Origin of the sequence: Sphingomonas sp. Leaf20 (assembly GCF_001421535.1) — a bacterium.
Taxonomy (GTDB): Bacteria; Pseudomonadota; Alphaproteobacteria; order Sphingomonadales; family Sphingomonadaceae; genus Sphingomonas.
Genome location: NZ_LMKN01000008.1, coordinates 57,672 through 282,875, shown reverse-complemented (window position 1 = coordinate 282,875; position 225,204 = coordinate 57,672). Strand labels below are relative to the sequence as shown.

Annotated in this window: 225 protein-coding genes and 1 tRNA gene (2 of these 226 running past the window's edge); 124 read left to right on the top strand and 102 right to left on the bottom strand. The window is 68.4% G+C overall.

Going from position 1 to position 225,204, the window contains the following annotated elements; all coding sequences use genetic code 11:
* The 5 genes from ASE72_RS09620 to ASE72_RS09600 all read left to right on the top strand — a co-directional run.
* Positions 1-4,227 carry the 3' portion of an NAD-glutamate dehydrogenase gene (locus tag ASE72_RS09620; protein WP_056020151.1) on the top strand. It extends 456 nt beyond the left edge of the window, so only the last 4,227 of its 4,683 coding nucleotides appear in the window; the start codon falls outside the window, past its left edge; it ends in the stop codon at positions 4,225-4,227.
* Positions 4,228-4,361: 134 nt separating this feature from the next.
* The gene (gene cobS / locus ASE72_RS09615; protein ID WP_055874633.1) at positions 4,362-5,366 is read left to right on the top strand and encodes a cobaltochelatase subunit CobS; all 1,005 of its coding nucleotides are present in this window, start codon (positions 4,362-4,364) and stop codon (positions 5,364-5,366) included.
* Positions 5,367-5,370: 4 nt separating this feature from the next.
* Positions 5,371-7,194, top strand: a complete 1,824-nt coding sequence (gene cobT / locus ASE72_RS09610) for a cobaltochelatase subunit CobT (protein ID WP_056020148.1) — start codon at positions 5,371-5,373, stop codon at positions 7,192-7,194.
* A gap of 7 nt (positions 7,195-7,201) precedes the next feature.
* On the top strand, positions 7,202-7,465 hold the full coding sequence (locus ASE72_RS09605) for a ribbon-helix-helix domain-containing protein (protein WP_056020145.1): 264 nt from the start codon (positions 7,202-7,204) through the stop codon (positions 7,463-7,465).
* A complete protein-coding gene (locus ASE72_RS09600; RefSeq protein WP_056020142.1) occupies positions 7,462-8,046 on the top strand; it encodes a DUF922 domain-containing protein in 585 nt (194 codons plus the stop codon). Before ASE72_RS09605 ends, ASE72_RS09600 begins: the two co-directional genes overlap by 4 nt.
* Positions 8,047-8,083: 37 nt before the next feature.
* Here the strand turns inward: ASE72_RS09600 and ASE72_RS09595 are convergent, their stop codons facing one another.
* Positions 8,084-8,620 (bottom strand): J domain-containing protein, encoded by a 537-nt coding sequence (locus ASE72_RS09595; protein WP_082445926.1) that lies wholly within the window; start codon positions 8,618-8,620, stop codon positions 8,084-8,086.
* Between the two features lie 137 nt (positions 8,621-8,757).
* On the opposite strand from ASE72_RS09595, the gene ASE72_RS09590 reads away from it, so the two are divergent.
* From ASE72_RS09590 to ASE72_RS09560, 6 genes are all read left to right on the top strand, one after another.
* The gene (locus ASE72_RS09590; protein ID WP_056020137.1) at positions 8,758-9,045 is read left to right on the top strand and encodes a BolA family protein; all 288 of its coding nucleotides are present in this window, start codon (positions 8,758-8,760) and stop codon (positions 9,043-9,045) included.
* Entirely contained in the window at positions 9,045-9,767 is a 723-nt protein-coding gene (locus ASE72_RS09585; RefSeq protein WP_056020132.1) for a glutathione S-transferase, read from the top strand. Before ASE72_RS09590 ends, ASE72_RS09585 begins: the two co-directional genes overlap by 1 nt.
* A 67-nt stretch (positions 9,768-9,834) precedes the next feature.
* Positions 9,835-10,350 (top strand): NUDIX hydrolase, encoded by a 516-nt coding sequence (locus tag ASE72_RS09580; RefSeq protein WP_056020129.1) that lies wholly within the window; start codon positions 9,835-9,837, stop codon positions 10,348-10,350.
* Positions 10,340-11,239, top strand: a complete 900-nt coding sequence (locus ASE72_RS09575; protein ID WP_056020127.1) for a pirin family protein — start codon at positions 10,340-10,342, stop codon at positions 11,237-11,239. Before ASE72_RS09580 ends, ASE72_RS09575 begins: the two co-directional genes overlap by 11 nt.
* A 251-nt stretch (positions 11,240-11,490) precedes the next feature.
* Positions 11,491-12,366 (top strand): alpha/beta fold hydrolase, encoded by an 876-nt coding sequence (locus ASE72_RS09565; protein ID WP_056020122.1) that lies wholly within the window; start codon positions 11,491-11,493, stop codon positions 12,364-12,366.
* A gap of 221 nt (positions 12,367-12,587) precedes the next feature.
* The gene (locus ASE72_RS09560; RefSeq protein WP_056020119.1) at positions 12,588-13,067 is read left to right on the top strand and encodes an RcnB family protein; all 480 of its coding nucleotides are present in this window, start codon (positions 12,588-12,590) and stop codon (positions 13,065-13,067) included.
* A 39-nt stretch (positions 13,068-13,106) separates the two neighbouring features.
* Here ASE72_RS09560 and ASE72_RS09555 read toward each other — a convergent pair whose 3' ends face one another.
* The gene (locus ASE72_RS09555) at positions 13,107-14,201 is read right to left on the bottom strand and encodes a DUF2332 domain-containing protein (RefSeq protein WP_056022082.1); all 1,095 of its coding nucleotides are present in this window, start codon (positions 14,199-14,201) and stop codon (positions 13,107-13,109) included.
* A 46-nt stretch (positions 14,202-14,247) separates the two neighbouring features.
* Between ASE72_RS09555 and hisG the strand changes: the two genes are divergently transcribed.
* The 13 genes from hisG to ASE72_RS09495 all read left to right on the top strand — a co-directional run bounded on the left by hisG (position 14,248) and on the right by ASE72_RS09495 (position 26,574).
* On the top strand, positions 14,248-14,913 hold the full coding sequence (gene hisG, locus ASE72_RS09550) for an ATP phosphoribosyltransferase (RefSeq protein WP_235532308.1): 666 nt from the start codon (positions 14,248-14,250) through the stop codon (positions 14,911-14,913).
* Positions 14,910-16,205, top strand: a complete 1,296-nt coding sequence (gene hisD, locus ASE72_RS09545) for a histidinol dehydrogenase (RefSeq protein ID WP_056020116.1) — start codon at positions 14,910-14,912, stop codon at positions 16,203-16,205. The genes hisG and hisD overlap by 4 nt, the downstream gene beginning before the upstream one ends.
* Before the next feature lie 214 nt (positions 16,206-16,419).
* Positions 16,420-16,875, top strand: coding sequence for a transcription antitermination factor NusB (gene nusB, locus ASE72_RS09540; RefSeq protein ID WP_056020113.1), 456 nt, complete (start codon positions 16,420-16,422; stop codon positions 16,873-16,875).
* Positions 16,876-16,983: 108 nt separating this feature from the next.
* Positions 16,984-17,877, top strand: a complete 894-nt coding sequence (gene thiL / locus ASE72_RS09535) for a thiamine-phosphate kinase (protein ID WP_056020110.1) — start codon at positions 16,984-16,986, stop codon at positions 17,875-17,877.
* A 90-nt stretch (positions 17,878-17,967) separates the two neighbouring features.
* Positions 17,968-20,124, top strand: a complete 2,157-nt coding sequence (locus ASE72_RS09530; protein WP_056020107.1) for a sodium-translocating pyrophosphatase — start codon at positions 17,968-17,970, stop codon at positions 20,122-20,124.
* Between the two features lie 109 nt (positions 20,125-20,233).
* On the top strand, positions 20,234-22,264 hold the full coding sequence (locus tag ASE72_RS09525; RefSeq protein ID WP_056020104.1) for an alpha/beta hydrolase family protein: 2,031 nt from the start codon (positions 20,234-20,236) through the stop codon (positions 22,262-22,264).
* Between the two features lie 123 nt (positions 22,265-22,387).
* Complete coding sequence (gene infA, locus ASE72_RS09520; RefSeq protein WP_031441079.1) at positions 22,388-22,606, top strand: translation initiation factor IF-1; 219 nt, start codon at positions 22,388-22,390, stop codon at positions 22,604-22,606.
* A gap of 51 nt (positions 22,607-22,657) precedes the next feature.
* Positions 22,658-23,224, top strand: a complete 567-nt coding sequence (locus tag ASE72_RS09515; RefSeq protein ID WP_056020099.1) for a Maf family protein — start codon at positions 22,658-22,660, stop codon at positions 23,222-23,224.
* Positions 23,217-24,173: a ribonuclease gene (locus ASE72_RS09510; RefSeq protein ID WP_056022075.1), complete on the top strand. Its 957-nt coding sequence runs from the start codon at positions 23,217-23,219 to the stop codon at positions 24,171-24,173. Before ASE72_RS09515 ends, ASE72_RS09510 begins: the two co-directional genes overlap by 8 nt.
* Positions 24,173-24,346: a DNA gyrase inhibitor YacG gene (locus ASE72_RS19650; RefSeq protein WP_082445925.1), complete on the top strand. Its 174-nt coding sequence runs from the start codon at positions 24,173-24,175 to the stop codon at positions 24,344-24,346. Before ASE72_RS09510 ends, ASE72_RS19650 begins: the two co-directional genes overlap by 1 nt.
* 54 nt (positions 24,347-24,400) lie before the next feature.
* A tRNA-Phe gene (locus ASE72_RS09505) sits at positions 24,401-24,476 on the top strand.
* Positions 24,477-24,621: 145 nt separating this feature from the next.
* Positions 24,622-26,037 (top strand): methyl-accepting chemotaxis protein, encoded by a 1,416-nt coding sequence (locus ASE72_RS09500; protein ID WP_056020096.1) that lies wholly within the window; start codon positions 24,622-24,624, stop codon positions 26,035-26,037.
* Positions 26,038-26,160: 123 nt separating this feature from the next.
* On the top strand, positions 26,161-26,574 hold the full coding sequence (locus tag ASE72_RS09495; protein WP_056020093.1) for a BLUF domain-containing protein: 414 nt from the start codon (positions 26,161-26,163) through the stop codon (positions 26,572-26,574).
* Positions 26,575-26,593: 19 nt separating this feature from the next.
* On the opposite strand, the gene ASE72_RS09490 is transcribed toward ASE72_RS09495, so the two are convergent.
* The 5 genes from ASE72_RS09490 to ASE72_RS09470 all read right to left on the bottom strand — a co-directional run bounded on the left by ASE72_RS09490 (position 26,594) and on the right by ASE72_RS09470 (position 30,893).
* Entirely contained in the window at positions 26,594-27,661 is a 1,068-nt protein-coding gene (locus ASE72_RS09490) for a 5-(carboxyamino)imidazole ribonucleotide synthase (protein WP_056020090.1), read from the bottom strand.
* Positions 27,662-27,672: 11 nt separating this feature from the next.
* On the bottom strand, positions 27,673-28,149 hold the full coding sequence (gene purE, locus ASE72_RS09485) for a 5-(carboxyamino)imidazole ribonucleotide mutase (RefSeq protein WP_082445924.1): 477 nt from the start codon (positions 28,147-28,149) through the stop codon (positions 27,673-27,675).
* A 150-nt stretch (positions 28,150-28,299) separates the two neighbouring features.
* The gene (gene gpmA, locus ASE72_RS09480) at positions 28,300-28,986 is read right to left on the bottom strand and encodes a 2,3-diphosphoglycerate-dependent phosphoglycerate mutase (RefSeq protein ID WP_056020084.1); all 687 of its coding nucleotides are present in this window, start codon (positions 28,984-28,986) and stop codon (positions 28,300-28,302) included.
* 141 nt (positions 28,987-29,127) lie between these two features.
* Positions 29,128-30,267, bottom strand: a complete 1,140-nt coding sequence (locus ASE72_RS09475; RefSeq protein WP_056022071.1) for a M14 family metallopeptidase — start codon at positions 30,265-30,267, stop codon at positions 29,128-29,130.
* An 11-nt stretch (positions 30,268-30,278) separates the two neighbouring features.
* Positions 30,279-30,893: a hypothetical protein gene (locus ASE72_RS09470; RefSeq protein ID WP_056020081.1), complete on the bottom strand. Its 615-nt coding sequence runs from the start codon at positions 30,891-30,893 to the stop codon at positions 30,279-30,281.
* Between the two features lie 157 nt (positions 30,894-31,050).
* Here ASE72_RS09470 and ykgO point away from each other — a divergent pair, with 157 nt between their 5' ends.
* Both ykgO and ASE72_RS09460 read left to right on the top strand, forming a co-directional pair.
* Positions 31,051-31,176, top strand: coding sequence for a type B 50S ribosomal protein L36 (ykgO, locus tag ASE72_RS09465; protein ID WP_003046794.1), 126 nt, complete (start codon positions 31,051-31,053; stop codon positions 31,174-31,176).
* Positions 31,177-31,184: 8 nt separating this feature from the next.
* Positions 31,185-31,811: an HAD-IA family hydrolase gene (locus ASE72_RS09460; RefSeq protein ID WP_200916225.1), complete on the top strand. Its 627-nt coding sequence runs from the start codon at positions 31,185-31,187 to the stop codon at positions 31,809-31,811.
* Positions 31,812-31,815: 4 nt separating this feature from the next.
* Here ASE72_RS09460 and ASE72_RS09455 read toward each other — a convergent pair whose 3' ends face one another.
* Positions 31,816-32,415: a L,D-transpeptidase family protein gene (locus tag ASE72_RS09455; protein ID WP_056020075.1), complete on the bottom strand. Its 600-nt coding sequence runs from the start codon at positions 32,413-32,415 to the stop codon at positions 31,816-31,818.
* Positions 32,416-32,631: 216 nt separating this feature from the next.
* On the opposite strand from ASE72_RS09455, the gene ASE72_RS09450 reads away from it, so the two are divergent.
* Positions 32,632-33,327, top strand: a complete 696-nt coding sequence (locus ASE72_RS09450; protein ID WP_082445923.1) for a murein L,D-transpeptidase catalytic domain family protein — start codon at positions 32,632-32,634, stop codon at positions 33,325-33,327.
* Positions 33,328-33,343: 16 nt separating this feature from the next.
* Here ASE72_RS09450 and ASE72_RS09445 read toward each other — a convergent pair whose 3' ends face one another.
* From ASE72_RS09445 to ASE72_RS09420, 6 genes are all read right to left on the bottom strand, one after another.
* Positions 33,344-34,423, bottom strand: coding sequence for a glycosyltransferase family 2 protein (locus ASE72_RS09445; RefSeq protein WP_056022065.1), 1,080 nt, complete (start codon positions 34,421-34,423; stop codon positions 33,344-33,346).
* A gap of 127 nt (positions 34,424-34,550) precedes the next feature.
* On the bottom strand, positions 34,551-36,374 hold the full coding sequence (locus tag ASE72_RS09440; RefSeq protein ID WP_235532307.1) for a DUF885 domain-containing protein: 1,824 nt from the start codon (positions 36,372-36,374) through the stop codon (positions 34,551-34,553).
* An 81-nt stretch (positions 36,375-36,455) separates the two neighbouring features.
* On the bottom strand, positions 36,456-36,755 hold the full coding sequence (locus ASE72_RS09435) for a hypothetical protein (RefSeq protein ID WP_056020072.1): 300 nt from the start codon (positions 36,753-36,755) through the stop codon (positions 36,456-36,458).
* Between the two features lie 17 nt (positions 36,756-36,772).
* The gene (locus ASE72_RS09430) at positions 36,773-39,646 is read right to left on the bottom strand and encodes a M16 family metallopeptidase (RefSeq protein WP_156350338.1); all 2,874 of its coding nucleotides are present in this window, start codon (positions 39,644-39,646) and stop codon (positions 36,773-36,775) included.
* 129 nt (positions 39,647-39,775) lie between these two features.
* Positions 39,776-40,921: an extracellular catalytic domain type 1 short-chain-length polyhydroxyalkanoate depolymerase gene (locus ASE72_RS09425; RefSeq protein ID WP_056020065.1), complete on the bottom strand. Its 1,146-nt coding sequence runs from the start codon at positions 40,919-40,921 to the stop codon at positions 39,776-39,778.
* A 125-nt stretch (positions 40,922-41,046) separates the two neighbouring features.
* Entirely contained in the window at positions 41,047-41,871 is an 825-nt protein-coding gene (locus ASE72_RS09420; protein ID WP_056022059.1) for a shikimate 5-dehydrogenase, read from the bottom strand.
* Between the two features lie 131 nt (positions 41,872-42,002).
* Here ASE72_RS09420 and ASE72_RS09415 point away from each other — a divergent pair, with 131 nt between their 5' ends.
* Entirely contained in the window at positions 42,003-43,400 is a 1,398-nt protein-coding gene (locus tag ASE72_RS09415; RefSeq protein ID WP_056020062.1) for a UdgX family uracil-DNA binding protein, read from the top strand.
* Positions 43,401-43,489: 89 nt separating this feature from the next.
* Positions 43,490-44,122: a DedA family protein gene (locus ASE72_RS09410; protein WP_056020059.1), complete on the top strand. Its 633-nt coding sequence runs from the start codon at positions 43,490-43,492 to the stop codon at positions 44,120-44,122.
* A 29-nt stretch (positions 44,123-44,151) separates the two neighbouring features.
* On the opposite strand, the gene ASE72_RS09405 is transcribed toward ASE72_RS09410, so the two are convergent.
* From ASE72_RS09405 to ASE72_RS09365, 9 genes are all read right to left on the bottom strand, one after another.
* Positions 44,152-44,619, bottom strand: coding sequence for a hypothetical protein (locus ASE72_RS09405; RefSeq protein ID WP_056020056.1), 468 nt, complete (start codon positions 44,617-44,619; stop codon positions 44,152-44,154).
* An 89-nt stretch (positions 44,620-44,708) separates the two neighbouring features.
* Positions 44,709-45,200, bottom strand: coding sequence for a demethoxyubiquinone hydroxylase family protein (locus ASE72_RS09400; RefSeq protein ID WP_056022057.1), 492 nt, complete (start codon positions 45,198-45,200; stop codon positions 44,709-44,711).
* A 95-nt stretch (positions 45,201-45,295) separates the two neighbouring features.
* Positions 45,296-45,778 (bottom strand): disulfide bond formation protein B, encoded by a 483-nt coding sequence (locus ASE72_RS09395; RefSeq protein ID WP_056020052.1) that lies wholly within the window; start codon positions 45,776-45,778, stop codon positions 45,296-45,298.
* 20 nt (positions 45,779-45,798) lie between these two features.
* A complete protein-coding gene (locus ASE72_RS09390) occupies positions 45,799-47,133 on the bottom strand; it encodes a S41 family peptidase (protein WP_056020049.1) in 1,335 nt (444 codons plus the stop codon).
* A gap of 145 nt (positions 47,134-47,278) precedes the next feature.
* Positions 47,279-48,460 (bottom strand): murein hydrolase activator EnvC family protein, encoded by a 1,182-nt coding sequence (locus ASE72_RS09385; RefSeq protein WP_056020047.1) that lies wholly within the window; start codon positions 48,458-48,460, stop codon positions 47,279-47,281.
* A gap of 2 nt (positions 48,461-48,462) precedes the next feature.
* Entirely contained in the window at positions 48,463-48,885 is a 423-nt protein-coding gene (locus tag ASE72_RS09380; RefSeq protein WP_056020044.1) for a 23S rRNA (pseudouridine(1915)-N(3))-methyltransferase RlmH, read from the bottom strand.
* A gap of 27 nt (positions 48,886-48,912) precedes the next feature.
* On the bottom strand, positions 48,913-49,320 hold the full coding sequence (gene rsfS, locus ASE72_RS09375) for a ribosome silencing factor (protein WP_055873704.1): 408 nt from the start codon (positions 49,318-49,320) through the stop codon (positions 48,913-48,915).
* Positions 49,321-49,334: 14 nt separating this feature from the next.
* On the bottom strand, positions 49,335-49,961 hold the full coding sequence (locus tag ASE72_RS09370) for a nicotinate-nucleotide adenylyltransferase (RefSeq protein ID WP_056020041.1): 627 nt from the start codon (positions 49,959-49,961) through the stop codon (positions 49,335-49,337).
* 4 nt (positions 49,962-49,965) lie between these two features.
* Positions 49,966-51,237: a glutamate-5-semialdehyde dehydrogenase gene (locus ASE72_RS09365; RefSeq protein ID WP_056020038.1), complete on the bottom strand. Its 1,272-nt coding sequence runs from the start codon at positions 51,235-51,237 to the stop codon at positions 49,966-49,968.
* Positions 51,238-51,299: 62 nt separating this feature from the next.
* Between ASE72_RS09365 and ASE72_RS09360 the strand changes: the two genes are divergently transcribed.
* Positions 51,300-52,379 (top strand): DUF3667 domain-containing protein, encoded by a 1,080-nt coding sequence (locus ASE72_RS09360; RefSeq protein WP_056020035.1) that lies wholly within the window; start codon positions 51,300-51,302, stop codon positions 52,377-52,379.
* Positions 52,380-52,561: 182 nt separating this feature from the next.
* Here the strand turns inward: ASE72_RS09360 and ASE72_RS09355 are convergent, their stop codons facing one another.
* The 7 genes from ASE72_RS09355 to ruvB form a co-directional block, all read right to left on the bottom strand.
* On the bottom strand, positions 52,562-52,939 hold the full coding sequence (locus tag ASE72_RS09355; RefSeq protein ID WP_235532306.1) for a hypothetical protein: 378 nt from the start codon (positions 52,937-52,939) through the stop codon (positions 52,562-52,564).
* Positions 52,940-53,004: 65 nt separating this feature from the next.
* Complete coding sequence (gene ftsH / locus ASE72_RS09350; protein ID WP_056020032.1) at positions 53,005-54,987, bottom strand: ATP-dependent zinc metalloprotease FtsH; 1,983 nt, start codon at positions 54,985-54,987, stop codon at positions 53,005-53,007.
* 205 nt (positions 54,988-55,192) lie between these two features.
* Positions 55,193-56,212 carry a tRNA lysidine(34) synthetase TilS gene (gene tilS, locus ASE72_RS09345; protein WP_056020028.1) on the bottom strand — a complete coding sequence of 340 codons (1,020 nt, stop codon included), beginning with the start codon at positions 56,210-56,212 and terminating at the stop codon, positions 55,193-55,195.
* A 20-nt stretch (positions 56,213-56,232) separates the two neighbouring features.
* Positions 56,233-57,204, bottom strand: coding sequence for a YbgF trimerization domain-containing protein (locus ASE72_RS09340; protein WP_056020025.1), 972 nt, complete (start codon positions 57,202-57,204; stop codon positions 56,233-56,235).
* A 65-nt stretch (positions 57,205-57,269) separates the two neighbouring features.
* Positions 57,270-58,181 (bottom strand): helix-turn-helix domain-containing protein, encoded by a 912-nt coding sequence (locus tag ASE72_RS09335; RefSeq protein ID WP_056020022.1) that lies wholly within the window; start codon positions 58,179-58,181, stop codon positions 57,270-57,272.
* Between the two features lie 100 nt (positions 58,182-58,281).
* Positions 58,282-60,555: a phosphoenolpyruvate--protein phosphotransferase gene (gene ptsP, locus ASE72_RS09330; protein ID WP_056020019.1), complete on the bottom strand. Its 2,274-nt coding sequence runs from the start codon at positions 60,553-60,555 to the stop codon at positions 58,282-58,284.
* A 95-nt stretch (positions 60,556-60,650) separates the two neighbouring features.
* Positions 60,651-61,676 (bottom strand): Holliday junction branch migration DNA helicase RuvB, encoded by a 1,026-nt coding sequence (gene ruvB, locus ASE72_RS09325; protein WP_031440317.1) that lies wholly within the window; start codon positions 61,674-61,676, stop codon positions 60,651-60,653.
* A gap of 258 nt (positions 61,677-61,934) precedes the next feature.
* Here ruvB and ASE72_RS09315 point away from each other — a divergent pair, with 258 nt between their 5' ends.
* The gene (locus ASE72_RS09315) at positions 61,935-62,837 is read left to right on the top strand and encodes a 2-hydroxyacid dehydrogenase (RefSeq protein ID WP_200916222.1); all 903 of its coding nucleotides are present in this window, start codon (positions 61,935-61,937) and stop codon (positions 62,835-62,837) included.
* Here ASE72_RS09315 and ASE72_RS09310 read toward each other — a convergent pair.
* Positions 62,834-63,895, bottom strand: a complete 1,062-nt coding sequence (locus ASE72_RS09310) for an SDR family oxidoreductase (RefSeq protein ID WP_056022049.1) — start codon at positions 63,893-63,895, stop codon at positions 62,834-62,836. The genes ASE72_RS09315 and ASE72_RS09310 overlap by 4 nt on opposite strands.
* Positions 63,896-64,012: 117 nt before the next feature.
* Here ASE72_RS09310 and ASE72_RS09305 point away from each other — a divergent pair, with 117 nt between their 5' ends.
* Complete coding sequence (locus ASE72_RS09305; RefSeq protein WP_056020013.1) at positions 64,013-64,432, top strand: winged helix-turn-helix transcriptional regulator; 420 nt, start codon at positions 64,013-64,015, stop codon at positions 64,430-64,432.
* Positions 64,433-64,434: 2 nt separating this feature from the next.
* Here the strand turns inward: ASE72_RS09305 and ruvA are convergent, their stop codons facing one another.
* From ruvA to ASE72_RS09280, 4 genes are all read right to left on the bottom strand, one after another.
* Positions 64,435-65,034, bottom strand: a complete 600-nt coding sequence (gene ruvA, locus ASE72_RS09300; protein WP_056020010.1) for a Holliday junction branch migration protein RuvA — start codon at positions 65,032-65,034, stop codon at positions 64,435-64,437.
* Positions 65,031-65,537, bottom strand: coding sequence for a crossover junction endodeoxyribonuclease RuvC (gene ruvC, locus ASE72_RS09295; protein WP_031395213.1), 507 nt, complete (start codon positions 65,535-65,537; stop codon positions 65,031-65,033). Before ruvC ends, ruvA begins: the two co-directional genes overlap by 4 nt.
* Positions 65,538-65,743: 206 nt before the next feature.
* Positions 65,744-66,487: a YebC/PmpR family DNA-binding transcriptional regulator gene (locus tag ASE72_RS09285; protein WP_056020004.1), complete on the bottom strand. Its 744-nt coding sequence runs from the start codon at positions 66,485-66,487 to the stop codon at positions 65,744-65,746.
* A gap of 28 nt (positions 66,488-66,515) precedes the next feature.
* Positions 66,516-67,058, bottom strand: a complete 543-nt coding sequence (locus ASE72_RS09280) for a DUF1003 domain-containing protein (protein WP_056020002.1) — start codon at positions 67,056-67,058, stop codon at positions 66,516-66,518.
* Between the two features lie 139 nt (positions 67,059-67,197).
* On the opposite strand from ASE72_RS09280, the gene ASE72_RS09275 reads away from it, so the two are divergent.
* Complete coding sequence (locus tag ASE72_RS09275) at positions 67,198-68,661, top strand: ATP-binding protein (protein ID WP_056019999.1); 1,464 nt, start codon at positions 67,198-67,200, stop codon at positions 68,659-68,661.
* Here ASE72_RS09275 and ASE72_RS09270 read toward each other — a convergent pair whose 3' ends face one another.
* The 3 genes from ASE72_RS09270 to ASE72_RS09260 all read right to left on the bottom strand — a co-directional run bounded on the left by ASE72_RS09270 (position 68,662) and on the right by ASE72_RS09260 (position 69,792).
* Positions 68,662-68,946 (bottom strand): DUF1294 domain-containing protein, encoded by a 285-nt coding sequence (locus ASE72_RS09270; RefSeq protein WP_056019997.1) that lies wholly within the window; start codon positions 68,944-68,946, stop codon positions 68,662-68,664.
* Between the two features lie 89 nt (positions 68,947-69,035).
* Positions 69,036-69,278, bottom strand: a complete 243-nt coding sequence (locus ASE72_RS09265) for a DUF2312 domain-containing protein (protein ID WP_197942503.1) — start codon at positions 69,276-69,278, stop codon at positions 69,036-69,038.
* 205 nt (positions 69,279-69,483) lie between these two features.
* Positions 69,484-69,792, bottom strand: a complete 309-nt coding sequence (locus ASE72_RS09260) for a DUF1244 domain-containing protein (protein ID WP_156350337.1) — start codon at positions 69,790-69,792, stop codon at positions 69,484-69,486.
* An 81-nt stretch (positions 69,793-69,873) separates the two neighbouring features.
* On the opposite strand from ASE72_RS09260, the gene pyk reads away from it, so the two are divergent.
* The 5 genes from pyk (at position 69,874) to ASE72_RS09235 (ending at position 75,696) form a co-directional block, all read left to right on the top strand.
* Positions 69,874-71,337 carry a pyruvate kinase gene (gene pyk / locus ASE72_RS09255; protein WP_056019991.1) on the top strand — a complete coding sequence of 488 codons (1,464 nt, stop codon included), beginning with the start codon at positions 69,874-69,876 and terminating at the stop codon, positions 71,335-71,337.
* A 100-nt stretch (positions 71,338-71,437) separates the two neighbouring features.
* On the top strand, positions 71,438-73,492 hold the full coding sequence (locus tag ASE72_RS09250; RefSeq protein WP_056019988.1) for a carbon starvation CstA family protein: 2,055 nt from the start codon (positions 71,438-71,440) through the stop codon (positions 73,490-73,492).
* Positions 73,489-73,686 carry a YbdD/YjiX family protein gene (locus ASE72_RS09245; RefSeq protein WP_056019985.1) on the top strand — a complete coding sequence of 66 codons (198 nt, stop codon included), beginning with the start codon at positions 73,489-73,491 and terminating at the stop codon, positions 73,684-73,686. The genes ASE72_RS09250 and ASE72_RS09245 overlap by 4 nt, the downstream gene beginning before the upstream one ends.
* Positions 73,680-74,204 carry a biliverdin-producing heme oxygenase gene (locus ASE72_RS09240; protein WP_056019981.1) on the top strand — a complete coding sequence of 175 codons (525 nt, stop codon included), beginning with the start codon at positions 73,680-73,682 and terminating at the stop codon, positions 74,202-74,204. Before ASE72_RS09245 ends, ASE72_RS09240 begins: the two co-directional genes overlap by 7 nt.
* A 157-nt stretch (positions 74,205-74,361) precedes the next feature.
* Entirely contained in the window at positions 74,362-75,696 is a 1,335-nt protein-coding gene (locus ASE72_RS09235; protein ID WP_056019979.1) for a protoporphyrinogen/coproporphyrinogen oxidase, read from the top strand.
* 34 nt (positions 75,697-75,730) lie between these two features.
* Here the strand turns inward: ASE72_RS09235 and ASE72_RS09230 are convergent, their stop codons facing one another.
* The 3 genes from ASE72_RS09230 to ASE72_RS09220 all read right to left on the bottom strand — a co-directional run bounded on the left by ASE72_RS09230 (position 75,731) and on the right by ASE72_RS09220 (position 79,966).
* Positions 75,731-77,872 carry a histidine kinase dimerization/phosphoacceptor domain -containing protein gene (locus tag ASE72_RS09230; RefSeq protein ID WP_056019976.1) on the bottom strand — a complete coding sequence of 714 codons (2,142 nt, stop codon included), beginning with the start codon at positions 77,870-77,872 and terminating at the stop codon, positions 75,731-75,733.
* An 82-nt stretch (positions 77,873-77,954) separates the two neighbouring features.
* The gene (locus tag ASE72_RS09225; RefSeq protein ID WP_443024771.1) at positions 77,955-78,956 is read right to left on the bottom strand and encodes a bile acid:sodium symporter family protein; all 1,002 of its coding nucleotides are present in this window, start codon (positions 78,954-78,956) and stop codon (positions 77,955-77,957) included.
* Positions 78,956-79,966, bottom strand: a complete 1,011-nt coding sequence (locus ASE72_RS09220; RefSeq protein ID WP_056022047.1) for an adenosine deaminase — start codon at positions 79,964-79,966, stop codon at positions 78,956-78,958. The genes ASE72_RS09225 and ASE72_RS09220 overlap by 1 nt, the downstream gene beginning before the upstream one ends.
* A gap of 150 nt (positions 79,967-80,116) precedes the next feature.
* On the opposite strand from ASE72_RS09220, the gene ASE72_RS09215 reads away from it, so the two are divergent.
* Complete coding sequence (locus tag ASE72_RS09215) at positions 80,117-81,052, top strand: DUF808 domain-containing protein (RefSeq protein WP_056019972.1); 936 nt, start codon at positions 80,117-80,119, stop codon at positions 81,050-81,052.
* Between the two features lie 138 nt (positions 81,053-81,190).
* Here the strand turns inward: ASE72_RS09215 and ASE72_RS09210 are convergent, their stop codons facing one another.
* A complete protein-coding gene (locus ASE72_RS09210; RefSeq protein WP_056022044.1) occupies positions 81,191-83,242 on the bottom strand; it encodes a S9 family peptidase in 2,052 nt (683 codons plus the stop codon).
* A 57-nt stretch (positions 83,243-83,299) separates the two neighbouring features.
* Between ASE72_RS09210 and ASE72_RS09205 the strand changes: the two genes are divergently transcribed.
* Positions 83,300-83,800 carry a DNA-deoxyinosine glycosylase gene (locus tag ASE72_RS09205; RefSeq protein WP_082446002.1) on the top strand — a complete coding sequence of 167 codons (501 nt, stop codon included), beginning with the start codon at positions 83,300-83,302 and terminating at the stop codon, positions 83,798-83,800.
* Here the strand turns inward: ASE72_RS09205 and ASE72_RS09200 are convergent.
* Together ASE72_RS09200 and ASE72_RS09195 are read right to left on the bottom strand one after the other, a co-directional pair.
* A complete protein-coding gene (locus tag ASE72_RS09200; protein WP_056019967.1) occupies positions 83,797-84,957 on the bottom strand; it encodes an alpha-hydroxy-acid oxidizing protein in 1,161 nt (386 codons plus the stop codon). The two genes, ASE72_RS09205 and ASE72_RS09200, sit on opposite strands and share 4 nt — an antisense overlap.
* A gap of 186 nt (positions 84,958-85,143) precedes the next feature.
* Positions 85,144-86,691, bottom strand: coding sequence for a cryptochrome/photolyase family protein (locus tag ASE72_RS09195; RefSeq protein ID WP_056019964.1), 1,548 nt, complete (start codon positions 86,689-86,691; stop codon positions 85,144-85,146).
* A gap of 20 nt (positions 86,692-86,711) precedes the next feature.
* On the opposite strand from ASE72_RS09195, the gene queF reads away from it, so the two are divergent.
* The 3 genes from queF to ASE72_RS09180 all read left to right on the top strand — a co-directional run bounded on the left by queF (position 86,712) and on the right by ASE72_RS09180 (position 90,950).
* Positions 86,712-87,170, top strand: coding sequence for a preQ(1) synthase (queF, locus tag ASE72_RS09190; protein ID WP_037527914.1), 459 nt, complete (start codon positions 86,712-86,714; stop codon positions 87,168-87,170).
* Between the two features lie 172 nt (positions 87,171-87,342).
* On the top strand, positions 87,343-89,613 hold the full coding sequence (locus tag ASE72_RS09185) for a glycosyltransferase family 4 protein (protein WP_056019961.1): 2,271 nt from the start codon (positions 87,343-87,345) through the stop codon (positions 89,611-89,613).
* A 53-nt stretch (positions 89,614-89,666) separates the two neighbouring features.
* Positions 89,667-90,950, top strand: coding sequence for a glycoside hydrolase family 130 protein (locus tag ASE72_RS09180; RefSeq protein WP_056019959.1), 1,284 nt, complete (start codon positions 89,667-89,669; stop codon positions 90,948-90,950).
* Positions 90,951-90,993: 43 nt separating this feature from the next.
* Here the strand turns inward: ASE72_RS09180 and ASE72_RS09175 are convergent, their stop codons facing one another.
* A complete protein-coding gene (locus ASE72_RS09175; RefSeq protein ID WP_056019956.1) occupies positions 90,994-92,976 on the bottom strand; it encodes an OPT family oligopeptide transporter in 1,983 nt (660 codons plus the stop codon).
* A gap of 99 nt (positions 92,977-93,075) precedes the next feature.
* The gene (locus ASE72_RS09170; protein ID WP_056019953.1) at positions 93,076-94,317 is read right to left on the bottom strand and encodes an N-acetylmuramoyl-L-alanine amidase; all 1,242 of its coding nucleotides are present in this window, start codon (positions 94,315-94,317) and stop codon (positions 93,076-93,078) included.
* A gap of 613 nt (positions 94,318-94,930) precedes the next feature.
* Here ASE72_RS09170 and ASE72_RS09165 point away from each other — a divergent pair.
* The 5 genes from ASE72_RS09165 to ASE72_RS09145 all read left to right on the top strand — a co-directional run bounded on the left by ASE72_RS09165 (position 94,931) and on the right by ASE72_RS09145 (position 102,060).
* Complete coding sequence (locus ASE72_RS09165) at positions 94,931-97,969, top strand: Rne/Rng family ribonuclease (protein ID WP_082445922.1); 3,039 nt, start codon at positions 94,931-94,933, stop codon at positions 97,967-97,969.
* 167 nt (positions 97,970-98,136) lie between these two features.
* On the top strand, positions 98,137-99,492 hold the full coding sequence (locus tag ASE72_RS09160) for a M48 family metalloprotease (protein WP_056019947.1): 1,356 nt from the start codon (positions 98,137-98,139) through the stop codon (positions 99,490-99,492).
* Positions 99,489-100,199 (top strand): DsbA family protein, encoded by a 711-nt coding sequence (locus ASE72_RS09155; protein WP_056019944.1) that lies wholly within the window; start codon positions 99,489-99,491, stop codon positions 100,197-100,199. Before ASE72_RS09160 ends, ASE72_RS09155 begins: the two co-directional genes overlap by 4 nt.
* Before the next feature lie 158 nt (positions 100,200-100,357).
* Positions 100,358-101,287, top strand: coding sequence for an ABC transporter ATP-binding protein (locus ASE72_RS09150; RefSeq protein WP_056019941.1), 930 nt, complete (start codon positions 100,358-100,360; stop codon positions 101,285-101,287).
* The gene (locus tag ASE72_RS09145) at positions 101,284-102,060 is read left to right on the top strand and encodes an ABC transporter permease (protein ID WP_056019938.1); all 777 of its coding nucleotides are present in this window, start codon (positions 101,284-101,286) and stop codon (positions 102,058-102,060) included. The genes ASE72_RS09150 and ASE72_RS09145 overlap by 4 nt, the downstream gene beginning before the upstream one ends.
* Positions 102,061-102,173: 113 nt before the next feature.
* Here ASE72_RS09145 and ASE72_RS09140 read toward each other — a convergent pair whose 3' ends face one another.
* The 3 genes from ASE72_RS09140 to ASE72_RS09130 are packed head-to-tail and all read right to left on the bottom strand — an operon-like array spanning position 102,174 to position 104,427.
* On the bottom strand, positions 102,174-102,917 hold the full coding sequence (locus tag ASE72_RS09140; protein WP_056019935.1) for a CPBP family intramembrane glutamic endopeptidase: 744 nt from the start codon (positions 102,915-102,917) through the stop codon (positions 102,174-102,176).
* A 14-nt stretch (positions 102,918-102,931) separates the two neighbouring features.
* On the bottom strand, positions 102,932-103,765 hold the full coding sequence (dapD, locus tag ASE72_RS09135) for a 2,3,4,5-tetrahydropyridine-2,6-dicarboxylate N-succinyltransferase (protein WP_056019932.1): 834 nt from the start codon (positions 103,763-103,765) through the stop codon (positions 102,932-102,934).
* Entirely contained in the window at positions 103,762-104,427 is a 666-nt protein-coding gene (locus ASE72_RS09130; RefSeq protein WP_056019929.1) for a pyrimidine 5'-nucleotidase, read from the bottom strand. The genes dapD and ASE72_RS09130 overlap by 4 nt, the downstream gene beginning before the upstream one ends.
* 156 nt (positions 104,428-104,583) lie before the next feature.
* Here ASE72_RS09130 and ASE72_RS09125 point away from each other — a divergent pair, with 156 nt between their 5' ends.
* The gene (locus tag ASE72_RS09125) at positions 104,584-105,582 is read left to right on the top strand and encodes an LLM class flavin-dependent oxidoreductase (RefSeq protein WP_056019926.1); all 999 of its coding nucleotides are present in this window, start codon (positions 104,584-104,586) and stop codon (positions 105,580-105,582) included.
* A 14-nt stretch (positions 105,583-105,596) separates the two neighbouring features.
* Here ASE72_RS09125 and map read toward each other — a convergent pair whose 3' ends face one another.
* Together map and ASE72_RS09115 are read right to left on the bottom strand one after the other, a co-directional pair.
* Positions 105,597-106,373 carry a type I methionyl aminopeptidase gene (gene map, locus ASE72_RS09120; protein WP_056019923.1) on the bottom strand — a complete coding sequence of 259 codons (777 nt, stop codon included), beginning with the start codon at positions 106,371-106,373 and terminating at the stop codon, positions 105,597-105,599.
* Between the two features lies 1 nt (position 106,374).
* A complete protein-coding gene (locus ASE72_RS09115) occupies positions 106,375-106,581 on the bottom strand; it encodes a ParD-like family protein (RefSeq protein WP_056019919.1) in 207 nt (68 codons plus the stop codon).
* 292 nt (positions 106,582-106,873) lie between these two features.
* On the opposite strand from ASE72_RS09115, the gene ASE72_RS09110 reads away from it, so the two are divergent.
* The gene (locus ASE72_RS09110) at positions 106,874-107,293 is read left to right on the top strand and encodes a hypothetical protein (RefSeq protein ID WP_056019916.1); all 420 of its coding nucleotides are present in this window, start codon (positions 106,874-106,876) and stop codon (positions 107,291-107,293) included.
* 1,320 nt (positions 107,294-108,613) lie between these two features.
* Here the strand turns inward: ASE72_RS09110 and ASE72_RS09105 are convergent.
* From ASE72_RS09105 to ASE72_RS09095, 3 genes are all read right to left on the bottom strand, one after another.
* Entirely contained in the window at positions 108,614-109,924 is a 1,311-nt protein-coding gene (locus tag ASE72_RS09105; RefSeq protein ID WP_082446000.1) for a sensor histidine kinase, read from the bottom strand.
* Positions 109,925-110,030: 106 nt separating this feature from the next.
* Entirely contained in the window at positions 110,031-110,696 is a 666-nt protein-coding gene (locus ASE72_RS09100; protein ID WP_056022041.1) for a response regulator transcription factor, read from the bottom strand.
* Between the two features lie 52 nt (positions 110,697-110,748).
* On the bottom strand, positions 110,749-111,072 hold the full coding sequence (locus ASE72_RS09095) for a hypothetical protein (protein ID WP_056022038.1): 324 nt from the start codon (positions 111,070-111,072) through the stop codon (positions 110,749-110,751).
* Positions 111,073-111,183: 111 nt separating this feature from the next.
* On the opposite strand from ASE72_RS09095, the gene ASE72_RS09090 reads away from it, so the two are divergent.
* Positions 111,184-112,959 (top strand): ABC-F family ATP-binding cassette domain-containing protein, encoded by a 1,776-nt coding sequence (locus ASE72_RS09090; protein ID WP_056019911.1) that lies wholly within the window; start codon positions 111,184-111,186, stop codon positions 112,957-112,959.
* 88 nt (positions 112,960-113,047) lie between these two features.
* Positions 113,048-113,296 carry a hypothetical protein gene (locus ASE72_RS09085; protein ID WP_056019908.1) on the top strand — a complete coding sequence of 83 codons (249 nt, stop codon included), beginning with the start codon at positions 113,048-113,050 and terminating at the stop codon, positions 113,294-113,296.
* Between the two features lie 57 nt (positions 113,297-113,353).
* Here the strand turns inward: ASE72_RS09085 and ASE72_RS09080 are convergent, their stop codons facing one another.
* The 5 genes from ASE72_RS09080 to ASE72_RS09060 are packed head-to-tail and all read right to left on the bottom strand — an operon-like array spanning position 113,354 to position 121,088.
* Positions 113,354-114,181, bottom strand: coding sequence for an ATP-binding protein (locus ASE72_RS09080; protein WP_056019905.1), 828 nt, complete (start codon positions 114,179-114,181; stop codon positions 113,354-113,356).
* A 38-nt stretch (positions 114,182-114,219) separates the two neighbouring features.
* Positions 114,220-116,274 (bottom strand): tetratricopeptide repeat protein, encoded by a 2,055-nt coding sequence (locus ASE72_RS09075; RefSeq protein WP_056019902.1) that lies wholly within the window; start codon positions 116,272-116,274, stop codon positions 114,220-114,222.
* Positions 116,267-117,640: a PEP-CTERM-box response regulator transcription factor gene (gene prsR, locus ASE72_RS09070; RefSeq protein WP_056019899.1), complete on the bottom strand. Its 1,374-nt coding sequence runs from the start codon at positions 117,638-117,640 to the stop codon at positions 116,267-116,269. Before prsR ends, ASE72_RS09075 begins: the two co-directional genes overlap by 8 nt.
* Positions 117,637-119,721, bottom strand: a complete 2,085-nt coding sequence (gene prsK / locus ASE72_RS09065) for an XrtA/PEP-CTERM system histidine kinase PrsK (protein ID WP_156350333.1) — start codon at positions 119,719-119,721, stop codon at positions 117,637-117,639. Before prsK ends, prsR begins: the two co-directional genes overlap by 4 nt.
* Positions 119,700-121,088, bottom strand: a complete 1,389-nt coding sequence (locus tag ASE72_RS09060) for a TIGR03013 family XrtA/PEP-CTERM system glycosyltransferase (protein ID WP_056019896.1) — start codon at positions 121,086-121,088, stop codon at positions 119,700-119,702. Before ASE72_RS09060 ends, prsK begins: the two co-directional genes overlap by 22 nt.
* A 143-nt stretch (positions 121,089-121,231) precedes the next feature.
* Here ASE72_RS09060 and ASE72_RS09055 point away from each other — a divergent pair, with 143 nt between their 5' ends.
* Complete coding sequence (locus tag ASE72_RS09055; RefSeq protein WP_082445921.1) at positions 121,232-122,326, top strand: mannose-1-phosphate guanylyltransferase/mannose-6-phosphate isomerase; 1,095 nt, start codon at positions 121,232-121,234, stop codon at positions 122,324-122,326.
* Between the two features lie 198 nt (positions 122,327-122,524).
* On the opposite strand, the gene groL is transcribed toward ASE72_RS09055, so the two are convergent.
* The 3 genes from groL to ASE72_RS09040 all read right to left on the bottom strand — a co-directional run bounded on the left by groL (position 122,525) and on the right by ASE72_RS09040 (position 126,096).
* Entirely contained in the window at positions 122,525-124,171 is a 1,647-nt protein-coding gene (groL, locus tag ASE72_RS09050; protein WP_055873865.1) for a chaperonin GroEL, read from the bottom strand.
* 99 nt (positions 124,172-124,270) lie between these two features.
* Entirely contained in the window at positions 124,271-124,558 is a 288-nt protein-coding gene (groES, locus tag ASE72_RS09045; protein WP_056022032.1) for a co-chaperone GroES, read from the bottom strand.
* 140 nt (positions 124,559-124,698) lie between these two features.
* Positions 124,699-126,096 carry an MATE family efflux transporter gene (locus ASE72_RS09040; RefSeq protein WP_327196467.1) on the bottom strand — a complete coding sequence of 466 codons (1,398 nt, stop codon included), beginning with the start codon at positions 126,094-126,096 and terminating at the stop codon, positions 124,699-124,701.
* Positions 126,097-126,634: 538 nt separating this feature from the next.
* Between ASE72_RS09040 and sppA the strand changes: the two genes are divergently transcribed.
* Positions 126,635-128,509, top strand: coding sequence for a signal peptide peptidase SppA (gene sppA / locus ASE72_RS09030; RefSeq protein WP_056019887.1), 1,875 nt, complete (start codon positions 126,635-126,637; stop codon positions 128,507-128,509).
* Positions 128,510-128,517: 8 nt separating this feature from the next.
* Here the strand turns inward: sppA and ASE72_RS09025 are convergent, their stop codons facing one another.
* On the bottom strand, positions 128,518-129,165 hold the full coding sequence (locus ASE72_RS09025; protein WP_056022027.1) for a trimeric intracellular cation channel family protein: 648 nt from the start codon (positions 129,163-129,165) through the stop codon (positions 128,518-128,520).
* 243 nt (positions 129,166-129,408) lie between these two features.
* Here ASE72_RS09025 and ASE72_RS09020 point away from each other — a divergent pair, with 243 nt between their 5' ends.
* The 3 genes from ASE72_RS09020 to ASE72_RS09010 all read left to right on the top strand — a co-directional run bounded on the left by ASE72_RS09020 (position 129,409) and on the right by ASE72_RS09010 (position 130,947).
* Complete coding sequence (locus tag ASE72_RS09020) at positions 129,409-129,717, top strand: glycine zipper 2TM domain-containing protein (protein WP_200916220.1); 309 nt, start codon at positions 129,409-129,411, stop codon at positions 129,715-129,717.
* 96 nt (positions 129,718-129,813) lie between these two features.
* Positions 129,814-130,239 (top strand): OsmC family protein, encoded by a 426-nt coding sequence (locus ASE72_RS09015; RefSeq protein ID WP_056019882.1) that lies wholly within the window; start codon positions 129,814-129,816, stop codon positions 130,237-130,239.
* Positions 130,240-130,347: 108 nt separating this feature from the next.
* Complete coding sequence (locus ASE72_RS09010) at positions 130,348-130,947, top strand: glycine zipper 2TM domain-containing protein (RefSeq protein WP_056019879.1); 600 nt, start codon at positions 130,348-130,350, stop codon at positions 130,945-130,947.
* Between the two features lie 59 nt (positions 130,948-131,006).
* Here ASE72_RS09010 and ASE72_RS09005 read toward each other — a convergent pair whose 3' ends face one another.
* The gene (locus tag ASE72_RS09005; RefSeq protein WP_056019876.1) at positions 131,007-131,228 is read right to left on the bottom strand and encodes a hypothetical protein; all 222 of its coding nucleotides are present in this window, start codon (positions 131,226-131,228) and stop codon (positions 131,007-131,009) included.
* 117 nt (positions 131,229-131,345) lie between these two features.
* On the opposite strand from ASE72_RS09005, the gene ASE72_RS09000 reads away from it, so the two are divergent.
* The 3 genes from ASE72_RS09000 (at position 131,346) to ASE72_RS08990 (ending at position 133,877) form a co-directional block, all read left to right on the top strand.
* Positions 131,346-132,080, top strand: a complete 735-nt coding sequence (locus tag ASE72_RS09000; RefSeq protein WP_056022024.1) for a hypothetical protein — start codon at positions 131,346-131,348, stop codon at positions 132,078-132,080.
* A 124-nt stretch (positions 132,081-132,204) separates the two neighbouring features.
* Complete coding sequence (gene crcB, locus ASE72_RS08995) at positions 132,205-132,579, top strand: fluoride efflux transporter CrcB (protein ID WP_056019873.1); 375 nt, start codon at positions 132,205-132,207, stop codon at positions 132,577-132,579.
* Positions 132,576-133,877, top strand: a complete 1,302-nt coding sequence (locus ASE72_RS08990; protein WP_056019871.1) for an RluA family pseudouridine synthase — start codon at positions 132,576-132,578, stop codon at positions 133,875-133,877. Before crcB ends, ASE72_RS08990 begins: the two co-directional genes overlap by 4 nt.
* A gap of 267 nt (positions 133,878-134,144) precedes the next feature.
* Here the strand turns inward: ASE72_RS08990 and ASE72_RS08985 are convergent, their stop codons facing one another.
* Positions 134,145-134,639 carry a DUF1440 domain-containing protein gene (locus ASE72_RS08985; protein ID WP_056019869.1) on the bottom strand — a complete coding sequence of 165 codons (495 nt, stop codon included), beginning with the start codon at positions 134,637-134,639 and terminating at the stop codon, positions 134,145-134,147.
* Between the two features lie 113 nt (positions 134,640-134,752).
* Between ASE72_RS08985 and ASE72_RS08980 the strand changes: the two genes are divergently transcribed.
* Genes ASE72_RS08980 through ASE72_RS08970 form a run of 3 tightly spaced genes read left to right on the top strand, consistent with a single transcriptional unit; the run spans position 134,753 to position 136,316 of the window.
* Entirely contained in the window at positions 134,753-135,424 is a 672-nt protein-coding gene (locus ASE72_RS08980) for an HAD-IA family hydrolase (protein WP_056019866.1), read from the top strand.
* Positions 135,421-135,639 (top strand): hypothetical protein, encoded by a 219-nt coding sequence (locus tag ASE72_RS08975; protein ID WP_056019863.1) that lies wholly within the window; start codon positions 135,421-135,423, stop codon positions 135,637-135,639. Before ASE72_RS08980 ends, ASE72_RS08975 begins: the two co-directional genes overlap by 4 nt.
* On the top strand, positions 135,636-136,316 hold the full coding sequence (locus tag ASE72_RS08970; RefSeq protein ID WP_056019860.1) for an ATP12 family chaperone protein: 681 nt from the start codon (positions 135,636-135,638) through the stop codon (positions 136,314-136,316). Before ASE72_RS08975 ends, ASE72_RS08970 begins: the two co-directional genes overlap by 4 nt.
* Before the next feature lie 91 nt (positions 136,317-136,407).
* On the opposite strand, the gene gmk is transcribed toward ASE72_RS08970, so the two are convergent.
* From gmk to ASE72_RS08945, 5 genes are all read right to left on the bottom strand, one after another.
* The gene (gene gmk / locus ASE72_RS08965; RefSeq protein WP_056019857.1) at positions 136,408-137,058 is read right to left on the bottom strand and encodes a guanylate kinase; all 651 of its coding nucleotides are present in this window, start codon (positions 137,056-137,058) and stop codon (positions 136,408-136,410) included.
* A gap of 72 nt (positions 137,059-137,130) precedes the next feature.
* Positions 137,131-137,331, bottom strand: coding sequence for a hypothetical protein (locus tag ASE72_RS08960; RefSeq protein ID WP_056019853.1), 201 nt, complete (start codon positions 137,329-137,331; stop codon positions 137,131-137,133).
* Positions 137,328-137,540 (bottom strand): hypothetical protein, encoded by a 213-nt coding sequence (locus ASE72_RS08955; RefSeq protein WP_056019850.1) that lies wholly within the window; start codon positions 137,538-137,540, stop codon positions 137,328-137,330. The genes ASE72_RS08960 and ASE72_RS08955 overlap by 4 nt, the downstream gene beginning before the upstream one ends.
* A 268-nt stretch (positions 137,541-137,808) precedes the next feature.
* The gene (fumC, locus tag ASE72_RS08950) at positions 137,809-139,197 is read right to left on the bottom strand and encodes a class II fumarate hydratase (RefSeq protein ID WP_056019847.1); all 1,389 of its coding nucleotides are present in this window, start codon (positions 139,195-139,197) and stop codon (positions 137,809-137,811) included.
* A 186-nt stretch (positions 139,198-139,383) separates the two neighbouring features.
* The gene (locus ASE72_RS08945; protein ID WP_056019844.1) at positions 139,384-139,869 is read right to left on the bottom strand and encodes an SspB family protein; all 486 of its coding nucleotides are present in this window, start codon (positions 139,867-139,869) and stop codon (positions 139,384-139,386) included.
* A gap of 71 nt (positions 139,870-139,940) precedes the next feature.
* On the opposite strand from ASE72_RS08945, the gene hisB reads away from it, so the two are divergent.
* From hisB to ASE72_RS08910, 8 genes are all read left to right on the top strand, one after another.
* Positions 139,941-140,528, top strand: coding sequence for an imidazoleglycerol-phosphate dehydratase HisB (hisB, locus tag ASE72_RS08940; protein ID WP_056019841.1), 588 nt, complete (start codon positions 139,941-139,943; stop codon positions 140,526-140,528).
* Positions 140,525-141,130: an imidazole glycerol phosphate synthase subunit HisH gene (gene hisH, locus ASE72_RS08935; protein WP_056019838.1), complete on the top strand. Its 606-nt coding sequence runs from the start codon at positions 140,525-140,527 to the stop codon at positions 141,128-141,130. The genes hisB and hisH overlap by 4 nt, the downstream gene beginning before the upstream one ends.
* Positions 141,127-141,861 (top strand): 1-(5-phosphoribosyl)-5-[(5-phosphoribosylamino)methylideneamino]imidazole-4-carboxamide isomerase, encoded by a 735-nt coding sequence (gene hisA / locus ASE72_RS08930; RefSeq protein WP_056022021.1) that lies wholly within the window; start codon positions 141,127-141,129, stop codon positions 141,859-141,861. The genes hisH and hisA overlap by 4 nt, the downstream gene beginning before the upstream one ends.
* Positions 141,862-142,078: 217 nt before the next feature.
* Positions 142,079-142,852, top strand: coding sequence for an imidazole glycerol phosphate synthase subunit HisF (hisF, locus tag ASE72_RS08925; RefSeq protein ID WP_056019835.1), 774 nt, complete (start codon positions 142,079-142,081; stop codon positions 142,850-142,852).
* Between the two features lie 5 nt (positions 142,853-142,857).
* A complete protein-coding gene (locus ASE72_RS20655; RefSeq protein ID WP_183936834.1) occupies positions 142,858-143,034 on the top strand; it encodes a hypothetical protein in 177 nt (58 codons plus the stop codon).
* 32 nt (positions 143,035-143,066) lie between these two features.
* On the top strand, positions 143,067-143,387 hold the full coding sequence (locus tag ASE72_RS08920; RefSeq protein ID WP_056019832.1) for a phosphoribosyl-ATP diphosphatase: 321 nt from the start codon (positions 143,067-143,069) through the stop codon (positions 143,385-143,387).
* A gap of 158 nt (positions 143,388-143,545) precedes the next feature.
* Positions 143,546-143,923, top strand: a complete 378-nt coding sequence (locus tag ASE72_RS08915) for a histidine triad nucleotide-binding protein (RefSeq protein WP_056019829.1) — start codon at positions 143,546-143,548, stop codon at positions 143,921-143,923.
* Between the two features lie 110 nt (positions 143,924-144,033).
* Positions 144,034-145,569, top strand: coding sequence for an amino acid permease (locus ASE72_RS08910; protein WP_056019826.1), 1,536 nt, complete (start codon positions 144,034-144,036; stop codon positions 145,567-145,569).
* 224 nt (positions 145,570-145,793) lie between these two features.
* Here the strand turns inward: ASE72_RS08910 and ASE72_RS08905 are convergent, their stop codons facing one another.
* From ASE72_RS08905 to ASE72_RS08890, 4 genes are all read right to left on the bottom strand, one after another.
* Positions 145,794-146,792, bottom strand: coding sequence for an adenosine kinase (locus ASE72_RS08905; RefSeq protein ID WP_056019823.1), 999 nt, complete (start codon positions 146,790-146,792; stop codon positions 145,794-145,796).
* 135 nt (positions 146,793-146,927) lie between these two features.
* Entirely contained in the window at positions 146,928-147,836 is a 909-nt protein-coding gene (locus ASE72_RS08900; protein ID WP_056019820.1) for a flagellin, read from the bottom strand.
* A gap of 17 nt (positions 147,837-147,853) precedes the next feature.
* Complete coding sequence (locus tag ASE72_RS08895) at positions 147,854-149,980, bottom strand: FlgK family flagellar hook-associated protein (protein WP_056019817.1); 2,127 nt, start codon at positions 149,978-149,980, stop codon at positions 147,854-147,856.
* Positions 149,981-150,008: 28 nt separating this feature from the next.
* The gene (locus ASE72_RS08890) at positions 150,009-151,307 is read right to left on the bottom strand and encodes a flagellar hook protein FlgE (protein WP_082445919.1); all 1,299 of its coding nucleotides are present in this window, start codon (positions 151,305-151,307) and stop codon (positions 150,009-150,011) included.
* Between the two features lie 191 nt (positions 151,308-151,498).
* Between ASE72_RS08890 and ASE72_RS08885 the strand changes: the two genes are divergently transcribed.
* From ASE72_RS08885 to ASE72_RS08855, 7 genes are all read left to right on the top strand, one after another.
* Positions 151,499-151,903: a flagellar biosynthesis repressor FlbT gene (locus tag ASE72_RS08885; RefSeq protein WP_056019814.1), complete on the top strand. Its 405-nt coding sequence runs from the start codon at positions 151,499-151,501 to the stop codon at positions 151,901-151,903.
* Positions 151,904-151,943: 40 nt separating this feature from the next.
* A complete protein-coding gene (fliI, locus tag ASE72_RS08880) occupies positions 151,944-153,380 on the top strand; it encodes a flagellar protein export ATPase FliI (RefSeq protein WP_156350327.1) in 1,437 nt (478 codons plus the stop codon).
* Positions 153,377-153,820, top strand: coding sequence for a hypothetical protein (locus tag ASE72_RS08875; protein WP_056019811.1), 444 nt, complete (start codon positions 153,377-153,379; stop codon positions 153,818-153,820). The genes fliI and ASE72_RS08875 overlap by 4 nt, the downstream gene beginning before the upstream one ends.
* Positions 153,817-154,839: a hypothetical protein gene (locus tag ASE72_RS08870; protein WP_056019808.1), complete on the top strand. Its 1,023-nt coding sequence runs from the start codon at positions 153,817-153,819 to the stop codon at positions 154,837-154,839. Before ASE72_RS08875 ends, ASE72_RS08870 begins: the two co-directional genes overlap by 4 nt.
* A gap of 103 nt (positions 154,840-154,942) precedes the next feature.
* Complete coding sequence (locus ASE72_RS08865; RefSeq protein ID WP_056019805.1) at positions 154,943-155,863, top strand: hypothetical protein; 921 nt, start codon at positions 154,943-154,945, stop codon at positions 155,861-155,863.
* A 105-nt stretch (positions 155,864-155,968) separates the two neighbouring features.
* Positions 155,969-156,580 (top strand): hypothetical protein, encoded by a 612-nt coding sequence (locus ASE72_RS08860; RefSeq protein WP_056019803.1) that lies wholly within the window; start codon positions 155,969-155,971, stop codon positions 156,578-156,580.
* A 210-nt stretch (positions 156,581-156,790) separates the two neighbouring features.
* Positions 156,791-157,885 carry a helix-turn-helix domain-containing protein gene (locus ASE72_RS08855; protein WP_082445996.1) on the top strand — a complete coding sequence of 365 codons (1,095 nt, stop codon included), beginning with the start codon at positions 156,791-156,793 and terminating at the stop codon, positions 157,883-157,885.
* A gap of 16 nt (positions 157,886-157,901) precedes the next feature.
* Here the strand turns inward: ASE72_RS08855 and ASE72_RS08850 are convergent, their stop codons facing one another.
* Together ASE72_RS08850 and ASE72_RS21045 are read right to left on the bottom strand one after the other, a co-directional pair.
* Positions 157,902-158,336 (bottom strand): flagellar basal body protein, encoded by a 435-nt coding sequence (locus ASE72_RS08850; protein WP_056019797.1) that lies wholly within the window; start codon positions 158,334-158,336, stop codon positions 157,902-157,904.
* Between the two features lie 2 nt (positions 158,337-158,338).
* The gene (locus ASE72_RS21045) at positions 158,339-161,164 is read right to left on the bottom strand and encodes a hypothetical protein (RefSeq protein WP_056019794.1); all 2,826 of its coding nucleotides are present in this window, start codon (positions 161,162-161,164) and stop codon (positions 158,339-158,341) included.
* Positions 161,165-161,283: 119 nt separating this feature from the next.
* Between ASE72_RS21045 and ASE72_RS08840 the strand changes: the two genes are divergently transcribed.
* From ASE72_RS08840 to ASE72_RS08805, 8 genes are all read left to right on the top strand, one after another.
* Entirely contained in the window at positions 161,284-162,318 is a 1,035-nt protein-coding gene (locus tag ASE72_RS08840) for a flagellar motor switch protein FliG (RefSeq protein WP_056019792.1), read from the top strand.
* A gap of 10 nt (positions 162,319-162,328) precedes the next feature.
* The gene (locus tag ASE72_RS08835) at positions 162,329-162,976 is read left to right on the top strand and encodes a hypothetical protein (protein WP_056019790.1); all 648 of its coding nucleotides are present in this window, start codon (positions 162,329-162,331) and stop codon (positions 162,974-162,976) included.
* A 178-nt stretch (positions 162,977-163,154) separates the two neighbouring features.
* Complete coding sequence (fliF, locus tag ASE72_RS08830; RefSeq protein ID WP_200916261.1) at positions 163,155-164,705, top strand: flagellar basal-body MS-ring/collar protein FliF; 1,551 nt, start codon at positions 163,155-163,157, stop codon at positions 164,703-164,705.
* 11 nt (positions 164,706-164,716) lie between these two features.
* Positions 164,717-165,151 carry a flagellar motor switch protein FliN gene (gene fliN, locus ASE72_RS08825; protein ID WP_235532305.1) on the top strand — a complete coding sequence of 145 codons (435 nt, stop codon included), beginning with the start codon at positions 164,717-164,719 and terminating at the stop codon, positions 165,149-165,151.
* An 11-nt stretch (positions 165,152-165,162) separates the two neighbouring features.
* On the top strand, positions 165,163-166,506 hold the full coding sequence (locus ASE72_RS08820) for a sigma-54-dependent transcriptional regulator (protein WP_082445994.1): 1,344 nt from the start codon (positions 165,163-165,165) through the stop codon (positions 166,504-166,506).
* Between the two features lie 25 nt (positions 166,507-166,531).
* Complete coding sequence (flhA, locus tag ASE72_RS08815) at positions 166,532-168,619, top strand: flagellar biosynthesis protein FlhA (RefSeq protein WP_056019783.1); 2,088 nt, start codon at positions 166,532-166,534, stop codon at positions 168,617-168,619.
* Between the two features lie 60 nt (positions 168,620-168,679).
* Positions 168,680-170,122: a flagellar hook-length control protein FliK gene (locus ASE72_RS08810; protein ID WP_162235472.1), complete on the top strand. Its 1,443-nt coding sequence runs from the start codon at positions 168,680-168,682 to the stop codon at positions 170,120-170,122.
* 11 nt (positions 170,123-170,133) lie between these two features.
* Positions 170,134-170,790, top strand: coding sequence for a flagellar hook assembly protein FlgD (locus ASE72_RS08805; RefSeq protein ID WP_056019775.1), 657 nt, complete (start codon positions 170,134-170,136; stop codon positions 170,788-170,790).
* Positions 170,791-170,839: 49 nt separating this feature from the next.
* On the opposite strand, the gene fliP is transcribed toward ASE72_RS08805, so the two are convergent.
* From fliP to ASE72_RS08790, 3 genes are read right to left on the bottom strand one after another with little or no spacing between them, the layout of a single operon-like run.
* Positions 170,840-171,565 carry a flagellar type III secretion system pore protein FliP gene (gene fliP / locus ASE72_RS08800; protein ID WP_056019774.1) on the bottom strand — a complete coding sequence of 242 codons (726 nt, stop codon included), beginning with the start codon at positions 171,563-171,565 and terminating at the stop codon, positions 170,840-170,842.
* On the bottom strand, positions 171,558-171,878 hold the full coding sequence (locus ASE72_RS08795; RefSeq protein ID WP_056019771.1) for a flagellar biosynthetic protein FliO: 321 nt from the start codon (positions 171,876-171,878) through the stop codon (positions 171,558-171,560). The genes fliP and ASE72_RS08795 overlap by 8 nt, the downstream gene beginning before the upstream one ends.
* Positions 171,878-172,114 (bottom strand): FliM/FliN family flagellar motor switch protein, encoded by a 237-nt coding sequence (locus ASE72_RS08790; RefSeq protein ID WP_056019768.1) that lies wholly within the window; start codon positions 172,112-172,114, stop codon positions 171,878-171,880. The genes ASE72_RS08795 and ASE72_RS08790 overlap by 1 nt, the downstream gene beginning before the upstream one ends.
* A gap of 182 nt (positions 172,115-172,296) precedes the next feature.
* On the opposite strand from ASE72_RS08790, the gene flgC reads away from it, so the two are divergent.
* The 5 genes from flgC to flhB are packed head-to-tail and all read left to right on the top strand — an operon-like array spanning position 172,297 to position 175,159.
* Positions 172,297-172,704 (top strand): flagellar basal body rod protein FlgC, encoded by a 408-nt coding sequence (flgC, locus tag ASE72_RS08785; RefSeq protein WP_056019765.1) that lies wholly within the window; start codon positions 172,297-172,299, stop codon positions 172,702-172,704.
* A gap of 9 nt (positions 172,705-172,713) precedes the next feature.
* Positions 172,714-173,046 (top strand): flagellar hook-basal body complex protein FliE, encoded by a 333-nt coding sequence (locus tag ASE72_RS08780; protein ID WP_056019762.1) that lies wholly within the window; start codon positions 172,714-172,716, stop codon positions 173,044-173,046.
* Between the two features lies 1 nt (position 173,047).
* The gene (locus ASE72_RS08775) at positions 173,048-173,311 is read left to right on the top strand and encodes a flagellar biosynthetic protein FliQ (protein ID WP_056019759.1); all 264 of its coding nucleotides are present in this window, start codon (positions 173,048-173,050) and stop codon (positions 173,309-173,311) included.
* A gap of 6 nt (positions 173,312-173,317) precedes the next feature.
* On the top strand, positions 173,318-174,094 hold the full coding sequence (locus tag ASE72_RS08770) for a flagellar biosynthetic protein FliR (protein WP_056019756.1): 777 nt from the start codon (positions 173,318-173,320) through the stop codon (positions 174,092-174,094).
* 3 nt (positions 174,095-174,097) lie between these two features.
* Positions 174,098-175,159 carry a flagellar biosynthesis protein FlhB gene (gene flhB, locus ASE72_RS08765; RefSeq protein WP_056019753.1) on the top strand — a complete coding sequence of 354 codons (1,062 nt, stop codon included), beginning with the start codon at positions 174,098-174,100 and terminating at the stop codon, positions 175,157-175,159.
* Between the two features lie 11 nt (positions 175,160-175,170).
* Here the strand turns inward: flhB and ASE72_RS08760 are convergent, their stop codons facing one another.
* Positions 175,171-175,611, bottom strand: a complete 441-nt coding sequence (locus ASE72_RS08760; RefSeq protein ID WP_056019750.1) for a flagellar assembly protein FliX — start codon at positions 175,609-175,611, stop codon at positions 175,171-175,173.
* 176 nt (positions 175,612-175,787) lie between these two features.
* On the opposite strand from ASE72_RS08760, the gene ASE72_RS08755 reads away from it, so the two are divergent.
* Genes ASE72_RS08755 through ASE72_RS08745 form a run of 3 tightly spaced genes read left to right on the top strand, consistent with a single transcriptional unit; the run spans position 175,788 to position 177,546 of the window.
* The gene (locus ASE72_RS08755; protein WP_056022009.1) at positions 175,788-176,846 is read left to right on the top strand and encodes a flagellar basal body P-ring protein FlgI; all 1,059 of its coding nucleotides are present in this window, start codon (positions 175,788-175,790) and stop codon (positions 176,844-176,846) included.
* Positions 176,843-177,127, top strand: coding sequence for a rod-binding protein (locus ASE72_RS08750; RefSeq protein ID WP_056019747.1), 285 nt, complete (start codon positions 176,843-176,845; stop codon positions 177,125-177,127). Before ASE72_RS08755 ends, ASE72_RS08750 begins: the two co-directional genes overlap by 4 nt.
* Entirely contained in the window at positions 177,124-177,546 is a 423-nt protein-coding gene (locus ASE72_RS08745) for a hypothetical protein (RefSeq protein WP_056019744.1), read from the top strand. Before ASE72_RS08750 ends, ASE72_RS08745 begins: the two co-directional genes overlap by 4 nt.
* A 50-nt stretch (positions 177,547-177,596) precedes the next feature.
* On the opposite strand, the gene flaF is transcribed toward ASE72_RS08745, so the two are convergent.
* Positions 177,597-177,956, bottom strand: coding sequence for a flagellar biosynthesis regulator FlaF (flaF, locus tag ASE72_RS08740; RefSeq protein WP_056019741.1), 360 nt, complete (start codon positions 177,954-177,956; stop codon positions 177,597-177,599).
* Positions 177,957-178,171: 215 nt separating this feature from the next.
* Between flaF and motA the strand changes: the two genes are divergently transcribed.
* From motA to ASE72_RS08675, 13 genes are all read left to right on the top strand, one after another.
* On the top strand, positions 178,172-179,050 hold the full coding sequence (gene motA, locus ASE72_RS08735) for a flagellar motor stator protein MotA (RefSeq protein WP_056019738.1): 879 nt from the start codon (positions 178,172-178,174) through the stop codon (positions 179,048-179,050).
* Positions 179,031-179,417, top strand: coding sequence for a hypothetical protein (locus ASE72_RS08730; protein WP_327196466.1), 387 nt, complete (start codon positions 179,031-179,033; stop codon positions 179,415-179,417). Before motA ends, ASE72_RS08730 begins: the two co-directional genes overlap by 20 nt.
* On the top strand, positions 179,414-179,779 hold the full coding sequence (locus tag ASE72_RS08725; protein ID WP_056019734.1) for a response regulator: 366 nt from the start codon (positions 179,414-179,416) through the stop codon (positions 179,777-179,779). The genes ASE72_RS08730 and ASE72_RS08725 overlap by 4 nt, the downstream gene beginning before the upstream one ends.
* Positions 179,776-182,019 carry a chemotaxis protein CheW gene (locus tag ASE72_RS08720; protein WP_056019731.1) on the top strand — a complete coding sequence of 748 codons (2,244 nt, stop codon included), beginning with the start codon at positions 179,776-179,778 and terminating at the stop codon, positions 182,017-182,019. Before ASE72_RS08725 ends, ASE72_RS08720 begins: the two co-directional genes overlap by 4 nt.
* A complete protein-coding gene (locus ASE72_RS08715; RefSeq protein WP_056019728.1) occupies positions 182,016-182,507 on the top strand; it encodes a chemotaxis protein CheW in 492 nt (163 codons plus the stop codon). The genes ASE72_RS08720 and ASE72_RS08715 overlap by 4 nt, the downstream gene beginning before the upstream one ends.
* Positions 182,504-183,430: a CheR family methyltransferase gene (locus tag ASE72_RS08710; protein ID WP_082445915.1), complete on the top strand. Its 927-nt coding sequence runs from the start codon at positions 182,504-182,506 to the stop codon at positions 183,428-183,430. Before ASE72_RS08715 ends, ASE72_RS08710 begins: the two co-directional genes overlap by 4 nt.
* On the top strand, positions 183,427-184,452 hold the full coding sequence (locus tag ASE72_RS08705; protein ID WP_056019723.1) for a protein-glutamate methylesterase/protein-glutamine glutaminase: 1,026 nt from the start codon (positions 183,427-183,429) through the stop codon (positions 184,450-184,452). The genes ASE72_RS08710 and ASE72_RS08705 overlap by 4 nt, the downstream gene beginning before the upstream one ends.
* 17 nt (positions 184,453-184,469) lie before the next feature.
* Positions 184,470-184,859 carry a response regulator gene (locus ASE72_RS08700; protein ID WP_056019720.1) on the top strand — a complete coding sequence of 130 codons (390 nt, stop codon included), beginning with the start codon at positions 184,470-184,472 and terminating at the stop codon, positions 184,857-184,859.
* Positions 184,859-185,425, top strand: coding sequence for a chemotaxis protein CheD (locus tag ASE72_RS08695; RefSeq protein ID WP_056019717.1), 567 nt, complete (start codon positions 184,859-184,861; stop codon positions 185,423-185,425). Before ASE72_RS08700 ends, ASE72_RS08695 begins: the two co-directional genes overlap by 1 nt.
* A 35-nt stretch (positions 185,426-185,460) precedes the next feature.
* On the top strand, positions 185,461-185,754 hold the full coding sequence (locus ASE72_RS08690; protein WP_056019714.1) for a hypothetical protein: 294 nt from the start codon (positions 185,461-185,463) through the stop codon (positions 185,752-185,754).
* Between the two features lie 4 nt (positions 185,755-185,758).
* Entirely contained in the window at positions 185,759-186,589 is an 831-nt protein-coding gene (locus ASE72_RS08685; RefSeq protein WP_056019711.1) for a flagellar motor protein MotB, read from the top strand.
* A 10-nt stretch (positions 186,590-186,599) separates the two neighbouring features.
* Complete coding sequence (locus ASE72_RS08680; RefSeq protein WP_056019709.1) at positions 186,600-187,040, top strand: flagellar basal body-associated FliL family protein; 441 nt, start codon at positions 186,600-186,602, stop codon at positions 187,038-187,040.
* A gap of 70 nt (positions 187,041-187,110) precedes the next feature.
* On the top strand, positions 187,111-187,770 hold the full coding sequence (locus tag ASE72_RS08675; RefSeq protein ID WP_162235471.1) for a PilZ domain-containing protein: 660 nt from the start codon (positions 187,111-187,113) through the stop codon (positions 187,768-187,770).
* Positions 187,771-187,795: 25 nt separating this feature from the next.
* Here ASE72_RS08675 and ASE72_RS08670 read toward each other — a convergent pair whose 3' ends face one another.
* From ASE72_RS08670 to ASE72_RS08655, 4 genes are read right to left on the bottom strand one after another with little or no spacing between them, the layout of a single operon-like run.
* Positions 187,796-188,395, bottom strand: coding sequence for a MotE family protein (locus ASE72_RS08670; RefSeq protein WP_235532304.1), 600 nt, complete (start codon positions 188,393-188,395; stop codon positions 187,796-187,798).
* A complete protein-coding gene (locus tag ASE72_RS08665; RefSeq protein ID WP_056019702.1) occupies positions 188,392-188,742 on the bottom strand; it encodes a DUF6468 domain-containing protein in 351 nt (116 codons plus the stop codon). The genes ASE72_RS08670 and ASE72_RS08665 overlap by 4 nt, the downstream gene beginning before the upstream one ends.
* On the bottom strand, positions 188,739-189,758 hold the full coding sequence (gene fliM, locus ASE72_RS08660; RefSeq protein ID WP_056019699.1) for a flagellar motor switch protein FliM: 1,020 nt from the start codon (positions 189,756-189,758) through the stop codon (positions 188,739-188,741). The genes ASE72_RS08665 and fliM overlap by 4 nt, the downstream gene beginning before the upstream one ends.
* Complete coding sequence (locus tag ASE72_RS08655; RefSeq protein ID WP_443024745.1) at positions 189,755-190,297, bottom strand: flagellar basal body-associated FliL family protein; 543 nt, start codon at positions 190,295-190,297, stop codon at positions 189,755-189,757. Before ASE72_RS08655 ends, fliM begins: the two co-directional genes overlap by 4 nt.
* A gap of 133 nt (positions 190,298-190,430) precedes the next feature.
* Between ASE72_RS08655 and ASE72_RS08650 the strand changes: the two genes are divergently transcribed.
* From ASE72_RS08650 to ASE72_RS08625, 6 genes are all read left to right on the top strand, one after another.
* Positions 190,431-191,192, top strand: coding sequence for a flagellar hook-basal body complex protein (locus tag ASE72_RS08650; protein WP_056019695.1), 762 nt, complete (start codon positions 190,431-190,433; stop codon positions 191,190-191,192).
* Positions 191,193-191,229: 37 nt separating this feature from the next.
* Positions 191,230-192,018: a flagellar basal-body rod protein FlgG gene (gene flgG, locus ASE72_RS08645; protein ID WP_056019693.1), complete on the top strand. Its 789-nt coding sequence runs from the start codon at positions 191,230-191,232 to the stop codon at positions 192,016-192,018.
* Positions 192,015-192,485 (top strand): flagellar basal body P-ring formation chaperone FlgA, encoded by a 471-nt coding sequence (gene flgA / locus ASE72_RS08640; protein ID WP_056019690.1) that lies wholly within the window; start codon positions 192,015-192,017, stop codon positions 192,483-192,485. Before flgG ends, flgA begins: the two co-directional genes overlap by 4 nt.
* 14 nt (positions 192,486-192,499) lie before the next feature.
* A complete protein-coding gene (gene flgH / locus ASE72_RS08635; RefSeq protein WP_056021992.1) occupies positions 192,500-193,231 on the top strand; it encodes a flagellar basal body L-ring protein FlgH in 732 nt (243 codons plus the stop codon).
* Positions 193,232-193,380: 149 nt separating this feature from the next.
* The gene (locus ASE72_RS08630) at positions 193,381-194,259 is read left to right on the top strand and encodes a flagellin (RefSeq protein ID WP_056019686.1); all 879 of its coding nucleotides are present in this window, start codon (positions 193,381-193,383) and stop codon (positions 194,257-194,259) included.
* Between the two features lie 282 nt (positions 194,260-194,541).
* Positions 194,542-194,931, top strand: a complete 390-nt coding sequence (locus ASE72_RS08625; RefSeq protein WP_056019683.1) for a hypothetical protein — start codon at positions 194,542-194,544, stop codon at positions 194,929-194,931.
* A 5-nt stretch (positions 194,932-194,936) separates the two neighbouring features.
* On the opposite strand, the gene ASE72_RS08620 is transcribed toward ASE72_RS08625, so the two are convergent.
* Positions 194,937-195,410: a hypothetical protein gene (locus ASE72_RS08620; protein ID WP_156350325.1), complete on the bottom strand. Its 474-nt coding sequence runs from the start codon at positions 195,408-195,410 to the stop codon at positions 194,937-194,939.
* Positions 195,411-195,508: 98 nt separating this feature from the next.
* On the opposite strand from ASE72_RS08620, the gene ASE72_RS08615 reads away from it, so the two are divergent.
* The 3 genes from ASE72_RS08615 to glsA all read left to right on the top strand — a co-directional run bounded on the left by ASE72_RS08615 (position 195,509) and on the right by glsA (position 198,645).
* Complete coding sequence (locus tag ASE72_RS08615; protein WP_056019678.1) at positions 195,509-195,742, top strand: hypothetical protein; 234 nt, start codon at positions 195,509-195,511, stop codon at positions 195,740-195,742.
* A complete protein-coding gene (locus tag ASE72_RS08610) occupies positions 195,742-197,598 on the top strand; it encodes a hypothetical protein (protein WP_156350323.1) in 1,857 nt (618 codons plus the stop codon). The genes ASE72_RS08615 and ASE72_RS08610 overlap by 1 nt, the downstream gene beginning before the upstream one ends.
* Positions 197,599-197,706: 108 nt before the next feature.
* Positions 197,707-198,645: a glutaminase A gene (gene glsA / locus ASE72_RS08605; protein ID WP_056019673.1), complete on the top strand. Its 939-nt coding sequence runs from the start codon at positions 197,707-197,709 to the stop codon at positions 198,643-198,645.
* Positions 198,646-198,663: 18 nt separating this feature from the next.
* Here the strand turns inward: glsA and ASE72_RS08600 are convergent, their stop codons facing one another.
* From ASE72_RS08600 to ASE72_RS08590, 3 genes are all read right to left on the bottom strand, one after another.
* Entirely contained in the window at positions 198,664-201,126 is a 2,463-nt protein-coding gene (locus tag ASE72_RS08600) for a bifunctional diguanylate cyclase/phosphodiesterase (protein ID WP_156350321.1), read from the bottom strand.
* A 116-nt stretch (positions 201,127-201,242) separates the two neighbouring features.
* Complete coding sequence (locus ASE72_RS08595; RefSeq protein WP_056019667.1) at positions 201,243-202,616, bottom strand: sensor histidine kinase; 1,374 nt, start codon at positions 202,614-202,616, stop codon at positions 201,243-201,245.
* Entirely contained in the window at positions 202,613-203,290 is a 678-nt protein-coding gene (locus ASE72_RS08590; protein ID WP_056019664.1) for a response regulator, read from the bottom strand. The genes ASE72_RS08595 and ASE72_RS08590 overlap by 4 nt, the downstream gene beginning before the upstream one ends.
* A gap of 287 nt (positions 203,291-203,577) precedes the next feature.
* On the opposite strand from ASE72_RS08590, the gene ASE72_RS08585 reads away from it, so the two are divergent.
* From ASE72_RS08585 to ASE72_RS08575, 3 genes are read left to right on the top strand one after another with little or no spacing between them, the layout of a single operon-like run.
* Entirely contained in the window at positions 203,578-204,927 is a 1,350-nt protein-coding gene (locus ASE72_RS08585) for a glycosyltransferase family 4 protein (RefSeq protein ID WP_082445992.1), read from the top strand.
* A 57-nt stretch (positions 204,928-204,984) separates the two neighbouring features.
* Complete coding sequence (locus ASE72_RS08580) at positions 204,985-205,956, top strand: lysylphosphatidylglycerol synthase domain-containing protein (protein WP_056019661.1); 972 nt, start codon at positions 204,985-204,987, stop codon at positions 205,954-205,956.
* Positions 205,957-206,011: 55 nt separating this feature from the next.
* The gene (locus ASE72_RS08575) at positions 206,012-206,764 is read left to right on the top strand and encodes a hypothetical protein (protein ID WP_235532303.1); all 753 of its coding nucleotides are present in this window, start codon (positions 206,012-206,014) and stop codon (positions 206,762-206,764) included.
* 33 nt (positions 206,765-206,797) lie between these two features.
* On the opposite strand, the gene ASE72_RS08570 is transcribed toward ASE72_RS08575, so the two are convergent.
* The 4 genes from ASE72_RS08570 to ASE72_RS08555 all read right to left on the bottom strand — a co-directional run bounded on the left by ASE72_RS08570 (position 206,798) and on the right by ASE72_RS08555 (position 210,645).
* Positions 206,798-207,451 (bottom strand): TadE/TadG family type IV pilus assembly protein, encoded by a 654-nt coding sequence (locus ASE72_RS08570; protein ID WP_056019658.1) that lies wholly within the window; start codon positions 207,449-207,451, stop codon positions 206,798-206,800.
* Complete coding sequence (locus ASE72_RS08565; protein ID WP_056019655.1) at positions 207,448-208,026, bottom strand: TadE/TadG family type IV pilus assembly protein; 579 nt, start codon at positions 208,024-208,026, stop codon at positions 207,448-207,450. The genes ASE72_RS08570 and ASE72_RS08565 overlap by 4 nt, the downstream gene beginning before the upstream one ends.
* A complete protein-coding gene (locus ASE72_RS08560) occupies positions 208,026-209,951 on the bottom strand; it encodes a Tad domain-containing protein (RefSeq protein ID WP_235532302.1) in 1,926 nt (641 codons plus the stop codon). The genes ASE72_RS08565 and ASE72_RS08560 overlap by 1 nt, the downstream gene beginning before the upstream one ends.
* Before the next feature lie 262 nt (positions 209,952-210,213).
* Entirely contained in the window at positions 210,214-210,645 is a 432-nt protein-coding gene (locus ASE72_RS08555; RefSeq protein ID WP_056019650.1) for a CBS domain-containing protein, read from the bottom strand.
* A gap of 96 nt (positions 210,646-210,741) precedes the next feature.
* Between ASE72_RS08555 and ASE72_RS08550 the strand changes: the two genes are divergently transcribed.
* Positions 210,742-211,068 (top strand): hypothetical protein, encoded by a 327-nt coding sequence (locus ASE72_RS08550; protein ID WP_056021986.1) that lies wholly within the window; start codon positions 210,742-210,744, stop codon positions 211,066-211,068.
* Positions 211,069-211,181: 113 nt separating this feature from the next.
* On the opposite strand, the gene ASE72_RS08545 is transcribed toward ASE72_RS08550, so the two are convergent.
* The 4 genes from ASE72_RS08545 to hisS all read right to left on the bottom strand — a co-directional run bounded on the left by ASE72_RS08545 (position 211,182) and on the right by hisS (position 215,923).
* Entirely contained in the window at positions 211,182-212,402 is a 1,221-nt protein-coding gene (locus tag ASE72_RS08545; protein ID WP_056019647.1) for a DUF4167 domain-containing protein, read from the bottom strand.
* 246 nt (positions 212,403-212,648) lie between these two features.
* Positions 212,649-213,506: a peptide chain release factor N(5)-glutamine methyltransferase gene (gene prmC / locus ASE72_RS08540; protein WP_056019644.1), complete on the bottom strand. Its 858-nt coding sequence runs from the start codon at positions 213,504-213,506 to the stop codon at positions 212,649-212,651.
* Positions 213,499-214,572 (bottom strand): peptide chain release factor 1, encoded by a 1,074-nt coding sequence (gene prfA, locus ASE72_RS08535; protein ID WP_056019641.1) that lies wholly within the window; start codon positions 214,570-214,572, stop codon positions 213,499-213,501. Before prfA ends, prmC begins: the two co-directional genes overlap by 8 nt.
* Before the next feature lie 106 nt (positions 214,573-214,678).
* Positions 214,679-215,923, bottom strand: coding sequence for a histidine--tRNA ligase (hisS, locus tag ASE72_RS08530; RefSeq protein WP_056019639.1), 1,245 nt, complete (start codon positions 215,921-215,923; stop codon positions 214,679-214,681).
* A gap of 48 nt (positions 215,924-215,971) precedes the next feature.
* On the opposite strand from hisS, the gene ASE72_RS08525 reads away from it, so the two are divergent.
* The 3 genes from ASE72_RS08525 (at position 215,972) to ppa (ending at position 219,409) form a co-directional block, all read left to right on the top strand.
* The gene (locus ASE72_RS08525; RefSeq protein ID WP_056019636.1) at positions 215,972-216,634 is read left to right on the top strand and encodes a DUF1345 domain-containing protein; all 663 of its coding nucleotides are present in this window, start codon (positions 215,972-215,974) and stop codon (positions 216,632-216,634) included.
* Positions 216,635-216,840: 206 nt separating this feature from the next.
* Positions 216,841-218,754, top strand: coding sequence for a M61 family metallopeptidase (locus tag ASE72_RS08520; RefSeq protein WP_056019632.1), 1,914 nt, complete (start codon positions 216,841-216,843; stop codon positions 218,752-218,754).
* Between the two features lie 76 nt (positions 218,755-218,830).
* The gene (gene ppa, locus ASE72_RS08515; protein WP_056019629.1) at positions 218,831-219,409 is read left to right on the top strand and encodes an inorganic diphosphatase; all 579 of its coding nucleotides are present in this window, start codon (positions 218,831-218,833) and stop codon (positions 219,407-219,409) included.
* A gap of 151 nt (positions 219,410-219,560) precedes the next feature.
* Here ppa and egtD read toward each other — a convergent pair whose 3' ends face one another.
* The 4 genes from egtD to ASE72_RS08495 all read right to left on the bottom strand — a co-directional run bounded on the left by egtD (position 219,561) and on the right by ASE72_RS08495 (position 222,692).
* On the bottom strand, positions 219,561-220,538 hold the full coding sequence (egtD, locus tag ASE72_RS08510; RefSeq protein ID WP_056019626.1) for an L-histidine N(alpha)-methyltransferase: 978 nt from the start codon (positions 220,536-220,538) through the stop codon (positions 219,561-219,563).
* On the bottom strand, positions 220,538-221,815 hold the full coding sequence (gene egtB, locus ASE72_RS08505) for an ergothioneine biosynthesis protein EgtB (RefSeq protein WP_056019623.1): 1,278 nt from the start codon (positions 221,813-221,815) through the stop codon (positions 220,538-220,540). The genes egtD and egtB overlap by 1 nt, the downstream gene beginning before the upstream one ends.
* Before the next feature lie 65 nt (positions 221,816-221,880).
* Positions 221,881-222,447, bottom strand: a complete 567-nt coding sequence (locus ASE72_RS08500; RefSeq protein ID WP_056019621.1) for a cob(I)yrinic acid a,c-diamide adenosyltransferase — start codon at positions 222,445-222,447, stop codon at positions 221,881-221,883.
* Between the two features lie 17 nt (positions 222,448-222,464).
* Positions 222,465-222,692, bottom strand: coding sequence for a twin transmembrane helix small protein (locus tag ASE72_RS08495; RefSeq protein ID WP_056019618.1), 228 nt, complete (start codon positions 222,690-222,692; stop codon positions 222,465-222,467).
* Between the two features lie 162 nt (positions 222,693-222,854).
* Between ASE72_RS08495 and ASE72_RS08490 the strand changes: the two genes are divergently transcribed.
* A complete protein-coding gene (locus tag ASE72_RS08490) occupies positions 222,855-224,330 on the top strand; it encodes a S41 family peptidase (protein WP_082445911.1) in 1,476 nt (491 codons plus the stop codon).
* 230 nt (positions 224,331-224,560) lie between these two features.
* On the opposite strand, the gene gluQRS is transcribed toward ASE72_RS08490, so the two are convergent.
* Positions 224,561-225,204 carry the 3' portion of a tRNA glutamyl-Q(34) synthetase GluQRS gene (gene gluQRS / locus ASE72_RS08485; RefSeq protein ID WP_056019615.1) on the bottom strand. It continues 235 nt past the right edge of the window, so 644 of the gene's 879 nt are visible here — the last part of the coding sequence; its start codon lies beyond the right edge, outside the window; the stop codon is at positions 224,561-224,563.

Genomic DNA, 225,204 nt, shown 5'->3' with positions numbered 1-225,204 from the left:
CTCGCCGATGTCCGCGCCGCGGTGAAGGACTGGCGCGCGATGCAGGGCGCGATGGCGACCGACATCGCACTGCTCCACAGCGACGGCCCCGATGCGGAGGGCGCGGCTTTGCTCCGCTGGTTCCTCGATGGCCATCTGACGCTGCTGGGGCATCAGGTCTGGCATCGTGACGGCAGCGCCGGCGCCGCGCTGGGCATTGCGCGCAACCAGCATGCCGTCCCGATCCTTGCCGAAGCGTCGCGGATGCTCGCGATCGAGTGGTTCGAGGCGGGGAACCTCGCGCCGCTGCTGCTGAAATCGAACCTCATCTCGACCGTCCACCGCGCGGTGCCGCTCGACCTCGTCGTCGTGCCGGTGATGGAAGGCGACCGGATCGGCGGACTGTCGATCTATAGCGGGTTGTGGACCAGCGCGGCGCTGGCGGCGATGCCGCGCGACGTGCCCGTGCTCCGCACGCGGCTTGCCGCGATGAAGGCGAAGTTCGGGTTCGATCCGCGCGGCCATGCCGGCAAGGCGCTGACGCATGCGTTGACCGCGCTCCCGCACGACCTCGTCGTCGCCTTTCCCCCCGATGCGCTCGAGGACCTCGCGCTGACCGCGATGAGCCTCGCGGATCGCCCGCGCCCGGCGCTCGTGCTGGTCGAATCGGCGCTCGGCCGCCATCTGTTCGGGTTCGTCTGGCTGCCGCGTGACGACGTCACGACCGGGCGCCGCGTGGCGATCGGCGACATGCTCGCCGAGGCCGCCAATGCGAGCATCCTCAACTGGTCGATCGCGCTGGAGGACGGCGAGGTCGCGATGCTGCGCTATACGCTCGACCTGCGCGGCGACGGCCGGATGCCTGATGTCGCGCCGCTCGCGCTGCGGCTTCAGCGGATGGTCCGCGGCTGGGTGTCCGACGTCGAGGCGGCCCTGGTCGAGACGTTGCCGCCGCCGCGCGCCGCGCGCCTCGCGCTGCGCTGGGCCGCGGCCTTCCCGCAGAATTACCGCAACGTCAGCACCGCGGCCGATGCCGCCGCCGATATCCAGCGGCTTGCGGCGCTCGACAATCCGGGATCGCGCGGCGTCCGCCTGATCGAGAGCGCGCCCGGCGAGGATCGCCAGCTCAAGATCTACCGTCTCGGCGGTGCGCTCAAGCTGTCCGATGCGGTGCCGGTGCTCGAGAATTTCGGCTTCCGCGTGATCGGCGAGTTGCCGACGCGGCTGCGCGAGGACAGCGATCCGTTCGTCCACGACTTCGTGCTCGAGGCGAATGACGACGCCTCGCACACCGACGCGGCGACGCTCGAGCGCGCCATCGCGGCGGTACTCGAGGGCGCGGCCGAGAACGACGCGTTCAACCGCCTGATCGTCGAGGTCGGCATGAGCCCGCAGGCGGTCGTGCTGTTCCGCGCGTGGTTCCGCTATCTGCGCCAGGCGGGGCTGCCCTACGGCCTGACCACCGTGGTCGACGCGCTGCGCCGCGCACCGAAGGTCGCGACCGCGTTGATCGCACGCTTTGCGGCCGCGCATGATCCCGCGAACGACGGCCACCCGGCGGATGCCGACGCCGCGATCGAGGCCGGGCTCGATGCGGTCACCGCGATCGACGACGATCGCATCCTGCGCGCCTATCACAGCCTGGTCGGCGCGACGCTGCGCACCAACGCCTTCACGCCTGCCGCCGCCGAGGCGCTCGCGTTCAAGCTCGACAGCCACCTGATCCCCGGCCTCCCCGCGCCGGTGCCGTGGCGCGAGATCTGGGTGTACAGCCCGCGGATCGAGGGCATCCATCTGCGCGCCGGCCCGGTGGCGCGCGGCGGGCTTCGCTGGTCCGACCGGCGCGACGATTTCCGCACCGAGATCCTCGGGCTGATGAAGGCGCAGCGCGTCAAGAACGCGGTCATCGTGCCGACCGGCGCGAAGGGCGGCTTCTATCCCAAACAGCTCCCTGCCCCGTCGAACCGCGATGCGTGGCTGGCCGAGGGCACCGAGAGCTACCGGATCTTCATCCGCACCCTGCTGTCGATCACCGACAACATCGTCGAGGGCAAGGTCGTCCATCCGGCGGGCGTCGCGATCCTCGATGGCGAGGATCCCTATTTCGTGGTTGCCGCGGACAAGGGGACCGCGACGTTCAGCGACGTCGCCAACGCGCTCGCGCTCGACCGCGATTTCTGGCTCGGCGACGCGTTCGCGAGCGGCGGGTCGGTCGGCTATGACCACAAGGCGATGGGGATCACCGCCAAGGGCGCCTGGGTCTCGGTCCAGCGGCACTTCGCCGAGCGCGGCATCGACGTGCAGAGCGACCCGATCACCGTCGTCGGCTGCGGCGACATGTCGGGCGACGTGTTCGGCAACGGCATGCTGCTGTCGAAATCGCTCAAGATCGTCGCCGCGTTCGACCATCGCCACATCTTCATCGACCCGGATCCCGATCCCGCGGCGAGCTGGGACGAGCGCGCGCGGATGTTCGCGCTCCCTCGCTCGAGCTGGGCGGACTATGACACCGCGCTGATCTCGGAGGGCGGCGGCGTCCACGCGCGCACCGCCAAGGTCATCAAGCTGTCGAAACAGGCGCAGGCCGTGCTCGGGATCACGCTCGACGAGATCGAACCCGGCGCGCTGATCTCCGCGATCCTCAAGGCGCCTGCCGATCTGCTGTGGTTCGGCGGCATCGGCACCTATGTGAAGGCGGCGGCGGAGAACAACGTCCAGGTCGGCGACCCCGCCAACGACCGTCTGCGCGTCAATGCCGAGGACCTGCGCGTCACCGCGATCGGCGAAGGCGCCAATCTCGGCGTGACGCAGGCCGCGCGCATCGCGTTCGCCGAGCGCGGCGGGCGGATCAACACCGACTTCATCGACAATTCGGCTGGCGTCGACTGCTCGGACAACGAGGTCAACATCAAGATCGCGCTCAACCGCGAGATGATCGAGGGCCGGCTCGACTACGAGACGCGCAACGCGCTGCTCGCGAGCATGACCGACGACGTCGCGCATCTCGTGCTCGAGGACAATCGTCTCCAGACGCTCGCGCTGTCGATCGCCGAGGGCGCGGGTGGTGCCGCGATCGGCGTCGGCCCGGCGGGTGGCGTCGCTGCGACCGGCGGCGGTGGCCCCGCGTCGATGCCGAGCTATGTCCGCGTCATCGAGATCTTCGAGGCCGATGGCCGGCTTGATCGGGCGGTCGAGGGGCTGGGCTCGAACGACGACCTGCTGCGTCGCGGGCTCGACGGGCACGGCCTGACGCGTCCCGAGCTCGCCGTGCTGCTCGCGACCGCCAAGCTCGCGTTGCAGGATTCGATCGAGCAGAGCGGTCTGGGTGACGATCCGGCATTGCTCCCCGATCTCCATGCAGCGTTCCCCAAGGCGATGCGCGACACGTTCGCGCAGGCGATCGAGGAGCACCGGCTGCGCGGCGAGATCGTCGCGACGAAACTGGCCAATCGCATCGTCAACCGCCTCGGCGTGCTCCACCCGTTCGAGCTCGCCGAAGAGGAAGGCGCGGCGATGGGCGACATCGCGGCGATGTTCGTGGTCGCCGAACGGTTGTTCGACCTGCCCGCGCTGTGGACGGACATCGAACGGCGATCGATGCCCGAGGCCGCGCGGATCGCGCTGTTCGACGAGGTCGCGGTCGCGACCCGGTCGCAGATCGCCGACCTGCTCCGCGTGTCGGCGCCGGGAACGATGCCGGGCACGGTGCTCGACCGCCTCGGCAAGGGCATCCATCATCTCGACGGGCAGACCAAGGCGCTGCTGCTCGAGGAGGCCAGCGCGCAGAGCGGACGGATCGCCGCGCAGCTCGAGGCTGCCGGCGCGCCGCATGATCTCGCATTGGCCGTCGTCCGGCTGTTCGAGCTCGATGGTGCGGTCGGGCTTGCCGATCTGGGTGAGCGGCTGTCGCTCGACGAGGCGGTGCTGACGCGCGCGTTCACGCATCTCGGCCAGGCGCTCGGTCTCGACTGGGCGCAGGCGAATGCCGCGCGGATCACGCCGAGCGATCCGTGGGAACGCCTGCTGATCGCGGGGCTTGCCCGCGATTTCCAGCAGCTGCGCCTCGAATTCCTCGCCCGGTGCGGCGCGAAGGACCCGCAGGGCGCGGTCGATGCGTGGCTCGCCGCCAATGCCCCGCGCATCACGCAGTTCAGGGCGGTGATCGACCGCGCGCGTCACGCCGCGGTACCGAATGCGGCGATGCTTGCGCAGATCGCCGGTCAGGCGCGCGTCCTGCTCGGGCGATAAGCGGACAGGCGACACCGCCGGGCGGAACTCCGCGCCTGCCCGGCGGTTCGTCACACTCTTCCCGCCAATCGCATACGCAGCGGTTGAGTAACGCCCCGCGCTTGGCCTAGAGCTACCGGGAACACGAGGCCAATATGACCGATATTCCCAATACCCAGCCCGACAGCCGCGAAACCACGATCCTCGACGCCCCCGACCGCATGGTGAAGGTGCGCGAGATGTTCGGCATCGATTCGGATATGGAGGTGCCCGCCTTCTCCGAAGCCGACGAACGCGTCCCCGATCTCGATCCCGCCTATGTCTTCGACGCGGACACCACGCTCGCGGTCCTCGCCGGCTTTGCGCACAACCGCCGCGTGATGGTCCAGGGCTATCACGGCACCGGCAAGTCGACGCATATCGAGCAGGTCGCGGCACGTCTCAAATGGCCGTGCATCCGCATCAATCTCGACGCACATATCAGCCGCATCGACCTGATCGGCCGCGACGCGATCGTCCTCAAGGACGGCCAGCAGATCACCGAGTTCCGCGAAGGCCTGCTCCCCTGGGCGCTGCAGACCCCGACCGCGCTCGTGTTCGACGAGTACGACGCTGGACGTCCCGACGTGATGTTCGTGATCCAGCGCGTGCTCGAGACCGAGGGCAAGCTGACGCTGCTCGATCAGAACCGGGTGATCCGCCCGAACCCGTGGTTCCGCCTGTTCGCGACCGCCAACACGGTCGGCCTCGGCGACACCAGCGGGCTGTATCACGGCACGCAGCAGATCAACCAGGGCCAGATGGACCGCTGGAACATTGTCGTCACGCTCAACTATCTCCCCGCCAAGGTCGAGGCGCAGATCGTGCTCGCCAAGTCGGGTGAATATGACAAGCCCGACGGCAAGAAGGTCGTCGAGAACATGGTCCGCGTCGCCGACATGACGCGCAAGGGCTTCGTCAACGGCGATATCTCGACTGTGATGAGCCCGCGTACCGTCATCACCTGGGCGCAGAACGCGCTGATCTTCGGCGATGTCGGCTTCGCGTTCCGCCTCTCGTTCCTCAACAAGTGCGACGAGGCCGAGCGGCCGCTGGTGGCGGAATATTACCAGCGCGTGTTCGGCAAGGACCTGCCCGAGAGCGTGGTGGGGAAGGCCTGAGGCCTTGGCGAACGAAACGCCTCTCGACCGGTTCAAGGCGGTTCTCGCCGGCACCGCGCGCGCGATCGCTGAGGAGCCCGAGGTCGAGCTCGCCTTCACCGCGGACGCGCCGGCGCAATCGGGCAAGCACATCAAGGTGCCGATGCCCGCGCGTGCGCTGCCGCCCGAGCAGGTCGCGGAGGCGCGCGGGTTCGCCGACGGGTTCGCGCTGCAGCTGAAGCATCACGACATCGCGCTGCATAATCGCGCCGCGCCGGTCGAGGCGGTCGCGCGTGCGGTGTTCGATGCGGTCGAGACCGCACGCGTCGAAGCGCTGGGATCGCGCGGCTATGCCGGAATCAGCGACAATCTCGCCATGGCGCTCGACGTCCGGCTGCGCGCCGACCCGATTACGCGCGCGCGCAACCGCGACGAGGTGCCGCTGTCGACCGCGCTCGGGCTGATGGTGCGCGAGCGGCTGACCGGGCAGGAATCGCCCGCGATCGCCGCCCCCGGCCTTGCACTGGTTCGCGACTGGATCGAGCAGAAGACCGATCTCGACGCGCTCGCCTATGCGATCGACGACCAGAAGACGTTCCAGGGCCTTGCGCGCAAGATGCTCGAGGAGCTCGAGCTCGTCGAGGGACAGCAGGTCCCCGAAGACAGCGACGAAGACGGCTCCGAGGACGAGGGCACCGACGAGCAGCAGCAGGACGAGGGCGACGAAGGCGACGACCAGGGCGAGGACGGCCAGGGCGAAGTCGAGGCGCGCGGCGAACAGTCCGAGCAGCAGAACGAGGAAAGCGACGGCCAGGAGCAAAGCGACGAGTCGATGGACGACATCGACGGCGAGCCCGGCGATGACGGCGAGGAGGGCATGCAGCCCGTCCGCCCCAACCGGCCCTTCGCCGACATGGGCACCGCGTTCGACTACAAGCCATGGACGACGCAGTTCGACGAGGTGATCGCCGCGACCGAGCTATGCGATGCCGAGGAATTGGCGCGACTGCGCGGCTATCTCGACCAGCAGCTCGTCCATCTCCAGTCGGCGGTGTCGAAGCTCGCCAACCGGCTGCAACGCCGACTGATGGCGCAGCAGTCGCGCTCGTGGGACTTCGACCAGGAGGAGGGCATCCTCGACGCGGCGCGCCTCGCCCGCGTGATCGTCAACCCGACGCTGTCGCTGAGCTACAAGGCCGAGCGCGAGACCGATTTCCGCGACACCGTCGTCACGCTGCTGATCGACAATTCGGGGTCGATGCGCGGCCGCCCGATCTCGATCGCGGCGATCAGCGCGGACATCCTCGCGCGCACGCTCGAGCGCTGCGGCGTGAAGACCGAGATCCTCGGCTTCACGACGCGTGCGTGGAAGGGCGGCCAGTCGCGCGAGACGTGGCTGGCCGCGGGACGTCCGCCGCAGCCCGGGCGGCTCAACGACATCCGCCACATCGTCTACAAGCGCGCCGACGAACCGTGGCGCCGCGCACGCAACTCGCTCGGGCTGATGATGCGCGAGGGGTTGCTGAAGGAGAATATCGACGGCGAGGCGCTGATGTGGGCGCATGCCCGCCTCGTCGCGCGGCCCGAGGAACGTCGCATCCTGATGGTGATCAGCGACGGCGCGCCGGTCGACGATTCGACGCTCAGCGTGAATTCGGGCTCGTATCTCGAACGCCATTTGCGTCAGGTGATCGGCTGGATCGAGACCAAGTCGCCGGTCGAGCTCGTCGCGATCGGGATCGGCCACGACGTGACGCGCTATTATGCGCGTGCGGTCACGATCATGGACGTCGAGCAACTCGGCGGTACGATCATCGAACAGCTCGCCTCGCTTTTCGATACCGAGTGAGGCCGGCGTGATCGCCGCGCCGCGCGACGGGTTTCATGGTCCCGTGAAGCGGTCGATCACGATCGCGGGCCACCAGACCTCGATCAGCCTCGAGCCGATCTTCTGGCAGGCGCTCGAAACCGCCGCGCGCGGGGCAGCGCTCCCGCTGTCGGCGCTGGTCGCGGAAATCGATGCGATCCGGATCAAGGGCGACGATCCGCCCAACCTCGCGAGCGCGCTGCGAACGTGGCTGCTCGCGCATCATCGACCGGATCGCGACGCGTCGCAATGATCGCATCGCCTGCCACTGTACGTCGTGTCGCGTCGCTGGTGGCGGGCGCGCTGTTGACCAGCCCGGTATCGGCCACGCCGGCGCGCGATGCTTTCGCATCGATCCCCAACGTCACGATCGCGCCCTATCTCGTCGAGGGTGACGATGCGCTGGCTGTCCGCCGGTCGATCGATGCCAGGCGACCGACCGATGCGCATGACGGCACGCGCGTCGACGCGGTCAGCAGCTGGGACATGCGCTGGAGCTGGCCGCGCACGCGCGGCGGCGGGTGCGATCTCCGCAGGGCGACGATCCGCTACACCGCCACCGTCCGGCTACCGCGTCTCGCGGCGACGGCGCGCCTGACCCCGGCCGAACGCACCGCCTGGGACCGTTATCTCGCGGCGCTCATGGTGCACGAGGCGGGGCACGTCGCCTATACCTATGACCGCCGGAGCGACGTGCTCGCGGCAATCCGCAGCGCGACGTGCGCGACCGCGGATCGTGCGGCCCGCGCGGCGCTGGCGGCAATCGACGCCTATCACATCGCCTATGACCGCGAGACCGGGCACGGCGCGACGCAGGGCGCCAGTTTCCCCTGACCCCGCGCGGCAGGCCAGCGGAGGCATGTCGCCGAAATCAAGCGAACGCCGCCGCCCCCTTCAGATGCTGATACGCCGCGATGACCTTCTGCAGCTCCGATTCATGCGCGCGGTCGCCGCCGTTGCGATCGGGATGATAGCGCCGCACGAGCTCGCTGTAGCGTTTGCGCAACGCCGTCCGGTCGGTGTCCGTCCCGAGCCCCAGCACGCGCAGCGACCGCCGCTCGCCGTCGGACAGCACGCGGCCATCCTTGCGCGCGCCCCCGAAACCCTGCGCCACCCGCTCGCCGAAGCGCGCGCCGATCGCGTCGATCGGGTCCGCGAAGTCCGCCCATTTCGGCGGCGTGTCGCCGCCGCCATGCGCGAACGCGCGCGTCTCACGCTCCCAGCCCGCCATCGGTCGCTGCGCATGATGGATCTCGTCCGCGGTCATCCCGTCGAAATAATTATAGCCCGCATTGAACGCACGGACATGCTCGAGGCAGAACCAGCGGAACTGTGGCGGCCCGCCATCACTGGGCCCCTCCAGCGGCGGCGCGCGGAATTCGCCCGGCTCGGCACAGCCCGGCCACATGCAGACGCGCCCCGTCCCTTCCACGCGGCCGTGAAACCGCGGGCTTGGGCGCTCCTTCCGGGCCTTGCGCCCGTCATCATGTCGATCGTCGTCCGCCACCGGCTCCCCGCGCTTCCAAAACGGGCTATATAGGGCGCATGACAGACCTCGCCACCGGCTCCGTACAGGACCAGATCACCGCGCGCCTCACCACCGCGCTCAACCCCACGCAGCTGACCGTCGTCAACGAGAGCGGACTCCACGCCGGCCACATGGGGGACGACGGCACGGGCGAGACGCATTTCCGCGTCGACGTGGAAACGCCGACGTTCGAAGGACTTAATCGTGTCGCGCGGCAGCGGCTCGTGAACCAGGCGCTCGCCGATCTGTTGAGTACGCAGATCCACGCGCTCGCCATCAAGGCCCGCGCTCCCGGGGAGCTCTGATGTCCTATATTTTGTGGTACTGGCCTTCGCTTCAGGGGCGCGGCGAGTTCGTCCGCCTCGCGCTCGAAGCCGCCGGGATCCCCTATGAGGACCGCGCGCGCCAGGTCGGCGAGGACGGGCTGATGGCAGACCTCAACGACCGCACCGGCCGCACCCCGTTCGCGCCGCCCTATCTCGAGCTGGCCGGCGCTGGAGAGGGGGGTCTGGTGATCGCGCAGGTCGCGAACATCCTGATGTATCTCGGCGAACGGCATTCGATCGCGCCGTCGACGATGGCCGACCGGCTGTGGCTCAACCAGTTGCAGCTGACGATCGCGGATCTGGTGGCGGAGGTTCACAACGTCCACCATCCGGTCGCGATGATGGACTATTACGACGACCAGAAGCCCGAGGCCGCGCGCGCCGCCAGGCAGTTCCGCGAGGAGCGCCTGCCGAAGTTCCTCGGCCATTTCGAGGATGCGGCACTGGCCAATCCGGGCGAGTGGCTGATCGACCATGCATGGAGCTATGCGGACACCTCGCTGTTCCAGATCGTCGAGGGGCTGCGCTACATGTTCCCGCAGCGAATGAAGACGCTCGAACCCGATTATCCCAACCTCGTCCGCATCCGCGACCAGGTCGCCGAGCTGCCGGGCATCAAGGCGTATCTGAAGAGCGACCGCCGGATCGCGTTCAACACCGACGGCATCTTCCGCCATTATCCCGAACTCGACGCCGCATGAGCCGGTTTCGATCCTCCCCCGCCAGGGGGAGGTGGATCGCGCAGCGAGACGGAGGGGGCGGCAAGCGATGACCGCCGTTCCGTGTCCGCCCCCTCCGTCGCCTTCGGCGCCACCTCCCCCTAGCGGGGGAGGATCAGGCCGCACCCCGCGCCCCGCCGCACGCATCCTGCTCGTCGACGGCGAAAACCGCGTGCTGATGTTCCGCTTCACCCCCGACGATCGCCCGCCCTTGTGGTGCACGCCGGGCGGCGCGGTCGATCCGGGCGAGAGCTACGCCGCCGCTGCGCGTCGTGAATTGTGGGAAGAGGTCGGCCTCGACATGGATTGCGGCCCCGAGGTCGCGCGCCGCGTCGTCGACTTCCGCACGTTCGAGGGCGTCGAGGTCACCGCCGACGAACGCTATTTCCGCGTCGATATCGAGACGTGCGACGTGGCGGCGGGCGGGCTCACCGATCAGGAGCGCAAGCTGCTCGTCGGTCACCGCTGGTTTTCCCGAAACGACATCGCGGGGCATGACGAACTCCTCTATCCAGCAGACCTCGTCGAACTCCTCGACGCCACGGAGAGACGCCATGCTGGATGATTTCGTCCTCCAGACCATCCTCCCCTCGACGCACGATCTGGGCGGGTTCAAGGTCCATCGCACCTTGCCGAACAAGGAACGGACGATGGTCGGCCCGTTCCTGTTCTTCGACCAGATGGGCCCGGCGCATCTTGAGATCGGTACGGGCATCGACGTGCGACCGCATCCGCACATCAACCTGTCGACCGTCACCTATCTGTTCGACGGCGCGATCGACCACCGTGATTCGCTCGGCACGCAGGCACGGATCGAGCCCGGCGCGGTCAATCTGATGACCGCGGGCCACGGCATCGTCCATTCCGAACGCTCGCCCGGCGACGAGCGCGCGGGAGGGCCCAGTCTGTCGGGTATCCAGACCTGGCTGGCGCTGCCCGAGGCGGTCGAGGAGATCGACCCCGCGTTCGAGCACGTCACCAAGGCGCAGCTGCCGGTGATCGAGGCGCATGGCGCGCGCTCGCGGATCATCATGGGGAGCCTCTGGGGCCAGACCGCGCCGACCACGACCTATTCGGGGACGATCTACGCCGACATCGCGCTCGATCCCGGCGCGAGCGTCCCGATCGACGCAGCCGCGGAGGAACGCGCCATCTACCTCGCGATGGGCGAGGCGACGCTCGAGGGCGTCAAGCTCGAGCCGCAGGTGCTCTACGTGCTGCGCCCGGGCATCGCGGCGACGCTCCGCTCGGCGACCGGCGGCCGCGCGATGCTGTGCGGCGGCGATGCGTTCACAACGCCGCGCCACGTCTGGTGGAACTTCGTCAGCTCGAACCGCGACCGCATCGAACAGGCGAAACGCGACTGGAATGCCGGCAATTTCCCGAAGGTGCCCGGCGACGAGAAGGAATGGATCGAGATCCCGGCGATCCCGAAGACGGTCAGCTACCCCTGACCCCAGAAAATCCTCCCCCGCCGGGGGGAGGTGGCAGGCGTCAGCCTGACGGAGGGGGAGGTATACGGACCATCGGTTTCCCTTTCCTCCCCCTCCGACGCCTTCGGCGCCACCTCCCCCTGGCGGGGGAGGATCGCAGGTTGCAGCCGGCCCTTGTCGAGACCCCCGCGGTACCGCACACTCCTGGAATTGGCGCAGACCATGTCGGCCCCCGGACCCTGTCCAGGGCCGACGAGCGGGAGAGAGAAGACATGACCGAGCTGCAAAGCCTCCGATTATCCACCGGCGTCGATCTCGACGTCGCGATCAGCGGCGACAGGGCGCATCCGCCCGTCATCCTGCTCCACGGCTTTCCCGAATCGCATCGCACCTGGCGCCACATCGCCCCCGACCTCGCGCGTGACCATTATGTCATCGCACCCGACCAGCGGGGCTTCGCGCGCTCGTCGAAACCCCAGGGCGTCGCGAGCTACTCGCCCGACAAGATCGTCGCCGACCTGCTCGCGCTCGCCGATCACCTCAAGATCGACCGGTTCACGCTGGTCGGCCACGACTGGGGCGGCGCGATCGCGTGGATGGCCGCGCTCCAGCATCCCGACCGGATCGAACGGCTGGTGATCGTCAATGCCCCCCACCCGCTCGTCTTCCAGCGGACGATCTTCGACGACCCCGACCAGCGCAAGGCGAGCCAGTATATCCGCCGCTTCCGCGACACGAGCATCGACCAGGGGCTGACCGGCGCGGGCCTCGAGAAATTCCTCGGCTCGACGTTCGCGCATCATGTGACGCACGCGATCGCGGGCGAGGACAAGGCCGCCTATCTCGACGAATGGTCGCAGCCGGGCGCGATGACCGCGATGCTCAACTGGTACCGCGCCAGCCCGATCGTCGTCCCCGCGATGGACGAGACCCCGCCGCGCCCCGCCTTTCTCGACGCGCCCTTCCCGCCGATGCGGATGCCGGTGCTCGTGATCTGGGGCATGCGCGACGCCGCGCTGCTGCCGAGCCAGCTCGACCTTGCCGACTATGTGCCCGAACTGACGATCGAAAAGATCGATGCGGGGCATTTCGTCCCCTGGGAAAAGCCCGAGGCGGTGATCGCGGCGATGCGCCGCTGGGGAATTTAGCCCCCCGACCCGTCATCCTGACGAAAGTCAGGATCCAGAGCCGCCAGAGGCTGTCCTCAGTAACCCTGGATCCTGACTTTCGTCAGGATGACGCACGCGGGCGGGGCCGAGACGCGCCACCTGTCTGTTGCCTGACCACCGCATTCTGAAAGCGTTCAGCGGCGCGGGAGCAAATCCCCTGTCATGCCGTTTGGTACGGCGTCGAAGACAGGAGAGCAGTCATGCGTAAGATGATCCTCGCGGCCGTTGCCGCCGCCACCTTGGTTCCCACGTTCGCCACCGCGCAGAGCTATGGCGAAGCCCGCCGCAGCGACCGCGAAGTCCGCCAGAGCCAGCGCGAACTCCAGCAGGCACGCCGTTTCGGCGACCGCGGCGACGTCCGCGATGCCCGCCGCGAACTGCGCGAAGACCGGCAGGAGCGCCGCGAGGACTGGCGCGACTATCGCCGCAGCCACGCCAACGTCTATCGCCGCCCCGCCTATGTCGGCCCGCGCGGCTATCGCTATCGCCCGGTCAACGTCGGCTATCAGTTCGCACCGAGCTATTACGGTCGCCAGTACTGGATCAACGACTATCAGACCTATCGCCTGCCCCGTCCGGGCTATGGCTATCAGCGCTGGGTCCGCTACGGCCGCGACGTCGTCCTGGTCGACACGCGCAACGGCCGCGTCGCACAGGTCAACAACGGCTTCTTCTACTGAGCAGCCACGACGGCCCGGGAGCAATCCCGGGCCGTTTGCCTATTCATACGCCCCGCGCCGCATGACGTAATCGCGCGTCTCATAGGGCGGCGGCAGCGCCTCGACCCAGGCGCCATGCGCATGCGTCAGCGCCACCAGCTCCATCCCCGACGCGCCCGGCCGGCCCTGCACGCGGACCTCGTGCCGGTGGAGGTCGCGATTGGGCTCCATCATCACCCAGCCAAGCGGCCGCTCGACCGTCGCCCGCTCGCCCGCCGCCGCCATCGCCGCGCGGATCCGCGCACGCCCCGCGGGCGGCAGATATTGCCACACCACCGAATGCATCAGCACGCGCGTGACGCCCGCCGCCTGCGGTTCGGCCAGCCGCGCCTCGACCCAGTCGGCCGCATCGCCGCGGACCAGATCGACGCCGCGCTCGCGCACCATCGAAATCGCCGCGGCGAGTCGCGCCTGCCGCTCGGCCGCATCGACCCAGACATAGGCCTCCAGCCGCATCGCCGCCTTGGGTGCCGCGAGATCGACCGGCTGGATATCGACGCCGCGTGTCGAGCGGATTACGACCCGCGCACGGGGCGCCGCGACACCGCGCCACTCTGGCCGGATCGTCAGCGGCGACTCGTCCGGCCCCACCATCACCCCGCCCAGATCGAACCGATAGCGATCGATCAGCAGGTTCAGCCCCGCGCTTGATCCGATCTCGAGCACCTCGAACGCCGGTCCGTAACGCGCCGCCAGCTGCAACAGCCCGGTCATCAGCCCTGCCGACCGCCCCGCCTCGTTCATCTGCGGGGGCCCGTCGAGCCAGGGCAGCAACACCGCGTCCTGCATCCGCAGCGTCGCGCGCAGGATCGCGATCACGCGGGCCGGATCGGTCTCCGCGCCTGAAAACACCGTCGACAGCGGCGGATCGATGCCCGCGCGGTGCAGCGCATGCAGCCCGCCGACCAGCCGCAACGCGAGCGCATCCGCCACGGGTTCGCCCGGCGAGTCGAGCACCCGGCGCCCAGTCGCGCTCTCGCGATCGACCGCTTCGACCAGCGCGGTGCAGACGCGCGCGGTGATCGGCGCCGCCATCGCACGGCAATAGTCCGCCTGGATGCGGAAGGAGTCGCGGTTCGTGGTTTCGTCGGCCATGCGCAGGTTGTTGCACCCGCCAAGCGCCACCCGTAAAGCCCGACGCGTGCCAGACTCCCAGATCATCATCGCCGTCCCCAAGGGACGCATCCTCGCCGAGGCTTTGCCGCTGCTCGCCCGTGCCGGCATCCATCCCGAGGCGGCGTTTTCGGACGAGGACAGCCGCGCGCTCCGCTTCGCGACGAACGATCCCGACATCTCGCTGATCCGCGTGCGCGCGTTCGACGTCGCGACCTTCGTCGCGCACGGCGCGGCACAGCTCGGCATCGTCGGGTCGGACGTGATCGCGGAATTCGGCTATTCCGAGCTCTACGCACCCGTCGATCTCGGCATCGGCCATTGCCGCCTGTCGGTCGCCGAACCCACCGCGATGGCGGCCAAGGACGATCCGCGCGGCTGGAGCCATGTCCGCGTCGCGACCAAATACCCGCACGTCACCGCCGCGCACTTCGCGGGCCGCGGCGTCCAGGCCGAATGCGTCAAGCTGAACGGCGCGATGGAGCTCGCGCCCACGCTCGGCCTCGCGCCGCGCATCGTCGACTTGGTCTCGTCGGGCCGTACGCTCAAGGAAAACGGCCTCGTCGAGGTCGAGACGATCATGGAGGTCACCAGCCGCCTGATCGTCAACCGCGCCGCGATGAAGACGCGCGCGCGCGTCGTGCCGCTGGTCGAGGCGTTCCGCCGCGCCGTCGAGCAGGAGCAGGCCGCATGATCCGCCTTGCCACCACCGACGCCGACTTCGCCGCGCGGTTCACCGCGCTCGTCGAGGATCGCCGCGAATCGGACGCAGGCGTGACGCAGGACGTCGCCGCGATCATCGCGTCCGTCCGCCGCGACGGCGAGACCGCGATCCGCGACCTGACACAGAAGCACGACCGCCATGATCTCGAAGCGACCGGTTGGCAGATCGACGCCGCCGACTGCAAGGCCGCGTTCGACGCGCTCGAGCCCGAGCTGCGCACTGCGCTCGAACTCGCCGCCACGCGGATCCGCGCTTATCACGAGAAGCAGCGGCCGCTCGACAGCGACTCTGTCGATTCGGCGGGTGTCCGGCTTGGCGCGCGCTGGCTGCCGGTCGACGCCGCCGGCATCTACGTCCCCGGTGGCCGCGCCGCTTACCCCTCGTCGCTGCTGATGAACGCGATCCCCGCCAAGGTCGCAGGCGTCGGCCGTCTCGCGATGGTCACGCCGACCCCGGACGGCCAGATCAACCCGCTCGTCCTCGCCGCCGCGCATCTCGCGGGGGTCGACGAGGTCTGGCGCGTCGGTGGCGCGCAGGCCGTCGCCGCGCTTGCCTATGGCGCGGGCCGGATCGCGCCCGTCGACGTCATCACCGGCCCCGGCAACGCCTGGGTCGCGGAGGCCAAGCGGCAGGTCTACGGCGTCGTCGGCATCGACATGGTCGCAGGGCCCTCCGAAATCGTCGTCGTCGCGGATGCGCTCAACGACCCCGAATGGACCGCCGCCGACCTGCTCAGCCAGGCCGAGCACGACGTCACCACCCAGTCGATCCTGTTCACCGACGACGCAGGCTTTGCCGACAAGGTCGCCGCCGCCGTCGACCGCCAGCTCGGCGATCTCGCCACCGAAGCGGTCGCGCGCGTCGCCTGGGATGCGAACGCCGCGATCATCGTCGTCGACACGCTGGCGGACGCGATCCCGCTGGTCGACCGGCTCGCTGCCGAGCATCTCCAGCTCGCCATCCCCGACCCGCAGGGCTTTTTCGACCGCATCCGCCACGCCGGCTCGGTCTTCCTCGGCCGCTACACCCCGGAGGCGATCGGCGATTACGTCGCGGGCCCGAACCACGTCCTCCCCACCGGCCGCCGCGCACGCTTCGCCAGCGGGTTGTCGGTGCTCGACTTCATGAAGCGCACCAGCTTCCTCGCGCTCGACGAAGCCGCTTTGCGCGAACTCGGCCCCGCCACCGTCGCGCTGGCCAACGCCGAGGGCCTCCCCGCTCACGCGAAATCAGTCGCGCTGCGGCTTCGCCTCAACCACTGATTTTTTGTTCGCGCGGAGGCGCGGAGACGCGGAGGTGTCGCCCTTGCCGCGCAGCGGCCCTCCGATCACCGGCCGATGATGAGATCGAAGCGGCTGCGCCGCACGCAACACCTCCGCGTCTCCGCGCCTCCGCGCGAACCAATCTTCTTCGTCTCGCTGCCCGGAAACGCGAAGGGCTGACACGCAAGCCCCCCGCGCGTACAGGCAACCGCTTATGTCCAGAACCGCCCCCCGCACCAAGGCGCGCGCCGCCGCGCGTCTCGCCGCCGTCCAGGCGACCTACCAGCATGAGATGGAGGGCACCGCGATGCCCGTCCTGCTCAACGAATTCCACCAGCACCGGCTCGGCGCGACGATCGAAGACGTCGAATATGCCGAGGCGGACGTCGATTTCTTCGACGACCTCGTGACCGGCGCGAATGCCCGCAGCGGCGAGATCGACCTGCTGATCGAGGGCAAGCTCGCCAAGGGCTGGACGCTCGCGCGGCTCGACAAGCCGATGAAGGCGATCATCCGCGTCGGCACGTATGAACTGCTCGCGAGGCAGGACGTGCCCGTCGCCGCGGTGATCAGCGAATATGTCGACGTCGCGCATGCGTTCTACGACAAGCGCGAATCGGGCTTCGTCAACGGCCTGCTCGACGGCATCGCGAAAGAGGTGCGGAAGTAATCTATCGTCATCCTGGGCTCGACCCAGGATCCAGAGTGACGGCGCGCATCGTTCGTGGCTCTGGGTCCTGACTTTCGTCAGGATGACGGGGGTGTTTGGGGAGCGGGAATGACCGAAGCCGAGTTCATCGCCGCGCTCCGCCGCCTTCCGCTTCACCCGGCGGCGCGAGGCCTGAACGACGACACCGCGCTGCTCGACGCAGGCCCGCTCGTCGTCACGACCGACACGCTCGTCGAAGGCGTGCATTACCTCCGCACCGACCCGCCGCACGACGTCGCGTGGAAACTCGTCGCGACCAACCTCTCGGACCTCGCCGCAAAGGGGGCAATCCCAGAGGGGATCCTCCTCAACTACCCGTTGCGCGACGACGCGTGGGACCGCGCCTTTTTGGGCGGACTTGCCGACGTCTTGGCCGCGTTCGACACCCGGATCATCGGCGGCGACACCGTCACGCTGCCCGCAGGCGCGCCCCGCATCCTCACCGTCACCGCATTCGGCAGCGACGCCACCGCCCCGGTGCGCAGCGGCGCGAAGGCGGGCGATGCGCTCTATGTCACCGGCACGATCGGTGACGCGGGCGCAGGGCTCGCCATCGCGCGCGGCAAGGATGGCCCGCCCGAGCTCCTCGCGGCGTACCGGCGGCCGCAGCCGCGGCTTGCCGATGGTCGCATCCTTGCCCCGCATGTCCATGCGATGATGGACGTCTCCGACGGGTTGCTGATCGACGCCGCCCGGATGGCACGCGCGAGCGGCCTCGCGGTGGCGATCGACCTCGCCTGTGTGCCGTTGTCGGCCGCCTATCGCGCGGTCTCGGGGGATCGGATCGCGGCGGCGACCGCGGGCGACGATTATCAGCTGTTGTTCGCAGCGCCCGCAGACTTCGTCACCGACGCGACCCGGATCGGCAGGTTCGCGCCCGGCGCCGGGCTGACGCTGCATGACTCGGGCGCGCCCGTCGCGCTTCCCGAAAGCCTTGGCTACGAACACCGCCCGTCTGCATAACTTGCGCAATGTCCCCGCACTGATAGGCTCCTCCAATCGGGACTCGGCAAAGCCGTGACCGGGGAGGAACTGAAAAAGGGATAGTGCCGTATGACGACCGTCTATTTGGCCATGATCTGCGGCGTCATCGCCGTCCTATATGGCTTCGTCACCAGTCGACAGGTGCTCGCCGCCTCCCCCGGTAACGAAAAGATGCAGGACATCGCCGCCGCGATCCAGGAGGGCGCAAAGGCCTATCTTGGACGGCAATACACCACGATCGCGATCGTCGGCGTCATCGTCGCGGCGATCCTGCTGTTCAGCCTCGGCATGATCTCGACGATCGGCTTCGTCATCGGCGCAGTGCTGTCGGGCGTCGCGGGCTATGTCGGCATGAACATCTCGGTCCGCGCCAACGTCCGCACCGCCGAGGCCGCGCGCACGTCGCTGCAGGCCGGGCTGACGATGGCGTTCCGCTCGGGTGCGGTCACGGGCATGCTCGTCGCAGGGCTCGGGCTGCTCGCGATCAGCGTGTTCTTCTGGTATCTCACCGGCCCCGCGGGCCACGCCCCCAACGACCGGATCATCGTCGAGGCGCTCACCGCGCTCGCGTTCGGCGCATCGCTGATCTCGATCTTCGCGCGATTGGGCGGCGGCATCTTCACCAAGGCGGCGGACGTCGGCGCGGATCTGGTCGGCAAGGTCGAGGCGGGCATCCCCGAGGACGATCCCCGCAACCCCGCGGTCATCGCCGATAACGTCGGCGACAATGTCGGCGACTGCGCGGGCATGGCCGCCGATCTGTTCGAGACGTACGTCGTCACGCTGGGCGTCACGATGATCTCGATCGCGCTGCTGATCCAGGCGAGCGGTGCCGAGCTGATGCGGCTGATGACGCTCCCGCCGCTCGTCGGCGGCGTGTGCATCGTCACCTCGATCATCGGCACGTACATGGTCCGCCTCGGCGGCGGCAGCATCATGGGCGCGCTCTACAAGGGCTTCTTCACCTCGACGATCCTGTCGATCCCCGCGATCTATCTCGCCACGCAATATGTGCTCGGCGACCTCCACCGCGTGATCGGCGGCGCCGGCTTCCTCGATCCCGCCACCGACGACCTGACCACCCAGGCCGCGCCGTCGCTCACGCAGAGCTTCACCGGCATGGACCTGTTCTGGTCGATGATGATCGGGCTCGTCGTCACCGGGCTGATCGTCTGGATCACCGAATATTATACCGGCACCAACCACCGCCCCGTCCAGTCGATCGCCAAGGCATCCGAGACGGGCCACGGCACCAACGTCATCCAGGGGCTGGCGATCAGCCTCGAATCGACCGCGCTGCCGACGCTCGTCATCGTCGTCGCGGTGATCGTCGCGTATCAGCTCGCCGGGATCATCGGCATCGCCTTTGCCGCCACCGCGATGCTCGCCCAGGCCGGCATGGTCGTCGCGCTCGATGCCTATGGCCCCGTCACCGACAATGCCGGCGGCATCGCCGAGATGGCGGGCCTGCCCGACGACGTCCGCCAGAAGACCGACGCGCTCGACGCGGTCGGCAACACGACGAAGGCGGTGACCAAGGGCTATGCGATCGGTTCGGCGGGGCTCGCAGCACTCGTGCTGTTCGGCGCGTACACCACCGATCTCGCGACCTATTTCCCCGACGTCACGGTCGATTTCAGCCTCAGCAATCCGTACGTCATCGTCGGGCTGCTGCTTGGCGCGCTGCTCCCCTATCTGTTCGGCGCGTTCGGGATGACCGCGGTCGGTCGTGCCGCCGGTGCCGTCGTCGAGGAGGTGCGCGAGCAGTTCCGCACCAACCCCGGCATCATGCTCGGCACCAGCCGTCCCGATTATGCCCGCACCGTCGACCTCGTCACCAAGGCAGCGATCCGCGAGATGATCGTGCCCTCACTGCTGCCGGTACTCTCCCCGATCGCGGTGTATTTCATCATCACTGCGGTCGCCGGCCAGGCCTCGGGTTTCGCCTCGCTCGGCGCGATGCTGCTCGGTGTGATCGTCTCCGGCCTGTTCGTCGCGATCTCGATGACGAGCGGCGGCGGCGCGTGGGACAATGCCAAGAAATATATCGAGGACGGCAATCACGGCGGCAAGGGATCGGAGGCGCACAAGGCTGCGGTGACGGGCGACACGGTCGGCGATCCGTACAAGGACACCGCGGGCCCCGCGGTGAACCCGATGATCAAGATCACCAACATCGTCGCCCTCCTGCTGCTCGCGGCGCTGGCGGGCGGCGGGGTCGGCTGAACCACTCGCCTCGACCCGCCGGGCCCGGCTCGAATCCGTTGCATCTCCGGTTGCGCCTGTTCGAACCCTGGGTCATCGTGCGGGTCGACAGGTATCCGGGGGGATCAAGATGAAGAGTCGAACGCCAGCTCTGGCGCGCGTTGCAGCCATGGCGCTCACATTGATCGCCGGGCCGGCCGGCGCGTCATCCGCTTCGCCGCCGGCGGCGTCGCCCTCGCCGGAACCGGCGAGGATCGACGCCAGGGAAGCCGCGAGCCTGTTCGGCGCGCGCGAACGGATCATCGATGCCAGCCTGTCTCCCGATGGCACCAAGATCGCGTTGGTCGTACCTGGGCCAAAGCAATCGACGGTCGTCCAGATGCTCGACCTCAAGACCGGCGCGGCAAAACCCGTGAATTTCGCCAACGGCGATCCGATGACGCTGACGGGTTGTGGCTGGGCCTCCGACACCCGGCTGGTCTGCACGCTCTACGGCGTGTCCAATCAGAATACGGGGGGCTGGCTCGCCTATCAGCGGTTGATCGCGATGGACGCCGATGGTGCCAATCCCGTTCCGCTTGGCGCACGTGAAAAGGTCCAGAACTGGGCGCAACAGTCCGATGGCTATGTCATCGACTGGCGCGACGGCAAGTCCGACACCGTCCTGCTCACGCGCAACTATCTGCCGTCGCGGTCCGACGGCATGCGTGCGGGGGGCATGGCGAACGGTCTCGGCGTCGACCTGCTCGATACCCGCACGGGCAAGGTCGCGCATGTCGAAAGCGCCAATGCCAGGGCCGGGGCCTATCTCGGCGATGGTCTGGGGACCGTCCGGATCATGTCGCTCGATAGCGTCAGGATGGGGGGCGAGACCCGTGGCATCACCGAATTCGTCTATCGTGTCGCAGGGTCGCGCGACTGGCGCCCGTTCAGCACCTATTCGGCGGTTTCGAATGACGGTGCCTATCCGATCGCGGTCGATGGGACCGCCAACGCCGCCTACACACTGAAAAAGACCAATGGACGCGACGCGCTCTACCGTGTCGCGCTCGACGGCAGCATGAAGGAGGATCTCGTCTATGCCGATCCGCAGGTCGATGTCGGCGGCATCATCCGCGTCGGGCGCCGCGGGCGGATCGTCGGCGCGACCTATTCCACCGACGTTCCGCACACCGCGTATTTCGACACCGACTATCAGAAGCTGATCACATCGCTCGGCCGCGCGATGCCCAAACTGCCGCTGATCCGCGTCGTCGATTCGAGCGCCGACGAACAGGTCCATCTTATCCATGCGTCGAGCGACACCGATCCCGGCCGCTATTTCCTGTACGATGCCAAGCGCAAGAGCCTGACCCCGGTCGGGCAGGATCGCCCCGAACTTTCGGGGATCGCGCTCGGCACCGTTCGCTCGATTACCTACAAGGCGGCGGACGGAACGATGATTCCCGCCTATCTGACGATGCCCCCCGCGGGGAGTGCCAAGGGGCTTCCCGCGATCGTCTTGCCGCATGGCGGCCCGGCGGCGCGCGACGAATGGGGCTTCGACTGGCTCGCACAATTCTTCGTCAATCGCGGCTATGCGGTGATCCAGCCCAATTATCGCGGGTCGGCGGGGTTCGGGCAGGACTGGTTCCAGGAAAACGGGTTCAAATCATGGAAGACCGCAATCGGTGACGTCAACGACGCGGGTCGATGGCTGGTCAGCGAGGGCATCGCCGATCCCGCCAGGCTCGCGATCGTCGGCTGGTCCTATGGGGGGTATGCCGCGTTGCAGGCCAACGTCGTCGATCCGATGCTGTTCAAGGCCGTGATCGCGATCGCACCCGTCACGGACCTCGGCATGCTGCGCGGCGAGAAGGTGGGCTTTACGAACACCACGCTCGCCCGCAACTATATCGGCGACGGCCCGCACCTGATCGAAGGATCGCCTGCGCGTCATCCTGCCAAATTCATCGCGCCGGTGCTGATGTTTCACGGCGCAAAGGACATCAACGTCGATGTCGCCGAGTCACGGATGATGGACAAGCAGCTCCGCAGTGCCGGCAAGAGGAGCGAACTCGTCGTGTATCCCGCCATCGACCACCAGCTTCGCGATTCGGACGTACGCGTCGACATGCTCACGCGCGCCGACGCATTCCTCGCGGCCGCGCTGAAACGGTGATCGGCAGACCGACTGGCGCGCGTACGGTCATCGCGACCACACCCGTTCGGGGCATGCTTCCCTTTTTCGCGAACCTGCGGTAAGGGCGCTCATCCCGAAATTCCCCCAATTCAGAGATTATATTTGGCCAAGGAAGAACTGCTCGAGATGCGCGGCCGCGTGGTGGAACTGCTCCCCAACGCGATGTTCCGGGTACAGCTCGAAAACGACCACGAAATTCTCGGTCACACCGCCGGCAAGATGCGCAAGAACCGCATCCGCGTCCTGGTCGGTGACGAGGTGCTGTGCGAGCTCACGCCCTATGATCTGACCAAGGGTCGCATCACCTACCGCTTCAAATAAGCACCGCCCGCGGCCCCGCCGCGGCGGCGCAGTTCAAGCATCGAGGCATTTGTGCTGGTACTAGCCTCTTCCTCGCCTCGCCGTCGCGACCTGCTCGCGCGGCTCGGCGTCGTGCCGTCGCGCGTGGCCTCCCCCGATATCGACGAAAGCCCGCGCAAGGCCGAGCCACCGCGCGCCTATGCTCTGCGTCTTGCCATTGAAAAGGCGAGCGCGGTCGATCGCGCGGCGGGCGAGATCGTCATCGCCGGCGACACCACCATCGCGCTCGGTCGTCGCATCCTGCCCCCGGCCGACACGCCGGAGATCCAGCGCGACCTGCTCGACAAGCTGTCCGGGCGCCGTCACCACTGCCTGTCCGCCGTCTGCGTGATCGACGCGAGCGGCCGCGTCCGCACCCGGCTGTCCGACACGATCGTCGCGTTCAAGCCGCTCTCCGCCGCCGAGATCGACGCCTATGTCGCGTGCGGCGAAGGACTCGGCAAGGCAGGCGGCTATGCAATCCAGGGGCGCGCCGAAGCGTTCGTCCGCTTCCTCTCCGGCAGCCATTCGGGCGTCGTCGGCCTCCCGCTGTTCGAAACGCGCGCGTTGCTGAAGACCGCCGGTGTGGCGCTTGCCTGAACAAGGCGCCGTCTGGCTCTACGAGGCCGGCATCGGCGAGGACCGCGCAGTGCTGGTCGAAGACGGCCAGATCGTCGAAGCCGCGCTGGAGACCGACGACGCCGCGCTGAAGGTCGGGCTGGTCGCGCATGCGCGCCTCCTCGAGTTGCTGCCGGGCAAACGCGGCCGCGTCGCGCTCGATGGCGGCGAGGCGCTGGCCAACCATCTCCCAGCAGGGATCACGCAGGGCGCGAAGCTGTCCGTCGAGATCGTCCGCGAGGCGCTTCCCGAAGCAGGGCGTGCCAAGCTCGCCAAGGCGGTGGCGACCGACCTGCCGCCCCGCCCCGCCCCTTGCCTCCACGAACGGATCGTCGCGACCGGGATCCCCGTTCTCAGCCCGCGTGCGCACGAACCCGATGCGCTCGAGGCGGCGGGCTGGTCCGAACTGCTCGACGAGGCGGTCAGCGGCGAGATCGTCTTCGCCCGGGGTGCGCTGCGGCTGTCGCCGACGCCGGCGATGACGCTGTTCGACGTCGATGGCGCAGCCCCGCTCGATTCGCTCGCGATCGCGGCTGCGCATGCGATCGCGCGCGCGATTCGCCGCCACGGCATCGGCGGCTCGATCGGCATCGACTTCCCGACGATCGAAGGCAAGGCACAGCGGCTGGCGGTCGCGGCGGCGATCGACGCGACGCTCCCGCCGCCGTTCGAACGCACCGCGATGAACGGCTTCGGATTCCTCCAGATCGTCCGCCCCCGCCCGCGCGCGTCGATCCCCGAAATCCTGCGCAGCGATCCCGTCGGTGCCGCCGTCCGCGCCACGCTCCGCACGCTCGAACGCACGCCGCCGACCGCCTCGCGCCGCCACACCCTGCCCGCCGCCGTCCATGCGCGCCTCATGGCGCGTCCCGGCTGGCTGGCGGAACTGACCCGGCGCACCGGCGTCGTCCACGACCTGGAGAGCGCCTGATGGCCATCGTCAAATGCCCGATCTGCGGCAAGCCTGCCGTCCCCGACTACACCCCGTTCTGCTCGAGCCGGCACCGCGACCGCGACCTGCTGCAATGGCTCGGCGAAGGCTATCGCATACCCGGTCGCGCAATATCGCAAACGGGGCTGGACAGCGGTGAAGAGCCCGACTAAACGCGCCCTTCCGATCGCAAGGTCGGCCCTTCATCCGATCGCAGATCGGACGATGCCCGGATAGCTCAGTTGGTAGAGCATGCGACTGAAAATCGCAGTGTCGGCGGTTCGACCCCGTCTCCGGGCACCATTTTTCCTGCTTTGCACGACCACATTATTGCGGGATGGCTGGCGCGCGCATCGCGTCCGCCGAAATTACTGTGCCGAACGCCGACCGCGTCAAACCGCACCCACCTATGATGTCAGCTAATCTGACTCCTGGGTGGATGATTGACATGGCGTGGTTCAAGCAGGTCGCACCGATACGGCTCAAGCTTCTGGTCGCATTCGGCGGCACGACGGTTCTCGTCGCGCTTGCCGCGCTGACGGCGCTCGTCATGGGGCTCGCGGGTCACGCGGTGATGGGTGCGATCGCGGCGCTCGCGTTCACGCTCGTCGCGGGCGGCGCCGGCTTATGGGTCCGCAAGGCCGTCTGCGATCCCTATGTCACCACCGTCGTCCGAATGGAGGCGCTCGCGGCCGGCGATCTCGACGCGCCGATCGCGTTTACCGAGTATCAGGATTGCGTCGGCCGCCTGACCAAGGCGATGTTCACCTTCCGCGAGACGTCGATGGCCTTGATGAAGACCGGCGAACAGGAGGAAATGGTCTCGATCCTGACGAGCCACCTGCGGCAGCTCGGCAACGGCGATCTGACCACGACGATCACCGCCGATTTTCCGGCGAACTATGGCTCGGTCAAGACCGACTTCAACGCCGCGGTCGAATCGATGCGCGACCTGATCGGCGCGGTGTCCGAGAGCACCACCACGATCCAGACCGGGTCGGGCGAGATCGCGCAGGCATCCGAAGACCTTGCGCGGCGCACCGAATCGAATGCGGCCTCGCTCGAGGAGACCGCGGCCTCCGTGACGCAGATGGACGGACGGCTGCGCGCCACCGCCACCGCCGCGGCGCAGACCGTCGCGCGCGCGGATCAGGCGATGACCACGGTCGGCGGCGGGCGCGCGGTCGCGGAGGAAGCGGTCCAGGCGATGGGTCGCGTTTCTGAAAGCGCAAAGGGGATCGACAGCGTCATCGAGGGGCTCGACAAGATCGCGTTCCAGACGCGCGTGCTGGCGATGAACGCCGCGGTCGAGGCAGGGCGCGCGGGGGATGCCGGTCGCGGTTTCGCGGTCGTCGCCGATCTCGTTTCGGCGCTCGCGATGCGCGCGGAGGAAGAGGCCAAGCGCGCACGGGACCAGCTGACCGTGACCCAGTCCGACATCGTCACCGCGGTCGATGCCGTGACCAAGGTCGACGGTGCGCTCGCGGACATTTCGGGCGACGTCGCGCAGGTCCACACGCTGCTCGGCACGATGGCAGCCGACAACCAGGCCCAATCGTCGGCGATCGCCGAGATTTCCGCCACGATCGGCACGATGGACCAGTCGACGCAGCAAAATGCCGCGATGGTCGAGGAGACGTCGGCGGCGGCACGCAATCTGGCGAGCGAGGTCGGCCGGCTCGCGGAGCAGGCCCAACGCTTCCGCATCGTCGACGCAGCCGCCGGGCGTGGCGCGATGTACCGCGCGGCGCCGGCGACCCGCACGCACGCGGCACCACAATCGCGCACGGTTGCCGCCCCTGCCCCCGTCCCCGCCTCCGTCCCCGCCATGGCGGGCGCAGACGATGGCTGGAATACGTTCTGACGCTCAAGGCGGTGCCGTGCTCGTACCGCGACACGCGGCCCGCGGCGCGCGTCGAAAGCTCTGTTTAACCTTGGCGTCCTATTGGACAGGCGAACAGGTGCGGACGAACGGAGACGGCGCCACGTGATCAGGCTCATTTACATCAGCACCGCGCGCACGACGCTCGACAGCGAGACGATGGCCGCGATTCTCGCGACGTCGCGGCGGAACAACCAAGCGGTCGACGTCACCGGTCTGCTGCTCGTCGGCGGCCGGCGCTTCCTGCAGGTGCTCGAAGGGCCCGAAGAGGCCGTGATGCAGACCTATGAACGGATTCGTCGCGACGACCGGCATTACGCCGCGGTGGTCCTCAGCCGTCGCGCGATCGAAATGCGCAGCTTCGCAGGCTGGGCAATGGGCTATCAACCTGCGGGCACGGTCCACGGCGACGGCGAGGTCGCCGATGACGTCGCCGCGATGATCGCGCCGATCGGCGATGCCGTCACCCAGGCCTATTTCGCCGAGTTCGCGCGCAAGCACGCCGCCGCGGCATATTGACGCCGTCCCGGCGGCACCGTCACCGAGTGACGCGCGTGACGTGCCCCATCTTGCGCCCCGGCCGCGCGGCGCCCTTGCCGTATAGATGCGGATGCGCCCCCGGCTCGGCGAGTAGCGCGGGCCAGCGATCGACGTCGTCGCCGATCAGATTCTCCATCGCGACACCGCGCCCGGTCAGCGTCGTTGCCCCGAGCGGCAACCCGCAGATCGCGCGGATGTGGTTTTCGAACTGCGAGCATTCGGCGCCCTCGATCGTCCAGTGCCCCGAATTGTGCACGCGCGGCGCCATCTCGTTGAACACGGGTCCGTCCGCGCCGACGAAGAATTCGCAGGCCAGCACACCGACATAATCGAGCTCGGCGGCGATCCGCTCGGCGAGCACGGCGGCCTCTTCGGCCTGTGCCAGCACCGCGGCGGGTGCGGGCACGGTGGACTCGCGCAGGATGGCGTCGCGGTGGACGTTGAGCGGCGGATCATAGCGCGCGACCTGCCCGTCGAGCCCGCGTGCGATCAGGATCGAGAATTCATGCTCGAACGCCACGAACGCCTCGAGCACCGCGGGGCCGCCGATCATGTCCCACGCCGCCTGCGCGCCGTCGATCGAGTCGATCCGGACCTGCCCCTTGCCGTCATAGCCGAACCGCGCGGTCTTGAGCACCGCGGGCGTGCCGACCTTCGCCAGACCCTGTTGCAGGCTCTCGAGGCTGTCGACCGCCGCCCATGCCGCGGGACGTCCGCCGACGCTCTCCACGAACCGCTTCTCGCCGATCCGCTCCTGCGCGACGCGGAGCGCGCGCGGGCTGGGATGGACGGGAACGCGCGCGGCGAGCCATTCGACGGGATCGCAGGCGATGTTCTCGAATTCGTAGGTGACGACGTCGCAGGCCTCGGCGAAATCGGCCAGCACGATGCGGTTGTGATAATCCGCGCGCGTCAGGCTCGACGCGGACTGCGCGGCGACGCTTTCGCGGTCGGGCGCCAGGACGTGCGTGCGATAGCCGAGCTGGGCTGCGGCGGTCGCGAGCATGCGGCCGAGCTGGCCGCCGCCGAGGATGCCGATCGTCGATCCGGGGGGAAGCGGCGTCATGTCAGTGTCTTTCAGGCTGGATCGGTGGCGACGCCGTCGGTCTGCGCCGCGCGCCATGCCTTGAGGCGGGTGGCGAGCGCGTCGTCGGCGGTCGCGAGGATCGCGGCGGCAAGCAACCCTGCGTTGATCGCGCCGGGCTTGCCGATCGCCAGCGTCCCGACGGGGATGCCGCCGGGCATCTGCACGATCGAAAGCAGGCTATCCATGCCCTTGAGCGCCTTCGATTCGACGGGCACGCCGAGCACGGGCAGATGCGTCATCGATGCGGCCATGCCAGGCAGATGCGCCGCGCCGCCCGCGCCCGCGATCACGACCTTCAGCCCGCGGTCCGCCGCGGTCGTGGCATAGTCGTACAGACGTTGCGGGGTGCGGTGTGCCGACACCACCCTGGTCTCGTACGCGACGCCGAGCGCAACGAGCGTCTCGGCGGCGTGGCGCATCGTCTCCCAATCGGAGGTGCTGCCCATGATGATGCCGACTAGAGCCATGTCCGTCCCCAGGTCCAAGGAGCGCCGTGCCTAGCGACGGGCGGGGGTTAGAGCAACTACCCGTCATCCTGGGCTCGACCCGGGATCCAGAGCCACGCTCGCCGACGCGTCTGGCTCTGGATCCTGACCATCGTCAGGATGACGGGGACGTCAGCGCTCGCTCAGATAATAGCGATCGGTCGCGTTGAGGTCCGAGTCCAGCTCGTACACGATCGGCTGCCCCGTCGGGATTTCGAGGCTCGTGATCTCGTCATCCGGGATGTTCGACAGATGCTTCACCAGCGCCCGCAGCGAATTGCCGTGCGCGGAGATCAGGACGCGCTGCCCGTCCTTCAGCGCGGGCGCGATCCGCGCGTCCCAGTACGGCAGCACGCGCGCGATCGTGTCCTTCAGGCTCTCGGTCTTCGGGATCGCGATGCCGTCGTAGCGACGGTCCTTCGACAGGTCGAATTGACTGCCGTCCTCGAGCACCGGGGGCGGAATGTCGAAGCTGCGGCGCCAGATGTGCACCTGTTCGTCGCCATGCTTTGCCGCGGTCTCGGCCTTGTCGAGCCCGGTCAGCCCGCCATAATGGCGCTCGTTCAGCCGCCAGTCCTTCTCGACCGGCAACCATAGCCGCCCCATCGCCTCGAGCGCGATGTTGAGCGTCTTGATCGCACGCGTCTGCAGGCTGACGAAGGTCTGGTCGAAATCGAGCCCCTTGGCGGCCATCAGCTCGCCCGCGGCCTTCGCTTCGGCCTCGCCCTTGGCGGTCATGTCGACGTCCCACCAGCCGGTGAAACGGTTCTCGAGGTTCCAGGTGGACTGGCCGTGGCGGATCAGGACTAGGGTGGGCATTCATGCTCCTGCGTGTACAAAATGGGGGAAATCGGTCTCGAAACCCTATCCGTCATCCTGACGAAAGTCAGGATCCAGGGTAACCGAGCGCTGTAGCTCTTGGCTCTGGATCCTGACTTTCGTCAGGATGACGAGAAGCGGTCAGATGTCGTCGATCATGTCGGCGAGCGTCTCCAGCATCGCATGCGCGAGCTGCTTCGACCGTTCGGGCGACCACCCATAGTCCGCGTCGGGATTGGCGTCGTGATCCTTGAACGGCATCTCGAGCGTCATCGACACCGCGCCGAACCGCTCCGCGAGCTGGTTGGTCGACATCGACAGGTTGGCGGTGCCCGGCGCGGACTTGGGATAGCCCTTCTCGGTCTGGAAATCGGGCGTGTGCGCCGCAAGCCGGCGGCCATAGTCGTAGAATTTCTCGCCATGCGCATCGGTCCAGGACGGGATCCCCTCATAGCCCGCGATGAAGTTCGCCGGGATCGCCTCGTCACCATGGATGTCCATCGCGACGTCGACGCCGGTCACGTCCATCGCATTGCGGACGCAGAGGACCTCCGGGCTCTTCTCGGCGGTCGGGTTCGCCCATTCGCGGTTGAGGTTCACGCCCGCCGCGTTGGTCCGCAAATGCCCGCGACACGTGCCATCGGGGTTCATGTTCGGCACGACATGGAACGTCGCCTTCGCCAGCAGCCCCGCCGTTACCGGGTCGGCCGAATCGGTCAGCCGCTCGAGCGCGCCTTCCATCCACCATTCGGTCATCGATTCGCCGGGATGCTGGCGGCCATAGATCCAGACCTGCTTCGGCCCCGACCCGATCGTGAAGCAGTCGATCGCCTGCCCCTCGAGCGACTGGCCGAGCTCGCTGTGCGCGACGCCCGGCAGCAATGCGGTCCGCGCGACGAGCGCCTCGTGCATCTCCATCGTGTACGGCGCGAAATAGGCGAACCAGGCCAGGTCGGTGTCGGCGGTGAACACGAATTCGAGGACGCCGTCGGCATAGCGAGTCTCGATCATCCGCCATGCCTGCCGGTCGGTGCTCGCCCGCGTCTTGTATCCCGGCCAGCCGAACGGGTACGCCGACGCGCCCGCATTGACGATGCGGTACGTCAGCGTCCGTCCTGCGGCGCCCGCCACGCGGAAATAGAACCACTGGAAAAAGTCGGACTCGCGGTCCTTGACGATCTCCAGGTCGATTCGATCGCCCTCGACCGCGACGACGCGGATATTGCCGCCATCGAAGGCGGCGTTGATCGAGAGCGGTGCGGCGGTGGGCGTTGCGGTCATGGCGTTTTCGGTCATTTCACCTGGATAGTGCGACCGGACTCGCCGGGGAACCCTGCGAACAGTGCGCGGGCGAGCTTTTCGGCCTGGATCTGGCTCGTCGCATCGGGCTTGCGCGCGTCGGCAAAGGTCTGCGCGCGCCCCTCCCAGACGGGCGACTGGTCGACCGTCCGCTTGATCGTCACCGCCATCTCGGTGACCAGGATCGCGTCGCGACCGCCACCACCGATCGGAATGCCGACCCCGCCGCCGAGCCCGACGCCGCCACCGCCACGACCGCCGCTGAAGCCGCCGCCGCCGATGCCGATGCTGAACGGCGACTGCTTGGGTGGGCCGGCCTGCGTCGTGCGCGTGAAGGCGACGGTGGCGACGAGCAGCGGCTTGGTGCCCGGCGCGGGCGGGTTGTACCCGACCTTGATCAACTGCCCCTGGACCGCGGCGGCATAGGCCTTGAACTCGAGGCTGGCGGGCGCGCCACCCGACAGCGGCTGCACCGCGATCGTGCCGCGGTCGAGCGGTTCGCCGAGGTGATAGCGCAGGACTTCGGTCGGCGGCAGCGACGGCCCCGTCGCGCACGCCGTGAGGGATGCGCCTGCCAGCGCCAGGACCAGGATCGAACGAACCGCCATCGGGACTTCCTTAGAATGTTGCGCTACGGTAACGCTCGGACCAGCCGGGTGGGTTCCCGGTCGGGAAGAGCGCGTCCGTTGCTTGACTTGAAGACACCCCGCCATTAGGCGATCCCGTCTTTCCGCACACCTAGATTTGAAAAGAAGCGAATCGATCATGAAGATCCGCAATTCCCTGAAGTCGCTCAAGGATCGTCACCGCGATAACCGCGTGATCCGTCGTCGTGGCCGTACCTACGTCATCAACAAGACCAACCGTCGCTTCAAGGCACGCCAAGGTTAATCCCGGGCTTGCCTGAAGGGAACAAGACCGCCGTCATTTTCGACGTCGGTCGTGTCCTTTACGACTGGGATCCCAGGATCCTGTACGAGCGCCTGATCGACGACGATCGGGCGCTCGACGCGTTCCTGCGCGACGTCGTGACGATCGACTGGCATTTCCAGCATGACGCTGGCCGCGACTTCGCCGACACCTCGGCGGAGCTTGCCGCGTTGCATCCGCAGCATGCCGCGCTGATTGCCGCGTGGGGCCCGCGGTTCAACGAGAGTATCGGACCCGCGATCGCGGGAATGCACGATATCGTCCGCGATCTCGATGCGGCGGACGTGCCGCTCTATGCGATCACGAACTTCAGCCACGAATTCTGGCCGCCTTTTCGCGCGCAGGAATCACATCTGTTCGACCGGTTTCGCGACATCGTCGTGTCGGGCGCCGAAAAGATCGTGAAGCCCGACGCCGCGATCTATCGGCTCGCGCTGGATCGATTCGGCCTGCGCGCCGACGAAGCGGTGTTCGTCGACGACAACGCGGCAAACGTGGCCGCCGCGCAGGCGCTCGGGATCGAATCGATTCTGTTTACAGATGCCGGGGATTTCCGGGCTCGTCTCGTCACGCTGGGTTTCCCGATCGCCGCGTAGCAGCTTACCGATCGAGCGATGCCAGCTGCCCGGCATTTGCCTTTGCGGTTTCCGCGTCGACGAGCGGCTCGTCCGGGATTGCCCCGCCTTCGAAATCATCGGTGACGATGACCGTCGTACCCAGCGCGGTCACGCCGAACAGCCGCTTTGCAAAACCGGCGGGTACGCGGATGCAGCCATGCGAATCGGGGAATCCGGGATTGCGGCCCGCATGGATGGCGATCCCGTCCCAGGTCAGCCGCTGCATGAACGGCATCGGCGCATCGTTATAAAGGTTCGACCGGTGCGCCTCGTTCTTCTGCAGGATCGGATAGGTGCCGACTGGCGTGCCCTTTGCCCCCTTGCCCGAGGAGATCGTCGTCGCGGCGATCATCGTCGACCCGCGATAGACGAACGCCCGCTGCGTCGACAGGCTGACGACGATGCTGACGGCTTCGCCGGTGCCGCTGTCCTGCCAGACGAACTGGTTCGCGGTCAGCTCATAGGCCGCCTGCTCGATCGGCAAGGCGATCGTCGCCAGTCCCGACGGCGCGGCCTGCGCAGGACAGATCGCAAGCACGCAGGACATCGCCAGAATCGCCATCGACCGGGGGGCAGCGCGCATCGTCCTCGTCCTTCTCGTCGCCAGAATCCATGCCCCTTATCGGTCCAAACGCGTTCACCGGCGGATCGTGCCATCACCGTTGCGCGCACGACGAACCGCCTCCGCGACGGGGCGGGCGGAAGGAACATACCAACAACTGATGGAAATGGTTGAGGAATGTTCATGCTTTTTAGGCTATAGAGGACCTAACGGGATTGGGGTCTTTCGGGAATTTCGATGCACGCTGAACATGATGCCATGCGCGATCGTCGCGCACTTCTGAAGAATGGCCTGGTACTGGCCGGAGCACTTGCGATACCCAGCGCGGTATCTGCGACACAACGCCTTACCGCACGCGATCTGAAGCCGATGACTCAGCCGCCATTGCCGCGCGCACCGGCGATGCCGATCACGTCTTCGCGCGTCGTTCGTCCGGAACTGCTGCGCCAGGCGATGGCAGCGCTGGGCCGTAACGGCAGCCGCATTGCGAACCATGACCGGATCGCGATCGCCGACTTCACCGCGTCGTCGTCGCAGCCGCGCTTCCATTTCGTCGACCTCGCCAGCGGTCGCAGCACCTCGCTGCTCGTTTCGCACGGCAGCGGCTCGGACCCCGCGCATACCGGGTATCTCGAGCGGTTCTCGAACGCGTTCGGGTCGAACGCCTCGTCCGAGGGCGCGTTCGTGACGGACGATTATTATGTCGGCAAGCATGGTCGCTCGCAGCGGCTGATCGGTCTCGATCACACCAACAACAACGCACTCGGCCGCGCGATCGTGGTGCATTCGGCGTGGTACGCGAACAAGGACATGATCGCCTCGCACGGCATGCTCGGACGCAGCCAGGGGTGCTTCGCGGTCGGCGAGAACGACCTCGATCAGGTCTTCGCACGCCTCGGCCAGGGCCGGATGATCTTCGCCGCCAAGGTCTGACGGTCGCTGCGGGAGCCTAGCGCGGCTGGACGTTGATCCCCGCGCGACGAACGCGCCCGATCATCCCCGACCACAGGAGCGCGCCCGCGCTGCGATACCCCCGGCCGAGACGGCGGGGCCTCACCCACAGAACATCGGTCACCGACAGCGTGCCACTGCGCAACCCCGCCCGTCCGATATCGCGCCACCGGCGCGCGGTATCATGCCGGATGAGACGTCGGTCGGCGGCGTCACAGGTCCTGGTCGCGAAGAAGTCCGACTCGATCGCCTGTAGCGCCCGTCCCAGCATGGCCAGCGTGCCGCGATCCGGCACCGCGCGTCGCGCGGCGACATGCCGGACGAGCAACCGGGCAACCACCTCCGCGTGCGGACCGAAAAGCGCCTCGTGCCGCGCCGCCAGCACCGCGACCGCACTGTCGTCCATCCGGTCCGCAAACTGCTTCGATATGCCCCCCGGATGCACGCGGTACAGCGTCAGCACGTCATCGAGCCGCGCGAGCGAGCCGAGACGCCGGATCCGCTGATAGAGATCGAAGTCCTCCGCATAGACCCGCTCGGGCCGCATGAACGGCGCCAGCCGGCGGGCGGCCTCGGTGCGCAGCATCACCGACGACCAGACCAACGGGTTCTCGATTCCGGTCAGCCAGTCGATCAGCATCGGCGAAGTCGCAGGCGCATGTCCCGACGCCAGGACCGCGCCATCGTCCAGAAACGCCGCGCCCGTGCCGAGCAGCACCGTCGCAGGGTGCGCGTCGAGATAGGCGACCTGTCGGGCAAACCGTTCGGGACGGCAGAGATCGTCGTGATCGAGCGCAGCGATGTACCGGCCCCGCGCCTCCGCCACGGCGCGGTTGCGCGCAAGGACCGGTCCACCGTTCTGCGGCATCGTCACCAGCCTGACGCGCGGGTCCGGCCACGCCTCGACCATCGCGCGCGTCCCGTCGGTCGATCCGTCATCGACGACGATCACCTCGAAGTCGCCAAATGTCTGTGCGGCCAGGCTGTCCAGCGTGTCCGCCAGCAACGCGACGCCGTTGTAGACGGGCATCACGACGCTGATCGCCGGATCAGGCCATGCGCGCGATCGATCGGTCATGCGTGCCGCATGCCGCATCGAGGTTTAACGGGAGCTTACTGCCGCATACGCGATATCACCGTCGAACCGCCCGCCCGCGGCGCCGCCGGATCGCGGCGCCCCGGAACCTCGTATCGCTGCCCCGGCGTCAGCCCCGGGCGATCCACGCATCGCCCATCGTCCGCAGCACGTCGAGCGGCACGCGCCCCTGTGCGAGCATCGCCGCGTGATACGCCTTGAGATCGAAGGCCGACCCCATCTTCGCCTTGGCGCGCTCGCGGATGTCGACGAATACCGAATGCCCGAGCTTGTAGCTCGCCGCCTGGCCCGGGTTCACGCAATAGCGTTCGACCTCGCGTGTCGCGAATCCCTCGGCCTCGCCCTCGGCGTCGATGAAATGGCGAATCGCCTTTTCCCGGCTCCAGCGCAGGTGATGGATTCCCGTATCGACGACACAGCGATTGGCGCGGAACAGCTGGAATTTGAGATAGCCCAGCCGCCCGAGCGGATCGTCGTCATACAATCCGATCTCGTCCGCGAGCTGCTCGGCATAAAGCGCCCAGCCTTCGCCATAGCCCGAAAAGCTCGTCATCTTGCGGATCAACGGCAGCCGGGTGTTCGACAGCGCAAGCCCGCTCTCCATCTGATGCCCCGGCAACCCCTCATGAAAGACCGTCGTCGCGAGGCAGAATTTGGGCCAGTCGGCGCTGTCCTTCAGGTTGAAATAGACCAGCCCCGGCCGTGAACCGTCGATCGCCGGCGGCTGCGCGAACGCCGCGGCGGCGCCGGCTTCGGTCTGGAGCGGCACCCGCCGCACTTCGAACCCATAAGGCGGCATCCGCTCGAACACGCTCGGCAGCTTCGCGCGGATCGCCGCCAGCCGGTCGTTGCAATAGGCGATCGCGTCGCGCTTGCCCGCATCGGTGTTGGGATAGAGCTGGTCCGGGTTCTTGTAGAGCGCCGCCATCCGTGCGCCGATGCTGCCCTTGCTATACCCCTGTTTGCGCAACAGCGTATCGAGCTGTGCCGACAACGCCTTCGCCTGGTCGAGCCCGAACCTGTGCACCTCGTCGGGTGACAGATTGGTCGTCGTCGTCGCGTGCAGCGCGGCCGGATAGAAGGCGGCCCCCTCCTTCAGCTTCCACACGCCGGCATCATGCGTCGCCGTCCGACGCAGGTCGCGCGCAACCGCGATCTGCCGGTCGAGCGCAGGCAGCACCGCCGCGTCATAGATCCGCGCGGCATCGCGACCATAGCTCCCGCCCAGCCCCTTCGCCGCCGCGCGCCGGGCGAGACTCTGGACGACCAGCGCCTCGCTCGCGGGCTGGCGTGTCTTGGTCATCTGGTCGAGCGCGAGGTCGAGGATGAAGTCGGGGGCGACCACGCCGACGCCCGCGTCATGCCGCATCCGCGCGGTGTTCGCATCGATCTGGCCGGCAAACGCCTGGAGCCGCTGCAGATAGGCGTCGGCGTCGCCCTTGCTCTCGATCCGGTGCTTGGTGTCGAGGAAATCGGGCACCGACTGATACGCACCAGACAGCTGCGACACGACATAGGGGCTGGGGCCATAGGACGTGCCGCCGAAATCGAACGCCTGCACCGCCGCCGCCGAGCGCCGCGTATAGACGACGCAGTCGAGATCGATGCGCTCCGCCGGCGACAGCCCCGCGCGGTCGATCGCCGCGAGTTGCGCGAGCTCGGCCCTGGTCTGCGCCTTCGCCGCGGCGATCCCCGCCGCCGACTGGTCCGACAGCTTCGCGCGCAGATCGGCATTGGCGCCGGTATCGAGCCCGAGCGAGGTCGCGCCCTCCGGATTGCGCCGCAATTGCGCCTGGACGAGCTGGTCGAACAGCCGCGACAGCGGCGTCGCGGGCGTTTCGGCCGCGTGCGCGAACGCGGGCAACAGCGACGCCGCGCCGCCCAGCATCGTGCCGGCGAGCACCGCGCGGCGGTGGATCTTCAACATCGTCATCCCATTCCCCCGAAATGCAAACGGCCCGCCTTCCACCGGGAAGACGGGCCGTTCTTCGTCACGTCATGATGCCAGCGGCGATCAAGCGGTGCGCGTTCCCGACAGCGGGAAGCTGCCAAATGCGCCCGCGCCGACGGTGCCGGTCATCGTGTCGCCATCGACGGTCGCCTTGCAGTCGAGCGTCATCGGCATCGGCACGGTCATCGTCTGCTTCCAGCTCAGCGTGTCGCCATCGACCTCGCCGGTCACGTCCATGCCGCCCATCGCACCCGACACCGCGCCCGAAAAGCTGGTGTCCGCGCTGTTCACGGTCAACGTCATCTTCTGATCGCCCAGCGGCGACTTCACGACGCAATCCCAGCTGCCATCGACATTTGCCATGCTATTCTCTCCTTCGATTACTTGGCCTTGGCCGCAAGCGGCGTCACCGGAACCACCGGCAGCCCCGCGACCGAAGCCGCGCTCACGACCTCGACCGGCAACCCCAGGCTGTCAAGCTGCGGCTTGACCGTCTTGGCATCGCCGACGACCACCCAGGTGAATTTCTTCACGTCGATCACCCCCGCAATCGCGGTGTTCAGCTGCGGCAGCGTCAGCGCGCCGTAGCGTCGCGTGATCGTCGCGTAATAATCGTCGGGACGCTTGAACAAATCATTCTGCTGCATCGCGCCGAGCACCGCGCCCGACGTCTCGAAGCTGCCGGGCAGCGCGCGAATCCCGCCGTCGATCGCCAGCCCGAACTCGGTCTGCGTCATCGGCTTGGTCGTCACGAACTGCGTCACGTCCTGTTGCAGCGCGGTGATCGACGGGCCGGTCTTGTCCGCCTGCACCCCCGCGGTGATGCCGTAGGGCGCATCGAACGCACCCGTCTGGAACCGCCCGCCCGCGCCGTAGGACCAGTGCTTCTCCTCGCGCAGGTCCATGTTGATCCGGCTCAGGAAACTGCCGCCCAACGCATCGTTCGCGGTGTTGAACACCAGCATGTCGTCGCTGCCCTTCAACCCGGTCCGCTGGCCCGCGAGGATCAGCGACTGCGGGCTATCGGGCCGGTCGACCAGCACGATCTTCGGCGTCACCGGGGTGCGCGTCGTCGGGAAGCTCTTGACCCCCGCCGGCCCCTGCGCCTTCCAGTCGCCAAAGCCGCGGTCGAGCACCGCCCGGACCTCGGCGAGCGGCCGGTCGCTGACGACGAAGATCTTCGCCTTGTCGGGGCGGAGCCACGCCTGCTGAAACGCGACCAGATCCGCGCGAGTCAGCGCGGCGACCGCCTTCGGATCACCGCCACCCATCGCCTTGCCGTAGGGGGTGTCGCCGTTGATCAGCTTGCCGATCACGCGGTTGCCAAGCCCCTGCGGGCTGGTCAGCTCCTGCTGGATGCCGGCCAGCTGCTGGTTGCGGACGCGGCCGACCTCTTCCTCGGCAAAGGCCGGGTTGCGCGCGATATCGGCAAACAGCACGACCGCGGGCGTCAGATTGGCGCTCGGCACGCTCATCGACAGCGTCGTCAGGTCGAGCGAGGTGCTCGTCCCGATCCACGCACCCAGCCGCTCGCGCGCCTCGGCGAGCGCGATCCCGTCGAGCGTCCGCGTCCCCTCGTCCATCACGCTCAGCGTCAGCTGCTGCGTCCCCAGCTTGTCCGCGACATCGGCGGCATAGCCCGCGTCGAAGCTCAGCACCGCCTGAGTCATCGGCACCGCGCCGCGACGCGCATAGACAAGCTCGATCCCGTTCGACAGCCGCGCACGCTCGACCGCGGGGAAGGTAAGCCCGGTCAGTGTGCCGACCGCGGGGATACCGCCGGCGCGCGTGCCCTTGACCGGCGTCTCGGCCGCGGGCTTCACCGCGACCGCGGGCGGCACGACCGCCTCCTCATATTTGTCGCGCTCGCCGTCGACGACGGTCAGTGTGTAGGCGGGGCGCGTCAGCCAGCGCGTCGCCGCGGCCTTGACGCTGGCGGGCGTCTGCGCCGCGATCGCCGCGAGCTCTGTCTTGTAGTGGCCCGGGTCGTTCGCATAAAGCGCGCCGCCCGCCAGCGCGACCGCCTTGCCGCCGAACCCGCCGACCGATTCATAGCCGCGGATCCGGCCCGCGACCGCCTGCGTCTGGACGCGCTGGATCTCGTCCGCGGTCGGTCCGGTCTTCAGGAAATCGGCGAGAATCTCGTCGAGCCGCTTCGACACGACTGCGGGGTCGACGCCCGGCCGCACGATCGCGCGGATCGTGAACATGCCGATCTGCGCCATGTCGCTATAGCCCGCGGACACGTTGACCGCGAGCTTCTCCTTGCGGACCAGCGCGTTGTCGAGCCGCGACGAGGCGAGCCCACCCAGCACCGTACCGCCGACATAAAGCGGTGCGGCATCGGCATCGAGCATCCCCGGCACCGCCCAGTTCTTGCTGATCATCACCGCCGCGACGCGGTCCTTCATCACCTCGTTCACCGGCGCGGCGAGCGTTGGCACGGTGACGGTCGGCAGGACCGACTTGGGGCCCGCCTTGATATCGCCGAAATATTTCTCGACCAGCGGCTTCGCGGTCGCGGCATCGACGTCGCCCGCGAGCACCAGCACCGCGTTGTTGGGGCCGTAATGCGAGCGGAACCAGTCCTTCACATCGGCGAGGCTGGCGCGATCGAGATCCGCCATCGACCCGATCGGGGTGTGGCCATAGGGCGTGTCCGCGGGGAACAGCCCGCCGAACAGCTTGTACTGGACGAGGCCGTAGGGCTGGTTGTCGCCTTGGCGCTTCTCGTTCTGGACGACGCCGCGCTGCTCGTCGAGCACGCCTTGCGTGATCGCGCCGGTCAGATGCCCCATCCGGTCGCTTTCGAGGAACAGCGCACGCTCGAGCGCGGCGGCAGGCACCGTCTCGAAATAATTGGTCCGGTCGAACGAGGTCGTGCCGTTGAAATCGGTCGCGCCGACCTGTTTCAGCGGCGCGAAGAAATCGCCCGGCGCATTCTCGCTGCCGTTGAACATCAGATGCTCGAACAGATGCGCAAAGCCGGTGCGCCCCTTGGGCTCGTGCTTCGACCCGACATCGTACCAGACCGACACTGCGACGACCGGCGCCTTGCGGTCGGTATGCACGATCACGCGGAGCCCGTTCGTCAGCGTGAACTGCTGGTACGGGATGTCGACCGCCTGAACGAGCGTCGCGACCGGCGCAGGCCTCGCGCCCTGCCCGGTCGGCGCCACGGCGGTCTGCGCGTGTCCCGGCGCGATCAGCGCGGCGGTGGCGACCCCCGCAAGAGCGAAGAGCTTGAACGACATCACTAATTCCCCCGGGGTACGATCACTGTCCTATGAAGCTATAACACTGAGTCGCACGCCGCAAGGCGACGTGATTCATGTTGCGCCCAAAATGGATCGAGCACGCGGGAGCACGCGTCCGGCGTGATGCTAGCGGAGCAACCCCGCGGCGCGCAGTGCGCCGTCGATCATGTCGCCAATCTGCGACCCGCCGCTCCGAGAGGCCAACGGCGACCTGACGGGACTACCCGCACGCGCTGACGCCGTTGCCGGCGCAGGCCGCGCGTCGGTCGGGCGGGCCGCGGGCTGGCCGGCAATGCCGAAAAACGCGGCGTTATGCCGTGTCGCGGAAATTCCGGCCTCGAGCATATGCGGACCGGCCTCGCCCAACCCGTCCGCACCTGTCGTGGCGAGCGGGGTGCCGTGCCCGAGCCCGCGGATCCGGTATTCCTCGACGACCACCTGCCCCTGCGCATCGCGCCACCGGCGGTGGAGATGGTCCGCCGTCTGTTCGACCTCGTCGGGCGCCTGCGCGACGCCGTGCACGCCGCGCCATTGTGCGACGGCGGCATCTGCGTTCGCCGCGACCACCGTGCCGTCGCCGTCTCCGTGCCAGACCGATATCCGGGGTATGCGCATCGTTGCGGGTGACGCGCCATCGACCAGCGCGGCGAGGGCCGCCGAATCCGGCAGGCCGCGCCCTCGCATCCGGTCGAGCGCCTGCGACATCGACGTCGCCGTTCCATAGGGCAGCCCGGCGATGATCGCCCCCGCCGCGAATAGCTCGGGATAGGTCGCGAGCATCACCGACGCCATCGCCCCGCCCGCGGACAGGCCGGTGACATAGATGCGATCGGGATCGATCGGGCAGTCGCGGACCATCGTCGTGATCATCGACCGGATCGACTGCGCCTCGCCACCGCCGCGCCGAATGTCCTCGGCGGCGAACCAGTTGAAGCACAGATTGCCGTTATTGCCCCGTTGCTGCTCGGGATACAGCACCGCGAAGCCCTGCTCTTCGGCAAGCTCCGACCACCCCGACCCGCGATCATAGCCTGCCGCGGTCTGCGTGCAGCCATGCAACACCACGACGAGCGGCATACGCGTCCCCGCCGCAGCCTCGGGGACGAAGGACAGCGCCCGCAACGCGCCGGGGTTCGCACCGAAATCCTCGAGCGCCTGGAGGCGGCCGCTATCGGCTGCCGTCTGGTCGGCATAGCCCATGCTCGCGGCGCCCATGGTCGCAGCACGCTGCGCCTGCGCGAGGCGCGCCAATGTGTCCGAAAGCCCAGCCATCGCAATTCCCGTCATGTGGCCACGCACCGAACGCCGATCAGGCGTTCGAATGGTGCACTGCAACATATCTTGGGCCGGGCCCTGCCATGCACAAGGGGAAATCGCGCAACCCCCTTGCTCGAACGTCAGCTGTTCGCCCGCGCAAAGGCCGCCGCATCGGCGACCTGCGCCGCGCTCGGCGTCACGCCGGTATAAAGGATAAACTGCTCCAGCGCCTGGATAATCGCCACCTCGGTCCCCGTGATGCACCGCTTTCCGGCCGCCGCAGCTTTGCGCAGCAGCGGCGTTTCGGGCGGATACTGGACCACGTCGAACGCGATCTCGCTCGCCGCGATCATTGCCGCGGGAAAGGCCATGGCCGCCTCGTCCGCGCCGGTCATGCCCATCGGCGTGACGTTGATCAGCATCGCGGGCTCCATGCCGTCGTCAAGGTCCGCGGACCAGGCAAAACCATACAGATCGGCCAGTCCCCGTCCCGCTGCGGCGTTCCGCGCGACGATCGTCCCGTGCACGAAGCCCGCATCGCGCAGCGCCGCGGCCACCGCCTTTGCCATGCCACCCGACCCGCGCAGCACGAACCGCGTCGCCGGATCGATGTCCGCGATCAGCGCAGCGACCGCGGCATAGTCAGTATTGTGCCCCGTCAGCACGCCGTCGTCGTTGACGATCGTGTTGACGCTGTCGATCGCGGATGCCGAGGGTGCCAGTCCGTCGAGCATCGCGATCACCGCCTCCTTGAACGGCATCGATATCGCACAGCCCCGGATGTTGAGCGCGCGGATCCCGCCGACCGCCCCCGCAAGGTCGCGCGTCGAGAACGCCTTGTAGACATAGTCGAGCCCGGTCAGCGCATAGAGCCGGTTGTGAAACCGCGACCCGAAATTGCCGGGCCGCGCCGACAAGGACATGCACAGGCGGGTATCGCGCCCGATCAGCGGCTGAGCGGGCATCGGCGTCGAGGTCTGATCGATCATCAGCAAAGACTAGGGCGGCGACGCGCCGAGGTCGAGGTTCGATACCGCGTACCGATTCAAAACGGGCTGGACGGAACCAGCGTCGGCCACGCCGCGTAGAGCCCGCGATGCGCGTCGTGACCCTTGCCCAACCCGATGATTTCGACGGCTGGCGCGACGCGGCGCGCGGTCTGATGGCTGACGACGTGCCGCCCGACGACGTCGTCTGGCAGGTCGGCGACGCCCCCGCGGACCTGTTCGGCACGCTTGCACCGGATCCCCCCGCCGCGAGCGCCGATCGCTCCACGCCCGCCTTCTCGGTCCCGCGCGCGTTTATCGACCTTGCCCGCAGCGTCATCCTCGGCAGCGATCCGGAGCGGTTCGCGCTGCTCTACACGCTGCTCGCGCGTCTGCGCCGCGAGCCGAAGCTCATCGAGGATCGCGCCGACCCGCTCGTCCGCCGTCTCGACCGGATCGCCAAGGACGTCCGCCGCGACATCCACAAGATGCGTGCCTTCCTGCGGTTTCGGGAAATCGAGGAAGACGGCACGGCACGCTTCGTGGCGTGGTTCGAACCCGATCACCACATCGTCCGCGCGAACGCCGCGTTCTTCGTCAACCGTTTCGCCAGCATGCGCTGGTCGATCCTCACGCCCGAGGTCTCGATCCACTGGGACGGCAAGGCGCTCAGCGAAGGCCCGGGCGCCAGCAAGGGCGACGCGCCCGACGGCGATCCGACCGAGGAGGTGTGGAAGACCTATTATGCCAGCACCTTCAACCCGGCGCGCGTCAAGGTCGGCGCGATGCTCAAGGAAATGCCCCGCAAATACTGGAAGAACATGCCCGAAACCGATCTCGTCCCCGGCATGATCGCGACCGCGCAGGCGCGCGAAAGCGGCATGATCGCAAAGGCGCGCGACACCGTCGGCGGCAACAGCCTGATCGCGTGGGAGGCGCTGCGCGACGAGGCGGCGGGGTGCACGCGCTGCCCGCTCTACAAGCCGGCGACGCAGACCGTGTTCGGCGAGGGGCCGATCGATGCGCCGCTGATGTTCGTGGGCGAGCAGCCGGGCGACCAGGAGGATCTTGCCGGTCGGCCGTTCGTCGGGCCCGCCGGCCAGATGTTCGATCGCGCGATGGCCGATGCCGGGCTCGACCGCAGCCGCGCCTACGTCACCAACGCGGTCAAGCACTTCAAATTCGAGCAACGCGGCAAGCGGCGTATCCACGCCAAGCCGGGTGCGGGCGAGATTGAGGCGTGCCGCTGGTGGATCGAACAGGAACAGATGCTCGTCGCGCCGAAGATAACGGTCGCGCTGGGCGCCACCGCGGCGCGCTCGCTGTTCGGCAAGGTGATGACGATCGGCAAGGAACGCGGTCGTGCGCTCCAGCTGCCGGGTGGTGGCGAGGCATGGATCACGGTTCATCCGAGCTACCTCCTGCGTCTGCCCGACAAGGTGCAGGCCGAGGAGGAATATGCGCGCTTCGTCGAGGACCTGCGCATGGCCGGCGCACGGCTGGCCTAGCGTAAAGCCCGGGCGCCTCCCCTTTTCGCCGAAGGGCAGGACCGATTGCCCCTTCCCTTCGCGCGCCGCATCGCGCAGATCGCCGACCCATGTTCGAAAAGATCCTGGCCGTACTGGCCACCTTCACGATCTGGGTGATCTCGTCCGGCGGCTATGTCGGTATCGCGATCCTCATGGCGATCGAAAGCGCGTGCATCCCGCTTCCATCCGAGATCATCATGCCGTTCGCCGGCTATCTCGTGTCGACCGGACGGTTCGACCTGTATCTTGCCGCGACCGCGGGCGCGATCGGGTGCAACCTCGGCTCGATCGTCGCCTATGAAGTCGGCAAGCGCGGCGGCCGGCCGATGGCCGAGCGCTGGGGCCGCTACGTCCTGATCGGGCCGGGCGAGCTCGACGCCGCCGACCGGTTCTTCGCGCGCTGGGGCAGCATGGCGGTGCTGATCGGCCGGCTTCTGCCCGTCATCCGGTCGTTCATCGCGTTCCCGGCGGGCGTCGCGCGGATGAAGCTGGTGCCGTTCCACCTCTACACCTTCATCGGCTCATGGCCGTGGTGCTTCGGGCTCGCCTGGGTCGGCATGAAGCTCGGCGACAAATGGGACAGCGACCCCCGCGTGAAGGCCGCCTTCCACAGCGCGGACCTGCTGATCGGCATCGTCCTGATCGCGCTGGTCGGCTTCTACATCTGGCACCGCGTCCGCGGGCTCAAGCCCAGGGGCTGACCGCCTCCGCCCGTCTTACCGAAGGAATTTTACGGAAGGACGGGCACCTCGGCAGCGCGCTCCTTGTTCTCACGGCGTGCCTCGCGGACGCGCTGACCGAAGCATCCCGTCGCGCCGCCGGCGCCGACGGTCGAGCAGCTGCCGATGCTGTTCACGCCGACACCCGTGCCCATCGTCCCCTGCGCCTTGGCCGCCCAGCTTTCGTTCTGCGGCGTCACCGCGAACTCGCGAAGCTCCTTGGGGACGCGGTACTGCTCCTGCGCGCTGCGGCGGACGCAGATCACGATCTCCTCGCCCTGCGCATTGGTCGGGCAGCGTTCGTTGCCAAACAGCGTCAGCACGCCGTTGATCGGCGCGCTGCGCGACACTTCGCCGGGTGCCGACGCGGGCTTGGGCGCCGCAGCACCGGGCTTGGCAGGCACCGCCGCGCCCGGCGTCGCGGTCTGCGCCGCCACCGGGCTGGTGGCCAATATCGCCACCGCCAATATCATCCTCATACGCATCACTCCCACAATCCGTATCCTGTCGCCGTCTCATCGACGGTCGTCTCTGGCCCTATGCTGAACGCAGCAGGCGCGCAGTCGGGTCAGATCCGCTTCGCCGTCGCGATCGCCACCTTGCAACCCGCGCGGATCAGCGCGCTCAACACCGGATAGCCCGGCGTCTCCTCGGCACCGGCTGCGATCGCGGTCGCCTTGTGCTCGAGCTCCTCGGCCTGAAAATCGAGGATCGCGGCAGTGAGCTCGGGATCGCTGTCGCCCAGCGCGACGACCTGTTCCTCGTAATGCTTGTCGATCTCGGTCTCGACCGCCGCGGTGCACGCCATCGCCGCCTTCGGACCGATCGCCGCGGTCACCGCCCCCAGCGCAAACCCCGCGACGTTCCAGATCGGCTGCAGCACCGTCGGCCGCACGCCGCGCTCGACGATCATCCGGTCGAAGAACGCGCGGTGGCGTTCCTCCTGCTGCGCCATGTGATGGATCGATCGCGCCGCGGGATGACGATCGCCGAGCACCGCCAGCTGCCCCGCATAGATACGGATCGCACCATATTCGCCCGCCTGGTCGACGCGGACCATCGCGCTGCTCGGATGCTTGCGGTCGCCGGGCTTCCAGCGTGCGCCCAGCGTCGGTGTGCCCTGCGCCGGGACGGCGTGCGTGGGTGCGGCCTGGGTCATCGTGTCTTCCTCATAAGGAGCAAGATGGTGATCGCGCCGCCCAGCGAAAAGATGGCGTTGAACCCGGCGAGCGAAATCCCCGCCAGCGTCCACTGCGCCGCGTCGCAGCGAACCATCGGTGCGTTCATGATCGCCGCGAGCCGCTCGGCCGGCGTCGTCCCCGCCATCGACACGGTCGTGGTGCAGGCGGTGATGCCGTTCCACCAATGATATTCGACGCCCGCGTGGAACAGCCCGATCGCCCCGCTGATCCCGATCAGCAGCGCGGCCACGATCACCAGCGATGCGCGCAACGACCGCTGCGGCACGAGGAACGACGCGCCCGCAATCAGCACCGCGGCGTAATGCGGCCACCGCTGCCAATGACACATCTCGCACGGATAGAGCCCGCCCAGGAACTGCGACCCCAGCGCGCCGATCAGAAGCAGCAGCGGCAGCGTGAACGTGATCGACCGGGCGATCTCCTCGTTCTTGGTCATCCCCAGCCCGCGACGTACGCTCACTTGACGGGCGCCTTGGTTGCCGCGGCGACCTGTGCCGCGCCGCCCAGCCGCGCGACGGTCTTCAGCGCGTAATAGAGCTGGAAGTCCTCGATCCCCTGTTTCTTGAGCGCCTCGGGCGTGGCCGAGAAGCGCGGATCGTCCTTGGTATCCTCCTCGAGCACCGCGTTGTCGGCCTTGACCTCGTTGATCAGGTGGCGGCGAAGATCGGCCTCGCGGAAGACCGGGCGCGCCTTGTGGTCGGGATCGCTGATTTGCGGGACCCTGATGTCGGGCTCGATCCCGCCCTCCTGCACCGACCGGCCCGACGGCGTGAAATAGCGCGCCGTGGTCAGCCGCAACGCGGTCTCCGGCCCGAGCTGGAGCACGGTCTGCACCGATCCCTTGCCGAACGTCCGCTCGCCCATGATCAGCGCGCGGTGATGATCCTGCAACGCGCCCGCGACGATCTCCGACGCCGACGCGGTCCCGGGATCGGTCAGCACGACGATCGGCAGGCCATGCGCATCGTCGCCGGGCTTGGCGTAATAGCGCTCGATATCGGTCTTCTCGCGACCGCGCTGCGAGACGATCTCGCCGTGGTCGAGGAATGCGTCGCTGACCGCGATCGCCTGCGTCAGCAACCCGCCGCCATTCTGGCGAAGGTCGACGACATAGCCGAGCGGACGATGCCCGAGCGACTTGTCGATCGCCATGATCGCCGCACGCGTGTCGGCGCCGGTATTCTCGCTGAAGGTGTTGATGTTGATATAGCCGACGTCGCCGCGGACTTCCCACTTCACCGGCTTCTGGACGATGATCTCGCGGACCATCGACACGTCGAGCGGCTTGTCGCGGCCCGGGCGGACGAGTCCCAGCGTGATCTTGCTGCCGGGCTTGCCGCGCATCTGCGCGACCGCCACGTCGAGCGAATCGCCATAGATCAGCTTGCCGTCGATATGCGTGATATAGTCCCCGGACTTCACCCCCGCGCGTGCCGCGGGCGAGTCTTCCTGCGGCGTGACGACCTTGATCGCGCCATCCTCCATCTGCACCGTCAGGCCGAGGCCGCCATAATTGCCTTCGGTCATGATCCGCAGATTCTCGTAGTCGAGCGCATCGACATAGCTCGAATGCGGATCGAGGCTGGCGAGCATCCCCTGGATCGCGCCCTTGATCAGCGTCTTGTCATCGACCTTGTCGACATAATCCGCCTTCACGCGATTGAACACGTCGAGAAACTGATCGAACTCGCGGTAGGTCGCGGTGTCGACCGCGGCCATCGCCGAGGCTGCGAGTGGCACCAGTGTGAGAGCGCCGAGGATGGCGGTAGCGGAAAGGATCGGACGGGGCATCTAAGGTCCTGAAACCGGGGGAAGCGACGATGTAGCGGGTTAACGGGTCGGGAGCAAAGCCATGCTGACCTTTGCGATTCGCATCGGCCACGGCGCGGCCGCTTCTGGTGCGTGGCCTAGTCGCACGCCGCGGGACGACGACCCGCTAGCCGATCAGCGCGGCGGCGTCGACGGCGCGTCCCTGGCGGCGCAGCTCGACCGTGACCCTTGGCTCGCTGCGTTGTGCGATCCCGATCGGCGCGCCCATCGCGACGCGTGCCCCCGGCTTGAGCGGCGTGGCCGACAGCCCGGTGACCAGGCTCGACCAGCCCGCCCCATGATCGACGATCACGATCGTGCCATAGCTGCGGAACCGCCCGGCATAGCGGACCAGCCCTGCCGCGGGCGCGACGACGCGCGCACGCGGCGCGACCGCGAAGGTCAGCCCGCGCGATCGGACGCCGGCCGCCGACACCTCGTCGAAACCGGTCACCAACTGGCCGCGGACCGGCAGGCGATAGATTCCGTGCGCGGCGGCCGGGGCGACGCTGCCGGGTGCGACCGGGCGCGGCGACGGCCCGGGCAGCGCCGCGAGCTCGCGTGCGGTCGCCTCGGCGAGGTCCGCCACCGCCATTCCGTCGACCAGATCGCGTGCCCGCTCGCCCATCGCCAGCGCACGATCCGACTCACTGATCGCGGTCCGCCCGAACGCCTGGCTGCGGGCGCGGTGATCCGCCTCCAGCATCGCGAGCGCGGACCGGTTCGCCTCCAGCCGCGCACGCCCCTCGCGGAGCGCGGTCGCCGCAAGCACCGCCCCCGCCTGCAATCGCCGCGTCCGGTCCAGTGCGGCGCGGACGCCCTGGGTCTGCGCCCGGACCACGGGCAGCGCGGTGCCCAGCACCGCCCGGACATGGACGAGATCGTCGACCGACCCGCGCTGCGCGACCGCGACGATCGTCGGACGTCGGGCGAGCGCCTGGAGCGCGGCGAGCAATCGGGCGATCGGCGTCTGCGCCGCCCCCAGCGCCGCGCGCTGATCCGTCAGCAATCGGTCGATGATCGTCACGCGAAGACGCGCGGCCTCGATATCTGCCTGCGCTGCGACAACCTTGGCGGCCAGCGCGCGCTGACGCGCATTGATGCGGTCCGCCTGCCGGCGCTCGCGTGCGGCGGCCGCCGTCAGGGTATCCGCCCGCGCCGCCGCCAGGATCGCGGTACGTTTCGCCTCGCTCAGCTGCCGGCGAGCCTCGGACAGCCGATCGCGTGGCGCGCCCGCGCCCTCGCGCGCGATCGACGCGGTGGCACCGGCGAACAGCGACAGCAGGAGGATGACGTGCGTCGCCCGCATCGTCACCCCTCGCGGTGATAGGGGTGATTGGCCAGGATGCTGGTCGCGCGGAACAGCTGCTCGGCCAGCATCGCGCGGGCTAGGAGATGCGGCCATGTCGCGCGTCCGAACGAGAACAGCAGATCCGCCTCGGATCGCGCGGCATCGTCGAAGCCGTCGGCGGCCCCGATCATGAACCGCGCCTCGCGCACGCCGTCGTCGCGCCACCGCCCGAGCTTGTGCGCAAACGCGGTCGAGGACAGCGTCTCGCCCTTCTCATCGAGCAGGATGCGCTTCGTCTGCTCGCCGACGACCGGGATCCGGCCGCCGGTATCGGGCAGTTCGCTGACCTTGGTCGGCCAGACGATCCGCTTCAGATACCGGTCGACCAGCTCGGCCTCGGGTGACCGCCCGATCCGGCCGCGGGCGACGATGTGGAGCAGCATGATACGCCCTCCGGCCGTCGCGCCGGATCAGTCTTCGTCGGTGAAGGTCGGCATCGCAGGCGGCGTCGGCGCGTCGCCGAACGCCCACATCCGCTCCAGATTGTAGAAGCTGCGGACTTCGGGGCGGAACAGGTGGACGATGATGTCGGTCGCGTCGATCAGCACCCAGTCGGCGGTCGGCAGGCCTTCGATCTTCACCGGGCGCTTGAACTCGGCCTTGATCCGCTCGGCCAGCTTCTGCGCCATCGAGGCGACCTGGCGGGTCGAGCGACCGCTGGCGATCACCATGTAGTCGGCGATGCTGGTCTTGCCCGCGAGCGGGATCGAGATCGTCTCGACCGCCTGGTCGTCGTCGAGCGACGCGAGGATCAGGCGATGCAGCGCCTCAACCTCTTCGGGGTCGGTCGCGCGAGGGGCAGTAGGGGAAGTGGCCAAGTCAGCTCCTAAGATTACCGGCCCGGCGACATGCTGGAACGGTCGGGCGGTCCGGCAACGTGCCGAAACCACAGGGGGTTTTCGGCGCGCAGGCCGGTTGCGGAGGTCGGGTCGGGTCGGAAGCGCAACAGCACAAGGGCCGGCAATCTCCACGTCGTCCAGCTCTTCGCATGGTCTGTGCGCCGTTGGAAGCGCCGCAGCCAACCCATCGCGGGGGCCGCGAGGGCGCGCCCGTCATATCCCGGCCGCGCAATTACCGCAATCGGAACCTCGCGCGCGATCTGGCGCCAGTTTTTCCACCGATGGAACTCCGCCAGATTGTCCGCGCCCATCAGCCAGATGAAGCGATTCTTCGGATGCCGCCGCTTGAGCTTGCGGATCGTGTCGAGCGTGTAGCGCGTGTGCAGCCGCGCCTCGATGTCGGTCGCGCGGATCGGCGCGCGCCGTGCCATCGCGCGCGCGGACGCCAGCCGCGCGGGCAACGGCGCCATGTCGCGCGCGGCATCCTTGAGCGGATTGCCGGGTGAGACGAGCCACCACGCCGCGTCGAGCGCGAGCGCATCGATCGCCGCGAGCGTGATTGCGCGGTGCCCGCGATGCGCGGGATTGAACGACCCGCCGAGAATGCCGATGCGCGTCATCGCATCAACCGCGGACCTGCCCCGTGCCGCGCCCGATCCACTTGTACGTCGTCAGCCCCTCGAGCGCGACCGGGCCCCGCGCATGCAGGCGGCCGGTGGCGATGCCGATCTCCGCGCCCAGCCCGAATTCGCCGCCATCGGCGAACTGCGTCGACGCGTTCCACAGGACGATCGCGCTGTCGACGCTGGCCAGGAAGCGCTCGGCGACGGCTTCATCCTCCGCGACGATCGCGTCGGTATGATGCGATCCGTGCCGCGCGATATGCGCGACCGCGCCGTCGAGCCCGTCGACGATCGCCACCGAGGCGACCGCGTCGAGATATTCGGTATCCCAGTCCGCCGCGGTCGCTGGCGCGATGCCCGGGACCAGCGCGCACGCGGCCGCGTCGCCGCGCACGACGCACCCCGTCTCCGCCAGCCGCCCGATCAGCGCCGCTCCCGCCGCATAGTCGCGGTCGATCAGCAGCGTTTCCATCGCGCCGCAAATCCCCGTGCGGCGCATCTTGGCATCGACCACGATCGCCGCCGCCATGTCCGGCGCCGCGGACGCATCGACATAGACATGGTTGATCCCGTCGAGATGCGCGAGCACCGGCACGCGTGCCTCGGCCTGGACGCGCGCGACCAGGCTCTTGCCGCCACGCGGGATGATCAGGTCGATCACCCCGTCCGCCTTCAGCATCGCCCCCACCGCCGCGCGGTCGGTGGTCGGTACCAGCTGCACCGCATCGCCGGGGACCCCGCCCGCCGCGAGTCCGGCGATCAGCGCCGCATGGATCGCACGGTTGCTCTCGACGGCTTCGGATCCCCCGCGCAGGATCGCGGCGTTCCCCGCCATCACGCACAGCGCGGCGGCGTCCGCGGTGACGTTGGGGCGGCTTTCATAGACGATGCCGATCACACCGATCGGGACGCGCACGCGCGACAGCGCCAGCCCGTTCGGCCGCTCGCGCGAATCGATCAGCTGCCCGACTGGATCCGCCAGCGCCGCGACCGCCGCGACGCCGTCCGCCATCGCCGCGATCCGCGCCTCGTCGAGCCGCAGCCGGTCGAGCATCGCCCCCGACAACCCGGCCGCACGCGCGCGCGCCATGTCGCGCACGTTGGCCGCGAGGATCGCCGCCGACCCCGCCCGGATCGCCGCGGCCGCCTGTTCGAGCGCGCCTGCCTTCGTCGCCGTCGGCATCCCCGCCAGCGACACCGCAGCAGCGCGTCCGCGCGCGCCCATATCGGCGATCAGGGTGGCGGAGGTCTCGGTGGCGCGCGGGTCGGTCATGCCCCCCGACTATCATGGCAAATCGACTCGCGCCAACGTCCGGCGTGCGTTACGCTCACGATATGACCGGGGACATGGGGGCAGCGGCGGACATCGCCACAGGGGCATTGGTCGGGCGCGCGTTCGAACCGCGTGCGGGCGAATCGACGGCTGCGCACAGGACTCACGCGGCGGAGGCGCTCTGCCTCAACTGCGGCACGACGCTGGTCGGTGCGCACTGCCATGCCTGCGGACAGGGCGCGCACGTCCACCGCTCGCTCGGCGCGATCGGCCATGAGATCGCGCACGGCGTCTTTCATTTCGAGGGCAAGATCTGGCGCACCTTGCCGCTGCTCATCCTGCATCCTGGCACGCTCACGCGGCGCTACGTCAATGGCGAGCGCGCGCGGTTCGTCTCGCCGCTCGCGTTGTTCCTGTTCACGGTCTTCCTCATGTTCGCGACGATCGGCCTGGTCGGCGGCGAGATGGCGGACCAGATCGGCGCCCCGACCGCACAGAACCGCGCCGCGCTCGAGCGCGAGTCGGCAAAGGCACGCGTCGAACTCGCGCGCGTCGAGCGCGAGCGTGCGGTCGCGGTCCGCGCGGGCGAGCCGACCACCGATCTCGATACGCAGGCCACCGTCCTGCGCGGCACGATCCGCGCGCTGGCTGCCGCGCGCGGGGCCAAGTCGGACTCCGACGATTTCACCTTCACCGACATAAAGATCGGATGGACCCGGCTCGATCACGGCATCGCCAAGGCGAACGCCAATCCCGGTCTGATGATCTACAAGCTGCAGTCGAGCGCCTACAAATACAGCTGGGGGCTGATCCCGCTGTCCGTGCCGTTCATGGCGCTGCTGTTCCTCTGGCGACGCAAGCACCACCTCTACGACCACGCGATCTTCGTGACCTATTCGCTGGCGTTCATGATGCTGCTCGCGATCGTGCTGATGCTCGGCGGGCTGGCGGGGCTGGCGAGCGGGTGGATCGTGATGGCGGCGCTGCTCGTCCCACCGGTCCACATGTTCGCGCAACTTCGCGGCGCCTATGCGCTCGGCAAGGTCTCGGCGGGATGGCGCACGGTCGCGCTGCTGACCTTCGCCTTCACCGTGCTGATCGCGTTCGTCGTGCTGCTGCTGCTCCACGGCCTGACGGACTGATCCGCGCGCACGCACGATCGGCACAGCCCCACCCAAACCACCCCGGTCATCCGAGCGACCGCTGGTATCTCCCCGTGCGGCCACGCCACCCACCAAACGGAAAGACCCCAGCTTCCGCTGGGGTGACGACATCGGGTGGCTTGCCTGGCATCCGCTACAGGCCGCGAGCCCCGCTCACCTGCTCACCGACACGGATACAGATTCGCCAGCACCCGCGCATAGCCGTCCTTCAACGGCCGCTTCTGATAACTCGCGGGCAGGTCGGACAGCCCGTCGAGCATATCCATGATCCCGACCGACTCCCCCTCGGGCACGCAGGCGATCGGCGGCTTGCCTGCCGCGGCACGCGCGGCGCGTTCGGCCTTCAACTGCGTCGTCGCGGCCTTGGCCTCGGCCTTCAGCGCGGGAAAGTCGGGCGACATCAGCGCCATCGGCCCCTGATCGCGCAGCGCATTCGCCCGTGCGAGGAACGTCCCGACGGTCATCGCCGCGGACGCGGGCATCGCCATCCCGCCGGCCAGCAATGCGGCGATCACGGCCTTCGAAAGCACAGACGACATGGGCGGCCTTTCCTTGCGAAAAGACCGCCCATGCAAGCGTTTAACTGACTAACCGCTGAACCGGATCAGGCACCCAGCGGGGTCGGCGTGCCAAACGGTCCGTTCGGTCGCCGCGTCTTCGGGATCGAGGTACCCGCACGCGGGACGGTCGACGCCTTCGCGCCCGGATCCGGCCGGTCGAGATCCTCGCCTGCGATCAGCTTCTTGATCTCGTCACCCGTCAGAGTCTCGAACTCGAGCAGCGCGCCCGCGACCGTGTGGAGCTGGTCGACATGATCGCTCAGCACCTGCTTGGCACGGTCGAGACCGCCTTCGACGATCCGCTTGATCTCGTCGTCGATCAGCTGCGCGGTCTGGTTCGACATGCGCGACGGACGGCTCGACGAATAGCCGAGGAACGACTCGCCCTCCGGCTCGCCATATTCGAGCGGCCCGACCTTGTCCGACATGCCCCAGCGCGTGACCATGTCGCGCGCCAGACCCGTGGCGTACTGGATGTCGCCGCTCGCGCCCGACGAGACCTTGTCGTAGCCGAAGATCACTTCCTCGGCGACGCGGCCGCCCATCGACACCGCGAGGTTCGCGTACATCTTGTCGCGGTGATAGCTGTAGCTGTCACGCTCGGGGAGACGCATGACCATGCCCAGCGCACGACCGCGCGGGATGATCGTCGCCTTGTGGATCGGGTCCGACGCGGCCTCGTGCATTGCGACGACGGCATGGCCGGCCTCGTGATACGCGGTCATCCTTTTCTCGTCGTCGGTCATGACCATGCTGCGACGCTCTGCGCCCATCATGACCTTGTCCTTGGCCTCCTCGAACTCGGCCATCGCCACCAGACGCTTGCCCTTGCGCGCCGCATGCAGCGCCGCTTCGTTGACGAGGTTGGCGAGATCCGCACCTGAGAAGCCCGGCGTACCGCGTGCGATCACGCGCGCGTCGACGTCGGGCGCTAGCGGCACCTTCTTCATGTGAACTTCGAGGATCTTGATGCGACCCTCGATATCCGGACGCGGCACCGTGACCTGGCGATCGAAGCGGCCCGGACGCAGCAATGCGGGATCGAGCACGTCGGGACGGTTGGTCGCGGCGATGATGATGATGCCTTCGTTCGCCTCGAAGCCGTCCATCTCGACGAGCAGCTGATTCAGCGTCTGCTCGCGCTCGTCATTCCCGTTGCCGAGCCCTGCGCCACGATGGCGACCGACCGCATCGATTTCGTCGATGAAGACGATGCACGGTGCGGACTTCTTCGCCTGCTCGAACATGTCGCGCACGCGGCTCGCGCCGACGCCGACGAACATCTCGACGAAATCGGACCCCGAGATCGTGAAGAACGGCACACCTGCCTCGCCGGCGATCGCGCGGGCGAGCAATGTCTTGCCGGTACCCGGCGAGCCGACGAGCAACGCGCCCTTGGGGATCTTGCCGCCGAGACGCGCGAACTTGGTCGGATCCTTCAGGAACTCGACGATCTCCTCGAGTTCCTCACGTGCTTCGTCGATGCCGGCGACATCCTGGAAGGTGACCTTGCCTTCCTTCTGCGTCAGCATCTTCGCGCGACTCTTGCCGAAGCCCATCGCGCCCGAGCCCGAATTCTTCTGCATCTGCTTGAGCACGAAGAACGCGATGCCGAGGAACAGCAGGAACGGCAGCGACTGGTAAAGCAGCATCGCCAGCATCGACGGCCCTTCCTCGGGCTTCGCGCTGATCGCCACGCCCTTCTCGCGCAGCTTGGGGACGAGCGTCGCGTCCTGGATCGGGTAGGCGCGGAACTTCTCGCCGCTCGACAACGTCCCCGAGATGATATCCCGCGAGATATTGACGTCCTTGACCGTGCCCTCGTCGACCTTGTCGAGGAAAGCGGAATAGGCGATCGTGTTGCCGCCGCTCGATGCGGCGGTGCGACCGTCGAACATCGTCACGAACAACGCCAGCGCGGCGAGGATGCCCACCCAGATCAGCAGGCTCTTCATCCAGGGGCTGCCATTGTTGGGCCCTTGCGGCTTGTCGCCACGGTTATCGCCGCCATTGTTGTTGTCGTTCATGGGTGCCGGATACCTTTCGAGCCCACAAGATAAGCGCACGCGGGTTAATGGCAATGGAACAAGCCCCGACTTGGTAGCAATCACATGCCGGACCGTTCGAAAGACGGCGATTCCACGACCACGCGATCATGAGGAGTCGGCAGACCGGCCCGTCGCCCTCAGGCTCACGCCCGTCAGGACGGCGCGCGGCGGGGGTGTTCGGGACTCAGGCGATGCGTCGTGGCGGCGCCGGGCGGAACCGCCATATGCCTGCGCGGGGCGATGCGATGACACCGGCCTGCGTGGCGCGCTTCCCCGCCATCAGCGCGTCGAGCAGCTTCTCGATGTTGACCGCGTTGCTCCATTCGCCCTCGACCGCCGCCGCGGGGGGGTGATCGACCGCCCCGTCGGGGATCGCTGCGCCCGCCATCTCGGCGCGGACGACGCCGATTGCATGGCGGACCAGCCTGCGGAGTACTTCGCGGGGCAGCGCGCCGACGCTCAACCGGACCTCGCCACCCGCCACCTTGGCACGGTCCGACCAGAGCCATTCGACCATCGCGCGCACATCGGCGTCCGCCTCCGCCAATGCCGCCGCCGCACGCGCGAGATTGGGGGTGCCCAGCCACTCGTTCGCATCGAGCAGGCGACGGAACCGCGTCCGGTCGTGCCGGTCATCCTGGTTCGACGGGTCGTCGAAGAACGGCACCTCCGCGCGCCGGACGATCGCGCGCAGTTCGGCGCGCCGCCAGTCGAGCAACGGGCGGATGACGGCGACGCCCGCGACCTCGGTGCGCGCGCGCACCCCCGCCAGCCCGGCGAGCCCGGAGCCGCGCGCCGCGCGCATCAGGAAGGTTTCCGCCTGATCATCGGCATGGTGCGCGGTGACGATGCATCCGGCACCGATCGCGCGGGCGTGTCCGGCCAGCAGCTCATAGCGTGCGGTCCTCGCCTGCGCCTGGATGCTCGCACCCGCGATCGGCACGCTTGGCGCCAGCGTCGCGTGCGCGATGCCGAGCGTCGCGCAGTGGCGTGCCACCATCGCCGATTCCTCGGCCGCTTCGGGTCGCAGCCGGTGATCGATGCTCGCGACCGTGAAGCCCGTCCCCAGCGCCTCATGTGCCAGCGTCAGCATCGCCATGCTGTCGGGCCCGCCCGACACCGCGAGCAGCGGGCTGCCTACCCCCTGCGCCAGCCGTGCGAAGTCAGCCGCGAAACGTCGCCCGTCATCGGTCACATCGATCATCGGTGTTCGACCTCAGCCGGCTATTTGCATTTGGCCGCCGTGCGTCCCGCCGCGACCTGCGTCTTCATCGCGGGGGGCAGCTTGGCGCCGTACACGTCGTTCAGCTCGTCATAGACCTTGCACGCATCCGCGGCCTTGTTGAGCCTGGTGAGCGCCTGACCGAGATAATAAAGGCTCTCCGGCGCCCGCTCGCCGTCGGGCATCTTCTTGTAATTGTCGTAGAACGCCATCGACGCGAGGCTGGGCTTGCCCTCGTCGAGATAGGATCGCCCGAGCAGGTTCTGCGCATAGCTTGCGCGACGATCCTTGGGATAGGTCGCGACCATCTTCTTCAGCTGCGCCTGCGCCTCGGGATACTTCTTCGCCGACCACAGCCGGTACCCGTACAGATACTCGTCCTCGGCCGCGTTGCCCGTCGACGGCTTTTCGACGTTCGCGGTTGATCCGGCCGAGGCCGACACCGTACCGCCTTCGCTCGCGGCCGCCGTCGTGCGACCGCCCCCGGTCCGCGTCGGCCGCACGGGCGCTGGGTCCTCGTCGGGACCGCCTGCACCCGACCCGCCCGTCAGATTGCCTGACGTCGTACCGGCAGCGGCGCCACCCGCGCGGGCGCCCTCGACCAGCTTGATACGCTCGTCGGTCGCGCGCCGATAGGCCTCGAACTGTTCCTCGAGCTGGCGGGTCCTGTACTGATTCTGCTCGGCCTGCCCCGTCAGCGACGCGATCTGCTGCTCGAGCGAGGTGACGCGCTGCGCGAGATCGGTGATCGCGCTGGTCGCCGGCGTGCCGGGCCCGGGGCCGTTGACCGCCTCGGGCGCGGTGACCTGGGGCTGGAGCAGCTGGCCCGCGCCGCCCGGAAAGACCTTGCGCTGAACCGCGCGCATCTCGCTTTCAAGCTTGCCGACGCGACCTTCGACGTTCGACTGCGCGTGACCCGATACGGGCACCATCGCCCCCATAAGAGCGATGGATAGAATAGTGGACTTACGCATGGGCTACCCCCCGGGGCACTGGATACCGATCGGGTATAGCTGCAATATCGTTCCTGTCGCCAGCCTTAAGGCGTGCCCGACGCATTCCCCGCCGACCCTGTCGCCGAACCCGTCGAAGCTTCCGCGGACGGCGACGGGGTTTCGCCTGCTGCGGCCCCCGCAGTCCCGGCAGCGGTCGTCGCGGCACCCGACAGGCGCGCGGCGATCGCCACCGCGCCGACCCGGACGTCCTTGATCGCACGCTCGCCGGTGCCGAGCGGCGGGACGTTGGCGCCGTTCAACGTCACGGTCAGCTTGTCGGGGCGACCGACGTTGATCATCGGATCCTTCGCATCGCGCGGCACGTCGAACCGGTCGCCCGGCTTCATCGTGCCCAGATACAGCGTCTTGTTGTCGGCGTCATAGACGCGCATCCACACCTCGTCGGTCGCCGCGAGCGTCACCTGGCCCGTCTCCGGGGTCGGCGCGGGCGCCACGACGGGTGCGGAGGCGGCCGGTGTCGCGCTCGGCACTTCGGCAACGGTGGTGGTGGCCCCCGTCGACCCCGCGCCGCCGCGGAACAGATCGGTGCCGTACCACAGGCCGACGAGCACCAGCACCGCCAGCGCGATCCCGAGCGCGACGATCGCCACGCCGCGCGACGGCACGCGCGCAGGGTCGGCCATCTCGTATGGCGCATATTCGGGCGTCCGGCGCACGACGCTGCCCAGTTCGGCGCGGACCATGTTGGCGACGCGCACCTCGTCCGCGCCGACCGCGCGCGCATAGGCCTTGGCGAACCCGACCGCGTAGGTCGATGACGGCAGCGTGGCATAGTCGGATGCCTCGATCGCCTCGAGATGGCGCAGCGGCACGCGCGTGCGCGCGCCGACATCGGCCATCGTCAGCCCCTGATCCTCGCGCGCGGCACGCAGGATGTCGCCAGCCCGATCGGGCGTGGCGGGCGCAGGAATCTGCCCGGTTGCGACGTCGTCCATTATACTCTCCGATTGCGGGCCGTACCGGTCACCCGCCAGGCAGGTCATGTTCCAGAGCCTATACCGCGTGTCAACGCGAACCCCCCAGCCAAACCGCGCTTCAGGCCAGTTCGACGCCGTTCTGCGTCGCCCAGTCGGTGAGCGCCGCCCGCATGTCGCGCGGCGGGTCGGCGAGAAGCGTCGTCATGTGCGCCGTGATCGCGCCGAGATCGAGCGATCGCGCCATCGCCTTGATCGGTCCGACCGCCGCGGGCGTGATCGACAGCCGGTCGATCCCGATCCCCGCCAGCGCCATCGCCTCGAGCGGTCGCCCGCCCATCTCGCCGCAGACGCCCAGATCGACCCCCGCCGCACGCGCCGGCGCCACCAGCCGGGCGAGGAAGCGGAGGATCGACGGGCTCAGCCAGTCATAGCGTTCGGCAAGCTTGGGATTGGCGCGGTCGGCGGCAAACAGGAACTGCGTCAGGTCGTTGGTCCCGACCGACAGGAACTGGATCTTGGGCAGCAGGATGTCGAGCATCTCGGCAAGCGCGGGCACCTCGAGCATCGCGCCGTAGCGGATCGTCGTTGGCAGCTTGCGCCCGCGCCCCGCGAGCCACGTCCGCTGCGCCTCGAACAGCGCCTTGGCCTCGTCGAATTCCCACGGCTCGCTGACCATCGGGAACATGACGTTGAGCGTACGCCCCGCCGCCGCCTCGAGCAGCGCGCGCGCCTGCACCTTCATCAGCCCGTCGCGCTCCAGCCCGAGCCGCAGCGCGCGCCAGCCCATCGCCGGATTTTCCTCGTCCGCCGCCGCCTTGTTGAGATAGGGCAGCGCCTTGTCGCCACCGATGTCGACCGTGCGGAAGATCACCGGCCGATCGCCCGCAACGTCGAGCACCTCGCGGTACAGCCTCTGCTGCCGCTCGCGCTGCGGCAGCGTGGCGGAGACGAGGAACTGGAACTCGGTGCGGAACAGGCCGATCCCGTCCGCGCCGGTCACGTCGAGCGCGGCGGCATCGTCGCGCAGGCCGGCGTTGACCATCAGCGTCAGCCGGTGGCCGTCCTTCGTGATCGGCGGCACGTCGCGGAGTGCGGCGAACGCCGCGCGCCGCTTCTGCCGCAGCGCGAGCCGCGCCTCGAATGCCTCCTCCATCGCCGCGGACGGGCGCGCGAAAACGTTGGCGTCCGCGCTGTCGAGCAGCAGCAGGTCGCCCTCCGCGATCAGCCGCCGCACGTCGCGGACGCGGCCGAGCACGGGCACGCCCATCGCGCGCGCGACGATCGTGACATGCGCGGTCAGCGACCCTTCCTCGAGGATCACGCCCTTCAACCGGCGCTTGTCATATTCGAGCAACTCGGCCGGCCCCAGGTTGCGCGCGATCAGGATCGTGTCCTGCCGCAGCCCCATCTGCGCCGCGGTGCCCATCTGCCCCGACACGATCCGCAACAGCCGGTTCGACAGGTCCTCCAGATCGTGCATCCGGTCGGCGAGCAGCGGATCGTCGATCTGCCGCATCCGCTGGCGCGTACGCTGCTGGACGCGCTCGATCGCCGCCTCCGCGGTCAGCCCGGAATCGATCGCCTCGTTGATCCGCCGCGCCCAGCCCTCGTCATAGGCGAACATCTTGTAGGTCTCGAGCACCTCCTCATGCTCGCCGCCGACGCCGAATTCCGCCTCGCGCGTCATCCGCTCGATGCCCTCGCGCATCTTGTCGAACGCGGCATAGACGCGGTGCCGCTCGGCATCGGTATCCTCGGCGACGGTATGCTCGATATGGATGCGCGGCTGGTGGAACACCGCGAAGCCCGACCCCATCCCGTCGACCAGCTTCTGGCCGGCGATCCGCATCGCCGCGGTCGATTGCGGCCGATCCGACCCGCCACCCGCGGTGTCGATCAGCCCGGCATTGGCGATCAGCTCGCTCAGCACCATCGCGACGGTCTGCAGCGCCTCGATCTCGACGTCTTGATATTTGCGCTTTTCGGCATGCTGCACCGCAAGAACGCCCACCGAGCGTTCGCGCCGGATGATCGGCACGCCGGCAAAGCTGTGATAGCGCTCCTCGCCGGTCTCGGGCTTGTACGCGAAATCGGGATGGCTCGCCGCCTCGTCGAGGTTGAGCACCTCGACCTGTTCCGCGATCGTCCCAACCAGCCCTTCGCCGAGCGACAGCTTGGTGACGTGCACCGCCTCCTGCGCAAGCCCGCGCGTCGCGAACAGCTCGAGCACGCCTTCGCGCAGGAGATAGATCGAACAGACCTCGCTATCGATCGCCGCGGCGATGATGCCGACGACCGAATTGAGCTTGGCTTGCGCGGTCGTGCGCGCGGCCATCACATCGTGAAGGCTGGTGAGGATCTCGCGGGCGGAGGCGGCGGCCGAAACGGGCATGGTCTCGAGCTACCAGAACATCGGCTTGGGTGCCACGCAACAAAAGCGTCGTCGCGCAGAAGCTGGATCGACCATTCGTATCCGCCGCGCGGTGGTCACACGTCGAACAGTCCGTCCTGGCTCCCGACCGGCGGATTGAGCCCCAGATGCTTCCACCCGCCCGCGTTCATGCACCGCCCGCGCGCGGTCCGCGCGACGAGGCCGAGCTGGATCAGATACGGCTCGATCACCTCCTCGATCGTGTCGCGCGGTTCGCTGAGGCCCGCCGCGAGCGTCTCGACCCCGACCGGCCCGCCGCGATAGATGTCCGCGATCATCATCAGATAGCGCCGGTCCATCGCGTCGAGCCCCAGCGCATCGACCTCGAGCCGGTTGAGCGCCGCGTCCGCGGTGCGCGCATCGACGATCTCCGCGCCCGCGACATCGGCAAAGTCGCGGACCCGGCGCAGCAGCCGCCCGGCGATCCGCGGCGTACCGCGCGCGCGCCGCGCTACCTCCATCGCACCATCCTTCGAGATCGCGAGCCCGAGCAGCCCCGCCGCACGCGTCACCACCCGCTCGAGCTCGTCAACGGTATAGAATTGCAGCCGCACCGGAATGCCGAAGCGATCGCGCAGCGGCGTCGTCAGCAGCCCCTGCCGCGTCGTCGCGCCGACCAAGGTAAAGCGCGGCAGGTCGATCCGCACGCTGCGTGCCGACGGCCCCTCGCCGATCATCAGATCGAGCGCGCGGTCCTCCATCGCCGGGTACAGCACCTCCTCGACCGCGGGCTGCAACCGGTGGATCTCGTCGATGAACAGCACGTCGCCATCCTCGAGATTGGTCAGCAGCGCGGCGAGGTCACCCGACTTGGCGATCACCGGCCCCGAGGTGGCGCGGAACCCCACCCCCATCTCGCGCGCGACGATCTGCGCGAGCGTGGTCTTCCCGAGCCCCGGCGGCCCGAAGAACAGCACATGGTCGAGCGCATCGCCACGCGCCTTGGCGGCCTGGATGAAGATCCGCAGATTTTCGCGCGCGGCCTTCTGCCCGACGAATTCGTCGAGATTCTTGGGGCGCAGCGCGGCGTCCACATCCTCGGGGCGACGGGCTGGCGTCAGCAGGCGTTCGGCATCGGTCATCAAGCTGCGTTCCCTACCCGTTCACGCCCGCCCCTGTCATCCCCCGTATCCACCGCCTCCCTCGTCACCCTCTTCGTCACCCTGACGAAAGTCAGGGCCCAGAGCCAAAAGTGCTGCCCCGGGTAACCCTGGATCCTGACTTTCGTCAGGATGACGGACGGTGGCGTATCGAGGGCGAAGACGAACGACGCCCGTCCCCTACCACCCGCAACCAAACCCCACTTGGCCAACACCCGCCCGCCCCCTAGCATCGCGGACATGGCCCTTCCCGACCTCTACATCGCCTCGTCCATTCCGCTCCCGCTCGACGCCGCGCTCCGCGATCGGTTCACCATCCACCGCGATACCCCGCCAGCGTCGACCCGCGCGCTCGTTGGGGGCGGCACGACGCTGGTCGACGCGGCGTTGCTCGCGCGGCTCCCCGCGCTCGAGATCGTCGCGATCCACGGCGTCGGCCACGACCGGATCGACCTCGCCGCCGCCACCGACCGCGGCGTGGCGGTCACGACAACGCCCGGCGTGCTGACCGACGATGTCGCCGACCTCGCGATCGCGCTGATGCTGGGGGTGCAGCGCCGGATCGCCGCCAACGACCGCGCCCTGCGCACCGGCGGCTGGTCGGTCCCGCTCGGCCGGCGCGCGAGCGGCCGCGATATCGGCATCTTCGGCCTAGGCCAGATCGGCACCGCGATCGCCCGCCGCGCCGCGCCCTTCGCCGCGCAGATCCATTACGCCGCGCGACACCCCAAGCCGCATCCCGACTGGATCTTCCACACCGACATGACGAGCCTCGCGCAGTCCTGCGACGTGCTGATCCTCGCCGCGCCCGGCGGCGACGCCACCCGCGGGATCGTCGACGCCGCGATCCTCCGCGCGCTCGGCGCCGACGGCATCCTCGTCAACATCGCGCGCGGCAGCCTGGTCGACGAACCCGCGCTGATCGCCGCGCTGCAGGCCGGGACCATCGCCGGCGCAGGGCTCGACGTCTTTGCCGACGAGCCGCACGTCCCCGACGCGCTCGCGACGCTCGATCAGGTCGTGCTCGCCCCGCACCAGGGTAGCGCCACCGAACAGGGGCGCGCCGAGATGGCCGCGCTCGTGCTCGCCAATCTCGACGCACATTTCGCGGGGCAGGCGCTGCCCACCCCGCTGCGGCGTTAGGGGATCAGCCGGTCCGCGCGGAGCTGCGCGAACAGGTCGAAGAACGCGTCGTCGGTCGGCTGATAGCGCGTGAAGCCCAGCCGCCGGCTCTTGCCCATGTCGGTGACGACCTCGATCGGCCGACCGAGATCGGCATCGGTGTGCCACGGCGAGGCGAGCCGCGTAAGATCGGCCTCGACCAGCCCCTCGCGCTGCGCGATCCGCTGCCACACGACCGCATCGTCCGCCATCTGCTCCTCGAGCGGTACGACCGTCCCGTCGAATGGCGCCGCCTCGATCCCGAACCAGTCGGCGATCCGCGACCACATCCAGCTCCAGCGAAACACGTCACCGTTGACGATGTTGAAGTCCTCGTTCGCCGCCTCGGGCGTCGTCGTCGCCCAGACGAGCTGCGCCGCGAGCTGGCGCGCGTCGGTCATGTCGGTCAGCCCGTTCCACTGCGCCGCCGATCCCGGAAAGCGGAACGGCCGCCCGGTCTCGCGGCACAGCGTGGCATAGGCCGCCAGCGTCGTCCCCATGTTCATCGCGTTGCCGACCGCCTTGCCGATCACCGTGTGCGGACGGTGCACGCTCCAGTTGAACCCGTCACGATCGGCCGCCGCGAAGACCTCGTCCTCCTGCGCGTAATAGAAATTCTCGACGTCGAGCCGGCCCTGCTCCTCGCGGAACGGCGTCTGCGGCAGCACGCCCTTCCCATACGCCTCGAACGGCCCGAGATAATGCTTGAGGCCCGTCACCAGCGCGACATGCCGCACCGACTTTGCGGCACGCAGCCCGTCGAGCAGGTTGCGGACCATCGCACCGTTGACGCGGATATTCTCCGCCTCGGTCGCCTGACGCGACCAGGTCGAGACGAACACCGCGTCGGGCGCCAGGTCCTTCAGCGCGGCGGCGGTGCCTGCCGCGTCGGTCAGGTCGGCGGCGACCGGGTGCACGCCGGGCTGGTCGGACGGACGCCGCGCTAGGCCATACACCGTCCACCCCTGTTCGATCAGCAGCGCCGCCGTCGCGCTGCCGACAATACCGCTCGTGCCAACCACCAATGCCGTCCGGGCCATCGTCATTCTCCGTTTCGCTTGAACGCGGTAGCTAGGCATCGCCCGCGGCGCGTTCTAGACGGCACCATTCGGGGCCCCGGGCACCTTCCGGGACCCAGCGACGTTCAGGGACCCAGCATGACAACGCCCCCCGATCACGATCCCGCCCCGGTTGCCGACGACTGGCGCGAGGACTGCGCACCGCGCCGGGTGCTCGACCTCTTCGCGACCAAATGGACCAGCATGGTGCTCCACACGCTCGACGCGCGGCACGAGGGCGGCGCGCGCACCGGCGTCCTTCACCGCAGCCTGCCCGGCATTTCGAAGAAGATGCTGACGCAGACGCTGCGCGACATGGAAGGCAGCGGGCTGATCCTGCGCGACGTGCTTGCGACGATGCCGCCCGCGGTCGAATATCGCCTGACGCCGCTCGGCAGGCGGTTCGTCGAGCCCGTCAACCTGCTCTACGACTGGGGCCGCACCAATGCCGACGCGCTCGACGCATTCGGCCCCGGCCCCGCGCCCCGCCGGTCCGCGAAACGGCCCAAGACCGACTGACGTTAGGGCTTCGACGCCTTGCGCAGCGCCAGCCGGACGAGCGCGTCGAGCGTCGCACCCGGCCCCAGCTCCTCGTCCGCCGCCGCCACCGCGACGCTCGCCTCGGCAGGCCGGAAGCCCAGGTTGAGCAGCGCCGACACCGCGTCCGCCGACGCACCCGGCGCCGCATTGACCACCGCGGGGCCGAGCCCGAGCGCGATCCCGCCGACCTTGTCCTTCAATTCCATGACGATGCGTTGGGCGAGCTTCGGCCCGACGCCGTTCGCGCGCGCGACCATCGCCTTGTCGCCGCTGGCGATCGCGCGCGACAGGTCGACGGGTTCGAGCGCGGACAGGATCGCGAGCGCGACCCGCGCGCCGACGCCCTGCACCGCGGTCAGCAACCGGAACCAGTCGCGCTCGTCCGCGCTCGAAAACCCGACGAGCCGCTGGAAATCCTCGCCGACCAGCAATTCGGTGAAGACGGTGCACGCCTCGCCGATCGGCCCGAGCGCCGACAAGGTGCGCGCCGACGCGCCGACGAGATAGCCGACCCCGCCGACGTCGATCACCGCATGGTCGATCCCGGTCGAATCGAGCCGGCCCTTCAGATGAACGATCATGCCCCTACTCCCGTGCGTCGCGACAGCGCCGCCGCGCTCGCGACATGATGCGCGTGCGTGATCGCCACCGCCAGCGCGTCGGCGGCATCGGGGCCGGCGAGCTTCGCGCCGGGCAGCAACACCGCCATCATCGCCTGAATCTGTTTCTTGTCCGCGCCGCCGGTGCCGACGACGCCCTTCTTGACGGTCGAGGGGTGATATTCGCCGATATGCAGCCCCGCCCCCGCCGCCGCGAGCAGCACGACGCCGCGCGCCTGCCCCAGCTTCAGCGTCGACTGCGCATTGGTGTTGCCGAGCACTTCTTCGACCGCAGCGCCATCCGGCCGCTCCGCACGGATGACGTCGAGCAACGCCGAATACAATGCCGTCAACCGCCGCGGCAGCGCCATCGACGGATCGGTCCGGATCTGGCCATTCGCAATATGGCTCAGCCGGTTCCCATCCGCCCGAATGACGCCCCAGCCCGTGGTGCCGAGGCCGGGGTCGAGTCCTAGAATAATCATAGGGAAGAAGGTGGGTTCACGCGGAGACGCGGAGACGCGGAGGGGGTGCGCATTTTGCGACCGTCGCGCGTCAGCGCGACCTTCACGCCGTCGGGCTGGCCGATCGGCGATAGGCCGCTGACGCGGAAGACGAACCCGCGCAGGGCATCTCTCCGCGCCTCCGCGTCTCCGCGTGAAAACACCTTCTTCATCTCAACCCCAACGAATCAACCCAGCGTCTCCATGATCTCGTCCGAGACCTCGTAATTGCCCCACACCGTCTGCACGTCGTCGTCGTCGTCAAGCGCATCGATCAGCTTGAACAACGTCGCCGCATCGTCTGCATCGACCGCGACCATCGTCTGCGGGCGCCAGGCGAGCTTCGCGCCCTCGGCCTCGCCAAGCTTCGCCTCGAGCGCCTTGGCGACTTCGTGCAGGTCGCCCTGCGCGGTCCAGACCTCGTGCCCGTCCTCGCTCGACGTGACATCCTCGGCCCCCGCCTCGAGCGCAGCCTCGAACACCGTGTCGGCATCGCCCGCGCTGGCGGGATAGGAGATCAGCCCGACGCGGTCGAACGCATGGCTCACCGACCCGCCCGCGCCCAGATTGCCGCCATTCTTGGCGACCGCGACGCGGACGTTGGTCGCGGTGCGGTTGCGGTTGTCGGTCAGCGCCTCGATGATCAGCGACACGCCGCCGGGGCCAAAGCCCTCATAGCGGATCTCTTCGTAATTCTCGGCATCGCCCTTGCTCGCCTTGTCGATCGAGCGCTGGATGTTCTCCTTGGGCAGCGACGCCGCCTTGGCCGCGTTCACCGCCGCACGCAGGCGCGGGTTCATGTCGGGATCGGGCAGGCCCATCTTCGCCGCGACCGTGATTTCCCGGCTGAGCTTGCTGAACGCCGACGAGCGCTTCTTGTCCTGCGCACCCTTGCGATGCATGATGTTCTTGTATTTGGAATGGCCTGCCATCTGTGCCTCTATAGCTGATGCGCCGCTCTTAGGCTCCGGGGCCCGTTTTCGCCAGTGCATCGATTTTGGCCTCGATCGCGTCGAGCCGCGCGAGCACCAGATGATCGATCTTGTGATGCACGCGCAGGATGTCGAGCTCGGCGCGCAGATTGGTCTCGTAATCGAGGCTCGCGGCGAGCCGGTCCTTCGCCGATTGCCGGTTCTGGCTCATCATGATGATCGGCGCCTGGATCGCGGCCACCGTCGACAGCAACAGGTTGAGGAAGATGTAGGGATAGGGATCGAACGCCCGCCCGAAATACGTGAGGATGCCCGAATTGAGCAGCATCCAGCCAAGCAGCACCGCGGTGAACGCGATGATGAACCCCCACGACCCGCCGACCGCCGCCACGCGGTCCGACAGCCGCTCGCCGACCGTCGCGCGTTCGTCGGCGAGGTTGGCGGCGTCGCGACTGACCGTCGTCCCCGCCTCGATTCCCGCGAGGACGCGGCGTTGCGCGTCGTCGAGCTCGCCCGGGCGCTTGCCGAGCAGGCGTTGCGAGAGATCGTCGAGCGGAGAGGATGTGGCCATACCGCACGGCGTAACCGCGATTGGGGATAATAACAGCCAATCCGTCATCCCGGGCTCGAGCCCGGGATGACGAAGGACTTGCGACGCAAGCCGCAAAGACTCCTTGCCCCGATGCGCCCGCACCTGCCAAACGCGCGGCATGACGGTTAGCGTGAATATGGGCACCGACGGCAATGGTAGTGCCGTCGGCGTCGACCTGGAGGAACTACTCGCCACGCGCCTGCTGGTGCAGGGCAATTCGGGATCGGGAAAATCGCATCTGCTGCGCCGGCTGCTCGAGCGATCGGCGGGGCATGTCCAGCAGATCGTGATCGATCCCGAGGGCGATTTCGTGACGCTCGCGGGCCCGCATGGTCACGTCGTGATCGAGGCGGGCGACTATAGCGAACGCGAGATTTCGCGGATCGCCACCCGCCTGCGCGAACATCGGACGTCCGCGGTGCTCAGCCTCGAGGGGCTCGAGGTCGAGGGGCAGATGCGCTGTGCTGCGTCGTTCCTGTCCGCGCTGTTCGATGCGCCGCGCGAGCATTGGTATCCGGTGCTGGTGGTCGTCGACGAGGCGCAGATGTTCGCGCCCGTGACGGGCGGCGAAGTGTCCGAAGAGGTCCGCCGTGCCTCGCTCGCGGCGATGACCAACCTGATGTGCCGCGGCCGCAAACGCGGCCTTGCCGGCGTGATCGCGACTCAGCGCCTCGCAAAACTGGCGAAGAACGTCGCGGCAGAGGCGTCGAACTTCCTGATGGGCCGCACCTTCCTCGACATCGACATGGCGCGCGCCGCCGATCTGCTCGGCATGGAGCGGCGCCAGGCGGAGGCGATCCGCGATCTTCAGCGCGGCACGTTCATGGCGCTCGGCCCCGCGGTATCGCGGCGGCCGATCACGGTGAAGATCGGCGACGTCGCCACCTCGGCGCGCAGCGGCAGCCCCAAGCTCACCCCCCTCCCCAGCGCCGCGCCGATGGACCTGCAGGACCTGCTGTCCGAGCCGGTGGTCGACGCCCCCGAACTCGGCCTGCTCTTCGATTCGCGCCCGCGTCGCGTGCCGGCGGAGGAACTGCTCGACGGCATCGCCCGCCCGCCCGAGCCGCGCACTGCCGCACCGCCGCCACCCGAAAAGACCGACGACGAGGTCGAGGCGGTCTATGCCGATGTGTTCCGCGCGATCGTCGAGGATCCCGAATCGACGCTGCGCCCGCCCTCGGTGCTGTTCCAGGATTTCCAGGTGCGCTGCCGGATGGGCGGGCTCGCCAAGCCCCCGCTCGACCTGCCGGGCTTCGTCCGTCGGCTGAGCTGCGCGCGCGCGGGGATCTTCGACATGACCGACGAGGCGTGGACGGCGGCGCTCGACGTCGCGGGCGGGCTGCCCGACGACATGCTCGGCGCGTTCCTGCTGATCGCCCGCGCAGCGCGCGAAGGCGAACCCTGCCCCTCCGACGCGCGCATCGCCGCGACCTATGGCACCAGCTCGCTCGGTCGCGTGAAGCGCCTGATCGGCTATATCGAAAGCCGCGAACTGATCGTCTGCCGCACCGACCTCGCGGGCAAGCGCTCGATCACGATCCCGGGACTGGGCTGGACGACGCTCCCGGCAGAGGCGGCGTAGCTACAGGGCGAACGCGAAGACCAGCCCCGCAACGACGCCGATCTGCACCATCGCGATGATCTGGAGGCGGCCGACGAACGGCTGCTTGCGTGTCTTGTGGCGAAAACGACGGCGCGCCCAAAAGGCGCCCGGGCTGCCGCCGAGCGCTGCGAACCACAGCAGTCGCGATTCAGGGATACGCCATGCGCGGGCAAGCGATCGGCGCTTGTCGAGCGCGAACGCGGCAACGGTGACCGCGTTGATCAGCAGAACCAGGAGTAACGCCGCAGCGATCGGGACGAGCATGTCTCACCGGTACCGCGGCGGCATTGACGCAGCGTCCCCCCCGGCGTCGATGACGCATCGCGAGGGAGACACCGCGCAGGGTCCGATCGTCAGATCATCCCCAGTGCCTGGAGATACACCTCGAGGATCGCCTCCTCCTCCTGATACTCTTCCTTCTTCTTCTTGCGGATCGACAGGATCTTGCGGATCGCCTTGGGGTCGTACCCACGGCCCTTGGCTTCGGCCATCACGTCCTTGATGTCGTCCGAGATCCCCTTCTTCTCTTCCTCGAGGCGCTCGGCGCGCTCGATCAGCAGGCGCAGTTCGTCCGCTGCGACCGCGCCGCCGCCCATGCCGTGTTGCCGTTCGTCAGACATCGAAAATTCCCCACTCGCGGGCGCCTCGGGCGCCGGCCTCAAATCAATCGAATTACCCCACGCCGATGATCGCCGTTACATGACCAATCGGGTCAAAGCGTGAATCATGCCGATGCGGATGCGGGCCAGCGTCTAGGCGTTTACCGTGTTCGGCTCAAGCGATCCGACAGCGAATACCGCCTCAGTCGACCGCGTTCTTGGCAACGCTTTCCTTCATCCGTTCGAGCTGCTCGGGCGTCGCGTCGCCCTGATGATGCGCCTTCCACTCTGCATACGGCATCCCGTACACCGTCTCGCGCGCTGCGTCCTTCGACAGCCCGCCCGCGTCCTCGACCCAGTCCGACAGGCAGTTGCGGCAAAATCCCGCCAGACCCATCAGGTCGATGTTCTGCGCATCGTCGCGGTGGCGCAGATGGCGGATCAGGCGGCGAAAGGCTTTCGCCGCTACGGCATCGTCGAGTGTGTCCAGCGTGTCGGTTTCGGCGGTCATGATCATGCTCCGTGGTTGATCGCGCGGAGATAGGGTTTAAGGCCCGTCGCGGCAAAGAGCTTCCCCGAGGAAACCGCACGCATGACCATCGCCATCGCCCCCCGCTTGCGGAAAGTCCGCATCCTCGCGACGCTTGGACCCGCGAGCAGCACCCCCGAAATGATCGCGACGCTGTTCCGTACGGGTGCGGACGCGTTCCGCATCAACATGAGCCACGGCGACCAGCAGTCGAAGATCGCGGTCATCCAGGCGATCCGCGCGCTCGAAGCGGAGTTCGGCCGCCCCTCGACGATTCTCGCCGATCTCCAGGGCCCCAAGCTGCGCGTCGGCAAGTTCGACGACGGCCGCACCGTGCTCGAGACCGGTTCGACCTTCATGCTCGACCGCGACACGACGCCGGGCGACGCGACCCGCGTCGAGCTACCGCATGACGAGATCTTCGCCGCGATCGAGCCGGGCGCGCGCCTGCTGCTCGACGACGGCAAGCTGGTGCTGCGCGTCGTCTCGCACAGCCCGCGCGAGATCACGACGCGCGTCGAGGTCGGCGGTGCACTGTCGAACAACAAGGGGCTGAACGTCCCCGACGTCGTGCTGCCGATGGCCGCGCTGACCGAGAAGGATCGCAGCGATCTCGACTTCGCGGTCGACCAGGGCGTCGACTGGATCGCGCTCTCGTTCGTCCAGCGCCCCGAGGATCTCTGGGAAGCGCGCAAACTGATCGGCGGCAAGGCCGCCCTGCTCGCCAAGATCGAGAAGCCCGCCGCGATCGAGCGGCTCGAGGAGATCGTCGAGGCGTGCGACGGCGTGATGGTCGCGCGCGGCGATCTCGGCGTCGAGATGCCGCCGCAGGCGGTGCCGCCGCTGCAGAAGCGCATCGTCGAGGTCTCGCGGCGCATGGGCCGCCCGGTGGTGGTCGCGACTCAGATGCTCGAATCGATGATCACGTCGCCGTCGCCGACGCGCGCGGAAGTGTCCGACGTCGCGACCGCGGTCTATGACGGCGCCGACGCGATCATGCTGTCGGCCGAGAGCGCGGCGGGCGCATGGCCGGTCGAATCGGTCGCGATGATGGACGCGATCGGCGTCTCGGTCGAGGCCGACCCCGAGCATGGCGACCGGATGCACTTCACCGTGATGAAGCCCGATCCGACGACCGCCGACGCGCTCGCCGAGGCGGCGAAGAACATCGCCGCGACGGTGTCCGCGGTGGCGATCATCTGTTTCACGACCTCGGGTTCGACCGCGCGCCGGATCGCGCGCGAGCGGCCTTCGGTGCCGCTGCTGGTGCTGACCCCGAACCTCGAAACGTCGCGCCGGCTCGGGCTGTTGTGGGGCACGCACGCGGTGCACACGCGCGACGTCGAATCGTTCGAGGACATGGTCGCCAAGTCGAAGCGCATGGCGCTGCGCCACGGCATGGCGAAGGCGGGCGACCGCGTGATCGTGCTGGCGGGCGTGCCGTTCCGCACGCCCGGCTCGACCAACGTGCTCCATGTCGTCCGGATCGTCGGCGACGAGCTGAAGGGCCATCACTCGCAGGTCTGAGGCGGCTCCCCCCTAGCGCTCCCTCCCCAAAGCTCCCCCCTAGCGCTCACCCGCCAAATCCGCGATGGCTGGCAAAAGGACCGGACGGGGGAGCAACCGCATGACGCTACGGGAAAAGATCGGCTGGGGCGCGATGAGCCTGCTGGGGGCGTGCGCGCTCGCGGTGGTGGCGTTCCAGCGCGGCGAGCAGGTCAACGCGCTGTGGATCGTCGCCGCGTCGGTCTCGGTCAACCTGATCGCCTATCGCTTCTACGCCCGCTACATCGCGCGTAACGTCATGCGGCTCGACGCCACGCGTCCGACCCCGGCGATCCGCCGCGCGGACGGGCTCGACTATGTCGCGACCGACCGCAACGTCCTGTTCGGCCACCATTTCGCCGCGATCGCCGGTGCCGGACCGCTCGTCGGTCCCGTGCTCGCCGCGCAGATGGGCTATCTCCCCGGCACGCTCTGGATCCTCGCCGGCGTCGTGCTGGCGGGCGCGGTGCAGGACTTCATGATCCTCTTCATCTCGATGCGCCGCGACGGGCGATCGCTCGGCGAATTGATCCGCATGGAAATGGGTGCGGTGGCGGGCACGATCGCGCTGATCGGTGCCTTTGCGATCATGGTCATCATTCTCGCGGTGCTCGCACTGATCGTCGTCCGCGCGCTCGCGGGCAGCCCCTGGGGACTGTTCACCGTCGCGGCGACGATCCCGCTCGCCTTCGCGATGGGGATCTACACGCGCTGGATCCGTCCGGGCCGCATCGGCGAGGTCTCGATCCTCGGCGTCATCGGGCTGCTGCTCGCGATCGTCTATGGTGGCCAGGTCGCCGAATCCGCGATCTGGGGTCCGTTCTTCACGCTGACCCCGGTGCAGCTGTGCATCCTGATGGTCGGATACGGCGCGGTCGCGTCGGTGCTGCCGGTCTGGCTGCTGCTCGCCCCGCGCGATTACCTCTCGACCTTCCTTAAGATCGGCGCGATCGTCGCGCTGGCGATCGGTATCGCGGTCGTCGCACCGCCGCTGCGCATGCCCGCGCTCACCAAGTTCATCGACGGCAGCGGCCCGGTCTGGTCGGGCGGGCTGTTCCCGTTCCTGTTCATCACGATCGCGTGCGGCGCGGTGTCGGGCTTCCACGCGCTGATCGCCAGCGGCACCACACCCAAGCTGATCGCCAGCGAGGGTGACGCGCCCTTTATCGGCTATGGCGCGATGTTGATGGAAAGCTTCGTCGCGATCATGGCGCTGGTCGGCGCGACGATCCTCGATCCCGGCATCTATTTCGCGATGAACAGCCCCGCCGCGGTGCTCGGCACCGACGCCGCGTCGGCGGCCGCCGCGGTCACCAACATGGGCTTCGCGATCACCCCCGAGGCGCTGGCGCAGGCCGCGCGCGACGTCGGCGAGACGACGATCATCAGCCGCACCGGCGGCGCGCCGACGCTCGCGGTCGCGATGGCGGAAATATTCAGCAACCTGATCGGTGGTCAGGCGATGAAGGCGTTCTGGTATCACTTCGCGATCCTGTTCGAGGCGCTGTTCATCCTGACCGCGGTCGATGCCGGCACGCGCGCCGGGCGCTTCATGCTGCAGGACCTGATCGGGCTCGTGGTGCCGTCGTTCCGCAATGCCTCGGCGATCGGCCCGGGCATCGTCGCGACCGCGCTATGCGTCACGGCTTGGGGCTTCTTCCTCTACCAGGGCGTCACCGATCCGCTCGGCGGCGTGAACACGCTGTGGCCGCTGTTCGGCATCTCGAACCAGATGCTCGCCGCGGTCGCGCTGATCCTCGCCACGGTCGTGCTGTTCCGCATGAAGCGCCAGCGTTATGCCTGGGTCACGATCCTGCCCGCCGCGTGGCTGTGCCTGTGCACGATCACCGCCGGGCTGCTGAAGCTGTTCTCGAGCGATCCGAAGGTCGGCTTCCTCGCGCATGCCTCCAAGTTCGCAGACGCAGCGGCGCGCGGTGAGATCCTCGCCCCCGCCAAGACGATGGCGGAGATGCAGCGGATCATCTTCAACGACCGGATCGACGCCGCGCTGATCGCGCTGTTCCTCGGCGTCGTCGTCTCGATCCTCGCGTTCGGCATCCGCACCTGCCGCGCCGCGCTCAAGGTCGATCATCCGACCGTCAGCGAGATCCCGCCCGCGATGGTCCCCGCGGAATGACACGGTCCTTCCGCACCGTCCTCGCCCGCGCGCGCGAAACCGCGCTGATGATGGTCGGCCAGCCCTCCTATACCGCCTATCTCGAGCATATGGCGCAGCATCATGAGGGGCACCCGCCAATGGATGCCGCGGCGTTCTTCCGCGACCGCGAACAGGCGCGCTACGGCGGCAAGGGCGGCGGTCGCTGTTGCTAGAGGCGCGTACCGCCGTCGCCGCGATTCGCGCCGCGACCGCGCCCGATCATGACCGCGTCGATGCGGCCTATGGCGCGTTCGATCTCGCCGACCGGACCCGTTACGCGGTCTTCCTGCGCGCCCATGCCCGCGCGCTGCCCGCCGCCGAAGCCGCGCTGGCCGCACGACCCGGCCTGCCCGACTTTCGCCGGCGGGCGCCGCTCCTCGCCGACGATCTTGCCGCGCTCGGCGAGCCCGCGCCGCCACCGCTGCGCTTCGTGCTGCCCGAGGGCGAGGCCGCCGGCTGGGGTGCGCTGTACGTGGTCGAGGGATCGCGGCTCGGCGGGATCATGCTTGCCCGATCGGTCCCCGCCGATCTGCCCGCCGCCTATCTCGGTGCGCGGCATCGTTCGGGCGAATGGCGCACGTTGCTCGCGGCGCTCGACGACGCCGCCACGCGCGCCGGCACCGACCGCTGGATCGACGAGGCGATCGCAGGCGCCCGGGCCACCTTCGACCTCTACCGCCGCGCGGCATGACTTCGCCTCGCCATGTACAGTAGATCGCTTAACATTGTATAGATAGTCATAGTCTGACGGAAGTTTTGGCTCCGACCCGGATCAGTATCCGCCCCGGCTATCGACAGCCGTTCATTTCGGTGCAACCTTCGACCCGCCCATCACGGAACCGAAGATCATGCACCAAACCGGTAAAACGGTCGTCATACTGGGCGCGGGGATCAGCGGCCTCGTCGCGGCGAAGGTGCTCGCCGATCAGGGCTGGCGGGTCACGCTGCTCGAACCCGCCGCGATGGCGGGCGGAAACCAGCGATCCCGCACGATCGGCGATTTCACCTTCGACATCGGCAGCTTCATCTTTTTCGACGACGGCGCGTTCTTCCGCCTGTTTCCGGAGGCTGGGCGCACCTGCCAGCCGGTCGCGATCGCAGCGACGCGGATCACCCCGACCGGACGCATCCACGCCTATCCGATCTCGATCCGCGACGACGTGCTGCGACAGCCGATCACCGCGATGCTGCTCGATCTGGCATCGCTCCTCTACGCGCGCATCGTCTCGCACAGGCCCGTCAGCGCGGGCTCGTTCGCACGCTATTATCTCGGTCGCCGGCTGTTCGTCCGCACCGGGCTGTCGAACTACATCACCCGGATGTTCGGGATCGCCGCGGACGACATCGATTACGCATTTGCTGAAAAGCGCATGGCGTGGATCGCGCGATCGGCCCGGATCTCGAGCCTGACCGACCGCCTCGTGCCCAAGCGGCGCGCGGCGTCACGGCCCGCAGCGCGTCCGGTCGTGCGCCCCCGCGCGGGCTTCGAAGGCCTTTTCGCCACCGCGATCGCACAGTTGCGCGATGCGGGCGTCGACGTCCGCTTCGATGTCGCGCTCGCCGCGATCGACGGGAGCATTGGCGCGATGGCGGTCCATACCAGTGGCGATACGCTGACCGCGGATCGGGTCGTGTCGACATTGCCGCTCAACCTCACCGCCGGACTTTGCGGTGTCGCACCCTCGCCGACGCTGCAGTCGGTCACGCTGCTGACGCTGTACGTCAGCTTCAAGGGCGAGCTGGGCTTCGCCAGCGGGATCCTCTGCAATTTCTCCAACGACGGCGCATGGAAGCGGCTGACGGTCCATTCGCGCGTCTATGGTCAGGTCGATGGCTATGACTATCTCGGCGTCGAGGTCCCGCTCACGTCGGGGGACGCCGATGCACAGGCCGCGTTCGAGGATTTCGCCGTGCACATGCGCCGGTCGCGTCTGCTCGATGGCGACGCGCTGCTGGTCGGGCATGACGTGACCCCGGGCGCCTACCCGATCTACCGACGCGGTTCGTCGGACGAATCCCGCCGGTTGATCGAGGAGATCGAGGCCCGGGGCGTCGACCTTATCGGGCGGCAGGGACGCTTCGACTATCTCCCGACGAGCTCCGCCGCCGCAAAGGAGGCGCGGCATTTCGCCGCGGCGATCGCCGGCGCCGACCCTGCCGGCAGCACGCCCGTCGCCCCATAGCGCGCCCTCGCGCCCCGCCGCCAACGGCCCCGGCTCAGTCCTCGATCGGCGCGGTCATGATCACGCGCAGCCCGGGCATGTTGTCGCTCGGCTCGATCGTTCCCGACAGGCGCGCGACGACGGCGTTCATCATCCGGCTGCCGAACCCGACGCGCGTGCCCGTCTTGCCGCCGCCGCGGTCGGCGACGATCAGGCGGATCTTGTTGCGATGCTGTTCGAGCGCGATCAGGATCGGGCCGGGCGCACCGCCATAGGCGTATTTGCTCGCGTTGATGACGAGCTCGGTCAGGATGAGCCCGACATTGACCGCACGGTCGGTGGGCATCAGCACGGGCGCGAGGTCGAGCCGCATCTGCGCCGCCCAGTCCTGGCCGAGCGTCCCCTGCATGTCGATCGCGAGCTCCTCGAGATAGCGCGCCAGATCGACCGACTGGACCTGGTCGTCATGGTATAGCCGACGATGGACCAGCGCCACCGCCGACAACCGCGCCTGCGCCTCGGCGAGGTGCGCGGTGACATTGGCGTCGCCCGCGGTCTTCGATTGCAGCGCGAGGAACGCGGACACCATCTGCAGGCTGTTCTGCACGCGGTGATTGACCTCCTTCATCAGGACGTCCTTCTGCTCGATCAGCCGGTCCTTCTCCGCCAGCGTTCGTTGCAGGTCACGGTTGAGCATGCGCATCCGGTGGCTCGAATACGCGTCGTGGAAGGTCCGGCGCAGGCGATACGCCGCCTCGACCTCTTCCAGCGACCAGCGCCGCGACTGGCCGCGCACCTGCTCGGTCCACGAGGCGAACGACGTGCGCGGGGTCAGCTGCGCGTGCGGATCATGCGAGACCGCCTTGTGCGGATTGCCTGCCCATTCGATCTTGGTCACGCGCTCGGCGCGGAACCACAGCAGCGTCGCGCCCTCGTCGATCAGCGGCATCGCCAGCACGCCGCTCGCCATCGCACGATAGCGTTCGGCGGGGGGATACAGCGTCGACAGCTGATGCGTGGCGACGGGGTCGCCGGGACCGCGGCGGCTGACCCACTCGACGAGATCGAGCACGTCCGCATCGCTCGGGCAGCTCCCCGTCGAATCGACGCGCAGGTCCTGGACAAACGCGAATCCGTCCCCGCCCAGCATCCGGCACAGGTCGTCGCGGACCACGGCGACGGTCTGCGCCGTGCGACCCTCCGACGTCATCTTCAGCACGACCGCATCCTCGGCCGACCGGAGCCGCAGCCGTTCGCGATAGCCCTCGGCTTCCTCCTTGGCACGGATCTGCCGCGCGAGGCTGCTCGCCAGCGTGCTCGCCGTCGCACGGACATCGGGTGCCATCCCGCGCGGCGTCATGTTGTGACAGGCGATCATGCCCCACAACAGCCCGTCCTTGACGATCGAGATCGACGCCGACGCGGCGACGCCCATGTTGGTCAGATAGCGCAGATGGATCGGCGACACGCTGCGCAGCGCGACGTCGCTGAGGTCGAGCGCCTCGAAGCCCGCCGGGCGCAGCACCGCCGGCGCGTAGACCGCATGCGGGATCGCGCGCGTCCGGTTGCGGATATACAGCGCGCGCGCCTGCTTCGGGATATCGGTCGCGGGGAAATGATGATGGAGAAAACTGTGCAGCGCGGGGTCGCGCTCCTCGGCGATCACGCGTCCGGACTCGTCGTCGAGAAAGCGATACACCATCACGCGGTCGAACCCGGTCAGCGTCCGGAACGCTGTCGCCGCCTGTTCGCACAGCGCCTGGAGATTGCCCGCGCGTTCGAACGCGCCTGCCATCGAATCGAGCCAGCCGAGCACGGTCGCCGCACTCGCGGGCGCGTGCGCCGCCGGCTCCAGTTCGACCAGCACATGATCATCGCCGCCGTGCAGCACCATGTGGAACCGCTCGGCAGTTCCCAGCACCAGCGCACCCACCGCCGCCCCGGTCATGCTGCCGCGCCCCGGCAGTTCGGCGAGCAGCTGGCGGATGTCCTGCCCGATCACGCTGACGAGGTCCGCGCCCAGCCAGTCCCTAGTCAGCCGTCCCTCGATGTCGCCTGCGCCAGCCACGATCTGCAGCGTTGCGGCATCGGCGACGAGCAGCAACCCGTGCGGCTGGATGGCGCCCGGGATATGGATGGGCTCGCGGTCGCAGTCCGTCAGGTCTATCGCGGTATCGGTCATGAAGGCGGTACTCATTTACTCGCCCGATCATGTCGCCCCGAGGCGCGAAAAGCAAATTCGCGCCGCGCGCCGCGGCCACGCGGACCGCAGCCGCGCGTCAGGCGCGCACGGCGTCCCGGTCCGCCGTCTGCGCGGTGCGGTCCGCCGCATCGGCGTAACGCCGCGCGATGATCGCACATGCGACGAGCTGGATCTGGTGGAACAGCATCAGCGGCAACAGGATCACGCCGACCTGCGCCGCGGGGAACAGCACGCCCGCCATCGGCACGCCCGACGCCAGGCTCTTCTTCGACCCGCAGAACAGCAGCACGATCGCATCCTCGCGCGGCAGCCGCATCACGCGTGCCATCGTCAGCGTCAGCGCCAGCACGATCACCAGCAGCGCACAGCTCAACAGCCCGATCAGCATCAGGTCGCCGACCGACACCCGGCTCCACAGGCCCTCGACCACCGCCGCGCCGAACGCGCCATAGACGACGAGCAGGATCGACCCGCGGTCGACGACCGTCAGCATCCCCTTGCGCCGCGTGACCCATGCGCCGATCCATGGCCGCAGCAGGTGCCCGGCGAGGAACGGCACCAGCAGCTGGAGCACGATCGCCTCGATGCTCTCGATCGACATGCCCCCGGCATTCCCCGCATTCTGCATCAGCAACGCGACCAGCGCGGGGGTGATCACGATGCCGAGCAGGTTGGAGAAGGATGCGCTGCAGACCGCGGCGGCGACGTTGCCGCGCGCGATCGCGGTAAAGGCGATCGACGACTGGACCGTCGAGGGCAGCAGCGTCAGGAACAACAATCCCGTCGCCATCCGCTCGTCGACGAACGGCAGCGCGGTCAGCCCGAGCCCGAGCGCGGGAAAGGCGATGAACGTCACCCCCAGCACCGCGAGGTGGAGCGGCCAGTTGCGCAGCCCGTCCCAGATCGCCGCGCGCGACAGTTTCGCGCCGTGGAGGAAGAACAGCAGGAAGATCGCGACATCGGCGACATAGCCGACGATCGTCGCCGCCTGTCCCCGCGCCGGCACCAGGCTCGCGAGCACGACGGTACCGAGCAGCATCAGGATGAACGGCTCGAAGATCGATAGAAAGCGCCGGATCACGGATTGGCCGTCACATAGGCCTCGAGCGTCGCCAGATGCCCGGCGATCGCCTCGTCATCGAGGAAGCTGCCGAGAAAGCTGTTGCGTGCCAGCGTCACGACCTGCCCGCGCGACAGGTTGCGCGCGCGCGCGGTCTGCCGGTAATTCTCGCCGATATACCCGCCGAAATAGGCCGGATCGTCCGAATGGATCGTCGCGCGCAGCCCGAGATCGAGCATCCGGTCGATCGGGTGATCCTCGATCCGGTCGACGTTGCGCAGCGCGACGTTCGACAGCGGGCACACGGTCAGCGTCATCGCCTCGCGCGCGAGCCGCGCGACCAGCACCGGATCCTCGAGCGCACGGTTGCCGTGATCGATCCGGTCGACACGCAGGATGTCGAGCGCCTCGTGGATATAGGCGGGCGGGCCCTCCTCGCCCGCATGCGCGCACAGCAGCAGCCCGGCGTCCGCCGACGCTTCGAACACGCGCGCGAACTTCGACGGCGGATGCCCCATCTCGGACGAATCGAGCCCGACGCCGATCAACTGGTCGAGCCAGGGCTCGGCCTGTTCGAATGTCCTGAAGGCATCCTCCTCGTCGAGATGCCGCAGATAGCTCATGATCAGCCCGACGCTCATCCCGTGCTTCGCGCGCGCCGCATCGATCCCCGCGAACAGGCCGTTGGCGACGACGTCGAACGGGATGCCGCGATGCGTGTGAGTCTGCGGATCGAAGAAGATCTCGGCATGGACGACGCCGTCCTGCGCGACCCGGTCGAAATAGGCGAGCGCCAGATCGTGGAAATCCTCCTCGGTCTGCAGCACCGCCGCGCCCGCATAATAGATGTCGAGGAACGTCTGGAGGTTGGTGAAGCTGTAGGCCGCACGCACGTCCTCGACGCTCTTGAACGGGATCGCGACCTTGTTGCGTTCGGCGAGCGCGAACATCAGCTCGGGCTCGAGGCTGCCCTCGATATGCAGGTGCAGTTCGGCCTTGGGCAGGTTGGTGATGAAGTCGTCGGTCATGCTCGATCCCGTCGCGATGTGCGTCACCGCGCAACCATTCCGCGCGTCGCGCACTTTGCGCAAGGTCGAAACCCGTTGCATGACATCTCTGTCACGGTACCGCGGACCGGCTATTGTCGCCTCATACCGATCACGCGAAGGACTCCATCGATGCCCACAGGACTGGTCGCACTGCTTGACGACATTGCCGGGATCACCAAGCTCGCCGCGGCGAGTCTCGACGATATCGGTGCCGCGACCGGCAAGGCGGGCAGCAAGGCGATCGGCGTGGTGGTCGACGATGCCGCGGTCACGCCGCGCTACATGGTCGGGTTCTCGCCCAAGCGCGAATTGCCGATGATCGGCAAGATCGCGCTCGGCTCGTTCCGCAACAAGCTGCTCTTCATCCTCCCCGCAGCGCTCGCGCTCAGCGCGTTCGCGCCCTGGGCGCTGACCCCGCTGCTCATGATCGGCGGCACCTATCTGTGCTTCGAGGGCGCGGAGAAGATCCTCGAGGCGTTCGGCGGCGGGCATACCGAGGCCGAGGAGACCGCGCCGACCGACGCGAAGGCGCTGGAGGAGCAAAAGGTCTCGGGCGCGATCCGCACCGACTTCATCCTGTCGGCCGAGATCATGGTGATCGCGCTGTCCGACGTCGCCGCCGAACCGATCTGGGAACAGGCGATCGTCCTCGCACTGGTCGGCGTCGCGATCACGATCCTCGTCTACGGCGTCGTCGCGCTGATCGTGAAGATGGACGATATCGGCCTGCATCTCGCCGAGCGGAACAGCGCGGTCGTGCAGTCGATCGGCCGCGGGCTGGTCAAGGGCATGCCGGTCGTCATGTCGGTGCTGTCGGTCGTCGGCACCGCGGCGATGGTCTGGGTCGGCGGGCAGATCATCGTCCACGGGATCGAGGATTTCGGGCTGACGACGATCCCGCACTTCATCCACGACGCCGCCGCGGGCGCCGCCGCCGCAGTGCCGGTCGCCAAGGGCGTGGTGAACTGGGTGGTCAATGCGGCGCTGTCGGGCGTCGTCGGCCTGATCCTCGGCGGCGCGATCGCACTCGGCCTCCACGCGGTAAAGAAGCCCAAGGCACACTGAGCGGCCCCGCGGCAGCGCGGCTCCTTCGTCATCCTGACGAAAGTCAGGATCCAGAGCCAGGAACGTCAGCGTCCGTTACCCTGGATCCTGACTTTCGTCAGGATGACGGCGGTGGGGGAACAGCCCGCGAAAGCCCCCCTATTTCGCGGTCCACTTGTCCATCCAGCCGATCACCTCGCCATACCATTGCAGGCTGTTCTTCGGCTTCAGCACCCAGTGATTCTCGTTCGGGTTCACCAGCAACCGCGACGGAATCCCCCGCCGCTGCAACGCGGTGAAGCTCGCCAGACCCTGCGTATACGGGATCCGGAAATCCTTCTCGCCGGTGATCACCAGCATCGGCGTCTTCCAGTTGGCGACGAAATTGACCGGGTTCCATTTCTCGAACGCGGCGGGATCCTCGTAATAGGTCTTGCCGCCATGCTCCCACTCGTCGAACCACAGCTCTTCGGTCTCGTACGCCATCGCGCGCGCATCGAAGACGCCGTCATGCTGGACGATGCACTTGAACCGGTCGGGCCACTTCCCCTCGATCCAGTTCATCATATAGCCGCCGTACGACGCACCCAGCGCGCAGGCGCGATCGCCGTCGAGCCAGCCGAACTTCGCGGTCGCCGCCGCCAGCCCCTTTTGCAGGTCCTCGAGCGGCCAGCCGCCCCAATTGTTGCTGATCGCGTCGGTGAAGGCCTGGCCGTATCCCGTCGACCCGTGGAAATCGACCGCGACCAAGCCGTAGCCCGCACCCGCGAACACCGCCGGGTTCCAGCGATAGGACCAGCTGTTGTTGCTCGACCCCTGCGGCCCGCCATGCACCATATAGGCGACCGGGACCTTCCCCGTGCTGCCGTACGGCTTCACCGCATAGCCCCAGACGGTGTCGTCGTTCGCGCCCGTGAAATTGAACCGCGTGACGGTCGGCATGTCGATGCCCGCGAGCTTGGCCGCGTTGACCGACGTCAGCCGCTCGGGCTTCGGCATCCGCTTGCCCTTCACCGCCAGCGCATAGAAATCGTCGGGCGCGGTCAGGCTGCTGATCGCGACAACCACGCCCTTGGGCGTCGGCACGACCGCGCCGACATGCCCCTCCTGCGTCAGTCGCGTCACCGCGCCCGTCGCAGGGTCGACCGCGAACACCGGCGTCTCCTGCGTGTCATCGGCGGTGACGTAGATGCGCTTGCTGTCGGGGCTCCACGCGATCGACGCGACCGAGCGGTCCCAGGCCTGCGTCACCGCGCGCACCTGACCGCTCGCCAGATCGCGCGTCATCAGCACCTGTCGATCCGCCTCGAACCCGGCGCGCGCCATCGCGAACCAGGCGAGCGTGCGGCCATCGGGCGACACCGTCGGCAGATTGTCCATGCCGGTGTTCGCCGCGGTCAGGTTGACCGGTGCCGCGGAGCCGTCCGCGGGGACCGAGAAGATGTCGAGATTGGTCGAGATCGCCTCGATCCGCCCCGCCTCGCGCAGTGCGAAATACAGCGTCCGGCCGTCCGCGCTCCACGACACTTCCTCGCCGCCACCGAACGGCTTTGACGGCGCATCGCCGATCAGACCGCGCGTTACCCCGACGCCGTCCCCCTGCGCGCCCTCGGTGGTCAGCGGCAGCACGAACAATTGCGACCGGTCGCCGTTCGACCATGTGTCCCAGTGCCGCACGAACAGCTGGTCATAGGTCCGCCCTGCCCCGGCATTCGGGTTCTTCTTGACCATCGCGGGCGCAAGGCTCGGCGCGCCGGGCTTGCGGTCGGCCCACACCACCAGCTTGTCGCCGGTCGGTGCGACCTTGAACCCGCCGAAACCGCCGTCGAAGCGCGTCAGCTTGCGCGGCGTGCCGCCGGCGATGCCGATCGACCAGACCGCGTCGCTGCCGCCCTTGTCCGACTGGTAATAGACGGTCGCGCCATCGGCAGAGAATTGCGCGCCGGTCTCGTTCACGTCGGCCTCGGCGATCAGCGGCTCGGGTTTCGCACCCTTGCGCGTCAGGTCGAGCCGCCACAGGTCGAACCGGCCGCGATCGGCGGCAAGGTCGGTCTCGCGCTGTTCCCACACCAGCCAGCGGCCGTCCTTCGACACCGCGGGCGAGGACACGCGCGACAGCTTGACGACATCGTCGATGGTCAGCTGGCGGGCGGTGGCGGGGGCGCTTGCAAGAGCGAGCACGGCGAGGCTTGCGGACAGCAGGATCTTCATGCGCGTCTGCATAGAATGCTTGCACGATCGCACGCAATCGCCACGTCGTCGCGCACGATGACGCGCAAATCCTCCTTCCCGCCCGTGGCCGCCGCCGATGCGCGGCTGCTCGTCCTGGGCAGCCTGCCCGGCGACCGGTCGCTCGCCGAGGCCCGCTATTACGCGCATCCGCAGAACCAGTTCTGGGCGCTGATGTCGGGGGTCCTCGCGCGCGACCTCGTCGCGCTGGCCTATGACGAGCGGCTGGTCGCGTTGCGCGATGCGGGCGTCGCGGTGTGGGACGTGATCGGGTCGGCGCACCGCGTCGGCAGCACCGACGCCGCGATCCTCGATGCGCAGGACAATGCGGTCGCCGACCTCGTCGCGCGCCTGCCCGACCTTCGCGCGATCGCGTTCAATGGCGCCACCGCGTTGAAGCTCGGCCTGAGACAGGGGCTCGGAACGCTCGGCCCGGCGATCGTCGCGCTGCCGTCGAGCAGCCCGCTCCACACGATCGGCCGCGCCGCCAAGCAGCCCGCCTGGGACGCGCTCGCGCCGTTCCTCGCCGTACCGCGCTAGATCCGCACCGCGCCCGCTGCGCGAACATCGGCGATCGTCGGCCAGCCATTGACCGCCATCAGCAGATCCGCCTCCGCCAGCAGGCACCGCAGCACGTGCGCCGCCCCGGCCGCGCCATCGAGCGCAAGGCCGTACGCATAGGGCCGCCCGACGCCGACCGCACGCGCGCCAAGCGCGATCGCCTTCACCACGTCGCTGCCCGACCGGATCCCTGAATCGAACAGCACGGGCACGTCGCCCGCTGCGGCGACCACGTCCGGCAGCATGTCGATCGCCGCGATCCCGCCATTGGCCTGCCGCCCGCCATGGTTCGAACAATAGATCGCATCTGCTCCCGCATCGATCGCGCGGCGCGCATCGTCGGGATGGCAGATGCCCTTCAGGATCAGCGGCAGCGTGGTCAGCGAGCGCAGCCACGCCATGTCGTCCCAGGTCAGCACCTTGCCGAACACGCCCGCCCATTGCCGCACCGCCGCCGCACCATCCTCCTCGGGCGGCTTGGCGAGCATCGCGCGAAAGACCGGGTCCGAGAAATAATTCATCAGCACCGCGCCGCGCAGCTGCGGGAAATTCGCGACGTTCAGGTCGCGCGGCCGCCATCCCGTCACCCAGGTGTCGAGCGTGACGACGATTCCCTTATACCCCGCCGCCTCGGCGCGGCGGACCAGGCTCTCGGCGAGCGCCTTGTCCTTGGGCGTGTAGAGCTGGAAGAACCCCGGCGTCTCGCCCAGCGCCCCCGCCACGTGCTCGAGCGGATCGTTCGACAGCGTCGACGCCATCAGCGGCACGCCCGTCTCGGCCGAGGCGCGCGCGGCGGCGAGATCGCCGTGCCCGTCCTGCGTGCAGATACCGATCACCCCGACCGGCGCCATGAACACCGGGCTCGGCAGCCGCATCCCGAACAGCTCGATCGACAGGTCGCGCCTGCTGCAATCGACCATCATCCGCGGCGTCATGCCCCAGTGCCGGAATGCGTCAGCGTTGTTGCGTTGCGTGAACTCATCGCCGCAGCCGCCCTGGACATAGCCCAGCACCGACGGCGGCATCGCCGCGCTCGCGCGCTGTTCGAGCGTCGCGTAATCAACGGGCAATTTCGGCACGACGCCGCTCAGGCCGGCGTTGTAGATCGCGTTCTGATAATCGCCGTAATGCGGCATCGCGCTGTTCCTTCCAGGCCTCTCGCGAAGCGAGGCCGGTCGACCGCCAGCCCTAGCTCCGTCCACAACCCTATACCGCCACCCCTCCCTCCCGTCATCCTGACGAAAGTCAGGATCCAGAGCCGCAAAGCACGACGCCCGTAACCCTGGATCCTGACTTTCGTCAGGATGACGGACGCTAGGACCTCACTCCCCCTCCCCATCGAGCTGCGCGAGGAACCCCGCCGCCTGCGCCAGCGTCGCATCCCGGTCCGCCGGCTTCATCTTCGCCCAGTTGCGATACGGCATCGCCAGTCGCGGATTGCGGTCGAGCTTGTCCGCGTTGCGCACCAGGAAATCCCAGTACAGCGCGTTGAACGGACACGCATTCTCCCCGACGCGCTGCTTCACGTCATAGCGGCAATGCCCGCAATAATCGGACATGCGGTTGATATACGCCCCCGACGCCGCATAGGGCTTCGACCCCAGCAACCCGCCATCGGCGAACTGGCTCATCCCCAGCGTATTGGGCAGCTCGACCCATTCATACGCGTCGGCATAGACCTCCAGATACCATTCATGCACCTGCTTGGGGTCCGCACCGATCAGCAGCGCGAAATTGCCCGTCACCATCAGCCGCTGGATATGATGCGCATAGGCATGATCGAGTGTCTGCCCGATCGCCTGCGACAGGCAGTGCATGTCGGTCTCGCCGGTCCAGTAGAAGCCCGGCAGATCGCGCGTCGCATCGAGGAAGTTGCGCTCGACATAGTCCGGCCCCTCGCGCCAGTAGATGCCGCGCATATATTCGCGCCAGCCGATGATCTGGCGGATGAACCCTTCCGCACAGTTGAGCGGCACGCGCCCGGCGGCATATTCCGCCTCGACCGCGCGGCACAGCGCGACCGGATCGAGCAGCCCCGAATTGATATAGGGCGACAGCACCGCGTGCCACAGGAACGGCTGGCCGGTCAGCATCGCGTCCTGATAATCCCCGAACCGCGGCAACGCATGCGTCAGGAAATGCCGCTGCTGCTTCAGCGCATCCTCGCGCGTCGTCGCGAAATCGAAGTCGTCGAGGCTGCCGGGATGCTCGCCGAACCGCGCCGTGACCATGGCGAGCACCGCGGTCGTGATCGCATCGGGGGCAAAGGAGAGCGGGCGCGGCATCAGCAGGTCGGCCTTGGCGGGCTTGCGATTGTCCGCATCGTAATTCCACTCGCCCCCCTCGGGCTTCTCGCCGTCCATCAACAGCCCGGTGCGGCGGCGCATCTCGCGGTAGAAATACTCCATCCGCAACTGCTTGCGCCCCTCGGCCCACGCCTCGAACTCGGCATGGCTGGCGAGGAAGCGGTCGTCGGCGCGGATCTCGACGGGCAGCCCGAACAGCGTTTCCCAGGCGTCGAGCATTGCTGCAACGCGCCATTCGCCCGCCTCGGTCACGACGATCCGCGTTGGATCGTGCCGCGCGATCGCGCGCGCGACTTCGCCGGTGAAGCTGTCCGTCGACACCGGATCGTCGAGCGCGACGTAATCGACGGTCCACCCGGCATCGCGCAGCGCCTGCGCGTGATGCCGCATCGCCGACAGGATATAGGCGATCTTGCGGCGATGGTGGCGGACATAGGTCGTCTCGTCGGCGACCTCCATCATCAGCACGATCGTCGTCGCCGGGTCGGCCCCGTTGAGCGACGCGATCTGCAGCGAAAGCTGGTCGCCGAGGATCGGCACGAGCGTGGTTTTCTTGGCGGGCATCGCATCCTACATGGCGAACCATGACCGCTCCTACAAACCCGTTATATCTGGGCCAGAACAGCGCCCTCCCCGCCTCGCCCGAAGAGGCCGTGCTCGATTACGTGCCCAACCCGCGCGTCGGCCGGACCTATCTGGTGCGGTTCGCGGTGCCCGAATTCACGTCGCTCTGCCCGGTCACCGGTCAGCCCGACTTCGCGCATCTCGTGATCGACTATGTCCCCGGCGAGACGATCGTCGAATCCAAGTCGCTCAAGCTGTTCCTCGGCAGCTTCCGCAACCATGCCGGGTTCCACGAGGATTGCACCGTCGGCATCGGCGAGCGGCTGTTCGACGAGATGAAGCCCGTCTGGCTGCGGATCGGCGGCTATTGGTATCCGCGCGGCGGGATCCCGATCGACGTCTTCTGGCAGTCCTCGGCGCCCCCCGCCGATCTCTGGCTCCCCGATCAGGGCGTCGCACCGTACCGCGGCCGCGGCTGAGCGGCTGACAACCGGAAACGTCTCGCCTTGTAATTCCCGGATATTGATCCCGATCAGCGCGTAAGTTTGTGTTGCAGTGCAATAAGATTGCAACTTTCGCGTGCGGTCGCGTGTTAGGGATGTGCGCACGACCGGGTTCGGTCGAAATGCGTGCACAGACAAGGGACAGGGTATGGCGTTACCGGCGGACGGGACCAAGATCACGCGGCTGGCATTGATCGGTAATTTTTTACCGAGGCAGTGCGGGATCGCGACCTATACGACGGACGTCTTCACCGCGATGCGCGCGCGTTTTCCCGACGTCGCGGTCGATGTCTATGCGATGGACGATCATCCCGGCCGGTACGCCTATCCCCCCGAAGTGTCGGGGACGATCCCCGAGACCGACCTGTCGGCCTATCTCGAGACGGCACGCAAGATCGACGCCAGCGGCGCGGATGCGATCTGGGTCCAGCATGAATACGGCATCTATGGCGGGCCGGCGGGTGATTACCTGCTCGCGCTGCTCGATCGCACGACGCTGCCCGTCGTCGTCGCGCTGCATACCATCCTCGAAAAGCCCAATCCCGACGAACGTCGCGTGATGGAGGGCCTGCTGCGCCGCGCCGCACGCGTCATCGTGATGGCCGAACGCGGTCGCGACATCCTGCAGCGCGTCTATGGCGCCAGCCCGCGCCAGATCGTCATGATCCCGCACGGCGTTCCCGATCGCGAACTCGTCGACCCCGACTCGCTGAAGTCGCAGTTCGGCTGGGAAGGCCGCAAGGTCGTCCTGACCTTCGGCCTGCTCGCGCCCAACAAGGGGATCGAGACGGTGATCGAGGCATTGCCCGCGGTCATCGAGCGTCATCCAAACCTGCTCTATGTCGTGCTCGGCGCGACGCATCCGAACCTCGTCGCGCATCAGGGGGAGGCCTATCGCGATCGCCTCAAGGCGCTGGCCGAGGCGCGTGGCGTCGCCGACAACGTCACCTTCGTCGACGCGTTCGTCGAGCATGACGAACTGCTCGGCTATCTGCAGGCGGCGGACATCTATGTGACGCCCTACACCAATCCCGCGCAGATCACGTCGGGTACGCTCAGCTACGCAGTCGGTGTCGGCAAGCCCGTCATCTCGACGCCCTATGTCCATGCGACAGAGATCCTCGCGGACGGCCACGGCGTGCTCGTTCCGTTCGGCGACGTCGCTGCATTCGCGCGTGAGATCGACACGCTGCTCTCGAGCGATCGCGATCGCCTTCGCCTGTCGCAGCGTGCCTATGCGCGCGGTCGTACGATGATCTGGCCGCAGCTCGCCGAGACGTCGATGGCGGAGATCCGCGCGGTGGTCGCGGCACGCCCTTTTCGCCTCGCCAAGCCATCGGCACCGTTGAAGCCGCTCAAGCCTGATTTCGCGGCGGTCGAGCGGATGAGCGATTCGACCGGGATGCTCCAGCACTCGATCTATTCGATCCCCGATCGTCGCCACGGCTATTGCATCGACGACAATTGCCGCGCGCTGATGTTGATGAGTGCGATCCCCGACATGGATCCGATCCTCCGCGACAAGTGGACGACGATCTACGCGTCGTTCGTGCAATATGCGTGGAACCCGGACGAGCGCCGGTTCCGCAACTTCATGCGCTTCGACCGCAGCTGGTGCGAGGATGTCGGGTCCGAGGATTCGAACGGTCGTACCGTGTGGGCGCTGGGTATCACCGCGCGCGATGCGCAGCTTGCCAAGCATCGTGACTGGGCGACCGCGATGTACGATTCGACCGCATCATGCGCGCTCGACCTCGGCAGCCTGCGTGCGCAGGCGTTCGCGATGCTCGGTGCCGCCGCGATGCTCGAGGCGAGTCCCGGGCACCAACTGTCGCTGTCGATCCTTGCAAAGTTCCCGGACATCCATCTGGCACTGCTTGAAAAGGCGCGCCGTCCGGAATGGCAGTGGTTCGAGATCGTCCTCGCCTATGACAATGCCCGCCTGCCGCAGGCGCTGATCCGTGCGGGTCAGGCGCTCGGGCGTCAGGACCTGATCGATTGCGGTCTGGCGACGCTCGACTGGATCGTCGCCAAGCAGACCTCGCCCGAAGGCCGCTTCCGCGCGGTCGGCACCGAGAGCTTCGGCCGGTCCTATGAGGATCCGTTGCAGTTCGACCAGCAACCGCTCGAGGCACAGGCGACGGTCGACGCGTGCACCGCGGCGTATGAGGCGACCGGCGACCAGCGCTGGCGCGACGAGGCCGAGCGTGCCTATCGCTGGTTCCTCGGCGGCAACGACCTCAATCTGCCGCTTGCGAGCGTCGCCGATGGCGGGTGTTTCGATGGTTTGATGCCGACCGGATTGAACCGGAATCAGGGCGCGGAGTCGATTTTGGCGCTTCAATTGGCCAATTGTGCGATTTCGGGGGTATCAAACGCAGTCCAAAGCGTGGCAGGGACCTCGCGCGTCGTCGCATAGCCTCGCTAGCGTCGACGTCCCTAGGTCGGAACGGCGCGCGAGGCATTAGCACGATGGACCTGTTTACCCACCAGCTGCGGCTGCACGCGGACCCGTCGCGGGTCGTCGTCCGGCCGTTCCACATCGCCTGGGCGGGCAATGCCGGCGCCCCCAGCCGCACCGAGCGGCTGGTCGGCGAGGTGCTCGAAATGACGAGCGCGGAAGCACGGACCCAGCTCGAGGTCGTGCTCAAGGATTTCGAAGCCCGGCACTGGCAGACGCGGCGCGTGTTCATGACGCGCTACGACGAGATCGAGGACATGCTCGGGCTCAACGGCGCCGACATCGGCGACGAGAAGCGCCAGCTGATCGGCGCCTATTTCTGTCACGAATACAGCTATGCCGCCGCCGCGCTGATGAACCCCAGCGCTGTGCCGCATTTCGACCAGTCGGGGATGCCGCCAGGCTCTCTGCGCATCCTGATGTCGATGCGCGCCGTGGGCGAGGGACACATCTCGTCGGTCGCGTTCCGCGAAGGCATCATCACCTGCGAAAACCAGATGAAGCTCGCCCCCGAGCCGCCCTTCGCGACCGCCACCGATGCGGTCGGCAGTGGCGAGGACGAGATGCCGCAGGGCCCCGTCACCGTCTATCGCCACCGCGACAGCACGCTGAGCGGCACCGTGATCTTCCCGATCACGCAGGCACAGTCGAAGGGGCTCGAGGATCTGCGTATCGTCAGGTTCAGGCACGACGACGGCGAATACGAATGGATCGGCACCTACACCGCGTATAACGGCTCGGTCATCCAGTCTGAACTGATGCGCACGCGCGATTTCCGCGCGTTCGATCTCGTGCCGATGACCGGCCCTGCCGCGCGCAACAAGGGCATGGCGCTGTTCCCGCGCAAGGTGAACGGCCAGTATATGATGATCGGCCGGCAAGACGGCGAGAACCTGTTCCTGCTCAAGTCGGACACGCTGACCGACTGGGACGACGGCGAGAAGATCCTCACGCCGCTCTACCCGTGGGAGCTGGTGCAGATCGGCAATTGCGGTCCGCCGATCGAGCTCGACGAGGGCTGGCTGCTGCTGACGCACGGCGTCGGCGCGATGCGCAAATATTCGATCGGCGCGGTGCTGCTCGACAAGGACGATCCGTCGAAGGTGATCGGCCGGACCGAACAGCCGATCCTCGCCGCGAAGGACCAGGACCGCGAGGGCTATGTCCCCAACGTCGTCTACAGCTGCGGTGCGCTGCGCCACGGCGACACGCTGTTCCTGCCCTATGGCATCGCCGACAGCTCGATCGGCTTCGCATTCGTCAAGATCACCGACATGCTCGCCGCGATGCGGTGACCGAGGCGGCGGCGGCGGGGTGTTTAGCCGCCGCCGTCCCGCCTCAGCGCGACGCCGCCTTGGTACGGCGGTACAATATCCCGGTCAGCACCGCGAACAGCAGCGTCCCGCCAACGAGCGCGATCGGCGCAAACCCGTCGCCGACGAGCGCCAGCGGCGTTTCCTCGTTGGTCATGTACACGATCCCGGCAAAGCCGACGCCCCACAGCGATTCCCCGACGATCATCCCCGTGGCGGTCAGCACCCCCATCCGCTTTGCGAGTTCGGGGTCGCGCGCCCGGTCCGCCCAGCGGTCATAGGCGAACCCCACCACCGCGCCGATCGTGACCGGCAGCGTCACCGCCATCGGCAGATACACGCCCAGCCCGACGCCAAGCGGCGGCAACCGCAGCTTGCCCGCCTTACCCAGCAATTCGTCGAGCGCGATCACGGCGACACCGGTGATCGCGCCATAGCCGATCATCGCCCAGTTGAGATTGCCGCCGAGCACGCCCTTCGCGAGTGCCGAGATCAGCGCCGCCTGCGGTGCGGCGAGCGCATTGGGCCCTGCCCCCGGCGCGCCTGCGAAGCCCAGCGTGCTGCCGAGCAGGTTGAGCACCGGCGGCACGACGATCGATCCGAACACGACGCCGATCAGCAACGCGACCTGCTGTTTCCACGGCGTCGCACCGACCAGCTGCCCGGTCTTGAGGTCCTGGAGATTGTCGTTCGAGATCGTCGCGATGCCGAACACGACGCCCGTCACGATCAGGCCATAGGCGACCAGCGCCTGCGTCGTCCCCGGCTCGACCGCGCGGCCGAACCACGCGACGAGCAGGATCGACGCCGCAAGGATGGCGAGGATCCCGATCCCCGATACGGGCGAGTTGGACGCGCCGATCAGCCCGGCCATATAGCCGCAGACCGCCGCGATCACGAGGCCGATGACGAGGATGAACACGAGGCTGCCCGCGATCAGCCCGATCGCCGACGCCTCGAGCGGTCCGCCCTCGAGCACCGTCCAGAGCAGGATGCCGATCGGCACCAGCATCGCGAGCGACGCAGCGCCGACGAACCCGATCGGAATGTCGCGGTCCTCGAGCGCGAGCACCGCACCGCCGCGTCGCGACGCCGAGGCGGCAAGCGCGGACCGGACGCCACCGACCACGGGCCCCGCGATCTTGAGCAGCGTCCAGATTGCCGCAACGCCGATCACGCCCGCGCCGAAGAACCGCACGTCAGAGCGGAACACGGTCGTGGCGATCACCTCCGCGGTGCCCGTCACGCTCCCGCCCGCGGTCAGGATCGGCAGCAGGATCCACCAGCCGATGACCACGCCGGCGAACATCGCCATCCCGACCGAAATCCCGACCAGATGCCCCGCGCCCAGCAGCGCGAACGACAGCCCGCCCGAGATCCCCGTCGCGCCCGCGCCGACGCGGAACCAGGTCGCGGCCTCCGCGGCGACGAGCTTGGTCTGCGTCAGGATCGCGAACCCCGCCGACACGAGCGCATTGACGACGATGATGCCAAGCCCGCGTGCGCTCTCCGCACCGCCCTCGCGGCTGCCCGCACCGACCTTGAGCACCTCCGCGGCCGCGCGGCCTTCGGGATAGGGCAGCACCGTGTCGACGACGAGCGCGCGGCGCAGCGGGACCGAGAACAGCACGCCCAGCACGCCGCCGAACATCGTGATCGCCGCGGTGGTGAAGAACGGAAAGCCCTGCCACCAGCCGATCATGACGAGCCCGGGCAGCACGAAGATGATCGCCGCCAGCGTCCCCGCCGCGGACGCGATCGTCTGGACGATGTTGTTCTCGAGGATCGTCGAATCCTTGAACAGCCGCAGCACCGCCATCGAGATCACCGCGGCGGGGATCGACGTCGCGAAGGTCAGCCCGATCTTGAGCCCCAGATAGACGTTGGCCGCGGTGAACAGCAGCGTGATGATCGCGCCGAGCACCACCCCGCGGAAGGTCAGCTCGCGCATTGTCGTCGGGGTCGACGGGGTCGTCGGGGGTGCGCTGCTGCGCGTCGCGTCGGTCATGTCGTAAGCCCCAGAGCAATTTGGGCGACTTGTGCCATGATGTGGGGCGGAGGGAAACCGCAACCCCCGCCACAAGGGCGAGCGGTCCTCTCCGAAACCCTACCGGTTCGCCATCCGCCGCGCGAAATGCACCTCGACTGCGCGCGTCACGCTCTGCGCGATCCGCTCCCGCCCCTCGGCACTATCGAGAAACGCCGCGTCCTGCGGGTTCGAGATATACCCCGTCTCGAACAGGATCGAGGGCATGTCGGGCGCCTTCAACACCATCAGCGACGCCATCCGGTGGAAGTTGGCCTTGAGCGGCATCAGCGGTTTCGCCTCGCGCCCCAGCAGTCGCGCGAACGTCGCCGACGCGTTCATCGTCTCGCGCTGCGTCAGGTCGATCAGGATCGACGATACGTCCGCCGGCGCCTCCCCCAGATTCACCCCGGAAATCACGTCCGCCTTGTTCTCGCGCGCCGCAAGCCGCGCGGCCTCCTTGTCGGACGCGACCTCGGACAGCGTGTACGCGGTCGCGCCGGTCGCGCCTTCGGATCCCGTGCTGTCGCAGTGGATCGAGATGAACAGGTCTCCCTTCAATCGGCGCGCCACGCCGTACCGCTCGCGCAGTATCAGGAACCGGTCGTCGCTCCGCGTGAGCGCGACGCGCACGCGGCCCGAGGCGAGCAGCGCGTCGCGGATCGCCTTGGCGACCTTCAGCGTCACGTCCTTCTCGCGCAGCCCGTCGGGGCCGATCGCACCCGGATCGACGCCGCCATGCCCCGCATCGATCACCACCAGCGGTCGCGAATCGTCCCCCTCGACGCGCGGCAGCGCCACGCCGCGTGCGCGCGCGGGCACGGGGATCGACACCTTGTAGCGCGGTGCCGGTCGCCCGACGAAGCTCAGCGGGAAGAAGGTGATCGGGCCGGCGACCCCGGCCTGCGCGAACCCGCTCGCGTCGACGCGGCGCAATGCCAGCGTCAGCTCGCGACCGTCCGAGTCGAAACCGCCATCGGCGACGATCACCGGCTCGGACAGGTCGAACAGCATCCGCAGACCCGCCGCACCATGCCGGCGCTGCGTGACGCGGGTCACCACGCCCCCCGCCCTGACCTGTGCGCCGGGCGTCACGCCCGCAATGTCGACCGCGATCTGCTGCCGTCCGGTAAGGATCTCGCTGGCCGCCCGGTCGACCGGTGCGTCGAAGCGGATGACGATCCGCGCGCTGCCGATCGCAACGCTCTGCACCGTCGCCGCGAGCGCAGGAACGCCGGACAGCCAGCCGAGCATCAGGGCGAGGACCGCGACCATCCTGCGTCCATGCCGTGCGACCGCGCCGCCGGTCCAGCGAAAAGCCATGCCACACCCTTTCGATCGGTACATTCGATCACGCCGCTCCCTCTAGACTACGCCGCCGCAAAAGGGTGTTGCGGGGTAGGGTTAACCTGCCGTTTGCCGTGATTTACCGGCAATTTCCTGCCGCCCCGGCAAACGCCCCGACCCGCAAAACCTCTTCCCTCGGCATTCCGACACACCACAAATCCGAACGCCGGGCGCCACGGGCCCCGACCCCGGATCCAGCGTACCCGAAGCCCCAACACGTCCCCGCGCCGCGCCAGTTGCGGGATCGGATATGCAGTGCTAGTCCTGTCGTGCACCCGTGCATCGCTTAAATTTTTACAGCGACGCGCCGGTCTCAACGCCCGCCTGCGATCCTCGCCGGCGCGGCAATTTCAGGTTGACGCTCGAATGACGCATTCCCCCCGCCCCGCGCACCGATCGGCCTTCGCCGACGGGATCGCGGTCGTGCGGGCGCCGCAGGGTCAGATCCCGCGGCATGCGCGCCGAGCAGAGGCAGTTTCGCATACCTTCCGCGGCTCAGGACGTCCGTGTCCGACCGCCCCACCATCAAGCGCGCGACGGCTGCCATCAGGCCCGGCGCGCGCGCGGAGACTTTATTATGACAACGCGTATGCTGATCGACGCACGCCACCGGGAAGAGACCCGGATCGCCGTCGTCAAAGGTAACCGGATCGAGGAATTCGATTTCGAGAGTGCCGAACGCAAGCAGCTCAAAGGCAATATCTACCTCGCCAAGGTCACGCGGGTCGAGCCGTCGCTCCAGGCGGCGTTCATCGATTACGGCGGCAATCGCCACGGCTTCCTCGCATTCAGCGAGATCCACCCCGATTACTACCAGATCCCCAAGGAAGACCGCGACGCGCTGCTCCGCGAGGAGGCCGAGCACGCCGCCGAGGAAGCCGCGCTGCGCGCCGATTATGATTCGGACGACGAAGAGGGTGACGACGAGGACGATATCGAGCGCTTCGAGGACGATGGCGGGGTAGACCCCGACGTCGCCGAGGAACTCGAAGGCGGCGAAGAGGCCGGCGAGGCCCCGCGTCGCAAGCGCAAGTCGAGCAGCGACGATGCCGCGGTCGAGGACCTGCGCGAGCGTCGCATGAACCTGCGCCGCCGCTACAAGATCCAGGACGTGATCCATCGCCGCCAGGTGCTGCTCGTCCAGGTCGTCAAGGAAGAGCGCGGCAACAAGGGCGCGGCGCTGACCACGTATTTGTCGCTCGCCGGCCGTTACTGCGTGCTGATGCCCAACACGAGCCACGGCGGCGGCATTTCGCGCAAGATCAGCAACGCGGGCGATCGCAAGCGGCTGAAGTCGATCATGGCCGACATGCAGCTGCCGCCCTCGATGGGCTGCATCGTCCGCACCGCGGGCCTCCAGCGCTCGAAGGTCGAGATCAAGCGCGACTTCGACTACCTCGCCCGCCTGTGGGACGGAATCCGCGAAGCCACGCTCAAGGCGTCGGCGCCCGCGCTCGTGTACGGCGACAGCGACCTGATCAAGCGCGCGATCCGCGACATCTACAACAAGGAAATCGAAGAGGTCATCGTCGAGGGCGAGGACGGCTATCGCCAGGCGCGCGAGTTCATGCGCCTGCTGATGCCAACGCACGCGCGACGCATCAAGCATTACGCCGACCCCGTGCCGCTGTTCCAGCGCGCGGGCGTCGAGGATCAGCTGTCGGCGATGTACCATCCCGTCGTCCAGCTGAAGTCGGGCGGCTATCTGGTCATCAACCCGACCGAGGCGCTCGTCTCGATCGACATCAACTCAGGGAGGTCGACCCGCGAGCATTCGATCGAGCAGACCGCGACCGCGACCAACCTCGAGGCCGCCCAGGAAATCGGTCGCCAGCTCCGCCTGCGCGACATGGCCGGGCTCGTCGTCATCGACTTCATCGACATGGATAACAATTCCAACGTCCGTAAGGTCGAGAAGGCGATGAAGGAGGCGCTCAAGAACGATCGCGCGCGCATCCAGATCGGCCGCATCTCGTCGTTCGGCCTCATGGAAATGAGCCGCCAGCGGCTGCGCACCGGCGTGCTCGAAGCCTCGACGCGCGCCTGCCCGCATTGCGAGGGCACCGGGCTGGTGCGCACCGCATCGTCGTCGGGCATCTCCGCGCTCCGCCTCATCGAGGACGAGGCCGCCCGCGGTCGCGGCTCGCTGCTGACGCTGCGCGCGAGCCAGGAGGCCGCGGTCTACATCCTCAACCGCAAGCGTGCGGACATCGCCGAGATCGAGGATCGCTACGGCGTGATCGTCGAGATCATCCCCGGCCAAGACGAGGAAGGCGCGCACATGACGGTCGAGGCCAGCGGCCCGCCGCCCGCGCATCCGCCGAAGTTCGTGCAGATCATCGAGGAGGACGAGGACGACCTTCCCGAGGAGATCGAGGACGAGATCGAGGAGGACGAGGTCGAAGAGGCCGAGGCCGAGCAGCCGCGCCGTCGTGAAGGGGGCCGTGAAGGCGGTCGTGAAGGCGGGCGTGAAGGCGGGCGCGAGCAGGGCGCACGCGAGGCGCGTGACGCAGACGGCGAAGGCGGCAAGAAGCGTCGCCGCCGTCGCGGTCGTCGCGGTCGTGCGCGTCCCGGCGAGGAGGGTGCAGCCGAAGGCGTCGCCGACACCGGCACGTTCGACGAGGCGGATGGCAACGTCGAGGAAATCGACGAGGTCGAGGGCGAGATCGTCGCGATCGGCGGCACCGGCGCGCTCGACGAAGCGGCGGACGGCGTGACGGACGACGCCGCGGACGAGGCAGCACCGGCCGATCGGACGAACGGCGAAGGCGAAGGCCGCCGTCGTCGTGGCCGTCGCGGTCGCCGCGGCGGACGTCGCAACGAGCAGGGTACGGATCAGCCGATCGCCGTCAGCAGCGTCGACGATGCCGCGCTGATCGCCGACGCCCCCGAGCCCGATCGCACCGCGACGGATACGGACGAGGTCTATGCGCCTGCCGAACCGGTTGTGTTGGGCACCGTGGCGGACGAGGCACCCGCAGACGCGGCCGAGGCGCCCAAGATGCGTCGTCGTCCCCGCGCGCGGGCTGCGGCTGCCGCGAGCAACATCGCCGAGGCGGTTGCCGATGCCGCACCGAAGCCGCGTCGTGGCCGCAAGCCGCGCGTTGCCGAGGTCGAGGCCGAGGCGGATACCGGCGCTGGCGTCGAAGACGCGGTTGCCGAGCCCGCCGTGGCCGATGTCGCGGAGCCCGTTGCGGCCGAGCCCGTCGCGGCCGAGCCCGTTGCGGCCGAGCCGCGCGCCAAGGCGGGTCGTCGTCGCCGCGAGGCGGTTGCCGACGCAACGATGGACGAGGTGAGCGCAACGCCCGCCGAGACCATCGAAGCCTCGACGCCGAAACCGAAGCGCACGCGTCGCAAGGCGGGTGACGTGGCGGTCGCGCCCGTCGCCGAAGCGCCCGCCGCGGAGGAGGCCCCTGCCAAGGTCGCCAAGCCGCGCGGTCGCCCGCGCAAGACCGCGGTGATCGAGGCGGGTGATGCCGCGCCGACCACCGACGCGCTTGCCGCCCCCGTCGAGACGGCGGTCCCCGAGGTCGAGGTCCAGCCGCAGGCCGATACGGGCAGCGGCAACGGCAATGACGACCCCGACGGCGCACCCCGCCGTGGTTGGTGGCAGCGCACGTTCGGCTGACGCCGGCGCGCATCACCCGACAGACGGGCGCGACCGAAGGGTCGCGCCCGTTTTTCGTTGCGGGCCGCTTAAGCGGGCCCGCGCCCGCGCCCAACCGCCCGAACGGCACCGTACACGCCGGCGCTGCGCCATTGCCCCCCCGCCCCCGATCGACGATAACGCCCGATATGAAGCGTTTCGTAGCCGCCGCGACCGCCGCCCTGCTGCTCTGGGTGCAACCCGCCCATGCGCAGTCGATCCTCCGCGATGCCGAGACCGAGACGATGTTCGCGGAGATGTCGGCGCCGCTCGTCAAGGCCGCCGGCCTGTCGCCGCGCGACGTCAAGGTCGTGCTGATCAACGACGACTCGATCAACGCCTTCGTCGCGGGCGGGCAGACCGTCTACGTCCATTCGGGGCTGTTGCAGGCGGCGGACAATGCCAACGAGGTGCAGGGCGTGATCGCGCACGAGCTCGGTCACATCGCCGACGGCCATGTCGTCCTCTCCGACCGCGGTACCAAGCCCGCGATGGGGATGTACCTGCTCTCGATGGTGCTCGGCCTGGCGGCGATGGCGGCGGGCAGCGGCGAGGCAGGCGCCGGGATCATGGCGGCGGGACAGCAGGCCGCGATGGGCAATTATCTCGCGTTCAGCCGCACGCAGGAATCGACCGCGGATGCCAGCGGCGCCAAATATCTGCGCGAGGCCAACGTCACCGGTCGCGGCATGCTGAGCTTCTTCAAGAAGCTGCAACAGCAGGAATATCGCTACGGCACCGCCAATATCGATCCGTACATGCAGTCGCATCCGCTGTCGGGCGAACGCGTCTCCGCGCTGACCGCGGATCTTCAGGCATCGCCCGCCTGGGCGATCAAACCCGACGCCGCGCTGGAGGAGCGCTTCCGCCGCGTGAAGGCGAAGCTTGCCGGCTATGTCATGCCCGCGCCGCGGACGCTGCAAAGCTATCCGCCGAGCGACCAGTCAATCTATGCGCATTATGCGCGCGCCTATGCCTATCACAAGTCGGGCTACCCCGAGAAAGCCGACGCGGAGGCGGACGCGCTCGTCAAGGCGAAGCCCGACGATCCCTATTTCCTCGAGATCAAGGGGCAGATCCTGCTCGAGGCGGGCAAGCCGGTCGAATCGCTCGTGCCGCTGCGCGAGGCGACCGAGGGATCACGCAACAACCCGCTGATCGCGACGACCTTCGGCCACGCGCTGATCGCGACCGAGAACAAGGCCAATTATCCCGAAGCCACGAGAGTGCTCCGGACCGCGGTCGCACGCGACGACCAGAACCCGTTCGCCTGGATGCAGCTCGGCACGGTGTACGAACTCACCGGCGACACGCCGCGCGCGGCGCTCGCCACCGCCGAACGCGCGAGCATGGGCGGCGACATGCGCACCGCGTCGTCGAGCGCGCGCTATGCGCTGGCGAACATCCCCGCGAACACCCCCGACTGGATCCGTGCGCAGGACATCGCGATGACCGCGCAAAACGAGATGGACGACAATCCAAAGCAGTATAAGCGCCGCCGATGAACAGATTCAGTTTGCCCGCGATCGCGGTGGCCGGTGCGATCCTCGGCGGGCTCGCGGTGTGGGGCTTTGACCGTCAGGGCGGCGGCGTCGAACGCGCGCAGGTCGAGGCGATCGTCCACGACTATGTCCTCGCGCACCCGGAGATCCTGCCCGAGGCGATGGAGAAGCTGCGCGACCGCGAGTCCGGCAAGACGGTGACCGCGAACCGCGCCGCGATCGTCACCCCGTTCGGCAGCGCCTGGGCGGGCAATCCCAAGGGCGACGTCACGCTGGTCGAATATTTCGACTATAATTGTGGCTATTGCCGCGCGAGCCTGCCGACGATCGCCAGGCTGATCGCGGCCGATCCCAAGGTCCGCGTCGTCTTCCGCGAACTCCCGGTGCTGAGCGCCGAAAGCCGCGTTGCCGCACGCGCGAGCCTCGCGGCGGCGCAGCAGGGCAAGTTCGCCACCTTCCACGACGCGCTCTACGCCGGCGGCCCGGTCAGCGACGCCTCGATCGCCGCGGCGGCCGCAAAGGCGGGCGTCGACACGGCACAGCCGGGCTTCGGGAAGACCGCCGACGCCGAAATCGCCAAGAACATGGAAACCGCCGCCAAGCTCGGTGTGACGGGCACGCCGAGCTGGGTGGTCGGCGACCGCGTCCTGTCCGGCGCATTGCCGCTCGAGGAGCTGCAGAAGGCGGTCGCCGCGGCGCGCGCTGGCTGACCCCTGTCCTCCTGACGAAAGTCAGGATCCAGAGCCACAACCGGAACGCGTGTGGCTCTGGATCCCGGGTCGAGCCCAGGATGACGGCAATGGGGGCTGACGGCCCCTATCAATATGTCCCCACCGCCCCCATCTCCCCTCTCGAAAAAGGGGTGCCAATGACTGAACCGATCCTGTCCGTCGCGGGCGTCACCAAGACCTACAAGAGCGGCACCACCGCGCTCCACCCCGTCGATCTCGACATCCGCAAGGGCGAGATCTTCGCCCTGCTCGGCCCCAACGGTGCGGGCAAGACGACGCTGATCAGCATCATCTGCGGGATCGTCACGCCGTCCGCGGGCACGATCAGGGTCGCGGGTTACGACGCGATCCACGACTACAAGCAGGCGCGCAGCCGCATCGGGCTGGTCCCGCAGGAGCTCAACGTCGACATGTTCGAGACGGTGCTCGCCACCGTCACGTTCAGCCGCCGCCTGTTCGGCCGGTCGGGCCACAGCACGTATATCGAACAGGTGCTCCGCGACCTGTCGCTGTGGGACAAGCGCCATGCCAAGATCATGGAATTGTCGGGCGGGATGAAACGCCGCGTGCTGATCGCCAAGGCACTCGCGCACGAGCCCGAGATCCTGTTCCTCGACGAACCCACCGCAGGCGTCGACGTCGCGTTGCGCCGCGACATGTGGAAGCTCGTCCACCGCCTGCGCGAAGGCGGCACGACGATCATCCTGACGACGCACTACATCGAGGAGGCCGAGGAGATGGCCGACCGCGTCGGCGTCATCAACAAGGGCAGATTGCTGCTGGTCGACGACAAGGCCTCGCTGATGAAGAAGCTCGGCAAGCGCGAGCTCGAGCTCTCGCTGCAGGAGCCGCTCGACACGATCCCGCCCGACCTCGCCGAATGGGACCTGTCGCTTCAGGACGAGGGCAAGCGTCTGCGCTACGTCTTCGATGCGCAGGCGGACCACACCGGCATTCCTTCGCTGCTCCGCAAGCTCGCCGAGCTCGGCATCGGCTTCAAGGATCTCGAAACCAGCAAGTCGAGCCTCGAAGACATCTTCGTCGATCTCGTCGGAGACCGCGCATGAACGCCCCCCATCTGAACCTGCACGGCATCTGGGCGATCTATCGCTTCGAGATGGCACGCGGGTTGCGCACGCTCTGGCAGAGCCTCGTCACGCCCGTGCTCACCACGTCGCTGTATTTCATCGTCTTCGGCGGCGCGATCGGCAGCCGGATGCAGGAAGTCGGCGGCGTCAGCTATGGCAGCTTCATCGTCCCCGGTCTGATCATGCTGTCGCTGCTGACGCAGAGCATCGCCAATGCGTCGATCGGCATTTACTTCCCCAAATTCACCGGCACGATCTACGAACTTCTGTCCGCCCCCGTCTCGGCGATGGAGATGGTGATCGGCTATGTCGGTGCGGCAACCACCAAGTCGGTGATCATCGGGCTCATCATCCTCGCGACCGCCGCGTGCTTCGTCCCGCTGCAGATCGCACACCCTTTTGCGATGCTGACCTTCCTGCTTCTAACCGCGGTCACGTTCAGCCTGTTCGGGTTCATCATCGGCGTCTGGGCGAACGGGTTCGAGCAGCTCAATTTCGTGCCCGCGCTGCTCATCACGCCGCTGACCTTCCTCGGCGGTGCGTTCTACTCGATCGACATGCTGCCACAGCCCTGGCGCACGTTCAGCCTGTTCAATCCCGTCGTCTATCTGATCAGCGGTTTCCGCTGGAGTTTCTTCGACAAGGGCGACGTCGCGATCGGCATCAGCCTCGCGGTGACCGCGGGCTTCCTCGTCGCCTGCCTCGCGGTGATCGCCTGGATCTTCAGGACTGGCTGGCGGATGAAGAACTGACGGTGGAAAACGCCCCCCGGCAGAGGCCGGGGGGCATGAACTGCCCGCCGCCCCCGTCGGTGCTCACCGCATGATCGCATGCATGTCAGTCGCTACCCCATGGACGCTCGCCCCTACGCGCGTCCCTCCGGGCCGGACCGTCGCCACGCGCCGCGCGCCAGCGGTCGGACCACGAGCGCGTTGAGGTCGATCACGACGTGCAGCGCGATCGCCATCCACAGCGCACCGGTCAGCCCGTAGATCACGGCCAGCCCGCCGCCGACGATTGTCGTCGCGATCATGCCGCGCACGCCCTGGTACCGATGCACCGCGCCGAACAGGAGCGTGGCCAGGATCGTCGCCATCACCGCATCGCCCGACACCATCGCGATCAGCAGCGGCAGGAACAGCCTGAAGTACAGCTCTTCGCTTACCCCGGCGCTCAGCGACAAGGCGGTGGCGGGCCACAGCTCAGAGCGCGCCTGTGGTGCGACGTCGGGCAGATGGGCGATCTCGAACGCGGTCTTGCCGCGGCGCCACCGCCAGTGCGTGATCGCCGCGTTGACGATGCTCCCCAGCGCCATCCCCAGCACCAGCGGCGTAGTCGGCAGCAGCGGCCAGTCGTCGGGTATCACCCGCATCGCGGCGGGCTGACCCGCGCCCAGCGGAGCCTGCCCCAGCAATGCCAGCCCGAGCACCGCCGGCAGCGCGAACGATACCGCGAGCCCCAGCGCCCATGCGGTCATCCTGTGCCCGCGCGTCCCGCGGCCGGGCAGCGCGAGGCGTACCCGGAACGTCCGCCCCCGCCATGCGATCGCCAGCGTGTACGCCGCGACGATCACCAGCAGGATCGGCGCCGGCAGGATCGGCGCCGGCATCAGCGCGCCGCCGGTCAGTCGCGCAACAGGTCGTTGATGCTCGTCTTCGACCGCGTCTGCGCATCGACACGCTTGACGATCACCGCGCAATACAGCGCGGGCTTGCCGTCACCGCCGCCGATCGAACCGGGCACGACGACCGCGTAAGGGGGGACTTCGCCCTTGAACACCTCCCCCGTCTCGCGGTCGATGATCTTGGTCGACGCGCCGAGATAGACGCCCATCGACAGGACCGCGCCCTCGCCCACGCGGACGCCCTCGGCGACCTCGGCGCGCGCACCGATGAACGCGCCGTCGCCGATGATGACCGGGTCCGCCTGCAGCGGCTCGAGCACACCGCCGATCCCCGCGCCACCCGACAGGTGGACGTTGCGGCCGATCTGCGCGCAGCTGCCGACGGTCGCCCAGGCATCGACCATCGTGCCCTCGCCGACATGCGCGCCGATGTTGACGAAGCTCGGCATCAGGATCGCGCCCTTGGCGATGAAGCTGCCGCGGCGCGCGACCGCGCCGGGTACGACGCGGATCCCCGCCGCGCGGAATTCGGCCTCGCCCCAGCCCGCGAATTTCGACGGCACCTTGTCGAACGCGGGCGCGCCCGCCGAGCCGCCGTCGATCACGACATTGTCGTTCAGCCGGAACGACAGCAGCACCGCCTTTTTCAGCCACTGGTTGACCTGCCAGCCGCCGCCGGTTTCGCCGCCGGTCGGCTCGGCGACGCGCGCGGTGCCCGCATCGAGCATTGCCAGCGCGCTATCGACCGCGTCGCGGACCTCGCCCCTGGTGTCGAACCCCAGGTTTGCGCGGTCGTCCCAGGCGGCGTCGATGATCGTCTGCAGCGTGCTCATGCTATCTCCAAGATGCTTTCCAGCCACGGCGCGAGCACCGGGACGGTAAAATCGATATGGTCGCGTTCGGTACCCGGCGACTGCTCGGATCCGTTGTCGACCCAGACGGTCGTCATGCCGATCGCCTTGGCGGGCGCGAGGTTGCGGACCATGTCGTCGACGAAGAGCGACTCGTTGGGGTCGATGCCGAACCGCGCGCAGAACCCGGCATAGGCCGAGGCATACGGCTTGGGCATCAGGTCCATCGCGTGGATGTCGTGGATCGCCTCGAAACTGTCGCGCAGGCCGAGCCGGTCGAGGATCCGCAGCGCATAGGGCACGTCGCCGTTGGTGAAGATCAGCTTGCGCCCGGGAAGCTTGGCGATCGCCGCGACGAGCGGTGCATCATGCTCGAGCACGTCCATCTCGATGTCATGGACATGCGCGAGGAACGCGTGCGGATCGACGTGATGCTCGGTCATCAATCCCGACAGCGTCGTTCCGTGATTGTGGAAATAACCCTTCTGGACGCGGCGCGCCTCGTCATGCTCCAGTCCCAGCAGGTCCTGGATGAACGCCGTCATCCGCGCATCGACCTGCGAGAACAGGTCGGCACTCGCCGGGTACAGCGTGTTGTCGAGGTCGAAGATCCAGTTGCGGATCGGGGCAAGGCGGGCAAGCATCGCGGCGAACCTCTAGGCACCCCGCACGGTCGGGGCAAGCAGGCTCGGTCACTGCGCAGGCTTGGTCACTGAAACGCCCACGCACAGCCCCGCTATGCCGCGCGATAGAGAATCAAGGGGTGGATGTCGGCGGGGCGCGCACCCATCTCGTCTTTCATGACACGCTATTCGCTTCTCGATCTCGTCCCTGTCGTCGAAGGCGGCACGGTTTCCCAGGCTCTTGCCAACGCCGCCGATCTCGCACGCCACGCCGAAAGCGTCGGCTTCACGCGCTACTGGGTCGCCGAGCATCACGGCATGACCGGAATCGCCTCCGCCGCCACCGCGGTGGTGATCGCGCATATCGCCGCGGCGACGCGCTCGATCCGCGTCGGCTCGGGCGGGATCATGCTCCCCAACCATGCGCCGCTGACGATCGCGGAACAGTTCGGGACGCTCGACGCGCTGTTCCCGGGGCGGATCGACCTCGGCCTCGGCCGCGCGCCCGGCTCCGACCAGCGCGTCGCGCGCGCGATGCGCCGCACGCTCGAGACCGATGCCAACGCGTTCCCGCAGGACGTGCTCGAACTGCAGAGCTATTTCGCCGACGATGGCCAGACCGGGATCACCGCGACCCCGGGTGCCGGTGCGAAGCCCGAAATGTGGCTGCTTGGATCGAGCACGTTCGGCGCGCAGCTCGCGGCCGCGCTCGGGCTCCCCTATGCGTTCGCGTCGCATTTTGCCCCCGACGCGCTCGACAGTGCGCTCGCAATCTATCGTCGCGACTTCAAGCCGTCGGCATTCCTGTCGCGCCCGCACGTGATGGCCGGGTTCAACGTCTTTGCCGCCGACAGCGACGCGGAGGCCGAATTGCTCGCCAGTTCGCAGCAACAGTCGTTCGTCGCGCTGCGTACGGGCAACCCGCGCCAGCTGCCGCCTCCCGTCGCGCATTACCGCGACACGCTGGGGCCGCAGGGCAACGCGATCCTCGACCACGTGCTGCAATGCTCGGCGGTCGGCGGCCCGGCAAAAGTCGCGCGCGGGATCGCCGCGTTCGTCGAACGCACCGGCGTCGACGAGGTCATGGTGACCAGCGCGATCTTCGACCATGAAGCGCGCAAGCGCAGCCTGTCGATCACCGCCGCGGTCATGCAGGACCTGAAACTCGCGGCCTGACGCGCGGCGGCTGTCTAGGCCGCGCGCGCTGGCGGCGCCTCATCACGGCGCAGCGTCAGAACCTCGACCCCGTCGCTCGTGACCGCGACCGTATGCTCGAACTGCGCCGAGAGCTTGCCGTCGTCGGTCACGACCGTCCACCCGTCCTCCTCGGTCGAGACCTTGCGTGAGCCCTGGTTGACCATCGGCTCGATCGTGAACACCATGCCCTCGCACAGCCGCACGCCCGCGCCCGGCCGCCCGAAGTTCATGATGTCCGGCTGCTCGTGCATTTCACGACCGATACCATGCCCGCAGAACTCGCGGACGACCGAATAGCCGTTCTTCTTGGCATGACGCTCGATCGCAAAGCCGATATCGCCGACATGCGCACCCGGCCGCACCTGCGCTATCCCCTTCCACATCGCCTCTTGCGCGACGCGCACCAGACGCTTTGCGGCGGGCGACGCGGTCCCGACCAGATAGGTCTTGCTCGAATCCGCGATAAAACCGTTCTTCTCGAGCGTGATGTCGAGATTGATGATGTCGCCGTCGCGAACGATCGCGTCCGCATCGGGCACGCCGTGGCAGACGACGTGGTTGATCGAGCAGTTCAGCACGAACTTGAAGCCATATTGCCCCTTGCTCGCCGGCCGTGCCGCCAGATCCTCCGTGATGAATTGCTCGACCAGATCGTTGATCTGCAACGTCGACATGCCGCGCAACGTCTGTCCGTCGAGCATCTCGAAGACGGATGCCAGCAGCTTTCCCGACACGCGCATCAGCGCAAGTTCCTCGCACGTCTTCACCATGTCAGGCGGCCGCCGCTTCGACACCACGGACATGGCCCGCGGTCAGTTGCGCCACGACGATATCGTTGAACGACCATGTCGGGTTTGCCTCGGCAAGCATCCCGATCTTCATCCAGAACTCGGCCTGCGCATTGATCGACCGGCACATGACACCACTGGCCCGGCGCGCCTCCTCATGCAGCGCGTCGTCAATCTTCACGATTCCCATATTCACCTTCCAATGCCACCGACGATACGGATCGTATATGTTTCATATGCTGCTTGGTCAACATCGAGGAGGAAGCCGGTTGCAACAGGTCTCAAACGCCCGGATTCCCGAGGCCACGCGCGCAATCGCCGCACACCGCACCTCATTCCACCCAATAGTTGCAGCGCCGATCTTCCCCTGATTTTGTATTAAATAGCCAAGTATTGCCGCGTCGCCCCACCACCTCCAGCATTGTCGATAGTCCGCGATCGGGATAAGATAACAGCATAAAATAGTGAGGGGGGGGGGTGAAATGCGCGGACTCTTTCTTGGCATAATCGCGACTGTTCTCGCATCGGCACCCGGAGCCGAGGCGCAACAGGGCCCTCCGGCGCAGTCAGCCGGACCAAACGACAGCGGTCCGGGGGAATTCAACCGCCAGCAGACCTTCCGTGATTTCCAGGCCGGCGTCACCGACTCCAATCGCCTGACGATGCGGCCTGTCCCGGTGCGGCCAAAGGAGATCGTGCAAGGGCTTGAAGTCCACGATGCAAAGGGCCTTGTCGTCGGCACGGTCGAGACCGTCGGCAAAGACTTTGCGGTCGTGACGAGCGCGATCGGTAGCGTCGAGGTGGATTTCCCGTCCTTTGCAAAGAACAAGAACGGGCTTTTGATCAATCTGCCCAAGAGCAAGCTCGATGGCATGATGGCGGACGGTCATCCCGCATCGTGAGGCACCGACAGGCTCGGACGCGATCCCGGGACCGTCTACAGCCTCAGTCTGAGCGCGCACCCGGCAACCCGTTCAAATAGTTCACTACGGCGATGACGGCCCGTTGGCCCGCATAGAAGACAAGTCTGCTCTTTACAGCGTAATATTTGATCCCGATTGCCAAGGCTGCAACCCTGCCGAAGAGTCCATTCAACCAGCATCTACTACTGACATAAGTCTCTGTGAGTTCAGGATGATCATATCAGGCGACGTCGAGCAACGGCAGTTGGATGGAACGCTGAGGGTGAGACACGTCGATCAACAACCGAATGCACATGCAGGCTACGATCGGGAAAAGGCTAACCAGCCCTGCGAACGATCGCTTTCGGTTGACCGTGCGAGACGACCGTACGTCTAATAATGGGCGGAAGCGGAATGACCGGATTTGGTGGAAAGCGGACCTTCCGCTTTGGAGGCCACACCTCGGAAACCGGCCACTGAACGGGCATCTCAGATGCATCAGTCTTTTGCATCGCCGAAGCACTCATTTTCCTGCAGTTCTTGGCCTGATGCGAAATCGGTGATTTTCGCATCAGCCAAGAACGGCCAAAATTCGACCAGATCTTGATGCAAATTCGATGTATCGGATATCTCGCTACGCAATGGGAGCGATCACGTGTTTTTATCGGTGCTAAGCCTGATGGCTGCTGATGTTGCGGCGGCTGTACCAACGAAATCGGTGATTTGTGCAGTCGGACGTGTCGCTGTCCGCGATCTCCCAGATATCGATGGGAGCATCAGTGCTGATTATTATTATTACCAACGTGGTCTGATTTACGCATGTCCCAAACTTAGAAAGGCGTTACCAGCCGGCTATTCAGAGGCCACCAGTGATGCTCAGGCGCGAGCAAGCATCCACGGGCCTGTGCCCGGGTACACCCCCCGCTCCGCCTACATATACGCCATTAGCGCACCGACGTTCAGCGCGGATTTAAAATCCGCTACCGTGCATTTCGATTATCAATGTACCTGGCTTTGCGGTGGTGCGTACGAGGCGCGGTACGTATTGACGCGCGACGGATGGCAACGTGAGGGCGGAGTTCGGTGGTTATACGTCTCGTAGGAGACCAGAGCACCTCCGGCGGACTAGCCAAGCGCCCACCTAAACAATGATGCAAAACTTTTAATTTTTGCATCAACGCCTGCCCGTGTTGGCATCATCGTGATGAACGGATGCCTGCGTTCGAGACTGCGAGCTGCCACTGGAACGTCCGCTACTGGGCGGAAACCGTCACGCCAGCGGCATCTCCGACCACCAGCCCAGACCCCATGCGACACCGGTCAGCTGGCGGCGGGCAGCCGCAACCGGACCATCAGGCCGCCCAGGTCCTCGCTCTCCTCAAGCCCGACCGTCCCCTCGTAGATCTCGGCGACATCGCGGACGATCGCCATGCCGAGACCGGTCCCCGGCTTCCCCGTATCCAGCCGGACGCCGCGGTCGAAGATGCGCACGCGCTGTTCCTCGGGGATGCCCAGCCCGTCGTCCTCGATCAGGAACTCGACGAACCCCGCCTGTGCGCCGACCGTCACGAACACGCTCCCGCCACCATATTTCGCGGCGTTCTCGATCAGGTTGCCGAGCATCTCGTCGAGATCCTGGCGTTCGACATGCACCTTGAGCGACTTGTCGCCCGTGATGTCGATCCGGACGTGGCGATAGAGACGCGCGACCGCGCGCTCGACCGATTCGAGGCTCGGCCAGACGTCGGCGCGACTGTGCGCGGATCCCCTGCGACCGACCGCGCGCGCGCGCGCGAGATGATGGTCGACCTGGCGCCGCATCGTCCGCGCTTCGCGGATCACCGTATCCGCCAGGTCGTCCGACTGCGCGGTCGCGGCGTTCATGATCACCGTCAGCGGCGTCTTGAGCGCATGCGCGAGATTGCCCGCGTGGCGCCGCGCTTCCTCCGCCTGCCGTTCGTTATGCTCGATCAGCGCGTTGAGTTCCTCGACCATCGGCGCGACCTCGATCGGCATCGCGCTCGACACGCGGTTCGACTGCCCCGCGCGCATCCGCGCAATCTCCTCGCGCACGCGGCGCAGCGGCCACAGCCCGTAGAAGGTCTGCAGCGCCGCGAGCACGATCAACCCGACCGCGAGCAACGCGAAACTGCGCACCAGCGTCCGCCGCAGCGTCGTGATCTGCGCATCGAGCCCGTCGCGCGCCTGCGCGACCTGGAAGCGCCAATGGATCTTCGACCCGGGCAGCACGACGTCGCGCTCGACGATGCGCAGCGATTCATCGTGGAACTGCTTGCTGTCGTAGGTGTGCACGTTGCGGTCGTCGTGCGCGGACCCGAACGCCAGCCGCCGATCCCAGAGCGAGCGCGACGGGAAATCCTCGCGCCCTGCGCCCGAGACCTGCCAGTAGAGCCCCGAGCCGGGTTCGAGGAAGCGCTGATCCGCCGCGGCGTCGCGCGTGAAGATCACCTCGCCCTCCGGCCCGATCTCCGACGAGCTCAGCAGCGAGCGCAGGACATATTCGAGCTGGTCGTCGAAATTGCGCGTCACCGCGGTCGCCAGCACGCGGTCAAGCGCATAGCCGCCCGCGCTCAACAGCACGGTGATCCAGATCGCCGCGATCAGGATCATCCGCCGCGACAGCGATCCCTTCGCGCGCGCCTGGACGTGCAACGGCAGGTCGACCGCGACGGCGGGCGTATCGGTCACGCGCGGGCTCCCGTCGGCATCGCGGAGATCAGGCGTCGGGGTCTTCGAGGCTGTAGCCGAGACCGCGGATCGTCGTGATCACGTCCTGACCCAGCTTCTTGCGGATCCGCGTCACGAACACCTCGATCGTGTTCGAATCGCGGTCGAAATCCTGGTCGTAGATATGCTCGATCAGCTCGGTGCGGCTGACGACCTTGCCCTTGTGGTGGAGCAGATAGCTCAGCAGCTTGTATTCCTGCGCGGTCAGCTTCACCGGCTCGCCCGCGCGCGTGACCTTGCCGCTGCGCGTGTCGAGGCGGATGTCGCCCGCGGTCAACTCTGACGAGGCGTTGCCGCTCGCGCGACGGATCAGCGCGCGCAGGCGGGCGATCAGTTCCTCGCTCTGGAACGGCTTGGCGACATAGTCGTCGGCGCCCGCATCGAGCCCGGCAACCTTGTCCGACCAGCTGTCGCGCGCGGTCAGCACCAGCACGGGCATCACCTTGCCCTCTTTCCGCCAGCGATCGAGCACGGTCAGCCCGTCGACCTCGGGCAGGCCGAGATCGAGCACGACCGCGTCGTAATTCTCGGTCGACCCGAGGAAATGCCCTTCCTCGCCATCGACCGCCAGATCGATCGCGTAACCGGCGCCTTCGAGGGTGTTCTTGAGCTGAGCCCCGAGATTCGGCTCGTCCTCGACGATCAGAACGCGCATGATAATCCTCTCGCTTGAAATGCTCGCGACCGACGCGACGCCGGTCGACTCCTCATCGATCCGTACGACCGACGATCTGGCCGGTGCGACCATCGACATCGACCCAGATCACGGTTCCATCGCGCAGGAACTTGAGCGTGTAAATGGCGCTGCCGGAATCATAGTCGACACCGATATACTGCGCGCCCCGCATCGTCGGGATCACCCGCGCCTCGATTTCGCGCAGCGGCAGCGACCGTCCGGTCTTGCGCGCTTCGAACGCGGACCGCTGGTCGCCGCGCCGCTGATCGGGCGCCTGCGCCGTGGCGACACCCGCGATCATCGGCATCGTCATCGGAAAGGCGGCAAGGGTTGCAAGAAACAACAGCATCTTCATTGGCGTGGCATAGCCATCCGGCATTGAACAGCCTGTGAATGGCGGTGCGCGGCACGACGATGGCACAGTGTAACTTGCCTGCATCACTCGGCCCCCCTACGTGGCGCGGACATGGCAGCACCAATCTTAGCATTCGAAGACCTCGGCCTCGTCCAGGGGTCGGGATGGCTCTTTCGCAACCTCGACATCCATATCGGCCCGCGCGACCGGCTCGCGCTGATCGGTCGCAACGGCGCGGGCAAGACCACGCTGCTGAAGCTGCTGGGCGGGAGCGTCATCGCCGACGAGGGCCGCCGGACGATCGTCCCCGGCACGCGCGTCGTGATCCTCGAGCAGGAACCCGACCTGCGCGGCTTCGCGACGCTGCGCGACTATGTGATGGCGGGCGACGACGCCCCCGTCAGCTACGAGGCCGATTCGATCGCGGACCAACTCGGCATCGACCTGTCGCGCGAGGCGGGCTCGGCGTCGGGCGGCGAGCGTCGCCGCGCGGCGATCGTCCGCGCGCTCGCGCAGGACCCGGACGTGCTGCTGCTCGACGAGCCGACCAACCATCTCGACATCGGCGCGATCGAATGGATCGAGGACTGGCTCAAGCGGTTCCGCGGCGCGTTCGTCGTGATCAGCCATGACCGTACCTTCCTGACGCGCCTCACCAAGCAGACCTTGTGGCTCGACCGCGGCGCGATCCGGCGTGCGGAGATCGGTTTCGGCGGGTTCGAGGCGTGGACCGAACAGGTGTACGCCGAGGAACAGCGCCAGGCCGAGAAGCTCGATGCACGGCTGAAACTGGAGGAGCATTGGCTGCTCCGCGGCGTCACCGGGCGCCGCAAGCGCAACCAGGGCCGCCTGACCAAGCTGCACGAGATGCGCGCCGAACGCGCCTCGATGATCGGACCGCAGGGCTCGGCGAACCTGACCACGAGCAGCGACGACACCAAGTCGAAGGTCGTGATCGACGCGAAGAACGTCACCAAATCCTATGGCGACCGCACGATCATCGGCGACCTGACGTTGCGCGTCACGCGCGGCGACCGGATCGGCATCGTCGGCCGCAACGGCGCGGGCAAGTCGACGCTCCTCAAGCTGCTCACCGGCGAGATCGAGCCCGACAGCGGCACGATCAAGCTGGCCAAGACGCTCGACGCAGTCGTGATCGACCAGCAGCGCAGCCTGATGGCGCCCGAGAAGACGGTGCGCGAAGTCGTGGTCGACGGTGGCGAATGGATCGACGTGCTTGGCGTGCGCAAGCATATCCACGGCTATCTCAAGGACTTCCTGTTCGACCCCAACATGGTCGACGCGAAGATCGGGTCGCTGTCGGGTGGCGAGCGGTCACGCCTGCTGCTCGCGCGCGAATTCGCCAAGCCGTCCAACCTGCTGGTGCTCGACGAGCCGACCAACGATCTCGACCTCGAGACGCTCGACCTGTTGCAGGAGGTGATCGGCGATTATGACGGCACCGTCCTGATCGTCAGCCATGATCGCGATTTCCTCGACCGGACCGTGACGATCACGCTCGGGCTCGACGGTTCGGGGACGGTCGACGTCGTCGCGGGCGGGTATGAGGACTGGGAAAAGCGCCGCGCCTCGACCACGACGGGCAAGCGCGCGTCGAAGAAGGTCGCCGCGACCGCGCCGCCGGCCCCCGCACCGCGCGCCAAGCTGACCTACAAGGATCAGCGCGACTATGAGCTGCTCCCCAAGCGGATCGAGGCGCTCGACGCGCAGATCGCCGCCGATGCGACCAGGCTTGCCGCACCCGATCTGTACATGCGCGATCATGCGACGTTCACGCGCCTGACCGCGGCGATCGAGGCGGCGCGGGCGGAGAAGGAGGCGGCCGAACTGCGCTGGCTGACGCTCGCCGAACAGGCAGAAGGGTAAGCTCGCCTTCCGCGCTTTTTTCCTATAGGGAACCAGAACGGCATTGCGGCGTTGCAGCATACCGTAGTTGTAAGTCTTGGAGATTTCTATGAACCTTAAGAACCTGACCGGTGGCGCCCTCGCGCTTGCCATGATGTCGACCTCGGTTGCTGCCGTTGCAGCACCTGCCAACCCTGCTTCGAGCCTGTCGGTTTCGAACGCACGCGTCGGCACGGCGACGTCGAAGAAGAGCGAGCTCGCTGGTGGCGGCATCCTCGCAGCGCTGATCGGCGCTGGCGTTGTTGCGATCGGCGTCATCGCCATCGTCAAGGACGACGACAACTCGGACAGCAACTAAGCTGTTTGCGGGACCGGGGCCTGGCCCCGGTCCCAACTTTTCCTGTCTCGATACCGCCTATTGCAGGGCGCGCCCGGCACGCCCGGCCAGATCGACGACATATTGCCACGCGACGCGCCCAGAGCGGCTGCCCCTGCGCGTGGCCCAGTTCACCGCCTCCGCGGGATCATGGGCAAGCCCGTAACGCTGTGCATAGCCGGCGACGATCGCCAGATACCCGTCCTGATCGAGCGCATGGAAGCCGAGGCTGAGCCCGAACCGATCCGCTAGCGCCAGATGATCGTCCACCGCATCGCGCGGATTGATCGCGCTTTCCTGCTCGGCGATGTCGCGCGGCGCCAAGTGCCGGCGGTTCGCGGTCACGACCAGCCGGACGCTATTCGGGCGCGGCTCTGACCCGCCCTCGAGCATCGATCGCAGCGTCCGCGCCTCGCCCGGTGCCTCGAACCCCAGATCGTCGACGAAGACGACGAACGGACGTGCGACCCCTGCGAGTCGCACGAACAGATCGGGGAGCGTCCGCACGTCGAACACCTCGACGATCGCAAGACCCGCACCGGCAGGCAGCCCGGCATCCGCATCCGCCTGCACCGCCGCCACCGCGCTCTTGACGAGCGCCGACTTCCCCGTCCCGCGCGCGCCCCACAGCAACACGTCATGCGCCGCATGCCCGCGCGCCAGTCGCCCCAGCGTCTCGAGCAGCGCCGCCTTTTGCCGGTCGATCCCGACCAGCAGGTCGAGCGGCACCGGCGCAAAGCCGCGAGCGACGTCGAGCACGCCCTCACGCCAGACATAGGCCGGGTGCGCGCACAGATCGACCATGGGAGGGGGTGGCGGGGACAGCCGCTCGAGAGCAGCCGCGATACGGTCGAGGGGATCGGTCATCGCGCGGTAGTGACGACGCGCGCCGGATCACACAAGCGTCAGCGCAGTTCCGCCAGATGGGAGGCGATCACCCCGTCGCCAGGCGCGAGCCTTGCCGCCTTCTCGAGAAGCTGCCGCGCGCCGTCGCGTGCCGTCGGGCCCGCCTCGACGTCCGCTGCCAGCGCGACGCCATAGGCATCCACCACTGCCGCATTCATCGGCGCGAGCGCATAGGCGGCGCGTGCATAGCGCAGCGCGACCGCATCCGCCCCCCCGCCATCCTCGCCATCCTCGCCCTCGCGCGCCGCCACCGCGCCATAGGCACGCGACAGATCCGCCAGCAGCAGCGCATCGCGGTTGCCGAGCTGGTGCCGAACGGCTTCGAGCGTCTCGATCGCCGCCGCCGCCTGCCCCGCCCCGAGCTGCAGTCGGCCGAGGACCCGCCGCGCGGCAACGCTCTGCGGGTTCTGTGACAGATAAAGCGCCAGCGCGGTCGCAGCCTGCTCGGCCTGTCCCGCCCGCCCGAGCGCATCGACCAGTCGCAGCATCACCGGCTCGTCGAACCGCAGGTTGGCCGCCCGCACGTAGACCGGTGCCGCCTCGCGGTAACGCCCCGCCACGCTCAGCGCGTCCCCCAGCGCGAGCAGCGCGGCGGGCGCCCCGGGACTTGCAGCGGCCAGCGTCCGCGCACGGGCAATCGCACCGGCATGATCGCCCGCCTGCGCACGACCGCGTATCGCTGCGAGCATCAGGCTCGGCACGTCGGGGGTGCGTGCGACATCGGCCTCGAGCGTGCCGATCTGGTCGTCGATCCAGAACGGCTCGGACGCACCCGTGGTGGCGCGACCGGCGCGGTCGAGATACGCCGCCACCGCCGCCGCATCGTCGGGGGTCTCGGCAACGGCGCCAAGCGCGCGCGCGAGCAGCGTCAGCGCATAGCTGTCCGCATCGCCGCGCGCACCGATCGGTCGGAGCATGTCGAGCGCCGCACGCGGATCCCCCGACCGGAGCAATGCCGCACCGAGCAGCCGGCGGACGCCGACGTTCAGCGGCTGCTGCCGTGCCAGGCCGCGCCACATCGCGCTCGCCTGTTCGAACTTGCCCTCGGCATAGTCGAGCGACCCGCTGAGCAGGATCGCACCGGGCAGGCCGTCGATCGCGCCGCCGGTCTTCTGCAACAACGACCGCGCGAGCTCGATCCGCCCGGCGCGCGCGGCGAGGACCGCCTGCAGGTACAGCGCCTGCGGACTTCCCGGCCGCGCCAGCTGGGCGCGCCGCGTCGCCGCGAGCATCTCGGCATAGCGCCCGGCATCGCCCAGCGTCGCCGCATATTCGATCAGCGCGGGGTGATAATAGGCATCGGTCGCCAACGCGCGCTCGAACCACGGCAACGCCGCGATCAGGCCGTACCGCAGCCGTATCACCTCGCCCTGCATCGTCAGCGCGGCGGGCTCGCGTGGCAGCAACGCCACCGCCTGCGCCGCGGCGGCGGCGGCGCTCCCGACGTCCCCCGCGTTCAGCGCCAGCCGGCCGAGCGCGGTCCAGCCCGCACCGTCGCGGGGCTGTTCTTCGACCTGCCGCCGCAGGATCGCCCGCGCCGCCACGGTATCACCCTGCGCCGCCATCGCCTGCGCACGAACGCGTTGTGCCTCAGCGGCGTAGCGCGGCCCCGCCTGGTCGGCCGCGTCGATCGCGCCGGCGGGATCCGCCTGGAGGAGGCGCGCCCGCGCCTGCAGATGATAGAGCCGGTCCGCCGCGACCCCGGTGTCACGGGCGCGCACGAGTTCGGCCTCTGCCGCCAGACCGTCGCCAAGCTCGAGGTCGGCGCGTGCAAGCACGGCGTGCGCGATCGCCATCGCGGGTGCGGCGCCGATCGCGGCCTGTGCATTGCGCCGCGCCGCGCTGTAATTGCCCGCGGCCAGCGTCGTGCGCGCATCGGCGAGCGCCGTTCGCGCACCCACTTTGGGGCTCCGCGTCGCCAGAACCGCAACGCCCGCGACGACCACGAGCGCGAGCAGCGCGATCGCCAGCAACCGCAGCCGCATCGGCGTGAAGACGCGCGTCCACCGGACGACGCGCTTCCGCCGGAGCAGGGGATACGGCGTGTCAGCCATGCAGGTCATAGCTTTTGAGCAGATCGTACAGCGTCGGCCGACTGATCCCCAGCATCCGCGCCGCGCCCGAGATGTTGCCCTCGGCACGCGCCAGCGCACGGCGGATCGCCTCGCGGTCGGCGACCTCGCGCGCCGCGCGCAGGTTCAGCGCATCCGCGTCGTCGGCGGTGCTGTCGAGATCGAGATCGGCTGCGGTGATCAGCTTGCCGTCCGCCATGATCACCGCGCGCTTGATCCGGTTTTCGAGCTCGCGGACGTTGCCGGGCCAGCCCCAGCCGTCGATCGCGGCGCGCGCATCGGCGGCGAGGCCGGTCACCCCTGTGTTCATCGCCTTGGCATGTTTGAGGATGAAGTGACGCGCCAGCACGCCTGCATCGCCGCTGCGTTCGGCGAGCGTCGGAATCCGGACGACGATCTCGGCGAGCCGGTAATAGAGATCCTCGCGAAACCGCCCCGCCGCGACCATCGCGTCGACATTCTGATGCGTTGCGCAGACGATCCGCGTGTCGACGGCGATCGCCTTGCGCCCGCCGACGCGCTCGATCACCCGTTCTTGCAGGAATCGCAGAAGCTTGACCTGCAACGCGAGCGGAACGTCACCGATCTCGTCGAGGAACAGCGTGCCGCCCGCGGCCTGTTCGATCTTCCCCTCGGTCGTCTTGATCGCGCCCGTGAACGCGCCCTTCTCGTGCCCGAACAGCTCGCTTTCGAGCAGCGTCTCGGGAATCGCGGCGCAGTTGATCGCGACGAACCGGCCCTGCGCGCGCGGCGATGCATCGTGCAGCCCGCGCGCCAGCAGTTCCTTGCCCGTCCCGCTCGCACCGAGCAGCATCACTGAGACATCGGCGGGCGCGACCCGCTCCAGCGTCCGCGTCACCGCCGCCATTTCGGGCGACGCCGCGATCAGGCCGCCAAAGCCCGCATTGGCGTTGCGCGCCGCGAGCCGCCGGTTTTCCGCTTCGAGCGCATGGACGTGGAACGCGCGTGCGACGATCAGTCCGAGCGCATCGATATCGATCGGCTTGGCATAGAAATCCCAGGCGCCGTCGGCGATCGCGGTCAGCGCGCTTTGCCGGGCACCGTGCCCCGATGCGACGATGACCTTGGTATCGGGTTTGAGCGCGAGGATTTCGCGCAGCGTTGCAAAGCCTTCGGTCACGCCGTCGGGATCGGGTGGCAGGCCGAGGTCGAGCGTGACGACCGCGGGCTCATGCGCGCGGACCGCGTCGATCGCCTGCGCCCGGTCGCTCGCAACGACGATCTCATAGCCGTCATACACCCAGCGCAGCTGACGCTGCAGTCCGATATCGTCCTCGACGATCAGCAAGACCGGCCGCGCCCCGCCCGAAGACCCGTCGCCGCTCATGCCGCTACCTCCATCACGTCCGCGATCGGCAGGCGGATGCGGAACCGCGTCCCCTCTCCCTCATGGCTGTTCACCTCCAGCGTTCCGCGCATCTCGCGCACGAGTTGCAGCGCCTCGCAAGCCCCGATCCCGAACCCCGTCGGCTTGGACGAGACGAACGGCTTGAACAGCTGGTCGCGGACGAACCCCGCGCTCATCCCGCACCCGTGATCGACGACGTCGACGACGACCGAGCGCCCGGCCGTCTCGACCGACAGCAGGACCGCGTCCCCCGCCGCACTCGCCTCGATCGCGTTCTGGACGAGATGCCCGAGCACCTGTTCGAGCCGCCCCGCCTGCGCGGTCGCGAACGTCGCCGCCGATACCCGCGTCGTGACGGGGTGCAGCAGCCGGTGCGTTGCCGCGACGCGTTCGATCAGCGCGCCGACCTCGATCGGCTGCACCGGTTCGTCGCGCGTGACATGATGCTGCGACAGGCGCGCGAGCAGGATGTTCATGCGGTCCGCGGATTCCTTCAACGTCGCGATCATGTCGACGCGGAATTCCGGGTTTTCGGCATGGCGTTCGGCGTTGCGCGCGACCAGGCTCAGCTGGCTGACGAGGTTCTTGATGTCGTGGAGGATGAACGCGAAGCGGCGGTTGAACTCGTCGAAGCGCTGCGCATCGGCGAGTGCGCTGTGCGCGCGATCCTCCGCCAGATAGCTCGCGGCCTGGCGGCCCGCGACGCGCAACAGGTCGAAATCCTCCCAGTCGAGCGAGCGGTCGACGGGCGGCCGCGCGAGCACGATCGCCCCGACCATCGTGCCGCCGTGGACCAGCGGGACGATCGCCCACGCCTCACGACACGCGAGCAGCCAGCCGGGGATGCGCGACCGCGTCTCGTCGGGGGCGCTGCCGTTGCGGATCGAATCGAGTTCGACGATGTGCGCGCGTTCGTGCAGGTCCAGCGCGACCGCGGCGTCGGGATCGGCGTCATGCCCCCCATGCGCCCAGTTCCAGCCGGTCGCCGTACGCAGCGCGCCGTCGCGATCGCCATCGGCTACCAGCAACAGCCCCGCAGGCGATGCGGTGATGTCCGCGACCGCCTTGATGACGCGGCATTCCAGCGTCTCGGCGGTCCGGCCCGGCGATCCGAGCGTGTCGGTAAAGCGCTGCCACTCGGCGCGGTAGTCGTAGCGATGCCGGAACAGGTGCTTGGCGACCGTGACCTGCGTCCAGGCGCGCAGCCACGGCGTCGCCAGCAGCGTCAGCAGCGCGGCGGTCGATCCGCAGATGATCGCGGTCTGGACGAGGCGCGCATAGGGCCCGGCATAGCTGTCCGCGACCTGCGTCGCGACCAGCGTCATCCCGCCATAGAGGATCAGCGCGATCGCGCCGAGCGAGCGGGTCGCAATCGGCCGCGACAGCGCCAGCGGTGCATCGCCGCTGCGATTGACCGCGACGAGCAGCGCCAACGCCACTCCGATCATCACCAGGCCCCGGGTCAGCATCACTGCACCGGCCTGTGTCGTCCCTATCAAACTCACCCCGAACGTCACGAGATCGACCGTCCACAGCACCCCCAGCGCGATCAGGACGAGGCGTATCCGACCCGCGCCCACAGCGGCGGCGGCATGCGCCTGATAGAGGTGGTTGACGAGGACGAGCGCGCTGACCGCGACCATCATCCCGAAGACCAGCCGCGCGCTGTCGAGCGCGGCGAGCGCGCTCTCGGGCATCGGCACCAGCGCGACGACGGCCATCCCCGCGGCGATCACCGCGGTTGCGATTACAGCGACATACACTGCGCTCAGCGCGAGCGTGGCGGCCCGGTCGCGTCGCGCCAGCGCGAACATGAAGCCCAGCCAGGCGATGTTGCGCGCGCTCTCGGCGATCCGCGTGCTGACGTCGCCCGCGCCGATCCCGGACACCGCGAGCGCGCATAACGCGCTCAACCCCAGCGCCGCGACGAACGCCGCGCGCGGCCAGGTCCCCGCCGGACGCCGCGCCTGCATGACCGCCAGCAGCCCGAACAACAGCCCCGCAAACGCGTGGCTCCACAATATTCCCGCCGCCATCATCACCGCGCCCCGCCCGGCCAAATCACCACCCGAAGCGTCTGCAACAGGATCAGCATGTCGAGAAACGGCGAATAGTTCTTGGCGTAGTAAAGGTCATATTCGAGCTTGTGCCGGGCATCGTCGATCGACGCGCCATAGGGATAGTTGATCTGCGCCCAGCCAGTGATGCCCGGCTTCACCATGTGCCGCTCGGCATAATAGGGTAACTGCTCCTCGAGCTGGTCGACGAACTGCGGCCGTTCGGGGCGCGGGCCGACGAAACTCATCTCCCCGCGCAGCACGGTCCATGTCTGCGGCAGCTCGTCGATCCGCACCTTGCGGATCAGCCGGCCGATGCGCGTGATCCGCGGATCCTGCTCCGCCGCCCATACCGCTTCGCCCGCAACCTCCGCATCCTGCCGCATCGATCGAAGCTTCAGGATGTCGAAATCCTGATTGTACAGCCCGACGCGCCGCTGCCTGTAAAAGGCCGGCCCCCGCGACTCCGCCTTGATCGCCAGCGCCGTCAGCAGGATCACCGGGAGCGTGATCGTAAGCAGGATCAGGCTGGCGACGATATCGAACGCCCGCTTGAACACGCTCGACAACATCCGCCCGCTCGCAAACCCGTCGGAGAAGATCAGCCAGGACGGGTTGACGCTGTTGAGATCGATCCGCCCGGTCTCGCGCTCGAGAAAGCTCGAGATCTCGCTGACCTGGACGCCGGTCGTCCGGACGCGCAGCAGGTCCTTCAGCGGCAGCGCGTTACGCCGCTCCTCGAGCGCGAGCACGACTTCGCTCGCATTGTGATCGACGATGTGCGCCGAAAGATTGGGAATGTCCTCGCGGGGAATCGCGCCGTCAATCACCGCGCCGGGTTCGCCCATCGCGACGAACCCGGCCACGACGAAGTTGATGCCCGGCTGTTCGGAAAGTGCCCGTATCCGCGCCGCCCGCCTACCTGCGCCCAGCACGATGATGCGCCGCTTGAACGTATCGCCGCCAAAGGCCCGCCCGAGCACGGCCCGTACCGTCACCAGCAGCACCGCTGCGATCACCGTCGCGTACAGGAGGTTCGACCGCCAGAACGTCAATGCCGGTACCAGAAAGAAGATGAGCGACAGGAAGATGACGCCCAGCGAGAACGCGACGGCAAGACGTGCCGCGGCGAACCGCAACGACAGGAACGACGCCACACCATAGGCCCCCACCGCAATCAGCGCGATCTGCAGCGAGGCGGCAAACGTCACCAGTTGTGCGATGCGCGTCGATATCGGCTCGACCTCCATCCCGATCTGCCGGGCGCGAACGACCCAGCCGATCTCGGCGGCGCAGATCAGGAGAATCGCGTCGACAAAGCCAAGCAGCAGGACCGCATAGGGGACGTAATGTTTGAAGAGCCTGACCATGGCTTGGCGCATCCCGACAGGGTGTCTGTAAACGCAACCGACACGTGGGCGTTCGTTTGACAGAATTTCACCAACAAACTCTGAATATGATCCGAAGCTGGCGGGCTTGACGATTGGCAGGGCCGGAATGGCCGTTATAGGTCATGGCCGATGGAGGATGCATGACGGTTCGAACGATTATTCCGGTGATTCTGTCAGGCGGCTCCGGAACACGGCTGTGGCCGATGTCGCGACCCGAGATGCCCAAGCAGATGCTTGCGCTTACCGCCGAAGAAAGCATGCTGCAACTGACCGCGGGCCGCGCCCGGGGCGAACGCTTCGCCGCGCCGATCGTCGTGGCGAATGCCGCGCATGCCGATCTGGTCGAGGAGCAGCTGAAGACCGCAGGTGCCGAGGCGCAGGCGCTGATCCTCGAACCGACGGGGCGCAACACCGCGCCGGCGATCGCGCTGGCGGCGATCGCCGCGGGTGAGACGGGTGCCGGCAGCGGCGATGCGCTGCTCGTCATGCCGTCCGATCACGTCATCGCCGACCTGCCCGCCTTCCACGCCGCGATCGCCGCGGCGTTACCGATGGTCGCGCAGGGCTGGCTGGTGACGTTCGGCATCGCGCCCGACGCACCCGAGATCGGCTATGGCTGGATCCAGGTCGGCGAGGAACTGGCCGCGGGCGTCCACCGCGTCGCGCGGTTCGTCGAAAAGCCGCCGCTCGATAAGGCGCAGGCGATGCTCGCCTCGGGCGATCATGCCTGGAATGGCGGCATCTTCCTGTTCCGCGCCGACGCCTATCTCGCCGCGCTCGCGCAGCATGATCCCGGTATCTTGGTCGCGACGACCGATGCGATGAGGCTCGCCCGCCGCGAAGGCACGCGGATCTATCCGGATGCCGAGGCCTTTGCGGCGTCGCCCGATGACTCGATCGACTATGCCGTGATGGAAAAGGCGGACCGCGTCGCGGTGATACCAGTGGCGATGGGCTGGAACGACGTCGGCAGCTGGGACGCGCTGCACGCGATCAGCGAGCGTGACGAGCATGGCAATGCGCATCGCGGCGATGGCGATGGCAGCGTGCTGGCGATCGATACGAAGAACTGCCTGGTGCGCAGCGACGGCGTCAAGGTCGCGCTCGTCGGGGTCGAGGACCTGATCGTGGTGGCGAGCGGCAACGACGTGCTGATCATGCCGCGCGGTCGCAGCCAGGAAGTGAAGAAGCTGATCGCGGCGATGAAGGACCGCTGAGGCCTCTTCGCCAATACTCGAAACGGACAAAGGGCCGGGGAGCGATCCCCGGCCCTTTTGCTTTGGGTCGTCTTGGTCGGAACGGAGGACCGGCAAAGCCGGCCCTTTTCGTCGGACGGGACTGGGGGCTTTCGCCGCCCAGCCCGCCGGCCGTCCTGATCTTGTGTCCGGGGCAGGTTGCCCTGCCCCGGTCCAAGATCAGAAGTCCATGCCGCCCATGCCGCCCATGCCGCCGCCGCCGCCCATGGGCATGGCGGGCTTGTCTTCGGCCATTTCGCTCACGGCCGCTTCGGTCGTGATCAGGAGGCCTGCGACCGATGCTGCGTTCTGCAGCGCGGTGCGGACGACCTTGGTCGGATCGATCACGCCGGCTTCCACCAGGTTCTCGTAGGTGTCGGTCGCGGCGTTGAAGCCGATGTTCGAGTCGTTGCCGTCGAGCAGCTTGCCCGAAACCACCGCACCGTCATGACCCGCATTCTGCGCGATCTGGCGAACCAGAGCCGTCAGCGACTTGCGGACGATGTCGATACCGCGCGTCTGGTCTTCGTTCGCACCGGTCAGGCCGTCGAGGACCTTGGTCGCGTACAGCAGCGCCGTACCACCACCGGGGACGATGCCCTCTTCGACGGCTGCGCGGGTTGCGTGCAGCGCGTCGTCGACACGATCCTTGCGCTCCTTGACTTCGACTTCCGACGAACCGCCGACCTTGATCACCGCAACGCCACCGGCGAGCTTGGCGAGACGCTCCTGGAGCTTCTCCTTGTCATAGTCGCTGGTCGTGTTCTCGATCTGCTGACGGATCGCTTCGGTGCGGCCCTTGATCGAGTCATGATCGCCGGCACCGTCGACGATGACGGTGTTGTCCTTGTCGATCGTGACGCGCTTGGCGGTGCCGAGCATGCCGAGCGTGACGGTCTCGAGCTTGATGCCGAGGTCTTCCGAGATCATCTCGCCCTTGGTCAGGATCGCGATGTCCTCGAGCATCGCCTTGCGACGATCGCCGAAGCCCGGTGCCTTGACCGCTGCGACCTTCAGGCCGCCGCGCAGCTTGTTGACGACGAGCGTGGCGAGTGCCTCACCCTCGATGTCCTCGGCGATGATCAGGAGCGGACGACCCGACTGAACGACGGCTTCCAGGATCGGGAGCATCGCCTGCAGGTTGCTGAGCTTCTTCTCGTGGATCAGGATGTAGGGATCCTGAAGCTCGACGGTCATCTTCTCGGGGTTGGTGATGAAGTAGGGCGAGAGATAGCCGCGGTCGAACTGCATGCCTTCGACGACGTCGAGCTCGAATTCGAGACCCTTGGCCTCCTCGACGGTGATCACGCCTTCCTTGCCGACCTTCTCCATGGCTTCGGCGATCTTCTCGCCGACTTCACGGTCGCCGTTGGCCGAGATGATGCCGACCTGCGCCACTTCCTTCGAACCCGAAACCGGCTTCGAACGCGCCTTGACGTCCTCGACGACCTTGACGACGGCGAGATCGATGCCGCGCTTGAGGTCCATCGGGTTCATGCCCGCCGCGACCGACTTCATGCCCTCGCGGACGATGGCCTGAGCAAGAACAGTTGCCGTGGTGGTGCCGTCACCGGCGATGTCGTTGGTCTTCGAGGCCACTTCGCGCAGCATCTGCGCGCCCATGTTCTCGAACTTGTCCTTGAGCTCGATTTCCTTGGCGACGGTGACGCCGTCCTTGGTGATGCGCGGTGCGCCGAAGCTCTTGTCGATGACGACGTTGCGGCCCTTGGGGCCCAAGGTCACCTTGACCGCGTCGGCGAGGATGTCGACGCCGCGGAGGATGCGCTCACGCGCGTCACGACCGAATTTTACGTCCTTGGAAGCCATGTCAGCTGCCCTTTCAGAATTTTTGCGTCACCCCAGCGGACGCCGGGGTCTTGCAGTAATTGGGAGACCCCAGCTTGCGCCGGGGCGACGGGAAGGTGGTTAGCCGACGATCCCGAGGATGTCCGATTCCTTCATGATGAGGAGGTCCTCACCGTTCACCTTGACCTCGGTGCCCGACCACTTGCCGAACAGGATCTTGTCGCCGGCCTTGACGTCGAGCGGCGTGATCGTGCCGTTCTCGGCGCGGGTGCCGGTGCCGATGGCGACGACTTCGCCTTCCTGCGGCTTTTCCTTGGCGGTGTCGGGGATGATGATGCCGCCAGCCGTCTTCTCTTCGGCTTCGAGGCGCTTCACCAGCACGCGGTCGTGCAACGGACGAAAGTTCATGGGATCCATGTCCTTTAGGTTTGTGACAGATTTCTGGCACTCGACGATATCGAGTGCCAACAGCCGTCATATGTGCCGCCCCCCGACCATCGTCAACGGGCGTCGAAACGAAAATCGCGTCAATCGGTACAATCCGCGGGTCAGGCCGAGACGAGCCCAAGCCGCTCGCGTCGCGACCAGCGCCACAGCAGCAGCACCGATACCACCGCAAGGCCCGCGAACAGCCCCCACCACACCCCCTCGCCTGAAAGCGGCGTGCGGAAGCCGAGCAGGATCGCGGTGCCGAAGCCGATCACCCAATAGCCGAACAGCGCGATCAGCATCGGCGTCCGGGTATCCTGCAACCCGCGCAGCACGCCTGCCGCGACCGCCTGCGCGCCGTCGACGAGCTGGAACACTGCGGCCACGCCGAGGAACCGCAGCGCGAGCGCGACGACGACCGCGTTCTGCGGCAGGTCGGGATCGACATAGACGCCGATCATCAGCCGCGGCACCGCCCAGATCAGCAGCGCGCTGGCCGCCATGAAGCCGATCCCGACGACCAGCGCGACATTGCCCGCGCGGCCGATCCAGACCCGGTCCTGTGCGCCATACGCCATGCCGACGCGGATCGTCGCCGCCTGCGCGACGCCGAACGGCACCTGGAACGCGACCGCGGCGATGTTCAGCGCGATCGCATGCGCCGCGACCTCGGCGACGCCGATCAACCCCATCAGCAGCGCCGCGCCGCCGAACAGCGCGCCTTCGAAGATCCAGGTCAGCATGATCGGCGTGCCGAGCCGGACGATCTCGTGAAAGCGCGACCATTCGGTCCGCCACCAGCGACCGAACAGGTGGAAGCGCCGCAGCCGCCGGTCGGTCGTCAGGATCACGCCGTACGCGATCATCATCACGCCGAGGCTGGCAACGCTGGCGAGCGCCGAGCCCTCCAGCCCGAGCGCGGGGAAGCCGAGATTGCCGAACACCAGCAGCCAGTTGCACGCGATGCCGACGAGCAGCGACAGCCCGGTGACGAGAAACGCCCAGCCCGGCCGGCCGAGCGCCGCCGCCGCGGTGCGCATGACGCCCGCGAGCACGCCGGGCAGCAGTGCAAAGGCGATGATCGTCATGAACCGGCCGGCGCGACGCGCGACCTCCGGGTCCTGCCCGGCGAGCCGCATCAGCGTTTCGCCCTGCGTGAGGACCAGGATAACGGGGAGCGAGCCGAGGATGCCGAGCCACAGCGCCATCCGCACGCTGCGCCGAACCTCACGCACCGCATGCGCGCGACGGCCGAGTTCGGCAGCGATCAGCGGCGCCGCCGCGCTGGTCAGCCCGATCAGCGCGAACATCAGCAGGTTGAAGACGAACACGCCGAGCGTCGCGGCGGCAAGATCGACCGTGCCGAGCCGCGCGACGAAGATCACGTCGACCGCGGACACCGCCATCTGGATCAGGTTCGCCCCGACCAGCGGGCTGGCCAGCCGGAGCAACGCGTAGAATTCGGCGCGGGCGTCGGCCGGCGCCGGACCGGTGGCGATGGGAACGGGTTCGATCACCCGCTCGCCCCTAGCCGGATTTGTGCAGGGAGGCACCCGCGATATGCCCTGCGCGCGACGCCGGGTGGACGACCCGTTGTGACTGGTCGGGAGCCGCGGGGCCGGGGTCGGCCTGCTGGGTTCTGGATCCTGACTTTCGTCAGGATGACGGGGGGGTGGGTCAGGAGATGTTGCGGTGACGGCGCGGGGGCGGGGTGGGGGCGGGCCGTGAGGGTCATGTCGGCCGGTGCGAGCGGTGTGCGGCGCGCGCGGAGGAGCGCTTTCGTCCCGCCCCCTCCACCGTCATCCTGACGAAAGTCAGGATCCAGGGTTACGCAGCGCTGCCCTGCTTGGCTCTGGGTCCTGACTTTCGTCAGGATGACGGTGGGGGGTGGCGCTTCCGGATGGCTGCGGTGAATCAGGTGCAGGACACGCGGATCGGCTGGGCCCGGAATTGGATAAGCGTATTGCTCCCGCATGACACACACGGCTATCGTCGCGGCAAAACCGGCATCGCCGGCATCGGATCAACCGGCATGGCCGGTACGAGGAGACGCAGGTGAAGCTGGTACGCGGCGCATGGAAGCTGTTGGTCGGGATCAAGGACGCGCTCGTCCTGATCGCGATGCTGCTGTTCTTCGGTCTGGTCTTCGCGGCGCTCAACGCGCGGCCGGGGACCAAGGCGATCAAGGACGGCGCACTGGTGCTCGACCTCGATGGCTCGATCGTCGAGCAGCCCGCGGAGCCCGCCGCGTTCGCGTCGCTGTCGGGACAGAACACGCCCAAGCAGTTCCGCCTGCGCGACGTCGTCCGCGCGATCGATACCGCGCGGACCGACAGCCGGGTCAAGGCCGTCGTGCTCGACCTCGACGGGTTCACCGGCGCCTATCCCGCCGCGCTGGGCGAGATCGGCGATGCGCTCGCGCGCGTCCGCGCCGCCAAGAAGCCCGTGCTCGCCTATGCGACCGCCTATACCGATGGCGGATACCGACTGGCGGCGAATGCCAGCGAGATCTGGGTCAACCCGCTCGGCGGGACGCTCTTCATGGGGCCGGGCGGCAACCAGATCTTCTACAAGGGGCTGATCGACAAGCTCGGCGTTAACACGCACGTCTACCGCGTCGGGCGCTACAAGTCGTTCGTCGAGCCCTATACGCGCACCAGCCAGAGCGACGACGCGCGTGCCGCGAGCCAGGCGCTGTACGGCACGCTGTTCGACCAGTGGCGCGAGGCGGTCGCCAAGTCGCGGCCCAAAGCGCAGATCGCGCAATTCGTCGCGCGTCCCGACGCCGCGGTGCTGGCAACCAACGGCGATATCGCAACCGCCAACCTGCGCGCGGGGATCGTCGACAAGCTCGGCGACCGGACCGCGTTCGGCAAACGCGTGGCCGAGATCGCCGGCGTCGAGACCGGCAAGCCGGTCGGCGCCTATGCGAAGATCACGTACGACGCCTGGGTCCGCGCGAACCCGCTGCCGACGGGGGGCGATGCGATCGGCGTGCTGACCGTCGCGGGCAACATCGTCGACGGCGAGGGCGGCGCGGGCACCGCCGCGGGCAAGACGATCGAGAAGGCGATGCTCGACGGGCTGGCCAAGAAGAACCTCAAGGCGCTGGTCGTGCGCGTCGATTCGCCGGGCGGGTCGGTGCTGGCGTCGGAGCAGATCAGGCTCGCGATCCTCGAGGCGAAGAAGAAGGGCCTGCCGGTCGTCGTCTCGATGGGCGGAATGGCGGCATCGGGTGGCTATTGGGTGTCGACCCCCGCGGACGCGATCTTCGCCGAGCCGGGCACGATCACCGGGTCGATCGGCATCTTCGGGATCATCCCGACGTTCGAGAATGCGCTCGCCAAGATCGGCATCACCACCGACGGCGTGAAGACGACGCCGCTGTCGGGGCAGCCCGATATCGTCGGCGGCACCACGCCGATGTTCGACACGCTGATCCAGGCGGGGATCGAGAATGGCTATCGCCAGTTCATCGCGCGCGTCGCGGCATCGCGCCATCTCAGCCCGGCGCGCGTCGATGCGATCGCGCAGGGCCGTGTCTGGGATGGCGGCACCGCACGCCAGATCGGACTGGTCGACCGGTTCGGCACGCTGAAGGACGCGATCGACGAGGCGGCGAAGCGCGCCAGGCTCGACCCGACCAAGGTGCATGCCGAATATCTCGAAAAGCCGCCGGGCTTCCTCGCGCGGCTCGCCAGCGACTTCGATGCCGGCGATGACGACACCACCACCGGCAGCGACGCCTTTGGCCGGATCGCGGTCGAGCGTCGCCAGATGGTCGCGCGCGCGCTGGGCGACATGAAGCGGCTGGCGAGCGCGGGGTCGATCCAGGCGACCTGCCTCGAATGCGGCGGGATCGGCCCGAGCGCGGGCGATGTCAGCGACGCGCGGCTGCTCGACCTGCTGCTCGCGCGGATCGGGTTCTGACGCGTCGCTTACGGGTCGGCGCGCTCCGCATAGGCGGGTAGCGCGAGGTGATAGCGGATCGCGAGCGCGCGCAAGGTGAACCCTGCGCTCGCCGCGATCACCGCGGACCAGCCGACTGGGAGCCCCAGCAGGACGAGGATGACATAGGTCGCCGACGCCAGCGCGGCGGCGGTGACGTAGAGTTCGGGGCGCATCAGGATCGACGGCTCGCCCGCCAGCACGTCGCGGATGATCCCGCCGACACAGGCGGAGATCACCCCCATCAGCGCCGCGGGCACCGGTGGAACGCCGTAGCCCAGCGCCTTGGCGGCGCCAAAGACCGCATAGGCGGCGAGCCCGACCGCGTCGAACCAGCCCAGCGCCTCGTCGCGCCACCACCGCGCGGGCGTCGTCCAGATCAGCGTCGCGACGAACAGGCACATGCTCGCTGCCCGCGCGTCGTGGATCCAGAACACCGGCGCGTCGATCAGCAGATCGCGAACGGTCCCGCCGCCGACGCCGGTGATGAGTCCGAAGAAGATCAGCGTGACGAAGGTCTGCCCGCGCTTGGCCGCGGCGAGGGCGCCCGACGCAGCGAACACGGCGAGCCCGGCCAGATCGAGCCAGCGCGCGGCGGCGGGGAGGATTTCGGGCGGGAGGATGGCGACGGGCAGCATGGACAGCGGCGTACCCGCTCCCGCGTCGCGCACAAGCCGGGATCGCGACTGGACGCCGATGAGACCTGCGCGTTTTTTGGTCCGCCCCGGCGTGCCGTGTGGAAAACCGCCTGTGGATAGCGGGGATAAGTTGGCGGGCGGCCCGTACTGCGCTGGATGAACGCGACGTTGTTTTGGGTTCATGCAACCGCCGGTAAAGTCCGACCGTTACGCAAACAGATCATTCAAATGGGAGTAAAAACGATGCGTAAGTTGATCATGGCACTGAGCGCGACCGCCCTTGTCCTGCCGACGATGGCAGTGCCGATCTCGGCGGCGGATGCGCAGCGCGGCAAGCGTGAGTGGCGCGGGCGCGATGGCCGCGTCTATTGCAAGAAGAACAACGGTACCACGGGTACGATCATTGGCGGCGTCGGTGGCGCCCTGCTCGGCCGGACGATCGATACGCGCGGCGACCGTACGCTCGGCACGCTGGGCGGTGCCGCCGCGGGTGCGCTCGCCGGTCGCGCGATCGACAAGGGCAGCAGCAACAACAACCGTCGTTGCCGCTAAATAAAATCACGCGCCGCCATTTGGCGAGTTGCGCGTTGAGGAGGGGTGTCGCGGGAAACCGCGGCGCCCCTTTTTCATGTCCTGGAAGGAAGAACGATGACCACACGCAGCGGTTCGGCCAAATATGACGGCCTCGGCAAGAGCGGCAAGGGCCATGTCTCGACACAGTCGGGCGTGCTCTCGGACAGCCCCTATGGCTTCAACACGCGGTTCGAGAACGAGCCCGGTACCAACCCGGAGGAGCTGATCGCCGCCGCGCATGCGAGCTGCTTCACGATGGCGCTGAGCTTCGCGCTCGCGGGCAAGGGCTATGAGGCGGGCACGCTCGAGACCAGCGCGAAGGTGACGCTCGACAAGGACGGCGACGGGTTCAAGATTACCAAGTCGGCGCTGACGCTGAACGCCAAGGTCGAGGGTATCTCGCCCGAGGAATTCGAGGCGATCGCCGCGGATGCCAAGGCAAACTGCCCGGTGTCGAAGGTCCTGAACGCCGAGATCACGCTCGAGCACACGCTCGCCTGATCGGACGACGTGTCCCTGACGGCCGGCTGAACGAATCGTAGTTTGCGGTTCACGCAACTCCGGACGGCAGCCGGCCGTTCATCGCGCAAGACAGTCAGGAGACATTTGATGCGTATCGCGCTTCTTTCGGCAGCACTCGCGGCGACGGCATTCGGCGCGCTTCCCGCCACCGCGCAGTCCACGGTTCGCGGCGCCAACCAGAAATATAACGACCAGGTCCGCGATGCGCGTCGCGACTATCGCCGCGACGTCCGCGGCGCCGATTCGCGCGGCGACGTGCGCGATGCACGTCGTGAGTATCGCGACGAGGTGCGCGACGCGCGCCAGGATCGCCGCGGTGACATTCGCGACATCCGCCAGGATCGCCGCAACGACGGGCGCAACTGGCAAAGCTATCGCGGTTATGACCATAACCGCTTCGAGCGCGGGCAGCGCGGCTATTTCGCCGACCGCTATTACCGTGATGGCCGTTATTATCAGGAGCGTCGGCTTGGGCGTAACGACCGCATCTATCGCGGCGGCAACGGCCGTTATTACTGCCGCCGCAACGACGGCACGACCGGGCTGATCATCGGCGGTCTTGCCGGCGGCGCGCTCGGCAACGTGATCGCGGGCGGCGGGTCGCAGCTGCTCGGCACGCTGATCGGTGCGGGCGGTGGCGCCGTGCTCGGCCAGTCGATCGATCGCGGCAACGTGCGCTGCCGCTGATCCGCGCGATACACGACGTGATGGGGCCCGGTGGCGACACCGGGCCCTTTTTCATGGGATCAGATGATGCCGCCGCCGAGCATCAGCCGGAGCGCGAAGATGATGATCAGCACGATGTTCAGGTTGCGCCCGGCATTGCCCGACGAGAGCGCGCCGACCGACGCGCCGACGATACCGATCGGAATGACGAGCCAGTTCATCCATCCGAGCAGCGGGATGAACGCGACGAGGCCCAGTGCGAGGGTGACGAGGCCGATGAGGATCGAGACGATATTGAGCATGCTCCCAACATGGCGAGTCGCGCCGCCCGCGACAAGACAAGCGCGGCGAACCCCTCTCTGCCGCTCTCGCGACCAAAAACGCTTTCTTCACGCCCGCCGGTGCATAAGGTCCGCGTGATGATACGCTCCCTCCCCGTCGTGGCGATGATCCTCCCGCTTGCGCTGGTCGCGTGCAACAAGCCCGCGGTCGATCAGCAGGACCTTGCCAGCCTCGATGCCGAGCTGACCAACGGCAATGCGGACGACCCGGCACTCCGCGCCGCGCTTGCCGATCAGATCATGGTCGACCCCGCGCTGACGCAATCGTCGAACGACGACGTGATCCGCCCGCCGACCCGCCCCGCATCGGGCGCGATCCCGCCCGACATGATCATCCGCCGCGGTGATCCGGTCGATCCGCGGACGCTGAAGCGTGCGCCTGCGCCCTCGACCGACTGTCCCGACTGCAAGGCCGCAGACGGCGCGCTGACGCTCGGCGCGCTTGCCGAACGGCAAGGGACGCCGAACGCCGCGGCCTGCGCGCGCGCCATCGGCTATGGCGCGGGCTGGGCGAACCGGCTGCCGGCCGATCTTCCGCTCTATCCCGATGCGCGGCTGTCCGAAGCGGCGGGTGCGGACCAGCAGGGCTGCCGCCTGCGTGTCGTCAGCTTTTCGAGCGGCGCGGCGACCCAGCGCCTGCTCGATTATTACTACACCAAGGCCAGCACCGCGGGCTATTCCGCGGGGCACAGCACCGATGGACGCCAGCACGTGCTGGGCGGCGTTCGCGGCGAGGATGCGTATGTGGTGTACGTGACCCCGCGCGCCGACGGCGGGAGCGACGTCGACCTGGTGTCGAACGCGGGACGCTGACGAGCCGAAGCCGGAGCGCGCGCAGGATCGACCGGGCAGCCACGCCGACACGTCGCCAGGCCGTACCCCACGCGCCCCGCCAACGCTGCTTTCCGTTTTGTGCGATTCGCGCTAGGGCGCGGGCATGTCTCCCCTTCTTTACGTCATGGTCGGTGGTGCGGTCGGATCCGGCGCGCGCTATCTGACGGGTCGCGCGATGACCGCGCTGCTCGGTGCGGGCTATCCGTTCGGCACGCTGGCGGTAAACCTCGTCGGCGGGCTGCTGATGGGCGTGCTCGTCGGCGTGCTCGCGCGCAATGCGGCGCCCGAGGGCTGGCGGCTGCTGATCGGCGTCGGCGTGCTCGGCGGGTTCACGACCTTTTCCTCCTTCTCGCTCGACGTCGTCACGATGGCCGAGCGTGGCGCGCCGGGCCTCGCGCTCGGATATATCCTGGTGTCGGTGATCGGTTCGATCGCCGCGTTGTTCGCGGGTCTCTCCGCAGTAAGGGCCGTCGCATGACCGCGGGCAAAAACGATAGCGATACGAACTTTCGCGAATACAATGTCGGGTTCGACGATGACGGCATCCGGCTCGACCGGTGGTTCAAGCGGCATCTGCCCGAGACGAGCTTCACGACGGTGGCGATGTGGGCGCGTACCGGCCAGCTGCGCGTCGACGGCGCGCGCGCGACCCCGGGCGACCGGATCGCGGCGGGGCAGATGCTCCGCGTGCCCCCGCCCGAAGCCGACAAGGCTGCGGCCGATGTGGACAAACCCCGGCGCGTCCGCGAGCGCGTCATCCTGTCGGACGAAGAGACCGAGCTCGCGCAGAGCATGGTCATCCACAAGGATTTCCAGGCGTTCGTGCTGAACAAGCCGCCGGGTCTGGCGACTCAGGGCGGGACCAAGACGACGCAGCATGTCGACGGGCTGCTCGACGGGCTCCAGTATGACAATGAGGGCCGGCCCAAGCTGGTCCATCGTCTCGACAAGGATACGAGCGGCGCGCTGCTGGTGGCGCGCACGTCGCGCGCGGCGGCGTTCTTCGCTAAGGCGTTTTCAGGCCGCACCGCGCGGAAGGTCTATTGGGCGCTGGTCGTCGATGTGCCGTCGATCGAGGACGGCATGATCGAGCTGCCGATCGGCAAGCAGCCCGGCACCGGCGGCGAGAAGATGCACGTCGACGAGGCCGAGGGCGCACCCGCGCGGACGCGCTACCGCGTGATCGAGCGTGCGGGCAACCGTGCGGCGTGGGTCGAGCTGCAGCCGTTCACGGGGCGCACGCACCAGCTGCGCGTGCACATGGCGGCGATCGGGCATCCGATCGTCGGCGACGGGAAATATGGCGGCGCGGCGGCGTTCCTGACCGGCGGGATCTCGCGCAAGATGCATCTGCATGCGCGACGCATCAGGGTCGATCACCCCGATGGCGGGTCGATCGACGTGACCGCCGACCTGCCGACGCATTTCGCGGAAAGCCTGAAACAGCTGGGCTTCGACGAGAAGCTCGGCGACGCGCTGCAGCTTGACGAGAAGACGCCGCCGTCGCGTGAGGAGATCAAGTCGCGGGCGCGGGCGCATGCGAAGTCGGTGCGCAAGGAACGGCGTGGCGAGCGGCGCGGCCGCGGTGTCGTGGAGGACGTCAAGGCACCAGGTGGCAAGCCCGCGGGGCCGAAGACGGGTGGCGCGCGGACGGGCGCGGGCTCGAAGTTCGGCGCGCCGCGGAGCGGGCCTCGGGTCGAGGGCGCGAAGCCTGGCGGGCGGGGTCGTCCGGGGGGGAAGCCGAGTGGCCCGCGTACGGGGCCGGGTTCGCGCTGATCTAGCGGAGAGATCGGCACGCTAGTCTAACTCCACCCCGGCGCAGGCCGGGGCCCAATTGGAGAAGTTGCGGTAACTGAGCGATGCGCTTCGTTAGCGACGTGTCCCAATTGGGCCCCGGCCTTCGCCGGGGTGGTGGTGGTGGCTGAGGGTGCCCGCCTGACTGTTCCCCCGCGAAGGCGGGGGTCCAGGGCCACGATCGTAGCGCTGCTTGATTCCTAGGCCCCCGCCTTCGCGGGGGAACACTGGTGGGAGCGGACGCCGGGCTTACCGCATCCACCCGCGCAGCAGCCGTCGCACCCCTTCGGTCACCGTCCCGAACACCATATGCGACGCGACGCTATACAGATGCGTCGACGGCGCGGTCTTCCAGGGGGCCTCACCCAGACCCACCGCCGGCACCGCCGCCTCGTCGAGCAGCGCGGTGTTCGCCAGTGCGAACGCGGTGCCGTAGCCCGCCGTCACCGCCGGGCGGTATTCCGCCGCGACCGCATAGACGACCCCCAACCCTGCCCCGAGCGCGTAATGCACCGCCTGCCCGGCAAGCGGCTTGCGATCGTCGGGGATCTCGTGCCCGACCACCACCTGCGACACCTTGTCCGCTGCCTTCTCGGTCGCAGGTTCCGCGTCGCTGTCCAACGACGAGAGCGCGGCGACGCCGGCCTGGAAACGATCCATCACGAACGACGCGGCAAGCCCTGCGACCAGCCCTGCCGCAGCGGCGGCCCAGATGTTCGGGGTGTCGGTCGGTGCGTGCGCCATCGTGGATCTCCTGAAGTCTGCGACACGAACCGTCGAGGGCGAGCCGCGTTCCGGTTTGGCGTTCCCTCGTCCGCCCGGCTGATCTACGAGGCAGGAATGCGTTGGAAACTCTCATGATCCGCCTTGCCGTGTTCGATTGCGACGGCACGCTCGTCGACAGCCAGGCGAACATCTGCGTCGCGTGCGAGCGCGCGTTCGAGAAGGCCGGGCTCGCCCCGCCGCCGCGTGGCGAAATCCGCCGGATCGTCGGGCTCAGTCTCGTCGAGGCGATGCAGGTGCTGCTGCCACAGGCCGACGAGGCGCTGCATCGTTCGCTCGCGGCCGACTACAAGGCCGCGTTCCATGCGATGCGCGCGAGCGGCGAACTCGCCGACGAGCCCCTGTTCGACGGGATCGCCGACGTGCTGCAGATGCTTGCCGACGATGGCTGGGTGCTCGGCGTCGCGACGGGCAAGTCGGACCGCGGGCTCGCGCACATCCTCGCCGCGCACGGGATCACCGACCGGTTCGTGACGTTGCAGACCGCCGACCGCCATCCGTCGAAACCTGATCCGGCGATGCTGTTCGCGGCGATCGCCGAAGCGGGTGCGACCGCGGCGACGACCGCGATGATCGGCGATACGAGCTTCGACATGGCGATGGCGCGCGCGGCGCGGGTGCGCGCGGTCGGCGTCGCCTGGGGCTATCACGCGGTCCACGAATTGTCGGATGCGGGGGCGGACGTCGTCGCGACCGCGGTATCGCAGCTGCTGCACATGGTCGCGGATTCGAGGACGGGGCCATGACCGACGGCGAAAAGCTGGCGCAGCGGCGCTGGTTCGTGCTGGTGGTCGTGCGGCTGGCGGGGGTCGCGGGGGCGTTGCTCGGCCTCATCCTGATCGCGCGCGCGCATGACATGGGACCGAAGATCCTCGGGACGGCGATCGTGCTGTCGGCGATGGCGATGATCGCGACCGTGCCGCGCAGCCTGGCGCATCGCTGGCGGAGTCCACCCCAATGAAGCGGTTCTGGAAAGACGTTGCGATCGATGCGGATCGCGTGGTGACGCTTGACGGCAAGCCGGTGCGGACGCCCGGGCGGCGGCCGCTGGCGTTGCCGACCGCGGCGCTGGCGGAGGCGGTCGCGGAGGAATGGCGTGCCGTCGGCGAGACGATCGATCCGCGGACGATGCCGCTGACCGGCCTTGCCAATGCGGCGACCGATCCGATCGCGAACGACCCGACGCAGTTTGCCGCGCGGCTGGCGGCGTATGGCGAGAGCGACCTGCTCTGTTACCGCGCCGAGGGGCCGGCGTTACTCGTCGAGCGGCAGGCGGCGGCGTGGGATCCACTGCTCGACTGGGCGCGCGGCCGGTATGACGTGACGTTCGCGGTGACTGCGGGGGTGATGCACGTCGCGCAACCCGACGCGACGATTGCGCGGCTGCACGAGGCGGTCGCGGCGTATGACGATTTCCGGCTGGCGGGGCTGTCGCCGGTGGTGACACTGACGGGATCGCTGGTGATCGGGCTGGCGCTGATCGAGGGCCGGCTCGACGCAGACGCGGCCTGGACGGCGGCGGGGATCGACGAGGACTGGTCGATCGAGATGTGGGGCGAGGACTGGCAGGCGGCCGAGCTGCGCGAGCTCAAGCGCCAGGAATTCGCGCGCGGCGTGGCGTTCCTGGGGATGCTCTGACGTCTCGTCAGCTTGGACTCGATCCAGGATCCAGAGCCGCGGACGTCGAAGCTCTTGGCTCTGGATCCTGACTTTCGTCAGGATGACGGGGTTAGCGGGTCAGGCGGCGGATGAAGCCGATCAGGCCGGTCTGGCGCGAACGCTTGAGGCGTTCGGCGGCGAGGATCGTCTTCACGCCGCGAATGCAGCTGTCGACGTCGTCGTTGACCAGCACATAATCATAGCCGTCCCAGTGGCTGACCTCGTTCGCCGCACGCGACATGCGCGCGTCGATCACCTCGGTCGAATCGGTGCCGCGGCTGGTGAGGCGGCGGTGGAGTTCTTCCATCGAGGGCGGGAAGATGAAGACGCGGACGACGTCGCCGCCGGCGATCTGGAACAGCTGCTGCGCGCCCTGCCAGTCGATGTCGAACAGCACGTCCTTGCCGGCTGCCAGCATCTCCTCGACCTGCGCGCGCGGCGTGCCGTAGCGGTGGTTGAAGACGTGCGCCCATTCGAGGAACTCGTCCTTCGCGACCATGTCGCGAAAGCCCTCGAGATCGGTGAAATGATAATCCTTGCCGTCGACTTCGCCCGGCCGCATCCCGCGGGTCGTCACCGAGACCGACATCTCAAGCTCATGCTCGTCCGCGAGCAATCGGCGCGCGATCGTCGACTTGCCGGCGCCCGACGGCGAGGACAGGACGAACAGGACTCCGCGGCGACGAAAACCATGCGGGTCGGACGGAAGTGTGTGGGGCATGCGCGCCCTTGCCGCGGACTGCGCATGGGCGTCAACCCATGCGCGGCCCGCTTGTGTCATTCGGACGGCGGATCAGTAGCCCGACTTGCGCGCCTTGTTGCGGTCATACGCCTTCTTGGCCGCATAGCCGCCGCCGAGGATCATGCCGAGCGGCCCCATACGGCGCATCAGCCCCATCGCGACCACGCCCTTGACCGCGCCCGATGCGCCACCCGAACCGTCGCGACGGCCCATTTCGCGGCCAACCAATGCACTGATGATACGTCCGATCATGACTTAACCTCTCCGAAAACCTGGTCTTTGAGTTCCGCTGCACCGCGCAGCACCGCCCAGCCGATCGCATAGGTCACGGCCAGCGGCACGACGATCTTGAGTACGTTGGCGGTGATCGCACCGATGATCGCGCCGTCCGCATTGCCGTCATCGCCGCTGAGCGAGTCGATGCCTGCGCCGATCAGCGCGCCTATGGTCGTTGCGCCCACGTAATTTCTCCTTCGCGTGTGGCGGGTTAGCGCGCGACGGGCGTTTGGGTTCCCGGCTTCACCACCACCCGTCATCCTGACGAACGTCAGGACTCAGAGCTACGATCGTCTCGCTGAGTAATCCTGGATCCTGACTTTCGTCAGGATGACGGCGGTGGAGGACGTACACACCACCCGTCATCCTGGACTTGATCCAGGATCCAGAGTTACGACGCGCAACGCTTTTGGCTCTGGGTCCTGACTTTCGTCAGGATGACGGGGTGGGATGTTAGCGGCCGAGCATCGACTCGGGCCGGACGACCCGGTCGAACGTTTCCGCATCGACCAGCCCGAGCGCGAGGCCAGCCTCCTTGAGTGTCAGTCCTTCGACGTGCGCGTGCTTGGCGATCTTTGCCGCCGCGTCGTAACCGATCTCGGGGGCCAGTGCGGTGACGAGCATCAGCGAGCGGTCGAGCAGGTCGGCGATGCGGTCGCGATTGGGCTCGATCCCGTCGACGCAGCGTTCCGCAAAACCCTCCATCGCGGTCGCGAGCAGGTCGATCGAGCGCAGCACGTTCGCGCCGATCAGCGGCTTGAACACGTTCAGTTCGAGATGCCCCTGCATTCCGCCGACGGTGACCGCGACATGGTTGCCCATCACCTGGCCGGCGACCATGGTCAGCATCTCGCACTGCGTCGGGTTGACCTTGCCGGGCATGATCGAGCTGCCGGGCTCGTTCGCGGGCAGATCGATCTCGCCGAAGCCGCAGCGCGGGCCGCTGCCCAGCAGGCGGATGTCGTTGGCGATCTTGGTCAGCGCGACCGCGAGCGTGTTGAGTGTGCCCGACAGATGGACGAGCGGGTCGTTCGACGCGAGCGCCTCGAAGCTGTTCTCCGCGGGGATGAACGGATGGCCGGTCAGGTCGGAGACCGCCTTGCAGAAATCCTCCGCGAACCCCCTGGGCGCATTGAGCCCGGTGCCGACCGCGGTGCCGCCCTGCGCGAGCCGGTTGGTGCCGTTGGTGACGCCCGGCTCGATCCGGCGGCCGCAGCGATAGACCTGATTGGCATAGGCACCGAATTCCTGGCCGAGCGTGAGCGGCGTCGCGTCCTGCAGATGCGTGCGGCCGATCTTGACGATGTCGGTCCACGCATCCGCCTTGGCCTGCAGCGCGGTCTTCAGCCGGTCGAGCGCGGGGAAGAGCCGGCGCGTCGCGGCGAGCGAGGCGGCGATGTGGAGCGCGGTCGGGAAGCTGTCGTTCGACGACTGGCTCATGTTGACATGGTCGTTGGGGTGGACCGGCGACTTGCCGCCGCGCGTGCCGGTGAGCAGCTCGTTGGCGCGGCCGGCGATCACCTCGTTGACGTTCATGTTCGACTGCGTGCCGCTGCCGGTCTGCCAGATGACGAGCGGGAACTGGTCGTCGAGTCTGCCGTCGATGACTTCCTGCGCAGCGGCGTCGATTGCGTCGGCGATTGTGGCGTCGAGGCCGTGCGTGCGGTTCACGCGGGCGGCGGCCTGTTTGACGAGCGCGAGCGCGTGGACGATCTCGATCGGCATGCGTTCGCGGGTGCCGAACGGGAAGTTCTCGACCGATCGCTCGGTCTGCGCGCCCCAATAGGCGTAGGCGGGGACTTCGATCGGGCCGATCGAGTCGGTTTCTGTGCGGGTGGTCATGGGGAGAGAACCTTCCGGGGCTTGCGTGGGTCCCTCGCCCCTTCGGGGAGAGGGAGGGAGGAGCCGCAGGCGACGGAAGGGAGAGGGGCGTGAGGCTCGGGACGCGTGTCCCAACGCCCCCTCACCCTTCCCACCGCAAGCGCGGCGGGCCCCTTCCCTCTCCCCCGGGGGGAGAGGGAGAAACGGTCACTTCTTCCGCTTGAAATCCACCGCGACGACGTTCGAGCCGTCCTCGATCGGCACCGCGGTGGGGCCGTCATTCTCGGGTTCGTCATGCTCGCCGAGCGCCTCGTCGGCGCCCTCCTGCGCCTGGAAGCGCAGTTCGAAGCTGACCGCGGGATCCTGGAACGCGGTGATCGCCGAATAGGGGATCACCAGCTTCGACGGGACCTGGTTGAAGCTCAGCCCGATCGAGAAGCGCGTATCGTCGACGACGAGGTCCCAATAGCGGTTCTGCATCACGATCGTCATCTCGTCCGGGAAACGTTCGATCAGCCGCTTGGGGATTTCCACTCCCGGTGCCTGCGTCTTGAAGGTGATGTAGAAATGATGCTCGCCGGGAAGCCCGCCGGCCTCCGACACGGAGCCGAGCACGCGGCCGACCACGGCACGCAGGGCTTCTTGCACGATCTCGTCGTACGGAATCAGGCTATCGGGCAGTCCATCGCTCATTCCCTCTGGGTAGCGGTATTCGGATGCCGGTCAAGATTGCATGCGCCGTACGGTCCGTTATGGGAGTCGGAATGCGCACCGCCACGATTTCCCGCTCCACCGCCGAGACGGCGATCGACGTCACCATAAACCTCGACGGGACCGGCGTTTACGACGTCGAGACCGGCGTCGGTTTCTTCGATCACATGCTCGAACAGCTCTCGCGCCATTCGCTGATCGATCTCACCGTCCGCACCAAGGGTGACCTGCACATCGACGAGCACCACACCGTCGAGGATACCGGCATCGCGATCGGCCAGGCGTTCGCGCAGGCGCTCGGCGACAAGCGCGGCATCACGCGGTACGGCGATGCGCTCTCGCCGATGGACGAGACTCTCACGCGGGTGGCGCTCGATATTTCGGGACGGCCGTGGCTGGTGTGGAAGGACCTGTTTTCGCAGACGCGGCTCGGCACGATGGACACCGAGATGTTCGAGCATTTCTTCCACAGCTTCGCGCAGGCCGCCGGGATCACGCTGCACGTCGAGACGCTGTACGGCACCAACAATCATCACATCGCCGAGGCCGCGTTCAAGGGCGTCGCGCGCGCGCTGCGCACCGCGATCGAGATCGACCCGCGCAAGGCCGACGCGATTCCGTCGACCAAGGGGATGCTGTGACGCTCGCGCTGATCGATTACGGCGCGGGGAACCTGCATTCGGTCGAGAACGCGCTGCGCACCGCGGGCTGTAGCGACCTGATCGTCACGGCCGACGCCGATGTCGTCGCTAAGGCCGATCGGATCGTGCTGCCCGGCGTCGGCGCTTATGGCGCGTGCGCGGCGGCGTTGCGCGCGGTGCCGGGGATGGTCGAGGCGCTGAACCGGCGCGTGCGCGACGAGGGCGCGCCGTTCCTCGGCATCTGCGTCGGCATGCAGTTGATGGCCGAGGCAGGCGAAGAGATGGGGACGCATGCCGGGCTCGGCTGGGTCGCCGGGCGCGTGCGACGGCTCGAGCCGGGGACAATGGACGCGAAGGTGCCGCATATGGGCTGGAACGACGTGGTCCCGGCCACCGCGCATCCGCTGATCGCGCCGGGCGAGGCCTATTTCCTGCACAGCTTCGCGTTTGAAGGCGCCGACGTGCTTGCGACCACCGATCACGCCGGCCCCGTCACCGCGGCGATCGGGCGCGACACGATGATCGGTGTGCAATTTCATCCTGAGAAGAGCCAGCGCTACGGCCTGGCCTTGCTCGAACGTTTTCTGGAGTGGCGGCCGTGAGCCTTATCGTTTTCCCCGCGATCGACCTCAAGGCCGGGCAAGTCGTCCGCCTCGCCGAGGGCGATATGGACCGCGCGACCGTCTATGGCGACGATCCCGCCGCGCAGGCGATGCTGTTCGCCGAGGCGGGGGCCGAGCATCTGCACGTCGTCGATCTCGACGGCGCGTTTGCGGGTGCCTCGGTCAATGGCGACGCGGTGCGCGCGATTGTCGCGCAGTTTCCCGGGCATGTGCAGCTCGGCGGCGGCATCCGCACGCGTGCCAATGTCGAGGGCTGGTTCGACCTGGGCGTGTCGCGAGTCGTGATCGGCACCGCGGCGCTCGAGGATCCCGACTTCGTGCGCGGCGTGGCGAAGGATTTCCCCGGCGGCATCGTCGTCGCGGTCGACGCGAAGGACGGCATGGTCGCGACCAAGGGCTGGGCCGACGTCTCGACGACGAGCGCGGTCGATCTCGCGCGCCGGTTCGAGGACGCGGGCGTGGCGTCGCTGCTGTTCACCGATGTCGGCCGCGACGGGATGCTCAAGGGCTGCAACGTCGAGGCGACCGTCGACCTTGCGCGGTCGGTCGACATTCCGGTGATCGCTAGCGGCGGGGTGAAGGGGATCGCGGAGATCCATGTCCTCGCGCTGCATGTCCGTGACGGGGTCGAGGGCGTGATCACGGGCCGCGCTTTGTACGACGGCCGGCTCGATCTCGCGGCGGCCTTGAGCGTGGCGAAGGCCGCATGAGGGGGCACGCGGAGACGCGGAGCCGCGGAGAGTCTTTTGGCGCCGCAGGCAGATATGGGTTCACGCGAAGGCGCAAAGGCGCGAAGAGCGAGAAAGGCAGAGCAGGAAGTCGGCTTTCTCTTCGCGCCTTTGCGCCTTCGCGTGAATCACTCTTAGCGGCTCCGCCGCGTCTCCGCGTCTCCGCGTCTCCGCGTGACCATTTTCTTCGGGCAAGCGCATGACCGTCCGCGCGCGCGTGATCCCGTGTCTCGACGTCGCCGACGGCCGCGTCGTGAAGGGCGTGAACTTCGTCGAGCTGCGCGACGCGGGCGATCCGGTCGAGCAGGCGCGCGCCTATGACGCCGCCGGTGCGGACGAATTGTGCTTTCTCGACATCGGCGCGAGCCATGAGGGCCGCGGGACGATCCTCGACGTCGTGCGGCGGACCGCCGCGGTGTGCTTCATGCCGCTGACGGTCGGCGGCGGCGTGCGGACCGCGGACGATGCGCGCGCGTTGTTGCTCGCGGGTGCGGACAAGGTCGCGGTCAATTCCGCCGCGGTCGAGCGCCCCGAGCTCGTCGCCGACATCGCCGAACGCTTCGGCAGCCAGTGCTGCGTCGCGAGCGTCGACGCACGGCGCTCGGGTGAGGGTTGGGAAGTGTTCACGCATGGCGGCCGGCGCGCGACCGGGATCGATGCGATCGCGCATGCGGTGAGGCTCGCCGACCTCGGCGCGGGCGAATTGCTCGTCACCTCGATGGACCGCGACGGCACGCGCAGCGGCTATGACCTCGACCTGATCCGCGCGATCGCCGACCGCGTGGCGGTGCCCGTCGTGGCGAGCGGCGGGGTTGGCGGGCTCGACGATCTGGTCGCCGGGATCCGCGACGGCCATGCGAGTGCAGTGCTCGCCGCATCGATCTTCCATTTCGGCCAGGCGTCGATCGGCGACGCGCACGCCGCGCTCGCGGCTGCGGGGATCCCGGTGCGAACCCCGCTGCGGTCGGCCTGACCGGCATGGCGACGCTGCCGCTGGTCGCGGTGCAGTCGGGGCATAGCGGCGTGGTGCATCCGCGCACCGGCCCCGAGACGTCGGACATCGCGCTGTTCGCGGTCGCCGCGATCGGCGTCTGGCTGGTCCGCCGCGCGCTGCGCAAGCGGTTCCTGAAGCGCCCGCCGCGCGCAAAGGATTGACCCGCCCGCGCGCCTGCGTCAGCACGCGCGGCATGGCAGACCCCGTTTTCGACCGCCTGGAGGCGACCATCCGCGCGCGCCGCGATTCGCCCGCCGACACCTCCTACACCGCCAGCCTGTTCGCGCGTGGCCGCCCGAAGATCGCGCAGAAGCTCGGCGAGGAAGCGGTCGAGACGGTGATCGCCGCGTGCTCGGGCGACGAAGCGAGCATCGTCCCCGAGGCCGCCGACCTGATGTTCCATCTCGCGGTGCTGCTGGCGGACGCCGGGCTGAGCCTCGACGACGTGCGGGTCGAGCTGGAGCGGCGCGAAGGGGTCGGCGGGTTGGTCGAGAAGGCCGCGCGGACGGGGTGATCTGCTCCGTTCGTCCCGAGTAGGGATCGAGCGAAGCCGAGAGCCCGTATCGACGGACATGCCCCGGACGCCGTCCCTCGATACGCCGTCTCGACAGGCTCGACGGCTACTCGGGACGAACGGTATAGGCGGGGCCAGTGTGCCAAGGAGCAAGCCCCATGCCGATCGACGCCACCCAGCCCTATGACGACCAGAACATCTTCGCCAAGATCCTGCGCGGCGAGATCCCGTCGAACCGCGTCTATGAAGACGCGTTCGCGATCGCGTTCCACGACATCAACCCGCAGGCGCCGACGCATCTGCTGGTGATCCCCAAGGGTGCCTATGTCTCGTGGGACGATTTCTCCGCGCGTGCGGGCGATGCGGAGATCGCCGGGTTCATCCGCGCGGTCGGGACGGTCGCGCGCGCCGCGGGGCTGGTCGAGCCGGGCTATCGCCTGCTCGCCAATATCGGCCAGCACGGGCATCAGGAAGTACCGCATCTGCACGTTCATATCTTCGGCGGGCGTCCACTCGGCGCGATGCTGGCCGGATAGCGCGGCTTTCCGCCACTAAAGCATTGCACGTAATAAAATTGCCATTAGGCTTCCCGGCTTGAGCAAGGGGGCCAGTGGACCGGCCCTCGCAATCCCCGGGGGGAACCGAATTGATTTTTGGTCGCGTTAAGTCACTGGACGCCATCCTGGCGACGGCGGAGAAGAAGTCGCTCCACCGATCGCTGGGCGCGTTCCAGCTAACCATGCTCGGCATCGGTTGCGTGATCGGCACGGGTATCTTCGTGCTGACCTCCGCCGCCGCGCAGAAGGCCGGGCCGGGCATGATCCTGAGCTTCGTCGTCGCCGGCGCGGTCTGCGTCGTCGCCGCGCTCTGCTATGCCGAGATCGCGGCGATGGCCCCGGTCGCTGGCTCCGCCTATACCTATACCTATTCGGTCATGGGCGAACTCCTCGCCTGGACGGTCGGATGGGCGCTGATCCTCGAATATGCGGTGGCCGCGAGTGCCGTGTCGGTCGGCTGGTCCGGCTACTTCGCGGGCTCGATCTTGCACGAGACGTTCGGGATAACACTCCCGACCTGGCTGTCGCACGGGCCGTACATGCCCGGCGGGTTGATCAACCTGCCCGCGGTCGTCATCTCGCTGCTGATCACCTGGCTGCTGATGATCGGCACGACCGAGAGCGCGCGCGTCAATGCGGTGCTGGTGACGATCAAGGTCGTCGCGCTGACCGCCTTCGTCGCGCTGACGCTCCCCAAGACGCAGGGCGCCAATTTCGAGCCGTTCCTCCCCACCGGCATCCTCGGCAGCAACGGGCTGGGCGTGGTCGGCGCGGCGGCGACGATCTTCTTCGCCTATGTCGGCTTCGACGCGGTCTCGACCGCGGCCGAGGAAACCAAGGATCCGCAGCGCAACGTGCCGATCGGGCTGATCGCCTCGCTCGGCATCTGCACCGTGTTCTACATGCTGGTCGCAGCGGGTGCGATCGGCACGATCGGCGGACAGCCGCTGTTCGGCGCCGACGGCGTGCCGTTCACCACCGGGTCGGCCGAACTCGCGCGCGCCTGCCTGATCCCCGCCAATGCGCAGGCGCTGGTCTGCTCGAACGAGGCGCTGGCGCATGTCCTGCGTCAGGTCGGCTATGCCAATGTCGGCAACTGGATGGGCTATGCCGCCGGTCTCGCGCTGCCGTCGGTCATCCTGATCCTGATGTTCGGTCAGACGCGCATCTTCTTCGTGATGAGCCGCGACGGCCTGCTACCCGAAGTGCTCAGCCGCGTGCATCCCAAGTGGAAGACGCCGCATATCGTCACCGCGATCACCGGCGTGTTCGTCGCGTTCGCCGCCGCGTTTCTTCCGGTCGGGCAGCTCGCGGACATCGCCAATGCGGGCACGCTCTACGCGTTCATGATGGTCGCGATCGCACTGCTGATCCTGCGCAAGCGCGAGCCGAACCGGCATCGTCCGTTCCGCACGCCGGCGGCCTGGATCGTCGCGCCGCTGACGATCGTCGGCTGCATCGGGCTGTACTTCTCGCTTCCCTATGAGGCGATGGCGGTGCTGCCGATCTGGGGCGCAGTCGGCCTCGTGATCTATTTCTGCTATGGCTACCGCAAGAGCTATCTCGGTCGCGGCATGGCCGATGGCGGCGAGCCGATCGACATGGCGCCCCCGGGCAGCCACTGAGACGGGACGCAAAAAAGGGCCGCGGGAGGAAACTCCCGCGGCCCTTTTTTTGTGCGTGGCCCGCTGTCAGATGGCAGCACCCTGATCCTCCCCCGCCAGGGGGAGGTGGCCGGCACTTGCCGGTCGGAGGGGGAGGATACGGAACTTGAGGGATCGCCTGCCGCCCCCTCCGTCGCCTTCGGCGCCACCTCCCCCTTGCGGGGGAGGATTCGTGCAGCCGTTCCTTAGCCGATATGCTTGGCGGCCAGCGCCTTCAGGTCGACCATCGGGCGGGCGCCGACGTGGCTGATGATCTCGGCCGCGCAGACCGCGCCGAGCTTGAGCGACGCATGCAGGTCATGGCCCTGCGCCTGGCCGTGGAGGAAGCCCGCCGCGAACAGGTCGCCCGCGCCGGTCGTGTCGACGACCTTGGCGATCGGCTCGGCCGTCACTTCGGCGCGCGTGCCGTTCTGGATCGCGCACGCGCCATGCTCGCCGCGCGTGACGACCAGCGTCGGGACCTGCGCCGAGATCTTCGCGACCGCCGCGTCGAAATCCTCGGTCTCGGCGAGAGCCGCGAGCTCGCTCTCATTGGCAAACAGGATGTCGATCAGCCCGTCGCTGAGCAATGTGCGGAAATCGCCGCCGTGGCGCGAGATGCAGAACACGTCGCTGAGCGTGAAGGCGACCTTGCGGCCGGCGCCGCGTGCGCAGTCGATCGCGGCGCGCATCGCGGCGCGCGGCTCTTCGGGATCCCAGAGATAGCCCTCGAGATACAGGATCGCGCTGTCGGCGATCATCGCGGTGTCGATCGCCGCGGCGGGCAGATACTGGCCCGCGCCGAGGAAGGTGTTCATCGTCCGCTGGCCATCGGGCGTCACGAAGATCAGGCAGCGGCCGGTGGTCGGGTCGCCCGCGCGGACCGGGGTCGCGAACTCGATGCCGATGCTGCGCACGTCATGCGCGAAGACCTGGCCGAGCTGGTCGTCGGCGACCTGGCCGATGAACCCGCACTTGCCGCCGAGCGCGGCGACGCCGGCGACGGTGTTCGCGGCCGACCCGCCCGAAACCTCGAGCCCGGGGCCCATCTTGGCGTAGAGCGCATCGGCCTCTTCCGACGAGAACATCAGCTGCATCGACCCCTTGGCGACACCGATCTCGGCGATGAACGCGTCGTCGGCGGTGCTGAGGATGTCGACGATGGCATTGCCGATCGCGACGACGTCATAGGTAGGCGTGCTCAAGATACAGTCTCCGGACCGAACGGGAAAACGTCGCCGTAAATCGCGCCGGACATGCGTGCAACCTTGGCGCCACGCCGACCATCGCTGGCGGGCATTGCGGGCGCGCTCCCGGATCGGGCGCCGGGTGCGCCCCGGTCAGCGCAGATAGTTGACGAGGCTGAGGCTGGAGACCTGGCCGAACACCGCATAGCTCGCCTCGAGCATCGTCTTCTGCTGCGTCAGCGCCATCGAGATTTCGCCGTAATCGGCATCCTCGTTGTCGGACACAAGTTTCTGGAGCAGCGCGGCGCGGTCGTCGGCGCGCGATGCGAGCGTCGCCATCTGCGTTTGGCGCAATCCGTTCGAGGCATTCAGCCCGCGCACCTGCGGCAGCGCGGCGTCGATCTGCCCGATCGCGCTGTTCAGTGCGTCGCGCTGCGCCCCGGTCGGCGTGTCGCCGATCGGGCCCGCCGCGGCGAGCGTCTGGAACGCGGCGAGCAGACCGCTGCCGAGATCGCGCGCGGTGATCCCGTAGGTGAGCGTCGCACCGCCGCCGACCGGCGCGGCCGCGCGGACATCGTCATTGCCGAACGCCGATTCCGGGGTGACGCCGATCGTATCGGCGAGCGTCGCAGGCTTGAACGGGACCTCGTCACCCTGCGCCCCGCCGAACAGCGGCTCGAACCCATCGGTCGCGTTCAGCGCGCTGCGGATCTGCGAGAAGGCGCTGTCGATCGCCCCGGGCAACGTCGCGGTCGAGCCGGTGCCGACCGCGGCCATCAGCTGCGTCTTGAGATCGCTCGCCACCGTATCGATCGCGGTGATGTTCACCTCGTACAGCGACAGCGTGGTGCCGAGGCGGCTGGTCGCGGCACTCTGCGCCGCCTGGGTGGCGAGCGCGGTGCGCGCCGACAGCGTCCGGACCGCCGCGCCGCCAAGCGCCGCGAGGTCCTTCGCCTTCTTGCCGCTGTTCAGCTGCAGCTGCGTATCGGCAAGGCGCCGCTGCGCCTGCTGGACCGCCCCCGACAGGGTCCGCTGCAGCGGGATCGTGGCTATGCGCGTCATCGGTCGTCGTCCTTGGTCTAGCGGATCATCTCGAGCAGGGTGTCATACATCGCGCTCGCGGTCGTCATCACGCGCGCCGCGGCGGCATAGCTGTTCTGCAGCACGACCATCTGGCCGAGCTCCTCGTCGATATTGACCCCCGACACGGTATCGCGCCGGTTGATCGCGTCGTCGCGCCGCGCGGTCATCTGGTCGGCGCGGTCGGCGGCACGCGCGGCGGCCGATCCGGCATCGCCCAGCACGACGGCCGAAAAGCGCGTGATCGTCATCGCGCCCGCATCGCCGAGATCGACCGCGGCTGCGAGTGCATCGACCATCGCGGTCGCGCCGCGGCGATCGCTCGGTCCCAGCGCCTTCTGCCCGATCGCGGTGGGCTCGAGCCGGGCGAGCGGCAACCGCGCGGGGTTGGCCATGATGTCCCGGCGCACGCCTGCCCCGGCCAGCGCTGCGCCCGTGCCCGATCCCGTGCTTGCCCCCGCGCCCACACTGCCGAGGCCGACGATCGACGAGAAGGACCGTCCGGTCCCGGCGCGGTCGGTATTGTCCGACGCCACCGACAGCGTCGCACCCGCCGCGGTCGTGCTGGCGGCGAACCGCAGCCGGCCGAGATCGTCGAGCGTGAACCGTCCATAATGGCCAAGCGGGCCTGCGTTGAGATCGGTGACGAGATCGCCATAGGTCGGCCCCGCCGCGTCGGTCAGGCTGTACCGCACCACGATCCGCCCGGCCGCATCGCGCAACGCGAGATCGACCGACTCGCCCGCGGCGAAGCCATGCGTATCCGCACTGGTGAATCCCGACGGCGTCAGCGTGGCCGCGTCGCTGCGGACGAGGTCGTTGAGCCCGAAATACTGCGACAGCCCCACGCCGCCGCGCGCGCTGGGTCTTGCAGGATCCTGCGCCACCGCGATGCCGGTCCCCGGCGCGGTCGCGTCGATCGTCAGGACGCCGCGGGCAAAGCGCGCGGTCGCCGCGCCGCCCAGCCCGGCATTGATCGCGGCGACCGCGTCGTCGAGCGTCGCGCCCGCGCCGAGCGCGTCGAAATCGAGCGTCGTGCTCGCAAGCATCGTCCCGTCCGCGCGCGTGACCGCGACCAGCGCGGCGCCGGTGAAGCCCGCACGATCGCTGCCCGACAGCGCGGTCGCGCGGCCCGCAAGCGACGCGAGTGCGGGCACCGCGGTGCCGCTGTTCGCGGCGGCGTTGACGGTCTGCGCCAGCCCGGCGAACAGCGTGTCGATCCTGCCGCTGAACGCGGGCAGCTGCCGGTCGCGCAGATCGAGCAGCCCGCCGAGCTTGCCGCCCGTCGCGGGCGTGTCGAGCGTCGTCCCGGTCGTCGCGCCGATCGTCCCGTCATGATCCGCGAACCGCAGCTCGATTCCCGGATAGTGCGGCTGCGCGATTCCCGTGCCGCTCGTCGGATAGGATAATTGCCGCAGCCGCTGGTCGAGCAGCGGCAACCCGGTTGCCGTTTCGATCGTGACGCGCCCGTTTGCCTGTTCGCGCGCGGTGATGCCGATCAGCCCGCTCAGTTCCTCGAGTGCGCTCGTACGCTGGTCGGCCGGCCCCGCCGAGCTTCGCCCGAGCCCCTGCAGCCGCGAGACGGAGGCGTTGAGCGTGTCGATCGATTGCAGCAGCAGGTTGATCCGGCCGACCGTGTCGCCGACCTCGCCCTCGATATCGCCGCGCAGCTGGTCGACGTCGCTACCGAGCTGCCGCATCGATCCGATCGCGTCCTCGACCGCGCCGACAAAGGGTCCGGCGATCGCCGCGCCCCCGCTTGCGCCCGTCATCGCGATCGCCGACGTGGTGATCGCGTCGAGCCGCGCGGGCAGCGCCGTCTCCGATCCGGTCGCGCCGAGCAGCGCCTGCAGCCGGTCGAGATAGCCCGCCTCGACCGCCGCGCGCCCGGCATCCCCGCCGCGCGTGTAGACCGTCGCCTCGAGGAACTTGTCGGCGACGCGGCCGGGCTCGCCGACGACCACGCCGCTGACCCGGCCGGACGTGATCCCGGTCTGCAACGCGACGGTCTCGCGCGCATACCCCGGCGTGTTCACGTTCGCGATGTTGTTCGAGACGGTGCGGATGCCCGCCTGCGACGCGCCCAGCCCGGACAGCGCCGACGACAGGATCTCGCTCAGCGACACGACGCCCTCCCCTTATCCCCGCGCGCGGTCATCGCTTCAGGTTGCTGACTTCCTGGAGCATGTCGTCGACCGTCGTGATGATCTTCGACGATGCGCTGTACGCACGCTGGAAGCGGATCATGTTGGTGAACTCCAGCGCCAGATCCGAGGTCGAGGCCTCGAGCTTGAACGAGTCGATCGATCCCGCGCCGAGCGACCCCGGCGGGTTGATCGCGAACGCGCCCGATTCGTCCGAAATCGAGTACGCGTTGCCCGTCGCGCGGCTGAGGCCGTCGGGGTTGGGGACGGTCGCGATCGGCAGCTGGAAGATCGCGCGGCTGGTGCCGTCCTCGAACAGCGCACTGACCCGCCCGGTGCGGGACACGCTGATCGACGAGACATTGCCGAGCGTCCCGCCATCGACCGACGAGGTGATGACCGACGACGCGCTCGAGAATTGCGTGAAGCCGGCAAGGCCGCCGTCCGACCCGAAATCGAGCGCGATCGGCTGCGCGCCCGCACCATTGGTCCATGCCGGCTGCAACGGCGTGAAGAACGCCGCGTCGCTGCCCGCCATGTCGAGGCTGCCATCGGGATTGAAGCTGATCGTGCCCCCGCGGAGCAGCCCGTTGGCCGCGCCGACGTCGCTTGCCGGGACCGCATAGATCTCGCCGGCCCAGGTGTTCGACCCGGTCTTGACCACGCCGAGCGTCAGCCGGTGCGCATTGCCCTGCTGATCATAGACGTCGAACGAGCGGTTGAAGTCGGCGGTCGCGGTTCCCGCGGCGATGTCGCCCGACGCATAGCCGGGCTGGGCCGCGGTCGTGGACTGGAAATTGGCGCGGATCTGAAGCCGGCTGGTCGCGGCGGCGGATCCGGTCAGGTCGCTGACGCGGATCGGCTCGAGCGAACCGACATTGCCGGTATTCACATAGCCGCCCGCCGCGTCGAGCCGCCAGCCCTGCAGGTACAGACCCGCGGTGTTCTTGAGAAACCCGTCCTTGTCGGGCGAGAACGAGCCCGCGCGCGTCAGCGCGACGCCGCTGGCGGGGCCGGCGCCGGTGCGCGTGACGAAGAAGCCCGGCCCGTCGATCCCGAGATCGGTCGAGCTCGACGACGCCTGGAGCAGGCCCTGTTTGGAGATCAGCGTCTTGGGCTGGGCCGCGACGCCCCCCGCTGCATAGACACTCCCCGCGCGACCGTCGCCGACGAGCGTGCTGAACTGGCTGTCGACCGCCTTGTATCCGACCGTGTTGATGTTGGTGATGTTGTCGGCGACCGACGCCATCGCGCTCGACTCGGCGGACAGACCGGACACGCCGGCAAACAGGGCGGAATACAGACTCACGGTGGGTTATCTCCCGGACGATCGGAGCGCACCGGCACTCCATTTGCATCGTTATAGGAGGGTGCGCAGCCTATCGGTCTGGCGACGCACCGATTTCTCGCGCCGATCCGGGGCGGCAAAAACTGCCGGTCACGACCGCGGGGACACCGCGCATCCTATAACGCAACCTATCGGACACGGGAGCGAATGCGATGACGTTGCGGATCACGTTGCGTGACGGCGAACAGATGGTGGTGAACGGGGCGGTGCTGCGTGCGGGCCGCCGGTGCGACCTGATCATCGAGAACCCCGCAGCGATCCTGCGCGGCCGCGAGATCATGACCCCCGGCGAGGCGAACAGCCCCGCGCGACGGCTCTATCTGGCGTGCATGATGGCGTATATCGACGACCGCCACCGTGTCGCGCATCACGACGACGTCGTCGCGCGCCTGTCCGAGTTGCTCGACGCGTTCGAGACCGAACCCGCCAAGCTCGCCTGCACGCAATTCGCGCATCTGATCGCGACCGGCGAATATTACCGCGCGCTGGCCGCCTGCCGTTCGCTGATCGCGTACGAGGCGGAGGCGTTGGGACGGTTGCAGAATGTCGCGGCATGACGCGCTGAGTCCACGGGGGCATCCACGGGGGCATCCGTCGGTGCATCCGCTCGCGATCGCGCGCGCCGCGCTGCGCGACGTACCGCTCGAACGGCATTACGGCATCGTCACCTCGGTCCGCGGGACGCTGATCGAGGTCGCGGGACTGGGGGGTGCGGCAAGCATCGGCGCGCGGCTGAGCATGGCGCTGCCGACGGGCCTGCTCGACGCCGAGGTGACCGCGCTCGATTCCGGCATCGCGCATTGCCTGCCGTTCAGCGATCCGCAGGGGCTCGCGACCGGGACCCGCGCGTTCCTCGCCGCGGGACAGGTCGCGCTGTACCCCGATTGCAGCTGGCTGGGACGGATGGTCGATGGGCTCGGCCGTCCCGTCGACGGGCTCGGCGCGCTGCCGCAAGGCATGATGCCGCGCGCGGTCCGCGCCGCACCGCCCGCCGCGGCGAGCCGCGCGCGTGTCGGGGACAAGCTCGAGACGGGCGTGCGCGCGCTCGACCTGTTCGTGCCGCTTTGCGACGGTCAGCGGCTCGGGCTGTTCGCCGGGTCGGGCGTGGGCAAGTCGGTGCTGCTGTCGATGCTCGCGCGCTGGACCGATTGCGACGTGGCGGTGATCGGGCTGATCGGCGAGCGCGGCCGCGAAGTGCAGGAATTCGTCGAGGACGATCTCGGCGCGGCAGGGCTCGCGCGCAGCGTCGTCGTCGTCGCGACGTCGGACGAGCCCGCGCTGATGCGCCGCCAGGCGGCATGGACGACGCTGGCGATCGCCGAACATTTCCGCGACCAGGGGCTCAAAGTGCTCTGCCTGATGGATTCGGTGACGCGCTTCGCGATGGCGCAGCGCGAGATCGGGCTGGCGAGCGGCGAGCCGCCTGCGACCAAGGGCTATACGCCATCGGTGTTTGCCGAGCTTCCCCGGCTGCTCGAACGCGCGGGGCCGGGCGACCGTGGCCAGGGATCGATCACGGGGGTGTTCACCGTGCTCGTCGATGGCGACGACCACAACGAGCCCGTCGCCGACGCGGTCCGCGGCATCCTCGACGGCCATGTCGTCATCACGCGCCGGATCGCCGAGCGAGGCCGCTATCCGGCAATCGACATCCTCAAATCGGTCTCGCGCACGCTGCCGCACTGCCACGCGCCCGCCGACGAGGCGCTGCGGATCGCCGCACGCCGGATCCTGTCGACCTATGGCGACATGGAGGAGATGGTCCGCCTCGGCGCCTATGCCGCGGGCAGCAGCGCGGATGTCGACACCGCGATCCGCATCGCGCCCGCGATCGAGACGCTGCTGACGCAGGGCAAGCAGGCGCGTGGCGGCGCGCGCGAATCCTTTGCCGCGCTCGAAGCGCTGCTCGCGGCACCCGCAGACGCAGCCGCAGACGCAGGCGGGGGCGCGACCGGAAACGCCGTCCCTGATCCTGCCCGCACGCTATCGGCCGGCACGCTATCGGCCCACACGTTATCGGAGCGCCCAGCATGACCCCCTATGACGCCGCATTGCGGATCGCCGAACGCAAGCTCGACGCGGTGCGCACCGCGATCGGCCTGATCGTCGCCGAGCTCGAGCGGATCGAGCACGCGCGGATCGCGATCGAGACGTCGCTGACGCGCGAGGCGGAACTCGCGTCGCGCGATCACCGGCTGACCACCGAGCATTTCTTCGTCCACGCGCGCGACCAGCATCAGCAGCTCGTCGGCGCGCGGGCGGCCGCGCATGTCCAGCTCGAGGCGCTGCGTCGCAAGGCCGTCGCGGATTACGGCGCGCAGGTCGCGCTCGAAGGCGCGGCCGCAGAGTTTCGCGCGGCGGCAGACCGCGCGCGCGATGCCGCCGAGCAGAGCGCGCTCGACGACCGCATCGGCGCCCGGCACGCCGCGCGACGACGCGCCGGCGCGGGCGTAGCCGCCACCGCCGCGCCATGACGCCCGCCTCCGCACTGGCCGCGCTGTCACCGGAGCGGCGCGCAGCGCTGATCTACGGCGCGGCGCAGGCCGAGCTGTCGGATCGCCTCTGGAAGGCCGCGCTCGGGCCCGAAGCGTCCGACACGTCGGCACGTGGCGGGACGACCGCGGACTTTCGCGACCACGACAGCCAGCTCACCGCGCTGATGAACCTGTTGTCGCTCGAGGCCACCCGGAACGGGATCGCCGCGCCTTCCCCCGCCCCGCCGCCTGCCCAATTGCCTGGCGCGCCGTCGCACGCGTCGCCCATCGGCGCGGTGTCGTCGCGCATGAGCGCTGCGCAGGGCGACACGCGCGACGCCATCGTCGATGCCGCACCGTGCAGCTTCGGGGCGAATGCGCGCTATCGCGACTGCGTCGATGCCGCGGCAGCGCGCACCGGGCTGCCCGCCGCCGCGCTCGCCGCGATCGTCGATGCCGAGGCCGCCAAGGCGTCGGATGGCAGCTGGCAAACCTATTCGCGCAATCCGCGGTCGAGCGCGGCAGGGCTTGGCCAGTTCCTCACCCGGACGTGGCAGGGGCTCGCCGAAACGCCCGGGACCTGGCTCAACCGACAGGCCGAGGCGCAGGGCTGGCTCGCGGGCGGTCGCGTCCAGGCGCATGCGCGTGGCGCGCTGCTCGCGCTGCGCTACGATCCAACCGCCGCGATCAACGGGGTCGCCGACTATGCACGACGCAATCTCGACGGATTGAAGCGCGCGGGGGTGACCGCGGACGATACCCGCGGCGTCGCGCGGCTCGCCTATCTCGGCCATCATCTCGGGCTTGGCGACGCGATCCGCTTCGTGCGCGACGGCGGCCTCGCCGGCGCGCATGCCAAGACGTTGCTCGACGCGCAGATCGGCAGCGCCGCGAGCAGCCGCAAGATTGCGCAGGCGGGCAACGCCACCGAGGCGCATCGCGACTGGATGCTGGTCTATCTCGACCGCCGCGTGCGTCCCGAAGATTTCTCGACCGCGTCCCGCCAGTCTATCGGATAGGTAATAGTGCGTATAGGATACGTTACAGGATATTAAAGCGCGAAGCCCAGAAAGACGAGGCCGGAGGGGCAGCAACGCCGCCGGTTTTCTTTGGGGGACGTTCATGTCGAAGATTACCGCCGCTCTGGAAGACGCCGTCGCTACCGTTCTTGCCAACACACCAGCCGCCGATGCCGTCCAGACCAACCGGCAGCGCGTTTACGCCGACCGTGCCTTTGCGCAGATCCTCAAGCTGATCGCGCCGCGGATTCGCCATTTCATTCGCCAATACGGCCTGACCGCGCACTGGGACGATGCCGAACAATGCTGCGCGATCGGCGTGCACCGCGCGATCCAGGCCTATGATCCGGCCAAGGCACAGTTCACCACCTTCGTGAACTGGCAGCTGCGCGGCGAGCTTCAAGGGCTGCGCTTTCGCCTGATGACCGATCAGCGTCCGTCGGCGCGCAAGGTCGCGGCCGTCACCGTGTCGCTGAGCGGGCTCGCCCGCAACGAGGACGGCGACGAGGCGGGGCTTGAGGCGATGCTGATCGACGACGGCGCGCTCGAGCGCACCGAGTCGGCGGCGTCCGCCTATCTCGCCGGCAAGACGCGCACGGTGCTGATCGACCGCTATCTCGACCATCTGCGCACCGTTGGCCTCGAGCAGCTGCAGCGCCGCGCGCGCGCCGCCGAGCCAAAGCGTGCCGCGCTGCCGGGCCAGCCGCGGTTGCGCGCCACGCTGTACCCGGTCGACCCCGCCGAACTCGCCGCACTCGAACAGAAGATCGTCGAACACCGCGACGCGATCGAGCGGCGGCTTGGCGGAACCGATGGCCATGACCATGACGGCTATCAGCCGGGCGACGACGACGCGGTGGGTCGCGAACGCGCGCGCCAGCTCGCCAAGCGCGCGGCGGGTACGATCGCCGAGCTGGCGCTGACGATGCCCGGCTTCGGCGCGTCGGACGCGCTGACCTCGCGGTGGCAGCGTGCGCGGGGCGCGACCCGCACCAATGCGGCCCACACCGGCGCTGCCGCCTGACGGCGCGGCAAGCCGCAACCGGCGGCGGCGGTTTAAATGACGCCTCGCCGCACGCCGCGATGCGGAACCTTCTAGAATAGGGTAGCCCTCCAAAAAGGTACCCTGGTGTCACCGGTTCGAAAGCCTCCCCTGCCGGATCGCGAGATATCGACGCGGTTCGGCACCGACCGTCTCGCCGCGGCGCGCGACCTGGCGACGATCGCGGGCGGGCTGCTCCAGCTCAGCGACAGCGCGCTGCTCGTGATCGCCTTGCCGAGCGATGGCTGGGGCGAGCGCGCGCCGGTCCTGCTCTGGGATCACATGCTGCGGTTGCGGACCGATCGGACTCAGTCGCTCTGGGATACGCCGACCTACGCGCCCGCGATGACCGCGCTTTGCATCGCCGCGGACACGCTGTTCGACCAGCTCACCGCGACCCGGCCGTTCCAGCTCGAGGGGAAATACCGCGGCCTCGATCTCTGCGTCGTTACCGACGGGGTCGGCGTCGGCCTGAGCGGTACCGCGCCGGCGCATCATGACGACGACGGCAGCTGGCTGCTCGATCTGGCCGGCGGCTCAGCGCCCTGCGACTCGGCACGCGGTGAGTCGCTGTACGGGGACGGGTCGAACGCGCGACGATCGCACCGGACCGCGCGGGCGGCACAGATCCTCCCGCTCGCGCCCACCGGCCCCTGGGCGCTGCTCTCGGCGGACGCGCGGGGCGCAAGCCACCATTAGGCGCCCGACCATTGGACGCCCGACCATTGGGCGCCCGACCACTACGCGCCCGACCACTGCGCGCCCGACCACTGCGCGCCGCCGCGCGTATCCCGAACGGCCGGATTGATTGCGCCGCCGGGACGTCTAAAGGATCAGCCCTTCCATATGGAAAGGGTCGGGGTGGGCGAAGTCGAGGTCAATCACAGCGCGGCGCGAACGCAAGCGTCGATGCCCCCCCCCGATCGGCGCGCAGAGATCGCGGTCGATCGCTATCGCCAGATCGTTTTTCCCAACCGCCTGCGCGAGATGCGGCACCGCCACGCTAGGCTGGCGCTGCTCCAGTTCGCAGCGCTCATCCCCCAGATATCCTATATCCGGCTTTCGAAGATCGAGCGCGGCGAGGTCTATCCGCGCGCCGACGAGATCGTCCGGATCGCGGGCGCGCTTGGCATCGCCCCGCGCGCGCTGCTGATCGATACCGATGCGCCGACGTTTGACATGGACGCGTGGTTTGCGCCGTTCGCCGAAGGGGCGGCCTCCGACGACGAGCATGAGGCACGGTTCGCGCTGTTGCTGGCCGCCGCGATCCGTGCGCGGCGCAGCGCCGATGCGACGCTGACCGCGGCGACGCTCGATGCGCGCTACGGCATCCCCCCCGTCATCCTGTCGCGGCTCGAGAACGCGCTGAAGGGTCTCTCGCGCTGGAATCCGCAGACCGTGACCGCGCTGTGCGCGCTGTTCGACACGCCGGATGTGGCGGCACTGCGTGCGCATGTCGTCGCGCTGCACGAGCAGGGTGCGCTCGATCCGTTTCTCGCGGCGATCCCCGGCGCGCCGCAGCGGCGTGCGCGTACGCGACAGCGCATCGCCGCGCTCGAGGCCGAACTCGCGGACGTGCGCCCCGCTGCGCTGGCGGCGCTGCCCGATCGCCCGGACGCGCCAGCAGCACCGCGGCAGATTCCCGCCTATGGCGCGCCCCTCGGCGCGGGCAGGATCGCAAAGACGCGGTGCGGATCGGTCGAGGCGCCCGCGCTTGCCGGGCCGCGTGCCTTCGCGGTCCGCACCGGCGCGGCGACGCTCGGCGGGGGGCTGCCCGGACAGGCGACGGTCATCGTCGACCCCGATCGCCATCCGCAACCCGGCGGGCTGGCGCTTCTCAGCGAGACCGACGAGGCAGGGATCGAATCGTACCGCCTGCTCTCGGTCGCGGTCGATCGCAGCGGCCTCCTGCAGGGATACAGCCTCAATCCCGCGCATGAGGTGGCACTCGACCCCCTGCCGCCGGGCGATGTCGCCGCGGTCGTCGCGGCCTATTTCGCCTGACCGCGCGGACGACGTCTCAGCCGCCGCGCGACAGCGCCGTCTTCAGCAACGCCTGCTGCTTGCGGTACAGGTTGGTCATCGTCGCGAAATCCGCCTGGACCTTGCCCATCTTGAGCAGCTGATCCTCGAGCGTCACGCTGTTGCCGTCGGGCTTGGTCTCGCTGATGTCGGTGTCGATCACCACATTGCCGCCATGCCGCATCGGACGTGCGCCGCGCGCTGCCATGCCGCTGGTGATCGCGACCTGTGGCCGCGCGATCCGCGCCCGGCCGCCAGCGCCGCCGTGCTGCGCGAGCAGGTCGGCGAAATCGGGCGTGGTGACCTCGCGCGCCTTGTACCCCGCGGTTTCGCTGTTCGCGATATTCTGCGCGATGACGCGCTGGCGGTCGGCGAGATGCTTCATCTCGCGCGTGATGCCTGCGAGGAGCGACGGGCCCGGGGTGGTCGGCATGCTCAGAATCCATAACTGCTGGTGGCGGACGTGCCCGACAACCGGGTCAGCGCGGCCTGGTAATTGGCGGTCTGTGCGCGCGCGATCGCGGTCGATCCGCCCTTCTGCCCCGACCGGGCGGGCGTATCGGCGAGCAACGCCTTGGTATCGTCCCAATAGAGCGATCGATAGGCGGACTGGGTGAACGAGATCGCCTGCGTGATGCGCGCCAGCGCCGCCGCCGCGTCGCGCGTGTCCGCGATCCGCAGCGTGCGGCTGAGGTCGAGCCCGAACCGGCCGCCGGGCGTGACGCGCGGGGCGCCGGGATCGGTCGCGGACGGCGCTGCGATCCGGCGCGCCTCGAGCCCGAGTCCGGGCAACGCATCCCGCCCGCCGGGCCCGGCGACGAGTTCGATCATGTTGCCCGGCTTCATGTCGATCCGCAGCGATCGGCCAGCGCTGCTCGACGGCGTCGTGACGCTGCCGACGCGGCTGCCGACGATATGGCGGACGCGGTCGGCGAGCGTCGTGATCGTATCGCCCTCGGCGATCACGATCCTGCCCGGCGCGCCGCCGTTGACGCGGATCGCGAACATGTCGCCCGCGCGCAGGCTGGTCTGCGCCTCGAGCGCCGCCGAATCGGTCGGCGTGACCGTGCCGCGGTGCAGCCCCAACGCGCCGAGGATGCTGTCGCCGCCCTTCGCGACCGCGACCTGCACCGCCTTTGCGGTTATCCCCGCGGTCCCGAATTGCGCGACGGTGTCGATCGCCCCCGTCGCGCCGTCGACGCGCGCGACGAACGCGTCGACCGTCCCGGTCCTTGCGCCACCCATTGCGCCCGCGGTCCGGCCGCCGACATGGATGTCCCCGCCCAGCCACGCCACGCTGTCCGCCTGATCCTCGCTACCGGTCGCGAGATAGGTCACGCCGGCGCCGGAAAGCGCGGCATCGACGCGCGCGACGAAGCCGTCGCGGCCCGTACCCCGCGCGTTGACCTGCGTGCCACCAAGCGCGGTATCGGTCGCGCCGACCACCGCGATGGCGCCATCATCGGCGACCGCGAGCGCACGCGCATCGCCCCGGCCCAGGTCGAGCCGACCCAGATCGGTCGTGACGCCCCCCGCGCCAAGCCTGCGGACGACCGCATGCCCGGCTTCGCTGGTCAGCGCGAGCAGCGTGCCGTCGGCAGCGACGGCGAGACTTCGCACGCCGTCGCTGCCGCGGTCCCCACTGCCCGCACTGTTGCTGTCCACGCCGTCGAACCGTCGCTGACCGACGGTTCGACCGCTGGAATCGAGATGCACGATCGTCGCGGCCGAGCCCGCGGCATCGGTCCGCCCGCCGACGAAGATCGCGCCGTCCGCCGCCACCGCGACCGCCGATGCCCGTTGCAGGCCCGGCGCGCGGATCAGGCTGGAAAACTGCTCGTCGCCCTGCGCATCGAACCGCGCGACGAGCAGGTCGCCGTCGCTCGTCGCGCCGTCGAACCCGCCGGTCACGGTGCCGGCGACGAGGATGCTGCCGTCCGGCGCCAGCGCCACCGCCGCGCCGCGCGCATCGCCGGCCGCGCCCAGCGTGCGCGTCCACAGGATCGCGCCCTCGCTGTCGAGCTTGGTCAGCGCCAGATCGGTGGCGCCGCGGATTCGATTGGCGCCGATATCGCCCGCCACCGTGCCGACGACATAGCCGAAGCCCTGTGCGTCGGTGACCATCGCGGCGGCATCGATCGCGGCGGACAAGCTGGTCGCCTTGGTCTTGCCGGTCTTGTCGGTATCGGCGGCGATCTTCAGCCGCTCGGTCGCGGGACGATCGACTGCGCCGAGCGTTGCGAAACTCCGCCGCGTCATGGCCCCCGACGGGTCGTCGATCCGTCCGAAGGCGAGGCTGCCACCTGCCCCCGCAGCGCCGCTGGCTCCGGGGCCCGCGCCTGCACTAGACACGCCCGCACCGGACACACCTGCATCGCCAATACCCCGCGCGATCATCAGCGCGTCGCCGGCGCCGGGCTGGTCGATCGCCACCGTCTCGAACCCGCCGCGCTCGATCGACAGGCCCCAGCGATCCCCCGTCTTGGCGGGCACGATCCTGACCTCCCAGCGCGGCACGGGGGCACCGTCGGCGGCGACGATCACCGCGCCCGCCGCATCCCGGCGCGGGACCGCGGCGATCGCGGTATTGATCCGGTCGGCGATCCCGTCGAGCGTCGTCTCGCCACCGAGATCGACGATCAGGCTGTCGGCCGCGGTCGCAGTCGACAGGTCGATGCGCAACGTCTCCGCGCCCGTGACGCCGGGAATGACCGACGTGCGCGTGTCGACCACGCCCTTGCCCGTGATCGTCGTCGCGGTGAGCGACGATGGCGGCGCGACCGCGATCGACTGCGCCTGCCGTGCGGTCGCGCCGAACGAGAGGTCGACCAGCCTGGAGGGCGCCGAACCGAGATATGCCTGCAGGTCGCCAAGTCCCCTGGCGAACGCGGTCTGGAGCGCGGTCCGTTCGGTGCTCCCCGTGGTCGTTTTCGCCGCGGTCTCGGCAAGCAGCCGCAGCCGGTCGAGCGCCTTGTACGTGGTGAAACTGGTCTGGACGTCCTCGGGCAGCGGACCGCTCGTCCCCGTGCCATTGCGATCGATGATCGTCGTCATCGCCTTGATCGCGGCGACCTGGCTCTGCACCGGCGGGGTCTTCGCGGCGGCCTTCCACGGCGGCGTCGTTGCCGGCGTGACGAACTGCGCGCGGGCCTTGCGTTGCGCGCGCGTCTCGACGGTCGCGGCGCTCGCCGCGAAATCCGCCACCGCGTTGGTCCCGGTCAGCATGCCGAGACCGATCAGCCCGTTCGCCAGATCCGCCATTATTGTCGTTCCATCCCGGTCACGCCGTCTCCCCTCCTATAATAGGACGGGGATGATCGCCGCGGTGCCGGATCCGGTCGGAGCTGCGCGTAAACGCCGATGCAGGAGCAGTTTTTTCGATGAACATGATGGTCCCGCCGTCCGAGCCGATCGAGATGAAGCGCTATACCGGTCCCGAGCGCGCCGCCGCGCTGATGCTGGTGCTGGGCAAGGAACACGGCGCGCCGATGTGGGAGCATCTGTCGGTCGAGGAGATCAAGGACCTCTCCTCGGCGATGGCGCAGCTCGGCCGCGTGCCCGCGTCCGTCGCCGAACACCTGCTGGTCGCGTTTTCGGGCGAGGTCGGCAGCATGAACCGGCTGCACGGGTCGTTCGAGACGACCGAGCGACTGCTGACGGGGATCCTGCCCAACGACCGCGTGCGCGAGATCATGGAGGATATTCGCGGGCCCGCGGGGCGGACGATGTGGGACAAGCTGTCGAACGTCAGCGAAGCCGTGCTCGCCGCCTATCTGCGCAACGAATATCCGCAGACCGTCGCGGTCATCCTGTCCAAGCTGAAATCGGACCATGCCGCACGCGTGCTGGGCGAACTGCCCAAGGACGTCGCGATCGACGTCGTCCAGCGGATGCTGCGGATGGAGACGGTGCAGAAGGAGGTGCTGCTCCAGGTCGAGCAGACGCTGCGCAACGAGTTCATGAACAACCTGTCGCGTGCCCAGCGACGCGACCCGCACGAGGCGATGGCCGAGGTCTTCAACGCGATGGATCGCTCGACCGAGGAGGCGATGCTGTCCGCGCTCGACGAGACCGCACCCGATTCAGCCGAGCGGATCCGCGCGCTGATGTTCACCTTCGAGGATCTGGGCAGCCTGTTGCCCGCCGCGATCGGCACGATCGTCCGACAGGCGGACAAGCGCGAGATGGCGCTGGCGCTGAAGGGCGCGCCCGAGACGATCCGCACGCTGTTCCTCAGCACGATGACCGAACGCTCCGCCAAGCTGATGCGCGAGGACATGGCGGCGATGGGCCCGGTGCGCGCGCGCGATTGCGATGCGGCGCAGGCGGCTTTGGTGCGGCTTGCCAAGTCGCTGGCGGATCGCGGCGAGATCATGCTCGTCGATCCCAAGAGCGACGACACGATGATCGTCTGAGGCAAGACCGATGGATGCCGCCTTCCATATCCGCCCGTTCGCGTTCGACCGGATCTTCCCCGCCGTCGAGACCGCGCGCGATTCCGATGATCCCGCCGCGCTGCGGGCGCACATCGCCGTGCTCGAGGCCGAAGCCGCGCTCGCCGATGTCGCGCGCGACGCAGCGCTCGGCGCGGCGCGCGACGCGGGGTTCGCGGCCGGGCTCGCCGCCGCCCGTGCCGACCGGCAAGCCGCGATGCTCGCCGCGATCGATGCGCTGCACGCGACGATCGAGGATGTCGATTCACGGCTCGAGGCGATCGCGGACGCGACCACGCGCGAGGCGGTCGTGCTGGTCGAAGTCGCGGCCGAGCTGCTGGCCGCGCGAACCCCGGCGACGCTTGCGATCGACGACGCGATTGGCCGCGTGCTGCGGCAGGTCGCGCGCGGGCAGGAGATCGAGGTCCGCGTGCATCCCGAGCTGGTCGACGAGGTCGAGCGGCTCGTCGCGGTCCGCCAGGCGGGCGACCGCCGCCGGCTTGCGATCGGCGTGACGGGCGACGCGACGCTGCCGGTCGGCGACAGTCACATCCACTGGGACCGCGGCGGCGTCCTGCTCGACGCAGCCCAGCGCAGCGAGGCGGTCCGCGCCGCGCTCGCGCTCGCGCTGCCCGGCTGATCGCCCCGCTGGTTGCCCCCCTGGTCGGGCCCCGGGTCGGTAGGCAAAGTTTTCCGCCCGGCAAAAACGGCCGCCCCGCCCGCCGCCTATAATGACAGCACGGACCACAGGCGTTCGATTGGGGGATCTGTTGGATCAGCTACGCGCCGGACTGGCACAATTGGGGCGCCAGCGATTGATGATGATGGGCGGCGTCGCCCTCGCCATGCTCGCCGCGCTCGCGTTCGTCGCGCTGCGTGGCGGCGAAAGCCGGATGGCGTTCCTCTACACCGATCTCGACCCCGCCGCGGCGCAGGCCATGGCCGACAAGCTGAAGGCGCAGGCCGTACCGTTCGAACTGTCCGCAGATGGCTCCGCGGTGCTGGCGCCCGAAGACCGGCTCGCCGAGCTGCGGATGAGCATGGCGGGCGAAAAGCTCGGCGGGAAGATCGGCTATGACGTGCTCGACGCGGAGGAGCCGTTCGGCGTCTCCGCGAGCCGCGCCAGGATGAACGAGACGCGCGCGATCGAGGGCGAACTCGCACGCTCGATCGAAACGCTCCAGAACGTCACGCGCGCACGCGTCCACATCGTCATGCCCGAGCGCGCGATGTTCGCGACCGAGACGAGCAAGGCGAGCGCCGCGGTCACGGTCAAGACGCGCGGCCGCCTGTCCGCCGAGGCGGTCCAGTCGATCCGCTATCTGGTTGCCTCGTCGGTACCCGAACTAACCCCGGAGGCGATATCGGTCGTCGATCAGACCGGCGCGCTGCTCGCGCGGGCCGGCGAGGCGGGGGTGATGGGATCGGGCGCGGCGGACGAACGCCAGGCGCAGGTCGAGGCCAAGCTGCGCGACGAGATCGAGGCGCTGCTCAAGCCGATCGTCGGCGACGGCAAGGTGCGCGCCGAAGTGTCCGCCGACATCGAGCGCGACCAGACGCGCGAGGAATCGGACGTTTTCGATCCCGACAAACAGGTCATCGCGCATCAGGTGACGGTCAACGGCAAGGACCAGAACGCCGAGACGAACCCCGCCGCGCAGCTGTCCAGCGTCGGCCAGCAGCTCCCCGAGGCGCAAGGCGCGCCGCCGGCGGCAGGAACGGGCGGCGGTCGCCAGGAGGCGCATGACGAGACGTCGGAGGACACGACCTACGACAACAGCAAGACGCACAGCGTCGTGCTGCGCGCGCCCGGACGGATCAAGCGACTGAGCGTCGCGGTGATGATCGACGGCGGCGCGAAGGGCCTGCCCGCGCCGCAGATCCAGCGGCTGACGCGGCTGGTCGAGAATGCGGTCGGCGCGGATACCGCGCGCGGCGACAGCGTGGTGATCGAGAGCATGGCGTTCGCGGGCGAAGACGCGCTCGCCGACAAGGAGGGAGGCTGGCTCGACATGCTGCCGCTCGACCGCGTCGCCGACTTCGCCAAGCTGCTGCTGATCGCGGGTGTCGGACTGATCGCGCTGCGGATGCTCAAGGCCAGGCCCGGCACCAGTGATCCCGCCGATGCCAAGGCGGATATCCTGCTGCGATCGCAGGGCACGCAGCCTGCCGCGCTGACCGGCCCCGATGGCGAACCGGTCGCGGCCGGTGGCGCGGCGGCCGACCACCAGCCCGCAATCGACCAGGAGGTCGCGCTCGATCAGGTCGATGGCCGCGTGAAGCTGTCGATCCTGCAACGCGTCGGCGAGACCGTCGCCACCTCGACCCCCGAATCCGCCTCGGTGATCCGCCAGTGGATGAACGCATGATGGAGCCGCGCATGACCGCCACGACCGACTTCGACATGGATTTGCAGGGGCCCGATACCGGCGCCGCGACGATGCCCGACCGGGAGGCCGATCCCGTCGCGTTTCTCGACGAGCTCGAGGATATCGCGCCGGGCCGTTCGGTCGTGAATCCCGCCGCAGCGGGGCCGCTTCCGGGGACGCAGCCTGGGTCGGGGACCAGTGACGAGCCCGATCTGCACGCGGTCTATGACGTCCCGGTCAAGGTCCAGGCGGTGCTCGGCCGGTCGCGGATCCCGATCGGCGAGCTGCTTGGGCTTAAGGTCGGGATGGTGATCGAGCTCGACCGCAAGGTCGGCGAACCCGTCGACATCTTCGTCAACGATCGCCTGATCGCGCGCGGCGAAGTCGTGCTGATCGACGACATGCTCGGCATCACGCTGACCGAAATCGTCCGGCAGGATCGTTGATCGCGGTGACGATGACGACCTACCCCGAGCGGGCGGACGCGGCCCGGCCTTCGCCCGCCCCCGGCCTCCCACCACAGCCCGGCGCGGTCGCCAACGGCGGCGGCCTGCTAATGATCGGCGCGCCCGGCACCGAGATGCGGATCGCCGCGGCGATGGCGCGCGAGGCGGGTGCCGACGTGGCGATGGCGGACACGCCCGACCGCGGTCTGGCCGCACTGCGCACGAGCTATTGCACGCTGGTGATGATCGACGTCGATACCGATGTCGCGACCTTCCTCGCGCGGTTGCGGCGCGAGCGGTTCGCGGTGCCGGTGCTGGCGTGCGGGATCGATGCGCCTGCCGAGCGTGCGGTCGCGGCGATCCGCGCGGGCGCGTGCGACTATCTGCCGATGCCCCCGCAACGCGACCTGATCGCCGCCGCGCTGACGATCGCCGCCGCCGCCCCCGATGGCAGCGTCGTCGGCAGGGCACCCGGGTTCCTGCGCGCGGCCGCCGCGATCGCCGCGGTCGCCGGCACGCCCACCGCGCTGCTCGTGCTCGGCGAGCATGGCAGCGGCAAGGCGCATGTCGCGCGCGCGTCGTGCGCGGCGTGTTCGCCGTACCGTCCGCTGCTAAGCGTCGGTTGTGCCGATGCGACCGCCGAACTGCTCGATGCGGAACTGTTCGGCTATCCGGCCGGCGCGATCGATGGCGTCGAGACACGGCGGATCGGCCGCATCGAACAGGCGCGCGGCGGTACGCTGCTGCTCCGCAACGTCGACCGGCTCGCGCTCCCGTTGCAGTCGCGGCTCGCCACGCGGTTGCGCGCGATGCCCGACGTCGCGACCGTCGCGACGGGGGCGCACGACCTGCCCGACCGCGTCGCGGCGGGGACGTTCGACCGGGACCTCTACGCGCAGCTGGCAAACGCGGTGGTGGAGATGCCGCCGCTGCGCGAACGGCCCGGCGACGCGGCGCTGCTCGCCGCGCATCTCGCGCGCCAGTTCAACCCCGCCGGCAGCCTCGATTCCGACGCGCTCGCCATGCTCGACCGGTACAGCTGGCCCGGCAATGTCGACGAGCTCGCCGACGTCGTCCGGCGCGCGCTGGTCCTGTCGCACGGTGCGCCGATCGCGCCCGCCGATCTGGTCCTTGCCAACGGCGAACGCCTGACGACGGTCGCCAATGTCGAGGTCGCGAATCTCGTCGGGCGCACCGTCGAGGAGGTCGAGCGCGCGCTGATCCTGCGCACGCTCGAGCGGTGCCACGGCAACCGCACCTCGGCATCGGGGATCCTCGGCATCTCGGTGCGGACGATGCGCAACAAGCTGAAGAGCTTCATCGAGGCGGGCATCGCCGTCGCCCCGCCGCTGTGACCCAACGCCCCTCGAGGACCGCCGCATGACGTCGATCGCCAGCCTGATGCAACGGATCGGCGCGAACCGCGACATGGCGCTCGCGGTCGGGGTCGTCGCGATCATCGGCATGCTGATCCTGCCGATGCCCGGCTGGATGCTCGACATGGGGCTCGCGCTGTCGATCACGCTGTCGGTGATGATCCTGATGACCGCGCTGTTCATCGAGAAACCGCTCCAGCTGTCGGCGTTTCCGACGATCCTGCTGATCGCGACGATGCTGCGGCTCGGGCTCAACCTCGCCTCGACGCGGCTGATCCTCGCGCACGGCCACGAGGGTCCCGACGCGGCGGGCGGCGTCATCGCGGCGTTCGGCGACCTGCTGATCGGCGGCGACACCATCATCGGCCTGACGATCTTCGCGATCCTCATCGTCATTAACTTCGTCGTCATCACCAAGGGCGCGGGCCGGATCGCCGAGGTCGCGGCGCGGTTCAGCCTCGATTCGATGCCCGGCAAGCAGATGGCGATCGACGCCGATCTGAACGCGGGCACGATCGACGAAACCCAGGCGCGCGAGCGCCGCGGCGAGGTCGAGGCGGAGAGCGGGTTTTACGGCGCGATGGATGGCGCGTCGAAGTTCGTGAAGGGCGATGCCGTCGCCGCGCTGCTCATAACCGCGATCAACGTGCTGGTCGGGCTGGTGATCGGCGTCGGCGTGCACGGCGTTCCGTTCGGCGAGGCGTTCCACAGCTACACGCTGCTGACCGTCGGCGATGGTCTGGTCAGCCAGATCCCCGCGCTGATCGTGTCGATCGCCGCCGGGCTGCTCGTGTCGAAGGGCGGCGTTGCGGGCAAGACCGGCGCAGCGCTCGGCGATCAGCTCGGCCGCTTCCCCAAGGCATTCGGGATGGTCGCGTTCCTGATGGGATCGCTCGCGCTGCTGCCGGGCCTGCCGTTCGTGCCGTTCGTGCCGTTCGCGATCTTCGCGGGGCTCAGCGGCTGGGCGGCATGGTCGCTGTCGCGCAAGGCCGAGGCGGTGCAGCGGCTGCGCCAGCAGGCCGAGGCCAGCGCCGAGGCCGAGGCCGCGACCGTCGAGGAGCCGATTTCGCGGACGCTCGCGATCGACGCGGTCCGGATCGAGATCGGGTACGGGCTGCTGCCGATCATCAACGACGCGCAGCGCGAGCCACGGCTCGACGACCAGGTCCGCGCGCTGCGCCGGCAGATGGCCGCGGACTATGGCTTCGTGCTGCCAGCGGTGCGGATCATCGACAACATGGCGCTCAAACCCAATGAATATGCGGTGTATATCAAGGAGACGGAGGCCGCGCGCGGCGACATCCGGCTCGACCGCCTGCTCGTGATCAACCCCGGCGGCGGTGCGCTGTCGCTGCCGGGCGAGGCGACGCGCGAGCCGGTGTTCGATCTGCCCGCGCTGTGGATCGACCGCGAATTGCGCGACGAGGCGGGCCTGCGCGGACTGACCGTGGTCGATTGCGGCACGATCATCACGACACATCTCACCGAACTGGTGAAGGACAATATCGCCGACCTGCTCAGCTATACCGAGACGCAGAAGCTGTTGAACGAGGTGCATGCCGAGTCGAAGAGCCTCGTCGCGGACATCGTCCCGAGCCGGATCTCGATCTCGGGCGTCCAGCGTATCCTCCAGAACCTGCTGTCGGAGGGGATCTCGATCCGCGACGTGCCGACGATCCTCGAGGGGATCGCGGAGGCGGCGCCGCTGACGTCGAACCTGACGCAGATGACCGAGCATGTCCGCAGCCGGCTCGCGCGGCAGATCTCGGCGCAGCAGTCGCGCGACGGGGCGATCCCGATCGTGACGCTGTCGGGCGCGTGGGATGCGGCGTTCGCGGAGAGTATCGTCGGGCAGGGCGATGACCGGCAGCTCGTGATGGCGCCGTCCAGCCTGCAGGCGTTCCTGACCGCGATCCGCGAAACGCTCGACCGGCTCGCGGGGGAGGGCGAGATCCCGTGCCTGCTCACGACGCCCGCGATCCGGCCGTTCGTCCGCTCGATCATCGAGCGCGTCCGGCCCGCGACCGTCGTGCTGTCGCAGACCGAAATCCATGCGCGCGCACGAATTCGGTCGCTCGGCACGATCGGGTGACCCGCGTTCGCCCTATAATGCGGTGATGGCCCGTAATGGGTCGGAAGGACCTCGATGCCGGTGATCGCCTCATATCCCACGCCGCCAATGCCGGGCGCGCCGCTGCCGCTCGGTGTGGCGGCGGCGCCCTCGACCGCGGCGTTCGCCGGGGCGCTCGAGCTGGTTCGCGGCGACGGACTTGCGAGCAACCAGAATGACTTGCTCAGTCCTGAGCCGATACGCCCTTCTGGTTCAGGCTATGCCGATCTCCCAACCCCGCTGCTTGCCGTCGTCCACCTGTCTGCGGCGCCTGCCCCGCCGCTCGGCGAGCCCGCCTCCACCGCGCCTGGCCTGAACGGCGCCACGATCAGCGTGGCGGACGCTGCCCCCCCGATAGCGGCACCCGAGCCTGGCACACCGGGCGGCGCACCCGATGGCACGGACGCGTCCAGCGCTGAAAGCGATGCGTCCCCGGAGGCTCTGCGCGAGATGGCGGAGCGCGATCCGCCGCCGCGCGTGCCGCTCGCCGCCAAACGCGTGTCGCCGCAGACGGAAAGCCGTCACGCCGAGACCGCGCCCGCTGCATCGCCCCCGACTGCCGCGGCACCCGCGCAGCCGCCCACCCCACCGACGACGCCCGACGTCGTCGCTGCAACGGCCGGGGATCCCAACCCCGTGCAGGGGGTGCGCGTCGAGGCGCCGCCCCGACCGGGTCGCGCCGGCGCCACGTCACCCCGGCGCCCGGTAGCTGCGGAGCGACCCGCGACGGATAGTGTGACCCAGCAAGACCTCCCCTTGCTGCCGTCGACGCCGTCGCAACCGCCGCAGACCGCGGCGAGTGGCACCGGAGCAGCCCGTACCGGAGATGCTCCCGCTGAAACGCGTACGCCAAACGCCCCTGGTCGCGCGCCGGTGGCGCTCGTCGATCGACCGGCGGGCGATGCCGGCGTCGTCACACCGTCATCCGATACCCTGGCGCGGCACGATACGCCCGGATTCGGCGACGCCGTCGGCGCGCATCTGCAGGAATCCCCCCCCGGCGCGACGCGCGAGGTCGCGACGCGTGTCGCCGCGCAGCCCGGCCGGATCGGCACCGAGATGGGCGTCGCGATCGCGCGGCATGCGGTGGCGGGTCAGCCCGAGACGATCACCGTCCGGCTCGATCCGAAGGACATGGGGCGGATCGAGGTGCGGCTGGCGTTCGACGACGCGGGGACTTTGCGCGCGGTCGTCAGCGCGGACACGTCGGCGGCACTCGAGATGCTGCGACGCGACGCGGGCGATCTCGGCCGCGCGCTGGCCGATGCGGGAGTCCGCGCCGATGGCCAGAGCCTGCGGTTCGACACGCGGACGTCCGGCGGCAACGATCCGGGCCAGCGTCACCATGGCGGCGATCCGCGCCACACGGCGTCGCCGCCGCCGTCGTCGCGCCAGCGTCACGCGGACGGCGAGTATCCCGTCTTTGCCGAAACCCCGATCTATCGCCCGCTGCGGACCAGCGGGCGCGTCGATCTCACCGCCTGAGGACCCCGATCATGAGCCTTTCACCGACATCCGCGCTCGGCGCGGCCGCCACCCGGCCGACGCTGGGCGGCGCCTCTGCCGATTACAGCATGTTCCTGAAACTGCTGACGACGCAGATGCAGAACCAGGATCCGCTCAAGCCGATGGATTCGACCGAATACACAGCGCAGCTCGCGCAATTCTCGCAGGTCGAGCAGACGATCCAGCAGACCAGCAAGCTCAACGAGATCCTCGCGCAGCTGACGACGCAGAACATGGCGCAGGCATCGGGGTTCATCGGCCAGGTCGGACAGTTCGATACCGCCGTCGCCGGGCTGACCGCGGAGACGGGTGCGAACTGGACGTACAGTGCCGCACGCCCCGTCTCGTCGCTCACCGCGACGATCACCGATGGATCGGGCAAGACCGTCGCGACGATGGCGCTCGACCCCGCGACCAGCGGGACGCTGTCGTGGAACGGCGCGTCGGCAGGCGGATCGACCGCGCCCGACGGCCCCTATTCGCTGTCGATCGCGGGAGTCGATGCGAGCGGCGCAAGCGTCCCCGTGTCGGTCACGACGAGCGGCACGATCAGCGAAGTCGTTGCGGCGAACGGCAATCTGACGCTTGGCGTCAACGGTGCGCAGATCCCGATCGGGCTGCTCACCAAGCTCCACGCCGCCGGGTAAAAGCGGGCGGGGTTAACGACGGGCGGGACGGCGGGGCGCTCGCGCGCCGCTACCCCGCGAAACTGCGCACCAGCGAGCCGCAGACCAGCGCCCAGCCATCGACCAGCACGAAGAAGATGATCTTCATCGGCAGCGATATCGTCGGCGGCGGCAGCATCATCATCCCCATCGCCATCAACACCGCCGCGACCGCCAGATCGATGACGAGAAACGGCAGCAGAAGCAGGAAGCCGATCTCGAACGCGCGGCGCAGTTCGGAGATCATGAACGCGGGGACCAGCGTCGAGAGCGCGGTCTGCGCGCGCGGGCCCGGGGCGGTCTTGCCCAGCCGGCGGAACAACGCGAGATCGTCGTCGCGGACCTGCCCGAGCATGAAGACGCGGAACGGCTCGGCGGTCCGCGCGAACGCCTGCGGCTCGGCGATCCTGCCCGCGGTGTAGGGCTTTACGCCCTGTTCCCACGCGGTCTCGAAGGTCGGCGCCATCACGAACATCGACAGGAACAGCGCGAGGCTGATGATCACGGGGTTGGGCGGCACGCCCTGCGCGCCGAGCCCGCTGCGCAACAGCGACAGCGCGACGACGATCCGCGTGAACGACGTCACCGTCATCAATATGCCCGGCGCAAGGCTGAGCACGGTGAGCATCAGCACCAGCTGGATCGCGCGCGCGGACATCGGTCCGTCGCCGAGAGACGGGAGTGCCGTCTGCGCGAGTGCCGCGCTCGGCGTGCAGAGGAGGACAAGGCCGAGCGCGGCCAGCCGCACCTTACGCATCGGCCGTCACCGTTTCGAGCATCGCCCCGAACGGCGTCGCGGCCTCGCGGACGATGCCGGTCTCGAGCACCGCGACGCGATCGGGCAGCAGGACGAACAGATGCTCGCACCCGTCGCGCCGCACGAGAACGAGCGAGCGCTTGGCGTCGATCTGGATGCGTTCGACCAGCGCGAGGCGGCGGTCGGACGCCGCACGCCCGATCCGGCCGGGCAGCGCGACGTCGTACCGACGCACCGCCCACAACGCGCCCGCGAGCAACCCGAGAACGACCCCCAGCCCGCCCAGCGTGCGCAGCATCGCGACGATGTCCATCACGCGCGCCCGCTCCGCAGGACTTCGGTCACCTCGAGCGACATCATGTCCTCGTTGACGTAGATCTTGCCCTTGGCGACCGCCTTGCCGTTGACGAAGACCTGCGTCGGCTCGTCATGCCCGCAATCGAGCGGGATCATCGCACCGCGGCTCATGTTCAGGATCTGGCGGATCGGCACATTGGCGGATCCCAGCACGATCGAGATCTCGATCTGGATATCTTCGAGCACGGACATGGGGTGGCTCCTCCTGCCCCCATGATAGGAAAATATTGCCGGGTGCGGTGCCGACCGGGTTTCCCGTTTGCCCGACCCGGAAGAAAATGCCGGGTGGCGACCGGGGGCGGCAAGTTCTGCCTATGATGACACCGAACGCAGACGCCGCGCCCGAGCCGGCCTTGCCCCAGGGAATGATGAGCATGGATCTCGATACGTCGTTGCGGGTGTCCGCATCGGGGCTGAAGGCGCAGGCGATGCGGATGCGGGTGATCGCGGAGAATCTCGCCAATGCGGATTCGGTCGCGGCGACCGCGGGCGGCGATCCCTATCGGCGCAAGGTCGCGAGCTTCCGCACCGCGGTCGACCGCGTCACCGGCGCGACGGGGGTCAAGGTCCAGACGATCGACACCGACAAGACCGCCTTCACGCGCAGCTACCAGCCGGGCAACCCGGCCGCCGACGCGACGGGCTATGTACTGACCCCCAATGTGAACACGCTCGTCGAGGCCGCCGACATGAAGGCGGCACAACGCTCGTACGAGGCCAATCTCAACGCGATCGAGGCCGCCAAGGGGCTGACGATGCGCACCATCGACCTGCTGAAATAAGGAAACGCGATGTCTATCGGAGCATTGGACGCGATGACCGCTTATGGTCGCGCGCTGGGTGTCGGCGCGGACACGGCGCCGGGCGGGCTCGGCAAGACGGGCGCCACGGGCAGAACGCAGCCCGGCGACGGGTTCGGCGGCATGGTCGAACAGCTTGTCGGCGATGCCGCGGGTGCGCTGCGCACCGCCGAGACGGCGAGCGCCAGGCAGGTCGCTGGCAAGGGCGACCTGATCGATGTCGTGACCGCGATGGGGGCGGCCGAAACCGCGCTCGACACCGTCGTCGCGGTCCGCGACCGGATGGTCAGCGCCTATACCGACATCATGCGGCTGCAGATCTGACATGACCCCCGCGGCCGCGATCGACATCGCCCGTGCGGGCATGATGCTGCTGCTGACGATCTGCGGTCCGCTGCTGCTCGTGTCGATGATCGTCGGCGTCGCGGTCAGCCTGTTCCAGGCGCTGACGCAGATCCAGGAACAGACGCTGACGTTCGTCCCCAAGCTCGTCGCGGCGGGAATCGCCCTGTTGGTGACGCTGCCGATGATCGGCCATGCGCTCGCGAACTTCACCGCGGTCGTCGCCGATCGCATCGTCGCGGGCTGATCGCACGTGGACGCGCTTCCCGTCGAGGCGACCGCGTTCCTGCTGCTGTTCGCGCGCATCGGGGCTGTGCTGATGCTGTTGCCGGTGTTTTCCGAAGACGCGATCCCCGGACGGATCCGGCTGATGATCGCGTTCGGGATGACTTTGGGGCTCTGGGGCCTGCTGTCGCCCGCGGCGCTGCCCGTGGCACGTGCCACGCAGGCCCTCCCCGGCAGCGGTCCCGCGAGCATCCTCGGCCTCGTCGTCCTCGAGCTCGCCACCGGGCTGGGGCTCGGCGCGCTCGTCCGGATCATGTTCATGGCGATGGCCACCGCGGGTTCGATCGTCAGCCTGCAGATCGGCCTGACCTCGGCGATCGTCGCCGACGCCGCGCAGGGTGGGCAGGCCAGCGTCCTGTCGAAGCTGGTCGGCGTCGCCGCCAGCGTCGTGTGCATGGCGTTGCTCGTGCATCATCTGTGGATCGGTGCGCTGGTGCGATCCTACGTGACCTTCCCGATCGGCGGGATGCCGCGCGTCGGCGATTTCGCCGCGCTGGCGGTGGCGACCGCGGGCCGGTCGCTGACGCTCGCGGTGGCCCTGGCCGCGCCGATGATCGTCTACGGGATCGTCTTCAACGTCGCGCTGGGGCTTGCCGCGCGCCTCGCGCCCGCGATCCAGGTCTTCTTCGTCGCGCAACCGATCAACCTGCTGTTCGGGCTCGCGGTGTTCACGACGCTCATCGGCGCGATGCTGACGGGGTTCGCCGGCGCGATGGCGCAGTGGATCCACACGGGCTGGGGGTGAGCGATGGCCGACAAGGACCAGAAGACGCATGACCCGACCGAAAAGCGGCTCGCCGACGCGCGCAGGAAGGGCGATACGCCGAGCGCGCCCGAGATGCGCCATGCGGCGATCTTCGCCGCGCTGCTGCTCGTGCTCGGCGGGATCGGCGTGCACAGCTTTGCGCGGCTCGCGACGATGCTCGTCCGGCTCTGGGGTCGCGCGGACGATTTCCGCATCGATCCGCACGGCGCGCAAGGACTCGCGACCGGGCTGCTCGCGCAGCTCGTGGTGGTGTTCGCGCCCCTGTTCGCGGTGCTGGTCGCGTTCGCGCTGCTCGGCGGTCTGGCTCAGGGACGCCTGAGCCTGTCCTGGTCGCGCGTCGCCCCCAAATTCGCCAAGATCTCCCCGATATCGGGCGCCAAACGGATATTCGGCACGCGCGCGCTGATCGAATTCGCCAAGACGCTCGCCAAACTTGCGGTAATCGTGGCGATCGCCGTCGCGGTGCTGCGGCCGCACGCCGCCGCGCTCGATACGCTGGTCGGGATCGATCCGGCCGAGCTCGGCACCGTCGCCGGCGGGCTGGTCGTGATCCTCGTCAAGAGCGTCGCGATCCCCGTCATCGCGCTGGCGCTGTTCGACCTGATCTATCAGCGCCGCAGCTGGTTCAACAAGCTCAAGATGTCGCTGCAGGAGCTCAAGGACGAGTATAAGGACAGCGAGGGCGATCCGAAGATCAAGGCGAAGATCCGCCAGATCGCGATGCAGCGCGCGCGGCGCCGGATGATGAGCGCGGTGCCGACCGCAAGCGTGATCATCACCAACCCCACGCATTATGCGATCGCGCTGAGCTATGACCACGGCCGGATGGGCGCGCCGGTCGTCGTCGCCAAGGGCGTCGATGCGGTCGCGCTGCGCATCCGCGAGATCGCGACCAAGGCCGGCGTGCCGATCGTCGAGAACCGCCCGCTCGCGCGCGCGCTCTATGCCGCGGTCGAGATCGAACACCCGATCCCCGCCGAACATTACGCCGCGGTCGCGGAGATCATCGGCTATGTCATGCGGATCGCCAAGGCGCGATCATAGCGGTCAGGCGATCAGGCGATCAGGTCGTGCCGCGCGAGCTCGACGCGAACGCGCAGGTCGACCGCGCGGGCGATCTCGGCCAGCTGCGGATCGTCGGGCAGCGTGAAACCGCGCGTCCAGTCGGCAAGCGCCTCGAGCGCCTCTGCGGGCGGCGCACCGGCCGCGACCTCGCGGTCGAGCCGGTCGAGCAACGTCAGCCCGCGCTCCGCCTCGACCGCCTGCTTGCGCCGCCGCTCGACCGCGGGATCGATCGCCGCGAGCGCGACCAGCATCTGCACCGAGGTCGCGGGCTGCGCGATCGACGCGACGGGCCGCGCGCCCGCCTCCGCCGCGCCGTCGCCCGTCGCTCCCACGTCGAAACGGCGCGCATCCGTGCCCGCCCCGGCGACGGGGAGCGCGAGGTTCGCCTGCAACGCGGCGCGTAGCAAGGCTGGCAGCGTGTCGATCCTCATTTCATGCCCCGCCCGACCCGTATCCGGTGAGCCTATCCTATAAGGCAGGGAGAGTTCAAACCTTCGCGAGGTCCGCCTGCATGCTCCGTACCCTGCTGCTGCCCCGCTGCCTGTCCGCGTCGGCCGGATCCGCGCTGGCGGCGGCGCTGGCGGTAGCGGCGGCGGCGGCGCTGACCATGGTGGCCACACCGGCGGCGGCGGCGTCGCGGGTCAAGGACATCGTCGATATCCAGAACGTCCGCACCAACCAGCTGGTCGGCTACGGCCTCGTCGTCGGCCTGCCGGGCACCGGCGACCGCACGAACAACGCGCCGTTCACCGAGGAGACGCTCCAGGCGATGCTCGAGCGGATGGGCGTCAACGTCCGCGATGCCAAGATGAAGCCCGCCAACGTCGCCGCGGTGTCGGTGACCGCGACGATGCCGCCGTTCGCGCGCGCGGGGTCGACGATCGACGTCCAGGTGTCCGCGATCGGCGACGCCACCAGCCTTCAGGGCGGGACGTTGCTGGTCTCGTCGCTGCGTGCGCTCGACGGCGCGATCTATGCGGTCGCGCAGGGTCCCGTCGCGGTCTCGGGCTTCAAGGCGCAAGGCGCGGGGGCGAGCGTCAGCCGCGGCGTGTCGACATCGGCGCGGATCGCGGGCGGTGCGATCGTCGAGCGCGAGGTGCCCTATGCGCTGCGGTCCGCGACCAGCCTCAAGCTCGCGCTCAAGAACCCCGATTTCACGACCGCGCGTCATATCGCCGCGGTCATCAACGGACGCTTTGCCGGGACGGCGCACATCCTCGATCCGGGCACCGTCGAGATCGCCGCGGCGGGCGGATTCGCCGGCGACGTCGTCGACCTGCTCGGCGAGATCGAGAACCTGCCCGTCGACGTCGACCAGCCCGCGCGGATCGTGATCAACGAGGCGTCGGGTACGGTGGTGATGAGCGCCGATGTGCGGATCAGTCCGGTTGCGATCGCGCAAGGCGGGCTGACCATAACGGTGAGCGAGACCCCGGTCGCGTCGCAACCCGCGCCGCTGTCGCAGGGACAGACCGCGGTCCTGCCGCGCACGCGGATCGGCGTCGACGACGGCGGCGGGGCCTCGCTCGCGATCGTGCAGGGCGCGTCGCTCCAGTCGCTCGTCGCCGGGCTCAACACGCTCGGCGTCTCGCCGCGCGATCTCATCACGATCCTGCAGACGGTCAAGTCCGCAGGCGCGCTTCAGGCGGAGATTTCGGTCCAGTGATCCCGGCTGTCGCACCCCATCCCGTCGCGACCGCGGTCGCGGACCTCAAGGCGGCGAAGACCGCGCAGAGTTTCGAGGCGGTGTTCCTCGGCCAGATGACGCAGATGATGATGGCGACGGTCGAGAGCGACGGCCCATTCTCGGGCGGGCATGGCGAAGAGATGTTCCGCGGCGTGCTGGCGGAAAAGCTCGGCACCGCGATCGCCGCAACCGGCAGCATCGGCATCGCGCCCGCGGTCCTCAAACAGATCATCGCGCTTCAGGAAGGATCCGCACCGTGACCCACGATCTCAATTCAGCGCTCGTGTCGCTCGACCTGATCCTCGACGAGGAGAATGCCCGCTTGGGCATGCCCGGCTTCGACCTGGTCCCGCGCGAACTGGTCGCGGCCAAGATGCGGGTCGTCGGCGTGATCGAAGCCGCGCAGGTGCGGCTCGTCGCGGCGCGGTCTGCCGGTGCCGCCGCTCCTGACGCTGAAGGTTGCGCTGCCACCGCGGCGATGCTCGAACGGACGATGCAGAAGCTCGCGACCAACGCCGCGCTGCTCGAACGGCGGATCGCATTGTGCGATGACCTGATGGGCGCGATCACCGACGAGGCCAAGCGGTTGTCGGGCGGGCGCAGCATGGTCTACCGCGCGACGGGCGCGCTGTCGCATGCCGAACAGCCGACGCCGATCGCGATCAACAACAGCCTCTGACTAGGATCGACCGCCTGCGCGCCGGTCGGGGCGCAGGCGTGTCAGGTGCATCAGGCGGGCGCGTTGTTGCCCTGCAACCCTTCGATGATCGCGCGGTTCACGTCGATCAGCGCGTCGACCCCGTCGCGCCCTGCCGCCACGTCGCTCGAATAGCGATCCACCCACAGCCCGAGCGACACGATCGACGCGCGCAGCGGGTCGGGCAGCGCGTTGCCGCGCGCCGCACAGGCGTTCGACAGCGCGCTCCACACCTCGCGATTGCGCGACAGCGCGGGCATCAGCGATATCCCCGACAGGCGCGCGTCGCGCGCGCGCATCAGGTCGCCGGTGACCTGCTGCATCAGGCGATGTTCCGCACCGCGCGGCGTTTCGGTGATCGTGCGCGTGCGGTGATAGGCGTTGAGCGACATGACGACTCCGCGAGGACTTAAGCCCTTATTCTAGGACGCGACCGCCAGCCGCGGTCATCGATGCCGGCATATCGTCGCGCGCACGTGCACCCCGACGCGGCCGTCCCGGCGGATCGCGGGGCGGCGGATTAAAGCCGGGCGCGCCGGACCGGCCGCTGTGCCGCGCTTCTATAAGGTAAATCACGTCGCCCCTTGGGAAGAATCGATCGCATATCATGCTTAACGGCGTCGGCCTCCTCGTCATCCTCGCATGCGTGTTCGGCAGTTTCATCTGGTCGGGCGGCAAGATGGACATCATCCTCCACGCGCTCCCGCACGAGATGATGGCGATCGCGGGCGCGGCGATCGGCGCGTTCCTCGTGTCGAACTCGATGCCGACGGTGAAGCTGGCCGGTAAGGGCCTGCTGCGCGCGTTCAAGGGCGACCGGTGGAAGAACACCGATTATCGCGACCTGCTGACGTTGCTCTTCACGCTGCTGTCCACCTTCCGCAAGGGCGGTCCGACCGCGATCGAGCCGCATCTCGATGCGCCGCACGAGAGCGCGATCTTCTCGCGCTTTCCCCGCGTCCTGGCCGATCACCACCTCGTCGAATTCATCTGCGATTACCTGCGGATGATGACGGTCAGCTTCGAGGATCCGCATCAGATCGCCGAGGCGATGGATAACGACATCGAGAAGCACCACCATGAGGAGCTCGCGCCGCAACACGCGCTCCAGCAGATGGCCGACGGGCTTCCCGCGATCGGGATCGTCGCCGCGGTGCTGGGCGTGATCAAGACGATGGGATCGATCGACCAGCCGACCGAGATCCTCGGCGCGATGATCGGCGGCGCGCTGGTCGGGACGTTCCTCGGCGTGCTGCTCGCATATTGTCTGGTCGGTCCGCTCGCCGCCAAGCTGCTCGAGACGGTCGATGCCGACTGCAAGCCGTTCCTGATCGTGAAAAGCGCGATCGTCGCCCATGCCCAGGGCCTGCCGACGCAGGTCGCGGTCGAGATCGGCCGCCGCATGACCCCGTCGGCCAAGGCGCCGACCTTCCAGCAACTCGAGACCGCTCTCGAAGAGGCCAAAAATGACCCCATCCCCGCCTGAGCCCGTGGCCATTACCGATCCGGCGCTTTTGCCGCCGCTGTCGTCCCCGCCGCCGCCGCCCCCGCTCGACTCGCTCGTCGATCGTGCGGTGCATCTGCCCGCGCATTGCGGCACCGTCGCCGCGGAGGATCTGCGCGTCCGGCTCGTGCTCGCCGCGGACCTCGACGGCGGGATCGAGGTGCGCGCCGACGCGGTCGACAGCATCGGCCAGGCCGCGCTGCAGATCCTGGTCGCCGCGCGCCGCGAGGCGGTCGCGCGGCACCAGCCCTATGCCATCGTTGATCCAAGCCCCGCCTTTGTCGACCGCGTCACCCGCTGTCGGCTGGCCGGCGCGATCGGCCTTATCGAGAAGGACGCAACACTGTGAGCAAGACGATCCTTACCGTCGACGATTCGGCCAGCATGCGAATGCTGCTGAAGGTGTCGTTGACCGCGCAGGGCTACAGCATCGAGGCGGCCAATGACGGGCGTCACGGGCTCGCGCGGATGGACGAGGTCCGGCCCGACCTGTTGATCACCGACATCAACATGCCCGAGATGGACGGTTTCGAACTGATCGAGGCGGTGCGCGCGAAACCCGAATTCCGCGGCGTGCCGATCCTCGTGCTGTCGACCGAGTTCTCCGAGGACAAGAAGGCGCGGGCCCGCCAGGCGGGTGCGACCGGGTGGATCACCAAGCCGTTCGATGCCGCCAAGCTCGGCACCGCGATCCGCCGGGTGTGCCCATGAGCGACGAACTCGACGATATCCAGGCGATCTTCTTCGAGGAATGCGCCGAGGGCCTCGCCGCCGCCGAAGCCGGCCTGTCGGCGATGGATGCCGGCGACGTGTCGGCGCCGACGATCGCGTCGGTGTTCCGCGCGGTCCATTCGATCAAGGGGGGCGCGGGCGCGTTCGGCCATGCCGCGCTGACCGCCTTCTCGCACTGTTTCGAAAACGTGCTCGACGAGGTGCGCGCGGGCCGGATCGCGCCGTCGCCCGGGGTGACGCGCGTGATGCTGCAGGCGTTCGACGTGCTGTCGGATCATGTCGCGTTCGCGCAAGGGCTTGCCGGGCTGCCGCACGACGCCGTGGTGCTCGAGGCGCTCGACGCGATCCTCGCGCAGGGTGGCGCCCCCGATCACGCTGCTGCGCCCACCCCGACGCCCGCACCGACGATCGCCCCGACGATCACGCCAATGAGCGCCGCACCGACGGCGGGGGGAGACGTCGATCCGTTCGGGTTCGAACCCGTGACGGTCGCGCTCGAACCGCTCGACCCGTTCGGGTTCGAACCCATCGCGCACGACCCGTTCGACGACGCGCTTGCCGAGCCCGCCGCAAGCGGACCGATCGCCTGGAACGTCCGCTTCGTGCCGTCCGATGCCGCGCTCGCCAATGGCAGCGAGCCGTTGCTGATCGTCCGCGAGCTCGAACTGCTCGAGGGCGTGGTCGAGGCGGTCGATCTCGACGCGCTCCCGCCGCTGCGCGATCTCGATCCCGAGCACAGCTATTTCGGCTGGACGATCCGTATCCCCGGCCATGTCGCCGAGGAGGCGATCCTCGACTCGTTCGACTTCGTCGCACCGGGCTCGATCGTCGAGGTCACGCCCGAATATGCGGCACGTCCGGCACCGACCGATATCGTTGCCCCGCCGGTGCCACCCGCGGCCGACGTCGCCGCCCCTGCGGTCGTGGCAGCACAAGTCACCGCCGCGCCGCCGCCGCAGCTTGAAAAGCCTGCACCCGTGCGGGCGGTTGAGGACAGGCCGGAGCCCGCGCGCGTCGCCGAACCCCCGCAGCAAAGCATCCGCGTCGAGCTCGTCAAGCTCGACATGCTGCTCAACCTCGTCGGCGAACTGGTCATCCGCGGCTCGATCCTTGCGGACCGGCTGAGTCCCAAGGACCAGGAACGCGTCGAACTGCCGCAGCTCAGCCGGCTGACGCGCGAGATCCAGGACACGGTGATGTCGCTGCGCGCGCAGCCGATCCGCCAGGCGTTCAGCCGCGTGCCCCGGATGCTCCGCGACCTGTCCGCCGAGACGGGCAAGGACATCAGGCTCGAGACGACGGGCGAGACGACCGAGATCGACAAGGGCGTGATCGAGAAGATCGGCGATCCGCTGACGCACATGATCCGCAACGCGGTCGACCACGGGATCGAGAGCGCCGCGGTGCGCCTCGCCGCGGGCAAACCCGCAGAGGGGACGATCCGCCTGTCCGCCGAACAGCGCGGCGCGCGCATCCTTGTGCGCGTCGCCGACGATGGCGGCGGCATCGACCGCGCGCGCGTCTTCGCCAAGGCGGTCGAGAAGGGCGTCGTCGCCGCCGATGCGGTGATGACCGACGAGGAGATCGACCAGCTGATCTGCGCGCCCGGTTTCTCGACCGCGGACACGATCTCGAACATCTCGGGCCGCGGCGTCGGGATGGACGTGGTGCGATCAAACGTCGAGGCGCTCGGCGGCCGCGTCGAGATCAGCTCGACGCCCGGCAAGGGCACGACCTTCACGATGATCCTGCCGCTGACGCTGGCGATCCTCGAGGGGATGATCGTCCGGCTCGCGGGGCAGCGCTTCGTCCTGCCGCTCGCCAACGTGGTCGAGACGGTCCAGCCCGAACGCGGCCAGGTCAAGCCGACCACGACGACCGGCGAGGTCATCGAGCTGCGCGGCAACTATGTCCCCGTGCGGCGCCTGACGCGGACCTTCGGGCTCGGTGACAACGATACCCGCCGGCCGGAGGAGTCGCTCGTCATCATCGTCGAGACGGAGACCGCGGGCCATGTCGGGCTGCTGGTCGACACGATCGACGATCGCCGCGAGGTCGTGATCAAGAGCCTCGACCGCAATCTCCACCCGATCCGCGGTCTCGGCGGCGCCACCATCCTCGGCGACGGCTCGATCGCGCTGATCCTCGATATCGAAGCGCTGGTCGGCCCGGCCACGCAGACCCCCAACCGCTATGTCACGAAAGGACTGGCCGCATGAGCACGATCGACACCCCCGGCGAACGCAAGATCGTCACCTTCTCGCTCGGCGAGCAAACGTTCGGCATCGACATGGCGTCGCTGATCGAGATCCGCGAATGGGACGAGCCGACCCCGCTTCCCGGCGTGCCGTCCTTCATCAAGGGCGTCACCAACCTGCGCGGTACCGTCGTCCCCGTCGTCGGCCTCGCCGAGCGGCTTGGCTGGTCGCCGAGCGTGATCCACGCGCGCTCGTGCATCCTGGTCGTCAACATCGCCGGCAAGCAGGCCGGGTTCCTGGTCGACGAGGTCGCCGACATAGTGCTGATCAAGGACAGCGACATCCGCCCTGCCCCCGATGTCGAGATCGGCGAACCCAGCGTGATCGCCGGACTGGTCAAGACGCAGACGCGGACCGCCGACGGTACCAATGGCAGCGACAGCCTGATGGTGCTGCTGCTTGATCTCGACGCGCTCAGCCTGACGCGCCAGCTGGACATCGCCGCATGACCGCGACCGCGGCCATCGACGCGGCCGCGGGCGGCGTGGGACCGGGCGGGGCGGGACCGGGCGGCGCGGGATCGGCGGATCAGGCGCTCCCCGGCGGGCCGCCGCTGGGCGATACCGAATTCGCCGCGATCGCCGCGATCATGCAGAGCGACGCGCGGATCCATCTGGTGATCGCCAAGAAGACGCTGGTGCATGGCCGGCTGTCGCGGCGGCTGCGGATGCACGGCCTCGACAGCTTCCGCGACTATGTTCAGCTGGTCGCACGCGATCCCGCCGAGCGCGCCGCGATGGTCGTCGCGCTGACGACCAACCACACGCATTTCTTCCGCGAGAACCACCATTTCGAGCATTTCCGCAGCGTCGCGATGCCCGCGATCAAGGCCGCGGCGCGAACGCGCCCGGTCCGGATCTGGTCCGCGGGCTGCTCGAGCGGCGAAGAGGTCTATTCGATCGCGATGTGCCTGCTCGGCACTGACCGCGCGAGTGCGGCCTGGCTGCGCGGTGCGGACGTGAAGCTGCTCGCGACGGACCTCGCGCCGCACGTCGTCGAGAGCGTCCGGCGCGGCGTCTATCCCGAAAGCGTCGTCGCGCCGATCCCCGCCGCCTATCGCAAGGCCTGGGTGCGGCCCGCCGGCAGCGAGTTCGAGATCGCCGCCGAAGCCCGCGAGATGGTGACCGCGCGCGTGCTCAACCTGTTCGAGGCATGGCCGATGCGGCAGCGCTACGATGCGATCTTCTGTCGCAACGTGATGATCTATTTCGACGAGCAGGCAAAGGCCGAGCTCGAGCACCGGCTTGCCGAGATGCTGTTGCCCGGCGGCCATCTGTATATCGGCCATTCCGAGCGGCTGGTCGGCCCCGCCACGCGAACGATGGAGAGCTGCGGGCAGACGATCTACGTCAAGCAGGGAGGCACGGCATGACCGCGCGCGTCCGAACGCTGATCGTCGACGACAGCGCCGCGATCCGCGTCGTGCTGTCGCGGATCCTGTCGGCCGATCCCGATATCGAGGTCGTCGGCATGGCGCCCGAACCCAACAGCGCGCGTGCGATGATCAAGGATCTCGAGCCCGACGTCCTGACGCTCGACGTCGAGATGCCGGGGATGGACGGGCTCTCGTTTCTCGAGCGGATCATGCGACTGCGGCCGATGCCGGTGGTGATGTGCTCGACGCTGACCGCGCGCGGGGCCGCGACGACGATCGAGGCGCTCCGGCTCGGCGCGGTCGACTGTATCGCCAAGCCGACCGGGGACCCCGCCGACCTCGCGCGCAATGCGCAGCTGCTGCGCGACACGGTCAAGGCGGCGGGGCGGTCGTCGGTGCGCGCGCGGACCGCGGCGCGGCCCGCACGGATGCCCGTCAGCGCCACGCCGCGTGCCGATGCGCTGATCGCGATCGGCGCATCGACCGGTGGCGTCGAGGCGCTGTTCTCGCTGCTCGGCGCGTTGCCCGCCGCGTGCCCGCCGATCCTCGTCGTCCAGCACATGCCGGGCACGTTCACCACCAGCTTTGCCGAACGGCTCGACCGCGAATGCCGGATGACCGTCACCGAGGCGACGCACGGCCGCCCGATCGTGCCCGGCACCGTCTATATTGCTCCTGGAAGCGAGATGCACATGGAGCTTGCCGGCACGACGGCGCGGACGATCAGGCTGGTCAAGGGCGATCCGGTCGGCGGGCACCGCCCCGCGGTCGACACGCTGTTCCACTCGGTCGCGCGTCTCGCGCCGGGGGCGATCGGCGTGATCCTGACGGGCATGGGCGCGGATGGCGCGGAGGGACTGCGGGCGATGCGCGATGCGGGTGCCCGGACCTTCGGCCAGTCGCAGGACAGCTGCGTCGTCTATGGCATGCCACGCGCGGCGGTCGCCCGCGGTGCGGTGGAACGCGAACTCAGTCTGACCGCATTGCCCGAGGCGATCCTCGCGGCGTGCGGCAAGTAGAAACGGGACCACGAACGATGCCTGCTGCATCCCAGATAAAAGTGATGGTGGTCGATGATCAGGCGAGCATGCGGGCGATGATCCGCCGGTCGCTGCAGGATCTCGGTTTCCGCGACGTGCGCGACAAGGGCGATGCCGCCGAGGCGCTCGCGGCGGTGCGCACCGAGCGCGTCCACCTGATCATCTCCGACTACAACATGCCCGACATGGACGGACTGCAGCTGCTCGAGGCGGTGCGCGGCGATCCGGTGATCGGCAAGACCGTCTTCATCATGCTGACCGGATCGTCGGACCGCGAGGTCGTCCAGAAGGCGGCGGCGCTCGGCGTCAACAACTACCTGGTCAAGCCGTTCGCACCGGCCTCGCTCAAGGACAAGATCGAACGCGTGTTCGGTCCGCTGTCCTGATGCCCGGGAACCTCTCCGAGGCGCCGCCGCGCCCGCCGGGATCGCTCGCGCCCCGGCACCGCATCACGCTGGTCCAGGGCGAGCATGTCGCGGTCGCACGGCCCGGCGCGGTCATCGCGACGCTGCTCGGCTCGTGCATCGCGGTGTGCCTGCACGACGCGGCGGCGCATGTCGGCGGGATGAATCACTTCCTGCTCGGCGAACCGGGTGCGGATCAGCATGTCCGTCCCGGCGAGCTGTCGCGCTACGGGATCCACGCGATGGAATTGCTGATCAACGCGATGATGAAGGCGGGCGCGTCGCGCAACGCGCTGCGGGCGCACATCTACGGGGGTGCGAACATCATCGCCGGGCTCGGCAAGATCGGGTCGAGCAACGCCGCGTTTGCGCGCCGCTTCATCGAGACCGAGAATATCGCGATCGGCCATGTCGACGTCGGCGGCAGTCGCGCGCGCAAGCTCGAATTCCTTCCCTACGAAGGCAAGACCCGATCGAGCTTCGTCGCCGATCCGGTACCGATCCTGGCGCCGATGCCGCTTGTCGACGGCGACGTCGAACTGTTCTGACGCCGTTTTCTTCAAGCCACGATTGCGAACCGAACATGGCCGATTCCGACACTCTTGCGGCACTTCTCCAGTCGGCGCTGGCCGAGGAGCTGCGCCACGTCCGCAAGCTGATCGAACAGCTTGCCGAGCTGCTGATCTGCGACGACCATTTCGCGACCAACTATGTCGAACAGCTCCAGGCGTTCGACCTGCTCGTCCAGTATACCGACGAGAGCGCGGCGTTGCTCGACCGGATGGCGGCGGGCGTCGGCTCGCACGATGCGGTGACGACGGTGAAGCTCGGCGCGGTCCAGGCGCGGCTGCGCGCGGCGCTCGGCAAGGCGGGCTGATCCGGTGGCGACCCACAATGCGGACACGCGTCCGATCATCATCGTCCGCAAGATCAAGCGCGGCGGGGCGGCGCATCATGGCGGCGCCTGGAAGGTCGCCTATGCCGATTTCGTGACCGCGATGATGGCGTTCTTCATGCTGTTGTGGCTGATCAGCAATCCCGACAAGTCGCGGCTGAAGGGACTCGCCGAATATTTCACGCCGAGCAGCGGCGGCGGCGGTGCCGGATCGGCGGGTGCCGACGGCGCGGGGACCGGCGCCAGCGTCGGCACGCGCCCGGCACGCGGCGGCGACACCCCCGACACGGTCGCGGTGGTCGCCCGCGGCGGGACCGCGACGATCCCCGATGCCTCGCTCCGCGTGCTCGCGCAGGAGATGCGGATCGCGATCGACAGCCTGCCGCCGGAGGATCGCGGGCGGGTCGCGACTCAGGTCGAGCGCGACCGCGACGGGCTGCGGATCAGCCTGATGGATACCGCCGCGCATTCGATGTTCCGCCCGGGGACCGCCGAGCTCAACGGCTTTGCCCGCGACCTGCTCGCCCGCGTCGCGACCAGGCTCGCCAAATCCGACGCGCCGATCGCGATCGAGGGTCATACCGATGCGCGCGGCGGCGACGGCAACTGGCGGCTGTCGGGCGACCGCGCGATCGCGGCGCGCACGGCGATGATCGCGGCCGGACTTCCCGCCGGACGCTTTGCCGAGCTGGTCGCGATGGCCGACACCAAACCCGTCTATCCCGCTCAGCCCGATCGTCCGGAGAACCGGCGGATCACGATCGTCGCCAAGGCGACGGCGTCGTCGCTGCCGACCGATGCGAGCTTCAGGTTTTGAGGACCGGCCTATGAAACCGATCGTGCGCGCGCTGATATTGCTCGTCGCCGGCGTGGGCGTGGGCGGCGGCGCGGCGGTCGCGACCAGCCGGTTCGTCACCCCCTCCGCGACGGCGAAGCCCGCCGCGCCGGTCGTGGTCGAGACGAGCTTCGTCACCGTCGATCAGATGCTGGCGCCGCTCGTGCTGCGCGATCGCCGGCTTACCGGCTATGTCCGGTTCGATGCCGGGCTCGAGGTCGCGATCGACGAGGCGCCGGGCGTGACCGAACGGCTGCCGCTGCTCCGACATGCCATAAACATGCGCTCCTACCGTGTTCCACTGGCGGCGGGGCCCGATGGCATGCTACCCGATATCGCGGAATTGCAGCGCGTCGTGGGCGCTGCGGCGGTTGACGCGTTCGGTCGTGGTGCAGTGCGAAAAGTCGCAATCACCAAGGCCGAGCCGGCATGAAGGGGACCCGGGGATGATCGAACAGGCTCACTATCCGCCGGCGCCGGAGCCGCGGAACGATGCCGATCCCGTGGCCATACCAACCTACATTATTGATCCGCCTACATATTCGGAAGCAATACCGGCCGAAGCGCAACCGGCGCGAACCTTTGCGCCACGCGAGGACCGGCTGACGCGGATCCTGCTGATCGGGCGGCTGAGCGCTGCGACCGGCGACCATTTATGCCGCGCGCGCAATATCTCGGCCAACGGCATGAACGTCGAATGCGACGCGCGACTGATTCGCGGCGACCGCGTCCGCATCGAGCTGCGCAATCTCGCGGTGGTCGAAGGCAAGGTCGCCTGGAACGACGGGACGCGTATCGGAATCCATTTCGACGCGAGCATCGACGTCGAGAGTTTCCTGCGTCCCAGCGACGATGGCACCGGTCTGACGCCGCGCGCACCGCGGATCGCCGCCGATGCCGCCGCGACGCTCTGGCACGACGGACGGACGATGAGCGCGCGCCTCCACAACCTCTCGCAATCGGGGTGTTGCCTGATCGGCGATGTGCAGGGCGCGACGGATTCGGTCGTCCGGATCACGATCGCGGGGCTGCCGCCGCGCCAGGCGACGCTGCGCTGGGCGACGGCGGATCGCGCGGGCTATGCCTTCCACACGATCTTCTCGTTCGCCGATATCGTCGCGTGGCAGCGCGCGCAGGCCGACCGGGCCGCCGCGACCGGCTGACCGGACCAGGTTCGCGACGCCCGCGTCAGCGCGGTCGCGCGCTCCCCGGCCCCGCTCCCGAGGACGCCGACCCCGCCCCCGGCTGACCTTGCGGCCTGCCGGCCGGCGGGCGGGCATAGGCCTGGCGGCGCGCCATCGCCATCGTCAGCGCCGCGGCCCCCTTGGGCGTCATCGCTGCCATGATCATCGCCGTCGACCGCTCGCGCATCCGTTGCGCCACGCGCATCTGCACGTCGAGATCGAGCTGCTCCATCACCAGCGCCGCCGCCGCGGGCTTCATCGCCTGATAGATCCGGGCGAGATCGTCGAACTGGTCGGGCGTGGGCGTTCCCGCCGTCGCCGTTGCCGGGGGCGGCGCGGCCGCCGGGTTCGACGCGCCCGCGCTCGCCTTCAGGCGCATCTCCGCCGCGCGCACCGCCTGTTCGCGCAGGTCGAGCGTCCGCCCGCGCCGCGTTGCCGCCTGGTCGCGCGCGGAGGTATCGTCGGCGATCGCGACGCCCAGCCGCGACGTGATCTTTGCGGGCGCGCCGGCCTCGTCGGCACCCGCGAGCCCGACCGCGTTGGCGACCGTCGCCAACCCCGCGGCGACCGCCGTCATCACCAGCAGCGAGGGACGACCGATCACGCTGCGCGGTCCAGCGCGGCGGTGTCGCTGCCCGCCGAGGCGGCCCCGGCGACCTCGGCGATCCGGTCCGCCGAGGCGTTGGCGATACCGATCATGACCGCGAGCTCGTCGGCGATCTCGCGCGCTTCGCCGAGCGGGCGGGCGACGTCGACGCATCCGCCGAGCGCGGTCTTCAGCTCGCACAGCACCGATCGCGCCTCGCCGGTCGCGGTGTCGAGCGCGGCGACCATCTCGGCGATCGCGCCGCCGCGCACCGCGCGCAGCGACCGCATCATCCGCATGCTCTGCACGAGCACCGCGGCGCACAGGATGATGGTGACGATGTTGGTGGCGGTGGCGAAGCTCATGTCAAAGGTCCTCTGGCTACGTCGGTGGCAAGCCGGACGGCGATGTTGCTGCGGCGCTGGCCGATCGTCGCGCGCGCGAGCGGGACGCCGCCGACATGCACCTCGAGCGGTTCGTCGGGCCGGCGGCCGAGCCTGATCGTCTGCCCGGGTTTCAGCGCGCGGACGTCGCCGAGCGTCATCGACGTCTCGCCGAGCACGACGTCGAGCGCGACCTGCGTGTTGCGGATCTCGGACGCCATGTGCGCGCCCCAGATATTCTCCGGCCCGAGCGTCTCGCCCATGAAACGCTGCGCGAGCAGATAGCGGACGGGCTCGATCGTCGCATAGGGCAGCAGCACGTTGAAGCAGCCGCCGCGCCCGTCCATGTCGACGCGCAACGTCGCCACCGTGCAGATGTTGGTGGGGCCGGCGATCGATGCGAAGCGCGGGCTGGTCTCGATCCGCTCCAGCGTCATCGTCGCCGGCGTGATCGGGTGCATCGCCGCCCCGAGGTCGTCGAGCGCCAGATTGATCATCCGCGCGACCAGCCCGGTCTCGATCCCGGTAAAGCCGCGCCCGTCGATCACCGGCCGCGCACCGCTGCGCCTGCCGCCGAGCAGCGCGTCGACCACCGCGTAGATCAGGCTCGAATCGACCGTGATCAGCCCGTAATTGCGCCATTCCTCGACACGGAACACGCCGATCATCGCGGGCAGCGCGACGCGGCCGATGAAATCACCGAAGCGGATCGAGGTGACCTCCTCCAGACTGACGTCGATCGCGTCGGAGGTCAGGTTGCGCATCGACGTCGCGAACTGGCGGACCATCCGGTCATACGCCACCTCGAGCATCGGCAGCCGTTCATAGGTGATGACGTCGGATTCGATGACGGCCTTCAGCCCGCTGCGCGCGCGTGCCGGGCCGACGTCGCCGAACAGCGCATCGATCCCCGCCTGGTCGAACGCGCCGCCCATCGGCCCCGCGACGGGGGGATCGGGCAGCGCGAAATCGTCGAGATCGGCAAAACCGTCGCTCATTGCTGGATCAGGTCCTGGACGAGGACGCCGTCGACCTGGCCTTCGCCCAGCGCCTCGCGCGCGCGCAGCAACAGCTCCTCCTTGATCCGGAACACCGCGGCCGATCCGGCGAGATCCTCGGGCCGAAGCTCGCGCAGGAACGGCTGGTACGCGTCGAGCACCAGCGGCAGCCTGGCCTTGAGGCTTTCCTCGGTCGCCTTCGGGCCGGGGACGAGCATCACATGCACCTTGAGGAAATGCGCGGCGCCATCGACCGAGCGCAGGTTGACCATGATCGGCGGCACGTCGAACGGCTCGTGGCCGCCCTCGTGCCCGCCCTCGGCTTCCGCCTCGTTGCCGCCGCCGTGCGCGCCGGCCGGCGCCTCGGCCTCGGCCGGTGCATCGCCTGCGAACATCATGTACGCGCCGCCGCCGCCGCCGAGCAGCAGGACCGCGGCCGCGGCGCCGATGATCGCGGTCTTGCGCGTGATCCGGCGCTTGGCGGTGGTGACGACGATCGCGTCGCCCTCGGCCGGCTCGATACTGGTGTCGTCCGCCACACGGCGTCTCCTTGTCCCCGGTGATTCTCGGGCCCGGGCGAACCGGGCTCTCGCATTCCCGCCTATTATAGGACGGGCAGCAGGCAGATTTTGCCTAGCGGCCGATGAAATCAGTTTTTCGGGAACGGCCGGAATGGATATCTCCTCCTATGTTCTGCTCAGCCACGAACAGGCGCTCAAGCGGCGGCTGGACGTCGCGGCGAACAACATCGCGAACATGAACACCGCGGGATTCCGGCGTGAACGACCGGTGTTCCGCGAATATGTCGCGCGCGACGACAGCCCGGCGGCGACCGCACCGTCGGCGCCGTCGAACGCGCGCACGACCTCGTACGTGCTCGACTACGGCGCGATGCACGACACCGCCTCGGGCAGCTTCCAGGCGACCGGCAGCGCGCTCGACCTGATGATCGACGGCCCCGGCTATCTGGCGGTCGCGGCGCCCGGCGGCGGCACCGCCTATACGCGCGCAGGGTTCGTCAGGATCAGCCAGGATGGCGAACTGACCACCGCCGGCGGGCTGCCGATCCTTGGCGAAGGCGGGACGCCGATCACGGTGCCGCCCGAACAGCTTTCCACGCTGTCGATCGGCACCGACGGCACGGTGACCGGCAAGGACGGCGTCCTCGGGCGGATCGCGGTGACGGTGTTCGACGACGAACGCGGCGTCAGCCCGCGCGGCGACGGGCTGATGGCGGCGACCGGCGGGCGCGAGCTCGGCGCCGCGGAAACCACGCTCAGGACGGGCGGGATCGAGGGATCGAACGTCGAGCCGATCGTCGAGACCACCGCGATGGTCGACATCCTGCGCGCGTACCAGACGAGCATGAAGATGTCGCAGGACATCGAGGACATGCGCCGCCGCGCGATCGACCGGCTCGGCAAGCTCGGCTGACGCTCCCCTTCCAGACCCCCACCAGAAAGGCCGCGACATGCGCACGCTTTCGATCGCCAGCACCGGGATGCTGGCCCAGCAGACCAACGTCGACGTCATCTCGAACAACATCGCCAACATGAACACCACGGGGTTCAAGCGCCAGCGCGCGGCGTTCCAGGACCTGCTCTACCAGCAGGAGACGCGGCCCGGCTCGGCGGCGGGCGGCGATTCGCAGACCAAGGTGCCGACCGGGATCCAGATCGGCGCGGGCGTGAAGACCGGCGGCGTCTATCGCATCACCGAACAGGGCGCGCCTAACCAGACGGGCAACCGCTACGACATCGCGATCCAGGGCCGCGGCTATTTCCAGGTCACGCTGCCATCGGGGCAGATCGGCTATACGCGCGACGGCTCGTTCCAGCTGTCGGACCAGGGCGAGCTGGTCACCGCCGACGGTCTCCGCGTCGAGCCCGCGATGGTCATCCCGCCCGAGGCGGTCGACGTCGCGATCTCGAAGACCGGCGAGGTGCAGGTCAAGCTGGCGAACACCCCCGCGCTGCAGACCGTCGGACAGCTGCAGCTCGCGACGTTCGTCAACGAGGCGGGGCTCGAGGCGCAGGGTGGCAACATCTTCCTCGAGACCGCGTCTTCGGGCCAGGCGACGATCGGGGCTCCCGGCCAGCCCGGGTTCGGCGACACGCTGCAGGGCTTCGTCGAGGCGTCGAACGTGAACCCGGTCTCCGAGATCACCGCGCTGATCACCGCGCAGCGCGCGTACGAGATGAACAGCCGCGTGGTGAAGACCGCGGACGAGATGCTCGCCACGTCGAGCCAGCTGCGATGAGCCGCGTGCGCGTTGCCGTCGCCCGCGCGCTGGCGCTGGCGGTCGCGTGCGGCGCAGGAGCGCCGGCGCTGGCCGCGGACCCGACCGAGATACAGGTCGCGATCCTGCTGCACCCGGTCGCGCGCGGCGATATCCTCGCCGCGGCGGATTTCGATCGGCAGCCCCGCGCCGCGGCGACCGCGCACGGTGCGCTGGGGCCCGACGAGGCGAACGGACGCGAGGCGGTGCGCGCGCTGCCCGCGGGGAGCGTGGTGCGCGCGGGCGATCTCGTCACGCCGCGGCTCGTCCACCGCGGCGAGGCGATCACGCTGTCGCTGCGCGGTCGCGGCTTCGCGATCAGCACCGCAGGCCGCGCGCTCGCCGCGGGGGGGATGGGCGACGTCGTCCGCGTCGTCGCGCTGTCGACCAATCACAGCGTCGATGCTGTCGTCGACGGTGCCGGCAGCGTCCGGATCGCCGGCCAATGACGAAGGGGAATGCGATGACCAGGACGTCCACGCTGCTGCTGATCCTCGCGGGCGCGACCGCGGTGTCGGGATGCGGCACGCTCGGCCAGCTGAAAACGATCGGCAAGGCGCCCAAGCTCAGCGAGATGACCGCGGTCGACACGCCGCTGACCGAAGACTCGCTGGGCCAGCCCCGCCGCCGCGAGCCTCCGCCCGCGATGGCGGCGCTGCCCCCCGATGCCTCGCTGTTCCGCGCGGGGGCGGGCGCGTTCCTCGGCGACCAGCGCGCGTCGCACAAGGGCGACATCCTGACCGTCCGGATCAACGTCGCCGACCGCGCCGAGGTCGGCAACACGACCGCGCGCACGCGTGGCGGCTCGGAGAATGCGGGGCTGTCCGCCGCGCTCGGTCTGGGCATCGCCAAGCCCGATCCGCTGATCGCGGGGAGTTCCAAGTCGCAGTTCAACGGGTCGGGCAACATCAGCCGGTCCGAGACGATCAGCATGACGATGTCCGCGATCGTCACCGACGTGCTGCCCAACGGCAACCTGATGATCCGCGGCCGCCAGGAGATCCGCGTCAATTACGAGCTGCGCGAGCTGATCGTGACGGGGATGGTGCGACCGCAGGACATCGGCCGCGACAACAGCATCCGCCACACGCAGATCGCCGAGGCGCGAATCAGCTATGGCGGCCGCGGACAGCTCACGCAGGCGCAACAGGCGCGCTGGGGCCAGCAGATCTACGACGCGCTGTTCCCGTTCTGATGCGCGCTGCAAATAATCCGCGCACCGCGACCAAGTATCCGGATTCCTTCCCAGAATAAGGGGCGGGTCGGACCTGACCGCCCCGTCGGCGAGCCGCCGTACGGCTCAAGGACGCAGAAGCGACCGACTATTCCAGAAGGAAGAATATCATGGGAATGTCCGTTAATACCAATGTTGGCGCGATGGCGGCCCTCCAGGCCCTCAACGAGACCAGCAAGGGTCTGTCCGTCGTGCAGAGCCGCATCAACAGCGGCCTGAACGTCGCATCGACCAAGGACGATTCGGCGGCCTTCACGATCGCCCAAGGCCTTCGCGGCGATCTGGGTGGCCTGAAGGCGGTCAGCTCGTCGCTCAGCCGGGCGAAGAGCGTGGCCGACGTTGCGGTCGCAGGCGCAGAGCAGATCTCGGACGTCGTCAACCAGATGAAGACGCTTGCCAAGCAGGCGTCGGACGATGGCATCAGCGACGAGAGCCGCGCTGCGTACAACAAGGACTTCACCGCCCTTCGCGACCAGATCAGCACGATCGTCGATTCGTCCGAGTTCAACGGTACGAACCTGCTCAAGACCGGCGGCGGCACCGTGAGTGCGTTGCAGTCGCTGACCAACAAGGCAACTGGCACCGACACCTACGATCCCGATACGCTCTCCATCGCCAACCAGAAAATCGACCTGCCGGCGACGGAAACCGCGTCCGCGGGTGCTGGCACCGGTGTGCTCGGCCAGGATTCGGAAATCGACACGGCGGCAAAGGCCAAGGCGATGGTCGATACCCTGGATACGCTCGGCAGCTCGCTCAACACCAAGTTGAGCGATCTCGGCTCGGGATCGCGCAAGATCGACGCACAGATGACGTTCACCAGCAAGCTGTCGGACGCCATCGAAAGCGGCGTTGGCAAGCTTGTCGACGCGGATCTGGCAAAGGAATCGGCGAAGCTGCAGGCTCTGCAGGTCAAGCAGCAGCTTGGCGTGCAGGCTCTGTCGATCGCCAATCAGGCGCCGCAGACGATCACGTCGCTGTTCCGGTAAGCCGGGGCGCACACGGACCGGCCGGGTCCCCCAAGACGCACCGGCCGGGACGTGGGGAACCGGGGCAGCCTGCAAGGGCTGCTCCGGTTTTTCGCGTTTCGAGGCGGCGCAGTCCGCCTAGGGATTTTCCCTTACTTCAAGCGTCGGTGGATTGGCGTATTGGTCAGTGCGTCGGCGGGTGACCCCCGACGACACGCTCGGAGCGCCCCGGAGAAGGTCGCACCGGCTGGTTGCAGCAGGACGGCGCGGAACAAGGGCCGCCTGCCAGGAGAGGATGCCACCATGGACTACCGCGTCTCGCTGTCGCTTTCCGTGTCCGACCCGAGCGTCCTGTGGCGCGCGGCGGCGGCGGCGGCGATGGCGGCACCCGGGATGACGATCGACGACGTCGTCGACACGATCGGCAGCGAACAGGATCCCGAAATCGCGGACTGCATCGCGCTGCTGCTCCAGCCACCACGGATCGACGGCGTGACGATGCACGACTTCACGTGTCGACGCGCAGCGCGGCCGCTGTCGGGCGCGGTGGCAGGATCGACGCCACCGACGCGCCCTGCGCCACGCAACCGTCGCCCGTCCCGTCTCGAAAAGGTGCGTATCGAGCAGGCCCGCATGGAGCAGGCGCCGATCGAGCAGGCCGCGATGGAGCAGAACCGGGCCGCGGCCGGCTGATCCGGTCAGGCGCGTCGCGCGGATACCTCGACCAGCAGCACCGCGGCGATTGCGCGATCGACCGGCCGCAGCGCGATCGACAGATCGGTCGCCAGTCGCTGCGCATCGACCGGCGAGGACGGCGACGCGCGCAACCGCGCGAACTCGATGCTCGCCGCCAGCGCCGCCTCGCGACATTCGGGCAGCCGCGTCTCGAGCGCGCTGGCACCCGCCGCATCCACTGCCTTGAGCACCAGCGTGATCTTCAGCCGGCCATCGGCGCGATCGCCCTCGACGATCGGTACGTCGAGCGGCGCCATCGCGACGAAATGCGGTGCCGTCGCGTCGCCCTCGCCGCCCCCGGAATGCCCGCCGGGTTTCGATCCCGCCGCCGCCGCGCTCCAGGATAAAGCGATGACCAGCGCACCGAGCCAGCGGGCGCAGGATCGCGGCGAGGGACGCAGGCCGAACGCGTGCATTGGGTCAGTCTCCAGCTTCATCGCCGCGCCTGTCCGGCGGCGATGGAATACCGTCCGCCACCCGACGGTGCGCGGCTTCATCCCTCTATAATAGGCGAAGCAGAGGGACAGGGAGCGCGATGAGCCACGATCAGAAGCCGGCGCGGGTCAAAATCGTCGCCAACGCCGGCGACGCTGCCGCGCGCCGCCGCAACGACAGCCCCCCCGCCCGCCCGACCGCGCCACCTGCGTCGGCACAGCCCACCGAACGGGACGGCACGCCGACGACGCGCGGCGCGACGATCATCTCCACGCTGCTCTTTCTCGGTGCAGCGGCGGCGGGTGCGATCGCGGTCACGCTGGCGATCGTGTGATGCGATTACGCGCCCTGCTCGCGGCGACAATAGTGCTGGGGATCGCGGCACCCGCCCTTGCAGCGGAACACGCGCCAGTGTCCGCTCGCGCCGACCATCCGCCCCCGCCCGCTTCGTCGCCGCCTGCTTCGTCGCCGCCCGCTTCGTCGCCGCCCCCACCGCCGCGACATGCGCCGTCTCCGTTCGCGGCGGTGCTGTCGCGCCAGCCGCTTGGTCATGGTCCCACGGCCTGGCCGACGCTGACCGAAGCCGCGGCGTGGCGTGCGCTGGCGGGCGCGACGCCGGCGACCCGCCAGGCGACGCGGTGGCGCTATGCACAGGCGTTGATCGCGCGCGACCGCGGCGGCGACGCGCTAGGCGTGCTCGATGTCATGGCGGCCGACGATCCGGCGCTCGCGCGCGTGGCGGCATGGCGACGCGCGCGCGGGATCGCACTCACGCTGCTCGGCCGGCGCGACGCCGCAATCGCCGCGTTCGACGATCGCGCGCTCGACACCGACACCGAGACCTGCCTCTGGCGGCTGCGCAGCCTCGCCAGCGCGCGGGCCGGCACCGCGCCCGCACCACCGCCGCTGACGCTGCTGCACTGCGCCCTGCCCGCGCTCAACGCACGCACGGCGTCGGCGCGACGCCCGTTCCTGTTCGCTGCCGCGCGTGCCGCGATCGATGCGGGCAGGCCCGCCCCGGTCATCGCCTGGCTTCAGCCCGTTGCCGCCGCCGATCCCGAGGCGGCGCTGCTCCGCGGCGAGGCCGAGCTCGCGGCGGGACACCCCGCCGCAGCCCGCCGCTGGTTCGCGCTCGCCAGCCGCGCCGCGGATCCCGGACAGCGCGCCGCGGGTACGCTCGGCGTGATCGACACCGGGCTGGCGGACCGCTCGGTCGCGCCGGGCGCCGCGCTGCGCCAGCTGGCCGCGCTCCAGTTTCGCTGGCGCGGCGGACCGACCGAACGTCGCGCACTGACCACGACGCTGACGCTCGCGCTGCGCCGTCACGATGAACCCGCGATCCTCGCGACGGGCGCGGCGTTGCTGCGCTATTGCGAGACCGGCGCCGATGCCGCGCCGCTGTCGGCGATGGTCCAGGCGCATCTCGTCGGGCTGCTCGCTGCGGACTCGCGCGTCCCGCTGGCGACCGCCGCGGGTCTGTTGTGGGAGTATCGCGATCTCGTGCCGACTGGCGCACCGGGCGACCGGATGGCCTGGATGCTCGCGGACCGGCTGCAACAGGCCGGGCTGTACGCGCGCGCCGCCGAGCTTCTCGAACACCGGTTGCGCGGCGTCGAGCACGACGTCGAACAGGGACCGCTCGCGGTCCGGATCGCCACGTTGCGGATCCTCGCGGGCATGCCCGACGCCGCGGTCCGCGTGCTGCGCGAGACGGGCATGGTGCCCTATCCCGAGACGATCCTCGACGATCGCCGCCGGGTCGAGGCGATCGCGCTCGAACTGCTCGGCAAGCATGCCGAGGCGCTCGCGGTGCTCGCCGACAGCCGCGATTCGCGCGCGGTCGGGGCCGAACTGCAATGGCACGCGCGCGACTGGCCGCGGCTCGTCCAGAGCGGCGAGGCGATGCTCCCCGCCGGGCCGCTGACCGAGGCGGCGCAGGTCATCGTCCTTCGCCAGGCGATCGCGCTCGCGATGCTCGGTCGCGAGCCCGCGTTGCAGCGTCTCAACCGCCGCTATGCGCGCGCCTTCGCCCCGCTGCCGGCCGGCCCCGTCTTCGCGATGCTGACTGCGCCGGTCGGGACGGTCGATCCCGATCGCCTCGGGCGTGCGATCGAGGCGCTGCCCGCGGCGGGCCCGGCAGCGATGGTCGCCGACCTGCTCACCGCGGGACAGGCCGCAAGCGCGCGATGATACCGGCCGCGCACGCGCGCGCGGCGCCCGCGGATCATGCCGGCGCCTCCGGGCGTTGACCTCCGACTGTCCCGAGGAACCCCCGGGGGGTATCTCGAAAGGACCGGCATGCCGAACGCTATCCAACGGATCATCGACGACGTCGTCGCCGAGATTGAGACGAAGGCCGTCGAGATCGAGGCATCGGCGGAGCGCAAGAACGAGGATGCAGCGCCCGGACCGATCGGCATCGCCATCGCGCTGCCGGATGGGTCGGTGCTGACCGCGGGCGCGGCGACGACGGGATTTCCGATCCAGAGCATCTCCAAGCTCTTCGCGCTCGATCTCGCGCTGGAGGCGATCGGCGACGCGGTGTTCAAGCGGGTCGGGCGCGAGCCATCGGGCGATCCGTTCAATTCGATCATCGATCTCGAGCGGACCAGGGGCCTCCCGCGCAACCCGTTCGTCAATGCGGGCGCGCTGGTCGTCGTCGACATCCTGGTCGAGGACGGCGCGAACGACAGCGGCCGCGATGCGGTGACCGCACTGGTGCGGAACCGCGCCGCGCCCGAACGCCTGTCGCATGACGCAGCGGTGATGGCGTCGGAACAGGAAGGCGGCGACCTCAACCGCGCGATGATGAGCTTCATGCGTCACCACGGCAATCTGCTGTCCGACCCCGATGCGGTGATGGAGGCCTATGTCCGCAACTGCGCGATCACGCTCGACTGTCGCGGGCTGGCACGCGCGGGGTTGTACCTCGCCGCCACCCGGCGGTCGCCCGATGACGCGGCGCGCGACGCGGTCGCGTTACGCATGCGCAAAGTGCTCGCGCTGATGATGACCTGCGGCCATTATGACGGCTCGGGCGACTTCGCGCTGCGCGTCGGCGTGCCCGCCAAGAGCGGCGTTGGCGGCGGGATCCTCGCGATCGTCCCCGGAACCGCGGCGATCGCGGTCTGGTCGCCCAATCTCGACCAGCATGGCAACAGCATCCTCGGCGTCCGCACGCTCGAGATGATCAGCCACCGCACCGGCTGGTCGGTGTTCGGACCGCCGATGCTCTGACGCCGCCCCGCGTCCGGCTCAGGCCGCGATCGCGGCGGCCGGATCTTCGGACGGTAGCGCGATGGGCGTTGCCGGGCAGGGAAGCACGTACGGAATCGCATAGGGAACGGCGACGACCGCGTCGCTGAACGGGATCACCGGACGTCCGACCAGATAGCCCTGCGCGGCTTCGCAGCCGACCGCGCGCAACAGGTCGAGCTGGTCCTGCGTCTCGACCCCCTCGGCATGCGTCAGCACGCCGAGTTCCTTGCCGATACCGACCGTCGCGCGCAACACCGCCATCGAGCGCGGATCGGTCGCCGCGCTGGTCACGAAGCTCCGGTCGATCTTGATCCGGTCGAAACGGAAGTCGCGAAGATGCGCGAGCGACGAATGGCCCGTCCCGAAATCGTCGAGCGCGACGCGGATTCCCATCCGGCGGATCCGGTCGATCATCGACGCGGTCAGCGCCGCGTCCGCGATCAGCGCGGTTTCGGTGATCTCCACCTCGATGCGGTCCGCCGCGACGCCGTGGACCAGCATCGCCTGAGCGAGGCTGTGCAGCACCGCATCGGATTTCAGCTGTCTGGCCGAGATGTTGATCGCGACGTGCAGGTGCGACGACCATCCCGCGAGCTGGCGACAGGATTCCATCACAACCCAGCGGCCAATCTCCTCGATCAGCCCGCAATCCTCGGCGATCGGGATGAAGATGTCGGGCGAAATCCATCCGCGCGCGGGGTGGTTCCAGCGGATCAGCGCCTCGTAGCCCGTCGTCCTGCCCGAGGCGAGATCGACGAACGGCTGGAACGCGAGCTCGAATCCGCCATTCTGCACCGCCTCGTGAAGATCATCGATGATCCGCTGGCGTTCGACGAGACGTTCGGCCAGCCCGGGAAGATAGGCCTGCGACCGTTTGCGACCGAGCCGCTTGGCCTCGTACAACGCCATGTCGGCGCGCTTCATCAGTTCGCCGGGCGTTGAGTCGCCGTCGAATATCGGGATACCCACGCTGCAGCTCGGCATCAGCCGGCAGCCGTCGAGGACGACGGGCCGCGTCACTCGCGCGACGATCGAATCGGCGAGCGTGGTCGCCGCCGCACCCGTTGCGTGCGTGAGGATCGCGATCTCGTCGCCGCCCATCCGCGCGATGAAGCTGCCCGTGGGGAGCAGCGTCGTCAGCTCGGCCGCGACGTGGATCAGCAGCGTGTCGCCGACCGAATGCCCGAACGCGTCGTTGATCCGCTTGAAGTCGTCGAGATCGATCAGCAGCAGCGAGAAGGGCGCGCCGACGCCGATCCGCGCCTCCTTCTCCTCGCGCAGCGACCGGCGATTGCCGAGACCGGTGAGCGGGTCATGATAGGCGAGATGCGTCAGGTTGCTCAGCGCGCGGCGTTCCGCACTGATGTCGGTGAACGTCAGGACGATCCCCTGCGGCGGGACCGCGCGTGATTGCATCTGGTAGATGCGGCCGTCCTCCATGACGCATTCGCGGTCGAAATCGGCGTCCCCCGCGATCCACTGCTGCATCTCGTCGCCGACCGACGCGCGCAGTTCGGGCGACCATTTGCGATGCCGCGCGATGACGTCGAGAACCGTGTCGATCGACGCGCCGAGCGCGATCACCCCTGCCGGAAGATCGAACAGGTCGAGGAACCGCCGGTTGAAATGGCGCAACCGCGCATCGCCGTCGATGAAGACCAGCCCGTCGGTCATGCTCTCCATCACCGCCTTCAGCGCGAGCGCCTCTTCCTCGCGGGTCGAGCGGAACCGCGCGAACGTGAGCAGGCTGGCAAGACACGCTGCCGACACGCCGAACGTCATGCAGGCGGCGACGAGTCCTGCCGACATCAGCCCGGCGCGAACGTCGTTGATGCTGCCGATCACGATATCGCCCGACAGCGACACGAAATGCGTGACGCAAACCGCCCCGGCGAACAGCAGGCAGGCGGCCAGCCGTGGCTTCGCCCAGCGGCGGCGCACCTGCCACGACGCCAGCACGACGGTGCCCGCGACGGCCCCCGCGACGTTGGTCGGCCAGGAAAAGAAATGCGCGCAGTCGATCATTCCCGTCAACCCGACCGCATGCATGCCCCAGATCCCCGCGCCAGCCGCCGCGGCCGCGATGCTCCGCGCGATGCGCGACCGCACGCGCGTGACGACGACCATCGGCACACCGACCAGCACGATCCCGACCAGTGCGGACAGCGTCGTGACGAGCGGATCGTACCGCAGCAGCAGGTCGGGGCGATAGGCAAGGATCGCGATGAAGTGCGTCGCCCAGACGCCGAGCCCCGCGGCGAGCGCGAGCGCGGCATGCCGCCAGTCGAGCGGCGCGCGTGCCGACGGGATCGTCCGGTTGCCGCCCGCGCGCGATGCGGGCGCCTCGCTAAGCTCGGTCACCAGCATCGCGACCGACCATCCCGCGGTCAGGCAGATGCCGATCGCCACCGCGACAAGGGAGAGGGAATGGTGGAAGTGCAGGTTGAAAAGGAAGACCACGATCGTCGCTTTTTGGGTTTATTTTCCAGTCGCATTAAGAGGTTAACGAAGATCAAACCCGAAGCGAGCCGAATAGACGCGGGGTGACGCAGGTTATCCTCGACCGCCGGACGCCGTCAGGACTCCGTCGTCCCGAGCGGCGTGAAGGCGATCGCGAAGACCGTGCTGCCGGGTTGCGACCGCAGCGAGACGTCGGTGCCATGCGCCTCGGCGACTTGCGCGACGATCGCCAGGCCAAGCCCCGTATTGGTCCCCGCCGACCGATCGCGCTTCCAGAACCGGTGGAAGATCAGCGACTGGTCCTGCGCGCCGATCCCAGGGCCGTCGTCGCACACCGCCAGCGTCCCGTCGCGCGACACGCGCACGTCGATCCTGGTCCCGTCGCCGCTGTGCTTGACGGCATTCTCGAGCAGGCTGCCGAGTGCCTTGCCGATCCACGCCGCATGCCCCGCGACGAGCACGCTGTCCGCGGCCGCCGACAGGGCGATGGTCTTGCCCGCGCGAAACGCCAGCGGTGCGATCGACGCGACGCCATCGGTCGCGACCTGCACGAGGTCGACGGGCGCCGCCATGTCCAGCGCCACCGTTTCGAGTTCGGTGATCTCGAGCAGTTGCTCGACGATGCGCCCGAGGCTGTCGAGGTCCGCGCGCAACGCGGTCCGCAGCGCCGGATCCGCGACGCCCTCGACCCGCAACCGCGCGACCGCGATCGGCGTGCGCAGCTCGTGCGCGGCATCGGCGGTGAAGTCGCGCTGCATCCGGTAGCTCGACGCGAGCCGCTCGAGCATCGCGTTGACCGCGCGCGCGAGCGGGCGGACCTCGGCGGGAAGCCGGTCGTCGGCGAGCCGCAGGTCGAGCGGCAGCGCATCGCCCGTCCTGAGCGAGGCGGACGCCTGCCGCACCGGGCGGACCGCACGCCGGATGATCACAACGTCGATCGCGAGCAGCGCGAGCAGCAGCGGCGTCACGATCGCCATCCCGTACAACAGGAACTGCGCGAGCAGGTCGTCGACGATATAGTCGGGATGCGCGAGATTCTGCAGGATCACGATCCAGACCGGGTCGCCCGCACGCGTGCCGATCACCGCCGGCATGCTCGTCCCGACATAGAAGGCACGGCGCGACTGGCGACGAAAGAACCGCTCCTCGGGGCCGATCGGGATCGCCGCGGTCGGCAGGACCGAAGCGGTCTGCGACGCGAGGATCATCCGGCCGCGGCGGTCGAGGATCAGATAGGCAAAGCCGCCGCCGGGCGCGAACACCGCCGAGCTGGTCGTGTCGCGCGCGAACCGCAGCCGCCCCTGCGCATCGCGCGACAGCCCCTGTCGCACCGCCTGCGCATGGACATGGAGCGTCTGGCGCTGGATCGTCGTCGCGGTCGCATCGAGGAACGCATAGACGCCGCCCGCGACCGCGATCGCGGTGATCAGCACCGCGATCGCATGCCAGCGAAGGATCTGCGCGGTCAGCGACCGCGGCTTGGCGGTCATGCGCTGCGGTCCACCATCATGTAGCCGACGCCGCGGACGGTGATGATATCGACCCCCGCGCGCGCATCGCCAAGGCGGCGGCGCAGGCGGTGGACATAGACCTCGACCGCGTTCGACCCCAGATCGCCATCCATCCCGAACAACAGATGTTCGAGATGCTGCTTGCTCACGACGCGGCCCGCGCGGCGGATCAGCGCGCCGAGCACGTCGAGTTCGCGCGCGGACAGGATCGTCGGCGTGCCGTCGATCGTCACCTCGCTGCTCGCCGGGTCGAACGACAGGTTGCTGCATTCGATCGTCCGGTCGACGATCGTCCCGCTGCGCCGCAGCAGCGCCTGGATCCGCGCGAGCAGTTCCTCGGGCGCGAACGGCTTGGCGAGATAGTCGTCCGCGCCCGCCTCGAGCCCCGTGACGCGGTGCGCGACACTCGCACGCGCGGTCAGCGCGATCACCGGCGTGCGGTCGTCGCGCGCGCGCATCGTCCTGACGACCGACAGGCCATCGGCATCGGGCAGGCCGAGATCGAGGATCACGACCGCATAGCGCGTATAGGACAGCACCAGCAGCGCGTCCGCGGCGGTCGCGGTACAGTCCGACGCATAGCCCGCCTCGTCGAGCAGGCGGACCAGCATCGTGACGAGGTCGCCGTGATCCTCGACGATCAGCACCCTCATCGCGCCGTCCTGCCTGCGCAGCGCACGCCAGCGACCGGCGGCGGCGTAAGGTTGGCGTAAGCGAGCCGCACTAGGCCGGCGGTTCCTCGCAATCGGTTCCCGATCGGGGGCTGGCCGATGCCCCCGTCACGGCGCCCCGTCTGGTCCGGGTTGCGACCACGACCCAGGCCTTCGCGCGCCGCCCGACCGGGAACCCGACGACCGTCGGGTGCGGCCGCCCCCTGCCCGCCCGCGCCGTCATGCTCACCACCGGCGGCGCGCTCGCGCCCCGCAATCAGAGTTGCCTCATGCTCGATCTCAGTTCCAATCCCGTACGGCAAACCGCCTCCATATCGTCGCGCGACCCGATCCGTGCCCCCGCCCGTGCCGCCGTGCCGCGCATCGCCGGGCACGTGGTCCGATCGACCGGCGCCGCGCCACGGCGGGTCGCGTTGTTCTCGGGCAACTACAACTATCTCCGCGATGGCGCCAATCAGGCGCTCAACCGGCTCGTCGGGTTTCTCGAATCGTGCGGCACCGACGTCCGCGTCTATTCGCCGACCGCACCCCGCGCGGCGTTCGAGCCCGAAGGGACGCTCGTCTCGGTGCCATCCGTCCGCATTCCCGGGCGCGGCGACTATCGCCTCGGGCTCGGGCTGTCCGCGGCGTTGCGCCGCGAGATCACCGCGTTCCGCCCCGAGATCGTCCACGTCTCCGCGCCCGACTGGACCGGCGTCGCGGCGCAGCGGCTCSCGCGGTCGCTCGGCATCCCGATCGCCGCGAGCCTGCACACGCGGTTCGAGACCTATGCACAATTCTATGGCGCGGGTCTGATCCGGCCGCTGATGGAGCGCCATCTCGACCGCTTCTATCGCGGCAGCGACGCGATCCTCGTCCCCACGCGCCCGATCGCGGAGGAATTCGCCGCGACCGCGCTGGGTGACCGCACGCATCTGTGGGGACGCGGCGTCGACCGCGCGCTGTTCTCGCCTGCGCGCCGCGACGAGGACTGGCGGCGATCGCACGGCTTTGCCGAGGACGACGTCGTGCTGCTGTTCTTCGGCAGGCTCGTCCGTGAAAAAGGCCCCGCGCTGTTCGCCGACATCGTCGACCGCGTCCGCGCGTCGGGGATAGCGATCAGGCCGCTCGTCGTCGGCGACGGCCCCGAGCGCGCGTGGCTCGAGCGTCGCCTGCCGATCGCGCGCTTCACCGGCAGCCTCACCGGCAAGGCGCTGGCGCGCGCGATCGCCAGCGCGGACGTCTTCATCAATCCCAGCGTCACCGAGGCCTTTGGCAATGTCACGCTCGAGGCGATGGCGTCGGGCCTGCCCAGCGTCTGCGTCGACATCCCGAGCGGCCGCAACCTGCTGCGGGGAGGCACCGGGCTGTTCTATCCGGCGGGCGATCTCGACGAAGCCGTCGCTGCGGTCCGACGGCTTGCGGGCTTTCGCGATCTGCGGCGAACGATGGCGCGCAACGCACGCGCCGCCAGCAGCGACTATGACTGGGACAGCGCGTCGGCGATGGTCGTCGACGCCTATCGCGCGCTGCTTGCCCCCGGATCGTCTGTCCCCGGCGCGCTTTCGCCCGGATCCGTGACCGGGCACGACATGGCGGATGGCGGCGTGACGGAACGAACCCGGCGGATCAGGCGCTAACCGATCCTATGACGCACCAACTACGGACCAACCAGACACGACGTCGCGGTCGCCTGCGTGCGTAGCGTCCTGAAGGCGCCGATCCTGCAGGCGCGGTCGACGCACACCGTCGCCATCGCGATCGTGATGATCGTCGTCGTCGGGATCGCCGGGGCCGCGCTGGTCCGGCTGCTCGAGGGGATCGACTGGGACGATATCCAGCGCGCGCTGGCGCGGATCGGCTGGCACCGGCTGTTCGCCGCCGCCGCGGTGACGGCGCTCAGCTATGTCGTGCTGACCGGGTATGACGTGATCGCGCTCAAGATCATCGGGCGTCAGGTCCGCTATCGCCGCGCCGCGCTCGCCTCGTTCACGAGCTATGTCTTCAGCCACAATCTGGGTTTTGCGCTGCTGACCGGCGGCACCGCGCGGCTGCGCATCTATCGTCCCGCGGGGCTCGGCATCGGCGAGGTCGCGCACATCATGGTGCTGACCGGGATCACCTTCTGGTCGGGCATCCTCACGCTGCTCGGGTTCGGCCTGATCCTGCAGCCAGGCGACGTCGCGATCGCGGGGATGACGCTAACCTATCCCGCGCATGCGGCGATCGGTGCGGCGGGGCTCGCGATCCTCGGCGCTGCGGTGCTCGCGCTGCACTGGTACCGCGGGCGGACGCTCGTCGCGTTCGGCCGCACGATCCCGTTGCCGAGCGTCCGCCAGGCCGCACTCCAGATCCTGCTCGCGGGGATCGACATCCTGCTCGCCGCCACCGCGCTGCTGGTCCTGCTTCCCGATTCGGCGGCGGGCCTCTTTCCCGCGCTGCTGCTCGGCTATCTGGTGGCGATCGTCACGGGGCTGATCACGCACGCGCCGGGCGGCGTCGGCGTGTTCGAGGCGGTGATGCTCGTCAGCCTGCCCGAGGTCGACCGTGCGACGCTGTTCGCGGCGCTGCTCGCCTATCGGCTTATCTATTATCTCGTTCCGTTGGCGATCGGCATGCTCGCGTTCGCGCTCCACGAGATCCGCGAGGCGCGCGTAAGGTCGGCGTAAGTCGGTGCGGCGATGACGGCGCTGTCCTTTGCCCGTCGATCGGAATGCCGTCATCATGATCCCCCGTGCGCTTCACAGCGCTGCGCACCCTCGCCTTGCCACCGGCCTTGCGCTCGGTCTCGCTACCCTCACCCCCGCATACGCGCAGCACGCCACCGCGCCCGCTCCCGTCCCAAATATTCCCGAGCCGATGGTGTTCGACATGATCCGCCCGCTCGGCGCGCGTCGCGGCGAGCTCGAGGCCAATACACTGGCGCAGGTCAATCTGAGCGGCACATCGCGCGACGTCGAATGGGCGCCCGAAGTCGAATATGCGGTCGCCAACGGGTTCGCGGTCGAGGTCGAACTGCCGTTCATCAACGGCCGCCCGACCGATTACAAGATCGGGCTTCAGGGGACGTTCGGAACGTTTCGCGGCGGTCGCAGCATCCACGGCGTGCAGTATCTCGGGCTGCACAATCGCCGCGACGGCGGCTGGTCGAGCAGCCTGCTCTATCTGCTCGGCAACCGCTTCGGCGATCGGCTGAGCACGATGACGATGGTCGGCGTCGGCGACGTCACGCTTCGCAAGTCCGAGGGGACCGGGCTGCTCGTCAATCACACGACCTTCTGGGATCTCGATCCCGCCACCGTGATCGGGTTCGAGATCAACCGGCAGACCGGCGACAGCCGCCACTGGCTGTTCATGCCGCAATGGCACCGCGCCTTTGCGGGCCGGCTGTCGGTTCAGGCGGGGCTCGGCGCGGAGCGTGGCCATCAGGGCCCGTTCCGCCCCCGTCTCGGCGTGCGCGTGGTGCGCGAGTTCTGACGCACGCGGCGCCGATCGTTCCGGGCTCCGGGCTCAGGGGCAGGTCGACACGGGCACCTTCTCGTCGTTCTGGATGCCGGTGCCCGACGTGTCGCGGTCGTCCCTGACCGCGAACGACGCGATCTCGGATATCGTCGGCGACGGCGCCCACATCGTCGAGATGATCGGCGAATATGTGACCGCGACCTCGGCGAAGACGACCGCGCCGGTGCTCGTCGCGGTCACCCTGTTCGCCTCGGGCCCCATGCCCTTGAACCCCGATCCCTGCGCGCCCTCACCCTGCCTGCCGTAATGCGAGGCGAACGCCATCGCGCCATAGCAACGCTGCCACTGGATCCACTGGCCGCCGCCGCTGTTGACCGTCAGGCCGGACAGGATGATCCGCCCCTTGCCCCTCATGTCGACGGTCCCCCCCTGCAACGCGGCGCCCGTGAAGAGGTCGTTGATCTGCGTCTCGGTGATCGGGCGGTTGCGCAGGATCTCCTGGATACCGATCCGCGACCCGTTGTCCGCGACCTGCAGCGCAAGCTGGCTGATCCGCTGCCGCGTCAGCGTATAGTTGGCGAGTTCGATGCCGTAGAAGACGAGCGTGATCATTACCGGCAGGACGAGCGCGAACTCGACCAGCGCCAGCCCGCGCGTGTCGCGAACCAGCCGCGCCGATCGCATCGCATCGACGATGGTCATGAACAGGTCCGCAGCGGGGCTGGCGCCTGGTCGCTCGCCGGCTGGTTCCGGAGCAATGTGCTCGACACGACCTTCAGGATCCCGTTGCCCTGCACCATCGGCAGGAAGCTGGCATAGCTCACCGTCGCGGTCAGCAGGACGACGTCCTTCGACCCGCCGACGCCCTCGGTGCCGCCCTCGAGGTCCCACGCGCCGTTATTGTTGGCGTCGACATAGGTTTCGCCCTTGTTGCAGCGGCCGTCGTGATTGCTGTCGACATATTCCTCGACCCGGTTCTGCGCGTTGCGATAATCGTGGAACGAGGTCAGCTCGAATTCGACGCGGGCGCTGTTGATCACGCGAAGGACCTGCATCCGCACGCGGTCCTGGATCAGAGCGCGTCGCACGTCGCTCCCGGCATCCTCGAGGCTCGTGTCGCGCGCGGCCTTCTGCATCTCTCCCTCGAGCACCGACTTGACGTACAGCCTGTGCCCGAACGCCAGCCCGCCGATGATCAGCAGCATCAGAACGGGCGAAACGATCGCGAATTCGATCATCGCGGCACCCCGCGTGTCGCGCCGGCCGGGGCGGCGCATCAGTGCGTCACCCGCAATTGCGAGATGCGCGCGGCGATGTCGGCAAAGGTCGTGTTGAGCTCGACCGCGTTGTTCGCCTGATACGCGCGATTGGGCGAGGCGCAGTCGGACAGCAGCGACGTCAGCGTCGTACCGAACGCGATGACCCAGACGGTGATGTTCTTCTTTTCCTTCGCGATCGTGCACAGCCGCGCCAGCCGGTCCTCGACGATGCCGTCCTGTTCGGACTTCGTCGGCAGGCTTCCCGCAGCGGTGCGGCGCCGATCCAGCGCGGACAGCCCATAGGCGTCGTAATCGGCGATGTTTGTCTCGGTATCGCCATCGGTCATGAAGATCAGGTGGCGCGAGATGTTGCTGCCGTTCGCCGCCGCGGCGTTTTCCTTCGCGAACAGCCCTTCGGCGGACATCAGCCGCAGGCCCCACAGCATCCCGATGTCGTGATAGGTCCGCCCGCGCGGGACCAGTGCGTTGAGATAGGTCGTCAGCGCCGCCTTGTCCGACGACGTCCGGATCGCGGCCAGCTTTCGCGCGGTCGATGGGCAGGCCGCGAAATCGGTCTTGTACGACCCCAGCGCGATATAGTTGTTCGAGACGTGCGACACGGTGTTGGGCTGCCAGCCGCTGATCGTCGCGCCGCCATAGTTCGACACCGACCGCGCCCAGACCAGGTCGGGCAGGAACGGGCGCCACTGCGTGTCCGCGTTCCCCGGGATCGGCACGAGGTCGACGTCGAGGTCATAGGCGGTTCCCGTCTCGTACGGGCGCAGCGTCTTGCGCTCCTCGATGCACGCGCCCTGGCTGCCATTGCCCCAGTTGATCGTCCGCGCGGTGAAGTTGTTGCCGAGCATCGTCGACAGGCTTCCGCCGCCGACCAGCCCCGTCCCGGACGCGCCCTTCAGGCTGGCGAGCGGATAATTGATCTTCTTGTAGTTCCAGTAATAGACGCGTCGGCCATTCGTTTCCTCGCCCGCGTCCGGGTTCGCTTCGACCGTCTGGTCATAGGTCTGACGATAGGCCTCGAACGTCGTCTTCGTGATCGTGCACACGCCGTTGCTGTTGCGCGACGCGCTGTACGTGGAGCCGTTGATCGTCCGCGTCGCGGTCCGCGACCGCGGGAGCGCCGACGCGGAGGGGTTCCACGCGGTATAGCTCGTCGAATCCGAATAGCTTTCATTCGGCGGGGCGACGCACTCCTCGGACGATCCCGGCTGCGTCGTCACGGTCCTGGTCCCGCTCCACGGCGAATAGTTGCTGTTGGTCGTGACGGTCGCGCCCTGCGTGCCCCCCGCCCTGTCCTCGAAGCCGTCCTGCTCGCGCGACTGATAGTCCCAGCTGTCGACCATCCATTCGCGCTTGAGAAGGAGCCCGACATTCACCGTCGAGGAATAGGGCACGAACCCGTAGCGGACCTGCGACGCGGGCGACTGCGCGTTGTCGAGCGTGGTATAGAAATCGGTGACCGACTGACGCAGCGCCTGGATCTTCGACTTGGTATCGCCCGAATTGGTCTCCGCCATCGACAGCGTGGTGTCGAGGACGAACATGATATCGCTGTTGGGCAGCTGGAGCTGCGCCTCGCAGGTCGCCTCGATCGGAATCCGGTTGTATCCGAATATCTTCATGATCGCGGTCTCGACGACGACCCCCGCCTTGCCGTGGACGATCATGTCGTTCCCGACATCATAGTCCATCGTCGGCTTGGTCGTCCCGTACTGCCCCTCGGCGAAGTTCAGCCTGAAGAACCGGTTCGCCGAATCGCGCGCCGACGTGTCGAACGTCGATGCCGCCATCGCGCGGCGCCCGCCGAGCACCGCCGCATCGCACGCATTCTGAAGACGCGATTTCGCCAGATAGGCACGGCTCATGTCGAGCGCGCCGCCGATCATCCCCATCAGCGGCAGGAGCGCAAACGCAAAGAGAATCAACGTATTACCGCGAACATCGCGCGGCAACGACGTGACCCGCCCCAGACTGTATCTCAAAATCGGCTTCCTAAAGATCGCTCTTGAAGCCGTTTTGGTTTTAAATGTTTGAAATATGGTTGAGAGAGTAAATCAGGATTAGAGCCAAGGTTATTGATGCATATCAGTGCATGAATTCTTCGCGCGTCCTGCCATGGCGCGATCCGCGGCGATCACGCCGATCGAACCCCGTCGGCCGACGCGCGGCCGCGGCTTCGACGAACGCCTAGGCCGACTGGATATAGGCGCGCATCGCCGCGGCGTCGGCCTCGATCCGGTCGATGCGGTATTTGACGAGGTCGCCGATCGAGACGAACCCGACCAGCCGGCCGCCCTCGATCACCGGCAGATGACGGATCCGCCGCTGCGTCATCAGCGACAGCGCGCCGATCACCGACTCGCCCGGGGCGATCGACTTGACCGCGGCGGTCATCACGTCGCGAACGCTCTGCGCGAGCGCCGATGCGCCATGCGCCTGAAGACAGTGGATCACGTCGCGTTCGGAAAAGATTCCGACCACCTGGTCGTTATCGAGCACCGGCACCGCGCCGATCCGGCGTTCCGCGAGCAGCGCGACCGCGTCCGCCACCGTCGCATCGGGGTGCAGCGTCACCACCCCGCCTGGCTGCCGCCCCTGAAGAATCGTCGCGATCGTCATTTCGCCTCTCCTTTCGCTGCGCCAGTCCTGCTGGCCGTCATCGCCTCTGCGGGCGCGTGGCTTGAGAAAACCATGTTTGCGCGGCAATGGGAAGCGATGACCGGTCCCCTGCATGCCCCCTCCGCCGCAGCGCCCGACGCTCGCCCCTCCCCACAGCCGAGCGGACTTGGCGACCCGGGCTATGCCGCGTTCGCCTGGGCGCGGTTCCGGACGATCATGGGCTGGATGACGCTGGCGGCGGCGGCGTGCGCGGCCGCGGTGATCACCGCGATGGCGCATATCCAGGGCCCGCTTCACCTCGTGACGATGCTCGCGATACTCGGCGGCGTCGGCGGGTCGGTGATGATGGCGGGGCTGTTGATGGGGCTCGCCTTCCTCAGTTCGGGAACCGGCCATGACGAGGACGTGACCCGCCTCGACTGATCACCTGTCGGTGATCGCGGACACCTGATCGCGGGGCATGAAAAAGGCCGGCATCGCGCGTGCGATACCGGCCTTTTCGGTTCAGGCGCGCCGGACGTCGCCGGCGCGCGCGATCAGTTCGCCTGGACCTCGTCGGGCGCGACGCGGACACGCCGGCGACGCGGCTTTTCCTCGGACGCCGCCTCACTTGCCGGCGCCGCGTCCGTCGCCGGCGCAGCATCGGGCGACGGGGTGAGCGACAGCGTCGGCGCCTTCAGCGTCGAGATGCCGAGCGACGGGGGCAGACGGTCCGCGTCGAACGCGGCCGGTGCCATCGTGTCGGCGGGGTTCGCCGCCGACGCGGGAGCCTCGTCGAGGCTGCGGTCACGCCGCGGGCGACCACGACGCCGCGGCTGCTCCTCGGATGCTGCGACTTCGGTCGGCTGGGCGGTATCCGGCGCGGTTCCGCCCTGGGTGGCCTGGCCATGGCTGGCCTCGAACGGCGCCGCCTCGACTTGCGGTGCGTCCGCCGCCGTCACCGGCCGTGCGGTGTCGCCCTCGGCTTCGGCGTGGCGCGCCTGCGCACTGCGTGGCGCACGACGCGGCTCACGCTGCGGCGCATCGCGATACTCGCCCCGTGTCTCGCCCCGCGTCTCGCGCGGCTGGCTCTCGCGGGCCTGCTCATCGCCACCCTGGTCGTCGCGCGACTGGAAGCGCGGCTGGTTCCGCGCGCCGTCACCACGGACGCGATCCTCGCGCTGGCCTTCGCTGCGCTGGCCGTCATTGCGCTGACCCTCGTTGCGGGTATTTTCGTAGCGCGGGCGGTCTTCGCGGGGCTGCGCATCACGCTGCTGGCGGGGTGCGTTCTGGTACTGTCCGTTCTGCTGACCGCCATTCTGGTCGCGCGGCTGCGTATCGCCCCGTGCCTGCTCGCGCGCCTGCTCGCCGCCCTGCTGTTCGCCCGAGCGGATCGGTTCGCCCTCGTCGCCATAATCGTCGTCGCCATCGAGATCGAACGGCTGCTGACGACGCGGCTGCTGCTGCGCCTGCGGCTGGTTTTCCTCGAAGCGCGCGCGCGTCTCGCTCAACACGCGAAAATAATGATCGGCAAACTGCAGATAATATTCGATGTTGACGCGGTCGCCCTGCATCTGCGCGTCGCGCGCCAGGTTCTTGTACTTCTCGTACAATTGGCTCGCGTTGCCGCGCGCGCGGCTGTCGATGCGGTTGCCCGTATCGCGGCCGCCCTGGCCACCACCACCGCCGCCGCCCTGGCGCTGACCGCCACCACCACTGCCGCCATTATTATTGTTGCCACGACCGCGACGGCGGCCGGCTTGCCGGTTGTTGATCAAGCTTGTGTCCTCAGTCGTCGAACCAAAATCTGGTCGTGCTCCGAAATGCGGTGCAAACCCCCCGCCGCGCATCGATGACGATGCGTCGGACTTGCCAGAGCCGCCGGACTGCAGCGACTCTAAGGCGAAGGATGCGGGCCAACGCTCAAAAACGACCATCTTGTCGAGATTGCGTGCCCCTGCCCATGTGATAGCGGCCCGGAAGGCCTTCCTACAAGTGAAATATGCGGATCCGCGCCACTTAATTCAAGTTGCGAGCAGCACGCGCGGGTTGCCGCCATAGTCGTGATGCAGCGCCGTGCGGAGCCCCTGCGCCTCGAGCAGCGCGGCGACGGCGACCGCCTGCGTCGATCCGATCTCGATCGCCGCGGCACCGCCGGGGGCGAGCAGCGCGGGAATCTGCTGCGCGAGGATGCGATAGTCGTCGAGCCCGTCGGCCCCCGCGAACAGCGCCGCATGCGGCTCATGCGCGTGAACCTCGGGCGGCAGCACCGCATCGGTCGCGATATAGGGCGGGTTGGCGAGGATCAGGTCGAACCGCGCATCGAGCGCGCCCGCCCAGCTCGCGCAGACGAACCGCGCGCGGTCCGCCATCGCCAGCGTCGCGGCGTTCGCGCGCGCATAGCCCAGCGCCGCGCGCGAGAAATCCACCCCGACCCCCTGCGCCGAGCGCCATTCGTCGAGCGCCGCGAGCAGCAGCGTGCCCGGGCCCGTGCCGAGGTCGAGGATCGTGCCGGGCGCGCGGTCACCGAAATGCCCCTGCGCGGCGATCAGCAGCATCTCGCTGTCGGCACGCGGCACCAGCGCGCCGGGGCCGACCGCCAGATCGATCGACCAGAAGCCGCGCGTGCCCGTGATGTACGCGACCGGCTCGTGCGCCATGCGCCGCTCGACGAGCCCTGCAAACGCGTCGGGCACGGCGTAGCGGTCCGGATCGAGCAGGATCGCGCTACGCTCGACGCCCAGCGCATGCGCCATCAGCAGTTCGGCATCGAGCCGCGGCGTCGCCGAGAAGCCAAGACGCGCGGCGGTGGCGGCGAGCGCCGCACGGACATCCCCGCCGCCCCCGCGCCCGTGCGAGGGGGCGGGGCCGATCTCAGCCATCCAGCTGCGCCAGCCGGTCTGCCTCGTCCTGCGACACCAGCGCGCCGATCAGCTCGTCCATCTCGCCCGCAACGATCTCCGGCAGCCGGTGCAGCGTCAGGTTGATGCGGTGATCGGTGACGCGGCCTTGCGGGAAGTTGTACGTCCGGATCCGCTCCGAGCGATCGCCCGACCCGACCATCGACTTGCGCGCGCCCGCACGCTCGGCATGCAGCCGGTCGCGCTCCGCCTCGTAGAGCCGCGTCCGCAGCACACGCAACGCCTTGGCCTTGTTCTTGTGCTGCGACTTCTCGTCCTGCTGGATCACCGTCAAACCAGTCGGGATATGGACGATCCGCACGGCAGAGTCGGTCGTGTTGACCGACTGCCCGCCCGGCCCCGACGAACGATAGACGTCGATGCGCAGGTCCTTGTCGTCGATCTTGACGTCGACCTCCTCCGCCTCGGGCAGCACCGCGACGGTTGCCGCCGAGGTGTGGATCCGCCCGCCCGCCTCGGTCGCGGGCACGCGCTGGACGCGGTGGACGCCGCTCTCGTATTTGAGTTTCGCGAACACGCCCTGCCCCGTGACGCTCGCGACGACTTCCTTGAAGCCGCCTGCGTCCGACGACGAGCCCGAGATCATCTCGACGCGCCAACCCTGCGATTCGGCATAACGCTGGTACATCCGGAACAGGTCGCCCGCGAACAGCGCCGCCTCGTCGCCACCGGTGCCGGCGCGCACCTCGAGCATCGCCGAGCGCTCGTCCGCGGAATCGCGCGGCAGCAACGCGAGCGCGAGCTTGCGGTCCGCGGTCTCGAGCAGCGTGCGATTCTCGTGCAATTCCTCCGACGCCATCGCGCGCAGCTCGTCATCGGCATCCTCGGCCATGAAGGCGAGGCTTTCGGCCTCCTGCCGCAGCCGCCGCACCTCGGTCGCCGCCTGCGCGACGGGTTCGAGCTCGGCATATTCCTTCGACACTGCGACGAAGCGGTCCGACGGCAGGTCGCCGGTCGACATCAACGCCTGCAATTCGTCGCGCCGCGCCTCGATCGCGCGGATGCGGTCCGGGGAGATCTGGGTCATGCGCGCACTCCCGCCACCGTCATCCCAGCGAACGCTGGGATCCAGGGTAACCGGGCGCAGCCTTCATGGCTCTGGATCCCAGCCTGCGCCGGGATGACGGGGAGGCTCAACGCAGCGCCTCCGCCAGATCGGCAAACGCCACCTCGACCTGCGTGCCCGCGCCGAGCGTCTTCACCGCGGCGACGCCCTTGGCGAGTTCGTCGTCGCCGAGGATGATCGCGAAGCGCGCGCCGAGCGCGTCCGCCTTCGCCATCCGCGCCTTCATCTTGCCCTTGTACGCCATCTCGACCGCCACGCCCGCACGCCGCAGGTCCGCGACGATACCCGTCGCACGCGCCTCGGCGGCCGCACCCATCGGCACCACGACCGCATCGATCGCCGCGGCCGCCGGCTCGTCCAGCAACATCGCAAGCCGCTCGACCCCCGCCGCCCAGCCGACACCCGCCGTCTCGGGCCCGCCCAGCGACCCGATCAGCCCGTCATAGCGTCCACCGGCGAGCACGGTGCCCTGCGAGCCCAACCGGTCGGTCACGAACTCGAACGCGGTGTGGCGGTAGTAATCGAGCCCGCGCACCAGCCGCGCATTGCGCTCCCACGCGACGCCCGCGGCATCGAGCCCGGCGGTCACCGCGTCGAAGAACGCGCGTGCCTCGGGCGTGAGATACGCGTCGATATCGGGCGCGCTGTCCGCGATCGGCCGGTCCTTCGGATCCTTCGAATCGAGGATCCGCATCGGATTCTTCTCGAGCCGCGTCAGGCTGTCTTCGGACAGATCGCCGCGATGCGCCTCGAAATGCGCGACCAGCGCCGCACGCCATGCCTCGCGCGTTGCCACGTCGCCCAGCGTGTTGAGCTGCAACGTCACCCCCTCGGCAATGCCGAGTTCGCGGAGCAGCTGATCCGCGAGCACCAGCAATTCGACGTCCGCCGCGGGTTCCGCCGCGCCGATCACCTCGGCGTCGATCTGGTGGAACTGCCGGAACCGCCCCTTTTGCGGGCGCTCGTAGCGGAACACCGGGCCGCTCGTCGTGATCTTGAGCGGCGCGAACTGCTGCCAGCCTTCGGTCAGATACGCGCGCGCGATCCCCGCGGTGAATTCGGGGCGCAGCGTCAGCGAATCGCCGCCGCGATCCTCGAAACTGTACATCTCCTTCGACACGACGTCGGTCGTCTCGCCGAGCGAGCGCGCGAACACCGCGGTGGATTCGAACACCGGGATGTCGATCCGCTGGAAGCAGTACAGCGCCCGCACGCGTTCGAACGTCGCGAGCACGTGCGCAAAGCGGCGCTGCTCGTCACCGAAAATGTCCTGGGTGCCACGGACGCGGCGCGGGGTTTCTATTCTGGCCATGATGGCGCGTATCTAGGCGACGTGCCTGCGAAGCGCTAGCGCCGTGCCATGAGCAATCCCGTCCGATATTGGGGGCTTGGCCAGCGCGTCGCGCCGCCGCGCTTCGTCCTGTTCGCGATCGTCTTCGCGATCGGCCTCGTCGCGCTCATTCCCCCGTTCGGAGTCGGCCTGGGGCTGGGGCGCGGCACGATGGCGGCGTTCGATATCGCCGCTATCCTGTTCCTCGCCACCGTCGCGACTCTGTTCCGCAACGCGACCGCCGAGCGCATGCGCCGCTATGCGGACGAGAACGACGCCAACCGCGCGGTGCTGCTCGCGTTCAGCGGGACGATCCTGATCGTCGTGCTCGTCGCGGTGGCGAAGGAGTTGCAGGGCAAGACCGATCTCGTCGCGATCCTGATCTCGGTCGCGACGCTCGTGCTCGCCTGGCTCTTCTCCAACATGGTCTACACGCTGCACTACGCGCATCTGTTCTACAGCGACGGCGAAGACGGCAAGGATGCGGGCGGGCTGGACTTCCCGTCGTGCGCCGAGCCCGATTACTGGGACTTCGCCTATTTCGCGTTCACGCTCGGCATGACGTTTCAGACCTCCGACGTCGAGATCACGTCGCGCCGCGTGCGGAAAGTCGCGCTGGGCCAGTGCATGGCGGCGTTCGTCTTCAACATCGGCGTGCTCGCCTTCACGATCAACGTGCTCGGCAGCAGCTGACGCTGCCCCTCGCTGTTCTGTCATCCTGACGAAAGTCAGGATCCAGAGCCCGACATGCCACCGCGCGTAACCCTGGATCCTGACTTCCGCCAGGATGGCGCGGGGAGCGTAGGAAAACCGACCTTATCGCCCTCGGTAAAGGACTGGACGACTGGCCTTTCGCGCGATTACGCTGTGCCATCGTCTCTCAGCCGGAAGGCCTTTCCTTGATCCGCAAGCTTCTCGTCGCATCCCTGCTCGCGTCTGCACTTCCCGCGGTCGCGCAAGTCCCCGCCGGCAACACTGCACCGCAGCCGGTGCCGTTCGTCGACACCATCCCCGCCGCGCGGGACACGCCCTATCCCGGCACGCTGCTCGTCGATGTCGATGCGACCGATACCGAGCGCGGGATCTTCCGCGTGAAGGAGACGATCCCCGTCGCGACGTCGGGCAAGATGGCGCTGCTGTTCCCGAAATGGCTCCCCGGCGCGCATTCGCCGCGCGGCGAGATCGAGAAGCTCGCCGGGCTGGTGATCCGCGCGAACGGCCGGATCCTGCCCTGGACGCGCGACCCGGTCGACGTCTTCGCGTTCCACATCGACGTTCCCGCGGGCACGAAGCAGCTCGACGCGACCTTCCAGTTCATCTCGGCGACCAAGGCGGACCAGGGCCGCATCGTCATGACCCCGACGATGATCAGCCTGCAGCCAAACTCGGTCAGCCTGTATCCGGCGGGATATTTCACGCGTCAGATCCCGGTGAAGATGACCGTCACCTATCCCGCGGGCTGGACCGCGGCGGGCGCGCTGCCCGCCAAGGTCACCGGCTCGACCTATGCCTATGACCGGACCAATTACGAGATCCTCGTCGATTCGCCGATCCTCGCGGGCAAGTACGGCAAGGTCTGGCCGCTGAGCCCCAAGGTCGACCTCAACGTCTTCGCCGACAGCCCTGACCAGCTTGCCGCCAAGCCCGAACAGATCGACGCGCACAAGCGCCTCGTCGAGCAGGCCGCGCGCACGTTCGGCGCGGAGCATTACGATCATTATGAATTCCTGCTCTCGATCACCGACCAGCTCGGCGGGATCGGGCTCGAACATCATCGCAGCTCGGAAAACGGCGTCCGGCCCGGCTATTTCACCGAATGGGAAACGGGCGCGTCGGCGCGCAACCTGTTGCCGCACGAATTCTCGCACAGCTGGGACGGCAAGTTCCGCCGCGGCGCCGACCTGTGGACCCCCGATTTCCGCACGCCGATGCGCAACTCGCTGCTCTGGGTCTATGAAGGCCAGACGCAGTTCTGGGGCTATGTGCTCCAGGCGCGCTCGGGGCTTGTCAGCAAGCAGGACACGCTCGACGGCTACGCCTCGATCCTCGGCATCTACGACACCGCGCCGGGTCGCCAGTGGCGGCCGCTGGTCGACACGACCAACGATCCGGTCATCTCCGCACGCCGTCCCAAGGGCTGGACCAGCTGGCAGCGGTCTGAGGATTATTACAACGAAGGGCTGATGGTCTGGATGGAGGTCGACGCGATGCTCCGCCAGAAGTCGGGCGGCAAGAAGTCGATCGACGACTTCGCCAAGGCGTTCTTCGGCATCCGCAACGGCGATTACGGTGAGGTCACCTACACGTTCGACGAGGTCGCCAAGACGCTCAACGGCATCCTCCCCTATGACTGGGCGGGCTTCCTCAACACGCGGCTGACGGAGACGGGCAAGCCCGCGCCGATCAACGGCTTTGCAATGAACGGCTACAAGCTCGTCTACGGCCCCGTGCAGAGCCCGTATCTCAAACAGGCGGAAAAGAGCCGCGGCACCGATGTCAGCTATTCGCTCGGGATGGTCGTCAACAAGGAAGGCGTCGTCACCGCGACGATCTGGGACAGCGTCGCGTTCAAGGCGGGGATCGACATCGGCACCGAAATCGAGGCGGTCAACGGCGAGTCCTATTCGTCCGATCGCATCAAGGCGGCGATTCTGGCGGCACAGGGGACGAAGCTGCCGATCCGGCTTACTGTGAAGAACAATGACCGATTTCGCGACATCTCGCTCGATTACCATGACGGCCCGCGCTATCCGCGGCTCGAGAAGGTGGGTACAGGTGACGGTGGGCTCGACAGGCTGCTGATGCCGCGCTGACAGCCACTTTATCTTCCGGTGCCGGCCGCTCTCCCCGAGGTGGAGCGCCGGCACCGTCATTTCTGAAAGGACCGCCATGCGCATCGATCTCATCCCGACCGGCAAGAACCCGCCCGAAGACCTCAACGTCATCATCGAGGTCCCGACCGGCGGCGAGCCCGTGAAGTACGAGTTCGACAAGGCGTCGGGCGCGCTGTTCGTCGACCGCATCCTGCACACGCCGATGCGCTATCCCGCGAACTACGGCTTCGTGCCGCACACGCTCAGCCCCGATGGCGATCCGCTCGACGCGCTCGTGATCGCACGCTCGCCGTTCATCCCGGGCTGCGTCGTCCGCGCGCGTCCGATCGCGGTGCTCAACCTCGAGGACGAGGCCGGTGGCGACGAGAAGCTCGTCTGCGTCCCCGTCGACGCGGTGTTTCCGTATTACGCCAATATCGGCGAGCGTGCCGACATGCCCGAAATCGTGTTCGAGCAGATCGAGCATTTCTTCACCCACTATAAGGACCTCGAGAAGACGAAGTGGGTCCGTGTCGGCAAGTGGGGCGATGCCGAGGAAGCCAAGCGCATCACGATCGAGGCGATCGAGCGCTACGAAGCGGCCAAGAAGCAGGGCGACGAGCCGATGAACGCGGACGACGCCGCAGGCCGCTGATCACAGAGCGGGGGCGTCGCGCGGCGCCCCCTTCATTGAAGTACGTCACCCCAGCGAAAGCTGGGGCCTCCCGCGGCTCAAGCCCCGTCGCCCCTGCGAAACGATACCCCAGCGTTCGCTGGGGTGACGGACAACATGTGTCCTCCCGCACTTACGGCGCCGGCCGCTCCGCCTGCGCTTCCGCCAGGTACAGCGAGAACAACCCCGCCGGATCGGTCCATTCGCGGATCGGCGTCCACCCGCCCGACCGCAGCAGGATCCGCGCATCGCGCGACCCGTATTTGTGGCTGTTCTCGGTGTGGATCGTCTCGCCCGCCGCGATATCGAACGGCCGCCCCTCGATCGTGAACGCCGCGTCGCGCTGTGCCTCGAGGTGCATCTCGATCCGCGCGCGGTCGTCGTTCCACACCGCCTTGTGCCGGAACGCCGCGACCGGCACGTCGGCGTCGAGCTCGCGGTTGATCCGCTCGAGCAGGTTCATGTTGAACGCCGCGGTCACGCCCTGCGCATCGTCATAGGCCGGGACCAGCACCGCCGGATCCTTGATCCGGTCCATCCCGATCAGCAGCATCGCGCCGATCCCGAGCGACGCACGCATTGCCTTCAGCAGGTCGACCGCCATCAGCGGGATCATGTTGCCGATCGTCGATCCCGGGAAGAAACCGAGCTTGGGCGTGTCCGCGATCGTCTTGGGCAGTGCCAGCGGCCTCATGAAATCCGCCTCGAACGGCAGGACCAGCAGCTCGGGGAACTGGTCGGCGAGCACGCGCGACGATTCGCGCAGGAAATCACCCGAGATATCGATCGGCACATAGACCGACGGCGCCACCGCCTTCAGCAGGATCGGCGTCTTGGTCGACGACCCCGACCCGAACTCGACCACCGCACGCCCTGCGCCCGCAATCTGGGCGACCTCGGGGCACGCGGTCTCGAGGATCGATCGCTCGGTGCGCGTCGGATAATATTCGGGCAGATCGGTGATCGCCTCGAACAGCTCGGACCCGCGCCGGTCGTAGAACCAGCGCGCCGGAATCGCGCGCGGCCGCCGCGTAAAGCCGTCGAGCACGTCCGCCCGGAACGCAGGATCGGCCAGGCTCTGCTCGCCGTCTTCGATTTCACGCTTCAACATCAGATATCCTTGGCAAGCCGGACGCCGGTGAATTGCCAGCGCTGGTGCGGGTAGAAGAAATTGCGGTAGCTCGCGCGTGCATGGCCGCGCGGCGTCGCGCAGCTCCCGCCGCGCAGCACGAACTGCCCGCTCATGAACTTGCCATTATACTCGCCGACCGCACCCTCTACCGCGCGAAAGCCCGGATAGGGACGATAGGCGCTCCCCGTCCATTCCCAGACGTCGCCGAAAAAGGCGGGGTCGCCGGCGCGTGCCGGCCGCGGCTCGACCGGGCCCGCCGCATCCATCTGGTTGCCGCCATCGCCGGCATAGTCCGCCGCGACGGCCTCCCATTCGGCCTCGGTCGGCAGCCGCACGCCCGCCCAGCTGGCATAGGCGTCGGCCTCGTAGAAGCTGACATGCGTGACCGGCGCGGCGGGATCGATCGCGCGCCGCCCGTCGAGCCCGAACCGCGTCCAGCTGCCGTCGCGCTCTTCCCAGTACATCGGCGCGATAATGCCTTCCGCCTTCACCCAGGCCCAGCCATCGGCGAGCCAGTGGCGCGGCTCGCTATAGCCGCCATCGGCGATGAACGCCGCCCATTCGCCATTCGTCACCGTCCGGTCAGCGATCGCATGGCGCGTCAGCAGCGTATCGTGCCGCGGCGTCTCGCAATCGAACGCGAAACCTTCACCGTCATGCCCCATCCGCGCGATCCCGGCGTCGCGTTCGATCCAGCCGATCGCGCCCGGCATCTCGACCGGTACCTTGCGCGGCGCGGTCCAGACTGCGGGCTCGAGCGGATTTTCCGAAAACAGATGGAGGATGTCGGTCACCAGCAATTCCTGGTGCTGCTCCTCGTGATGGCACCCCAGCGCCACCAGTTCGCGCGCCGCCTCGGGCAGATCGGGCAATGCCGCGATCAGCGCCGCATCGACATGCGCACGGTACGCGCGGACCTCGTCGAGCGTCGGCCGCGTGATCATCCCGCGCCGGTCGCGCGCATGCCGCCGCCCTTCCGCCTCGTAATAGCTGTTGAACAGGAACGGGAAGCGCTCGTCGTGCAACCGGTACCCCGCGACATGATCGCGCAGCACGAACGTCTCGAAGAACCAGCTCGTATGCGCGAGATGCCATTTGGTCGGCGACGCGTCGGGCATCGACTGCACCGTCGCATCCGCGTCCGACAGCGGCGCGGCGAGCGCGAGCGACAGGTCGCGAACCGCCGTGAATCGCTTGCCGAGCGCGTCGGTCTGGCGCGCATCTGCGGGATTGAGGGAGGGGACGGGGTTCGGCATCGACTGTCCTCGCGCGAGCGGTGCACACGGCACGGCCCTGTAAAAGGATGCAGCGATACGGAGCGCTATCCGCGCGTTGCCCCCGGTTTCCACAGAACGTCGCTCGCGCCGTTTTGGTTCACTGCACGCGCGGCGACGAACAGGAAATCCGACAGGCGATTAACATACGCTAATGCCATTGGATTGATCGGGTCGTCGACCGCGACCACCGCGCGCTCGGCCCGCCGCGTGATCGCGCGCGCAAGATGCAGCGCCGTAGCCCCCGGCGATCCGCCCGGCAGGATGAAGCTGGTCAGCGGCGCCATCTGCGCGGTCATCGCGTCGATCTCGCTTTCCAGCCGCTCGACCTGCGTGCCGATGATCCGCAGCGTCATTTCGGACGGCGCGAAATCGTCGCCCGGTGTGGCGATGTCCGCGCCGAGATCGAACAGGTCGTTCTGGATCCGCTCGAGCGCCGCCGCGATCGGATGATCGCCCAGCGCCACCGCGGCGACGCCGATCGCGCTGTTCGCCTCGTCGACGTCGCCGATCGCCTGCATCCGCGGGCACGCCTTAGACACGCGCGACCCATCGACCAGCCCGGTGCTCCCCGCGTCGCCGGTCCGCGTGTAGATCCTGTTCAGCTTCACCATCGTCGTCGCGTCCGAAATCAGGTCCGGCCGGCGGCGAACAGGATCAGCACGACGATCAGGATCGCGATCGCCTGAAAGAAGATCCGCTGTTGCATCATCCGGTTCGATTTCAGCGACGCAGCGCTCGGGCCACCGTCCTTCACCTGTGCGGACTGGTCCTGCAGGAACGTCACCACCCCCCGCACCAGAGCCACGACGGTCGCGATCATTGCCGCGATCAGGAGGAGGACGAGGAAGGTGTTCATGACGACAATCTAGGCGCGCCGGGACCGTCCCGCAATGGCCGGCCGCCGCCGCCCGCGAATAGCCCCGACGACCCCGTGATTTGACCACCACAGCGGATGCAATTTACCCGCAGACAGCATGGCTTGTCCTCGCTAAGTTGTGAGGAACAGGGGAAACTCTACATGCGTAATCGGCGGATCGGCGCCAGCCTGGCACTGTTGGCACTGCTCGCGTCGTGCGGCGGGGATTCGATGCTCGCAAGCGCGCCGGCGGGCACCGGGGCGGGTACGGGCGCGACTGCGGGATCGACCCCGACACCCACGGCCAGTACGGGGTGCAGCCTGCGCGAACGACAGGACTGGGCCGCGGCGCAGCTGCGCGAATGGTATCTGTTCCCCGAGACGCTCCCCGCCAGTCTCGATCCGACACCCTATACGACCGTCGACGGCTATATCGACGCGCTCACCGCCACCGCCCGCAGCCAGCGCCGCGACCGCTATTTTACCTATCTGACGTCGATCAGGGACGAGGACGCCTATTATCAGGCGGGTGAAAATGCGGGTTTCGGGTTCCGTCTCGGCATCGACGGCACCGCGCGCCGCGCCTTCATCATCGAATCGTTCGAAGGCGGTGCCGCGCTTGCGGCGCAGATCGATCGCGGCGCGGAGATCGTCGCGATCGGAACCAGCGCCGCCACGCTGCGGACCGTCAGCGCGATCTTCGCCGCGGAAGGTGGCGCGGGCGTCTCGGCCGCGCTGGGGCCCAACAGCGTCGGCACCAGCCGCGTGCTGCAGATCAGCGATGCGCAGGGGACGCGCACCGTCACGCTTGCCAAGACCGATTTCGCGCTGCTGCCCGTCTCGACGCGCTATGGTGCGAAGGTCATCACCGATGGCGGTCGCAGCTACGGCTATCTCAATCTCAGGACGTTCATCTCGACCGCGGACCCCGCGCTGCGCGCCGCCTTCGCCAGTTTCCGCGCGCAGAACGTCACCGATATCGTCATCGACCTGCGCTACAATGGCGGCGGGCTGATCTCGATCGCCGAGCTGATGACCGACCTGCTTGGCCGCAACCGCGCGACGTCCGAAGTCTCGAGCTACACGACCTACCGCACCGAAAAGTCCGCGAACAACACGACGCGCTTCTTCGCGCCGCAGCCCGAATCGATCGCGCCGACGCGCATCGCGTTCATCGGCACGGGCGGCACCGCATCCGCGAGCGAGCTCGTCATCAACGCGATGATCCCGTATCTCCACGGCAATGCCGGGCTGATCGGCACCAACACCTATGGCAAGCCCGTCGGCCAGATCGGGCTCGACCGCGCCGCCTGCGATGACCGTCTCCGCGTGGTCGCGCTCGCGACGCAGAACGCCGCGCGTCAGGGCGCCTATTATGACGGGCTTGCGGGCACGGTCGAGGCGAGCTGCCGTGCCGAGGACGATATCCGCTATCCGCTCGGCGACCCGCGCGAGGCCTCGACGCGGCAGGCGATCGACTTCCTCGCGGGCCGCAGCTGCCTGCCGGTCACCGCCACCGCGATCACCGCGTCGGCGCGCGGCAGCGCCCCCGCCCCGACGACGGATCTGCCGACGCGCACGCTTCTCCTCCCCGACCGCCCCACGACCCCGCAACGCGAGGTCCCCGGCTTGTACTGATCGCTTGGTCGAACGCCCCGACCGAACGCACCCGCACCCAAAACCGTCACCCTGACGAAAGTCAGGGCCCAGAGCCAAACACGCCGCACGTCGTAACCGTGGATCCTGCCCTGCGTCAGGATGACGAGGGGCATGGCCAGCGCTCCACAACCCCCACCCTGGATCCTGACGAAAGTCAGGATCCAGGGCCAAACACGCCGCCCCTCGGTAACGCTGGATCCTGACTTTCGTCAGGATGACGGCAGGTGGGAAGCATCCTTCGCCAGCATCGCCCGCACCCCCGCCGCGACCTTAAGCCCGTCCTCCCCCCGCTCGCGCATCGCCGCGAGCGACGGCGCGCCGGTGCGCTTGGCCAGCCGCTCCCCGTCGGCGCCGAGCATCAGCGGGTGGTGGTGATAGCGCGGCGTCGGCAGACCCAGCAGCGCCTGCAACAGCCGGTGGACGTCGGTCGCCGCGAACAGGTCGTCGCCGCGCACCACGTCGGTGACGCCCTGCGCCGCATCGTCGAGCGTCACCGCAAGGTGATAGCTGGCGGGCGCGTCCTTGCGCGCGAGCACCACGTCGCCCTGCGCGCCCGGATCGGCGCATACCGTCCCCGCCCGCGCATCCTCCCACCGGAGCGGCCCCGTGACCGCGAGCGCCGCCGCCATATCGATCCGCCAGCAATGCGGTTCGTCGATCCGCGCCGCTGCCTCGGCGGGCGTCAGTCGCCGGCACGTCCCCGGATAGACCGCGGCGTCCCCCGCATGCGGCGCGGACAGGCTCGCCGCGATCTCCGCGCGCGTGCAGAAGCACGGATAGAGCAATCCGCGGGCCTTCAGCGCATCGAGCGCCGCCTGATACGACGCCAGCCGCGCCGACTGGAACGACAGAT

Bases quoted from the DNA above. Each gene is read 5' to 3' on its own strand.
- cobS (WP_055874633.1), top strand. From the start codon at position 4,362: ATGACCGATATTCCCAATACCCAGCCCGACAGCCGCGAAACCACGATC.
- ASE72_RS09600 (WP_056020142.1), top strand. From the start codon at position 7,462: ATGATCGCATCGCCTGCCACTGTACGTCGTGTCGCGTCGCTGGTGGCG.
- ASE72_RS09595 (WP_082445926.1), bottom strand. From the start codon at position 8,620: ATGTGGCCGGGCTGTGCCGAGCCGGGCGAATTCCGCGCGCCGCCGCTG.
- ASE72_RS09590 (WP_056020137.1), top strand. From the start codon at position 8,758: ATGACAGACCTCGCCACCGGCTCCGTACAGGACCAGATCACCGCGCGC.
- ASE72_RS09585 (WP_056020132.1), top strand. From the start codon at position 9,045: ATGTCCTATATTTTGTGGTACTGGCCTTCGCTTCAGGGGCGCGGCGAG.
- ASE72_RS09580 (WP_056020129.1), top strand. From the start codon at position 9,835: ATGACCGCCGTTCCGTGTCCGCCCCCTCCGTCGCCTTCGGCGCCACCT.
- ASE72_RS09575 (WP_056020127.1), top strand. From the start codon at position 10,340: ATGCTGGATGATTTCGTCCTCCAGACCATCCTCCCCTCGACGCACGAT.
- ASE72_RS09565 (WP_056020122.1), top strand. From the start codon at position 11,491: ATGACCGAGCTGCAAAGCCTCCGATTATCCACCGGCGTCGATCTCGAC.
- ASE72_RS09560 (WP_056020119.1), top strand. From the start codon at position 12,588: ATGCGTAAGATGATCCTCGCGGCCGTTGCCGCCGCCACCTTGGTTCCC.
- ASE72_RS09555 (WP_056022082.1), bottom strand. From the start codon at position 14,201: ATGGCCGACGAAACCACGAACCGCGACTCCTTCCGCATCCAGGCGGAC.
- hisD (WP_056020116.1), top strand. From the start codon at position 14,910: ATGATCCGCCTTGCCACCACCGACGCCGACTTCGCCGCGCGGTTCACC.
- nusB (WP_056020113.1), top strand. From the start codon at position 16,420: ATGTCCAGAACCGCCCCCCGCACCAAGGCGCGCGCCGCCGCGCGTCTC.
- thiL (WP_056020110.1), top strand. From the start codon at position 16,984: ATGACCGAAGCCGAGTTCATCGCCGCGCTCCGCCGCCTTCCGCTTCAC.
- ASE72_RS09530 (WP_056020107.1), top strand. From the start codon at position 17,968: ATGACGACCGTCTATTTGGCCATGATCTGCGGCGTCATCGCCGTCCTA.
- ASE72_RS09525 (WP_056020104.1), top strand. From the start codon at position 20,234: ATGAAGAGTCGAACGCCAGCTCTGGCGCGCGTTGCAGCCATGGCGCTC.
- ASE72_RS19650 (WP_082445925.1), top strand. From the start codon at position 24,173: ATGGCCATCGTCAAATGCCCGATCTGCGGCAAGCCTGCCGTCCCCGAC.
- ASE72_RS09500 (WP_056020096.1), top strand. From the start codon at position 24,622: ATGGCGTGGTTCAAGCAGGTCGCACCGATACGGCTCAAGCTTCTGGTC.
- ASE72_RS09490 (WP_056020090.1), bottom strand. From the start codon at position 27,661: ATGACGCCGCTTCCCCCCGGATCGACGATCGGCATCCTCGGCGGCGGC.
- purE (WP_082445924.1), bottom strand. From the start codon at position 28,149: ATGGCTCTAGTCGGCATCATCATGGGCAGCACCTCCGATTGGGAGACG.
- gpmA (WP_056020084.1), bottom strand. From the start codon at position 28,986: ATGCCCACCCTAGTCCTGATCCGCCACGGCCAGTCCACCTGGAACCTC.
- ASE72_RS09475 (WP_056022071.1), bottom strand. From the start codon at position 30,267: ATGACCGCAACGCCCACCGCCGCACCGCTCTCGATCAACGCCGCCTTC.
- ASE72_RS09470 (WP_056020081.1), bottom strand. From the start codon at position 30,893: ATGGCGGTTCGTTCGATCCTGGTCCTGGCGCTGGCAGGCGCATCCCTC.
- ykgO (WP_003046794.1), top strand. From the start codon at position 31,051: ATGAAGATCCGCAATTCCCTGAAGTCGCTCAAGGATCGTCACCGCGAT.
- ASE72_RS09455 (WP_056020075.1), bottom strand. From the start codon at position 32,415: ATGCGCGCTGCCCCCCGGTCGATGGCGATTCTGGCGATGTCCTGCGTG.
- ASE72_RS09450 (WP_082445923.1), top strand. From the start codon at position 32,632: ATGCACGCTGAACATGATGCCATGCGCGATCGTCGCGCACTTCTGAAG.
- ASE72_RS09445 (WP_056022065.1), bottom strand. From the start codon at position 34,423: ATGACCGATCGATCGCGCGCATGGCCTGATCCGGCGATCAGCGTCGTG.
- ASE72_RS09440 (WP_235532307.1), bottom strand. From the start codon at position 36,374: ATGACGATGTTGAAGATCCACCGCCGCGCGGTGCTCGCCGGCACGATG.
- ASE72_RS09435 (WP_056020072.1), bottom strand. From the start codon at position 36,755: ATGGCAAATGTCGATGGCAGCTGGGATTGCGTCGTGAAGTCGCCGCTG.
- ASE72_RS09430 (WP_156350338.1), bottom strand. From the start codon at position 39,646: ATGTCGTTCAAGCTCTTCGCTCTTGCGGGGGTCGCCACCGCCGCGCTG.
- ASE72_RS09425 (WP_056020065.1), bottom strand. From the start codon at position 40,921: ATGGCTGGGCTTTCGGACACATTGGCGCGCCTCGCGCAGGCGCAGCGT.
- ASE72_RS09420 (WP_056022059.1), bottom strand. From the start codon at position 41,871: ATGCCCGCTCAGCCGCTGATCGGGCGCGATACCCGCCTGTGCATGTCC.
- ASE72_RS09415 (WP_056020062.1), top strand. From the start codon at position 42,003: ATGCGCGTCGTGACCCTTGCCCAACCCGATGATTTCGACGGCTGGCGC.
- ASE72_RS09410 (WP_056020059.1), top strand. From the start codon at position 43,490: ATGTTCGAAAAGATCCTGGCCGTACTGGCCACCTTCACGATCTGGGTG.
- ASE72_RS09405 (WP_056020056.1), bottom strand. From the start codon at position 44,619: ATGAGGATGATATTGGCGGTGGCGATATTGGCCACCAGCCCGGTGGCG.
- ASE72_RS09400 (WP_056022057.1), bottom strand. From the start codon at position 45,200: ATGGTCCGCGTCGACCAGGCGGGCGAATATGGTGCGATCCGTATCTAT.
- ASE72_RS09395 (WP_056020052.1), bottom strand. From the start codon at position 45,778: ATGACCAAGAACGAGGAGATCGCCCGGTCGATCACGTTCACGCTGCCG.
- ASE72_RS09390 (WP_056020049.1), bottom strand. From the start codon at position 47,133: ATGCCCCGTCCGATCCTTTCCGCTACCGCCATCCTCGGCGCTCTCACA.
- ASE72_RS09385 (WP_056020047.1), bottom strand. From the start codon at position 48,460: ATGCGGGCGACGCACGTCATCCTCCTGCTGTCGCTGTTCGCCGGTGCC.
- ASE72_RS09380 (WP_056020044.1), bottom strand. From the start codon at position 48,885: ATGCTGCTCCACATCGTCGCCCGCGGCCGGATCGGGCGGTCACCCGAG.
- ASE72_RS09370 (WP_056020041.1), bottom strand. From the start codon at position 49,961: ATGACGCGCATCGGCATTCTCGGCGGGTCGTTCAATCCCGCGCATCGC.
- ASE72_RS09365 (WP_056020038.1), bottom strand. From the start codon at position 51,237: ATGACCGACCCGCGCGCCACCGAGACCTCCGCCACCCTGATCGCCGAT.
- ASE72_RS09360 (WP_056020035.1), top strand. From the start codon at position 51,300: ATGACCGGGGACATGGGGGCAGCGGCGGACATCGCCACAGGGGCATTG.
- ASE72_RS09355 (WP_235532306.1), bottom strand. From the start codon at position 52,939: ATGTCGTCTGTGCTTTCGAAGGCCGTGATCGCCGCATTGCTGGCCGGC.
- ftsH (WP_056020032.1), bottom strand. From the start codon at position 54,987: ATGAACGACAACAACAATGGCGGCGATAACCGTGGCGACAAGCCGCAA.
- tilS (WP_056020028.1), bottom strand. From the start codon at position 56,212: ATGATCGATGTGACCGATGACGGGCGACGTTTCGCGGCTGACTTCGCA.
- ASE72_RS09340 (WP_056020025.1), bottom strand. From the start codon at position 57,204: ATGCGTAAGTCCACTATTCTATCCATCGCTCTTATGGGGGCGATGGTG.
- ASE72_RS09335 (WP_056020022.1), bottom strand. From the start codon at position 58,181: ATGGACGACGTCGCAACCGGGCAGATTCCTGCGCCCGCCACGCCCGAT.
- ptsP (WP_056020019.1), bottom strand. From the start codon at position 60,555: ATGCCCGTTTCGGCCGCCGCCTCCGCCCGCGAGATCCTCACCAGCCTT.
- ruvB (WP_031440317.1), bottom strand. From the start codon at position 61,676: ATGACCGATGCCGAACGCCTGCTGACGCCAGCCCGTCGCCCCGAGGAT.
- ASE72_RS09315 (WP_200916222.1), top strand. From the start codon at position 61,935: ATGGCCCTTCCCGACCTCTACATCGCCTCGTCCATTCCGCTCCCGCTC.
- ASE72_RS09310 (WP_056022049.1), bottom strand. From the start codon at position 63,895: ATGGCCCGGACGGCATTGGTGGTTGGCACGAGCGGTATTGTCGGCAGC.
- ASE72_RS09305 (WP_056020013.1), top strand. From the start codon at position 64,013: ATGACAACGCCCCCCGATCACGATCCCGCCCCGGTTGCCGACGACTGG.
- ruvA (WP_056020010.1), bottom strand. From the start codon at position 65,034: ATGATCGTTCATCTGAAGGGCCGGCTCGATTCGACCGGGATCGACCAT.
- ruvC (WP_031395213.1), bottom strand. From the start codon at position 65,537: ATGATTATTCTAGGACTCGACCCCGGCCTCGGCACCACGGGCTGGGGC.
- ASE72_RS09285 (WP_056020004.1), bottom strand. From the start codon at position 66,487: ATGGCAGGCCATTCCAAATACAAGAACATCATGCATCGCAAGGGTGCG.
- ASE72_RS09280 (WP_056020002.1), bottom strand. From the start codon at position 67,058: ATGGCCACATCCTCTCCGCTCGACGATCTCTCGCAACGCCTGCTCGGC.
- ASE72_RS09275 (WP_056019999.1), top strand. From the start codon at position 67,198: ATGACGGTTAGCGTGAATATGGGCACCGACGGCAATGGTAGTGCCGTC.
- ASE72_RS09270 (WP_056019997.1), bottom strand. From the start codon at position 68,946: ATGCTCGTCCCGATCGCTGCGGCGTTACTCCTGGTTCTGCTGATCAAC.
- ASE72_RS09265 (WP_197942503.1), bottom strand. From the start codon at position 69,278: ATGGGCGGCGGCGCGGTCGCAGCGGACGAACTGCGCCTGCTGATCGAG.
- ASE72_RS09260 (WP_156350337.1), bottom strand. From the start codon at position 69,792: ATGACCGCCGAAACCGACACGCTGGACACACTCGACGATGCCGTAGCG.
- pyk (WP_056019991.1), top strand. From the start codon at position 69,874: ATGACCATCGCCATCGCCCCCCGCTTGCGGAAAGTCCGCATCCTCGCG.
- ASE72_RS09250 (WP_056019988.1), top strand. From the start codon at position 71,438: ATGACGCTACGGGAAAAGATCGGCTGGGGCGCGATGAGCCTGCTGGGG.
- ASE72_RS09245 (WP_056019985.1), top strand. From the start codon at position 73,489: ATGACACGGTCCTTCCGCACCGTCCTCGCCCGCGCGCGCGAAACCGCG.
- ASE72_RS09235 (WP_056019979.1), top strand. From the start codon at position 74,362: ATGCACCAAACCGGTAAAACGGTCGTCATACTGGGCGCGGGGATCAGC.
- ASE72_RS09230 (WP_056019976.1), bottom strand. From the start codon at position 77,872: ATGAGTACCGCCTTCATGACCGATACCGCGATAGACCTGACGGACTGC.
- ASE72_RS09220 (WP_056022047.1), bottom strand. From the start codon at position 79,966: ATGACCGACGACTTCATCACCAACCTGCCCAAGGCCGAACTGCACCTG.
- ASE72_RS09215 (WP_056019972.1), top strand. From the start codon at position 80,117: ATGCCCACAGGACTGGTCGCACTGCTTGACGACATTGCCGGGATCACC.
- ASE72_RS09210 (WP_056022044.1), bottom strand. From the start codon at position 83,242: ATGAAGATCCTGCTGTCCGCAAGCCTCGCCGTGCTCGCTCTTGCAAGC.
- ASE72_RS09205 (WP_082446002.1), top strand. From the start codon at position 83,300: ATGACGCGCAAATCCTCCTTCCCGCCCGTGGCCGCCGCCGATGCGCGG.
- ASE72_RS09200 (WP_056019967.1), bottom strand. From the start codon at position 84,957: ATGCCGCATTACGGCGATTATCAGAACGCGATCTACAACGCCGGCCTG.
- ASE72_RS09195 (WP_056019964.1), bottom strand. From the start codon at position 86,691: ATGCCCGCCAAGAAAACCACGCTCGTGCCGATCCTCGGCGACCAGCTT.
- queF (WP_037527914.1), top strand. From the start codon at position 86,712: ATGACCGCTCCTACAAACCCGTTATATCTGGGCCAGAACAGCGCCCTC.
- ASE72_RS09185 (WP_056019961.1), top strand. From the start codon at position 87,343: ATGGCGTTACCGGCGGACGGGACCAAGATCACGCGGCTGGCATTGATC.
- ASE72_RS09180 (WP_056019959.1), top strand. From the start codon at position 89,667: ATGGACCTGTTTACCCACCAGCTGCGGCTGCACGCGGACCCGTCGCGG.
- ASE72_RS09175 (WP_056019956.1), bottom strand. From the start codon at position 92,976: ATGACCGACGCGACGCGCAGCAGCGCACCCCCGACGACCCCGTCGACC.
- ASE72_RS09170 (WP_056019953.1), bottom strand. From the start codon at position 94,317: ATGGCTTTTCGCTGGACCGGCGGCGCGGTCGCACGGCATGGACGCAGG.
- ASE72_RS09165 (WP_082445922.1), top strand. From the start codon at position 94,931: ATGCTGATCGACGCACGCCACCGGGAAGAGACCCGGATCGCCGTCGTC.
- ASE72_RS09160 (WP_056019947.1), top strand. From the start codon at position 98,137: ATGAAGCGTTTCGTAGCCGCCGCGACCGCCGCCCTGCTGCTCTGGGTG.
- ASE72_RS09155 (WP_056019944.1), top strand. From the start codon at position 99,489: ATGAACAGATTCAGTTTGCCCGCGATCGCGGTGGCCGGTGCGATCCTC.
- ASE72_RS09150 (WP_056019941.1), top strand. From the start codon at position 100,358: ATGACTGAACCGATCCTGTCCGTCGCGGGCGTCACCAAGACCTACAAG.
- ASE72_RS09145 (WP_056019938.1), top strand. From the start codon at position 101,284: ATGAACGCCCCCCATCTGAACCTGCACGGCATCTGGGCGATCTATCGC.
- ASE72_RS09140 (WP_056019935.1), bottom strand. From the start codon at position 102,917: ATGCCGGCGCCGATCCTGCCGGCGCCGATCCTGCTGGTGATCGTCGCG.
- dapD (WP_056019932.1), bottom strand. From the start codon at position 103,765: ATGAGCACGCTGCAGACGATCATCGACGCCGCCTGGGACGACCGCGCA.
- ASE72_RS09130 (WP_056019929.1), bottom strand. From the start codon at position 104,427: ATGCTTGCCCGCCTTGCCCCGATCCGCAACTGGATCTTCGACCTCGAC.
- ASE72_RS09125 (WP_056019926.1), top strand. From the start codon at position 104,584: ATGACACGCTATTCGCTTCTCGATCTCGTCCCTGTCGTCGAAGGCGGC.
- map (WP_056019923.1), bottom strand. From the start codon at position 106,373: ATGGTGAAGACGTGCGAGGAACTTGCGCTGATGCGCGTGTCGGGAAAG.
- ASE72_RS09115 (WP_056019919.1), bottom strand. From the start codon at position 106,581: ATGGGAATCGTGAAGATTGACGACGCGCTGCATGAGGAGGCGCGCCGG.
- ASE72_RS09110 (WP_056019916.1), top strand. From the start codon at position 106,874: ATGCGCGGACTCTTTCTTGGCATAATCGCGACTGTTCTCGCATCGGCA.
- ASE72_RS09105 (WP_082446000.1), bottom strand. From the start codon at position 109,924: ATGATCCTGATCGCGGCGATCTGGATCACCGTGCTGTTGAGCGCGGGC.
- ASE72_RS09100 (WP_056022041.1), bottom strand. From the start codon at position 110,696: ATGCGCGTTCTGATCGTCGAGGACGAGCCGAATCTCGGGGCTCAGCTC.
- ASE72_RS09095 (WP_056022038.1), bottom strand. From the start codon at position 111,072: ATGAAGATGCTGTTGTTTCTTGCAACCCTTGCCGCCTTTCCGATGACG.
- ASE72_RS09090 (WP_056019911.1), top strand. From the start codon at position 111,184: ATGGCAGCACCAATCTTAGCATTCGAAGACCTCGGCCTCGTCCAGGGG.
- ASE72_RS09085 (WP_056019908.1), top strand. From the start codon at position 113,048: ATGAACCTTAAGAACCTGACCGGTGGCGCCCTCGCGCTTGCCATGATG.
- ASE72_RS09080 (WP_056019905.1), bottom strand. From the start codon at position 114,181: ATGACCGATCCCCTCGACCGTATCGCGGCTGCTCTCGAGCGGCTGTCC.
- ASE72_RS09075 (WP_056019902.1), bottom strand. From the start codon at position 116,274: ATGGCTGACACGCCGTATCCCCTGCTCCGGCGGAAGCGCGTCGTCCGG.
- prsR (WP_056019899.1), bottom strand. From the start codon at position 117,640: ATGAGCGGCGACGGGTCTTCGGGCGGGGCGCGGCCGGTCTTGCTGATC.
- ASE72_RS09060 (WP_056019896.1), bottom strand. From the start codon at position 121,088: ATGGTCAGGCTCTTCAAACATTACGTCCCCTATGCGGTCCTGCTGCTT.
- ASE72_RS09055 (WP_082445921.1), top strand. From the start codon at position 121,232: ATGGCCGATGGAGGATGCATGACGGTTCGAACGATTATTCCGGTGATT.
- groL (WP_055873865.1), bottom strand. From the start codon at position 124,171: ATGGCTTCCAAGGACGTAAAATTCGGTCGTGACGCGCGTGAGCGCATC.
- groES (WP_056022032.1), bottom strand. From the start codon at position 124,558: ATGAACTTTCGTCCGTTGCACGACCGCGTGCTGGTGAAGCGCCTCGAA.
- ASE72_RS09025 (WP_056022027.1), bottom strand. From the start codon at position 129,165: ATGCTGCCCGTCGCCATCCTCCCGCCCGAAATCCTCCCCGCCGCCGCG.
- ASE72_RS09020 (WP_200916220.1), top strand. From the start codon at position 129,409: ATGCGTAAGTTGATCATGGCACTGAGCGCGACCGCCCTTGTCCTGCCG.
- ASE72_RS09015 (WP_056019882.1), top strand. From the start codon at position 129,814: ATGACCACACGCAGCGGTTCGGCCAAATATGACGGCCTCGGCAAGAGC.
- ASE72_RS09010 (WP_056019879.1), top strand. From the start codon at position 130,348: ATGCGTATCGCGCTTCTTTCGGCAGCACTCGCGGCGACGGCATTCGGC.
- ASE72_RS09005 (WP_056019876.1), bottom strand. From the start codon at position 131,228: ATGCTCAATATCGTCTCGATCCTCATCGGCCTCGTCACCCTCGCACTG.
- ASE72_RS09000 (WP_056022024.1), top strand. From the start codon at position 131,346: ATGATACGCTCCCTCCCCGTCGTGGCGATGATCCTCCCGCTTGCGCTG.
- crcB (WP_056019873.1), top strand. From the start codon at position 132,205: ATGTCTCCCCTTCTTTACGTCATGGTCGGTGGTGCGGTCGGATCCGGC.
- ASE72_RS08990 (WP_056019871.1), top strand. From the start codon at position 132,576: ATGACCGCGGGCAAAAACGATAGCGATACGAACTTTCGCGAATACAAT.
- ASE72_RS08985 (WP_056019869.1), bottom strand. From the start codon at position 134,639: ATGGCGCACGCACCGACCGACACCCCGAACATCTGGGCCGCCGCTGCG.
- ASE72_RS08980 (WP_056019866.1), top strand. From the start codon at position 134,753: ATGATCCGCCTTGCCGTGTTCGATTGCGACGGCACGCTCGTCGACAGC.
- ASE72_RS08975 (WP_056019863.1), top strand. From the start codon at position 135,421: ATGACCGACGGCGAAAAGCTGGCGCAGCGGCGCTGGTTCGTGCTGGTG.
- ASE72_RS08970 (WP_056019860.1), top strand. From the start codon at position 135,636: ATGAAGCGGTTCTGGAAAGACGTTGCGATCGATGCGGATCGCGTGGTG.
- gmk (WP_056019857.1), bottom strand. From the start codon at position 137,058: ATGCCCCACACACTTCCGTCCGACCCGCATGGTTTTCGTCGCCGCGGA.
- ASE72_RS08960 (WP_056019853.1), bottom strand. From the start codon at position 137,331: ATGATCGGACGTATCATCAGTGCATTGGTTGGCCGCGAAATGGGCCGT.
- fumC (WP_056019847.1), bottom strand. From the start codon at position 139,197: ATGACCACCCGCACAGAAACCGACTCGATCGGCCCGATCGAAGTCCCC.
- ASE72_RS08945 (WP_056019844.1), bottom strand. From the start codon at position 139,869: ATGAGCGATGGACTGCCCGATAGCCTGATTCCGTACGACGAGATCGTG.
- hisB (WP_056019841.1), top strand. From the start codon at position 139,941: ATGCGCACCGCCACGATTTCCCGCTCCACCGCCGAGACGGCGATCGAC.
- hisF (WP_056019835.1), top strand. From the start codon at position 142,079: ATGACCGTCCGCGCGCGCGTGATCCCGTGTCTCGACGTCGCCGACGGC.
- ASE72_RS20655 (WP_183936834.1), top strand. From the start codon at position 142,858: ATGGCGACGCTGCCGCTGGTCGCGGTGCAGTCGGGGCATAGCGGCGTG.
- ASE72_RS08920 (WP_056019832.1), top strand. From the start codon at position 143,067: ATGGCAGACCCCGTTTTCGACCGCCTGGAGGCGACCATCCGCGCGCGC.
- ASE72_RS08915 (WP_056019829.1), top strand. From the start codon at position 143,546: ATGCCGATCGACGCCACCCAGCCCTATGACGACCAGAACATCTTCGCC.
- ASE72_RS08900 (WP_056019820.1), bottom strand. From the start codon at position 147,836: ATGACGCGCATAGCCACGATCCCGCTGCAGCGGACCCTGTCGGGGGCG.
- ASE72_RS08885 (WP_056019814.1), top strand. From the start codon at position 151,499: ATGACGTTGCGGATCACGTTGCGTGACGGCGAACAGATGGTGGTGAAC.
- ASE72_RS08875 (WP_056019811.1), top strand. From the start codon at position 153,377: ATGACCCCCTATGACGCCGCATTGCGGATCGCCGAACGCAAGCTCGAC.
- ASE72_RS08870 (WP_056019808.1), top strand. From the start codon at position 153,817: ATGACGCCCGCCTCCGCACTGGCCGCGCTGTCACCGGAGCGGCGCGCA.
- ASE72_RS08865 (WP_056019805.1), top strand. From the start codon at position 154,943: ATGTCGAAGATTACCGCCGCTCTGGAAGACGCCGTCGCTACCGTTCTT.
- ASE72_RS08855 (WP_082445996.1), top strand. From the start codon at position 156,791: ATGCCCCCCCCCGATCGGCGCGCAGAGATCGCGGTCGATCGCTATCGC.
- ASE72_RS08850 (WP_056019797.1), bottom strand. From the start codon at position 158,336: ATGCCGACCACCCCGGGCCCGTCGCTCCTCGCAGGCATCACGCGCGAG.
- ASE72_RS21045 (WP_056019794.1), bottom strand. From the start codon at position 161,164: ATGGCGGATCTGGCGAACGGGCTGATCGGTCTCGGCATGCTGACCGGG.
- ASE72_RS08840 (WP_056019792.1), top strand. From the start codon at position 161,284: ATGAACATGATGGTCCCGCCGTCCGAGCCGATCGAGATGAAGCGCTAT.
- ASE72_RS08835 (WP_056019790.1), top strand. From the start codon at position 162,329: ATGGATGCCGCCTTCCATATCCGCCCGTTCGCGTTCGACCGGATCTTC.
- fliF (WP_200916261.1), top strand. From the start codon at position 163,155: ATGATGATGGGCGGCGTCGCCCTCGCCATGCTCGCCGCGCTCGCGTTC.
- fliN (WP_235532305.1), top strand. From the start codon at position 164,717: ATGACCGCCACGACCGACTTCGACATGGATTTGCAGGGGCCCGATACC.
- ASE72_RS08820 (WP_082445994.1), top strand. From the start codon at position 165,163: ATGACGACCTACCCCGAGCGGGCGGACGCGGCCCGGCCTTCGCCCGCC.
- flhA (WP_056019783.1), top strand. From the start codon at position 166,532: ATGACGTCGATCGCCAGCCTGATGCAACGGATCGGCGCGAACCGCGAC.
- ASE72_RS08805 (WP_056019775.1), top strand. From the start codon at position 170,134: ATGAGCCTTTCACCGACATCCGCGCTCGGCGCGGCCGCCACCCGGCCG.
- fliP (WP_056019774.1), bottom strand. From the start codon at position 171,565: ATGCGTAAGGTGCGGCTGGCCGCGCTCGGCCTTGTCCTCCTCTGCACG.
- ASE72_RS08795 (WP_056019771.1), bottom strand. From the start codon at position 171,878: ATGGACATCGTCGCGATGCTGCGCACGCTGGGCGGGCTGGGGGTCGTT.
- ASE72_RS08790 (WP_056019768.1), bottom strand. From the start codon at position 172,114: ATGTCCGTGCTCGAAGATATCCAGATCGAGATCTCGATCGTGCTGGGA.
- flgC (WP_056019765.1), top strand. From the start codon at position 172,297: ATGGATCTCGATACGTCGTTGCGGGTGTCCGCATCGGGGCTGAAGGCG.
- ASE72_RS08780 (WP_056019762.1), top strand. From the start codon at position 172,714: ATGTCTATCGGAGCATTGGACGCGATGACCGCTTATGGTCGCGCGCTG.
- ASE72_RS08775 (WP_056019759.1), top strand. From the start codon at position 173,048: ATGACCCCCGCGGCCGCGATCGACATCGCCCGTGCGGGCATGATGCTG.
- flhB (WP_056019753.1), top strand. From the start codon at position 174,098: ATGGCCGACAAGGACCAGAAGACGCATGACCCGACCGAAAAGCGGCTC.
- ASE72_RS08760 (WP_056019750.1), bottom strand. From the start codon at position 175,611: ATGAGGATCGACACGCTGCCAGCCTTGCTACGCGCCGCGTTGCAGGCG.
- ASE72_RS08755 (WP_056022009.1), top strand. From the start codon at position 175,788: ATGGTGGCCACACCGGCGGCGGCGGCGTCGCGGGTCAAGGACATCGTC.
- flaF (WP_056019741.1), bottom strand. From the start codon at position 177,956: ATGTCGCTCAACGCCTATCACCGCACGCGCACGATCACCGAAACGCCG.
- motA (WP_056019738.1), top strand. From the start codon at position 178,172: ATGCTTAACGGCGTCGGCCTCCTCGTCATCCTCGCATGCGTGTTCGGC.
- ASE72_RS08730 (WP_327196466.1), top strand. From the start codon at position 179,031: ATGACCCCATCCCCGCCTGAGCCCGTGGCCATTACCGATCCGGCGCTT.
- ASE72_RS08720 (WP_056019731.1), top strand. From the start codon at position 179,776: ATGAGCGACGAACTCGACGATATCCAGGCGATCTTCTTCGAGGAATGC.
- ASE72_RS08715 (WP_056019728.1), top strand. From the start codon at position 182,016: ATGAGCACGATCGACACCCCCGGCGAACGCAAGATCGTCACCTTCTCG.
- ASE72_RS08710 (WP_082445915.1), top strand. From the start codon at position 182,504: ATGACCGCGACCGCGGCCATCGACGCGGCCGCGGGCGGCGTGGGACCG.
- ASE72_RS08705 (WP_056019723.1), top strand. From the start codon at position 183,427: ATGACCGCGCGCGTCCGAACGCTGATCGTCGACGACAGCGCCGCGATC.
- ASE72_RS08700 (WP_056019720.1), top strand. From the start codon at position 184,470: ATGCCTGCTGCATCCCAGATAAAAGTGATGGTGGTCGATGATCAGGCG.
- ASE72_RS08695 (WP_056019717.1), top strand. From the start codon at position 184,859: ATGCCCGGGAACCTCTCCGAGGCGCCGCCGCGCCCGCCGGGATCGCTC.
- ASE72_RS08690 (WP_056019714.1), top strand. From the start codon at position 185,461: ATGGCCGATTCCGACACTCTTGCGGCACTTCTCCAGTCGGCGCTGGCC.
- ASE72_RS08680 (WP_056019709.1), top strand. From the start codon at position 186,600: ATGAAACCGATCGTGCGCGCGCTGATATTGCTCGTCGCCGGCGTGGGC.
- ASE72_RS08665 (WP_056019702.1), bottom strand. From the start codon at position 188,742: ATGAGCTTCGCCACCGCCACCAACATCGTCACCATCATCCTGTGCGCC.
- fliM (WP_056019699.1), bottom strand. From the start codon at position 189,758: ATGAGCGACGGTTTTGCCGATCTCGACGATTTCGCGCTGCCCGATCCC.
- ASE72_RS08650 (WP_056019695.1), top strand. From the start codon at position 190,431: ATGGATATCTCCTCCTATGTTCTGCTCAGCCACGAACAGGCGCTCAAG.
- flgG (WP_056019693.1), top strand. From the start codon at position 191,230: ATGCGCACGCTTTCGATCGCCAGCACCGGGATGCTGGCCCAGCAGACC.
- flgA (WP_056019690.1), top strand. From the start codon at position 192,015: ATGAGCCGCGTGCGCGTTGCCGTCGCCCGCGCGCTGGCGCTGGCGGTC.
- flgH (WP_056021992.1), top strand. From the start codon at position 192,500: ATGACCAGGACGTCCACGCTGCTGCTGATCCTCGCGGGCGCGACCGCG.
- ASE72_RS08630 (WP_056019686.1), top strand. From the start codon at position 193,381: ATGGGAATGTCCGTTAATACCAATGTTGGCGCGATGGCGGCCCTCCAG.
- ASE72_RS08625 (WP_056019683.1), top strand. From the start codon at position 194,542: ATGGACTACCGCGTCTCGCTGTCGCTTTCCGTGTCCGACCCGAGCGTC.
- ASE72_RS08620 (WP_156350325.1), bottom strand. From the start codon at position 195,410: ATGAAGCTGGAGACTGACCCAATGCACGCGTTCGGCCTGCGTCCCTCG.
- ASE72_RS08615 (WP_056019678.1), top strand. From the start codon at position 195,509: ATGAGCCACGATCAGAAGCCGGCGCGGGTCAAAATCGTCGCCAACGCC.
- ASE72_RS08610 (WP_156350323.1), top strand. From the start codon at position 195,742: ATGCGATTACGCGCCCTGCTCGCGGCGACAATAGTGCTGGGGATCGCG.
- glsA (WP_056019673.1), top strand. From the start codon at position 197,707: ATGCCGAACGCTATCCAACGGATCATCGACGACGTCGTCGCCGAGATT.
- ASE72_RS08595 (WP_056019667.1), bottom strand. From the start codon at position 202,616: ATGACCGCCAAGCCGCGGTCGCTGACCGCGCAGATCCTTCGCTGGCAT.
- ASE72_RS08590 (WP_056019664.1), bottom strand. From the start codon at position 203,290: ATGAGGGTGCTGATCGTCGAGGATCACGGCGACCTCGTCACGATGCTG.
- ASE72_RS08575 (WP_235532303.1), top strand. From the start codon at position 206,012: ATGATCCCCCGTGCGCTTCACAGCGCTGCGCACCCTCGCCTTGCCACC.
- ASE72_RS08570 (WP_056019658.1), bottom strand. From the start codon at position 207,451: ATGACCATCGTCGATGCGATGCGATCGGCGCGGCTGGTTCGCGACACG.
- ASE72_RS08565 (WP_056019655.1), bottom strand. From the start codon at position 208,026: ATGCGCCGCCCCGGCCGGCGCGACACGCGGGGTGCCGCGATGATCGAA.
- ASE72_RS08555 (WP_056019650.1), bottom strand. From the start codon at position 210,645: ATGACGATCGCGACGATTCTTCAGGGGCGGCAGCCAGGCGGGGTGGTG.
- ASE72_RS08550 (WP_056021986.1), top strand. From the start codon at position 210,742: ATGACCGGTCCCCTGCATGCCCCCTCCGCCGCAGCGCCCGACGCTCGC.
- prmC (WP_056019644.1), bottom strand. From the start codon at position 213,506: ATGGCTGAGATCGGCCCCGCCCCCTCGCACGGGCGCGGGGGCGGCGGG.
- prfA (WP_056019641.1), bottom strand. From the start codon at position 214,572: ATGACCCAGATCTCCCCGGACCGCATCCGCGCGATCGAGGCGCGGCGC.
- hisS (WP_056019639.1), bottom strand. From the start codon at position 215,923: ATGGCCAGAATAGAAACCCCGCGCCGCGTCCGTGGCACCCAGGACATT.
- ASE72_RS08525 (WP_056019636.1), top strand. From the start codon at position 215,972: ATGAGCAATCCCGTCCGATATTGGGGGCTTGGCCAGCGCGTCGCGCCG.
- ppa (WP_056019629.1), top strand. From the start codon at position 218,831: ATGCGCATCGATCTCATCCCGACCGGCAAGAACCCGCCCGAAGACCTC.
- egtD (WP_056019626.1), bottom strand. From the start codon at position 220,538: ATGTTGAAGCGTGAAATCGAAGACGGCGAGCAGAGCCTGGCCGATCCT.
- egtB (WP_056019623.1), bottom strand. From the start codon at position 221,815: ATGCCGAACCCCGTCCCCTCCCTCAATCCCGCAGATGCGCGCCAGACC.
- ASE72_RS08500 (WP_056019621.1), bottom strand. From the start codon at position 222,447: ATGGTGAAGCTGAACAGGATCTACACGCGGACCGGCGACGCGGGGAGC.
- ASE72_RS08495 (WP_056019618.1), bottom strand. From the start codon at position 222,692: ATGAACACCTTCCTCGTCCTCCTCCTGATCGCGGCAATGATCGCGACC.
- ASE72_RS08490 (WP_082445911.1), top strand. From the start codon at position 222,855: ATGCGTAATCGGCGGATCGGCGCCAGCCTGGCACTGTTGGCACTGCTC.